Source organism: Pseudomonas sp. G166, from assembly GCF_037027455.2.
In the GTDB taxonomy this organism is placed as follows: Bacteria; Pseudomonadota; Gammaproteobacteria; order Pseudomonadales; family Pseudomonadaceae; genus Aquipseudomonas.
Window position 1 is genome coordinate 3,782,881 of the sequence record NZ_CP146985.1, and the last position, 230,686, is coordinate 4,013,566.

Sequence of the window (230,686 nt, forward strand, 5' to 3'; positions counted from 1 at the left end):
GCACACCGAAGAAGCCACCGGAAACCATGGCCAGCAACTGCTTGTTCTCGGTGCTCAGCACATGGTGATAGATCGCCGACGGCGTCAGCAGGCCGACAAAGTGCCCGGCCAGCACGAACAGCACGCCGACGTGGAACAGGTTGCTCGCCACCCGCATGCCGCGCTTGTTCAGCATCTGGCTGGAACCGGCCTTCCAGGTGTACTGGGACAGGTCGAACCGTGCCCAACTGCCGAGCAGGCAAATCGCCAAAGCGACATAGGGGTAGACCCCGAACAACAACAGATCCCATTTAGACATTGCCCACCTCCCCGGCTGGCGCTGCGGCCAACCCTTCATGCTGAAAATCCACCCAGTGCAACGGCACCGCACTTTCATCCCGCGCCTTGCCCGGCGCGCTGGGCAGCGAACTGCAACGGTCCTGCTGTTCGGCCTTCATGAAATCCACTGCCTCTTCTTCCCAGATCTTGTCCAGGGCTTCGAGGGAGTCGTCCCGTGGCTCGGCCTTCACTTGCTCGCGCAGCTCGGCCACCGCCACCTGAGGCTCGGCCCCAGCGATTTGCAGCAAGGCCCGGAAGCAACTGGCGTAGGCGCTTTCACGCTCGTCCAGGCGCGCCGCAAGCAAGGCCAGCAGGTGCGCCACATCGGCCAGGCCCTCGCGGGCCTCGATGTCTTCACGAGTGGACAGGAACTCCAGGTACAGCGGGATGTAATCGGGCAGCTCCTTGACGCCGATGGCAAAGCCGGCCTCTTCGTACTGGGCCATCATGTCCACCATGGCCTGACCGCGGTCGCGGGACTCGCCATGGACATGTTCGAACAACAGCAGCGACAGGGCGCGGCCGCGACCGAACAGCGCACCGTAGTGTTCCTGCCCGTCCATCAGGTCCTTGCCGCAGATCACCTCGAGCAACTCGAACAACCCGGCGCGCTGGTTCGGACTGATTTCCCGCGCTTGGAGAATCGCTTGTTCCAGCTCGTCCCGACCGGCCACCAGGGTCTCGGTCGGGTAGTCGAGCAGCAACGAAATCACCTTGAGAATGCGCATGCTCATTCCTCCCACAACTGCACGGTTTTGATCACATCGCGGCGATTGGCCTTCTTGCCGCCGAACATGTTGGTGTCGGAACTGCCGCTGCAACCGCTGCCGAAACTGAAACCACAACCGGAGCGTTCGGCGAACGCATCGCTCATGGCGTCTTCGCGGTGGGCGCTTGGCACAACGAAACGATCCTCGTAGTTGGCGATGGCCAGGTAGCGGTACATCTCTTCCACCTGGTTCACGCTCAAGCCAACGTCGGCCAGCACTTGCAGATCCTGCACGCCGTCCACTTGTTCGGAACGCTTGTAGGCACGCATAGCCAGCAGACGCTTGAGGGCGCGCTTGACCGGTTTTTCATCGCCGGCGGTGAGCATGTTCGCCAGGTAACGCAGCGGGATGCGCAGGCTGTCGACGTCCGGGATCACTCCGTTCATGCCCACGGTGCCAGCGGCGGCCGCATTCTGGATTGGCGACAGTGGCGGCACGTACCAGACCATTGGCAAAGTGCGGTACTCAGGGTGCAGCGGCAGCGCGAGTTTCCAGTCCACGGCCATTTTGTAGACCGGCGAGCGTTGCGCTGAATCGATCACCGACTGCGGCACGCCATCGGCCAGGGCCTGGCGAATCACCGCTGGGTCATTCGGGTCGAGGAAAATCTCCAGTTGTTTCTCGTACAGGTCCTGCTCATTGGCGGTGCTGGCCACTTCGCTGATACGGTCGGCGTCATACAACAGCACACCGAGGTAGCGAATCCGTCCGACGCAGGTTTCCGCGCAGACGGTCGGCATCCCGGCTTCGATGCGCGGGTAGCAGAAGATGCATTTTTCCGACTTGCCGCTCTTCCAGTTGAAATAGATCTTCTTGTACGGGCAGCCGCTGATGCACATGCGCCAGCCGCGGCACTTCTCCTGGTCGATCAGGACGATGCCGTCCTCTTCGCGCTTGTAGATCGCGCCGCTTGGGCAGGACGCCGCGCACGCCGGGTTCAGGCAGTGTTCGCACAGGCGTGGCAGGTACATCATGAACGTGTTTTCGTACTCGCCGTAGATGTCCGCCTGGATCTTGTCGAAGTTCTTGTCCTTGCGCCGCTTGGCGAATTCGGTGCCGAGGATTTCCTCCCAGTTCGGGCCCCATTCGATTTTCTGCATGCGCTTGCCGGACACCAGCGAACGCGGCCGCGCGGTGGGCTGATGCTCGCCCAGCGGTGCGGTGTGCAGGTGCTGGTAGTCGAAGTCGAACGGTTCGTAGTAATCGTCCAGGCTCGGCAGGTCCGGGTTGGCGAAGATGTTCGCCAGCACGCGGAACTTGCCACCGATGCGCGGGTTGATCGAACCGTCGGCGTTGCGGATCCAGCCGCCCTTCCACTTGTCCTGGTTTTCCCATTCCTTGGGGTAGCCGATGCCCGGCTTGGATTCAACGTTGTTGAACCAGGCGTATTCCATGCCTTCACGGCTGGTCCAGACGTTTTTGCAGGTGATCGAGCAAGTGTGGCAGCCGATGCATTTGTCCAGGTTCAGGACCATGCCGATTTGTGAGCGAATCTTCATCTCAGTTCTCCTCGATATCAGTCGGCAGTGGACGCGGCAGATCATCGCCACTGGAACCATCGAGCCAATCGACTTTGGACATCTTGCGCACCACGACGAACTCGTCGCGGTTGCAACCGACCGTGCCGTAATAGTTGAAGCCATAGGCCTGTTGGGCGTAGCCACCGATCATGTGGGTGGGCTTGAGCACCACTCGGGTCACCGAGTTGTGGTGGCCACCACGGGTCTTGGTGGTTTCCGAGCCGGGCACGTTCACGATCCGTTCCTGGGCGTGATACATCATCACCATGCCTTCCTTGACCCGCTGGCTGACCACCGCGCGGGCGGTCAGCGCGCCGTTGACGTTGAAGCATTCGATCCAGTCGTTGTCCTCGATACCGGCGCGCTTGGCGTCGATTTCCGAGAGCCAGACAATCGGCCCGCCACGGCTCAAGGTCAGCATCAGCAGGTTGTCGCTGTAAGTGCTGTGGATGCCCCACTTCTGGTGCGGGGTGATCCAGTTCAGGACGATCTCGGTCTCGCCATTGCTGCGCTTGCCCTTCACACCGGCGATGGTGCGGGTGTTGACCGGTGGCCGGTAGCTCATCAACTGCTCGCCGAACGCCTGCATCCACGGATGATCCTGGTAGAACTGCTGGCGACCGGTGATGGTGCGCCATGGAATCGCCTCGTGAACGTTGGTGTAGCCGGCGTTGTAGCTCACGTGATCGTCTTCCAGGCCAGACCAGGTGGGGCTGGAAATGATCTTGCGCGGCTGAGCCTGGATGTCACGGAAGCGAATCGCCTCATGCTCCTTGGAGACCGCCAGGTGGCTGTGGTCGATACCGGTGAATTCCGACAGAGCAGCCCAGGCTTTCACCGCGACATGGCCGTTGGTTTCCGGGGCCAGGGACAGGATCACTTCGGCGGCGTCGATGGCGCTGTCGATCTTCGGCCGCCCTTGGCTGATACCCGCCTCGACTTCCTTGTGGTTCAGCTCACCAAGGAATTTGACTTCAGTGTCGGTGTTCCAGTTGATGCCCTTGCCTCCGTTGCCAAGCTTCTCGAGCATCGGCCCCAGGGACGTGAACTGCTTGTAGATGTTCGGGTAGTCGCGCTCCACCACCTGCAGGTTCGGTGCGTTCTTGCCCGGGACCGGCGCCACACCGGCACTTTTCCAGTCGGTGCCGCCAAAGGGTTGGGCCAGCTCGCCGACGCTGTCATGCATCAACGGCACGGTGACCAGGTCTTTCTCGATACCCAGGTGGCCGACCGACATGGCGGAAAACGCCTTGGCGATGCCTTTGTAGATTTCCCAGTCCGAACGCGACTCCCAGGCCGGATCGATAGCAGCCGACAGCGGATGGATGAACGGGTGCATGTCCGAGGTGTTCATGTCGTCTTTTTCGTACCAGGTAGCGGTCGGCAAGACGATGTCGGAATACACGCAGGTCGAGGACATGCGGAAGTCCAGGGTGGTCACCAGATCGAGCTTGCCAATGGCGCCCTCGTCGACCCATTCGGCCTCGGTAGGCTTGCATTCGGAGCTATGGCCGATGTCTTCGTTCATCACCCCGTTCTTGGTACCCAGCAGGTACTTGAGCATGTACTCGTGGCCCTTGCCCGAGGAGCCCAGCAGGTTGGAGCGCCAGATGAACATGTTGCGCGGGAAGTTCACCGGGCTGTCAGGCTGTTCGCAGGCAAAGCGCAGGGAACCGTCCTGCAGCGACTTGACCACGTAGTCCTTGGGCTCCAGACCCGCGGCGGCGGCATCGCGGCAGATGTGCAACGGGTTGGTGTTGAGCTGCGGCGCGCTCGGCAACCAGCCGGCCCGTTCGGCGCGGATGTTGTAGTCCAGGGCGTGTTCGGGGAATTGCGATTTGTCGGCCAACGGCGAGAGCACGTCGTGCATGCTCATCTTCTCGTGGCGCCATTGCGAGCTGTGGCCATAGAAGAAGCTGGTGCCGTTCATCTGCCGTGGCGGACGGTTCCAGTCCAGGCCGAAGGCCAGGGGCAGCCAGCCGCATTGCGGACGGAGTTTTTCCTGGCCGACGTAGTGGGCCCAGCCGCCACCGGTCTGGCCGACGCAACCGCAGAGCATGAGCATGTTGATCAGCCCGCGGTAGTTCATGTCCATGTGGTACCAGTGGTTCATCGCCGCACCGACGATGATCATCGAGCGTCCACGGGTCTTGTCGGCGTTGTCGGCGAACTCGCGAGCGATCTGGATCGCCTTCTCGCGGCTCACGCCGGTGATCTGCTCTTGCCAGGCCGGGGTACCCGGTACCGAGGCGTCGTCGTAGTCCTTGGCGACGTTGGCGCCACCCAGGCCACGGTCGATGGCCAGGTTGGCCGCCGACAGGTCGAACACGGTGGCAACTTTCGCCACGCTGCCGTCGGCCAGCACCACACTGTGCACCGGAACGCGACGGTATTGCACCGCGGCACCAGCCACGTGCTGGAAGTACTCCTGGGCTTCGCCGGCAAAATACGGGAAGGCCACTTCAGCGACGTCGCCGCCGATCAGGCTGAGCTTGAGGTCGATCTCACGGCCCTCGCCGCCCTCACGAGGCAGGATGTTCCACTTGCCCTTCTCACCCCAGCGATAACCAATGGAGCCCTGGGGCGAAACCAGCTCGCCGTTGGCATCCAGAGCGATGGTTTTCCATTCCGGGTTGTTCTCCTGACCAAGGTTTTCAGTCAGGTCACTGGCGCGCAGGAAGCGGTCGGGCTGGTAACCGGCACCCGGGGCCACGCCGAGCATCGGCTTGAGCATCACCAGCACCGGTAGGTCGGTGTAGCGCTTGGCGTATTCGGTGAAATAGACGCTGGGCTTGTCCAGGTGGAACTCTTTGAAGATCACATGGTTGAAGGCCTGGGCCAGCGCGGCGTCGGTGCCCTGCTTGGGGTTGAGCCACAGGTCGGTGAGCTTGGCGACTTCCGAGTAGTCCGGTGTAATCGCCACGGTCTTGGTGCCCTTGTAGCGCACCTCGGTGAAGAAGTGCGCGTCGGGGGTACGGGTCTGCGGAACGTTGGAACCCCAGGCAATGATGTAGTTGGAGTTGTACCAGTCGGCCGATTCCGGCACGTCGGTCTGCTCACCCCAGACCATCGGCGAGGCTGGCGGCAAATCGCAGTACCAGTCATAGAAGCTCAGGCACACGCCACCGATCAGCGACAGGTAGCGCGAGCCGGCGGCATAGCTGACCATCGACATGGCCGGGATCGGCGAGAAGCCGACCACGCGGTCCGGGCCGTGTTCCTTGACGGTGTAGACGTTGGCCGCGGCGATGATCTCGTTGACTTCTTCCCAGTTGGAACGGATGAAACCGCCCATGCCGCGCTTGCTTTTATAGGAGTCAGCCTTGGCCTTGTCCTCGACGATGCTGGCCCAGGCCTCCACCGGTGGCAGGGTCTGCCGGGCTTCGCGCCACAGCTTGAGCAATGGCTTGCGGATCTTCGGGTACTTGAGCCGGTTGGCACTGTAGATGTACCAGCTGTAGCTGGCACCGCGAGGGCAGCCGCGTGGCTCGTGGTTGGGCAGGTCGTTACGGGTGCGCGGGTAGTCGGTCTGCTGGGTTTCCCAGGTGATCAGGCCGTTCTTGACGTAGATCTTCCACGAGCACGAACCGGTGCAGTTCACTCCATGGGTGGAACGCACGATCTTGTCGTACTGCCAGCGGGAACGGTAGACGTTCTCCCAATCGCGGGACTCCTTGCGGGTCTCGCCATGGCCGTCGGAAAACTCGCCTTGCTTGCGGTTGAAAAACCGCAGTTGATCCAATAAATGACTCACAGTGTGTTCCTCTCAGGCTTGCTCCGCGGGGTCTGCGCCCCGCCCACGCAGGTTTAGGTTCGGCTTAGCAAGGTGTCGCGGCGCCCTTGCGGGCGTACCACCACCAAGTCACCACGATGCAGCTCAGGTAAAAGCCGACGAACATGTAGAAGGCCATCTCCGGGCCGCCGGTCAGGGCCATCGAAGTGCCAAAGGATTTGGGGATAAAGAACGCCCCGAAGGCGCCCATGGCCGAGCTGAAACCCAGCACCGCGGCCGACTCCTTGCCGGCGTTCTTGATCGCTTGCTCGCGCAGTTCGGGCTTTTTGCCCAAGGCGGCTTTTTCATGCAGGGTGCGGAAAATCACCGGGATCATCCGGAAGGTTGAACCGTTGCCCACGCCGGTGGTAATGAACAGCAACATGAACATGCCCAGGAAGCCGTAGAAGTTGCCGCCCTGGCCGCCTTGCGGCAGGAAGTGCAAGACCCCGAAGACCATCGCGATCATCAGGACGAAGTTCCACAAAGTGACCTTCGCGCCACCGAGCTTGTCCGCCAGCCAGCCGCCCAGTGGCCGCACCAGGGCACCGACCAGCGGGCCAAGGAAAGCGAACTTCAGGGCGATGACTTCTGGGAACGAGGTCTTGATCAGCAGTGGAAAGGCGGCGGAGAAACCGATGAATGAACCGAAGGTCGCCAGGTACAACCAGCACATCAGCCAGTTGTGCTTGCGCTTGAAAATCACTGCCTGCTCGCTGAACGAAGCACGGGCGCTGGACAAGTCATTCATGCCGAACCAGGCAATCAGGGTCACGGCGAGGATGAACGGCACCCAGATGAAACCGGCGTTCTGCAGCCACAACGAGCTGCCATCAGCCAACACTTGCGGCTGGCCGCCCATGAAGCCGAACACACCGAAAGAGATCACCAGCGGCACGCTGAACTGCATCACCGACACGCCCAGGTTACCCAAACCGGCGTTCAGGCCCAGGGCCGTGCCCTGCTGGGACTTGGGATAGAAGAAGCTGATGTTGGACATGCTCGAGGCGAAGTTACCGCCCCCAAAACCGCAGAGCAGCGCGATCAGCACGAACACGCTGTAGGGCGTGGCCGGGTTCTGCACGGCAAAGCCCATCCACAACGCCGGCACCAGCAGCGACGCGGTGCTCAGGGCGGTCCAGCGCCGGCCACCGAAGATCGGCACCATGAACGAATAGAAGATGCGCAAGGTCGCGCCGGACAGGCCCGGCAACGCGGCCAGCCAGAACAACTGGTCGGTGGTGAAGCTGAAGCCGATGGCATTCAGGCGCACGATCACCGTGCTCCAGACCATCCATACGGCGAAGGCCAACAGCAGCGCCGGAATCGAGATCCACAGGTTGCGCCGGGCGGTCTGTTTGCCACTTTTGCCCCAGAACGCGGGGTCTTCCGGGCGCCAGTCATGAATGACCGGGCCCTTTTCAGGCGTTTGCAGAACGGACATGTTCTTCTCCTTGGGCAATGCTGGAAAACGGGGATTGGGTGGCCGGCGGCTGTTTACCGAGCAGCGGGCGCTTACGCATTTCGCTGAAGTACATCCAGGTCAGGGACACCCAGACCACGCCGTACATCAACATGAAGCAGGACGAGCGCACGCCGGTGAGGTCCACCAGGGCGCCAAACATGATCGGCAGCACGAACCCGCCCAAGCCGCCGGCCAGGCCGACGATGCCGGACACCGCGCCCATGTTTTTCGGGTAGTCGTTGGCGATGTACTTGAAGACCGAGGCCTTGCCGAACGCGAAGGCGATGCCCATCACGAACAGCAGCACGGTGAACAGCGTGGCGCTGAGACCGATGTGGAAATCGACGATGCCGTTGACGGTCTGTACTTGCAGTTGAGTCTGGGGGTAGGACAGCAGGAACAGGCAGATCCAGCTGACCCACAACACCCACCAGGTCACGCTCTGGGCGCCCCAGCGGTCGGACATCCAGCCGCCGACCGCCCGCAGCACGCCACCGGGCAGGGAGAAACAGGCCGCCAGCAGCGCCGCGCTTTGCAGGCTGAAGCCGTATTCCTGCACGTAGTATTTGGTCATCCACAGGGCCAGGGCCACGTAGCCGCCGAACACGATCGAGTAGTACTGGCAGTAGCGCCACACGGCCGGTTCTTTGAGGGTTTTCAATTGCTCGCGCAACGTCGCGCCGCCAGTGCCGCTGTGTTCCTTTTTCTCGCTGGTGAGAAACCAGAACAGCAGCGCGGTAATGAACAGGATGGCGCTGAACACTTTCGGCACCAGGTGCCAGGAGCCGAAGGCGATCAACGCCGGGGCGAGGAACTTGGTCACCGCCGCCCCGGCATTGCCGGCGCCGAAGACACCCATGGCAAAACCCTGGTTCTGCTTGTCGAACCACTTGGCGACGTAGGCGATGCCCACCGAGAACGAGCCGCCAGCCAGGCCGACGAACAGGCCCAACACCAGGAACTGCCAGAAGGCAGTCGCCAGGGTGATCAGGTACAGCGGCAACACGCAGGACAGCATCAGCAGGAAGAATACGATCCGTCCGCCAAAGCGGTCGGTCAGAAGGCCCAGGGGCAAACGCACCAGCGAACCGGTCAACACCGGCGTGGCGGCCAGCAGGCCGAATTGGGTTTCGTTGAGGGCCAGCATTTCCTTGATCGGAACGCCGAGCACGGCAAACATCATCCAGACCATGAAGCACACGGTGAAGGCCAAGGTACTCATCCCTAGTACCAGCCCTTGTTGCACTTGCGCTCGCATCACGATGCACTCCGTCAGTTCGATGGGCGCAGCCTAGTGATGCGAACCCCGCAAAAACTTGACCTGAGTCAACGTGCCCCGAGGCGGTACTGGCCTATGCTTGGCCCGTCTACCTCTAAGGAGGTAGATCCAGATACCGATAAAACCCTTTGTTTATCAGTATCTTGAGCAAGTCTGCCGAAGCTTTTATCGAAACGGAGCGGCCGACAACTCTTTAGAGGTAGTGCGCCCAGGATTGGCTGCTATACCCCAGTTCCAGGGCGCCCCTATGCTCGGCTCACCGATTTTCCTCGCAGGTCAACGCCGATGATGCGCTGGCTGCGCAGCTCCCTGCCCGCTCGCGCCGGGCTGGCGGTGATCCTCATTGCCATCCTGGCCCTGGCCAGCTCTCTGAGCGCCGGGTTGATCGCCTGGTTCAGCCAGGGCGATGCGGCAGCCATCAACACCGCCGGCTCCGTGCGCATGGAGACCTACCACCTGAGCTGGAAACTGGCGGCTGGGGCCAACGACGACATCGCCCCGATTATCGACAGCCTGCAACAGCGCCTCGACAGCCCTGCCCTGCGCGCCGTACTGGAAGACGGGCCCGCGACGTCTCTGCACCAGAGCTACCAGAACCTTGTACAACGCTGGAACCAGACCCTGCGCCCGGCCATCGAGCGCGGCGATGCGGCGTTTTTCCAGGCCAGCGCCAGTTCCTTCGTCGAACAACTGGACCAGTTCGTGACCCTGCTGCAACGCCAGAGCGAGCACAAACAAGGCTGGCAGCAGACGATCCAGGGCATGGCGTTGTTCAGCACCATGATCATCCTGCTGATCGGCCTGTATGAGTTGCAGTACGGCGTGGTCACGCCCTTGCAGGAACTGGTCGACGCCACCCAGCGCTTTCGCCGGGGCGAGTTCCAGGTGCGGGTCAATCATCAGTCCGAGGATGAGTTGGGCCAGTTGGCGACGAGCTTCAACACCATGGCCGAGACCATCGAGCAATCTCATCGCACCTTGGAAAACCAGGTCCGGCAAAAGACCTTGAACCTGCAACAGGCCAATGCCGCCCTGGAGTTGCTGTACCAGAGCAGTCGCAACCTCGCCACCCGCCAGGCCAACGCCGAAGGGCTGGATGAATTGATCCGGCGCTTCCAACAGCGGCTGCCCGGCCTGCGCCTGTCGCTGTGCCTGCAAGGGCAATTGCAGGCGCCGGCCCGGCAACTGCTGGCCCTGCATGGTGCCGCCAGCCGCGAGGTGTGCGCCAGCAGCGATTGCGCCACCTGCCAGAAACATCACACTGCCCGGCCGCAGACCTTCAGCATCAGTAACCAGGGCACTGAGCTGGGTGAGCTCAAGGCACACTTTGTCGACGGCCACGCGGCGCAGCCCTGGGAAACCGCGTTGATCCAGGCCCTGGCCAACCTGATCGGCACGTCGCTGTCGCTCAAGCGCCAACGCGAACAGGACCATCGCCTGCTGCTGCTCGATGAACGCACGATCATTGCCCGGGAGTTGCATGATTCCCTGGCCCAGGCCCTGTCATACATGAAGTTGCAAGTCAGCCGCATGCAGACCCTGATGCGTCGGGGCGAGCCGGTGCAGACCCTGGAAACCGTCACCGGCGAACTGCGCGAAGGCCTTAACAACGCCTACCGCCAGTTGCGCGAATTGCTGACGACCTTCCGTTTGCAGATCCACGACGACGGCCTGGTCGAGGAGCTCAAGGACACCGCCGAAGAGTTCTCCAACCGAGGCGACTTCAAGGTGCACCTGTTCGTTGACAGCCTGGCTTTCGAGCTGTCGGCCAGCGAGCAGATCCACATTCTGCAGATCACCCGTGAAGCCCTGTCCAACTGCCTGCGCCATGCCCATGCCGAGAACGCCTGGCTCGAACTGCGCCAGGAAGGCGAGACGGTGCGGCTGTCAATCGAAGACGATGGCCGAGGCTTCAGTGGCGAAGTGGACCAGCGCGAACATCATGGCCTGAACATCATGAACGAACGGGCCCGCAGCCTGCGTGGCCAATTGCAGATTCTCTCCCGAACACCCCAGGGCACCCGTATCCAGGTGCATTTCCAACCGGAATTCCTGGGCCAACACACCGAAGGCCTCGCAACATGAACGCCCCTCTGCGTCACACCCTGCTATTGGTCGACGATCACCCGATGATGCGTCGCGGGATCCGCCAGATGCTTGAGCTTGAAGACGATTTGCAGATCGTCGGCGAAGCCAGCCACGGCGAAGAAGCCCTGACGCTGATCGAACCGCTCAAGCCCGACCTGGTGCTGCTGGACAACAACATGCCGCAGATGAACGGCATCGAAACCCTGCGTCGGCTGCGCGCCATGCACTACACCGGCAAGGTGCTGCTGTTCACCGTGTCCGACGCCGAAGACGACATTCGCGATGCGCTGCGCCTGGATGCCAACGGCTACCTGCTCAAGGACATGGAACCTGAACTGCTGATCCAGTACATCCGCGACGCCCTCAACGGCGCGCTGGTGATCAGCCCCGGCCTGACCCGCGTCATGGCCCAAGCCCTGCGCTCCCCGCCCCGGCAGACCGAAGTGGAGCTGACCGAGCGCGAACGCCAGGTCCTCAAGACCATCGCCGGCGGCTACAGCAACAAAGTCATCGGACACAAACTGGGCATCACCGAAGGCACGGTCAAGGTCCATGTGAAAAACCTGCTGCACAAGCTCGGCCTGCGTTCACGGGTCGAAGCGGCCGTATGGGCCATGGAGCATCTGCGCGGAGCGGGCTAGCCCAGCCAACACATCCCCCCTGTGGGAGCACAGCTTGCTCGCGATAGCGGTGGGCCAGACAACTCAATACTGACTGATCCGACGCTATCGCGAGCAAGCTCGCTCCCACAGGGGATTGGGGGTGGACGCCGAATCTGTGCACACTCAAGAATCCATGTGGGAGCGAGCCTGCTCGCGATGGCGGCGGCACATTCAACACCCCGGCAAGCTGACCCACCGCTATCGCGAGCAAGCTTTGCTCCCACAAGGTTTGTGTCTTGAGCGGGGGCTCATCCCTCTTCCGAGGTAGGCCTGCCGAGGCATAGGCCGGCGGCGCCTTGGGCCCTACCATGAGGGTACGCGGAGGTACGCCATGCTGACTCACCCTTCCATCGTTTTACTGTTGCGTCGTCACCACCTGTTCAGCCAATTGCCGGAGCGGATTTTCGAGGACGTGTGCAACCTCGCCGTCCTCAAGCGCCTGCCCTGCAACAGCACGCTCATGCACCAGGGCGACCCGGCCAAGCGGTTTTTCCTGCTGGTCAGTGGGCAGATCAAGTTGTACCGGGTCACCGGCGAAGGCCAGGAAAACCTGGTGGAGATCATCCAGCCCGGCCAGACCTTCGCCGAGGCCCTGCTGTTCAGCCAGGCCCGTTGCTACCCGGTCAGCGCGGCGGCGATCAAGGACAGTGTGCTGGTGAGTGTCGAAGGCACGCATTATCGCAAGGCCCTCGAGGACCAGCCCATGGTTTGCCTGGCGATCCTGGCGAGCATGAGCATCCATCTGCACCAGCGCCTGAAGGATATCGACAACCTGACCTTGGCCAGCGCCAGTCGGCGGGTGATCAATTTCCTGTTGCAGGAGCGGGATCCGCGGGACGGTCAGGTGGTGTTGCAGGTGTCCAAGCGTCTGGTGGCTTCCAAGCTGGGGATCCAGCCGGAGACGTTTTCGCGGATTCTTCATCGGTTGGTGGATGGGGGGTTGATTGCCATGGAGCGGCGCAACATTCGCATCCTGGCCGAAGATGATCTGGAGGCTTACCAGCAGTAGGCGCTGTCGAGTGCAACGAGGCTGCGATCTTTCCCCAGACACTTGATTCTCAAGCGAAAGATCAAAAGATCAAAAGATCAAAAGATCACAGGCTTCGCCAGCTCCTACAGGACCCAGCGGGAGCAAGCTCCCTCGCCACGGGTTATCGATCAACGCCTATCATCGGTATCAACCGCTCGAACAACTCGTCCCCCTCCTCTTGCGAGCAATCGACCCCGAAACGCTTGCGCAGCCCCAACTGGCTCAAAATCACATGCACATCCGCCGTCAGATCATGCTGCTGCAAACATGCCTGGACGCACTGCAACGGACACCCATCCAGCGCAATGATCCGCCGCCCCGAGCGCGCCTTGTTGACCAGCGCCGCCACATGCCCACCCACCCCGACAATGCAGGACATCTCCGCCAGGCCGGCACGGTCCAGGCGCAGGGCAACGCTGTTGGCCAGTTGCGCGACGTTGGAGCAACCGGAACAGGAATACACCAGGGGCAACACACTCGGGGCTTTCATCACACCGCTGCCAACCCCTTGCCCGCCCGCTCCAGGTTGCGCCACAACCACGGCGGCAAGACCTCCGGGTCAAGGCTGTCGATCAGGTTCTTCAGCGCCAGCCCGAGTTCGGTGTCGCCCTCAATCACCAGGCGCCTGCGGAAGAACAAGGTATCGGGATCCTCCTGACGGCTGGCCAGCAACAGGAACTCACGCCAGTTGCCGCTGATGGTGACCTGGGCCTCGGCCCGTTCGGCGATGCGCAGTCCGTCCCGCGCCAGGGTCAGGTACCAGCACAGTTTCAGGTCGGGCACCCGCAGGCACAACCAACGCCCGCGCAGCACCTCGAACCCGCCATCGCGCAGCGGCTCGGCCAGGCAACGATTGAGCGCCTGCTGCAACGCCAGTCGCTGCACCACGAACGGCACCTTGCTCACCAGCGGCAACACGCGGTCGGCGCCTTTGAGCAGCCACTTCTTCGGACTCAACACAGGCCCGCCTCCTCTACTTTCAACATGCCGGCATGGCCATGCCAGTAACCGTTGCAACCGTCCACGAACAGCGGTGGAGCCTCGCCCTGGCGAACCTTGTCGAAGGCCGTGACCACCTCGGCCATGCCCTGGGCGCGCGGGCTCAGGCGCAGCAAATCGGCGCCACTGGCCATCAGCGCGGGGTAATCGGCCAGCAGGTTCGTCACCTCGCCGGACATCGTCTGGATGCCGTTGAGGGTGAACAGCTGTTGACCTTCCTGGCTGGTCAAGGCCAGGCCATCGGGATAATTGATGCAGCAGAACTGACAGTCGTCCTTGGGGCGGTTTTCGGCCCGAGCGGTGAAACAGCGCGCCGAGTAAGCCAAAGGCAGATGGCCGTAGGCAAAAATCTCCACCTCGGGTACTTCACGGTCCATCTCGCGCACCTGCTCCAGCACATCGCCGATCAGCGCCGCCGAACACTCCACAGGCGGTACCCAACGGATCATGCCGCTGTCGAGCAATTGCCCGAGGGCATGGCCGTTGTACAAGTTCAACGCCGGCCCGCCGACGAAGGGCAATTTGCGCTCGGCGAGGAACTGCACCGCGCCCATGTCATTGGCCTCCACCAACAACTGGCCGTTGTCACACAGGCGTCGCAGCGAGGACAGCTCCGAGGCCGCCTCGATCAGCGTCAGGCTCGACAACACGATCTGCGCCTGACTGCACGCTTGCAGCTCACGCGCCAAGCCCAGCCATTGATCCAGGGAGAACGCCCGGCGTTTCGAACACACGGTTTCCCCCAGGTAAATCACGTCCAGCGGCAATGCCGACATCTCGGCATAGAAATTCCCCAGTTGCGCTTTGTCCCAGTAAAACAGGACCGGTCCCAGGCTGAGTTTCATCTGGCCTCCCTCATTGCCATGATCGATGGTAGGCACCCAGGGTGGTCTGGCTGCCCTCGGACAAACCGGCCAATACCTGGCGCCATTCTTCCTGTACCCGGAACCGTTGCGGCGCGGCCTGGTGTGCATCCAGCGCAGCGCGCCAGACCCGGGTGACTTGTTCGACATACGCCGGGCTGCGCTGGCGGCCTTCGATTTTCACCGCTTCGACGCCGATGGCCGTGAGTTCCGGCAGCAGGTCCAGGGTGTCGAGGCTGGTGGGTTCTTCCAGTGCATGGAAACGCTTGCCGCCCACAAGGAAGCGGCCCTTGCACAGGGTTGGATAACCGGCGGGTTCTTCGGCGGTGTAGCGGTCGATCAGCACTTCGCTCAGGCGGGCGCTCAGGCCATCGGCGTCCTCGCTCCAGCGCACCGCCTTGGCGGGCGAGCAGACACCGCACAGGTTCGGCGACTCGCCAGTGATGTAGGAAGACAAGTGACAACGCCCCTCGGCCATGATGCACAAGCTGCCGAAACCAAAGACCTCGATCGGCACCGGACTGGCGGCAGCCACCTGCCGCACCTGGGCCAGGGACAGCACCCGAGGCAACACGGCGCGGCGGATGTCATAGCGCTCGGCATAAAAAGCCAGGGCCGCTGCGTGAGTCGCCGAGCCTTGTACCGACAGGTGCAGCGCCAGTTGTGGATGGCGCTGGCGGGCGTAGCTGAGCACACCGGGGTCGGCGGCGATCAATGCGTCCACGCCAAAATCGGCGGCGCGGTCCACCGCCCGTTGCCAGCGCTCCCAGCCCTTGGGTTGCGGGTAGGTGTTGACCGCCACGTACAGTTTGCGTTGGTGTTGACGGATGTGCGCGACAGCGGCGTCGAACTGCTTGTCGTCCATGTTCAGCCCGGCGAAGTGCCGGGCATTGGTGTCATCGCGAAAGCCGACATAGACAGCATCGGCGCCTTGGCGCACCGCCGCTTTTAGAGCAGGCAGATTCCCTGCCGGGCAAACCAGTTGCATGGGGCATCCTCGTGAGAAAACTAAGGGCGCCGCCAGTCTAACCAGCCCTCCGCTGGCCACCTTGACGGCAATCAATTGCCGTCACTGCATCAGACTCGCGAACGGCAGATACATCACCTTGTCGTGCTTGCGCACTTGCGCCTGGCTCTCCACTACGGCCAGCCCGTCGGCCCAGCATGCGGCCGCCAACATGGCCGAACTTTGTTGGGGATGCAGCTCGACACACAGCGAGCCGTCGGCGCTCGGCGTCAATTTCGCCCGCAGGTACTGCCGTCGTCGGTTGGGCTTTAACCAGTCAAATCCTGCTGGCACCTGCAACGCTGCGGGCAACACCTCATCCATGCCCTGGGCCCGGAACAGGAACGGCCGCACCACAATCAACGCGGTAATCAGCGCCGCCGACGGGTTACCCGGCAGCCCGATCCAGGGTTTGCCGGCCACCTCGCCAAAGGCCAGGGGTTTGCCCGGCTGGATCGCCAAGCGCCACAGGTCAACGCTACCCAGCGCTTCGATGGCTTGCTTGAGATGATCTTCCTCACCCACCGACACGCCGCCGGAGGTCAGCAGCAAATCGCACTCGGTCGCCGCCAGGCTCAAGGCCTGGCGACTGGCGAGCAGTTTGTCGGGCATGACGCCGTAGTCATGTACCTCCAGGCCCCAGCCGCGCAACAGCGCCAGAAGACTGTGGCGATTGCTGTTGTAGATCTGCCCGGGTGCCAGCGTTTCGCCCGGTTCGCGCAGTTCATCGCCACTGCTGAGCAGGCCTACCTGCAAGGGGCGATAGACCTCTACCCGGGCAATCCCGGCACCGGCCAGTAACCCCAACTCCTGGGCTCGCAAGCGCTTTCCAGCCTGAAGCAAACGGTCCCCGCGCTGCATTTCCTCGCCCTCCTTGCGCACATGCTCCCCGCCATTGACCGGTGGCAACCAGACCCGCTCACCTTCCACCCGACAGCTTTCCTGGGGCACCACGGTGTCAGCCCCCGGCGGCAGCGGCGCACCGGTAAAAATCCGCACCAGCTGCCCGGCCTGCAACGGTTGCCCCGGTGCCTCACCGGCGGCAATGCGCCCGGCCAAGGTCAGATGACCGCCAGCGGCCGGCAGGTCGGCGGCCCGCAGGGCATAACCGTCCATGGCACTGTTGTCCCATGGGGGCAGGTTCATGGGGCAGCGAATGTCGGTCGCCAGCACGCGGCCCAAGGCCTGGTCCAGCGCCACCCGCTGCACCGGAGGCGGCAGCGGCGCCTGATCCAGCAAGTAGCGGATGGCTTCATCCACCGGCATCAGCGCGCCGTTGTCACAGGCACTGCCACACGCACCGCTGTTCATGAACGCGCCTCACAAGGTTGCAGGGCAATACCTGGCTGCGGCTTGAGGTGGGGCGTGAAATTGCACGGGCCGGTGCGGCTGTCCAATTGCCCGGCCAGGATCTGTTCCCAACCGGTGCGGCAAGCCCCCGGCGAACCCGGCAGGCAGCACACCAGCACGCCGTTGCTCATGCCCGCCAACGCCCGCGATTGCAGGGTGGACATGCCGATCTCGGCCAACGACACCTGGCGGAACAACTCGCCAAAACCGTCGACGTGCTTGTCCAGCAGCGGCGCCACCGCCTGAGGCGTGTTATCGCGCGGGGTGAAACCGGTGCCGCCGGTCATCAACACCACTTGCACTTTCGGGTCGGCGATCCATTGCGAGACCTGGGCACGGATCTGGTAGATATCGTCCTTCACCAGCCCGCGATCGATCAGCACGTGACCGGCTGTTTGCAGCAGATCCGCAAGGGTCTGGCCGGAGGTGTCGGTGTCGAAACTGCGGGTATCGCTGATGGTGAGTACGGCGATGTTCAGTGGTTGGAAGAGGCGTTGCGTCAGATGGGCCATAGTCAGCCGTCCTGTCAGAAAAGATGGCCCAGCCTGAACCGCATTCGGTGCCGGGCCTATTCCTCCATGGAGGTACCTCCCTCGGCGTCAGGGTGCCAGGCGGCTACGCTGCCAGGTACCATCCTGCAGGCGGTAGTCGAGACGATCATGCAAACGGTCGGCACGCCCTTGCCAGAACTCCAGCCGTTCGGGTCGCAGGCAATAACCGCCCCAATGTGCGGGACGCGGCACCGGTTGATCGGCGAACCGTTGCTCGGTTTGCGCCAGCCTGGTTTCCAGGGCGGCGCGATCGTCCAGTCGGCGGCTTTGTGGCGAGGCCCAGGCGCCAAGACGACTGGCCACGGATCGGGACTCGAAATAGGCATCCGACAGCGCCGGATCGAGTTTGCAGACCGGTCCTTCGATACGCACTTGCCGCTCCAGCCCCGGCCAGAAAAAAGTCATGGCCGCCCAGGGATTGGCGGCCAGGTCCTGGCCCTTGGCGCTGTCGTAGTTACCGAAAAACGAGAAGCCTTCGCTACTGAAGCCCTTGAGCAACAAGATCCGGCAATGAGGCCGGCCCTGCTCGTCCACCGTCGCCAGGGCCATGCTGTTGGCTTCCACCGGCGGGCTCTCGGTGTCGCGTGCTTGTTGCATCCACAGCCCGAACAAAACCATCGGGTCGTCCGGCGCCTGGGTTTCATCCAGGCCATCGAGGGTGTACTGGCGGCGCATCTTGGCCAGGGAAAGGGGCATGGCGGTGATCTCCCGATAGGTTTGGCCCAGTCTGCGCCTGGCCACCTGAGCCGACCTTGATCGTTGTCAATGCTGATTCCTGTGTTGAATTTACCGACGCCATCGCGAGCAAGCTCACTCCCACAGGGGGTTGGTGAACGCCATAGGACGAATGTGCGAGCTTGCTCGCGATGAAGGCAACTCGGTCGTGACAGACAAACCGCTACTTGAGCCCCAACCGCCGCGCCAGCTTATGCAGGTTGCTCGGATCAACCTCCAACAGCCGCGCCGCCCCGGCCCAGTTCTGCCCGCAACGCTCCAGGGCCTTGAGGATCGCCTGGCGCTGACAAGCGTCGACCGCCTCACCCAAGGGCTGCAGCGGCGAATCGAGCGCTTGAAGGGGCGCCTGGAGCATCGCCTGCGCCGACGTTGCGTTGGCATTGACGTCCAGATCCAGCACCTGCGGTTCCAGGGTCATGATCAAGCTGCGACTGGCGCCGTGGCTCAGTTGCTTTAACGCCGCGCGACTGATCACGTGCTCCAGCTCCCGCACGTTGCCCGGCCAGGAGTACGCCAGCAGCGCCTGTTCGGCCGCCGGCGACAGGCGCAACCCACGCAAGCCCAGGCGCGTGCGGTTCAGTTCAAGAAAGTGTCCGGCCAACATCAACACGTCGTGGCCGCGTTCGCGCAACGGCGGGATCGGCACCGGGTAGACCGAGAGCCGGTGATACAGGTCGGCGCGAAACAGGCCGTCACGGATGCTGTCGGGCAAATGCCGGTTGGTGGCGGCGATGATCCGCACATCGACGTGCAGCGGCTTGTCCGCCCCCAGGCGCTGGATCTCACCGTTTTGCAGGGTGCGCAGCAACTTGGCCTGCACACTCAACGGCAACTCGCCGACCTCATCGAGAAACAGCGTGCCGCCATTGGCCGCGTCGAAACGCCCGGCGCGGTCGGTGGTCGCGCCGGAAAACGCGCCTTTGACGTGACCGAACAACTCGCTTTCGGCCAGAGACTCCGGCAACGCCGCACAATTGACCTGGACCAACGGCTTGTGGCCACGCCGGGACAGGCGATGCAGGCGGCGGGCGAACAACTCCTTGCCGACACCGGTTTCCCCCAGCAACAGCACCGGCAACTCCGAATCGGCCAGTACGTCCAGCTCATTGAGCAACTGCTGCAGCCCCTCGCTGCGCCCGAGGATCTCGCCCTCTTCGGCCGGCAGGCGCAGGTCCGCCGGATCACTGCGCGATGCCCGCAGGCTACGGTTTTCCTGCTCGAGTCGAGTGACCCGCACCGCCGCCTCGATCTGCAAGGTGCAGCGCTTGAGTTCCTCGCGGGCGCGGCTGTCGAAGGTACCGGCGTGGAGCGCATCGAGGGTGATCGCGCCCCACAACCGGCCTTCCACATACAGGCTCACGCCCATGCAATCGTGCACCGGCAGCGGTTCGCCGACGTGGTTGTCGAGCAAGCCGTCATAAGGATCCGGCAAACGGCTGTCGGGCTCGAACCAGGTCGGTTCGCGCGAAGCCATGATCGCCGCCAGGCGCGGGTGCTGGGCGATCACGAAGCGACGGCCCAGCGCCTCGTGGACCAGCCCTACGGTGGCCACGGGCCTGAGGCTGTCATCGTCCAGACGCAACAGGCCCACGGCGCCACTGTTGAAGTATTCGCGCAGGGTCTGCACCAGGCGCTGCAATCGCACGGCATTGGGCAACTCGACGATCAGGTCGGCGGCCAGGCTTTCACGCAGCATGGTAGTGATTACCCTCCAGGGTTCATTTGACCCTTCGCAGCCAGGGTGACAATCACCCTGGCAAAAATTTAATGCTTTATTTTCAGCAAGTTATATATGGCACGCTGGCTGCAAAGTTCGCTCATCTGTCCCTCCCCGGGATTCCACCCAAGGAAACATGATGAGCCTCGATCTGCTGGAACAAAGCCTTGGCCAATTGGCCTGCGACATTCCCGGTGCCACGCGCACCTTCCATCATTACAACCTCGATTTCTGCTGCGGCGGGCAAAAGTCCTTGCGCGAAGCCGCGCTGGGCAAAGGCCTGAACCCGCTGCTGATCGCCGATGCCCTGCGCACACTGCAAGCCGCCGGCGAACTCGGCCATGACTGGCGCGACGAGCCCCAGGCCCTGCTGATCGCCCACATCCTGGAACGCTACCACGCCCGCCATCGCGAGCAACTTCCGGAACTGATCCGCCTGGCCCGGCGCGTCGAGCAGGTCCACGGTTCGCGGCCCAACTGCCCGAATGGCCTGGCCGATCACCTGCAGGACATGTACCAGGAACTCGAAGGCCACATGCTCAAGGAAGAACAGGTGCTGTTCCCGATGCTGCAACAGGGCCTCGGCGAACGGGCCTCGGCACCGATCCAGGTACTGCGTTACGAACACGACCAGCACGGTGAAGCCCTGGAAACCATGCTCGCCCTGACCGACCAGATCACCCCGCCCGCCAACGCCTGCAACACCTGGCGCGCCCTGTATCGCGGGCTCGTGGAGTTTCGTGATGACCTGATGCAGCACATCCATCTGGAAAACAATGTGTTGTTCGTCAATGCGATGAAAACCGTTCGCTGACCATCAAGCATTACCTGCCCCCTGTGGGAGCGAGCTTGCTCGCGATGGCGGTGGACCAGAAAACTCAATACTGGCTGATCCGACGCTATCGCGAGCAAGCTCGTCCCACAGGGAACTGATGGTGTTCAAGCTATTTGGCACCCCCCTTGAATCAAGTGCTGGCCTTCACCCTCTTGCTTAAAACTGCCAATAGAACATCGCCTTGGCCAACACCACGATCAGCAGCATGTGCCCCAGGATACTGCGGCGCAGCCAGCAGGCTCGGCCTGGGGTCAGCCGACCGCTCTTGAGCCAGTACGCCAGCCACAAGTAGTGACCGATGATGCTCAAGGCCAGGAGGATTTTCAGGCTCAGTAGCAGGCCGAAGCTGCTGCTCAACGGTTGGCTCAGTGCACTTCGGTGCTGCCACGCCAGGCCCAGGCCGGCGCCGTACAGCAACACCACGACACCGTGCAGCACATGCCGCGAGCGCTTGGCGATCGCCTGGTCGGCGGCGTCCTTGACACCTTGGGCCAGGGGTCGGCGGGCGGCATGCCAGATAAAAACCTCGAAAAACAACGTGCCGATAAAGGCGATGGCCGCCAACAGGTGCGTGACCAGCAAGACCCCATACATCATCGACCACCTCCGCGCAGGCGACTCATCCCGGATGCCCATCCACCCGGGTCTGCAACAGCATCGGGCCATAACGCCAGGCGTAGAGGCCGAACGCCAACGTCCAGCACAACCCCGCCAACCACAGCCCGGCCAACGGGAATACCAGCACCAGCAGCACACGGCTCACACACGCCAGGTTCAACAGGATGAAGGCCAGGGTCATGCCCGCTGGTGGCTCAAGGGGGCGCCCGGTATGACCCAGGCTAACGCGGGCGATCATCGCCAGGATCAGCCCGGCCATGGCACCGATGGTCAGGCCATGCACCGCCAGGCTCGGATTCACCGGCACACCGAAGTGCCACAGCGCCATGCCCAGGCAGGCCACCGCCAGCCAAGCGTAGGCCAGGTGCAACGACCACAGCAGCGGCACCCGCCACAAGTCTCGATCATGCCAACGCACCAGCCGAATCCCGTGCCCCACCGCCAGCGCGGCGAACAACAGGCCCACCCAGGCACTGGCCACCAGCGCCGGACCGAAGGCATACAGCAACGCCACCAGCGCCGAACCCGCCAGCAACAGACGATCGAGCCACGGCCATGGCGCGACGCCCTCGACCCGCCCGAGGCCGCGCTGGGTAAAGAACGGAATCACCCGTCCGCCGATCAACCCCATCATCGCCGCCACCAACCACAAGCCGGTGAGCACGCTTTGGCGTTGCAAGCCCTCGTTGTGCTGGAGCAGGCCGTACACAGACAACCCATCAGCGGCGGCCATTAGCAGCAATACCAGCACGATCGGGTAATTGCGCTTCTGCCGCACGCGCCACAACGTCATGCCCATCAACACCGCGACCGCCAGGGCGAACCCCAGCTCCAGCACCGTCAGCACAGGCCAGGGTGCATCGACCAACCAGGCCAATCGTGCGCCGAGCCACACCACTGCCAGCGCAGCCAAGCGCTTGCCGCTGAGCCCCGGGGTACCCGTCCAGGTCTGCACCGCCGTCAGCAGGAAGCCGGCGATAATCGCCAGGCCGAAGCCAAACAACAGTTCATGACGGTGCCAGGCCAACCAGCCGCCAGCCGGCTGCCAGGCCGACAACCGCCCGGTGAACGCCGCGAGCCATAGGGGGATGGCCAACAGCGCCAACACGCAACCGGCCAAAAAGAACGGCCGGAACGCCAGGCGCCACAGCGGCAGAACGGCCATGGCCTTGCGACGATCAAGCACTTGCATACACCACTCCTCAGCCTCACCCGGGATCTGGCCCGCCAGCGAGGTACGACAAATCAGGGTTCGAATGATCGGTTATCGGCGCCAGCAGGCCTTGTCTCAGATCAAGCCCGCCCATCGGCAACCTCCCGTCTCGAACAGGTACCTGCAAGGGGCTTGCCGAACACAGTCGAGCCTCTCAATAAAATGCCGTCCCTGCCTGTGGGAGCGAGCTTGGCTGGCGATAGCGCTGGGTCAGTGGGTATTGATGTTGGGTGTACCACCGTCATCGCGAGCAAGCCCGCTCCCACAAAGACTGTAGCTCAAAGGGTATTTATTACCCTTTCGTGGTTGTTTTAACCCTATTGCGACAGGGTCATTTATACCCACCCCCGCGGTATCCCCCCACGAATCAATGCCCACAGGCATGGCCCGTCTCTTGCTCAGGCACGGCATAGACTTTCTGCCAGGGGTTCTCCATGAAACACGTCGTTTTGCCTCTCACTTGGTTCGTTGTGCTCGCCTGCATCGTCGCGCTCGCCAGCGGCTTATCCCTGAGCCTGGTCTGAAACCGTTTACTTTCTTGCCTATAAAAGGATTCATGCCATGGTGCTCCACCGTGTCCATCACCAGATTCTGCGCAGCCATCACCTGTTCGAGCCGTTGAACGAAGAACAGCTCGACGAACTGATGAGCACCAGCCAATTGCTGAATATCGACAAGGGCGATCCGCTGTTCCGCCAGGGAGAACCGGCGCAGGCGTTTTACTTCGTGATTTCCGGAGCGGTGAAAATCTACCGGCTGACCCCGGACGGCCAGGAAAAAGTCTTCGAGGTGATCGGCGAGCGCCAGACCTTCGCCGAAGCCATGATGCTGATGGACACGCCCAACTACGTGGCCTCGGCCGAAGCCGTCGGCCCGACCCAGTTGTATCGCCTGTCCAACGCCACGTACATGCGCCTGTTGCACAGCAACAGCCGGTTGACCTTTGCCCTGCTCGGCAAGCTCTGCGTACGCCTGCACCAGCGGGTCAACGAGATTGAAACCCTGTCGCTGAAAAATGCCACCCACCGGGTGGTGCGCTACCTGCTGACGCAACTGGTGCGCCTGCAAACCGTGGACAGTCAGTTCGAACTGCCAATGGCCAAGCAGTTGATCGCCGGGCACCTGTCGATCCAGCCGGAAACCTTCTCGCGGATCATCCGACGCCTGATCGACGAAAAGATCATCACCCAGGACGGTCGCCAGATCGCCATTCTCGATCGCCTGCGCCTGGAGCAATTCGAATGAGCGCACAGTCCATCTGCCTGTATTGCCAACACGCCAACCCTGCCGAGGAAAACGAATGTCGCCAGTGCGGCATGCCCCTGCCGGCCGAGGCTGCCTTGGCCGACGAGCGTCGGCTGCGGCGCTTCGGTTGGTTCTGTGTGGGGCTGACGATCTTCTGCATCGGCATGTTCTTCTGGCTGCCCCGCGACATCGTCTGAACCCTCAATCCTGCGTCAGCTGCCGGTACAACTGCGGCAGCCGCAGCGGCAATTGTTCGGGCTGGCGAATCAAGGTGTAGCCGTTGGCCCCGAACATGTACGGCAGGTAATCCCCCGCTTCGCGATCGATGGTGATACAGAACGGCGTCAACCCCTGGCGCCGCGCCTCGATCACCGCCTGGCGGGTGTCCTCCACACCGTAGCGCCCTTCGTAGAGATCCAGGTCATTGGGCTTGCCGTCACTGAGCAGCAACAATAATTTGCGCCGCCGTTTGCAGCCCTCCAGCCGTTGCGTGGCCTGGCGGATCGCCGCCCCCATACGCGTGTAGTAACCGGGCTTGAGTCCCTGGATACGTCCGCGAGTGTGATCGTCGTAACGCTGATTGAAAGCTTTGAGTTCATGCATGCGCACCTGCTGGCGGCGCAGGGAAGAGAACCCGTACAGGGCGAAATCGTCCCCCAGCACCGACAGGGTTTCGCCAAACAGCAACAGGCTATCGCGTATGACATCGATTACCCGGTGTTCGTCATTGAGGTGGGCATCGGTGGACATCGACAGGTCCGCCAGCAGCAGGCAGGCCAGGTCGCGACGGGTCTGGCGTTGTTCCAGGAACAAGCCGCGCTCGCTGCATTGGCCGTGCTGGCGCTCGACGTGAAAATCCAGCCAGGCTTGCAGGTCCAGTTCCGAGCCCTGGGTTTGCTGGCGCAGCCATTGTCGATCGTTACGCAGGTGTTCGAATTGCCGACGCAAGCGCTGGGCCGAGGGGCGCAGGCGCAAAGGCAGCGGCTGTGGCTCGCAGTCCCGGGGGATGAAGGTTTGTACGCTGACGAAATCATCCTGCAGCCGTTGCTTGCGGTAGTCCCATTCGGGCAGGCGGATGCCCTCGCCCAAGGGGATGTCATCCACATCGGCCGGCGGCAGGTCCAAGTGCAGTTTCAGGCCGCCCCCTTTGCGCAAGCGGGTGCGCGAAAGGGTCAATTGGTCAAGGTCTTCAGCCACCCGAGCGGCGTCCGGGTCTTCGCTGTCGTCCGCCCAGCGATCCAGGTCCACATGTTCGGTCCAACTGAACAGGTTCTCCAGGCGCACGATCAGCAGCCCACCGTCACGACTGGTTTCATCGATGCGCTCGGCGCGCTTGCGACCGCCCTGCTGCTCACCCGGCGGTGTCGCCAGGTATTGCTCGGACTCTTCGAGGTTGGCGGCCTGGGGATTGGCCAGGTGTTGGGGTGGGTAAAGCCACAGCGGCAACGGCCAGGCCGCCCGCTCGCTACGGGGAAAATGTTCGACGCTGCCCGGTTCGCGCAAGGCTTGGCACAGCGCACGCTCCAGGGTGGCTTCAGCCAGGTTGAGTGTGGCCGGATCAGGGCGCAGGGACAGGTGCGCATCCACCAAGCGTCGGTAGCGAGGGCGCAGTGCCGGGTAGCGCTGCAACACTGCTTGGGTCCAGCGTTGATTGTCACGCCCCCAGTGACGCATTGGCCCCGATTGCGCGGCCAGCAACGCGAGCCAGCGATACAGTTCCTCGTTCAATTCGGTATCGGGAAACGCTGCCAGGCTCGCGGGCAAACGCAAGTTGTCGCCATCGCAGCAGGCCAGGGGCACTTGCTTGCAGGTGCCGGCGATCTGCTGCAACAGGTTGCGACGTAGCAACAGATCACGGTCGCTGACCGCTTCCACCCCCAGATGACGAGCGCCGCCGGTGGCGCGAAACAGCACCTGCAGCGCGCGTTGCCGGGGGATCAGCTCGACCCGTGCCTCAGGAAAATCGACACTGGCACGGCGGGTAATGAAACGGTGCCAGACACTGCCGACCCATTCTTCCAGCTCTAGGGTGAAGGCCATGGTTATCTTCCTCCCAAACCGAGCCCAGTGTGGTGAGGGGATAAATCCCCTCGCCACAAATGAGTCCGGCTCAGCTGTTGTGGTGAGTTACGACGGCACCACCGCTGCCGGGGCACGCAGGGCCGCGCGGCCACGCTGGCGGAAGCTGAACAGGTAGCAGAGCAACCCAGCCAGGAAGCCGACACCGCTGACCAACCGAGCCCAGAACAGCGGCTTCAAGTGATCCATCGTGGCCATGAACGGCAAGGCACTGCCGTCCGTCATCCAGCGTTGCAACCACACCTGGACCACACCGGCGGCGGTGAGGAACAAGGTGATCATCACCATCGACAGGGTCATCAACCAGAAGCCCCAGATCTCCAGGCGCTGCGAGCGTTCGTCCGCCGCTTCACCCAAGCCACGCAAGCGTGGCATGGCGTAGCTGATCAGCGTCATCACGATCATCGCGTAGGCACCGTAGAAAGCCAGGTGACCGTGGGCCGCAGTCAGTTGCGAACCGTGGGTGTAGTAGTTGACCGGTGCCAGGGTGTGCAGGAACCCCCAGACGCCCGCACCGAAGAACGCAGTCACCGTAGTGCCCTTGGCCCACAACGTGGCGGCGCGGTTCGGGTGTTGCCGGCGACGGTTTTTCACCATGCTGAAGGCAAAGACCACCATCGCCAGGAACGGCAGCGGTTCCATCGCCGAGAAGATCGAGCCGACCCACAGCCAGACCTCGGGCGCACCGATCCAGAAGAAGTGGTGACCGGTACCGATGATCCCGGTAATCAGCGCCATGGCGATGATCACGTAGAGCCATTTTTCCACCACTTCGCGGTCCACGCCGGTGATCTTGATCAGGACAAAGGCGAGCATCGAACCCATGATCAGTTCCCAGACGCCTTCCACCCAGAGATGCACCACCCACCACCAGTAGAACTTGTCACGGGCGAGGTTTTCCGGGTTGTAGAAGGAGAACAGGAAGAACACTGCCAGGCCGATCAGACCGGTCATCATCACCATGCTGACCGTGGTCTTGCGCCCCTTGAGCAGGGTCATGCCGATGTTGTAGAGGAACCCCAGGCACACCACGACGATGCCCATCTTGGTGATGGTCGGTTGCTCCAGGAATTCACGGCCCATGGTGGGCAGCAAGTCGTTGCCGGTGAATTTCGCCAGCGTCGCATAAGGCACCGAGAGGTAACCCAGGATCGTTGCAACACCTGCGGCGGCGAACACCCAGAACAACACGAGCGCCAGTTTCGGGCTGTGCAGTTCGCGGTCAGCCTCCTCCGGTATCAGGTAATACGCCGCGCCCATGAAGCCGAACAACAGCCAGACGATCAGCAGGTTGGTGTGGACCATGCGGGCCACGTTGAAGGGAATCAGCGGGAACAGGAAGTCGCCGACCACGTATTGCAAGCCCATGATCAAACCGAACAGCACTTGTCCCAGGAACAGCATCAGGGCAAACACGAAGTAAGGTTTGGCGACGGCCTGCGAGGCGAATTTCAGATGCGGATTAGCCATGCTCATCTCTCAGCCCTCCTTGTTTGGCGGCCAGCCATTGGTATTGATTTTCGAGCTCCACTTGAGGAACTCGGCGATGTCGTCGACCTCCTGCTCACTCAGGTTGAACTGCGGCATGGCCCGACGACCCGGAACGTTCAGCGGCTGCATTTTCATCCAGGCCTGCAGGAACGGCTTGAAGGCCTCCTCGCCACCGCGACGGTTGACCACATTGCCCAGCTCCGGCGCAAAGTACGCACCCTCGCCCAGCAGGGTATGGCAGCCGATGCAGTTGTTGCGCTCCCAGACGCCCTTGCCGCGTATCACCGATTCGGTCAATTGCGCCTGGTTGCTACGCTCGGGAAAGGTCTGTTCCGTGTGGTAGGTCAGGGCCAGGAATATCAGGAAAAAGAACACGCTTCCCCCGAAATAAATATTCCTGGCCATGCCTTTGGTGAAGGTATCTGACATGGTCACTTCCTCATTGCTTGGCGTGTTCATTCTAGGAAGCGAGGGGTCAGAAACCGCTTGATGGCGATCAAGAATCTCCGATGGTTTTAGTCGGTTGTTCCAACGCTGCCCGAAAGGCAGGTGAGCTTTTCGATCGTGCCCACGCTCCTGCGTGGGAACGCCGCCTGGGACGCTCCGCGTTCCTCTTCTGGAAGGTGACGCAGAGCTTCATGGGCTGTATTCCCATGCGGAGCGTGGCAACGATCAGACCGAGAAAATGACGACCCCGATCGCAGTCGCGAGCAGCGCAGCCCAGCTCAACACCAGACGCCGCCACAGACGCGGGGCGTGGCGCAGTTCCATGAAGCCGTCGGCAATCAGCCAGGCCTTGGCGACCGCAACCGTCAATATGGCAATGGAGATCAACCCGGTGGCTGCGACCTGACCCAGGGCTACGGTGGCGCTGCTCAACACCGCCAGCGCCATCCAACAAACGATCAGAACACGAGAAGCCGACATGGGTATTTCATCTCAATCGAGGATGTAGACCAATGGGAACAACAGCACCCAGACCATATCCACCATGTGCCAATACAGCACGCCGGATTCCAGCCCGCTGTAGCGCTGTGAATCATAACGACGGCGCCGACAACCCTCGGCCAGCCAACCGAGGATCACCATGCCCAGCAGCACATGGAGGAAATGAAACGCGGTGAGGATCCAGTACAAGGTGAAGAACGTGTTGCGCTCCATGCCCAGGCCGCTCGCCAACAGATGGGCGTACTCGGTGAGCTTGATCCCCACGTAGCCACAGGCAAGCAACAACGCGACCGCTAAAAACAGCGCGCCTCGACCCGACCGATCTTGCCTGACCTGCTCTTGGGCCAGGGCGGCGAACAGCCCGGCGGTCAACAGGCTGAGGGTCATCGCCAGCCCCGTGGAACGGTCCAGCAAATGCCGGCCTTCACTGAACATCTGCGGGTGCAGAGCCTGGGCGACAGCGAACGCCAGGATCAACAGCGCAAACACCGACAGCTCGGCGAGGATGAAGAACCACATCGCCAAGTCCCCCGGCAAACGCCGGAGGGCGATAGCGGTTTCAGCCGAAGTGGACATCGACCACATCCATCAACGCGGCGACGGTCTGCGGGTCGTCACTCAACGGCTCGGCCAGGCAGGCCAGGCAAGCCTGGCGAGGGTCCATGCCGGAGCCGATCATGCGCGCGGCGAAGATAAGCAGGCGCGTCGAGGCGACTTCCTCCAGGTCATGTTGGTCGAGCCGGCGCAGCGCCTGCCCCAATCGCACCACCTGGGCCGCCAGGGCCAGGTCAACCCCCGCCTCACGGGCAACGATCCGTTCTTCATCGGCAACAGCCGGATAGCCAAAACGCATCGACACAAAACGCTGGCGGGTGCTGGGCTTCATGCCTTTGAGCAGGTTCTGGTAACCGGGGTTATACGACACCACCAGCATGAAGGACGACGAAGCCTGGAGCACCTCGCCCGTGCGCTCCAGGTACAACTGACGCCGATCATCGGCCAGCGGGTGCAGCACCACCGCCGTGTCCTGGCGCGCCTCGACCACCTCGTCCAGATAACAGATGCCACCCTCGCGCACCGCCCGGGTCAATGGTCCGTCCTGCCACCAGGTGCCCTGGGCACCAATCAGGTGTCGGCCCACCAGATCGGCCGCACTCAGGTCATCGTGGCAGGCCACGGTGTACAGCGGCAGTTTCAGACGGTGGGCCATGTGCTGGACGAAACGGGTCTTGCCACAGCCAGTGGGGCCTTTGATCAGCACCGGCATGCCGTGATGCCAAGCCTGTTCGAACAGCGCCTGTTCGTTGTCCTGGGGTTGATAGAAGGGTTCGTCCGGGTGCTGCAGGGTATGGAGAGTGTTCATGACAGAGCCTGATCAGAGACGCGATTGCCGGCCACGCTACGGGGCCCTGCGACAACCTGGCAAGGGCTGCGGCGGGCAAACTTGATCGCCGTCAAGCGGCTAACCACCGGGCTGGGCATAGCCTTGCACCGCACCAAGAACCTGCGCGCCGAACCTCAATTGCAGCGCAGCGCGGGTCACGCCTGAGGAGAAATGGAATGCTGATCAGCCACAAAAAATCGTGGGCCCTGCGGGTCACGGCGCTGTTTACAGCGCTGGCCGCCCCCCACGCCTTCGCCGACCAAACCGCTGCGCCGGAACAACCCCGCGTGGTCAAGACCGAAGGCGCGCCCGACCTGAGCCAGGCCGACTTCGACTCGGCCAAGGAAATCTATTTCCAACGCTGCGCCGGCTGCCACGGCGTGCTACGCAAAGGCGCCACCGGCAAGCCGCTGACACCCGACATCACCCAGTCCCGCGGCCAGGCCTATCTGGAGGCGCTGATCACCTACGGCTCGGCCGCCGGCATGCCGAACTGGGGCACGTCCAATGCCCTGACCAAGGACCAGATCACGGTGATGGCCAAGTTCATCCAGCACACGCCACCGACGCCGCCGGAATGGGGCATGGCCGAAACCCGCAAGACCTGGAAAGTGCTGGTCAAGCCTGAAGACCGGCCAACCAAGCAGATCAGTACGCTCAACCTGCAGAACCTGTTCTCGGTGACCCTGCGCGATGACGGCAAGATCGCCTTGATCGATGGCGACAGCAAGAAAATCGTCAAGCTGATCGACACCGGTTACGCGGTGCACATTTCGCGCATCTCGGCCTCGGGTCGCTACCTGCTGGTGATCGGTCGGGACGCCAAGATCGACATGATCGACCTGTGGCCGAAGGAGCCGACCAAGGTGGCGGAAATCAAGGTGGGCATCGAAGCCCGCTCGGTGGAAACCTCCAAGTTCAAAGGCTACGAGGACAAATACACCATCGCCGGTTCGTACTGGCCACCGCAGTTCACCATCATGGACGGCGAGACCCTGGAACCCAAGCAGATCGTCTCGACCCGCGGCATGACCGTCGACACTCAGCAATACCACCCGGAACCTCGAGTCGCAGCCATCATCGCCTCCCACGAGTGGCCTGAGTTCATCGTCAACGTCAAGGAAACCGGCAAGGTGATGCTGGTCAACTATCAGGACATCAAGAACCTCACCATCACCAGCATCGACGCCGCGCCGTTCCTGCATGACGGCGGTTGGGACAGCAGCCATCGCTACTTCATGACGGCCGCCAACAACTCCAACAAAGTCGCGGTGATCGACTCCAAGGAACGCAAGCTCACCGCCCTGGTGGACGTGGGCAAGACTCCCCATCCGGGACGCGGCGCCAACTTCAACCACCCACTTTACGGACCAGTCTGGGCCACCAGCCACCTGGGCGATGCCGGGGTCTCGCTGATCGGCACCGACCCGGTCAACCACCCGCAATACGCCTGGAAGCAGGTCGGCTCGCTGCAGGGCCAGGGTGGCGGCTCGCTGTTCATCAAGACTCACCCAGCGTCCAGCCATCTGTATGTCGACACCACCCTCAGCCCCGACGCCAAGCTCAGCCAGTCGGTGGCGGTGTTCGACATCAACAAGCTCGACGCCGGTTACACCGTGCTGCCGATTGCCGAGTACGCCGGTATCAAGAAAGGCGCGTTGCGCGTGGTGCAACCGGAATACAACAAGGCCGGCGACGAGGTCTGGTTCTCGGTCTGGAGTGGTCAGGAAGACGAGTCGGCGCTGGTGGTGATCGACGACAAGACCCTCAAGGTCAAGAACGTGATCAAGGACAAGCGCCTGATCACCCCGACCGGGAAATTCAACGTCTACAACACCCAACACGACATCTATTGAGCCCCATCAATAAGAGGAAAAACCATGAAGCCTATTCTGATTGCCTTGGCCCTGACCGCCGTATCCAGCCTGCAACCGGCGCTGGCACAAGACGGCCCGACGCTGTTCAAGAGCAAGCCCTGTGCGGCCTGCCACTCCATCGATACCAAGGTGGTTGGCCCGGCGCTCAAGGACGTGGCGGCGAAAAACGCCGGCGTCGCCGGAGCGCAAGAACTGCTCGCCAAACACATCAAGGAGGGTACGCAAGGCAACTGGGGACCGATGCCGATGCCGGCCAACCCCGTGACTGAAGAAGAAGCCAAGACCCTGGCTGCGTGGGTCTTGACCCTTAAATAACTTTGACTGAGAGCATCTCCCTGTGGCGAGGGATTTATGTGAGAGCAAAGCTTGCTCGCGAAACAGGCGCCTTGATCCCTGAAAGACCGCATCGCACCCATCGCGGGCAAGCCTTGCTCCCACATAAACCCCTCGCCACAAAAGCTGCGCTCGACTTTATTTCTTGATCAGGAGGACGTCATGGAACGACACAGCGCTGCAACCTTGATGACCACCCTCCTCTTTGTTTTCTCCTCCTGTGTGCTGGCCGCTCCCGACCACCAGCGCCAGGTGCAACTGCAACACCTGTTGGACCAGGATTGTGGCGCCTGCCACGGCCTGTACATGACCGGCGGCCTGGGTCCCCCCCTGACCCGTGATGCCCTGGCCGGAAAATCCCGCGACAGCCTCATCGCCACCGTCACGCTGGGACGGCCAGGCAGCGCCATGCCCGGTTGGGCACCGTTGCTCGGCCCCGACGATATCCGCTGGCTGGTGGACCGGCTCCTTCAAGGAAAACCCGCCTCATGATCCGTTCTCTGTTGTCCTTCACCGCCATCGCTCTGCTGCTCTCGGCTTGCGCCCAGACACCGTTGCGCGGCACCGGCGACCTGGGCGTGGTGGTAGAGCGCGCCACCGGTAGCCTGCAAATCATCGAGAGCGACACCCGCACCGCCCTCGCCCGCGTTGAAGGACTGGGCGACCTGTCCCACGCCTCGGTGGTGTTCTCCCGTGACCAGCGCTACGCCTATGTGTTCGGCCGTGATGGTGGCTTGAGCAAGGTCGACCTGCTGACCGCGCACATCGACCGGCGCATCATCCAGGGCGGCAACAGCATCGGTGGCGCGATCAGCCAGGACGGCAAGCTGATCGCGGTGTCCAACTACGAGCCCGGCGGCGTCAAGGTGTTCGATGCCCAGACCCTGGACCAGGTCGCCGACATTCCGGCCACGCCCCTGCCCGACGGCAAGAAACGTTCGCGAGTGGTGGGTCTGGTGGACGCCCCCGGACAACGCTTTGTGTTCAGCCTGTTCGATACAGGCGAAATCTGGATCGCCGACTTCAGCCAGGGCCATACACCGCGCATCGAACGTTTCACCGCCATCGGCCAACAACCCTATGACGCCCTGATCACCCCCGACGGGCGCTACTACATGGCTGGGCTGTTCGGTGAAGACGGCATGGCGCAACTCGATCTCTGGCACCCGCAGCGCGGGGTAAAACGGGTACTGGGGCATTACGGGCGCGGCGAGGCCCGCCTCCCGGTGTACAAGATGCCCCATCTGGAAGGCTGGGCCCTGGCTGACCAACAGGCCTTCGTGCCCGCCGTCGGCCACCATCAGGTGCTGGTGATGAACACTCGCACCTGGCAGCCGACCGACGCCATCGCCGTGGCCGGACAACCAGTGTTTGTCACGGCGCGGCCGGACGGTCGCCAGTTGTGGGTCAACTTCGCCTACCCGGACAACGATCGGGTGCAGGTCATCGATACCCAGACCCACGCCATCGTCGCCGACCTGCGGCCCGGTCCCGCAGTGCTGCACATGGAATTCACCGCCCGCGGTGACCAGCTCTGGTTGTCCACCCGCGATGGCGGTGAGGTACAGGCTTGGGACCCCTATCGGCTCGAACGCCTGAGCAGCCTGCCGGCCCTGAGCCCAAGCGGCATTTTCTTCAGCAGCCGCGCGCACAAGCCGGGGTACTGACCATGACATCGAGCTCACTGGCCCGGCGCCTGATCGATCAATTCCAGCATGGCCTGCCGCTGTGCGCCGAACCCTATCGGGCCATGGCCGACGCCCTGGGCTGCAGCGAAGTCCAGGTGCTCGAATGCCTGCAACACCTGCAAGTGGCCGGCACCTTGTCGCGAGTCGGCCCGGTGTTCGAACACACCCGGGCCGGTGCCAGTACCCTCGCGGCCCTGGCGGTGCCCGAAGACCGTTTGCACCAGGTCGCCGCGCGCGTCAGCCAATACCCGGAAGTCAATCACAACTACGCCCGGGAACACCGCTACAACCTGTGGTTCGTGTTGACTGGCCCCAACCGCGCGCACCTGGAAAAGATTCTCCAGGAGCTGGAAAACGACACCGGCCTCACGCCGCTGGACCTGCCCATGCTGACCGCCTACCGCATCGACCTGGGCTTTGCCCTGGAGACCACCCCATGAAAACCCTCTTGAGCGAGCAACAGTCGTTGGCGCTGCGCCGTCACCTGGAAATCGGCCTGCCCCTCACATCACGGCCCTTCCAGACCCTGGCTGAACAGCTCGAGGTCAGCGAACAACAAGTACTCGACCAAGTGCAGCATTGGCACGAGCAGGGTCTGTTCCGTCGTGTCGGCCTGGTGGTCAACCATCGCGCATTGGGTTTCGCCGCCAACGCCATGCTGGTGCTGGATGTGCCGGATGCCCTGGTCGATGAGGTCGGTCGCCGCCTGGGCCAGGCACCGGGCATCAGCCTTTGCTACCAACGGCCACGACGCCTGCCCCAGTGGCAATACAACCTGTTCTGCATGATCCACGGTCGTCAGCGTGATCGTGTGGAAGCCCAGGTCCAGGCGTTGCTGGAAGAGCATTTGCTCGACGATCTGCCCCGCCAGTTGCTGTTCAGCACCCATCTGTTCAAGCAATGCGGCGGGCGCTTCGCGCCACCGGCCGGAGCGCGCATCGATGGATGACCTCGACCGTCGCCTGATCAACCGCCTGCAACTGGGCCTGCCACTGGTGCGGCATCCCTGGCAGGCCCTGGCCCGCGAACTGGATAGCAACAGCAGCGAATTGCTCGACCGCCTGCACGAACTGCTCAACGACGGCGTACTCACCCGCTTCGGCCCGATGTTCGACATCGATCGCCTGGGCGGTGCCTTCACCCTGGCGGCGCTGGCGGTGCCCGAGCCGCGTTTCGAGACCATCGCCGAGTTGCTTGGGGCCATGCCCGAGGTGGCCCACAACTACCGCCGCGAACACACCTGGAACATGTGGTTCGTCCTCGCCTGCCCCAGCGAGCAAGCCATCACCGACACCCTGACACGCATCGAGCATCTGACCGGCCTGGTGCCGCTGAACCTGCCCAAAGAGGAGACCTACCATGTCGGCCTGTATTTCCCCGTCTGAGTCATTGCTGCGGCCCCTGCCTCGGTTGGATGAAACACCTCTGGCGCTGCGGCTGGTGGAACTGACCCAGGCCGGCCTGCCCTTGCTCGAAGACCCCTGGGCCTGGCTCGCGGAGCAACTGGGGCTGAGTGTGGAATCCACGCTCGATTTGCTCAAGCGCCTGCAGGCGGAAGGCGCGATCCGTCGCATCGCCGCCGTTCCCAATCACTATCGCCTGGGTTATCGCCACAACGGCATGACCGTCTGGGACGTGTGCGATACCGACATCGCGCGCCTCGGTGCCCTGCTGGGTGCGCAGCCTTTTGTCAGCCATTGCTACCGCCGTCCGCGCCGCCCCCACTGGCGCTACAACCTGTTCGCCATGGTCCACGGCCGCAGCCGCGAAGAAATCGACAGCTACCGCGAGCACCTGCGCTACCTGCTGGGTGACGCCTGTGCCGCCGACGACATGCTGGTGAGCAGCCGCATCCTGAAAAAAACCGGCCTGCGCCTGTCGCCCACCTTGGGCTGAACCCACACGCCGACCGAAGGAGCGCCTTATGTTGAGGATCAGCCACTACCTGCGAACCCTGGCCGGCCAATGCCCCGCCCCACGCGTCGCGCCACCGGGCAGCAGCCGCCCGCCCGTGGTGATATGGAACCTGCTCAGGCGCTGCAACCTGACCTGCAAGCACTGCTATGCCACGTCCGCCGACAGCGTGTTTCGCGATGAACTGGACACGGCGGCGGCGCTGCAGGTCATCGACGACCTGCATGACGCCGGCGTGCGCGTGCTGATCCTGTCCGGTGGCGAACCGTTGCTGCGCGAGGATCTGTTCCAGCTCAGCGCCCATGCTCGCGACAAAGGCTTCTTCCTGGCGCTGTCCACCAACGGCACGCTGATCGACGCTTCCAATATCGAACAGATCGCCGCGGCGAATTTCGATTACGTGGGCATCAGCATCGATGGCCTGGAAGCGACCCACGATGAATTCCGTCAGCTCAAGGGCAGTTTCGCCAGTTCCATGGCGGCCATCCGGCTCTGCCGTGAGCAAGGGATCCGCGTCGGATTGCGCACCACCCTCACCCAGCAAAACCATACCCAGTTGCCACGCCTGCTGGACTTGATGACTGAATACGACGTACAGAAATTCTACCTGTCGCACCTCAACTACAGCGGCCGGGGCAAGCGTAGCCGCAAGCTCGACGCCCAGCAGCAGATGAGCCGCGAAGCAATGACGCTGATTTTCGAACGGGCCTGGCGCGACATCGAGCAGGGTCGCGACAGTGACTTCGTCAGCGGCAACAACGACGCCGATGCGATCCTGCTGCTGCAATGGGTAGCCCGACGCCTGCCCCAGCACCACACCGCTCTGGAGCAGATGCTGCGGGCCTGGGGCGGCAACGCTTCAGGCAGTGGCATCGCCAACATCGACAACACGGGCGAGGTCCATCCCGACACTTATTGGTGGCAGCACTCCGTGGGCAACGTCCGCCAGACGCCGTTCAAGACCCTCTGGCTCGAGCGTCCCGATGCGCTGCTGCTGAAACTGCGTGAGCACCCACGGGCCGTGAGCGGTCGCTGCGGCCAATGTCGTTGGCTGGCGATCTGCAATGGCAACACCCGCACCCGCGCCTGGGCCGACGGCGACCTGTGGGGCCAGGACCCGGGCTGCCACCTCAGCGATGAAGAAATTGGTGTGTTCGCGATCCCCAGCGTCGTGATTCCCAACGCTGCGTTGCCCTGCGCTCGATAACCCAATGGCGAACCTGATGCCGAACCAAGGAAGTCCCATGCCAGCCCCTCTTGTTTTGCCCGCAGCCCTGCAATCGACCCTCAGACCGGGGGAAGTCGCCCTGGTCGGCGCCGGTCCTGGTGACCCGGGCCTGCTGACCTTGCGCGCCTGGAGCCTGTTGATGCAGGCCGACGCGGTGGTCTACGACCGTTTGATCAGTTCGCAGCTGCTGAGCCTGATCCCGCTGACGTGCGCCCGCCACTATGTTGGCAAGGCTGCCGGTTGCCACAGCCTGCCTCAGGCACAGATCAACGAGTTGCTGGCCGACCTCGCCGACCAGGGGCAACGGGTGATCCGGCTCAAGGGCGGCGACCCGTTCATTTTCGGCCGTGGCGCCGAAGAGCTGGAGTACTTGCTGGCCCGTGGCATCGATTGCCAGGTGGTGCCCGGCATCACCGCCGCAGCCGGTTGCAGTGCCTACGCCGGCATCCCGCTGACCCATCGCGACCTGGTCAATTCCTGCCGGTTCATCACCGGCCACTTGCAACGCGAAGGCGATCTGAGCCTGCCATGGCAAAGTCTGGCGGACGACAGCCAGACCCTGGTGTTCTACATGGGGCTGTCGAACCTGGGCACCATTGCTGCGCGGCTGATGGAAGCAGGCCTTGCGGCCGATACGCCGGCGGCGTTGATCAGCAACGGCACCCGCCCCGACCAGCAGGTCCTGCGTGGCACGCTCCAGCAATTACCGGACATGGCACTGGCATGCACCGAAGGCCTGCCGACCCTGACCGTGATCGGCAAGGTGGTAGGTTTGTTCGCCCATCAAGCACTGCAACATCCCGCACGGCTTCACGCCGTCATCCAGCTCCAACCTGGCGTCTCGAAGGTGGCGTCATGAAGCGCTGGTGGCTCGCCTCGCTGTTGTGGTTCGGTGCAGCCCAGAGTGCAGGGGCGACGGCCTCGGGCCTGGAATCGGCCGAGCGTGACTACCAGCAGCACTGCCAGCAATGCCACGGCGTCAATCGTATCGGCGGCACCGGGCCGGCGCTGTTGCCCCAGAGCCTGAGCAGGATCAAACCCGCTGAAGTGCGCCAGGTGATTGAAAACGGCCGACCGGCCAGCCAGATGGCGGCGTTCGGCGCAGTGCTGGAGCCAGCGCGGATCGATGCCCTGGCGCTGTACTTGCAACGTCCCCTCGCCGTCGAGCCGACCTGGAATGACAACGACATTCGCCAAAGCCACCGTGTACTGGCGGATGTCGCCAGCCTGCCCGACACCCCCCAGCACAAGGCCGATCCGCTGAACTTGTTCGTGGTGGTGGAGGCCGGCGATCATCACATCGACGTGGTCGACGGCGATCGCTTCGAGGTGCTCGCACGCTTCGCCTCGCATTTTGCCGTGCATGGTGGGCCGAAGTTCTCGCCGGATGGGCGTTTCGTCTACCTGGCCTCCCGGGACGGCTGGATCAGCCTGTACGACCTGCATAACCTCAAGCTGATCGCCGAGGTACGGGCCGGGCTCAATACCCGCAACCTGGCGGTGAGCAAAGACGGCCGCTGGGTGCTGGTGGGCAACTACCTGCCCGGCAACCTGACGGTGCTGGATGCCCGCGACCTGTCTCTGGTCAAGACCATTGCGACAGTGGGCCGCGATGGTCAGGCTTCGCGGGTCAGCGCGGTCTACACCGCACCACCGCGCGACAGCTTCATTGTCGCGTTGAAGGACGTCAAAGAGGTTTGGGAACTGTCCACCGGACCGAGCCCGGACTTCGTGCCCAGGCGTATCGAGACCGAGGATGATCTGGACGACTTCTCCTTCTCGCCCGATTACCGCCAGTTGCTCGCCACCTCGCGCAAGGCCCAGGGCGGCGAGGTGATCGACCTCGACTCTGGTCGTGTCGTCACTGACATTGCGCTGCCGGGCATGCCCCACTTGAGCTCTGGGACCTATTGGAAGCGCGACGGTCGTTGGGTATTCGCCACCCCGAACATCAGCAAGGGACTGATCTCAGTGATCGACTTCAACACCTGGAAAGTCATCAAGCAAATCCCCACCCTGGGACCGGGTTTCTTCCTGCGCAGCCACGTCAACTCGCGCTACGCCTGGACCGACGTGTTCTTCGGCCCGGACAACGACGCCATCCACCTGATCGACAAACAGACCCTGGAGATCGCCTACACCCTACGCCCGATGCCCGGCAAAACTGCCGCCCACGTCGAATTCACCCGCGACGGGCGCTACCTGCTGCTGAGCATCTGGGCCACCGACGGCGCGCTGATCGTCTACGACAGCAATACCTTGCAGGAGATCAAGCGCTTGCCCATGAACAAACCTTCGGGCAAGTACAACGTCGGCAACAAGATCGAATTTGCCGAGGGCACATCGCACTAGCGATAAAAAAACTGGGGGAGCCAAGCTTGCTCGCGATGGCAGCGGCACATTCAACATCAATGCAAACTGACCCACCGCTATCGCGAGCAAGCTCGCTCCCACAGGGGATTGGGGGTGGGAATGAATCTTGTGGCCACTCCGGGAACAGTGTGGGAGCGAGCTTGCTCGCGATGGCAGCGGCATGGCCAACATCATTGCAAACTGACCCACCGCCATCGCGAGCAAGCTCGCTCCCACAGGGGATTGGGGGGGTATGAATCTTGTGGCCACTCCGGGAACAGTGTGGGAGCGAGCTTGCTCGCGATGGCAGCGGCATGGCCGACATCATTGCAAGCTGACCCACCGCTATCGCGAGCAAGCTCGGCTCCCAAAGTTTTTGGGTGTACACGGATTCTCTGAACACCTGAGAACCCGTGTGGGAGCGAGCTTGCTCGCGAATGGGGGCGACTCGGTCTACGACCGGCCTACAAACTCAATCGCCCCCGCTCGTCCTCGGTCAACCGCTGCCGGGTCTGTTCATCGAGCGGGCCGGCCCCCAATACCTGGACCGGGCTGGCCGGGTCGTAGGCCCGTGGCGCTTCGCGGCCGGCACCGTCGCGGGACGGGGTCAGTTGTTCGGAGCCGAAGCTCACCACCTGTACAGTGAACACCGACGCCTGGTTCTGCCGCGCCGCATTTTGTTGCTGGCGCGCCACGTCTTCCGCCGCTTGCGTGGCCGAAGACGCCGCCGAACTGGCGGAGGTGATGGCCCCGGTGTTGACCGAAGCCGCCAGCGGCACACCGGAGGATTTGCCCTGGGTCTGGATGTTGGCTGCGTTCACCACAGTCAATGCCGCGATGTTGACGTTGCCCGACACCCGGATCCCCGCCTCGCCCGCATCGATGGTGCCCAGCGGCGCGATCAGGTCGATGTCCCCCGGCGCCACTTCGGCAATCGGGTTGAGCGTGGCGATACCGGCCCCGGTGCTCGGCACTGACGGCGACAGCGTCACGTTGCCCCAGCTGTCATACAAGCGCTTGGGCGGCGTGTAGACCACGGTGGTCTTCGAGCCACGACCGGCGTTGATGTCGCCCTGGGCCGACCAGCCGAGGATCGAGCCACCAAAGGTGGTCATGATCCGGCTCTGCCCCAGCAGAATGCTGTTCTGCGCGTACAACTGGATATCGCCCTCGCCCTGGGTAATGACCCCGGCGGTGGACGGCGGCGCATTACCCTCGATGCCAAATGTCTGCCCGCCACCCGGGGTGAGCATCTGGATACTGCCACCGAAATCGGTGTGCACCCCCGCCCCGCCGAACATCGTGATATCGCCCTTGTAGGTGATCGCATTGCCCGCCACATCCTTGTCCGGGAACAACAGCGCAATCGCCTCCCGGCCCCGCAGGTAGCTGCCCTGGCGCACACCGCCCACTTCGTTGTACTCACGGCCAGCGGCCTTGAGTTCGGCGAAGTACACATCGCGGGCAAACACCCGTTGCTGCTCGGCTGGCAGTGCCGCGAAGTAACTGCGAGCTTGCTCGGTATCGCCGCTGAAGCCGAAGCGTTTCTCCAGCCATTCCACCAGTTCCGCCTCGTAGGTCTTGGCGACCTTACCGTCCTGGTTCGCCAGGGGCACACCGGCCAAAGCCTGGTTCGCCGGGTCCAGGTAAGCCTTGACGAAGCGCTCGTAGTCCGCCCCGTTGAGTCCCGCGCCGGCTTGCAGCACCAGGCTCGCGCCAGGGCGAGAATCCCCGGGCACCACGGCGCCGATACTGGTGATGCTGACCTTGTCGTCCATCAGGATATTGCGCCCGGCGGTGATTTCCAGCAGGCCGGGGCCGGCGACGTTGAAATTGCTGTAGAGGATGTCGCGCCCGGCCGAGACGATGGAGATGTCGGTGGGGTTGTTGTGGATGAAGAGGTTGCCGGTGCTGGTGTAATTACCCACGTCGGAGTTCGTATTCAGAGACCCGCCCAGCGGTATGCCGCTGCTGACAATGTCTCGCCCAGCCATCATGCGTACAGGGCCGGCACCTTCGTATGCGATTCGCCCCGGCCATCTGCCCGTAGGGACTGATGTCATCGACCGTCCAGTGGCGACTGCCAGCAAGTCGCCTTCAAGCGCGTAGAAGCGAGCAGGATCGACATTGAGGGCCCACTCACTGGAGGCGCTGCTGGTGTCGAAGGCAAACAGCGGCAAGATGTTCGCACTTGGGCGCGCGAAATTGCCATCGGCAGAAAGATTGCTGGCCTTTATGACGAAACCATCGACGATACCGACAAAGGCTGGCCGCAACGGTGTGGCCAGGGCTGCGGAGGCAGCACCGGAACGACTGACTGACATGTCGCCGCCGTAGATGGAATCGCCGGCCATGAATTGCAACTCACTGTTGATGCCGGGAGCAAGCAACAGGGCTGGGCGATTGTCGCCGTTGTAGCCTGTGTCATACAGTGCCGAGGACTTCCCGTAATAAAGACTGCCACTGGCTGCCACAGCCCTCAGGATCGACGGATAGACGACCGCCAGATCCGTTGCGGTACTGAAGGTGAAAGGTGTCAGGTTACCTCCCGACGACCACAAGTCCACCGCCGTATTGGCAGTCCACAACGTAAACCAGCTCACGCCCGATCCGTTACTGTTACCGTCCTTGAAGGGTGAGGCGCTCATCATCGGTGCCCGCCCCGGATCGGCAACGTCCATCACGACCAAGTCGCCTGAAGTCGTCAGATCGAAGGTAGCATCACCCGGCATGAGGGTCAGTCCACCCGTTGCAGATCCTCGTGTGGATTTGAAGGAGTCGTAGGCCCGCGTTTCTCCAGGGGACTGTGCTGAGACAGCATTGCCGTATTGAAGGTCGATTCGACCGATGGCGCCACTGTCGATCTGCGCGTGCCCTCGCAGGTTGATGACCGCGCCGTTGAGATGCCCGTTGGCGAACACGCTATCGGGATTCAAGGCTCCGCCTACGCGCAGGTTGAGGTCACCACCGCCGGTCAATTGCAGGCTGCCGTCGGCGCCTACGCGCCCGGTGCTGCCCACAGCCAGCAGCAGCCCCTGGCTACGAGAGTTGATGTTTATGTTGAAGTCGTTACCGACGAGCCGGCCCAACACCCCGGCATCGCCCTTCACCTGTACATCGAGATCACCGCCGCCCAGGGTCCCGTACCCGGTGAAACCGGCCATCTGATCAGCGCCCCCCAGCTCCATCGATGCTGTATAGCTGCCGAAATTGATCCACCAGGCCGTCGGCTGGCCGTTCACCGAATTACCGTTGCCCTGGCGCCAGAGCCAATTGCCAACATTGGCCGAGTCCTGGCCCATGTCGGCAGGGTTCGGTCGCCCGACAGGGTTGGCAGGCGCGGTCAGGTTGCCGCTGAGGTCACCGCCGACCTTAAGCAACAGGTTACCGCCCGCGTCCGGATACCAGGCGCGATAGAGACTTTCGGTGCCGCCATCGACCAGCCTTTCATTGCTGCCATCTTTGTCGTTGAGCACCGTGCCATTGCCGCCCAGGGCCTTGGGCTGGTTGTAGGGATCGCCCGGGAACGTCGGCGCTGAAGATGTCCCGGCGGTATAGACCCCGAACAACGAGTCCATGCGCAGGCTGCCACCGCTCAGCAGTTCCAGGTCGCCGGTGCCGGTGCGGATGACGCTCGGACGGACACTGCCGGCAACCGGTGCATACTCCGCATCGACGGGAGCACAGATATTCGGCATAGCGTCGCAGAGCGATTGGACCGAGTCGAATTGGAAGAACTGGACGGCAGCCTGGCTGATCAACTCGCCGGCCTTGACCTCAAAACCGGAACTCGCCAACTGCTTCTCAGCCGCTTCGGTCCATTTATAAGAAGCTTGGAGCACGCAATTACCACCAAAATCGACACAGAAAGCCTCGGCCGAATCGTAACCGAAGATATCGCGAAAGATGGTTTCGTCGACGGGCTGGCCGAGTTCGACCGTGATCCCGTTGTTCAACATGTCTTGTACGCCCGCTTCGGTCCATATGAAGCCCCCCTTTCCAGGCACGAGCACACCGAACATACCGTAGTGGCTATCAGCAAGATGCAAGTCGCCATGTACCGGTTCGGGCTGGACGATCCGGCTGTCTGCCGCCGTCGTGTCGGCCCCGGCCACCAATCTCAACGACCAGGACTGGGAACCCTCGGCGAGCATGGGGGCGATGGCCCACATGCGGCCATCGCTGCCCGCAATCTCTGGACGCAACTGCACCGATTCGACGCCATCCGGCAACTTCACATCGGTGCCGGACGGAAGCAGCGAACCGCGGTTCAAGACCAGGCTGCCTGCGAGCTTGAGGATATTGGTCTGCGTATTGCCCGCGTTTGCCACGTTGGGCAGCGCAACGCCCTTGGGCCAGATGAAGCCGCGCAGTGCGGTGGCTCCGCTCAACACGCTGCCGGCCCCCAACTGCGAGCCGGCCTCCAGGGTCTGGGCCCGGCTCAGCAAAGTGCCTGCGGCAAACAGCAGGTTGCCGGAGGCGTCGTGTACCGCAGCCGCCAATACCGTACCGGCCGGCAGTTCCAGCGGTTGGTCAAGGACCGCGGCCACCGGCAGTCGAGTACCGGCCGCCAGGGTCACGCCTTTGATCGGCAAGTCGTAGTTCAACGTGGCTCCCGCCGGGAACGCCGTATCGTCGGCCAGGGTCACGCCGGCACCGGGGACGACGATGTCGCCACCGGTGAAGTCGATGCCAGGCATCAACACCCAGCCCTTGTCATCCTGGGTGGCCGGCGGCGGTGCGAAACCGTCGTTGATGCTGCCGTAGATGCTCAGGTCACCACCGGCGCGCAGGGTCAACGCGCCGGCCTCGCCGGAACCGTACACGGCGGTTTGCCGGGTGTGCGGGTTCACACTGGCGTAGCGATAACCGGACAGGTCCAGGTCGCCCTGCACCACCAGGTCACCGTCGGCCGTGGCGCTGACGATCTCGACGCCGGGCCGCAGGTGGAACGCATCGGCGTAACGGGCGTTGTTCAGACCGGCGAGTTTGCCTTGCATCAAATCGCTGTTGGCCAGCGCCGCGTTGATGAAGGCGACGCTATCCTGATGCTTGCCATCCAGGTAGGCCTGGTCGATGACCTGATAAGGCCGGCCACTGGCCGCCGGATCGCTGCCAAAGGCTGCATCGTTGTATTGCCACATACCATTGACGGCGATGGACCGCGCGCCCTGGATATCCAGGTTTCCGCTGGCGTCGATGGCGATGTCACCGTGAGTGGCATCTGGCCCGGCGCGCCGGGCATTGAGTTCCAGGGTGCCGCGAGCGCGACCGTCATGTTGCCCCGCAGGCGCCGCAGTGCCATGGCGCAGATCGATGCGCGCACCATCGGCCAATGTCAGCACGCCGCCCCGGGAGGTCAGGTCGACCATGGCGCGGTTCGGTGAGTCAATGATCTTGCCGTAACTGTCTACACGCAGGCGATTGCCATGAGCATCGAGCACCGCGTTGCCGCCCAGGGTCAGAGAGCGCCCGGCGGCAAGCCGGATACTGCCGACCCGTTCGCCGCTGGCGTCCACCTTGCCATTGACCAACAGATTTCCGTTGTCGACCGAGACGCTGACGGTCGAGGCCTTGAGCTCGTTGCCGATCACCAGGTCACCCTGTTTGAGCTGGAAGCCACGGGAGCCGAACACCTGCCCGTCGTTCAACCGTTGGTTCAAGGCCGCGAACTGCTCGCTGAGGTCTCCGCTGTCGCCCAGGCGTTGGGCCTGGATTTCCACGCTGCCGGCCAGGTACGGCATGGCGGTGCCACCAGCGTCATATTCGCCTGTGCTGCTGCCGAGAATCCGCCCCTGCAAATCAACGATTCCGGCGGCCTCGTCCAGCGCCACTGCACTGAGCAGGCCAGCCTGGTTGTTGCGAGCCGAAAAGTCGATGCTCGATCCATCGGCCTGGCGGATGTTGCCGTTCTGGCTTTGCAGGATCACCTCGCCACCGGCGCTGTAGCGCGTGACATCGTTGAAGGTCACCGTGCGGCCCGCCACATCGATCAACGCCTCATCGGCCAGGGTCAGGTCATCCGTCGCGCTCAGGGTCAGCTTGCCGCTAGGCAACACCACCGCACTGGCAAGGTTGAGGCTCGCGCCTTTGATGGACAACTCGCCCCCAAGCCCGGAGACGCTGCCCGGCTTAGCGCTTGTGCCCGCTACGTTGACCGCCCCGCCCGCGGTGATGCGGTTGACCGAACCGGCTTCACCGGTCAGCAACGGGGTGAGGATATTCAGGTGGCCGCCGCTGTAGGCGTAGCCCGTTTTCGCGTCATAGGCACCCTGGCTTTGATACACCGCCAGGCTGCCTTTGTGGTTGGCCGTCAGGCGTTCACTGGCGCTGAGGTTGACGTTGGCGAATCCCAGGGCAAGGCGGTTCAGGGTGGTGAGCGAGCTAGGCTGGGCGAAGTCACCGTAGCCGAATTCGATGCGCTGGGCCTGGATGTCCAGGCGACCGGCGCCGGTGCCGGCCCCACCGGCAATCACCGAACCCGGCGCGCCAACGGCACCGTTCCAGATCAGGTTGGCGGTGCGAATGGTCGCCACGTCATTAGCGCTGCCGGCGCCATAGATGGCCGGGGTGCTCAGCATCAAGTTGCTCAGCCGCGACTTGCCTGTTGTTGGGTCATAGGTGTCGAGACTGACGGTGCCGTAGAAATTCAGCGCCTGGCTGGCCGACAGTTCGAGGGTTTCCAGGGCCGGAGCACCGTATTCGGTGTCCCCACGCAACAGGCGGTCGAGCACGGTCTGGCTCAGGGTCAGGCCGGCAGGCAGGACCTGGCGCGTCGCCGCGTTGCTCAGGGCCTGGGCGGTGCCAACGTTGATATTGCTCAGGGCCAGGGTCAGGTGACGGGTGCCGTAGCGCACCTGGTCGTCAAGCTGCAGGCTGCTGCCGGACGCAGCGACGATGCTGCCTTCGGAGTGAATCCGGGTCACGCCGCTGCACGGTGTCAGGCTGCAGCCGCCGATATTGACCGTGCCGCTGGTACCTGACACAGGGGCCAATACATTGAGCAAGCCATTGGAGGCGGCCAGCAAGCTATAGTTTTGGAACTTCACGTTGAGATTATAGATAAAACCATCACGGGCATCGTACGCCGCCTTTCCCCTTCCGATGGTGTTGATGGCGGCGCCTTGTTCCACCAACAGTTCGCCGCCGTCGGCCAGGAGGAATACCTCAGGCGCCGACAGGGTCGCACCTTCACGCAGCGCGACGCTGCGGGACACCCTTTGCGGCGTGATGTAGTTCCCCCCCTGGCCATAGAGCAGCGAAAACTGGCCGCCGATCACTTGACGTGAAGCATTCAGAGCATTGAGGCTTTCGGCATTGAGGGTCACGCCCTCGAAGCCGGCCGTAGCCCCGCGCCTTTCGGCGACCACCTCCAGCGCGGTACCATTGCTGGCGACCACCGCGACGGTTCCGCCGTATCCCCCGGCCTGAGGCGCGAACTTGCCGAGGCCCTTGAAGGAGAAGGCCTGATCTCCAGCGCCTTTTGCCAGGTTCAACTTCAACGTCTTGGCATCGACTGGCAACAGGGCCCTGGGAACACCCAGGCGCGCGGCGTCGGCCACCGCGAATTGGGCGTAGCTGGTTTCGTTGTATTGCGAGTAGCGACGCAGCACATCTCCCGAGGTCAGGATGACTTGACTGGACAAACTGTTGCGCTGCCCGGTATTGGCCACCGACAGCACCCCAGCGGTGGTCCACGAGCCGTTGCGCAGCTGTTGCGCGCCCGTTGTGACACCTTGCCCCGCCAAGCCATTGACCTCGACCCGAAACGCCCCTGGCAGCAATGCATAGGTGGACGGCATCAGGGTGTAGGTGCCGGCAGCCAATCCGGGCACACCGGCACCGATGGTGATTTGCTGGCCTACTCTCGGATCTACCGCGCCGCCTTCGGGGGCGACCGGCGCGTACTGACTCTGATTGCCCGGCACGATGGCATAGACCGGGTTGGTGGACAGCCCCGGCAGGGTGAAACCGCCATTGGCACCGATTTGTACCAGCGGGTTGAAACGCGCATCGGTGGAACCACCTCGACCAGAGATAAAACCGGCGCCGAGCAGTTCACCGCCACCCGAGAGGTCCAGGACCGAACCCTCCTGGGCCGCCACCGACTTGCCGCCGAGAATCACGCCGATATTCAGGTCACCATATTCGGTGAGCACCGCGCCTTGCCCGAGCAACACAACCTTCTTGCCAGCGTACTGATAACTCTGGCCATCGACAGTGCCGCCATAAGGCAGCACCAGCCCCAGGCCGCTGACCGAAGTCAGGCTACCCGGTAACAGCTCCACTCGATCAGTGGTACCCAAGCCATCGTTTATGCCGACTTCAATCAACCCCAGCGGTGCCCGTACCACCCCACCCTGCTCGATCTTCGCACTGCCCAGTTGCAAGCGGCCAAATGCCGAATAAGGCACTGCAGGTGTGACCTGGGTAGTACGCTCAATGACCAGGCTGCGCATAGGATCAAAGACCGAGGCACTGGCACCGGTATACCCCGCCAACACCCGTGCTCCAACCCCGGTCGCCGGATACAACTGCGCTGCTTGCAACACCATGTCCGAAGGGGTCAGCAATTGCGTGGTAAAGCCCGTAGGCAATCCCTCACTGGAGACCCCTGCCAGGAATCGCAAATCACCCCGGCTGCGTAGCTGAACCCGGTCGAAACCGGCGCGTTCCAGCTCGACGGTATTGCCGTCGGCCTGCCTCACCGTGCCTTTGCTACTGAACATCACACTGCCCTGCACGTCCAGCAGGTCAGCGTTGACGGAAAACACCGCCTTGTTCGCCAATAGCGACACCCCGCCGCCATCGACCACAGGCCGGGTATAGGGGTCAAAACTCGGTCGAGTGGTCGCCAGCCCTGTCGCAAGCGCCATCAACACATGGGGTGCATTGAGCTCGACCCGGGTATTGGCTGGCGCGGTTGCACTCAATCCAAAACTGCGGGAGTACAGGCTCAGGCTTTGGCCGAGGGACATCGACAGGTCGCCATCGACGCTCATCAGGCCGTTGCTTAGCAGGGACAGGCTATCGAAACCACCGGCCTGGACCTGATCGACACCTAGCCGCCCGTGACCATAGATCAGCGAATCCGCCGAGGTTTCAGCCGTATCGCTCAGCGGGCTCGCCTGGGCAGCTCGCGCCAGCACCAGTTCACGCACCTTCAACACCCGGTCACTGACCGCACTCTTGAGGTAATAGGGCGTTTCCAGCGCTACCGACAAGCTACCGCCTGCAGCCCCAGCACCGCCCGAACGGGCGCTGAATGAACCGTCCAGGTACAGACCATTGGCCGAGGCCAGGGAAATACTGCCGCCATTGCTCGCCACCGATGTACGCCCCTGGCCTGGAATATCCAGCACAGCCTGGCTGCCATCCGCTTGCAAACGCGCACCGTCGCGCACCACCACAAACAGTTCGGACGCCGAAGTCGATCCTTTCGCGGCATCTATCTGGCCGCCGATGACAATCTGTCCGCCGTCGCGCACCAGGCCGTAGGTCTGACCACGCACATCCCGAGCTGTTACGGCCCGGCTCGATACATCGATCAGTGCTTGTTCACCCAGCCAGATGGAACGACCGTGGCCCTGGGCATTGACTTGATCGCGGACCGTATCGCTGACGCTCGACTCGGTAAGACTGACCCGACCGCCCCAGGCGTTGAGGGTGCCGTTGGCAGTCAACTGACCGATGCTGCGCACATCGATGCCCTGCCCCGGATCGACGCTGATCACGCTGCCCTTGCCCAGGTTCAACACCGTGTTCGCCATGTCGGCGGCGCTGGCGTTCGCGGTGCCGGCAGTGAGGCTCAGGCTCGCGCCGCGGCGCTGGGTCAGGACGCCTTTGATCGCATCTTCCTGATACAGCTCCGGTGTCCAGCGCTGCAACGCATCCGCCGGTTCTGCGCCGCTGCCGGTGCTCAACGCCTGCTCGCCAAAACGGTACACCGGCATCGTCACATCGACCTTAGTACCTTCGGCCACCGTCAGGCCTTCGTTGCCGGTGATGTCATAGGCCGAGAAGCCTTTGTCAAAGAAGTCGCCGCCCAGTTGCAAGGTACCCGGTTCAAGCGGCGAGCCGCTGTTGCCGATCAGCACTTTATTGGCCGCCAGCTTCAAGGTCCCGCCGCCATTCACACCAGTGCCGCGCAGTTCACCCTTTAAGGTCAAGGCGCCGTTACCGGACGACGCGCCGGTACTGGCGGTCAGGGTCAGGTCACCACCCTTGCCACCGCGGGTCTTGCCATCGGCCATGACCGCAGCACCGGAGCTGACGTCGATCAGGCTGCCCTGACGCACATCGATACCGCCGCTGCTGCGCACGGACACGACGCCGCCATTGATGAATGGCAAGCCCTGGCGGTCGCCGCCGTCAAGCAGCAGGTTGCTCCACCGGCCAGCGGTGTTCAACGTCACGCCCTCGCCCAACGTGACCCCAGCATGCTGCCCAGCGGCGGGCGCAAGCACGACGTCTTCAATCTTGAAATTATCGGTTCTGACCTGTTTAAGCACATTACCCAAGGCAATGCGACCGCTGCGGGCCGTCAGATCGGCATTCACCTCGACCTGCGGTGCATAAAGCGTGATGTCGCCGCCATCGGCGACCTTGAGTGCGCCCTCGACCTTGATGCCCTCAAGCGCCGCCACCTTGACTGCACCGAGTTGGAAGCCGTTGAGCAGATCGTTATCCAGAACCAGCTTGCCTTGCCGATCAGTGCCGACCACCGAGGTCAGGTCCAGGCCCGCGGCAATCTTGTCGGCCACCTTACCGACGGTGACCTGATCGAGCGTGGGGTTCAGGCCGCTGTTGATCACACCACTGGTCTTGTCGTAGATCGGCGTGTAACTGCCCACCCACAACTGCGCCCGTCGGGCCACAGCGTTTTGCGATTGCTGGTAACCGTCGAGGTTGAGGTTCGGCGCCTGGGTCTGGCGTTCGCCCTGGTAGACCTCGCCGACGATCTGGCCTTCCAGCACCGCGTTGCGGGTCGATACCACCAGCTTGCCGGCATCGCGGCCGACGGTGTAGCCGGCCTCAAAGCGTTCGCGCGGGGCGATCAGCGGATTGTAGTAGTAATCGGTCTGGCCCCAGCGTTGACTGTGGTCTTCGTAGCCCTTGTAGATGCCGGTGTAGAGGATGTCCCCCGGCGCCTTGGACAACTCATGCAAGCGCCCATCGGCGCCTTTGAGCCAGGACTGGCGCAAGTAGCCGCTCTGCACATCCAGGGTGCCACCGGACAGGTTCAGTTGCGCCGCCTGCTGAGTCACGACGTCGTTGCCGGTGAACGTCAACGTGCCACCCTGGGCGGCCCATTCACCCACGCTGTGTCCCTGGGTGCCCAGGTAGCCGCCGACCTCCAACAACCCACCCGCCGTGTACCAACGGTCAGTGGCGTAGCCGTTGGTGCCCGCCGGGACGTAGATCAAGTCACGCACGTCCACCCAGACATCGTTGTTGGTCAGCTTGCCGCCCTCGCGGTTGACCGGAGCATCACGCTGTTCGTTGCCCTGCACGTTGACCTTGATGGAGTTGGACTCCATCGCCACCTTGACGCCGATGGCGCCGGACACATCGATCACCGCACCATCGCGCACCAGGCTGCGACCGGCGGCGCTGACCGCGACCTGGCCGCCGGTGGCCAGGGTGATGGAGCCGTTCTGGAAGTCGACGCTGCCGCCACTGACGATCTCGACCCGGGACTGGTCGCTGCGGTCGACCACGCTACTGAGGTTGTTGAACTGACCGGTGATCAGGTTGTTCGGCGTGCCATCCAGGCCGGCCGGTCCGGCATTGCGCTGGCTGTCCAGGGCACTGCCGCCCGCCGCATCGAGCAGCACCGCCGTGGCGCTGCCCTGCCCCAGGGTCACGCTGCCGCTGCTGTCGCTGAAGGCGTTGAGCAAATGCACGGTGCCACGGGTGTCTACTGAACTGCTCGCCACCGCCACGCCGTTCTGCTGCACAGTGTGCCCGGTAAGGGTGATGTCGCCGGTGCTGGCCTGGATCAGGCCGCTGTTGATCACCGTGCCGGCACTGCTGCCGGGCTTGAGAGACGTCGCGACCTCGTTGCCACGGGTAGTGGAGCGCAGGTTGCCGCTGGTGCCCTGGCCGCGCCGGATGTAGAAATTGTCACCAGCCGCCAGGGTGGTCTGGCCCTTGGCGGTGATGATGGAGCCGGCGTTCTCCACTTCGGAGCCCAGCAGCAAGGCATAACCACCACCGGTCGTGGAGCTGGCAGCGCGGTGGGTTTCGATCAGCGCGCCCTGCTGCACCTCGACCTTGCCGGCGGCGTCAGTAAAGGTTGGTTGGCTGCCGGTGGCATCGACGTACAACCCGCGCTTGCTGAACTGCTCATCGCTGATGTTGGCCGCCACCGCCGCCAGGTTGCGCACGTTGACCTGGCTGCTGCCGCTGAAAATGATGCCGTTGCGGTTGACCAGCATCACCGTGCCGTTGCCCTTGATCTGGCCCTGGATCTGGCTTGGTCGCGCTTGAGGGTCGTTGACCCGGTTGAGCACGGCCCAGTCCGACTGCTGCTGGAAATCCACCGTGGTATTGCGCCCGACGTTGAAGGTTTCCCAGTTGAGAATCGCCTTGTCGGCGGTCTGCTCGATCGTCACCGTGGTCTTGCCACCGGACTGGGTCTGCTTCGGGCCCTTGGCGTTGAGCCAGCCCTGGGTCAGGCTGTTATCGACCTTGAGCCCACCCTCGCCCAGCCCGTCGGGCACAGTCTGCACCTGCCCGAACGCGGCTTGCCGCCCCGCTGCCTGGGCGGCTTGCTGGGCCGCGATGGCAGCCACGGTGTTGTTGAGATTGGTCAACGAACGCTGCAACTGCGCGTTAGCCCGTTGCTGCTGCGCCAAGGGCGGCGGCATGCCTGGCTGCGCGGTCGTAGGCCGCGTCGCGCCACCGGCCTGGGTCGCCCCCTTGGCGGCAAACCAGGCCGAACTGAACGCCGTCGCTGCGTGGGCATTGCCGGCCACCATCAGCAGCGCAATGGCCTGGGCCAACGGCTTGAGCCGCAGCATCGACAACTCGCTGTCGCGACGTGGAGCGTTCAGGTTCGTCTGGGGTTTGCAGCGCAGCATCCTACTCATCCTTTCGGTTTGCTCTAAGGGGACACAACGCAGTGCTGTCAGGCTGCCAGCGTTGGTTATAGGGGATAGGCGGTTACAGGGGGACGGGACCGAACGGTTGTCATGAAAATTTCATGTGGCTGTGTTGGTCGCGGCGCCAGAGCAAAAAATCAGCAACGGCTTGCGCCGTTGCTGATCGGTGTTGCGTGTTGCTCAGGCGTGGGGTTACAGCGGACGACCGATGCCGTTGCAGACGTTGGTATTGCCGATGCTTTGAGCGCTGGTAGTGGTCAGGAAGCTGCCACGAATGGCGTTTTTCCAGGCCGTTGGCAGCGGCACAAAGCGGTTGGCGGTGATAGCGGCATCGTTGTTGTTGGCAGCGACTGCGCCGTAGTGACGGGTGAAGAAATCACGTACCTGAGTGCTCTGGGCGGCGTTGGCGTAGCACTGGCTGAAAATCACGTTGGTGAAGCCCAGGATCGGATAGCCGCTGGTTGGGTAGAGGCGCAAGCTAGGGTCAGCCGGGATGGTTTCATCAATCACTTTTTGAGAAGTGAAAACAGGAACCCAAGCGTTCGGTTTTGACCGGTCGGTAGCAGCAGGAACCGTAACGGCATTGATAGCTGCCGACACGTTGGCAGGCGCTGGGGAAAGACCGCCAACACGAGCGACCTTAGTGGCGTCGTCCAGACCAGCCAGCGTAGTAGCGGCGTAATCCGGGCTCATGTAGGTGATACGACCTTGGGCTGCGTTCAGTGCAGTCATCACGTTCGCACTGCCGGAGGCGGAAACGGCGCCGGCTGGCAGGCCACCGCTGTAGCTGGAGGCGAAGGTGGTGGTGACAGCGAAGGTGCCGGTTTCAGCGCACTTGGCATTCAGGAAGCGGGTGAACAGCTCGGTGGTACCGCTGCTTTCTGCACGGTAAACCACGGTGATCGCGCCAGTACGGCCCGAACCAGTGATCTGGCTCCAGTCGGTCAAGCGGCCGGAGAACACACCACACAACTGGTTGACACTCAGGTCAACGTTGGCAGTACCAGTCTTGTTGAAAGGAATGGCAACCGAAGTGGCAACCGAAGGCACCTGGATCAGTGGGCCCCAGGCAGCGCCGTGAGCGGTGACGTAATTGCTCAGCTCAGTGGCGCTGAGCTTGGAATCGCTGCCAGCCCAGTGCACGTTCTTGCTGGTGTCACCAGCCACGAACTTGGTGTAGTCGTTGTTCAGGAAAGCAGCCTTGCCAGCACCGCTGCCCACGCCGATGTAAGGGGCGAAACCGGCAGTCAGTACGCCGGAAGTCTGGTACAGCGGCTGAGGCAAGGTAGCACCACCGCCATTGACATCAGCCATGGCGGCCTGAGCGGCGCAGAGGCCGGCGAGGGTCAGGGATACCGCGAGAACGTTGCGCTTAAACATGAAGAATCTCCTTTCATCGTGTTCGTACGTAGGTTGGGTGACGCGTGCTTGCCGTCATGGCGCTCGGTCCTGTGCCGATGGCGGTGGGGTGAGGCCATGGGTTAGAAATTCGCAGTTTCCGGTGACAGATAAAGGAAAAAACCTCGGGAGCTGAGGGCTGTTTTCTGGCTTTTTTCCTCGGGTGTTCGAGGGCTCTGGACCGGGGTTTCGGCTGGGTCTGGCGGCGCTGTTGCGCAGGGTGGGCGTGGGGATGGCGGCGGGTGGTTGTCGGGCAAAGAAAGATGACAGAACGAGGAACCCGAGTTTGGTGCTGGCAAGGGTCGGGAGCTGCTGCGGCATTGAAAAAATTTTGGGCCGATCAGCGCTTTTGGGACGTGGGGATTTATCCCCCTCGCCCCAGGGTGCGTGCTGACCACCCAGTTGCTTTTCGCCTACTGCACCAACTGGTTGATCTCGATGATCGGCAACAGCACGGCCATGACGATGACCAACACCACACCGCCCATGACCACAATCATCAGCGGCTCCAGGAGCGCGGTCATGCCCATGGCCCGACGTTCGATGTCGCGGGACAGGGTCTGCGCGGCGCGTTCGAGCATCGGTGGCAGGCAGCCGGTTTTTTCGCCGCTGGCGATCAGGTGGATCAGCACCGGCGGGAAAACTTTCTCCACCCGCAGCGCCGCCGCCAGGTTGACCCCTTCGCGGACCTTGGCCGTGGCGTCGCTGACACTCAGGCTCAAGCGGTCGTTGGACAGGGTCTGGCGCGCCGCCTCCAGCGCCCGCAGCAATGGCACCCCGGCGCCACCGAGAATCGCCAGGGTCGAGGCAAAACGCGCGGTATTGAGGCCCAGTACAAAACGCCCGATCAGCGGCAGGCGCAACACCCGCGCGTGCCAGTTCAACCGCGCTGCCGGGTTGCGCAAGTACATCCGCCAACTCCAGAACCCACCGGCCAGCACGCCAAAACACAACCACCCCCAGGCACGAATGAAATCACTGGCGGTGAGCATCGCCACGGTCAGCCCGGGCAGGTCCTGGCGGGCCTGGGAGAATGCGCTGACCACCTGTGGCACCACATAGCTGAGAAGGAAAATCACAATAGCGATCGACACCAGCCCCACTACACCCGGATAGATAAACGCGGTAAGGATCTTGCCCCGCAGGTTGTTGCGCTCTTCGATGTAATCCGCCAGCCGTTCCATGACCTGGGCCAGGTCGCCAGACTCTTCACCAGCGGCAATCAACGCCCGGTAGATTTCCGGAAAGTCCCGTGGCCGCGCGGCCAGGGCTTCGGCCAGGCGCATGCCGCCGCGCACGTCGGCACGCACTGCGCTGAGGGTCTGAGCGATGTGCTTGCGCTCGGCCTGTTCCACCGTGGCGCTCAACGCCGCCTCCAACGGCAGGCTCGCTCCCAGCAAGCTCGCCAGTTGCCGGGTGGCCCAGGCCAGGTCGTTGTCCGAGAGTTTGGCGCTGAACAAGCCACCGCCGTTGGCTTGCGTTGTATTGCGTTCGACCTGCACCTGCAACGCGGTCAGCCCGCGGCTGCGCAGCAGGTTGAAGGCGGCACTCTGGCTGTCGGCTTCCAGGTGCCCGACCTCGATTTTTCCGGTGGCGTCAGCGGCCTCGAAACGGTAGCGATTCATCAGGCGTCCCGTGTCACGCGCAAGATTTCTTCAGGGGCGGTGGCGCCGCTGCGAACCCAACGTTCACCATCCTCGCGCATGCTGAACATGCCAGCCTGGCGGGCGGCCGCACGCAGGGCCTGCTCCCCTGCCCCTTGGTGGATAAGCGTGCGGATGTCATCGTCGATGCAGAACAATTCATGAATACCGGTGCGGCCGCTGTAGCCGGTCTGGTTGCAGGTCGGGCAGCCCACCGGGCGCCAGGTACCGGGGGCTGCCGGATCGGCTTGTTTGCACTGCGGGCAGAGCCTGCGCACCAGGCGCTGGGCAAGCACGCCGAGCATCGATGAGGCCAGCAGGAACGGCTCGACGCCCATGTCGATCAGGCGGTTGATAGCCGACACCGCGTCGTTAGTGTGCAACGTCGCCAGCACCAGGTGACCGGTGAGGGAGGCCTGCACGGCGATTTGTGCGGTCTCCAGATCGCGGATTTCACCGATCATGATGATGTCCGGGTCCTGGCGCAGGATCGCCCGCAAGGCCAGGGCGAAGGTCATGTCGATCTTGGCATTGACCTGGATCTGGCTGATGCCCGGCAGGTCGTATTCCACCGGGTCCTCCACGGTGAGGATGTTGTGCACGCTGGCGTCCAGCCGCGCCAGGGCGGCATAGAGGCTGGTGGTCTTGCCGCTGCCGGTGGGGCCGGTGACCAGCACGATGCCGTGGGGCTGGCGGATCAGGCGATCGAGCTTGCCCAGCACGTCCGGATCCATCCCCAACGTTTCCAGTTGCAGGCGTCCGGCTTGCTTGTCCAGCAACCGCATCACCACCCGTTCGCCATGGCCGGTGGGCACCGTCGAGACACGGATATCGATCGGTCGCCCGGCCACGCGCAAGGCGATGCGCCCGTCCTGGGGCAGGCGTTTTTCGGCGATGTCGAGTTGGGCCATGATCTTGATCCGCGACACCAGCGCGCCGTGCAGGGCCTTGCGTGGCGAAACCACGTCGCGCAGGGTGCCGTCGACCCGATAGCGCACCACCGAATGGCTTTCGTAGGGCTCGATGTGAATGTCGCTGGCTTCGTCCCGTGCGGCCTGGGTCAGCAAGGCGTTGATCATGCGGATTACCGGCGCGCCGTCCTGGGTGTCCAGCAGGTCGGTAATTTCGGGTATGTCCTGCATCAGCCGGTCGAGGTCCACCTCGTTTTCCGCCGCACCCACCACGGCGGCGGCGCTGCCGGTGTCGGCGTAGGCCGTGTTGAGCAACCCGTCGAGTTCCTCGTCACGCACCCGCTCCAGGCGTACCTCGCCAAACTGGCGACGCACTTCACTGATGGACCAGCCCGGCGTGGAGGGACACACCATCAACACCGCGCCTTCGTCGCACTGGCGCAGCACCAGGCGTTGGGCCTTGGCCCAGGCGTATGGGAGGGTGTTCACGCTGACACCTCAGACCCAAGAAACACACATGTCCCCTGTGGGAGCGAGCTTGCTCGCGATAGCGGCGTGTCAGTTTGCATGAATGTTGACTGGGCTGCCGTCATCGCGAGCAAGCTCGCTCCCACAGGATGAGTGTTCATCAGCGAGCGCCTCCTTCGATCGGCACTGCCTTGATCGCCGCCCTGGGCGTTTGCAAGCTGACCGGCGCAGCCCCCGGGATAGCCCGGGCCGAGGCCGGCAGTTGCGGGGCCTGCATGTCCGGCATGGCCCAGCTGCGATCCGGTTGCAGCAGGCCTTGGGCGCGGCGCATGAAGTCGTAGCGGTTGAGGGTGATGCCGCGTCCCGCCGCCGTGTCGCGAATGATGTAGGGCCGCAGGAACACCATCAGGTTGGTCTTGGTGATCTGCCGCCGCTCGTTGCGAAACAGCGCACCGACACCCGGGATGGTCGACAGCCACGGCACCGCGTCGTTGCTCTGGCTGTAACCGTCCTGCAGCAACCCACCGAGGACCATGATCTGTCCGTCGTCCAACAGGATACTGGTATCGATCGCACGCTTGTTGGTGACAATCCCCGTGGTGCTCGAAGCGCGGTTGTCGACGCTGCTGACCTCTTGATAGATATCGAGCTTGACCGTACCGCCCTCGGAAATCTGTGGCCGAACATTGAGCTTCAGGCCGACCTCCTCGCGGGTCACGGTCTGGAACGGGTTGTTACTGGTGCCACCGCCGCCGGTGACGTAGCTGCCGCTGACGAAGGGAATGGTCTGGCCGACAAAAATGCTCGCCGCCTCGTTGTCCAGGGTCAGCAGGTTCGGCGTCGACAGCACGTTGGTGCCGCCCTTGCTCTTCAGCGCCCGGGCCAGGACCTTGAGGTCGAGAATCTTGCCGATGCCGGGAATGTCCACCGTGCCGTTGACCACGCCGAGGTTCAGGCCCTGGGGCAGCACGTCGATGCTGGTCTTGCCATTGAGGTTGAGCCCGCTACCACCGAGGTTGACCCCACCGATCACGCCGCTGCCCCCCAGGTTGCCACTCTGCCACTGCACGCCGAACTCGCTGGCGTCGTCCTCGCCGACCTCGACGATCAAGCTCTCGATCACCACTTGGGCGCGACGCTGGTCCAAAAGGTCGATGACTTCCCGCAGGTTACGGTACAGCGGGTCCGGCGCGGAGATCAGCAAGGTGTTGGTGGTGGCGTCGGCCTGGATGGTCATGCCGCCAGCACTGAAGGCGGTGCTCTGCTCGTTCTGCGGCGAAGCGGAAGTCTGCCCGTTGCCGCTGCCTTGGGCGTAGCCGCTGCTGGTGGTCGAAGCACTGCCGCTGGTGGTGCTGGTGCCATCGCCGCTGCTGCCCTGCCCACTCTGGCCGCTGGTGCTGGCGCCCATGCCGCTGAGCACCGAACGGGAGTTGTCACTGCCCTCGCCTTCGCTTTCCCCAGTGAGCAAACCGCGCAGGGACTGGGCCAACTTGCCTGCCTGGGCATTGCGCAAGTACACCACGTGCAGGTTGCTCGGGTTGTTCTGGGCGTTGTCGAGCTTGTAGATCAGGTTGCGCGCCAGCTCGGTGCGCTCGGGGCTGCCGGCGCGGATGATGATGGAATTGGAGCGCGGGTCGCCAATCACGTTGATTTTCTGGGTCTGGTCGCCGCCCTGGGTTTCCAGCAAGTCGGAAACCATCTGCGCGATGTCCACGGCGATGCCGTTGTGGATCGGCACCACATCGGTGTCGATGGCGCTGGGGGTGTCGATGCCTTCGATGAGCTGCGCCACCCGCGACAGGTTCTCGGCGTAATCGGTGACGACAATGGTGTTGTTGCCCGGGTAGGCATTGATCGGGTTGTTCGGCGACACGATCGGGCGCAGCACCGGGATCAGGTTAACCGCGTTTTCGTATTGCAGGCGGAAAGTGCGGGTCAGCATGCCGTTGCCGGCCGGTTTGTCGGCGCTGTAGATCGGCCCGCCCAGCAGCTTGGCGTCGGCCTCCGGCACCACCTGGGCCACGCCGCCAACGTCTACCACGCTGAAGCCTTGCATGCGCAGCGCAGCCAGCAGCATGTCGTAGGCCTGATGAGCCGGCACCGGGCCTTCGGACACCAGCGTCAGGTTGCCCTTGACCCGAGGGTCCACCAGAAACTGCTGGCCGGTGGAGCGAGACAACGCGCGCACCACCGCCTGGATATCAGCCTCGACGAAATTCAGGCTCACCGGCTGATCGCCCAACGGGTTGCTCGCCAAAGGGCTGGCGCGGGGCGCGCGGGCCCGGGCGGTGAGATCGACCTGATGCCGTACCGCAGGTTTCTGTTCACGCAAAGCCTGGGCCCGTTGACGGTCCAGCAACGCGTCGCCACTGCGTTGGGTGCTGCCCAACGGAATGCCCAATTCGCTGTCCACCAGCAAGGGTGGCTGCGACGCGGGCGGCGTGCTGTTGCACGCGCTCAAGGCCAGCAGCAACAGCGGCGCGGCCTTGCGCCAGTGACGTGGGTATCTGGACCCCTTCATGAAGCTTCCTTAGCGCCTTGCGCCTGATTCATGCGAACAGTTCCGGACAATGTGCCGGCGGTGTTGTCGAGGTTGTCGGAACTGGCCGGGGCCGTGCGCTGCAAACGGGCCTCGATCACTTCCAGGGAAAAATGCCCGGGATTGCTCAACAGCCAGCCGATGACGCCATCGGCCGGTGCCTCGTCGAAGGTGAGCTGCCAGCCGTTGGCGGCCTCGGCGCCAGACGGTTGCAATTGGTAGTGCTCGCTCAAGCCGCTGGCATCGAGGGTCTGGCGCAAGGCCGCCTCAAGTGGCTGGCCTTGCGCGGCTGCGCCGACATCCCGCAGCAGCACTTCGAGGGCTGCGGTCTGCGAACGCAGCTTCGGGGTTTCAGCCTGCCAGTACGCGATGGTCTTGAGCGGGGGCTGGATCAGCGCGAGCCAGACCAGACAGCCACCCAATACCAGCGCGGCCAAGGTCACGGCACGTTGCTCGCGCACCGCCAGGCCCTGCCAGGATGTCCGGCAACGGCTACGCAGGGTTTGCCAACGGCCCCACAGCAGTGCCAGCGATTGCTTATTCATCGTCAGCTTCCGGCGCGTCGTCGGGGTTGTCCTGGGCGCCCTGTCCGATCGGGGCCACGCGCAGGCTCCAGCCCTGGTCGATACTCGCGACATCGATGCCGGCCTGGACCAGGGGGATTTTCCAATCGTCTTCAGCGGATGTTTTCTGCGCCTCGGCCACGACCTTGAGGCGCAATTCAGCATTCTCGAACACCAGCTCCTGCACATTGCCGCCCATGAATGGCATGGCAGTACCCGCCTGTTGCACGAGGCTGACGAAGCGTTGCGCCGGGTCCGTTGCCGTGCCGTTCTGGCGCGCGGTGATTTGCTGCCGCGCCTGCTGCAAAGGGTTGAGAATCACCGGCAACTCGGGAAACGCCTGCTTCACCCGCTGGCTCATCTGCGCCTTGAGCCGCTGGCCCTGGGCGGCTTCGCGGGCGGCATAGAGATTCAGGCCAACGACCCACACCGCCAACGCCAGCACGCAGATTGCTATCGCCCGCCCCCAACCGCCGCGCTCGGCTACGCCGTGCATCAGGCCGGTGTGCAAACCCCAGCCCGGCGCAGCACCGGTCCAGCGCAGCGTGCCGGGCAAGGTCTCGATCGAGGCTTGCGGCGGCGACTCGCCGAGCCAATGCAGCCCGGTTCCTGTCTCCATCAGCCATTCATCCAATGCCCCGTCCAACAACGGTTGCACCACGGCATGCTGCATGCTGTGGCGCACCAGCAAGTGCCCGTCTTCGATGTAGGCCACCGGCCCGGACAGCACCGGCAAGGCATAGGCCGCCGGATACAAGCCACGCAGGCTCAGCCCGGCCTGGCGCAGCAACCGGCCCAGGGCATCGAGCGACTTGCGGTCCAGCCAGGCGATCTGCACCTGCCCGTCGGCACCGCGCGGGCTATGGGCGACCTGCATGTGTTCACTGGCCCCGAGCATCAGCGCCTGGGCCGCGCAGGTCACCGCCGCGGTGATTTTCGCCGCGGGCAACAACGGCAGCTCCAGGCAGGTCAGCAGGCTGTCACGCGGATGGAGAAAACATTCCACTTTGAGGTTCTTGGCCCCCTGGCCGAGGACTCGCAGGCTGCTGCGCCCTTCTTCGCGAACCTGGCCCTGACGATCCAGCCAGGCAAACGCCAGCGGGCTTTCCAGGTCGAGGCTGGCCAGCGGCGCCAGCGCTATGCGCAAGCGAGTCATACGCCCACCCGCGACCAGATCACCTGGGGCAAGCGGTCCTGGCCGCGCTGCAGCAACGCATCGAGCTCGACCCGCCGTTGACCGCTGCGCGCCTGACCCCGAAGGCGGAACCAGTCGCTGGTGATACCGACCTTGACGGAGGTCATTTCCAGCTCCGGCATGCGCAGGCGATTGACGAAATCCCCCCGGTTGATGAACCAGTGCCCGCTGTCGCGCTCGCGTACCAGCGCCTGGGCCCGTTGCAGCGACAGCCCTGGTACGCAGGCAGCCAGCACCGGGGCGCTGGCGGTATTGCCGTTGAGCCAGGTATTGGTCGGCAGAATCGTCACATAGGGCGCCAGTGTTTCCAGCAGCGCCGGGGTGACGCCCTTGACACTGCGCAGGTCTTGCAACGTGCGGAGCATCGGCTGTGTCGGCGCCAGAGCTGCGTCGGAAGCGTTCGCCGAGGTGCTGCGACCGCTGTCGAACGTAGTGCTCGCTGGAGCCTTGTCCGCCTGCTCCGGATTCAGCAAGCGCGGGTACGCGGCAATCACCCGCTCGACGATGCGCGCACGTACCGTCGCGGCGACGCCAAGCTGCTCGCACAGTCGTTCGAAGGCGCGTACCTGTTCCTGGTCCACCCGCTCATTGGCGACCAGGTTGCGCAGGTTGAATTTGCCTTGCTCGTCTTCCAATTGCCCTTCGAACGGCGTGTCGACCAGGCTTGAACCCGGCATCACGATGGGTTTGGCCCACGGCTGGCCGAAGCGCGTCAGCGGGTCACGCTGACGGGCGTCCCAGAGCAACTGGCGACTCAATTGCAGGCCACCCTGCAACCGCGCCGAGCCCTGGATACGCAGCTGCTCGGCTTCCAGGCTGCGAGTGAACAGGGTCTGACGGGTGAGCATGCCGCCGGCGATCACCGCCAACACGGCGGCGATCAGCAAGGCACTGATGACCGCCATGCCGCGCTGCTTCGCCGCGGTGGGCGAATTCGTTCGCATCACGGCCCTTATAGCTGCCAGGAGCCAATGTCGGCATTCACGCCGTCGCCGTCAGGCTGGCCGTCGGCACCGAGGGAAAAGATATCGACTTCGCCATTGGCACCCGGGTTGAGGTAGTTGTAGGGACGGCCCCATGGATCGTTGGGCAAGCGTTCCAGGTAAGAGCGCCAGGTGCTGTTTTTCGCGTCGGCAGGTTTCTCCACCAGCACCTTGAGGCCCTGGTTCATGCTCGGGTAACTGCCGTGGTCCAGGCGATAGAGCTTCAAAGCCTGCATCAAGCCGCCAATGTCCTGCTTCGCCGCCGTGGCCCGCGCCTGGTCGGGACGGTCGAGCACCTTGGGCACCACCATCGCCGCCAGAATACCGAGGATGACCACCACAACCATGATTTCGATCAGGGTGAAACCCCGCTGCCCGCGTGGGCCTTGGGGACGGGCGTTGTAACGGGCGATCTGCATCTCGACGGTCCTTCGCTGGATTCGATTCGAGGCGCAGTGTTGCAAGAAAATATGTCAGTGATATTGAAATTGCTCAGGAGCTTACGTCGTCAATCGGTCATGAACGTGGACTAGCCTTGAGGGCTGCCTTCGCCCCTCGAGCCCGTGCCATGCCACGCCCTGCTCCACAAGCCGGCTTCACCCTGATTGAAGTGCTGGTGGCCCTGGCGATCATCGCCGTGGCCATGTCGGCAGCGGTGCGCGTGGCTGCCGTGATGACCCAGAGCAACGGCCTGTTGCGGGACAAATCCATCGCCCTGTTGGCGGCCCGCAGCCAACTGGCGCAGTTGCGTCTGGAAGGACGCTTTGCCCAAGGCTCGACCGTCTTCGAATGCGATCAGGGGCGGTTGCTGCTGCGTTGCGAACAGAACCTGCGCCCGGCGGAAAATGGCCGGATGTTGCGGGTTGAACTGACCGTGTCGGATCGCAGCCACGACGCGCCGCCGCTGGCGCGATTGGAGACGTTGGTCAGCCGGGGGAAATAACAGCAAACACGGTCCCCTGTGGCAAGGGGATTTAGCGGGTCAGTGAGGGCAGCACCACCGAATCCGGCAACCGCGCGAGCGCCAGTCGGGTCTGTTCGGTCCCGCGCTCGATCACCACCGCCTGCGCCTCGATCGACACCAGCCGCACCCCTTGAGTCACCCGCTCACCCACCAGGAAACTGCGCGGCGGCCCGTCGTTGAGGCTGAGAATTGCCACGGCACCACGGGGGCCGGCCATGACTCCACTGACCTTGATCTGCACCGGTGCCGGATGGTTGGAAAACCATTGCAGCGCCGGGTTATCGGAACGCTCGGCCATGCGTTGCGGGGCGACATCCGGCGTGCGGGATTCGGCTGATGTCAGCAGCAATGAAGACCAGGTCGCCACCCCGGCCAACGCCGCCAACACGCCGAGTACCTGCACGATGTGCGCCGGGGACACACGCTCGATGAACGCCATGGCCAAGATCTCCTTTTTTTGATTCCAGCCCCCAGCTTACGCGTCAATTCTCTCCGTTTTATTTCACATGCTTATCATCTTCACCGTGCAGGATGGATCCGACGCAAAGGAGCGCGCATGAACGTCGCCAAGCAACGCGGTTTCACCCTGATCGAATTGATGGTGGTACTGGTGATCATCGGCATCGCCAGCGCCGCCGTGAGCCTGAGTATCAAGCCCGACCCGTTGAAATTGCTGCGCCAGGATGCCGAGCGACTGACGCAACTGTTGCAACTGGCCCAGAGCGAAGCCCGCAGCGACGGCCGGCCGATTACCTGGCGCTGGGATGCCAAGGGGTTTGCCTTCACTCGTCGCAATGACCATGGGGCTGGGCTGGATCGGTTCAAGGACGACCCGCAGCTGCATTCGCGTCGCTGGCAAAGCCCGTCGATGGAGGTTCGTGTGGAGCCCAGGCAGCGGGTCGTGCTGAATGCCGAATGGATCGGCGAGCCCCTGCGAATCCGCCTTTCGGATGGCCAGAACAGCCTCAACGTGCAACGCAATGCCACCGGCCGGATGCAGATCCAATGAACCGCCAGCAGACGGGCTTCACCTTGCTTGAAGTCATGGTCGCGATCCTGCTGATGGCAGTGGTCAGCCTGATCGCCTGGCGCGGGCTCGACAGCGTGAGCCGGGCCGATGCGCATCTGCAGGCCAGCACCGAACAGACCGAGGCCTTGCTGCGGGTATTCAACCAGCTGGAGCGCGACGTCGCCCTGCGCGCCAGCATCGAGTTGAGCGAACCGGTAAAACCCGGGGTCGACGATGCCCCTTCGAACGCCCCGCCCGCCCTCACCGTGCGCAGTACCGAAGGCCAAGGCTTCCGCCTGGACGTGATCCGCGTGGCCGCCGCCCAGGAAGGCGAGTTGCAACGAGTTCGCTGGTGGCTCAAGGGCGACACACTTTATCGCGCCCAAGGCCCGGCCCGCAGCCGCTACCCATTGCCAGCGCCTGGCGCTGGAGTGGCCGTGCTCAGTGAAGTCAGCGATGCAGGGCTGCGCTTCTGGGACCAGGAAAAAGGCTGGCGCAAACTCAGCGGCAACCGCCAGGAAAACCCGCTGGGCATCGAAATCAGCCTGAGTCGGCAGACACCCCAAGGCGTCGAGAAGTATCGGCAAGTGCTGGGGCCACTGGAGTAAGCCAAACAACACAGCCCCATGTGGGGGCTGTGTGGTAACACCGGACCTTGTGAACACCCAAGGCCCATGTGGGAGCGAGCCTGCTCGCGATGAGGCCCGCCCAGGCGCCACCGGACTCAGCTCAACACCACCACTCCACCCGGCAACTCGGTGCATTTGGCGCCGTAGGCATCGCGGATCAGCAGCGCCACGCCCGCCAGTTGATCGAGGCGGAAACGTGCCTGGACCTTGCGCAAACCCAGTTCGCGATTGAGCAGCAACAACATGCCGGGGCGGTAGCGGTTGATTTCATCGATGACGCTGGCCAGGGTCGCGTTGTTGAACACCAGCACTTGATCGCGCCAGGCAATGGCTGCCGACACATCGGCATGCTGTGGGGTGCCGACCCGGCCAGTGTCGTAGGTCAGTTGCATGCCCGGTTCCAGGCGAAAACTCTGACCTTGCACTTGCACTTGCACGACGCCTTCCAGGCAGGTCGCGCAGACGTTCTGGTCGATGTAGCGGATATTGAACCGCGCCCGTGCCGCGCTGATCCAGCCTGCGCCAGCCTGAATGCTGACCGCCTGCGCACTGCGCCCCTGCACTTCGATCTCACCACTGAACAATTCCAACCCTTGCCCACCGTCGGCCAGCGGACGGCGGCTGAGGCGAGTCTGAGTGTTGAGCTCCAGGCTGATGCCATCGGCCAGTTCCACCCGACGCTGTTCGCCCACGTCAGTGATGTAATCGGCGCCCAGCCCGGAAACGCCGCCAGGCACCGTGGCCCTTATCAACAGGAAACCGGCTGACGCCGCAATCGCACCGCCCAGCAACGCCCGGCGGCCGAAATGTCGCGGTGCCTGCAACGCCTGGGCCGCCGGTTGCAGCCCCTGCCACAGCGCCTTGGCCTGTTCGAAGGCTCGCGCATGGTCGGGGCTTTGCTCACACCATTGGCGCAAGGCCCGGGCATCGGCCACGGTGGCGCGTCCCGAGGTCAGCAGGATCAGCCAATCTCGGGCCTCGCTGTCCAGTCGGGCCTGGGGCGTGGCGTCAGGGGAAGCGATGCTGAAGATGTTCAAGCGCACACATACTCACGAATTAGTCTGGTCTCTACTCTCAAGACGGTTTTCCCGCGCCGGGACCGAACCGCTGAATGACTTTTCTTTCCAGGCGCTGGGCGCAATGTCCCAGTGCGGCCTTGATTTCCTTCTCTACCATGCGCGTGGAAATACCAAAGCGCTGGGAGATTTCCAGGTGTGGCGCTTCCTCCAGGCGCGCCGCGATAAAAATCTTGCGGCGCCGTGCCGGCAGTTCATACAAAGCCTTGAGCAGGACCTGCAGCTCCTTCTGCCCGCCCACCACCCGGGCCGGATCCAGGGCCTCATCGCAGACCTGCAGCAACTCCTCGATTTCGTCGCCAGTGAGCAGACGCGCATCGGCTTGCCGACGATCGGCGGCAATGTTCAGGGCCATGCGATACAAATAGGCGTTGGGCTGGGCAATGTCCGGCGTGTCGACCATGCGATCGACCCGCAGGTAGGTTTCATGCAGCACGTCGTTGGCCAGTTCCTCGGAGCCCAGGCGTCGGCGCAGCCGCACCTTGAAATCCTCGTAGGAGGTGAGGAACAACTTGACCATCGGGCTGCGACCTGTGTCTTTCATCGCCCGGACACCCCTTCCCCTGCTGTGCATTCCATGCTTTTTCCTGATGAATCGGGTAACAAAAGCAGGGTCACCGGCTGGCGTAGCGAACTGGGCGCCGGGCGGTCGATCCTGAGGTTTTGCAAACTGTTGACCAAGGTCCTGTCACGCATCAGATCGCCGGTGGAACTGACCAGGCGGCTATGCTGAACCACGCCGTCGCGGCCGATCCACACTTGCAGCACCGCCCGAAAACTGCCTGGGCGGGTCAGCGGTGAACGACATAAGTTGCGCTGGATGACCGCCTGGATCGTCGCTGCGTAATTACTGTCACTCAAGCCCGGGGTGACGCCGGGAGGCAGCGGTACCTCACGGACCCGCACCGGCTGCAACGTGAACGCATCCGCCCGGGCGTACTGCGCAGCAAGCCCGGTGCCGCTGAGCAACACATTCAACCCTTGGGAGGGTGTGAACCGCCCCTGGACTCCCAGCGTGTGGCGCCGGCTCGATAACTGGTGGTCGACCAGTACCGCCATGCCCGTCGCACGGCTGAACAACTCCAATGCCGTGGTCAATTCCTGGGGCGCGATGTCCAGGTCCACCAGGTCGGCCGCCTGGGCCGGCCCGGTCAGCAGACACGACCACACTACCAGCCATCCCAAGGGCGCCCAGGTCAATCCACGTCTGCGCCCGCCCCCGGCTCTGCCCTGCTGCACGACTGACGTATCCGTTGAAAACCGTCATCCTGAGGGGAGTTTATGAATGTCGTATGACAACTGATACAAATCCTGCGGGCCGCACTAGACTGATGCCCTGACAACGAACCGTCCTCTGTGGCGGGCCAGGAGGTCGGTGATGAAACAGTGGATGAAGATGATGGCAGGCCTCGGACTGCTCATGGCCCTGCCCTGGGCCCAGGCCGAAGAAGCGCCGGCGTGCATCGAGGTGACTGTCGGCGGCTACAAGACCCCGGACTACAACTGCCTGAGCCGGCAGATGGGCAACGACCCACAGGCCGCGACTGCGGCGCAACACGCCCAGGACGCCATGAACGTGCCGGTCAACGAACGCGCGCCGAGCAGCATCGGCCTCGCGACCCCGGCGGCCACCGGCGTGCGCATGGGCAATACCTTCGGCACCTCGGTCAAGCCGCAAAGGCCGCCGGCTACCTCGGGGACCTCGCCGCTGCCCAAGTAACGACGCCACAAAAGCAGCTCGCCACAGTCTCCTTCAGGATTGGCAATCAAGCGCTGGGACTCTGACGAAAACTCACCGCCAGTCGGTTCCAGCTGTTGATGGTGCTGATCGCCAGGGTCAGGTCCACCAGTTCCTCTTCGCTGAACTCGGCACGGGCCTGGGCATACACCTCATCCGGCACCTGGCTTTCAGCCAACAGCGTTACCGCCTCGGTCCAGGCCAGGGCGGCGCGTTCTCGGGGGGTAAAAAAGCCACTGTCGCGCCATACCGCCAGGGCGTAAAGACGCCGCTCGGTCTCGCCCAGACGACGCGCATCGACCGAATGCATGTCGGTGCAAAAAGCGCAGCCGTTGAGTTGCGAGGCACGGATCTTGATCAGGTGCAACAGCGCCGGTTCGATACTCAGGCGGCTGGTCAAGGCTTCCAGGCCGATCATGGCTTTCATCGCCCCGGGGGACGCACTGTAGTAATCCAGACGCGGGCTCATGGCGGGCTCCGTAGCGATCGAGACCTTTACGGTAGACCTCGGGGTCAGTGAGCGGCAGGTCCAATTCATCGAAAAAATCAGAGCCACCCCATCCCATACCAATGGACGGGATTTTCCCCACGCAACTTCTATGCAGTCGCACAATGCGAGTAATCTTGCGCCTTTGACGCTGCCGCCAAACAATCGCCCAGGAGCTTGCGGGTATGGAACTTCATGTTGTCATCAACGGCCGCAAGGACCTGGCGGGTCAGTTGTATCAACAATTACGCAGCGCTATTGAAAGTGGTCGCCTGGCCGCCGGCACGCAACTGCCGCCCAGCCGCCTGCTCGCCGAACAACTGGGTGTTTCGCGCAAGACCGTTTCCGACACCTACGCCCAACTGACCTACGAAAACTTCCTCACCGGGATCATTGGCAAAGGCACTTACGTCAATGCACGACCGGCCAGGATCGTGCGCAAACAAAGCCATCGCGAGCTGGCCGGTGCCGACGTCGTCGAGGCCTGGCGCAGCATGCCGCACCTGATGCGCCATCCCACCCTCGAAGGGGCATTGCGTTACGACTTCATCGGTGGCGCCACCGGCAAGGGCCAGTTCCCCCTCGACGATTGGCGCCGCTGCACCGCCCACGCCCTGCGCCAGATCGCCAGCGCCAAAGGCTTCTACAGCCAGCCCGAAGGCTTGCCGGCGCTGCGCAATGCCATTGCCCGACACATCGCGTTTTCCCGCGGAGTCAATTGTCAGGATGACGATGTGGTGGTGTGCAACGGCGCACAACAGGCCCTGGACCTGATCTCGCGGGTGTTGACCCGGCCAGGCAGCCTGGTGGCCATGGAAGATCCGGGATATCCGCCGGCGCGTCTGTTGTTTGGCTCCCACGGCGCCACGGTGGCCGGGGTGCCGGTGGACGATCAGGGCATGCGCGTGGAGCTGATCCCCGACGGCACGCGGCTGATTTATGTGACGCCCTCCCACCAGTTCCCCCTGGGCATGCCCATGAGCCAAGCCCGCCGCGAAGCCTTGCTGGCGCGGGCCTATGAGCTGGGGGCGATCATCATCGAAGACGACTACGACAGCGAATTCCGCTACGAAGGCCGCCCCGCCGATTCACTGCAGAGCATGGACGAGCGCGGGATCGTCGCGTACGTCGGGACCTTTTCCAAGACCCTGCTGCCAGAGCTGCGCCTCGGCTACGCTATCTTGCCGCCAGCGATTCTCGAGGCGGTGATCCTGGCCAAGCGCCTGACCGACCAGCACACCTCCACCCTGCCCCAATGGGCATTGGCCAAGTTCATCGCCGAGGGCTGCCTGCTCAAGCACATCCGTCGCTGCCACACGCTCTATGCTGGCCGGCGTGAGCGGCTCCTGGCACGCATGGCCGGGGACTTGTCGCCCTGGTTCGAGGCCGTGCCCACCACCGCAGGCTTCCACATGGCGGTCCTGTGCAAGGTGCCGATCGATCTGGCCCTGGTGATCGACCTGGCGAAAAAGGCCGAAGTCGGGCTCTACAGCCTCGCTGGTTTTTTCAACGAGGCCCCGGTGCGACCGGGTCTGTTCTTCGGTTTTGGCGCCATCGAAACCCTCGATATCGACATCGCCCTCGATCGCTTGCGGGACATCCTGCAACAAGTGGCCTGAGGGATTGGACTGGGCATTTATCCGCCCATTGGCTGTTTGAGCCTCGTCCCGACAGGCCTATCCTGCACGGGTGTCATGGATTATCGAGAAACCTCGTCCGACTTGATTCAGGAGCCTGAACAATGTCTCGCCAAGTGATCAATACCGTACAGGTGCAAGCCGCCGCCGGTCGCTCGGAAGAACTCGGCCGGCAGTTGCAGCAAATCGTCGAAACCCTGCGTGCGCAGCCGGGGTGCGATGCGTACATGGTCGACCGTTGCCCGGAGGATGGCGACCGCTGGAACGTCAGCGCCCGCTGGCAATCGGAAGCGGCGATGCAAGCCCACTTCAATTGCCCCGAAGTGCAGGGTTTTATCGGCCTGATCGATAACCGCCTGGCTCGCAGCGTGGATTTCAATAGTTTCCCGATCGTCTGAGCCCGCGGTCTATTCCTGTCTGGGCCACTGAGCCAAGCACTTCATTCTGTGGCGAGGGAGCTTGCTCCCGCTCGGCTGCGCAGCAGATGCAAGACGGTCAACACGATGAGGCTGATGGGGCGCACCGCCTATGTCTTGGGGCGGCTTCGCCACCCAGCGGGAGCAAGCTCCCTCGCCACAACATCACAAACCAGCCAGTTGCGTCATCGGCCCTGCAATTGGTCTACCCACCTTCCGAAAGATTGGACGTTTGTTTGCCCCACCGTCGGGCTTAGGGTGAATCCATCGCCGCGACCATGCGGACTCACTCCAAACTCACGAAGGTCACCTTGCCATGAAAGCCCTCTATCTGATCGCCGCCTTCTGCCTGCTGCCCATGACCCAGACCTACGCCCACGAAGCGGCACCTTCGGAAAAGGTCACGGTGTTGCAGGAGCAAATGCTGAAGAACCTGCCGGGTAAAAAAGCCATGATGCTGACCGTCGACTATGCCCCGGGCCAGTCGTCCATCGCCCACAAACATGAGGGCACGGCCATGGCCTATGTGCTCGAAGGCGCCATCACCTCCCAGGTCAAGGGCGAGCCCGCGATTACCTACAAGGCCGGGGAATTCTGGTACGAAGCCGCGGGGTCCGAGCATCTGGTTTCGAAGAATGCCAGCGCGACCGAACCGGCGAAGTTGTTGGTGTTCATGGTGATGGGTGAGGATGAGGCGGTGTTGATTCCATTGAAAAACTGACCATGGCAATGGCGGACCTGTGGGAGCGAGCTTGCTCGCGATGGCGGTGTATCAGTCAAGTTCAATGTCACTGACCCACCGCTATCGCGAGCAAGCTCGCTCCCACAGGGGATCTTGTACAAAACTCCCAAAAAAAAGCCCCGCATCTCTCGATGCGGGGCTTTTTCATTCAACGCAGGATCAGTTGGCCGCAACGACCGGTTGACCACTCATCGCCAGGTCCAGCAATTCGCGGTTGGCGACCGCGTACATGGCGTAGTCGGTGCCGCTGGCGGCACGGATGTCCACCAGCATCGCGCGCCAGCGCTCGACCATGCTGTGATGCTGCTCCAGCCACAGCGCCAAGCGGGTTTCCACCTCCTGGCTACCGTCGCCCTGCTGCAGGACCGAGATGGTGATCGCCCGTTGCTGCCAGTCGACATCATCGCGGAACGCTTCGCGGGCCAGGGCCTGCCAGTTGTTTTCCACTGGCAGGGCACTGATCTGTTGCAGGTACCAGGTAATGTCCAGGGCGCTGCCCACGGCGAAGTAAGCCTTGGCCACATCGGCGGCGTTCTGCCCGGTGACGTCGGACGCCTCGATGATCGGCAGCAAGGTGTACAGGTGCGTGGTGCCTGCAACCATGCGCGCCAGCAGCTCTGGCACGCCGGCGGCGACATAGGCCTGGTAGCGGGTTTGCCAGCCTTCGCGGGTCGGACCTTCCAGCAATTCGTCGAGCTTGAGGCCCAACGCCGCCAGGTGCGGACCGAAGTGAGCGACGTCACGGGCAGCGTTCTGCTCGTTGCGGCGGCTGCGCAGGAACCAGCGAGTCGCACGGCGACCCAGGCGCATCAGCTCATCCATCAGCTCCAGTTGCACATCAGCGGAAACCTGGTGGTCCAGGGCTTCGATCTGGCGGAACCAGTGCGGGAGATGGAAGATGTCCCGCACGATCACATAAGCACCCGCCACGTTCGCCGGGCTCATGCCGGTAGACTCCTTGAGCCGTTGAACGAAGGTGATGCCCATGTGGTTGACCAGGTCGTTGGCGATCTGGGTGCTGACGATCTCGCGTTTCAGACGGTGGCGACGCATGGCCTCGGAGAACTTGCTCACCAGCGTCGGCGGGAACGCGGTCTCCATGTCACGGGTCAGGTAATCGTCGTCCGGTACCTGGGAGTTGAGCAGCGCTTCCTTGAGGTCGATCTTGCTGTAGGAGATCAGCACCGACAGTTCGGCACGGGTCAGGCCGTGGCCTGCCGCGACACGCTCGGTCAGCTGTTCTTCGGTCGGCAGGAACTCGATGGCACGGTCCAGCTTGCCCCGGGCTTCCAGGTCGTTCATCAGGCGCTTGTATTCGGCGATCCGCACAAAAGCGCGACGGGCCGCCAGGGACAGGGCCTGGGTCTGCTTGTAGTTGTTGCCCAACACCAGGCCACCGACTTCGTCGGTCATGCTGCCAAGCAACTGGTTGCGTTGCTTCTCGGTCATGTCACCGGCCTGCACCACTTCGTTGAGCAGGATCTTGATGTTCACTTCGTGGTCGGAGCAGTCCACACCACCGGCGTTGTCGATGAAGTCGGTGTTGGAACCGCCGCCATTGAGGCCGAACTCGACACGACCCAGTTGGGTCATGCCCAGGTTGCCGCCCTCGCCCACCACCTTGCAGCGCAGTTCGTTGCCGTTCACCCGCAGCGCATCGTTGGCCTTGTCGCCGACATCGGCGTGGCTTTCGGTGCTGGCCTTGACGTAGGTGCCGATACCGCCGTTCCACAACAGGTCCACCGGCGCCTTGAGCAAGGCGTTGAGCAGCTCGGTCGGGGTCAGTTTGTCAGCCTTGATGTCGAAGCGCTCTTTCATCTGCGGCGAGATGGCAATGCTCTTGGCGCTGCGCGAGAAGATACCGCCGCCTTCGGACATGATGCTGGTGTCGTAGTCGGTCCAGGCCGAACGCGGCAGGTCGAACAGACGCTTGCGCTCGGCAAAGCTGCTGGCAGGCTCCGGGTTCGGGTCGATGAAGATGTGCAAGTGGTTGAAGGCCGCGACCAGTTGCAGTTTGTCGGACATCAACAAGCCGTTGCCGAACACGTCGCCGGCCATGTCGCCGACGCCCACCACGCTGATGCTGTCTTCCTGGACATTGATGCCGCGCTCGCGGAAGTGACGCTGAACGCCCACCCACGCGCCCTTGGCGGTGATACCCATTTTCTTGTGATCGTAGCCGGCCGAGCCGCCGGAGGCGAACGCATCGCCCAGCCAGAAGCCGTAGTCGATGGCGATGCCGTTGGCGATGTCGGAGAAGGTTGCGGTGCCCTTGTCCGCCGCCACGACCAGGTACGGGTCATCGTCGTCATGACGCACGACGTTGGCCGGCGGTACCAGCGCGCCGTCCTTGAGGTTGTCGGTGATGTCCAACAGGCCCGAAATGAAGATGCGATAGCAGGCGATGCCCTCGGCCGCGATCTCGTCCCGGCTGCCGCCCAACGGCAGGCGACGGGGCAGGAAACCGCCCTTGGCGCCCACCGGCACGATCACCGAGTTCTTCACTTGCTGCGCCTTCACCAGGCCGAGCACTTCAGTGCGGTAGTCTTCTTCACGGTCGGACCAGCGCAGGCCGCCGCGAGCGACGTTGCCAAAGCGCAGGTGCACGCCTTCAACCCGTGGCGAATAGACGAAGATCTCGAACTTGGGCACCGGCTTGGGCAGTTCCGGGATCAGGTGCGGGTTGAACTTGAAGCTGAAGTAGGACTTGTTCTGGCCGTGGGCATCGGTCTGGTAGAAGTTGGTCCGCAGGGTGGCCTTGATCAGGTCCAGGTAGCGACGCAGGATGCGGTCTTCGTTGAGCACCTGGACGTCGTCCAGCGCCGTGAGGATCGCCTGTTCCAGGCGCAGCTGCTTGTCTTCCAGGTCGTCGCCGCTGAGTTTGCGCGCCAGGTAGAAACGGGTCTTGAACAACCGGGTCAACTCGCGAGCGATGTCGGTGTGGTTGTTCAGGGTGCTGGCGATATAACCCAGGTCGAAGCCCAGGCGGATCTGTTTCAGGTAACGGGCGTAGGCACGCAGCAGCGCGACGTCGCGCCATGGCAGGCCAGCGGTCAGCACCAAACGGTTGAACGCATCGTTCTCGGCATCGCCACGCACGATGTGGACGAAGGCGTCCTGCAAGGTGTCGTTGAGCTGCTGGATGTCCAGGTCCAGGCCTTCGGCGGCGGTGAACGCGAAATCATGAATCCAGAACTCGCGGCCATTGGTGTGGCGCAGGCGGTACGGGAACTCGCCCAGTACACGCAGACCGAGGTTTTCCAGGATCGGCAGCACATCGGACAGCGCCAGCGGCGTGTCGGCGTGATACAGCTTGCAGTGCAGCTCGCGCTGGCCGGATACCTGGCCCAGCGGCTGGTAGAAGCTCATCACCAGCGGATTTTTTTCGCTCAGGCTCAGCAGGTGCTGCATGTCGACCACGGCCGAGTGCGCGGCAAAACGCTCGCGGTAGCCGGCCGGGAAGCCTTTCGGGAAGTCCGACAACACGTTGGTGCCCTGGGCTTCGCCGAAGCTTTCGATCACCAGATTGGCGTAGTCGTCCTTCCAGCTGCGGCAAGCCTGGACCACTTCTTTTTCCAGCAGGACCGGATCGATGTCGAGACGGTTCTTCGGGTCCACCCGCAGGATCAACTGCACGCGGGCCAGTACGGATTCGGAGAAGAAGGTCCAGAACTCGCAGTCCGAAGCCTTCAGGCGATCCATCAGCACTTGCTGGATCTTCTGGCGCACTTCGGTGGAATAGATGTCCCGCGGCACGTAGGCCAGGCAGTAGCAGAAACGGCCATACGGGTCTTTGCGCAGGAACACACGAATCTTGTTGCGTTCCTGGATCTGCACGATGGACATGACGGTGCTGAACAGCTCGTCCACCGGGGTCTGGAACAGGTCGTCACGGGGCAGCACTTCGACCACCTGGGCCAGTTCCTTGCCCAGGTGCGCCTTGGCCTGGAAGCCGGAGCGACGTTCGATTTCCTCGACCTTGCGACGGATGTAAGGGATGACCCGCACGCTCTCGCCATACACCGAGGAGGTGTACAGGCCCATGAAGCGGCATTCCTTGACGACCTTGCCGTTGGCGTCGATCACACGGATCGACACGTAGTCCGGGTAGGCCGGACGATGCACGCGGCTCGGGTGCGCGGCCTTGGCGAACGACAGCAGGGTCGGTTCGCGCAGGTAATTGACGGCGTAGTCTTCGATGCGCAGGTCATCGGCGGTGAGGCCGGCGCGCAGCAGTTTGGTCAAGCCGAGGAACGAATCGGGGTTGTACTCGATGTGGCCGCCATCGGCTTCATCACGTACCACGAACTCTTCGTAGCCCAGGAAGGTGAAGTGATTACCCACCAGCCATTCCAGGAAGCTCTTGATCTCGCTTTTTTCGTCGGCATCGATGGCGTAGGCACTTTCGTCCAGGCCGGCCAGGATTTCCTGGACCTTGGCTTTCATCGGCTCGAAATCAGCCACCGCCACCCGCACTTCGCCCAGCACTTGCTCAAGTTCCTTGCTCAGGACGTTGAGTTCGGCGGCGTTGGCGCAGCGGTCGATTTCCAGGTACATCAACGACTCTTGCAGGATGTCGTCGCCCTGGGTGCCCTTTGGCAGGACTTCAAGCAACTCGCCCTTGCTGCCGCGACGCACGCTCAGCACGGTGGTTTGCAGGGTATGGATGCTGTAACCGCGACGGTTCAGTTCGGTGCGGACCGAATCCACCAGGAACGGCAGGTCGTGGTGCAACACTTCCACTGCCGTGTGGGTCGACTGCCAGCCGTGGCGTTCATAATCGGGGTTGTAGACACGCACCTGCGGTTGCGCGTGATCGAAGCGCTCAAGCAGGCGCCAGGCAGACAGGGTGCAGCCGGCGAGGTCGGACAACCGGCGCTGGGTGAGTTCATCGAGGGAAATGATGCCGAAGAATTGTTCAGCGAACAGCGCCACTTGTGGCAGTGCCTGTTCACTGATGTGCTGCGCCAGTGCCGCTTGCAGTTGATGCTGGAAGTCGGCTTTGCTGGCTGCGGTGAAGAACGCCATCTGTGGTACTCCGCTTGGGCTTGTTATTGATGAAAGCGTCGCGTGCAACCCCTTGCGGGGCTGTCGGCCATCCCGTTCCTGATTCTCGGGCAGAGGAAACAGGATGACAGGTGGGTGAAGCTGGACGCGACCCGCAGGTCACATCCTTTTCCATGTAATTTCATGTCATGGATACCTGCAAAAAGCACTTCGGGGTGGCCTTTGCAGGTGCACATCCGTTGCGCAGCTTAACGAGTGCGACAATGTGCCTGCTTGCAGCGCTGCGACATATTCGGTCATCGGCAAGCTAAACCGGTCCGCGTTCCTCGAACAACCCTAGCAGCCCAGGGGCCAAACGACACCTTGGCAGCGCGAAATCGCAGCCGGATTGCGGTAATCCAGCGCAAAGTCTTCCAGGCTGGCAAAATCCACTTTTTTCGGCTCATCGAGCCAGGAGCCATCACCATGCAAATGACCACCGCCCAACTGATCGCCAACCCGTGCGACGACGAAGAAGACAACATGGCCATGCTCTGCTGCCACAGCACCCAGGGCGAAATGTTCCTGATGACCCGCTACCCCGACGAAGACGAACTGGAAATCGCCCTCGATGGCGAGCCTTCGACGCTCGATGGGGTCAAGGTCACGCTTAGCCCTACTCGCTTGCTGATTGAAATTGCCGCAGCCGACGCCGATGCGCTCAATGGCGACGAGGTGCTGGACATCACCCATGACACCGACGCGGCGGACCTGGCGGAAGTGGAGCTGACGTTGCAGAACATTCTCAAGGGGACGGGCACCTACATCCGCCAACTGTGAAATCCGGACACGACCACTCTCCCTCGCCACAGACGCCACTCGGGTCGCCGCATTTGTCCAAGCGGCGGAACGTCACCCAGGGGTGAACCACCGTCGGTCGCTCTCGCGTCGCGACGCCCTTGACGAAGGACCGGATTCTGATGTTTCCTGAAACCGGTTTCAGAACCGCTAATAAATCCAATAAGCAGGTTTCTATCCGTGAACTCTTTCTCCGCCGCCCAGCGCAGCCGCGTGACCATGCTTGATGTCGCCGAACGCGCAGGGGTTTCCAAGGCCAGCGTCTCGCGTTTCATTGGCGAGGACCGCGCCCTGCTCTCCGAAGCCATCGCCCGGCGCATCGAGCAGGCGATCAGCGAGCTGGGCTACCGCCCGAATCAGATGGCCCGTGGTCTCAAGCGCGGCCGCACACGCCTGATCGGCATGCTGGTGGCCGATATCCGCAACCCTTATTCAATTGCCGTGATGCATGGCGTGGAAACCGCCTGCCGGCGTCATGGCTACAGCCTGGTGGTGTGCAACACCGACCGCGATGACGAGCAGGAACGCCAGCACCTGGCGTTGTTGCGCGCCTACAACATCGAAGGGCTGATCGTGAATACCCTCGGCCACCATCGGGACGAACTGCTCGAGCTGCGCAGTGAAATGCCTCTAGTGCTGGTGGATCGCAAGGTCGACCAGCTCGAAAGCGACCTGGTCGGACTGGACAACCCCGCAGCCGTCGAGATGGCGCTGGAGCACCTTGAACAACGAGGCTACCGCGACCTGCTCCTGGTGACTGAGCCATTCGACGGCACCAGCTCGCGGATCGAGCGGGTCGACAGTTTCAAGGCGGGCATCGAGCGGCGCCCTGCCCTGACCGGTGTCGTGGTGGAAATCGGCGATCAGTTGGCCGCGGACATCAAGACCTTCCTTGCCCAACCCGGCCATGGCCCCAAGGCGCTGTTCTGCGCCAACGGCATTGCCGCCCTGGCCGCCACTCGCGTGTTGCGCGAACTGGGTTGTCACTTGTTCGACGACGTCGGCCTGATCGCCCTCGACGACCTGGATTGGTACCCGCTGGTGGGCAGCGGCATCACCGCCCTGGCCCAACCGACGGCCGAGATCGGCGCCAGTGCGTTCGAGTGTTTGCTCAAGCGCCTGCGCGGCGATAACGGGCCGGCGCGAACCCAGGATTTTGCGGCGCGGTTGATTGAGCGTGGGTCGACGCGGGGAGATTTTCGGTAATCGGGCCGGCCCCTTCGCGAGCAAGCCCGCTCGCACACTGGGATCTGCGTCGCACTGAAGATCCCTGTAGGAGCGAGCTTGCTCGCGATGAGGCCCTGAAGCACACCCCATAAATTTTTTTGAACAAAACTGAAACCGGTTTCAGAGGTGCAACAACAATGAATAAACCACCCGTTTCCATCAGCCTCTCCAGCTACGGCGCCGACCTGGTGCGACAAAGAGGCCAAGGCAGTTTCACCGATCTGCTGGCTGCGGCCGGTGCTTCACGGATCGAATGGCGTGAAGAATTGCTGACCACCGAACAGCCGGCTGAATTGGCCGCAGGCGCCCAGGCCCAAGGCCTGCAGAGTATTTTTTCGTCACCACTCGAACTGTGGCTGGCCGGCCAGCCCAGGCCCAATCCGGCCCTGGCGCTGGCCTTGCAGCGTGCCGAGGCCTTCGGCTCGACATGGCTGAAAGTCTCCCTTGGTCATTTCACCGATTCCCATGATCTGTCGGCCCTGGCAGATATGCTCGCCGCCAGCCCGGTGCAGTTGCTGGTGGAAAACGACCAAACCTTGCAAGGCGGACGGATCGAACCGTTGCGTCGCTTCTTCGCCGTAGCCGAGCAGCAAGGGTTGCCCATCGGCATGACCTTCGACATTGGCAACTGGCAATGGCAGGACCAATCGGCTGTCGTGGCGGCCCGGCAGCTCGGTCGGCATGTGGCGTATGTGCATTGCAAGGCAGTGGCCCGACGCGCCGACGGCAAACTGCTTGCCGTGCCTCCGACCATGGCGGACCTGCATCTGTGGGAGCAACTGCTCAAGCAGATGCCGGCCGGCGTGATGCGCGCCGCCGAGTACCCACTACAAGGCGGCGACCTGCTGCAATTGACCACTGAACATGTCGCCACCTTGTCCAGCCTCGGGCAATCACGTCGGGAGCCTGCCCATGTCTGAATTCGATGTGTTGTCGTTCGGCGAAACCATGGCGATGCTGGTGGCCGACCAGAAGGGTGACCTGGCCAGCGTCAACCAGTTTCACAAACGCATCGCCGGGGCCGACAGCAATGTGGCCATTGGTCTGTCGCGGCTGGGCTTCAACGTGGCGTGGCTGAGCCGGGTCGGCGCCGACTCCCTGGGGCGCTTCATCGTGCAGACGCTGGAGAACGAAGGCCTGGATTGTCGCCACGTGGCGATCGATCCGGCACGCCCCACCGGATTTCAGTTCAAGTCCCGTTCCGACGATGGCAACGATCCGCAAGTCGAGTACTTCCGTCGCAGCTCGGCGGCCAGTCACCTGTCGCTCGACTCCATCACGCCACCGCTGCTCGGCGCCCGCCACTTGCACGCCACCGGCATTGTGCCAGCGCTGTCGGTCAGCGCCCGTGAGATGTCGTTCGAGTTGATGACCCGCATGCGCGAAACCGGCCGCAGCCTGTCGTTCGACCCCAACCTGCGGCCGAGCCTGTGGGCCAGTGAGTCGATGATGATTCGCGAAATCAATCGCCTCGCCGCCCTCGCCCACTGGGTCTTGCCGGGGCTCAGTGAAGGTCGCTTGTTGAGCGGTTTCGACGACCCGGCCGACATCGCCGCATTCTACCTGGACCAAGGCGCCGAAATCGTCGTGATCAAGCTCGGCGCGGACGGCGCCTATTACCGGACGCCGCAGGACCAGGGCGTTGTCGCCGGCGTGCCGGTGACCCACGTGGTGGACACCGTGGGCGCAGGTGATGGCTTCGCCGTCGGCCTGATCAGTGCGTTGCTCGAAGGCCACGCCATCACCGCAGCCGTGCAACGCGCCAACTGGATTGGCAGCCGCGCGGTGCAGAGCCGTGGAGACATGGAAGGGTTGCCGACTCGCGTTGAGTTGGTGGCTGAATTTGAAACCGCGAATCGTGAGCAGGCTCGCTCCCACAGGGGTTTGCGCTGACCCAGTGGGAGCGAGCCTGCTCGCGATAGAGGCCACCAAAAAACACACCTGCTGCAACAAAAACAACAAGCTCAGGAGTCACAGACATGCAAACGCTCAACCTCGCCACCCGTCGCTGGTGGTACATCATGCCCATCGTGTTCATCACCTACAGCCTGGCCTACCTGGACCGGGCCAACTATGGATTTGCCGCTGCCTCGGGCATGGCCAAGGACCTGATGATCACGCCGGGGCTCTCGTCATTGCTCGGTGCGCTGTTTTTCCTCGGTTACTTTTTCTTCCAGGTGCCGGGGGCGATCTACGCGCAAAAACACAGTGTGAAGAAGCTGATCTTCGTCAGCCTGATCCTCTGGGGCTCGCTGGCGACGCTGACAGGCGTGGTCTCCAATGCGTACTGGCTGATCGTGATCCGCTTCATGCTCGGCGTGGTCGAAGCCGCCGTGATGCCGGCCATGCTGGTGTATCTGTGCCACTGGTTCACCCGGGCCGAACGCTCGCGCGCCAATACCTTCCTGATCCTCGGCAACCCGGTGACCATGCTGTGGATGTCGGTGGTGTCGGGTTACCTGGTGCAACAATTCGACTGGCGCTGGATGTTCATCATCGAAGGCCTGCCGGCGGTGCTCTGGGCCTTTATCTGGTGGCGCCTGGCCGATGATCGTCCGGCCCAGGCCAAGTGGCTCAGCGATCAGGAAAAACACGACCTGGAAAGCGCACTGGCGGCCGAACAGGTTGGTATCAAGGCGGTGAAGAACTATGCCGAGGCCTTCCGCTCGCCCAAGGTGATCATCCTGGCGCTGCAGTTTTTCTGCTGGAGCATCGGGGTCTACGGGTTCGTGCTGTGGTTGCCGTCCATCCTCAAGGCTGGCCTGCAAATGAGCATGGTCGAGGCCGGGTGGCTGTCGTCGTTGCCTTACCTGGCGGCGGTGGTCGGCATGCTGGTGGTGTCCTGGGCGTCGGACAAGGCGCAAAAACGCAAGCGTTTTGTCTGGCCGCCGTTGCTGATCGCCTCCGTCGCGTTCTACGCCTCCTACCTTCTTGGGGCCGAGCATTTCTGGTGGTCCTACAGCTTGCTGGTGGTCGCCGGCGCCTGCATGTACGCCCCGTACGGACCGTTTTTTGCCATCGTTCCAGAAATCCTTCCGGCCAACGTCGCCGGCGGCGCCATGGCGCTGATCAACAGCATGGGCGCGCTGGGTTCGTTCGGCGGCTCATACCTGGTGGGTTACCTCAACGGCTCCACCGGCTCCCCGGGCATGTCGTTTTTGCTGATGAGCGGCGCGTTGCTGCTGTCGGTGGTACTGACCCTTGCCCTCAAGCCCGGCGCCAGTGACCGGAGCGTATCCAAAACCGCGAAGCCGCAACCGGCGCCCGCCCATTCCTGAATCGAGACCTATCCATGAAAAAGCACGTGGTGTTGTACAAAGCGCTGTCAGCGCAATTGATGGACCGCCTGCAAGCGCAGGCCCAAGTCACCCTCATCGAACGCCTCGATGCACAGGGCCTGGCCCGACTGCGCGACGCCTTGCCAGGCGCCCATGGCCTGCTGGGTGCCAGCCTCAAGCTGGATGCGCCGCTCCTGGACTTGGCGCCGAATCTGCAAGCCATCGCCAGCGTCTCGGTGGGGGTCGACAACTACGACATCGATTACCTGACCGAACGCCGGATCCTGCTCAGCAACACCCCCGACGTGCTGACCGAGACCACCGCAGACACCGGCTTCGCCCTGATCCTGGCGACAGCTCGACGCGTGGTGGAACTGGCCAATCTGGTCCGCTCGGGCCAGTGGCAACAGAGCATCGGCCCCAAGCATTTTGGCAGCGACGTCCACGGCAAGACCCTGGGCATCATCGGCATGGGCCGCATCGGCGAAGCCCTGGCCCAGCGCGGACACTTCGGCTTCGGCATGCCGGTGCTCTACCACAGCCATTCGCCCAAGCCCGCGGTCGAGCAACGCTTCGGCGCGCGCTACTGCAGCCTCGAAACGCTGTTGCAGCAGGCGGACTTCATTTGCCTGACCTTGCCCTTGACCGCCGAGACCCAAGGGCTGATCGGGGCACAAGCGTTTGCACGGATGCGCCCTGAGAGCATCTTCATCAATATCTCCCGGGGCAAGGTGGTGGATGAAGGCGCGCTGATCGACGCCCTGCGCAACGGACAGATCCGTGGCGCGGGACTGGATGTGTTCGAACGCGAACCCGTGAGCGCGGACTCGCCGTTGTTGCAAATGGATAACGTGGTGGCAACGCCGCACATGGGCTCGGCCACCCACGAGACACGGGAGGCGATGGCGCGTTGTGCGGTGGATAATCTGTTGGCGGCATTGACGGGGGAGCGGCCGGTTAATCTGGTGAATGCGGGGGCGTGGAAGGGTTGAGTCATTCGCCGCCAATTCCTGTAGGAGCCGAGTTCGCTCGCGATAGCGGTCTGTCTGAGACGATGCGGCTGGATGTGCCGGCCTCTTCGCGAGCAGGCTCGCTCCCACAATGGATCTGTGGCAATCCTTGATCCTGCGCCCGCCGCCAATCACTCTATGGGAGCGGGCTTGCCCGCGAAGGCGTAGTGTCAGGCAATCTTTTCATCGACTGGAACACCGCTTTCGCGAGCAAGCCCGCTCCCACAATGAATCCAAACCGATCACAAATCCGCACACCAAACAAAATCCCGTTAGTCGCCACCCCCCGCCATGCATTAAAGTAACGCCCCCAGCCCCGGCGTTATCCGAACGCCTGGGCCACCCTTTCCAGGAACAGTCACCGATGGAACATCGTGAAGCGCTGCTGGCGCTGCGAACCTTTCTTTCAACGCAGATTCTCGGCCAGGAAAAACTCATCGAGCGCCTGCTCATCGCCCTGCTCGCCGATGGCCACATGTTGGTGGAAGGCGCGCCGGGGCTGGCCAAGACCAAGGCCATCAAAGAGTTGGCCGAGGGCATCGAAGCGCAATTCCATCGTATCCAGTTCACCCCCGACCTGTTGCCCGCCGACATCACCGGCACGGAAATCTATCGCCCGGAAACCGGTAGTTTCGTGTTCCAGCAAGGGCCGATCTTCCACAACCTGGTGCTGGCGGACGAAATCAACCGTGCCCCGGCCAAGGTCCAGTCGGCCTTGCTCGAAGCCATGGCCGAGCGACAGGTCAGCGTCGGGCGCAGTACCTATGAACTGTCACCGCTGTTCCTGGTAATGGCCACGCAGAACCCTATCGAGCAGGAAGGCACGTACCCGCTGCCCGAAGCCCAGCTCGACCGCTTCCTGATGCACGTCAAGATCGGCTTCCCGGACGCCGCAGTGGAGCGCCGCATCCTGCAACAGGCCCGGGGTGAAGCGCTGAACGGCGAAACCAAGCCCGAGCGCCGCGTCAGTCAGCAGGCGATTTTTTCCGCGCGCAAGGAAATCCTCGGCTTGTACATGGCCGATGCGGTGGAGGAATACCTGGTGCAACTGGTCATGGCCACCCGCACACCGGCCAAGTTCGACCCGGAGATGGCCGAGTGGATCGCCTATGGCGCCAGCCCACGGGGCTCCATCGCCCTGGACCGCTGTGCCCGGGCCCACGCCTGGTTGGCCGGACGCGACTTCGTCAGCCCGGAAGACATCCAGGCCGTGCTGTTCGACGTACTGCGCCATCGCATCATCCTGTCGTTCGAAGCCGAAGCCGCCGGTATCGACCAGGACCGGGTTGTGCAGCGGATTCTCGACGTCGTCGCTGTCGCTTGAGCATGAACCATGAATAACCCACTGGCGCCCGCACCGGGCATCCGCGTCAGCCTTTCGGAGCTGATCGAGATGCGCCATCGCGTGCGTGAAGTGCAGTTGTTCTCGACACCCGGCCAGCGCAGCCCGTTGATCGGCCTGCACCATTCCAAGCTGCGCGGGCGCGGGGTGGATTTCGATCAGGTGCGGGTCTATCAGGCCGGCGATGATGTGCGCACCATTGACTGGCGCGTTACCGCGCGCACCCAGGAGCCGCATACCAAGCTGTTCCACGAAGAACGGGAGCGGCCGATTTTCATCATGATCGAGCAAAGCCACCGCTTGTTCTTCGGTTCCGGGCTGATGTTCAAGTCGGTGCTCGCCGCCCAGGCCGCCAGCCTGATCGGCTGGGCCGCTCTGGGGCACAATGACCGGGTCGGCGGGCTGGTGTTCGGCGACAACACTCATTACGAGGTCAAGCCCCGGCGCAGCAAACAGAGCCTTCTGCAACTGCTCAACCGCCTGGTGCGGGTCAATCAGTCGCTGCACACCGAAGGCGAGCCGGACCGCGACTCGTTTGGCATTGCCCTGCGTCGAGCCCGGGAAGTGCTGCGGCCCGGCAGCCTGGTGATCGTGATTTGCGACGAACGCGCCCTGTCCGACAGTGCCGAGCAACAACTGAGCCTGCTGTCGCGCCATTGCGACCTGTTGCTGCTGCCATTGTCAGACCCACTGGATCACGCCCTGCCCGCCGCTGGCCTGCTGCGTTTCGCCCAACGCGGTTCACAGTTGGAGCTCGACACCCTGAACTTCGAATTGCGCCAGGCCTATCGCGCCCAGGCCGAGGCGCGCCAGGAGCGCTGGGAAATACTGGCGCAGAAGCTGCGGATCCTGATGATGCCCTTGAGTACCCAGGGCGACATGGTCGAGCAACTGCGCGAATACCTGAACCCCAAGCGGGCCGGGAAAAGTCGATGAGCAACCTGGATCAATTGCAGCCGCTGATGGCACCGCCCCCTATCGGTTTCTGGCCCCCTGCACCGGGCTGGTGGTTACTGCTGCTGTTGATCCCGTTGCTGGGCCTGGGCCTGTGGCAGTTGCGTCGGTTCATTCCCGTCAAGCGCACCGTTGCCCGTGCCGAACAACCGCTGGACCCGGTGCGCCTGGCCGCCCTGGCCGAACTCGCCCTGCTCCCCAAACCCTACGATGGGGCGCCGGCCGGGGCTTGGTTGCAACAGCTCAACGGGCTGCTCAAGCGCCTGTGCCGCAACCACTACCCCTACAGCCAGAGCCACACCCTCAACGGGCGTAAATGGCTGGCCTTCCTGGACAACCGCTGCCCGGCAGCCGGCCTGACCCGTTGGATGGTGCTGGTGGAAGGGGCCTACAAGCCCGAATGCAAACTCGATGACAAGGCCATCGCCGGCCTGACCCAAGCGGTCGAGATCTGGATTCGCAAACATGTTTGAATTCGCCTGGCCGTGGATTTTCGCCCTGTTGCCGCTGCCCTGGCTGATGCGCCTGGTATTGCCGGCGGCCGACAGCGGCGAGCCGGCGCTCAAGGTCAGTTTCCTGGGCGACCTCGAAGGCCTGGTGGGACGTCGAGCCCGGGCCAATCTGCCGACCTGGCGCCAGCAGGCGCCCTTCATCCTGCTCTGGTTGCTGTTGCTGATGGCCGCTGCACGTCCTCAATGGTTGGGCGAGCCGTTGCCGATTGCCGCCAGCGGTCGTGACCTGCTGGTGGCGGTGGATGTCTCGGGGTCCATGGATTTCCCCGACATGCAGTGGAAGGACGAAGAGGTCAGTCGCCTGGCGCTGGTCCAGCACATGCTGGGGGATTTTCTCGAGCGTCGCGAAGGTGACCGGGTCGGCCTGATCCTGTTCGGCAGCCAGGCCTATCTGCAGGCGCCACTGACCTTCGATCGTCGCACCGTGCGGCGCTGGCTCGACGAAGCGCGCATCGGCATCGCCGGCAAAAACACCGCCATCGGCGACGCCATCGGCCTGGCCCTCAAGCGTCTGCGCCAACGTCCGGCCCACAGCCGCGTGCTGATCCTGATCACCGACGGTGCCAACAATGGCGGTGAAATCGACCCGCTGACCGCCGCGCGACTGGCCGCCGACGAAGGCGTGAAAATCTACCCGATCGGCATCGGCGCCGACCCGGAACAAAGCGGCACGACGGGCTTGCTCGGCGTCAACCCGAGCCTGGACCTGGACGAGCCGACACTCAAGGACATCGCCCAGGTCACCGGCGGCCAGTATTTTCGTGCCCAGGATGGTGAACAACTGCTGGCGATCAAGACCACCCTCGACCAGCTAGAACCGGTGACCCAGCAACCGACCCAAGCCCGCCCTGCCCAGGCGCTTTACCACTGGCCCCTGGCCCTGGCGTTACTGTTGAGCGTGCTGCTGGTGGCGCGGGGACACTGGCCGGACAATCCGTTGCAGCGCCTGTTCAACCGCCCGTTGTTCCAGACCAGCCAACATGCCGAATGGCGTCAGCGGCTCAAGCGCCTGCGCTTGCGGAGGCGTCGATGATCGCCCTCTGGCCACACTGGCTACGCCCTTGGTTCGTGTTGCTGCTGCCGTTGCTGGGCTGGTTGCTCTGGCAACTGTGGCATCGGCAGAAACGCGTCGGTCGCTGGCAAATGATCTTGCCTCCAGCCTTTCATGCCGTACTGCTCAGTGGCGGCAATGGCCGTGAAAGCCGGCTGCCGTGGATTGCCCTGGGCCTGGGCTGGCTGCTGATCGTGCTGGCGTTGCTAGGGCCAAGCTGGGCGCGGGTCGAACAGACCAGTCAGAAACCCGCCGACCCACTGGTGGTGGTGCTGGAGCTGACCCCGGAGATGCTCGCCACCGACGTCCCGCCCACGCGTCTGGAACAGGCACGGCGCAAGGTCCTGGACTTGTTGCACAACCGCAGCGACGCCCAGACCGCGATCATCGTCTATGCCGGCAGCGCCCACACGCTGGTGCCACTGTCCGATGACCTGTCCACCAGCGCCAACCTGCTCGAAGCCCTCGCGCCGTCGATCATGCCGCAAAGCGGCCATCGCGCCGACCTGGCAGTCCATAAGGCCCTGGCCCTGCTGGACCAGGGCGAGCTCGGCCAAGGCCGGATCCTGCTGATCGGCTCGTCGCTGAACGAGCAGGAACGCCAAGGCATTCGCCAGGCCCTGGACGGTTCCGCTACACAATGGCTGATGCTGGGCATCGGCACCCGGGAAGGTGCACCGGTGGCCCAAGAGGATGGCAGTTATCTCAAGGATGCCCAGGGCGCAATTCTGTTGCCGCGCCTGGACAACCCGGGGCTCAAGGCGTTCGCCAATGAGTTGGATGGCCGTTACCGTCCGGCACGCCTGGACGACAGCGACCTGCGAGGCCTGGGCCTGCTGGACGGCCCTCGCCATCTGCGCAGCGACGGTCAGACCTTGCGCCTGGACACCTGGGCCGATCAAGGCTATTGGCTGCTCCTGCCACTGCTACTGCTGGCCGCCTGCGCCGGGCGCCGAGGCTGGTTATTTTGCCTGCCGCTGCTGTTTATGCTGCCGCAAACCGGGCATGCCTTCGAACTCCAGGACCTGTGGTTGCGTCCTGACCAACAGGGCCAGCACCTGCTCAAGCAGAAACGCCCGGCCGAGGCTGCCGAGCACTTCGAGGACCGACAATGGCAAGGCGTTGCCCTGTACGAAGCCGGCAACTACAGCGAAGCCGCCCGGCGCTTTGCCGAGGGTACCGACGCCCGCGCCCACTACAATCGTGGCAACGCCCTGGCCCGGAGCGGCGAACTGGAAGCCGCGCTGGACGCCTATGAGCAGGCTCTGGAGTTGCAACCGGACCTGCGCCCCGCCCAGACCAACAAGGCACTGGTGGAAAGCTTGTTGAAAGAGCAAGCCCCGCCAGCGGAAGAGCCCAAGCCTAGCGAAAGCGAAGAGCCGGGGCCTGCCGAGCAAGCGCCGGATGCCGATACCGCCACCCAGTCTTCGGAACCAGGGCAACCCTCCTCCGAAACATCAGCGACGCCGGACGAATCCCAGACTCCCCGGGCCGCACAACCGCCTGCGGCCCAGGATGTACCGGGCAGTGAACTGCCCGATGAGCAAACCACCACCCCGCCACTGCGTCCCGCCGCAGGGCAGCGCAATGAAGAAGAACAGCGCCAGGCACTGGAACAATGGCTGCGCCAGATCCCGGATAACCCAGGGGAACTGCTCAGGCGTAAATTCTGGTATGAACAGCAAAGCCATCAGGCCCAGGGAAAAACCCAATGACCCGCTTCACCGCCTACCTCCTCGCGTTGCTGCTCTGGGCCTCTGGAACCCAGGCTGCAGAGCTGACTGCCAGTGTGGATCGCAGCCGCCTGAACTCCGGGGAAACGGTGGAACTGACCCTGGAATCCAATGACGCCACCCTGTTCGGCAAGCCGGACCTCGGCCCGCTCCAAGCGCTGTTCGATGTACGCGGCACCCGCCAGGTCAACCAACTGACCACCCTCGACGGCGAGAACCGCGCCACCACCCGCTGGATCGTGACCCTGCTGCCGCGCCAGAGCGGCACGGTGATCATTCCCCCTCTGCAACTGGGCGAAGTGACTAGCCAGCCAATCACCTTGCAAGTGATCGAAAGCGAAACCCGCAGTGCCTCCGGCACCCTGGCGCCGGTGTTCATCGAGGCCAGCCTCGACCAGACCCAGGTGTATGTACAGGCCCAGGCGATCCTGACCCTGCGCATCTACCATTCCGTGTCGCTGTATGACGACAGCAGCCTGACGCCGCTGCACATCCCCGACGCTCGCACCGAACAACTCGGCGAATCGCGCACCTATGAAAAAGTCATCAACGATGTACGCCACGGCGTAATTGAACTGCGCTACGGCATCTACCCGCAGCGCAGCGGCGAACTGACGATTCCGGCCCAGACCTTCAGCGCCACCCTGGTCGAGCCAGTGGCCCAGGACGCAGCGCCCTCGGGGCCCAAGCCCGGCCAATTGATGCACGTCAGTTCCGAGCAGCTGCAGCTGACCGTCAACCCCAAGCCGGCCAGCTACCCGGCCGATGTGCCCTGGTTGCCGGCCCGCAGCCTGTCCCTGAGTGAGAGCTGGAGCCCGGAACCGACCCACAGCCAGGTGGGCGACTCCCTGACCCGCAGTCTGACCTTGGAAGCCGAAGGCCTGGCCAGCGCCCAGATACCTCCCCTGCCGGCCACCGAGATCAATGGCCTGCGGCGCTATCCGGACCAGCCGGTACTCAGCAGCCGCAGCAGTGAACGCGGGCTGGTGGGTAGTCGCGAAGACCGTGAGGCGCTGGTGCCCAACCGCAGCGGCACCATCGAGCTGCCGCCAGTGGAAGTGGTCTGGTGGAACACCCTGGAAAACCACCTGGACCGCACCAGCCTGCCGGCGCGGACCCTGCAAGTAGCGAACAATCCAAGCCTGATGGTGGATACACCGGCGGGCACGGCGCAGGTCGTGACGACCGTCGACAGCGACACCCTGTGGTATTGGCAACTGAGCAGCGTGATCCTGGCCTGTACGACCCTGCTCGGCTTCGGTCTGTGGTGGCGTGCCCGCTGGCAACCGGCGATCCTGCGCTCGACCCAGACCGGACCAAGCCCACGCACCCTGCTGGATGATCTCAAGCGTACCTGCCTGGCCAACGACCCTCACGCAACCCGCCAGGCCCTCGACGCCTGGGCCCGCCAGCAACCGGAAACCCTGGCCGACATGGCGGCGCGCTTCGTGCCGCTGTCCGACGCCCTCGACGGTCTCAACGGCGCACTCTACAGCGAGACTGGCCAGCTCTGGCAAGGCGAAGACCTGTGGCGGGCCATCCGCACCATTCCCACCGCAGACCGCTCCCAGGGCCCGCTGGGCGACAGTGGGCTACCACCGCTTTACCCCAAATAACTCTTTTTGCGGCAGAGCTTTCTGTGGCGAGGGGACTTATCCCTCGCCACAGGGACTGGTACCAGCTCAGCCGAAGAAGTTGCACGGGTCCTCTCTCCTGTTTCCCAGTAAACTCTGCTCTTTTAGCCGCCCATCTTCCCGCGGCCATCATCTGTTTTCTGGAGTTCACCTTGCGTCTGTTTCACACCTCCGACTGGCACCTGGGACAAAACCTGCATGGCCAGGAGCGCGATTTCGAACACGCCTGTTTCCTCGAATGGCTGCTGCGCCAGCTGAGCAGCGAAAAACCCGACGTGCTGCTGATCGCCGGGGACATCTTCGACACCGTCAACCCGCCGGTCAAAGCCCAGGAGCGGCTGTACGATTTCATCGTCAGCGCCCATGAACAAAACGCCAACCTGACCATCGTGATGATCGCCGGCAACCACGACTCCGGCTCGCGGATCGAGCTGCCGGCGCCGTTGATGCGACGTTTGCGCACCCATGCTTTGGGCCGGGTGTTGTGGCTGGACGACGGCCAATTGGACGTCGAACGCCTACTGCTGCCATTGCCCGACGCCAAGGGCAAGGTCAAGGCGTGGTGCCTGGCCCTGCCGTTCCTGCGCCCCGCCGAAGTCACCGGCGCGCAATTGGGCGATGATTACCTGCGCGGTATCGGCCAGGTCCATGAATGGCTGATCGCCGCGGCCAATAGCAAACGCAAGAAAGGCCAGGCGCTGATCGCCATCAGCCACGCGCACATGGCCGGCGGTTCGGTCTCCGAAGATTCCGAGCGCAGCCTGATCATCGGCAACGCCGAAGCCCTGCCCGCCAGCCTGTTTGGCCCGAGCATCAGCTACGTCGCCCTCGGCCACCTGCACAAACCGCAGAAGGTCAACGGCGAAGAGCGCATCCGCTACAGCGGCTCGCCGATCCCGCTGTCATTCTCGGAGATCGGCTATCAGCATCAGATCCTCGATATCACCCTGGACGGCGAAGCCCTGATCAAGGTCGAACCACGACTGATTCCCCGCGCCGTCAACCTGCAACGCCTGGGCCCGGCGCCGCTGGCCGATATCCTGATACAACTCAAAGACCTGCCGGACATCGACCTGTTGGCCGATGTCCAGCGCCAACCCTGGCTGGAGGTCCGGGTGCGCCTCGACGAGCCGCAGCCAGATTTGCGCCATCAAGTGGAAACCGCTCTGCAAGGCAAAGCCGTGCGCCTGGTACGGATCGCCGCCGAATATGCTGGCAATGGTGGCAACGCCAGTGCCGACGACGGCCCAGCGCTGATCGAACTGGATCAACTCAGCCCGCAGGAACTGTTCAGCCGTGCCTGGCAGGACACCTACGGCAACGAGGTGGACGAACAGACCCTCAAGGATTTCGCCGTGCTGTTGCAAGACGTGCAGATGGAGAGCGAGCAGCCATGAAGATTCTCGCGATCCGCCTCAAGAACCTCGCCTCCCTGGCCGGGCCTTTCGACATCGATTTCACTGCCGAACCCTTGGCCAGCGCCGGCCTGTTTGCCATCACCGGCCCCACGGGCGCCGGCAAGAGCACGCTGCTCGACGCCTTGTGCCTGGCGTTGTTCGGCGCCGTGCCGCGCCTCAACAACACCGGGCGTGACGCCAAGGTCCCAGACGCCGACGGCGAAATCGCCACGGGCGACCCGCGCACACTGTTGCGCCGTGGTACCGGCGATGGCTATGCAGAAGTGGATTTTCGCGGCATCGACGGGCGCCGCTATCGCGCCCGCTGGGAAGCCAATCGCGCCAGGGAAAAGGCCGGTGGCAAGCTGCAAGCCAGCCGCCAGAGCCTGCGGGACCTGGACAACGATCAACTGCTGGCGAGCCAGAAAGGCGAATACAAGGCCCAGCTCGAAGCCGCCCTGGGCCTGAACTTCGAACAGTTCACCCGCGCCGTGCTGCTGGCCCAGAGCGAGTTCAGCGCGTTTCTCAAGGCCGATGACAACGACCGCAGCGAACTGCTGGAAAAACTCACCGACACCGCCCTGTACACCCGCCTCGGTCGCCGCGCCTTCGACAAGGCCAAACAAGCCAAGGAAACCCACAAGCAATTGCAGGACCAGGCCACCGGCGTCACCCCGCTGGCACCCGAGGCCAGGGCCGAGCTGGACCAGCGCTTCAACGACGCCCAGCAGCAACTCAAGACCCAACAGGCACAACTCAAGCAGTTGGAGCTGCAACACACCTGGCTCAAGGACTTGCGCCAGTTGCAGGACGAACAGACCAGCGCCGCCGAACAGCTGCAACAGGCCCAAGCCGATTGGGACGCCCTGGCCGACGAGCGCCTGAAACTGACGCGCCTGGAACAACTGGCACCGCAGCGGCATCAGTTCATTCGCCAGACGGAACTGACCCGCCAACTCGAACCGTTAGCGGTACAGATCCAGCACCTCGCCCAGCAGCAGGTCGACCTGCATGCACAACAGACCGCGCTGGAAAACGGCCTGGGCGATGCGCAACGGGCACTGGCCGCAGCCCGCCAACACAGCGCCGAGAGCGCACCGCTGCTGCGCCAGGCCTTCGACGAGCAAAATACCCTCGCCCGCCTCGCCATGGACGTCAGCCAGGGCGCCGAGCGCCAGGAACAGGCGCAACAGGCTTGCAGCGAAGGTCAACGCACGATTGACAGCCTGCTTGAACAGCAAAGGCTGGTGGCCGAGCGCTTGCAGCGAATCGCCGATGCGCTTGAACACAGCGCGCAGCTTGCGCCCCTGAGCGATGCCTGGAATGCCTATCGCGATCGCCTCCAACAGTTGATGCTGATTGGCAATCGCTTGAACAAGGGCCAGGCCGAACTCGCCACACTGGAGCAAAGCGCCGCGCGCGCCATCGAGGAGCTGGCGAACCAGCGACAGAACCTTGAAGTGCTCTACAAAGAAGCCGGTGCCGAACCGGACGCGGTGGCCGAACAGATTCAGTTGCTTGGCAACCTGTTGCAAGACAACCGCAAGCAATTACGTGCCTTCGAAGACCTGACCCGGCTGTGGGCCAGCCAGCAGGAACTGGACAAACGTGGCGGCGATCTGGAACAACGCCAACAACGGGCGTTGCAGGAACGTGACCGGCTGGTGCGTGAAGGCGGCGAAGCCAAGGCCGAACTGGCGATTGCCGAACAGGCCCTGGCCGTCACCCGCGGACTGCTGGAGCGTCAGCGCCTGGCCCGCAGCGAAAGCGTCGAGCAACTGCGCACGCAGTTGCAGGACGACCAGCCGTGCCCGGTGTGTGGCAGCGTCGAGCATCCGTACCATCAGCCCGAGGCCCTGCTGCAAAGCCTCGGGCGCCATGATGAAAGCGAAGAGGCCAACGCCCGCAAAGCCGTCGACCTGCTCAATGAAAAAGTCATCGACCTGCGAGCCCAATACAGTGGCGTCATCGCTCAGCTCAAGGAACTCAAACAACAGCAGGAACAACTCGCCACCCAGCAACAGAGCCTGGCACCCAGCCTTGCAGCCCACCCGCTGTCAGCACAACTGCTGGCCCAGGACTCGAACAAACGCGACGCCTGGCTGGCGCAGCAGAACAGCCAACTGCATCAACACATCAGCCAGGACGAACAACGGCAAAACGCACTGCTGACCCTGCAACAGGACGCCGCGCGCCTGACGCAGCAACTGCGCAATGCCGAAACGGCGAGCCAGCAGGCAGCCCAGCAGTTGAGCAGCCAGCAGCAGGAACTGGCCCATGATCGCCAGCGCCTGGATGAGGAGTTGAGTCACTTCAGCGCCTTGTTGCCAGCAGACACCCTGCAGGCCTTGCGCAGCGAGCCCGCCGCGACCTTCATGCAGCTCGACCAGCAGATATCCCAGCGCCTGGAGCAATTGGAACAGCAGCGTGACGAACTCGGCGAACAGCTCCAGCGCCAGCAAACCCTGGAGAAGGAACAGGACCGCCAGCAGACGCGTGTGCAGCAATTGGAATCGGCGCAGCAGCAATTCAAGGCCCTGACCGAACAACAGCAAGCGTGCCAGGAAAAACTCACGTACCTGCTGGGCACGCACACCAGCGCCGAACAATGGCAGCAACAGATCGACCAAGCCCTGGAACAGGCTCGCAATGCCGAAGCAGGAGCCAATCAACACCTGCAGGAACTGCGCAATAACCTGGTGCAGTTGGCCGCCGAACTCAAGGCCCGACAGGAACAGGCGCAATCCCTGGACAGCGAACTTCAAGCGCTGGCGGCCGCCATCGCGCAATGGCGCACCACACATCCTGAATTGGACGACGCCTCCCTCGAAGCCCTGCTCAGCCTCGACGAACAGCACGTCAGCCAATTGCGCCAGCACCTGCTCAACAGCGAAAAGGCCATCGAACAGGCCCGCGTGCTGCTGATCGAACGCGAGCAACGCCTGCAAAACCACCAGGCCCAGCACAATGGCAACCTGGCGCCCGAACAGTTGGCCGAAGCCCTCACCGAGCTACAAGCCCAGTTCGCCGCCAGTGAACAGCATTGCGCCGAGTTGCGCGCCGAACAGGCCGAGGACCAGCGCCGACAGAACGCCAATCAGGCCCTGGCCCAGCAGATCGAGCAGGCCTACACCGAGTACCAACGCTGGGCACGCCTGGATGCGTTGATCGGTTCGGCCACCGGCGACCGTTTCCGCAAACTGGCCCAGGCGTACAACCTCGATTTGCTGGTGCACCACGCCAACACCCAATTGCGGCAACTGGTTCGTCGCTACCGGCTCAAGCGCGGCGGCAGCATGCTCGGGCTGCTGGTGATGGACACGGAAATGGGCGATGAACTGCGCTCGGTGCATTCATTGTCCGGCGGCGAGACTTTCCTCGTCTCCCTCGCCCTGGCCTTGGGCCTTGCCTCGATGGCGTCCAGCACGCTGAAGATCGAGTCGCTGTTCATCGACGAAGGCTTTGGCAGCCTCGATCCCGAATCCCTGCAACTGGCGATGGATGCCCTCGACGGGTTGCAGGCTCAGGGGCGCAAGGTCGCGGTGATTTCCCACGTGCAGGAAATGCATGAGCGGATCCCGGTACAGATCCAGGTCCGGCGTCAGGGCAACGGCTTGAGCACGGTGGAGGTGAAATGAGCCACGCCACGCTCTATTCCTTTCGCCGCTGCCCCTACGCGATGCGGGCGCGCATGGCGTTGCGCTACAGCGCGGTGCAGCTTGCGATTATCGAAGTCAGCCTGAAGGCCAAGCCGGCCGAGATGCTTGTGCTGTCCAGCAAGGGCACGGTGCCGGTACTGCAGGTCGATCGCCGGGTGATCGATGAAAGCCTGGAAATCATGCGCTGGGCCTTGGCGCAGCAGGACCCGGAAAACTGGAGATTGCTCGGCGACCCTGAAGGCCAGGCGTTGACGGCAGCGTTGATCGAGGAAAACGACCAGGTCTTCAAGCTGCATCTGAACCGCTACAAGTACCCTGAGCGCCATCCCGAACGAGCGATGGAGCACTATCGGGCCGAGGGCGAGGTTTTTCTGCGCAGGCTGGAAGCATTGCTTGAAAGCCGGCCATTCCTGGCAGCGGATCACCAGAGCCTGGCCGACGTGGCACTGATGCCGTTCGTGCGCCAGTTCGCCCATGTCGACCGTGAGTGGTTTGCCCAGGCGCCCTACCCGCGGCTACAGGATTGGTTACATCGGTTCCTGGAGTCCGAGCTGTTCGTGGCGATCATGGCCAAGTAACTGCCTGCGCAGCACTTTTCGATCATTCCCATGCTCCCGCGTGGGAATGTCGCCAGGGACGCTTCTGGTGTGACGCAAAGCGTCACCGGATGCTTTCCCACGCAGAGCGTGGGAACGAGTTGATCTGGTCCGATCAGTCGCTGAGCAAGCTCAACAATCGCTCACGAGCCGCTTCCAACTCGCCGGAATCCGGCTGAGCGGCTGAAACAATCGGAGTGGAATAGAGAAACAGCAGCATCACCGCCAGACGCATCGCCATGGTGTCGATCCTTAATCGGCAAAGGAGTCAATTTATCAGCGTCAAATTTAAACACATGGCTAAGTGATATTACAGCAGGATTTCTCCAGAAACGGCGAAGCCTGCGATCTTTTCTCTTTCACCCAGCTTCAGTGAAGATGAAAAGATCGCAGGCTTCGGTCGTTGCGCGAGATTTCAGTGTTGAGACTTGTGGTCCAGCGCCGCGTAGAAGTTGGCGCTTTGTTGCAGGTATTTCTCGGTGTAGCTCTGGGTGCGGTTTCTTTTGTCGCTGATCTCGACACTGGCACTGGCGGGCAGCGCCACGGTGGCAGAGATAGCGGAAGCAGCGATCACGGAGAAGAGATTCAGATTCATGGCGGTAGACCTCGGATTCAGTTGGCTGACTTGCCCGGTTGGGCCGTGAAGCAAACTTACGCGCCGAGGCGTCCTGCCTTGAAATGCTTTGTAGTACTAGCGAATATCAGTCTCGTTGATACAACCACGAAGGCCCCGAAAAACGGGGCCTGCGGTCTATTGACGGACGATGAACTTCAAATCGCTCGGCGCATCCATCGCCACTTTCTGCACAGTTTTACCCAGCAGACCGGTCTTGGGGTCGCGCTCGAGCACCACGATCTGATTGCTCTTCTGGTTGGCGATCAGCAGGAATTTGCCACTCGGGTCGAGGCTGAACTCGCGCGGATGGTCACCTTCTACGGAACGGCGCTGAAGCTCCTTCAGCGTGCCCGCTGCCGGGTCGATGGCGAACACCAGCACTTCGTTGGTGGTACCGCGATTGCTGACGTACAGGTACTTGCCGTCCTTCGAGGCATGCAGTGCAGCCGCCGCCCTGCCCGGTTGAGGCTTGCCAGCCGCCAGGTCCACCAGTTGGCGCTGGGTCAAGCGTCCATCCTGATAATCGAATACGGCCACTTGCGCGCTCATCTCCATCGTCAACCAGGCGTGCTTGCCATCGGCGCTGAACAGCAGATGACGCGGGCCGCTGCCGGGCGGCAACTGCACGAAGGCCGGGTCGGCGGCGGTCAGCGGCAGCTCAGGGTTGGCCTTGGGGTCGTAGCGGTAGATGAACACCTTATCCGCCCCCAGGTCGTTGGCGAACACATATTTGCCATCGGGCGAGGACACGGCGGCATGCACATGGGCCGACATCTGCCGCTCGGGATTGACCCGGCTCGGCTGATGACTGCTCAACTGCACCGGGGGCGACAACTTGCCGTCGGCGGCCACCGGCAACATCGCCAGGGTACCGCCCGGGTCTTCCACCACCGAGTAGTTGCTGACCAGCAAGTGCCGGCCATCACCGCTGAGACTGGAATGGGTCGGCTCGTTGCCCAGGGACTGCACCTGATTGATCAGGCTCAGTTCATGGGTTTTCGGGTCGATAGCGTAGCTGCTGACCTTGCCCACCGGGTCTTTCTGGCCCGGCCCGTTTTCGTTGACCACGAACAGTCGAGTCATGTCCTTGGAAAGGGTCAGCCACGACGGGTTGTCAGTCTTGATCACTTGCAACGGCTTGGCATCGAGCTGGCCGGTGCGGCTGTCGAATTGCAAGCGGTAGATGCCCTGGCTCTGGCCGGCGGTGTAGGAACCCACCAGCAGTTGATGACGCTCGTTGGTATCGGCCTGAACGCCCATGGCGCCCAAGCTGCCGGCCATCAACAGCGGCCAGAGACTACGCATCTTCATGTTCCTCGTCCTCATCATCGTCGTGGCCTCTGGTCGCTTCCACGCACTCCAGGTGGTGATCACCCGAATCGCTGGTGATGATCCAGTGCTTGGAGGCTTTGTCGAACGTCGCGGCCTGCATCTGCGTCGGCGTGAAACGCCAGTGCTCGAGGGTGCGCCCATTCATGCACTCGACGTGCAGTTGATCTTGCTCATCCAGGGAAAAATCGAATGCGTACAGCCCGTCAATGATCAGCATGTCGCAGGATTCGAGGGCGTGCAGCAGGGTGTCGGTAACGGCAGTCATGGTGATCAGTCGGTCATTGGGAAAGTTGCCATGATAACCCAATGTGGGAGTGGGCCTTGGGCCATGACTTCAGACTCGATGTTGACTGGGCTATTGCCATCGCGAGCAAGCTCGCTCCCACAGTTGGGTTTTCAGCGAACGCAAATTTTGTATTCACTAAAGATCCCCTGTGGGAGCGAGCTTGCTCGCGATGGCGGCAGCCCGGTCAATCTCAATCCAGCTGCCTCACCGCTATCCTCATACCGCCTCGCGCCCCGGCACCCCATCCACCAACCGCAGGATCCCCAACGGGTTGGCGTTCTTCAGCGGTTCCGGCAGCAGGCTGTCGGGATAGTTCTGGAAGCACACCGGACGCAGGAAGCGATCGATCGCCAGAGTGCCCACCGAAGTGCCACGGGCATCGGACGTCGCCGGGTAAGGCCCGCCATGCACCATCGAATCACACACTTCCACCCCGGTCGGATAACCGTTGAGCAGGATGCGACCGACCTTCTGTTCCAGCAACGGCGTCAATTCGCTGAACCGTTCGAAATCCGCCGGCTCGCCGATCATTGTCGCGGTCAGTTGACCGTGCAGGCCGTTCAGCGCAGCGGTCAGTTGCGCTTGGTCGGCGACTTCGACAAACACCGTGGTCGGGCCGAACACTTCTTCCTGCAGCGCCTCGTCACCGTCGATCAGCAGGCTGGCATCGGCCTTGAACAGCTGCGGCTGAGCCTGGTTACCCTGCTGCTCGCGCCCGGCCAGATGCTCGATGCCCGGGTGAGCCAGCAATTTCTGCAAACCTTTGCCGTAGCTTTGCAGCGTGCCGGCGTTGAGCATGGTTTGTGGCGCCTGGTCGCCGATCAACGCAGCCACCTGTTGAGTGAACGCTGTGAACTGCGGCGAACGGATACCGATCACCAAACCGGGGTTGGTGCAGAACTGGCCACAACCCTGCACCACCGAGGCGGTCAAGTCGCGGGCAACGCTGTCGGCACGGGCTTCCAGCGCTTGCGGCAAGACGATCACCGGGTTGATGCTCGACATCTCGGCGAATACCGGGATCGGCTGCGGTCGCGCGGCGGCCATGTCGCACAAGGCGCGCCCGCCCTTGAGGGAACCGGTGAAGCCCACGGCCTGGATCGCCGGATGCTTGACCAGCCATTCGCCGACACCACCGCCGTAGATCATGTTGAACACACCGGCCGGCATAGCGGTTTTCTCAGCCGCGCGGATGATCGCATCGGCCACGTGCTCGGCGGTTGCCATGTGGCCGCTGTGGGCCTTGAACACCACTGGGCAGCCGGCGGCCAGGGCCGACGCGGTGTCGCCACCGGCCGTGGAAAACGCCAGGGGAAAGTTGCTGGCGCCGAACACGGCTACCGGTCCGAGGCCGATGCGGTACTGGCGCAAGTCCGGGCGCGGCAACGGCGTACGTTCCGGCAAGGCCCGGTCGATGCGCGCGCCGTAGAAATCGCCACGGCGCAGGACCTTGGCGAACAGGCGCATCTGGCCGCTGGTGCGACCGCGCTCGCCCTGGATCCGCGCCGCCGGCAATGCGGTTTCACGGCAGACTACGGCGACGAACTCATCGCCCAGGGCATCCAGTTCATCGGCAATGGCTTCGAGGAACTCGGCCCGGCGCACCGCGCTCAGGCTGCGATAGGCCGGATAAGCAGCGGCAGCGGCCTTGGCGGCGGCGTCGACTTCTTCTGCCGTGGCCTGGATGAAATCATGGGGCAAGGCTTCGCCGGTGCTGGCGTCGACGCTCTGCAGGCGAGTCTGGCCGGCCGCACTGCGCGCCCCACCGATGTAGTTGTGGCCAAGGATCTGGTTCATCGCAAGTCTCCTTTAAAGTGTGCCGATAGTACCCGGGTTGAACACCGCGTCCACCGGGGTAATGCCGTTGACCAAAGGCGCGCCGAACTCAGCCTGACTGATTTCGAACACATCCCCCGGCTGAGTGCGGATGCCGTCGGCGAACGACAGGGTCGCGGTGCCAAAGAAATGAACGTGCACATCCCCCGGGCGCAGAAACTGACTGTACTTGAAGTGATGGAACTCCAGGTTTTCCAGGCTGTGGCACATGTTCGCCTCGCCACTGAGGAATTCGTTCTGCCATAGCACTTCGCCGTTGCGCAGGATACGACTGGTCCCGGAAAGATGTTGAGGCAGATCACCCACGCGAAGTTCCGGGCCAAAACTGCAACTGCGCAGTTTCGAATGGGCCAGGTACAGGTAATTCTTGCGTTCCATCACGTGGTCGGAGAACTCGTTGCCCACGGCAAAACCCAAGCGATAAGGCTTACCGTCGTGGCCGATGACGTACAGGCCACTGATTTCCGGCTCCTCGCCCGCGTCTTCGGCGAACGGCGGCAGCGGGAACGGATGGCCCGGACGGACAACGATGCTGCCGTCGCCCTTGTAGAACCATTCCGGTTGCACACCGGCCTGCCCGGCCTCGGGTTTGCCCCCCTCCACGCCCCACTTGAAGATGCGCATGGTGTCGGTCATTGCGCTTTCGTCGCCGGCCTGCTGGTGCATCTTGTCCCGGGCCGAGGCGCTGCCCAGGTGAGTCAGGCCGGTGCCGCTGACCAGCAGGTGCGCCGGGTCCGGGTGATCCAATGGCGGCAGGACGCGCAGCTCTTCGAGCAATTGCGTGTAGTCATGACCGGCCCCCAGTCCCAGGCTGTTGACCTGTTGCTCAAGCTTCACGCCCGCTTCGATAGCCGCCAGTGCCAGGTCGCGCACGGTTCGAGCGCCCTGCACTTCGCGCACCTGATCGCCCTCGACCACACCGACGCGGCGTTCACCGTTAGGCAATTCGAACTGAACTAAACGCATATTCTTCTCCCTGCAACATAGCTTGAATTACACACTGATCCTTGTGGGAGCGAGCTTGCTCGCGATTGCAGTCTGACAGTCGACATCATGGGTGAATGTAAGACCGCTATCGCGAGCAAGCTCGCTCCCACAGTTGATCGGGGTTACCCCTGAAATCTTATGTACGCGTAGCCCCCCGGGCGCTGGCCGCGAACTGATCCGCCGGCAGCACATGCTTGCGCTCCAGCAACCGATAGACCACGCCGGTCAACACCAGGCCGAACACCATCACGCCCGACAGGAAGTACAGCCCCGACGCCAGGTTGCCGGTGTACTCCTTCAGCGCACCGATCACGAACGGCCCGATGTAACCACCCAGGTTGCCCACCGAGTTGATCAGCGCAATGCCCGCCGCGGCACTGGCGCCAGCAAAGAATCGCCCGGGCAAGGTCCAGAACACCGCCGTGCAGGAAAACAGCGCGAACGCCACCAGGCACAGCGCCGCCAATTGCAACACCGGCACCGACAGCCAGGCGCTGAGGAACAGGCCCATAGCGCCCAGCACATAGAGCACGGCCAGATGGCCGTAGCGGTCGTTCAAGCGGTCGGAACTGCGGGGAATGATCAGCAAGCCGATGATGCCGAAAATGTACGGCACCGACGACACGAAGCCGGTCACCAGGTCGCTGCCGCCGAACTGCTTGATCAGCGTCGGCAACCACAGGCCCAGGCCATAGATGCTCAGGGTGACCGGCAGGTAGAACAGCGCCAGCAGCAGGACCCGTTTGTCCTTCAGGGCATGCAGCGGATTGCCGTGGCGGGTCTGGCCGTATTCCTGCAAGTCTTTCTTCAACTCACCGGTCAGCCAGTCCTTCTCGGCCTGATCCATCCATTTGACCTGTTGCGGGCCGTCGGGCAGGAAACGCAGCACCGGCCAGGTCAGCAGTACCGCCGGCAGGCCGATGACGATGAACAACCATTGCCAGCCGTGCAGGCCCAGCACGCCGTCCATGCCCAGCAAACCGCCAGACACGGGACCGGTGATCATCATCGCGATGGGCTGGGACAGAATGAACAGGCCGAGGATCTTGCCGCGATGGCGCACCGGGAACCATTGGGTGATGTAGTACAGCACGCCTGGGAAGAACCCGGCTTCGGCCGCGCCCAGCAAAAAGCGCATCACATAGAAGCTATGCGGGCCTTGGACGAACGCCATGCCAATGGTGATGGCGCCCCAGGTGACCATGATCCGGGCGAACCAGCGCCGGGCACCGAAGCGCTCCAACATCAGGTTGCTGGGGATCTCCAGCAGGAAATAACCGATGAAAAACAGCCCGGCCCCCAGACCGTAGGCGGCGTCGCCGATGCCCAGGTCAGCGCCCATGTGCAGCTTGGCAAAGCCCACGGCGGAGCGGTCCACGTAGGCAATCAGGTAAAGCAGGATCAGGAAGGGAATCAGTTTCAGCGTGATGCGACGAATAAGCCGCAATTCCTGGCTCATGGGACCGGTCTCCGATTGTTGTTGTTATAGAACCTCGGGGGATTTCTCTCGCCAATGACAGCCAGGACAACCCCTCCATTGAATCGGACTATATAGTAATACTATTTACCCAACAACACTTCCAAACCTCGCAAATTGCGCTTATGTTAGCCTCACGCTAGAACAATATAGTCATACAATAAGAGAATCGATCATGTCTGATAAGAAACCCTCCCTGCGCTCGGCCCAATGGTTTGGCACCGCCGACAAAAATGGCTTCATGTACCGCAGCTGGATGAAAAATCAGGGCATCGCCGACCATCAGTTCCATGGCAAGCCGATCATCGGCATCTGCAACACCTGGTCGGAGCTGACGCCGTGCAATGCGCATTTCCGGCAGATCGCCGAGCACGTCAAGCGCGGCGTGATCGAGGCTGGGGGTTTCCCGGTGGAATTCCCGGTGTTCTCCAACGGCGAATCGAACCTGCGCCCCACCGCCATGCTGACCCGCAACCTGGCGAGCATGGACGTGGAAGAGGCGATTCGCGGTAACCCGATTGACGGCGTGGTGCTGCTCACCGGTTGCGACAAGACCACTCCAGCCTTGCTGATGGGCGCCGCCAGTTGCGACGTACCGGCCATCGTCGTGACCGGCGGGCCGATGCTCAACGGCAAGCACAAGGGCCAGGACATCGGTTCGGGCACGGTAGTCTGGCAACTGAGCGAGCAGGTCAAGGCCGGCACCATCACCCTTGACGATTTCCTCGCGGCCGAGGGCGGCATGTCCCGCTCGGCCGGCACTTGCAACACCATGGGCACCGCCTCGACCATGGCCTGCATGGCCGAAGCCCTCGGCACCTCCCTGCCGCACAACGCCGCCATTCCAGCCGTGGACGCGCGCCGTTATGTGCTGGCGCACATGTCCGGCATGCGCGCAGTGGAAATGGTTCGTGAAGACCTGAAGCTGTCGAAGATCCTGACCAAGGAAGCCTTCGAAAACGCCATCCGCGTCAACGCCGCCATCGGCGGCTCGACCAACGCGGTGATCCACCTCAAGGCCATTGCCGGGCGCATCGGCGTGCAACTGGAGTTGGATGACTGGACCCGCATCGGCCGTGGCATGCCGACCATCGTCGACCTGCAGCCGTCCGGACGTTTCCTGATGGAGGAGTTCTACTACGCCGGCGGTTTGCCCGCCGTGCTGCGCCGTCTCGGCGAAGCGAACCTGCTCCCCAACCCGAATGCCTTGACCGTCAACGGCAAGAGCATCGGCGAGAACACCAAGGACGCACCGATCTACGGCCAGGACGAAGTCATCCGCACCCTGGACAACCCGATCCGCGCCGACGGCGGCATCTGCGTGCTGCGCGGCAACCTGGCGCCACTGGGAGCGGTGCTCAAGCCGTCCGCCGCGACGCCTGAGCTGATGCAGCATCGCGGTCGCGCGGTGGTGTTCGAGAACTTCGACGAGTACAAGGCGCGGATCAATGACCCGGAGCTGGAGGTGGATGCCAGCTCCATCCTGGTGATGAAGAACTGCGGGCCCAAGGGTTATCCGGGCATGGCCGAAGTCGGCAACATGGGCCTGCCGGCCAAGCTGCTGGCCCAGGGCGTGACCGACATGGTGCGGATTTCCGATGCGCGCATGAGCGGCACCGCCTACGGCACCGTGGTGCTGCACGTAGCGCCGGAAGCAGCCGCCGGCGGACCTCTGGCAGCGGTGAAGGAAGGTGACTGGATCGAGCTCGATTGCGCCAGCGGCCGCCTGCACCTGGACATTAGCGACGCCGAACTCGCCGCGCGCCTGGCCGACATCGCGCCACCGCAACAACTGTTGGTGGGCGGCTATCGCCAGCTGTACATCGACCATGTCCTGCAAGCGGATCAGGGCTGTGACTTCGACTTCCTGGTCGGTTGCCGCGGCGCCGAGGTGCCACGCCACTCCCATTGACCCCACCTGATCCCCTGTGGGAGCGAGCTTGCTCGCGATAGCGGTTGAACATTCAACATCAAAGTTGGCTGTCACACCGCCATCGCGAGCAGGCTCGCTCCCACAGTAGGTCTGCGTCAGCATTAGAACCGCACTAGCGACCCGCCATCGCCGCGCCTGCTATCATGCGCAGCATCCCCTCCGCACAGGATCGCACCGCCCCCCATGGATTACCGTAAACCCTCCGACCGCAAGAGTATGCATGCGCGCATCGTCCAGGAACTGGGCATGCAGATCGTCTCCGGGCGTTTCAAACCGGACGATAAACTGCCCGCTGAAGCCTTGTTGTGCGAGGAGTATGCGGTCAGCCGCCCGGTGTTGCGTGAAGCCACGCGGGTGCTGGTCGCCAAGGGCCTGGTGTATTCGCGCCCGCGCGTGGGCACGGTGGTCAAGGCGCGGCGGGAATGGCACATGCTCGACCCGGATGTACTGCATTGGCTGATGCAGAGCAGCCCGCAGAATGAATTCTTCAACCTGCTCACCAGCGTGCGCAGCATCATCGAGCCGGCCGCCGCCGCCCTCGCCGCACAGTTCGCCAACGACGCCGACATCGCCGCCATCCGCGAGGCCTACCAGCGCATGGAAGCGGCGCCGACCCCCGAGGCCGTGCTGCAACCGGACCTGGACTTCCACAGCCGCATCGCCGACGCCACCCACAACGACCTGCTCGCCAACCTGTGCAACATGTTGTCGGTGGCCATCGCCGAAGCGCTCAAGCACTCCAACCAGCGGCCCAACCTGCATGAGCTGGCGATGCCGCGGCACAAGGCGATCCTCACTGCCATCGAGAACCGCGACGCCCTCGGCGCCCGCCATGCCACGCTGGTGCAGTTGGACGATGCCCGCAGCGCGCTGAACTTGGTGCTGGGCGCCGATCCTTCCTGATCTGCCCTCCCGACGAGGCCCGGCATAACCCGCATTCCCCAGGGTGGTATCTATTTACCGCCCTCGCAGACGCGGGCTGTCGATACTTCCCTCGTCGTCATTCCCGGCGGCCATGAACTTATGAAAGGGATTTCATATGACCGCACCCGCTCCGGCCAATACGCTCCCCGCGCTGGCACACAGCGTCAGCCTGCAATTCGCCAGCCGCCCGACCTTCGAAGAAGTCGCGCAACGCATGCTCGAGCAAGCCATCAAGGAAAAATACCCAACGCTGACCTTCGACCTGTCCAAGACCAAATTGGCAACACCAGATCCCGCCTCTCGTAGTTTCACGCTGCAACCGTTCATGCCCCGCGTTCTCGACTACCTGGCCGTGGGCACCCCTCTGGATTTCACGGAACGCGGTGGGCGTCGCTGCTTTCTGTCCGACACACCGCCCCGCGAGCTCTCACCCGAAGACGGGAAGCTGGACATCAAGGTCATCGAAAAACTGCTGCTTGAACTGCCCTGGACCGTACCGATCGGGCTGGAGGATGCGCTGACCCGCTATTGGAACGCCGGAATCGACATGCGCAATAACCTCAGCCGCTGGCGCTGGCTCAGCGATGCACTCAAGAACACGCTGTCTATCCGCAGGCTGCAACAACCCGACCTCACTGACCCGGTGCGCGAAGCCCTGGACCAGATCGTCCGTTGGCCGGACCGCGAGCAGCGCTTTCGCCGCAGCAACCTGTCCCCCGTCTACGCCTACAGCCTGGAAACCAAAGTCACCCGAGACGGCTCCAGCAGCGTGCTGATCGGCAGCGATATGCTCCTGACCTATAGCAAAAATGGCGCGACCGTCTTCCTGCTTTGCAGTCCGGGCGGTACCGTGCAGCCCTTTGAGTCCCTGGAGGCTTTCAATAGCCATTGGGGGGCGCGGATTGCCAGCCGATACGTCGTCGATACCCTGACTTGCCAACGCAACGAGATCAGCGGCAATGCTTTCGACACCCAGGCCGCCATGCTGCTGGAGCAGCAACTGGCCGACCTGAACGCAGTGCAGTTGCCCGCGCGAATTGGCCTGCCCGACCTGTCGACGCTCTACCAGGAGCTGAGCGACCCCGCCCGTTATCTGCTTGACGCACCGCGCCTGACGCCCGAAACGGCGGCACGGATCGAGCCGCTGTTGCCCGACTGGCTGAAACAGGCCTCCATCGTCGATCAAACGAAGTTCCAGCACTACAGCCTGGCACTGGCCAGCGCGAAAAAACGCCACCAGGGTCGCACCTTTCTCAGCGACACCGAGGACATCAAGGCCTTTGCCGCCGACGCCCTGCTCAAGCAGATGCAGCAAACAAACGACAGCGCCCCGGACAAGGTTCAAGCCAGCCAATACCAGCCCGACGATGTGGAACTGACCTTCAGCGTGGCAGCCGGTTTTCCCGCAACCGTCGGGATCATCGAGAAACGGAAGATGAGCCTGACCGAACTGGCCATCCACAACCTCGTCGCCCGACCGAGTGCAAACCTGGTCCTCAGTCATCGCCTGGGCCTGACGCTGCCCCGCTGGCTGACGCCGGATTTCATCACTCGCAAGAACGGACTGATCGAACAGGTCGACATTGGCACGACCTATCCTCGCTACTTGCAACAACGCCTGGTGGACGATGTGCCTCAAGCCCAGGAACGCCAGCGAATATTTGCCGAACAGATTCCGGCACAGCTGTCGCTTGAAGCCCTCCAGCAAATGCTCAACAACGAAAACGGCGTAACCCGCCAAGGCCTGGGCCTGGTTGAAGCGCTCCTCAACCCCGACGCGAATAGCCAGCAGCTCAGCGGCCAGTCGGTGGTCATTCGCCACTTGGCCTTGCTGCGCAAACCCGAGGCCCATCCCGACATCGCGAGCAACATGTTCATTATCGAGCCGGAGGATGCCCAAACCGGACCACACTTGCTGTATCGCCCGCTTTATGCGCCTTCGTTGCAAGAGTTCCCGACGCGCCAAGCGCTGTTACAGGCCATCGCCGCACCGGGGGATTTGCAGAAAAGCATCCTGACCTGGCTGTCCGACGCCGCGCGCCCGATCTACGTCAATGGCGGCTTCCAGGAGCCGCACATCGTGCGTTTTTTCCAAGGCGACGAATTCGATGTCCCGGAGAAACCCGCTCCGGCGACACTCGCCATCGACAGCGTCAACGACGAACTGCGGCAATTCCTGCGCAACGGCGAGTTGATGCAGTACCTCTACGGCAGCAATGCGCAAGCCCTGGTCAGTCAGGCAGATCATGACTCGGTCTCCAACAGCGAAAGCCGCTGGGCCGTGCTGCTGGAAGGCGGCAGCCTGCTGTTCAATACGCTGCTGATGCCCTTGCTGCGCGGCCCGGTCATGGCCGCCGCCTGGCTATGGAGCCTGATGGCCAGCGCCAGCCGGGATATTCCGGCCCTGAGCAGCGAAGACCCGGTGACCCGTGAACTGGCCGCCGTCGATCTGCTGCTCAACCTTGGCATGCTGGCGCATCAATTTCCCGCCATCAGCGCGCCGCCTCACGCGCCGCTGCCCGAAGCCCTCAAGGAACAAGCGATGCGCGCCCCTGCGCCGCGCGTCATTCCCGAGCAGTGGCCTGCGCCGGCACCGCCCAGGATTCTCGAAGGGCCGGTGGGCTTGCCCGGCGAACACTTGCAGGGCGCCAGCAGGCACCTGGACCTCAGTTTCGCCAGCACCGGGCAGCGCCTGACGCCGGAGCAACGTAACCGGCTGCAGCGGCTACAGGTGCCACGCCCTACTTCAATGCCTGAACCGATCAAATATGGTCCCTACACAGGCTTGTACGTGATCCAGAACAAATGGCACGCACTGGTGGAAGACAAACTGTATCGGATCAGCCCGGAGCCGGGCGGCAACACGGTGATCGTCGACCCGCAGTCTCCACGAGACCCGGCAAAAAATGGTCCGGTGTTGCAATCGGATACCCGAGGCAACTGGTCCATGGATCTACGCCTGCGTCTGCGCGGGGGCATGCCCCCGAAGCGGGTGGCCGAACTGCGCCGCCTCAAGGCTCAACGAAGGGCTGAACTGACCCAGGAAATGCAAAATTACCATGCGCAGGAAGCCGATCAAGTCAGAAACCTGGACATTGCCGAGGAAGTCATGACCAGAGCAATGGCTGGTGATTTTACCGAGGAGCAACGCGCGGAAAAACGTGGACAGTTTTATAAACTGCTTCAGGAGCAGACTGACACCTATCTGCGGCTGCTGCGCAAAACCACCGAATATGCCAGCTTGGATCCGGCATTTTCACCTGGGATTATTCGCGACCTGATGGTAAATGTGGTCCGCAACGCCCGTACGGCCTTTCTGATGGTCGAGTTTGATTTATCGGTCTTGGTGGCTGCGCATAGCCAATTTGCGGGAGATGTATCGTTGTTGGATGCCGCCGTCGCCAACGATCTTCCAGGTTATTTCAAGTACCTCGATGCATTGAGTAACATCAACGATCGCTCGATCCACTGGCTGGAACTTAGAGACCAGCACCTGGAGGCGTTGTTGAACCTGGATGCCGAAGGTGCGCAAGAGTTCGACCGTCTGACCAGAAACCGGCCTGATGAAAGAACTACGTTAGCCATCAAAACCCAGCAGTTACCCACATTGGCGACACTGGTTTTCAAAGATCCCCATTCCGACCGCCCCTTTACCCTGCACTACATCATCAAACTATTGATGGAACAAGTGCGCTCCCACTCCGACCTGGAGACCTACGACCTGACGCCATCGGAACAGCTTGAGGTATTGGAAAGCCTGACCGAGCAGTATGGCGCGACCCTGGATGCCATGCAGGGTATGCAAGCCCTCAGTGCCAGCGACATTGAAGCCTCCTATTTCGGCAGGTTGTTCAGGCTGGTGGAAAGCCTGTACGACAACGCCTCCAAGAGATTAGCCGCAGAAGTCAAACCCGAGCCACAACCACGCATACGCCCGCCAAAACGCAGCAGGACGTCCAGCGGACGCCCGCAAAAAAAGGTGATCAAGACCCGCAAGCACGGGGTCTTGATCGGAGACTTGAAACCGGCCGGCACCACGCTGCCGATCGATGTGGTCGAGTTGCGCTCTGAGGTCGATAACGAATTGCTGGCCACGTACTCACAACACGACGACGTCTGGGATGTCGTCGAAGTACAACGACCGGCACCTGCACCCCGCACCCGTTCTGTCAAAGCGATCAAGGGCGATGCACGCAAGCTGCTCCAGCAATTGGACGCCAGTTTATTGAACGCCGAGCGTTATAAACCCCAGTGCCGCTTTCCTCAAGAAATCGAGGAAATCCTGAACAATGAGGCGGATCGCTACCGCAAACTCTCAGAAGAACTGGACCGGGCCTTCACAACGTCGACAAACCCGCGCACACCAGCGGATCAAACATTGGTCGATGAACTTGCAAACGCCGTATCCCGCCTGACCATCCGAGGCAGTGAACTGCGCACCGAATTGAGCCTGAAATTACCGCCCACCGACAGCAACCTTCGGCACCTGTTCGAAAAGGACCTGATCCAAGTCGCACGGCTCGGAGAACGCACGGCCTTGAAGGGAGAGCGCAAGGATTTCCTCCAGGAATACGCCATCAACGACCGTGACGGTTGGCCGCTCTGGTACGCGCACTTTCATTACGAGACGGCCGACACGCCGAAAGCGGACTATAGCGTTGCGCATTTGAAAACCAAGGAGCAACGCCGGGAGCATTACCACTCGATGCTGGCCAAGGCGAAGAGCCCTTATGCAGTGGTGAATGTACATCGAGGGCAGATCGGCAGGCCGTTGGCACAGAGCAAGTTCTTGCCGTTGGCGCCTTGATCACTGCGCAAGGAAGCGCAAGGTAGCCCCTGTGGCGAGGGGATTTATCCCCTCGCCACAGTTGAGTGTGCACTTTAGGCAAAGGGTCAGTGCGCAAACAACGAATTACCCTTCTGCCCCGCCAGCTTCTCCGGCTTGATCAGGAACCGCGCCAACGCCGGCAGCAGCCACAACGCACCGAACATGTTCCATAGCAACATGAAGGTCAGCATCAGCCCCATATCGGCCTGGAACTTGATGGCCGAGAAGATCCAGGTGCACACGCCGATGGCCAGGCACAAACCGGTGAACAATACGGCTTTACCGGTGGATTTGAGCGTCTGGTAGTACGCCTCCTGCAACGGCAATCCGGCACGCAGGAAGCTTTCCAGGCGGCTGTAGATGTAGATGCCATAGTCCACGCCAATCCCCACGCCAAGCGCCACCACCGGCAGGGTCGCGACCTTCACGCCAATGCCCATGAACGCCATGAGGGCGTTGCCCAGCACCGAAGTCAGCACCAGCGGTAGCACGATGCACAGCGTCGCCGCCCAGGAACGGAAGGTGATCATGCACATGGTCGCCACGCAGATGTACACCAGGATCAGGATGGTCAGTTCCGACTCCTTGATCACTTCGTTGGTGGCCGCTTCGATGCCAGCGTTACCGGCAGCCAGGATGAACTCCAGGCCGTCGCGGTTGTTTTCCTTGGCAAAGTCCTGCACCGCCTTCACCGCCCGGTCCAGGGTCTCGGCCTTGTGGTCATTGAGGAACACCAGCACCGGCGCCAGGGAGCAGCTGTTGTTGTACAGGCCATCGGCCCGGGCGATGGAGTTGTTCAGCACGTCAGGGTTGCGCGACAGGGTTTCCCATTTCAGGTTGCCCTCGTTCATGCCCTTGATCATTTGCTTGGACACCGTCACCAGGGAAATCGCCGACTGCACGCCCTCGGTGTTCTGCATCTTCCACATCAGCTCGTCGATGGGCGCCATGGCTTCATAGCGCGAGCAGCCCTCGGCCTTGGTCTTGACCATCACCACCAGAACATCGGAGCTGGTGGAGTAATTGCTGATGATGAAGTTGTTGTCCTGGTTATAGCGCGAGTCGGGGCGCAATTCCGGCGCGCCCTGGTCGAGGTCGCCGATCTTCAGGTTCTGGCTGTACCAGAGGCCACCGCCGAAGGCAATCACCGCCAAGGCAATGGAGACCGGCGCGACCTTGGCGCTGGCGAAATTCGACAACGTGCGCCAGAACGGATGCTCGCGAGTCGCGTCCTTCTTGCTGCGCTCGACCGCACGCTTGCTGATACCGGCGTAGGAGATCGCCACCGGCAGCAGGATCAGGTTGGTGAACACGATCACCGCCACGCCGATGGAGGCGCCGATGGCCAGTTCGCGGATCACACCGATGTCGATGATCAGCAAGGTGATGAAGCCCACGGCGTCCGCCAGGATCGCGATCATCCCCGGCAGGAACAGCTGGCGGAAGGTGCGCCGCGCCGCTGTCAGGGCGTTGTCCGCTTCGCTGGACTGCAGAGCGATGCCGTTGATTTTCTGCACGCCGTGGGAAATGCCGATGGCAAAGATCAGGAACGGCACCAGCATCGAATACGGATCGAGGCCGAAACCGGCCGCATGCATCAGCCCCAGTTGCCAGACCACTGCCACCAGGGTGGTGGTCAACACCGCAACGGTGCTGCGCATGCAGTTGGTGAACCAGTACAACAGGATCAGGGTAATGACGAAGGCCACGCCGAAGAACAGCACCACCATGATCAGGCCGTCGATCAGGTCGCCGACCTTCTTGGCAAAACCGACAATGTGGATCTGCACGTTGGGGTTCTGCGCTTCGAACTTGTTGCGGATCTTGTCTTCAAGCTCGTGGGAAAATTTCTGGTAATCCAGGGCAAGCAACTTGCCCTGGTCCTGCGGGTCCGGGTAGGACTCCAACAGCGGGATGTCGACGATGCTCGATTTGAAATCGTTGGCCACCAGGCGTCCGACCTGGCCGGACTTGAGCACGTTGTTGCGCAACAGGTCGAGGCTGTCGGCCGAGCCGTTATAGCTCTGGGGGATCACCTCGCCGCCAGCAAAGCCCTCCTCCGTCACTTCGGTCCAGCGCACGCTCGGGCTCCACAGCGACTTGAGCCCGGAGCGGTCGACGCCGGAGATGTAGAAGACCTCGTCGTGGATCTGGCGCAGGGTCTCCATGTATTCCTTGGAGAAGATGTCACCGTTGGTGGCTTCCACGGAAATCCGCACCGTGTTGCCCAGGTTCGCCAGGTCATTGCGGTGCTCGAGCATCTTCTGGATGAATGGGTGCTCGAGGGGGATCATTTTTTCGAAACTGGTGGACGGCCGGATCAGCGTGGCCTGCCAGAACAGGAAAACGCTGACCAGCAGGCAAATGATGATCACTGCCGGGCGGTTGTTGAAAATCAGGCGTTCGAGGAACGTCGCCTTGTCTTGATGATGACTGCTCATGGGGTCCGCCTTGTTGTTTTTATGCCCGTCTTGCAGGCGTGACTCATTTGCTCAGTTCGGCGCCAGTGGACGTGGTGGCGCGCACGCCCCCTTGCCCCGCCAGGATCAGGTTGCCGTTGCCCGCTGCGGTGACGGCTGCCACGGAAATCCGATCCGGGCGGTTGAATACGCTGAACGTCACGCCGTCATCGGTACTGCGCACCACGCTGCCACCGTTGCCGACAATCACGATGGAACCGTCCGGCAATAACGTCGCCCCTGAAAGACCGAACTCCAGGGCGCCCCGAGCGGCCTTGAGCTCGACCTGTTCCCAGGTGCTGCCGAAGTCAGTGGAGCGATAAAGGTTGCCGCGCAGGCCGTAGGCCAACAGCGTCGAGGGTTCGGCGGTGCCAATGACACCGAACAGCGAACCTTCGTACGGGCCTTCGACCTTTTCCCAGGTCTGGCCCCAGTCGGCGGAGCGGAACATGCTGCCGGCCTCGCCAACGATGAACAGCCCGCTGTCCTTCACGGCGGCGATCGCGTTGAGGTGGAACTGGTCTTCGTTGTCGAGGCGGTCGCTGGCGTCTTCCCAGTGCTTGCCGCCATCGGTGGTTTCGAGCAGCGCGCCGTAGGCCCCCACGGCAAAACCGTTGCTGGCGTCCTTGAACCAGACATCCAGCAGCGGCGATTCACGGGCCAGGTCTTCGAATTGCTTGGTCCAGGTGCTGCCACCGTCGTCACTGGCGAGGATCTGTGCGTCATGCCCCACGGCCCAGCCGTGTTTGTCATCGACGAAAAATACTGCGGTGAGCAGTTGGCGAGTCGGCACCTTGGCCTGGGACCAGGACTTGCCCTGGTCGTCGGAATAGACAATGTGCCCGCGATCACCGACCGCCACCAGGCGCTGGCCGGCGTGGACCACATCGAGCATCAGGGTCTTGCTGGCCTTGGCCGATTCGACGGCGTAGATGACATCGGACGTCGAGGCCGCAACGGCCATCACCGGCGCCGACAACACCGCAGAGCCCAGCAGCGAGAGCACCGCAGCCAGCAACGCGACTCGGCGCAGCACCGGCGGGCGACAACAGCCCACAGCCATGACAGGCTCATTCATAGACCTTTCCCCCATTATTATTGTGCGGTCATTCAACCTTTCAGGGCGCCGTAAGCGGGCTCATCAGGGTTGCCGTTTCTGGAGCATAGTCCTGAAACCTGCAATCTAGAGCCACTTCGGAAGCTGACCTATCCTATCGGGCTTTCGAAAGGTCTGACAATCGACGCCACGTTATCTTTTGTTAACCGGGAGGGTTGGCGCAGGGGGTGAATGGCAGGGTATTCGGTGGCGTGATGGCTGAGTAACTATAGCGGTGAAGCATACTGATCGTTCCCACGCTCTGCGTGGGAACGATCAGCAATCCCTGTGGGAGCGAGCTTGCTCGCGATGAAGACACCGCGGTCCGCCAGGCAGACCGCGGCATCAAGATCACGCCAGACTCTTGCTCACCACCTCGAACACATCGGCGGAGAGCGCGCCGGACGCCAGGATGCGTTCCAGTTCGGCTTTCATCAGCGCCTGGCGGGCGCTGTCGTATTTGCGCCAGCGAGTCAGCGGGGCCAGTTGTCGCGAGGCGATCTGCGGGTTGAAGCCGTTGAGCTGGATCACCAGGTCCGCCAGGAAGCGATAACCCGAACCGTCGGCGGCGTGGAAGTTGATCAGGTTCTGCCCGGCGAACGCACCGACCAGCGCGCGCACCTTGTTCGGGTTCTTGATATTGAACGCCGGATGCTCCATCAGCGCCTTGACCCGCGCCAGGCCACCGGGCAACGGGCTGCCGGCCTGGACGCTGAACCATTGGTCCATGACCAGCGGGTTGCCCTTGAAGTTTTCCGCGAACACTTCCAGGGCCTTGGCCTTCTCGGCCTCGAACGGCGAATTGACCAGCACCGCCAGCGCCGTGAGGCGCTCAGTCATGTTGTCAGCCGTGTCGAACTGCTCCAGGGTCGCGCTCAGCACTTCAGGCTTGTCGGTGAGCATCAGGTACGACAGCGCGATGTTCTGCAATGCACGACGGGCGAAATGCTCGGCCTCGGCCACATACGGCGTGCGTTTGGACAGGTCGCGGTTGACTTCATAGCGCAGCCACAGGGCTTCGAACAGGTTCTCGGCCAACTGCTGGCGGGCGAATTCACGAGCGGCATGGATCGCCTCGACGTCAGCCACTTCGCTGATTTCGGTCAGATACGCCTCGCCTGGCAGCGAGAGCATTTCGGCGACCATGGCCTGGTCCAGGGATTCGTCCGACAGCACCGTGCGCAAGGCGCTGACCAGGCGAGGATCCAGCGTCAGGCTCGCCCCCTTCTGATGCTGGGCGATCAGATCCTGCAACACCTGCACCGACAATTGCTGTCCGGCATCCCAGCGATTGAAACCGTCGCTGTCGTGCTGCATCAGGAACATCAACTGGTCGCGGTTGTACGGGAAGCTCAGTTTCACCGGTGCCGAGAAGCCACGCAGCAGCGATGGCAAGGGTTGTTCGGCGATGTCGACAAAGGTGAAGGTCTGCTCGGCTTCGGTCACCGAGATCACTCGGGAGGTGCCGCTTGCGGCTGTTTCCCCGACCAGGCGCAGCGGGATTTCAGCGCCCTTGCTGTCGAGCAGGCCCAGTTCCACGGGAATCACGAACGGCAGCTTTTCCTGCTTGTCCGGGGTCGGCGGGCAACTCTGGCGGAAAGTCAGGCTGTAGGTCTTGGCCGCAGCGTCGTAGGACTCGCTCACCGACAACCGTGGGGTACCGGCCTGGCTGTACCAGCGCTTGAACTGAGTCAAGTCGACGCCATTGGCATCCTCCATGGCCTTGATGAAGTCATCACAGGTCACGGCCTGGCCGTCATGGCGTTCGAAGTACAAATCGCTACCCTTGCGGAACCCCTCAGCCCCCAGCAGGGTGTGGATCATGCCGACCACTTCCGAGCCCTTTTCGTACACGGTCAGGGTGTAGAAGTTGGAGATCTCGATAAAACTGTCCGGCCGCACCGGGTGGGCCATGGGACCAGCATCCTCGGCGAACTGGTGGGTGCGCAGGTAAGCCACGTCCTGGATGCGTTTGACGGTGGCGGAGTTCATGTCGGCGGAGAACCCGGCATCGCGGAACACCGTAAAACCTTCCTTGAGCGACAGCTGGAACCAGTCGCGGCAGGTCACGCGGTTGCCCGACCAGTTGTGGAAGTATTCGTGGGCCACGATCGCCTCGACCCGCTGGTGCGCGGCATCGGTGGCGGTCTCGGCGCGGGCCAGCACGGCGCTGGAGTTGAAGATGTTGAGGCCCTTGTTCTCCATCGCGCCCATATTGAAATCGTTGACCGCAACGATCATGAAGATGTCCAGGTCGTATTCACGCCCATACACTTCTTCGTCCCAGCGCATCGACTTCTTCAGGCTCGTCATGGCGTGCTGGCATTTGTCGATGTTTTCTGGCTCGACATAGATGCGCAACGCCACGCTGCGCTCGCTCAGGGTGGTGAAGGTGTCTTCGACGCACCACAGGTCACCGGCCACCAGGGCAAACAGGTAGGCCGGCTTCTTGAACGGGTCTTCCCAGGTCGCCCAGTGGCGGCCGTCTTCGCCGGGGCCGCTGGCAATCGGGTTGCCGTTGGACAGCAGCACCGGATAGCTGTGCTGCTCGGCCACCACGGTGGTGGTGAACTTGCTCATCACGTCCGGGCGGTCGAGGTAATAGGTGATCTTGCGGAAACCTTCGGCCTCGCACTGGGTGCAGAACATGCTGCCGGACTTGTACAGGCCTTCCAGGGCGGTGTTGGTTTCCGGATGGATCCTGACGGTGGTGTCGACCGTAAAGGCCTGGGCCTTGGGTTGCAGGGTCAGGTGGCTGTCGTCCAGCTGGTAATCGCCCTGCCCCAGGTCCGCGTCGTCGAGCTTGAGCGAGACCAGCTCCAGGTGCTGGCCATCGAGCACCAAGGGTGGCAGCCCGGCCCCGCGCTCGGGGTTGCGGCGCATCACCAGTTGCGCATGGACCAGGCTGTGGTCCTCGAACAACTCGAAGGTCAGGTGCGTCTCGTCGATCAGGTATTCGGGGGCCTGATAGTCCTTCAGGTAGATCATCTTCGGTTGTTCGGTGCGCATGGGTCGAGTCCTTCTACTGATGCACGGCGAGCTGGTAGGCCGTGTATTTACGAATGTTGATCACGCCGGTGTCGAAAATCAGGTACTGGCCCTTGATCCCCAGCAGCGTGCCTTCAGCAATCGGGTTCTTGTCCAGGTTGAAACTGACGATCTTGGCCGGGTATTGCTCCACCGGATAACGGATCTCGATAGGCTCGACGTCCGCTATGGTCTGGATCGCCTGCAAGCCAAATCGTTCCTGCAAGCCTTGCAATCCCTGGGCGCAGCTTTTAAACAGCGCATCGCGGACCTGAGGCAGATCCACCGCCACGGCGTCGCCCTTGAGCAGCGCTCGCCAGTTGGTCTTGTCCGCCACCTGGCTGCGGAACAGGTCTTCGACAAACCCCGATTGCTGACGCGTGGCGACCCGCAGGATCGGCAGCGCCTGGCTGGCGCCCTGGTCCAGCCAGCGGGTCGGCAATTGTGTGGCACGGGTAATGCCGACCTTCACGCCCGAGGAGTTGGCGAGGTAGACCACATGATCGGTCATGCAGAACTGCTCGCCCCAGGCCGGATCGCGGCAGGTGCCCGCCTCGAAATGGCAGCGCTCGGGGCTCATGATGCACACGTCGCACTGGGCCAGCTTGGTCATGCAAGGGTAGCAATAGCCCTGGCTGAAGCTGGTCTTGGTCCTGCGCCCGCAATGGCTGCAGTGGATCGCACCGAGAAACTCCAGGCGTACCGTGCTGCCAATCAACGGGTTGACCGGCACCTCGGTATCGCCCAGGCGAAAGGCGTACTGAACGGTCGCCCCGTCAAGGCGCGCCGACATCTTGCTAATTGCACCGCGGCCAATCTCGATCAATGGATGGCGTCCGACTTGAACAGGATATTCGGCACTTCAGTCGCCTTCGACTGGCACTCCTGCGGGCCCATGTAGCCGGTGCGCTCTTCTTCAGGCAGGTTCTGGATCTCCCAGGCGATCATCGCTTGCAGCGACAACTCGCGCTGCTCGGCGGTGAGCTTGTTGCCATCGGCCCATTTACCGATTTCCACCGCCAGTTTCAGGCTTTGGTAGATGTCAGGGGTGATGTTTTTGATCATTTCGTTGAACGAGGACATGGATTCTCCGCGCAATCGCGCATATTCAAGAGGCACAGACGCCAGTCAGAGGGCCATTTTACGGCGAGCGAACAGCCCGCCCAACAAACCTGTGAAGCAACCGATGAGCAGCCCACCAACATGGGCACCATTGGCGATTTCGCCGAAACCGATCAGCGAGACCAACCCGGACAGGCACAACACCAGCCACACCAGCATCATCACCAGCACCCCACGGGGCAGGTGATAAGCCGGGTTCGGTGCCAGCCATTGATAGATCCAGCAATGCCCCAGCAGGCCGTACAGCACACCGGACAAGCCGCCAAACAGGGTCGGCCCGCTAAAAAAGTACTGGACGAAATTGGACACAAGACTGAACAGCAGCGTCAGCCCCAGCAGGTTGATACCGCCCTGCCGGGCTTCGATCCGCCGTCCCAACTCCCAATACCACATGCCGTTCATGGCAATGTGCAGGAAACCGAAGTGGACCAGCATCGGTGTCACCAGGCGCCACCACTGCCCCGCCGCCAGGCTGTCGGCCAGCGGCGTGAACTGGATATAGTCGCCGACGACGCGAAACTCCAGGAAAGTCAGCCAACGCAGCGCCTCCAGATTATCCCCCAGCAGGGTCACGGCACTGACGATCAGGCTCAACAGCAGCACCAGCGCGGTGATCGGGCTGCGGATCAGTTGCTGGATGAAACCGGGCCGTCGCGACGTGCCGCCAGTGGTGGGCAATTCCAGCTGTTGTTCGGGATCACCGGCAGGGAAGCGTGCGTACAACGAACGCACGTCTTCGCTGATTTCATCCGGCACCCAGAGCACCTGCTCGCCCGCCTCCTCACTGACCCGATGAGGCACCTGCATACGCTGCAGCAGCTTGACGAAGCCACTCAAGTCCACCGCCAGGGGCAGGCGCAATACCGCGACGACACTCACTGCAACACCTCCGGCCGCTCGACATCGACCCAGACAAATTTGTGCGGATCCAGGCGGGTTTCCTGGTCCAGGCGATACGCCACCAACTTGCCGTAGAGCACCGCGCTGTAGTCCAGGCACGCGAGGTTCGGGCGGATCGGCGCGGGTTTGCCGCTGCGCCAATAGTGGCCGACGAACAACAGCGGTTCATGCTCGCCATAGCGCAGCAGGTTGTTTTTTTCATCCGGAGACAACGGCGTGCGGGCCACCGGTTCAGGCAAGGCGTCGGGCTGAAACACGATATCGCCGTAGGTCTGTGGGTTGTCTTCCCAGAACTTGGTCCGGAAGAACGAACGGGTCAGGCCGTCGCCGCCGGTGAGGGTCAAGCCATGGGGCAGGCGCATGTCCGTGCCGCGCAGCAAACGATCGAACACCGTGCAGGCAAAGCTACCCGGCTGCGCTGAAGCCTGGAGGAAATGCTCGTCGACGCAGCCATCGGGAAACAGGCCTCGCAGAGGTTCGATCAGGCCGGCGTCCCAACAGGCATGCACCACCCGGAAACGGCCAGCATCGACAAATAACGGCAACTCGTAGAACCACTTGAGGAAATCCTGCCAGTCACCGGGATGCTGCTCGAACTGGGTCAGGGTTTCGTTGAGCAGGCGGGCATGGCGCGGCGTGTGTTCGCGCACGTAGCGCTGGCCACTGCCCGGCAGCGCCGGCGTGCTCCAGCCCAGGGCATTGAATTCGTGGTTGCCCATGATGCACAGCGCCTGGCCGGCCACGACCATGTCATGGACTATGTGCAGCGCCTCGCGGATGCGCGGGCCCCGGTCGATGATGTCCCCCAGGAATACGGCCATGCGCGACGGATGCCGCCAGACGCCGCCCTGCTTGTGGTAACCGAGTTGGTCCAGCAGGTGTTCCAGGGTCAGGGCGCATCCGTGCACGTCGCCGATCAGGTCGTAACTGCGCGAGGGATCGAGCATCAGTCGCCTCCACCCCCCAGTCGACTGCCCCAGCCGAGCTTGGTCCGGCAGACTTCGTAGTAATTGTGATCCAGCGGATGGATCAGGCGCAGCTTCTGCGCCTTCTTGCTGACGGTGATGGTGTCACCCGGCGCGCAGGTAAAATGGTTCTGACCGTCACAGGACACTTGCGGGTAGATCTGCATATCCTTGGACACGACGATTTTCAGCTCACTGTTGCCATCGACCACAATGGGTCGCCCAGACAAGGTATGGGGGTACATAGGCACAATCACAATAGCGTCGAGCTTGGGGTGCATGATCGGGCCGCCGGCGGAAAGCGCATAGGCCGTGGAGCCGGTGGGGGTGGCGACGATCAGGCCGTCGGCCTTCTGGCTGCAGACGAACTGGCCGTCGATGTACAGCTCGAACTCGATCATGCGCGTGGATTTGCCAGGGTGCAGCACCACGTCGTTGAGGGCATCGCCCTGGCCGATGGCCTCGGCATGACGGCGTACCTCAGCCTGGAGCAGGAAGCGATTCTCCACCAGGTAATGGCCGTCCAGCACCTCGGCGACCTTGGTTTCCAGCTCGTCAGGACGGATATCGGTCAAAAAACCCAGGCTGCCGCGGTTGATCCCCAGCACCGGGATGTTGTGCCGCGCCAGGGCCCGGGCCGCGCCCAGCAGGCTGCCATCGCCGCCGACCACGATCACCATGTCACAGACTTCGCCGAGCATCTTGCGCGACGAAGTCTGCAGGCCATGACCCGGCAACACTTCGGCGATGGTATCTTCGAGGATCACATGCAGGTGCCGCTCCAGGAGGAAACGTTTGAGACGGCGAACGGTATCCAACACCTGCGAACTGCCCAGGCGACCGATGATGCCGATATTGCGAAATTGCTCCATGAGGCTCCTGCGAAGGTCTGCGGCGGGCGAAAACCACGATTATGGGCGAAAGCGCTCCATAGACAAAATTCTTTAAGCCTTCGCCGCAACGGCTATGCTCGCAACATGATCCTGTTTCCTGAATTGCTGGACTTGCCCCGCCGCCTGCACCATGCCGAAGTGCGCGATCTGGCGTGGGCGATACTTGCCCCGCCGATGCTCATCGACACCCCCTGGCCCCAGCGCCACCCCTTGACCGGCAGTGACTGGGTGCAGGATCCCCATCGATTGGAACACTGGCTGCGGCAGTTGGACCGTGACAGCTACCCGCTGTTGCACTGCTTGTCCCAAGGGCGCACGCGACGCCTGGGCCTGTATTACGAAAGGCTGTGGCAATTCGCCGTACAACACGCCCCGGGCATCGAGCTGATCGCCGCGAACCTGCCGATCCGCCACGAAGGTCATACACTGGGCGAACTGGACCTGCTGTTGCGCGATGGCGACGGAATCCATCATCTGGAATTGGCGATCAAGTTGTACCTCGGCCCCCAGAACGGTAATGGCCAGGACACTGCACAGTGGCTTGGCCCGGGCTGCCATGACCGGCTCGACCGTAAACTGGCCCATTTGCACGAGCATCAGCTACCGATCTCGGCGCGCCCGGAAAGCCGCGAGGCACTGGCGGCTTTGGGCATTGAACCGGCCGGCCTCGAGGCGTTTCGCTCCGAGCTCTGGCTTGGCGGCTACCTGCTTTACCCCTGGCCGGGTCACGCCGACCCGCCGACCGGTGCACACCCCCGGCATTTGCGGGGCAGTTGGCTGCACCAGCGCGATTGGCCAGCATTCGTCGCCCAGCGTCCACCGGGGCGCTGGCAACCCCTGCCCCGCGCCGCCTGGCTGGCCCCGGCCCATTATCCGGCGGAGCAAACCTGGAGCACTGCGCAACTGGACGCCTGGCGAATGGACCTCGACCCGATGGCGCCGGCGCAACTGATGGTGCGCCTGACTGAAAATGCCGAGGGCGAGTGGGAAGAGGCCGAGCGGGTGTTCCTGGTGGCTGATCCTTGGCCGGACGTGCCAGGGAATGGGTGAGCCTGGTGGTGCCTGTCAACGCCTCATCGCGAGCAAGCTCGCTCCCACAGTGCAGTTGTGTTGCTTACAGAATTGATGATCTGCACATACCCTGTGGGAGCGAGCTTGCTCGCGATGAGACCAACTCGGTCTAGATAGACAACCGCAAAGCCAACGCCGCCAACGTCACCAGCAGCACCGGTACTGTCAGCACGATCCCGACCTTGAAGTAGTACCCCCAGCCGATCTGGATATTCTTGCGCGCCAGCACGTGCAGCCACAGCAAGGTCGCGAGGCTGCCGATCGGGGTGATTTTCGGGCCCAGGTCACTGCCGATGACGTTGGCGTAGATCATCGCTTCCTTCACCACCCCGGTGGCCTGGCTGGCGTCGATGGACAAGGCACCGATCAGCACCGTCGGCAGATTGTTCATGATCGACGAGAGCAGCGCCGTCAACAGCCCGGTGCCCATGGCCGCGCCCCATACGCCGTATTCAGCGAAGCCATCGAGCCAGTGGGCCAGGTAGCCGGTCAGCCCGGCGTTGCGCAGGCCGTAGACCACCAGGTACATGCCGAGGGAGAAGATCACGATCTGCCACGGTGCTTCTTTCATCACTTTACGGGTAGATATCTTGTGGCCACGGGCGGCAATCGCCAGCAGCAACGCGGCACAGACCGCCGAAATGGCGCTGATGGGAATCCCCAGCGGTTCCAGGGCAAAGCAGCCCAACAGCAGGATCACCAGCACTGCCCAACCGGCATAGAACGTTGCCGTGTCGTGGATCGCGCTCGCAGGGTCGTCCAGTTGATGCGGGTCGTAGTCACGCGGGATGTCGCGGCGAAAGAACCACAGCAGGATCGCCAGGCTGGCGGCCACGCTGACCAGGTTCACCGGCACCATGACCGCCGCGTAGCGGTTGAAACCGATGCCGAAGAAGTCTGCCGAGACAATGTTTACCAGGTTCGACACCACCAGCGGCAGGCTCGCGCTGTCGGCGATGAAACCGGCACCCATCACGAATGCCAGGGTCGCCGCCGGAGAAAAACGCAGCGCCAGCAGCATCGAAATCACGATGGGCGTCAGGATCAGCGCCGCCCCGTCATTGGCGAACAGCGCCGACACCAGAGCGCCCAGCAGCACCATGAACGCAAACAGCTTGCGCCCACTGCCCCGGCCCCAGCGGGCCACATGCAGGGCCGCCCAGGCGAAGAACCCCGCCTCATCCAGCAACAGGCTGATGATGATCAACGCGACAAAGGTACCGGTGGCGTTCCAGATGATCTGCCACACCAGCGCAATGTCTCCGACCTGCACCACCCCGCTCAGCAAGGCCAGCAACGCACCGAACGTCGCGCTCCAGCCGACGCCAAGCCCCTTGGGCTGCCAGATCACCAGGGTAATGGTCAGCAGGAAAATCAACGACGCGATGAGCATGCGCAACAGCCTTGAAAGAGGGATTGAAAAGAAGAGATCAGCAGCAACGCGTCACCGGACGGTCAGTCATCGCGCTCAAACGTTGCACATCCGCCGTCAGCCAAGCCGTATTGGCCGCCAATGCCTGCTCCAGCAGGGTGCTGACCCAGGACGGCAACTGCGGATGCAGACGGTAGTAAACCCACTGCCCTTGGCGCCGGTCGCTGAGCAGGCCAGCGTTACGCAGCTGGGCCAGATGCCGGGAGATTTTCGGCTGGCTCAGGCCCAGCGCAGCGGTGAGCTCACAGACACACAACTCGCCTTCACGAACCACCAGCAACGCAATGCGGGTTCGGGTGTCGTCGGCCAGCGCCTTGAAGACTTCGACAGGATTGTGGGGGTCGGACATGGCAAGGAAATGTCTGGATGAGCGAAGGGCGAATATATGGAAATTCGAATATTCAGTAAAGCGGGGATTTGGATTTACCGGATGCACTGTTTGGACCGGAGACATGATGAACCTGTGGCGAGGGGGATTTATCCCCTCCGCCACAGGTGATTGCCTGGCATACCGGGGCCATCAGGCCTTTTTGTGTTGCTCGACCCACTTGCCATAGGCGTCGATGAATTTCTGCAGGAACGGCCTCACGGATTCCGACAGATTACCCGCCTCGTCAAACGCCGTCCCGGCGCCGCTCAGGTAGGCTTCCGGCTGCTGCATGCAAGGCACATCGAGGAAAACCAGGGACTGGCGCAAATGATGGTTGGCGCCAAAACCACCGATGGCACCCGGCGATGCACTGATCACCGCCCCCGGCTTGCCACTCAGGCAACTCTGGCCGTAAGGACGCGAGCCGACGTCGATGGCATTTTTCATCGGCGCTGGTACTGAACGGTTGTATTCCGGCGTGACGAACAACAATGCGTCGGCCGCGCCCACCTGCTGACGGAAAGTACTGTAGGCTGCCGGTGGTGGTGTCACGTCAATGTCTTCGTTGTAGAGCGGCAACTCGCCGATTTCAACGATGTTCAGTTTCAGATTGGCTGGTGCCAGCTCCGCCAGCGCCAGTGCCACCTTGCGGTTGATCGATGCCTTGCGCAGGCTGCCCACCAAAACGGCCACTGTGTAGACATTACTCATGAGAGGCTTCTCGACTGTCGGCTCAAAGGAGCCTGTAGTTATAGATGATCGGCATCACAATTGGACCAGCGGAGCGACGAAAACCGGCCGACTGGACTATTTTTTTCTTGTAGGAAAACTTACCGCGCTTGACCAGGGTCTACAGAACCGCAAATCGAGTGATCTATTTCCAGAGGTTCTAAGCAATGGCAGCAGTACTTGTCGGACAATTTCATGCGCGGGACGCCGAAGGTCGCGTCTATTCAGTGCATGAGTTTCAGGAATCGACCCCGTCGCCGGACGGAAACGGCAAGGAGCCTGTCACTACCTATAAGTTGGCGATCGGTGATCGCGTCAACAAACTCGACGACGGCAAATTCGTGCTGGTGCAGTCGCAAATCGAATTGACGCGTGAGCCGGAAACGCCACTGCAGGCTCAAACACCTACTGAAACGCAAATCGCCTTGTAAACGGTTGTTATGAGCAGAAGTCGTGCCCGGACTTGGGTTAGGATTCAGCCACTCAATGGCTTACCCGCCGAACATGGACTTCTTGCATGCGTTTACGCCACATCGAAGTGATCCAGGCGCTGCTGCAGACCGGCCACCTCGGCACGGCGGCCGAATGGCTGCAACTGTCGGTAGCGGAGGTCGAGGCGATTCTACGCGACGCTGAGGCGCAACTGGGCTTCATGCTGTTCGCCAGTGTACGTGGGCGGTTGCAGGCCACCCGAGAGACCCTTGAGCTGCGTGACAGCATCACGCGGGTGTATGACACCCTCGAACCGGTGCAGCGGCTGGCCAGTAGCCTGAAGCACTATCAGGCACCTCCCCTGCGAGTAATTTGCACCCCACCGCTGGCCCAACAATTGTTGCCCCAGAGCATTGCCGCCTTGCGTCGACGTCATCCGGATGCGCCTTGCACCCTGCTCAGCCAACCGACCCGCGACATCGTCCACAGCCTGCTGCTGCGTGAAAGCGACCTGGGGTTGAGTTTGCACGACCCAGAACACCCCGACATCCATTGCCAGATGATTGCCCAAGGCAAATTGCAATTGCTCGCGCCCCACGGCTGGCTGCAACCGCGGCAAAAATACATTTCGCTTCAGGATCTGGCGGGTCAGTCGCTGGTGGGGCTGGATGGCCACGACCCGTTGAGCCCCGCCTTCGAGCATAAGCTGGCAGCGCTGCGCCCGGCACCGGTGATCCAGATCCGCGTCCAGACACATCAGATGATGCGCGCCATGGTCGAGGCCGGCGAAGGTCTTGCCATCGTCGATCCTTTTACCGCCTCAGGCGCCAAGGACGGCGGCCTGGACGTTTGCCCGGTGTCGCCCGCCATCCCGATTGGTCTCTATGCGTTGAGCCTGAACGGCACGACGCCCACGCCCGCCGTTCAATCGCTGCTGGAGCGGGTCACGGAACAAGCCGAGGCGTTGTTGGGCCACTGATCGACATGCCCAGCGGATCGTCGAACAGCCGATACCAGAACAACGCCACTTCGGCGGTATGTCGGTCAATGCCGCGATAGCGCAGGTGATCGATACCACCGAGCACATAACCACAACGTTCATAGAGCCGGCAGGCACCCAGGTTGTTGTTCTGGGTTTCCAGCATGATCCCTGGCAGTTTTTTCTTGCGGCTCCAGAAATGCGCGACATCGAGCAGCGCCTTGGCCACTCCGTGGCGCCGCGCTGGCGCATGCACCGCAAGTTCATCGATGTGGGCGAAACCGTTCCAGTTGGTACTGACCACCAGATGCCCTACCGGCTGGTCGTCGAGATAGGCCATGAAGATTTCGCTGTCGGGGGCATTGCGAAAGCTGCTGAACTCTTCTGGGTCGATGCCATAGCACTTGCGGTAGGGAACAATGGGCGTCACCGGCCATTGGCTCACCGGCCGGCCAACCTGCGCCGTGCCATAGTCGCTGACCTCGAAGCTGAAATCACTGCCCCAGATGTAGGCGGCAAAGCCGTCATCGACGACGCGCACCGACAACCCGGGGTGCTTGGGATTCATGACCGGTTGCATACTGGGGAAGGTCCTCATTCCTTGAGACAACCAACGGCGTGGTGCCATCCATTGCCCGTGTCTTTCAAATCTTCATGCATCAAGCGGGATCCATAGCCTGCCTGTTACCTCAGGTTAGAAGGTACTGGCGATTGTGGCGAGAAATGAACGATGGATAACTCTGTGGGAGCGAGCTTGCTCGCGATGGCGGCGGCACATTTGGCAATGGCGCAAGCTGAACCACCGCTATCGCGAGCAAGCTCGCTCCCACAAGGAAAGTTTCATCCGTTCGCCGCGGCCTGCGCCTCGACCAACTGCGTCCACAGTGCCGGAGCACCGGCGGACTTGGCGATAGCTTCCAGACGCGCGGCATGTTCAGCCAGGTCGCTTTCACTGGCACGGATGACCCGCGATGGCTGGCGGTCAGCGGGCAAACGACGGATTTCCGTGGCCTGGTTGCCCGAGCCTTCGCCGGTACCGTTACCGTCCGAGGCGTTGCCGGCCAGGGACAAGCTGGTCTGGCCGCCGGTCATGGTCAGGTAGACGTCGGCCAGGATCTCGGAGTCGAGCAAAGCGCCGTGCAGTTCACGGCCGGAGTTGTCGACGCCGTAGCGCTTGCACAAGGCATCGAGGCTGTTGCGCTGCCCCGGGTGCCGTTCCCGAGCCATCATCAGGGTATCGAGAATCGTGCAATGCTGGGTGATGTCGGCCCGGTCGTGCTGGCCCATCAAGGCAAATTCGTTGTTGATGAACCCCACGTCGAACGCGGCGTTGTGGATGATCAACTGCGCGCCTTGGATGAATTCGAAGAACTCATCGGCCACTTCGGCGAAACGTGGCTTGCCCACCAGGAACTCGTTGGTGATGCCGTGCACGCCAATGGCGCCTTCATCACTTTCGCGATCCGGCTGCAGGTAAACGTGGAAATGGCGACCGGTCAGGCGCCGACCGATCAGCTCGACACAGCCGATTTCGATAATCCGGTGACCATCGGTCACCGGCATGCCGGTGGTTTCGGTATCCAGTACAACAGATCTGTTGGCCATCAGTGCTCAGCTCTCAACGGGCATGCTTGCAAAAGCGCGGATGTTAACACGCTCACCGAAGTACATCCGCAGTCTCCTGTCAGACAGGCATATGTGGCTTGGTGCTTCTGTGGCGAGGGAGCTAGCTCCCTCGCCACAGATCATCCTGTTCAGATCCTGCCAACACTCATATCAAGCCTGCTTGAAGCCCCGCACCTCATCCACCCCACGGTTGGCCAGTTGGTCGGCCCGTTCGTTGCCGTGGTGGCCGATGTGGCCGCGTACCCATTTCCAGGTAACGTTGTGGCGGTTGACCTGCTCATCCAGCTGTTTCCAGAGGTCGGCGTTTTTCACCGGCTCCTTGGCGGCCGTCTTCCAGCCGCGCTTCTTCCAATTGGCCATCCACTCGTTGATGCCCTTCATCACGTACTGCGAGTCGGTCACCAGGAGCACATCGCAGGGCCGCTTGAGCTCTTCCAGGCCGCGGATGGCGCCCATCAGTTCCATGCGATTGTTGGTAGTGTTGGTTTCGCCGCCCCAGAGTTCCTTCTCCACGCCCTTGCACACCAGCAACGCCCCCCAGCCGCCAGGGCCAGGGTTGCCCTTGCAGGCGCCATCAGTGAAGAGTTCTACGCTATCGCTCATGCCAATCTATCCAGAAAAAATGCAAAGGCCTGCCGATCGGGGCGACAACGCCCGAAGCCAGACCATCAGAAAAGGGTTACGGCTCGATGTGGCGACGATTGACCTTGGCCATCGGCAAGGGAATCAGCTTGCCCATCGGCTCGCGTCGCACCTGGCGCACCGGACGCAGCCCAACTGCGATCTTGCGCGCCACCAACAGATAGAAACCGCCGCCGGACAGTTGCCAGTCACCGGCCTTACGCTCCCAGCCGGCCAACCGGGCCTGCCACTTGGGCGACGCAAGCGGCGGACGATAGCACCCGAAGCGGCGTTTCTCCAGCGCGAAGCCCAACAGGTTGAGCCAGTCGCCGACCCGCGAGGCCGAGATGCAGCGGGCCTGGCGCAGGGCGTCGTGGGCGAACACGTGACGCAACCCCCAACTGCTCCAAGGATTGATGCCAATGATCAGCAGGTGCCCGCCGGGGCGCACGCTGCTGGCAGCTTCACGCAGCAAGCCATGGGGGGACAGGCAGAAATCCAGGCCATGCTGCAGCACCACCACGTCGGCGGCATGCTCGCTCAAGGGCCAGGCCTGCTCCTCGCAGACGATCTCTACCCCGGGCAATGGTGCGCCCAGGCGCACGTTGCGCTGCACCTGCGGCGCCGACGGCGGCGTCTGTGCCGAAGGCCCGTAATGCACCAGGTAGCCACCAAAAAACCGGCCCAGCTCGTCTTCGAGCATGCGCCGTTCTTCTTCCAGCAAAAATTGCCCGACAGGGCCGGACAACCAGTCACGGGCCGCGCTGATCAGCGCCAGCCAGTCAGGATCAGCCTGAGCGAACGCTTTATCGGTCATTGCATTCTCCAACGCGTCAGGAAGTTCTAAGATGCGCCTTTGTTTTCCGCTTGGCGAATTCCGCGATGATACAGATCAGTGCCCTGCCCGCGTTCACCGATAACTACATCTGGTTGTTACAGGACCACGCGACCCAACGCTGCGCTGTCGTCGACCCGGGTGACGCCGCACCGGTGCACGCCTGGCTCGACGCCCATCCGGGCTGGGCCTTGAGCGACATACTGGTCACCCACCATCACCATGACCATGTCGGCGGCGTCGAGGCGCTGAAAAACACGACGCACGCCACCGTCTACGGCCCGGCCAGCGAAAACATCCCGGCCCGGGATGTGGCGCTCAGTGACAACGACACGCTTAGCGTGCTCGGCATGGACTTCGATGTCTACGCGGTGCCCGGACACACCCTGGGGCATATCGCCTACTATCACCATGGCCTGCTGTTCTGTGGCGATACCCTGTTTGCCGCCGGTTGCGGCCGGCTCTTCGAAGGCACGCCTGCGCAAATGCACCACTCGCTCAGTCGCCTTGCCGCCCTGCCCGAAGATACGCTGGTCTACTGCACCCATGAATACACCCTCAGCAATCTGAAGTTCGCCACTGTGGTGGAACCGGGTAATCCGGACATTGCCGCCCGTCTGGAAAAAGTCAGCCGGCAACGCAACGAAGGCGTCATGACACTGCCCTCGACCCTCGCCTTGGAAAAGCTCACCAACCCGTTCCTGCGCACCGCTGAAACATCCGTTAAACAAAAAGCAGACGAACGGAACGGCCAGCGTAACGAGACGCCGAGCGAGGTTTTTGCGGCCTTGAGGGCTTGGAAAGATAAGTTCTAAGGAAGCTATCGATTGATATAAAAATTCTGAATGGTTGACCTGTTGGGGTGCGCTTCCTAGAATCGGCCGACATTTTTGCCCGGAACTTACTTCCAGCCAATGTCGTCATCTATACGCAGGTCCGCCCAGTCAGACACATTGACCCGCTTGGCTCAAGCCATTGCGGTGGCTGTGTCCGCGACACTGGCGGGCTGCCAGAGCACGAGCCAGGTGCCGCAGACCGACGCGGCCCACACGCCGAATATCGCCGCCCGCGCCAAGCAGAAACCTGTCTGGCTCAGTGAAAAACCCAGCCCCCAAGCGCCCCAGGATGTCTGGGAACGCATGCGCCAGGGCTTCCAGCTTCAAGAAACCGCCGGCGTCAATCCACGTATCGAGCAACAGCGCCTGTGGTTCGCCAGTAACCCGTCCTTTCTGGAAAACGCCGGCGAGCGCGGCAGCCTGTACATCCATTACATCGTCGAACGCCTCGAAGAACGCAACATGCCGTTGGAGCTGGCGCTGCTGCCGGTGATCGAAAGCGCCTACAACCCCATGGCCTATTCACGGGCCAACGCGGTAGGGCTGTGGCAGTTCATCCCGTCCACGGGGCGTTACTTCAACCTGCGCCAGACCCGTTTCTATGACGGGCGTCGCGACATCACTGCTTCCACCACGGCCGCCATGGATTACCTGACGCGCCTGCACGACATGTTCAACGGCGACTGGTTGCTGGCGCTGGCGGCCTATAACGCCGGTGAAGGCACGGTCAGCCGCGCCATCGAGCGCAACGAAAAGCTCGGCCTGCCCACCGATTACTGGAACCTGCCGCTGCCCAGCGAAACCCAGGCCTATGTGCCGAAGTTGCTGGCACTGTCCCAGGTCGTACTGTCGCCCGATGCCTACGGCGTGAACCTCAATCCGATCGCCAACGAACCCTATTTCCAGGTCGTCGAAATCAACCAGCGCATGGACCTGTCCAAGGTTGCGGCGGTGGCCAACATCGACGAAGACGAACTGTTCCAGCTCAACCCGGCCTTCAAGCAGCGCACCACCATCGACGGCCCGCAGCACCTGCTGGTGCCGACATCCAAGGCCCAGTTGCTGACCGCCAGCCTGTCGACCATGCGCCCCGAAGAGCTGATCAGCCAGCGTTCGCTCAAACCGGTTTTTGAAAACGTCGACGACAGTGAAGTGGAAGGCGCAAGACGCACCTACCGTGTCAAGCGCGGCGAAAACCTGGCCCAGATCGCCAAGGCCAACAATGTCCAGACCAAGGACCTGCAACGCTGGAACAAGCTCAGTGGCAACAAACTCAAGGTCGGCCAGACCCTGGTGATGCAAGACACCAAGCCCACCAAGACCACCGGCAAGCGCATCAGCACCGTGGTAGCCGCCAACACCAAGAGCGATAAAAGCAAGCAGACGCAGTACAAGGTCCAGCAGGGTGACTCGCTGTATGTGGTCGCCAAGCGCTTCAACGTGGAAATGCAGCACCTCAAGCGCTGGAATCCACGAATGGGCAAGGCACTCAAGCCTGGGCAGATGCTGACGGTCTACTCCCCGCATTGATCGACAATGATCGTACCCACGCTCTGCGTGGGCACGCATCCATTGGCGCTCTGCGTCACAGCGACGCGGAGCGTCCCGGGCGGCATTCCCACTCAGGAGCGGGGGAACGATCAAGCGTCCACAACGCTCCGCCTTTTTCCTGCCGATACAAGCTGTTACTGTACAGGCCATAAAAGCCCAAGCCGCCTGGATCGGATCTCAGACTTGATACGTCCCCTCCTCCTGCTCCTGATCAGCCTGGCCTTGAGCTCCCCCGCCAGCGCAACCATCAGCGAAAGCCATGGCTATGCGCAGTTCGGCACGCTCAAGTACCCGGCCAGATTCACCCACTTCGACTGGGTCAACCCGCAAGCGCCCAAGGGCGGTACCTTGCGGGTCATGGCATTCGGCACCTTCGATACGCTCAATCCCTATACATTCAAGGGCAGCAGCCCGGTTTCCACACCAAATTTCCTGCAATACGGCATCAACGAGCTGAACGAACCACTGATGGTGGGCACCGGCCAATACGCACCGTCCGGCGATGAGCCGACGTCGAGCTACGGCCTGATCGCCCAGTCGGTGGAGTACAGCGAGGACCGCAGCTGGGTGGTGTTCAACCTGCGACCCGAAGCGCGGTTTCACGATGGCGTGCCGATTACCGCCTATGACGTCGCGTTCTCCTACCGCACGCTGCTCAAGGACGGCCACCCGCAATACCGCACCAACCTGCAGGAAGTGCTGCGGGTCGACATTCTCAACCCGCTGAAAATCCGCTTTGTCTTCAAACGCGCGGGCAATCCGCTGCTGATCCTGCGCCTGGGTGAGTTGCCGGTGCTGCCCCAGCATTACTGGAAAGACCGCGACTTCAAGGCCACCACGTTCGAGCCGCCCTTGGGCAGCGGGCCTTACCGCATCACCAAGGTGCAGCCAGGTCGCCAATTGGTGTTCGAACGGGTCAAGGATTATTGGGCCAAGGACCTGCCGGTCAATCGCGGCAAATACAACTTCGACCGGATGGAGGTGGAGTTCTACCGCGACAGCGAAGTGGCCTTCGAAGCCTTCAAGGCCGGTGAATTCGACATCTACATCGAACACCAGGCCAAGAATTGGGCCAACGGCTATGACTTCCCGGCAATCAACCGCGGCGATGTGATCAAGGCGCAGATCCCCCACCAGATCCCGACCCAGACCCAGGGCCTGTTCATGAACACCCGGCGCAACACCTTTGCCGAGGTCAAGGTGCGCGAAGCCCTGGGGCTGATGTTCGATTTCGAGTGGACCAACCGCACGCTGTTCAGCGGCGCCTACAAGCGTACCCTCAGTTATTACCCCAACAGCGAATTCTCCGCCAGCGGCCTACCGGTGGGCCATGAATGGCTGCTGCTCAAGCCCTACCGTGAACAATTGCCGCTCAAACTGCTCACCGAGCCCTTCAGCCTGCCAAAGACCGACGGTCGCGGCATCCCCCGGGAAACCCTGCGCAAAGCCTTGGGCTTATTGAAGGAAGCCGGCTGGACCCTCAACGGCCAACGCCTGGTGAACGCCGACAGCCAGCCACTGAGCTTCGAGATCCTGTTGGTGAATCCGAACCTGGAGCGCATCCTGCAACCCTACGTTGAAAACCTCGCCAGCATCGGTATCCAAGCCCGGCTGCGCACGGTGGACCGCGCCCAGTACAAGCAACGCCTGGACCAGTTCGACTTCGACATGATCCTGCTGACCTTGAACCAGACCCTCAGCCCGGGCCTGGAGCAATGGCAGTACTTCCATTCCAGCCAGGTCGGGGTCAAGGGCAGCAAAAACTACGCGGGGATCGCCAATCCGGTGGTCGATCACCTGCTGGAGAAACTGCTGGCCGCCCGCACCCGCGACGAACAGGTCGCCGCCGGCAAAGCCCTGGACCGCGTGCTGCTGTGGCAGCACTACTGCATCCCCAACTGGTATCTCAACTATCATCGCCTGGCGTACCGCAACCGGTTCGCCTTCGTCACCACGCCGCCCTACACCCTGGGCCTGAGCGCATGGTGGCTGAAATCTTCGGAGAAAGATCAATGAAGCCTTTTCGCGCCCTGCTCCTGCAGGCCAGCAGCCTGTTATTCGCCGGGCTGGCCTGTGCCGCGCCGCAGCACGCCTTGACCCTGTACAACGAACCGCCGAAATACCCAGCCAATTTCAAGCATTTCGATTACGTGAACCCCGATGCGCCCAAGGGCGGGATATTCCGCCAGGGCGGGTTTGGCAGCTTCGACAGCCTCAACCCGTTCATCAGCAAAGGCGTACCGGCCGATGACATCGGCCTGATCTACGACACCCTGGCCAAGCAAGGCCTGGACGAACCCTTTACCGAATACGGCCTGATCGCCGAAAAAATCGAGAAGGCCCCGGACAATGGCTGGGTGCGTTTCTACCTGCGACCCGAAGCCCGCTTCAACGACGGCCATCCGGTGCGCGCCGAAGACGTCGTCTTCAGCTTCCAGACCCTGACCAAGGACGGCGCACCGATGTTCCGCGGCTATTACAACGACGTTGCCGAAGTCATCGCCGAAGAGCCGCTCAAGGTACTGTTCAAGTTCAAGCACACCAACAACCGCGAACTGCCGCTGATCCTCGGCCAACTGCCGGTATTGCCCAAACACTGGTGGGCCGATCGCGACTTCAACAAAGGCAACCTGGAGATCCCCCTGGGCAGCGGTCCGTACAAAGTCACCGAGGTGAAAGCCGGACGCTCGATCCGCTATGAGCGAGTGAAGGACTATTGGGGCAAGGACCTGCCGGTCAACCGTGGTTTCTACAATTTCGACGTGTTGACCACCGATTACTACCGCGACAACACCGTGGCGGTCGAAGCGCTCAAGGCCGGGCAGTTCGATTTCTGGCTGGAAATGAGCGCCAAGAACTGGGCCAACGCCTACAACATCCCGGCCGTGAGCGAAGGCCGCTTGATCAAGGAACAGATCGCCAACGGCAACCCCACCGGCATGCAAGGCTTTGTCTACAACCTGCGCCGGCCGATCTTCCAGGATGTGCGGGTACGCAAGGCCTTGAGCCTGCTGCTGGATTTCGAGTGGACCAACAAGCAACTGTTCAGCGGTGCTTACGCGCGCACTCGCAGCTATTTCGAAAATTCGGAAATGGCCGCCACCGGCCTGCCCGGCGAAGACGAGTTGAAGATTCTCGAACCCCTGCGCGGCAAGATTCCCGAGCAGGTCTTCACCGACGCCTTCCAGCCTTCGGTGTGCGACGGCAGCGGCATGATCCGCGACCAACAGCGCAAGGCCTACCAATTGCTGCAAGAAGCCGGCTGGCGCATCGTCAACGACAAGATGGTCGATGCCCAAGGCAAACCGGTGGTGCTGGAGTTCCTGCTGGCCCAGACCGAGTTCGAGCGGGTGCTGCTGCCGTTCAAGCGCAACCTGAGCGACCTGGGCATCGAACTGGTCATTCGCCGGGTGGACGTGTCCCAGTACATCAACCGCGTTCGCTCCAGGGATTTCGATATGGTGGTGGGCAGCTTCCCACAATCCAGCTCACCGGGTAATGAGCAGCGCGAATTCTGGATGTCGGCCGCCGCGGACAAACCTGGCAGCCGCAACACCATGGGCCTGAAGGACCCGGCCATCGATCAACTGGTTGAGCAACTGATCAACGCCGATTCACGCAAGAGCCTGGTGGCCCACGCTCGGGCACTGGACCGGGTGCTGCAATGGGGTTACTACGTGATCCCCAACTGGCACATCAAGACCTGGCGCGTGGCCTACTGGAACCACATCGGCCATCCAACCGTCACGCCGACCTATGACATCGGCACCACGACCTGGTGGGTCAAGCCGGATACCAAACCTGCCATCGAGGTAGAAAAACAAGTCATGGAACAACAGATCAACGCCGCTCCAGCGAGCGTGGAGTAACCCCATGCTGGCTTACATATTCAGGCGACTGCTGCTGATCATCCCGACCCTGTTCGGCATCCTGTTGATCAACTTCCTCATCATCCAGGCCGCGCCCGGCGGGCCGGTGGAGCAGATGATCGCCAAGCTCGAGGGTTTTGAAGGCGCCACCAGCCGTATTGCCGGCGGTGGTGCCGAAGTGTCGGTGGCCGGCTCCTCCTATCGCGGCGCCCAGGGCCTGGACCCAGCGCTGGTCAAGGAAATCGAGCGCATGTACGGCTTCGACAAGACGGCCCCCGAGCGCCTGTGGATCATGATCAAGAACTACGCCCACCTGGACTTCGGCGACAGCTTCTTCCGCGACGCCAAGGTCATCGACCTGATCAAGGAAAAGATGCCGGTGTCCATTTCCCTTGGGCTGTGGAGCACGCTGATCATGTACCTGGTGTCGATCCCGCTGGGGATCGCCAAGGCAACCCGGCACGGCAGCCATTTTGACGTATGGACCAGTTCGGCGATCATTGTCGGTTACGCGATCCCCTCCTTTCTGTTCGCCATTCTGCTGATCGTGGTGTTTGCCGGCGGCAGCTATTTCGACTGGTTCCCGTTGCGCGGGCTGACCTCCAACAACTTCGACGAACTGAGCATGGGTGGCAAGATCCTCGACTACTTCTGGCACCTGGCCCTGCCCGTGACCGCCTTGGTAATCGGCAACTTCGCCACCATGACCCTGCTGACCAAGAACAGCTTCCTCGACGAAATCAACAAGCAATACGTGGTCACGGCCAAGGCCAAGGGCCTGACCCGCCACCGCGTGCTCTATGGCCACGTGTTCCGCAATGCCATGTTGCTGGTGATCGCGGGGTTCCCGTCGGCGTTCATCGGGATTTTCTTCACCGGTTCCTTGCTGGTGGAAGTGATTTTCTCCCTCGACGGCCTGGGGCTGATGAGTTTCGAAGCAGCCATCAACCGTGACTACCCGGTGGTATTTGGCACGCTGTTCATCTTCACCCTGCTGGGGCTGGTGGTGAAACTGATCGGCGACCTGACCTACACCTTTGTCGATCCACGCATCGACTTCGAAAGCCGGGAGCATTGAGATGAACCTGTCCCCTCTCAATCGTCGCCGCTTCGAACTGTTCAAGGCCAACAAGCGCGGCTGGTGGTCGCTGTGGCTGTTCCTGGTGCTGTTCGTCCTGAGCCTGGGTGCCGAACTGATCGCCAACGACAAGCCGCTGGTGGTGCATTACGACGATGGTTGGTACTTCCCTGCCCTCAAGCGCTACCCGGAAACCACCTTCGGCGGCGAATTCCCCCTGGAAGCCAACTACAAGAGCCCGTACATTCGTGAACTGCTGGCCGCCAAGGACGCCTGGGTGCTGTGGGCACCGATTCCGTTCAGCTACCAGAGCATCAATTACGACCTGAAAGTCCCGGCACCGGCACCGCCCTCGGCCATGAACTGGCTGGGCACCGACGACCAGGGCCGCGACGTATTGGCCCGAGTGATCTACGGCTTCCGCATCTCGGTGCTGTTCGCCCTGACCCTGACACTGCTCAGCTCGATCATCGGCGTGATCGCCGGTGCCTTGCAGGGCTTCTACGGCGGCTGGGTCGACCTGGCCGGCCAGCGGTTCCTGGAGATCTGGTCCGGGCTGCCGGTGCTGTACCTGCTGATCATCCTGGCCAGTTTCGTCCAGCCGAACTTCTGGTGGCTGCTGGGCATCATGCTGCTGTTCTCGTGGATGAGCCTGGTGGACGTGGTCCGCGCCGAGTTCCTGCGCGGGCGCAACCTGGAGTATGTGCGCGCCGCGCGGGCGTTGGGCATGCAGAACGGCGCGATCATGTTCCGCCACATCCTGCCCAATGCCATGGTCTCGACCATGACCTTCATGCCGTTCATCCTCACTGGCGCCATCGGCACCCTCACCGCCCTGGATTTCCTCGGTTTCGGCCTTCCGCCTGGCGCGCCGTCCCTGGGCGAGCTGGTGGCCCAGGGCAAATCCAACCTGCAGGCGCCGTGGCTGGGCATCAGCGCGTTCGCGGTGCTGGCCCTGATGCTGAGCCTGCTGGTGTTCATCGGCGAGTCCGCTCGCGATGCCTTCGATCCGAGGAAGTGAAATGAACCAGGACAATCTGATCGAAGTACGCGACCTGTCAGTGGAGTTCATTGTCGGCGAACGCCGACAGCGGGTGGTCGAAGGCGTCAGCTTCGATATCAAGCGTGGTGAAACCCTGGCCCTGGTGGGCGAAAGCGGCTCGGGCAAGTCGGTGACCGCCCACTCGATCCTGCGCTTGCTGCCCTACCCGCTGGCCCACCACCCGACCGGGACTATCCAATACGCCGGGCAGGATCTGCTGGGCCTGAAAGAAAAAACCATTCGCCATATCCGCGGAAACCGGATCGCGATGATCTTCCAGGAGCCGATGACGTCCCTCAACCCGTTGCACTCCATTGAAAAACAGATCAATGAAGTGCTTGGCATTCACAAGGGCCTGACCGGCAAGGTCGCGACCCGCCGGACCCTCGAGTTGCTGGAGCTGGTGGGCATTCCCGAACCGCACAAGCGTCTCAAGGCCCTGCCCCATGAATTGTCCGGTGGCCAGCGCCAACGGGTAATGATCGCCATGGCCCTGGCCAACGAGCCGGAACTGCTGATTGCCGATGAACCGACCACGGCACTGGACGTCACCGTCCAGTTGAAAATCCTCGAACTGCTCAAGCAACTGCAGGCGCGACTGGGCATGTCGCTGCTACTGATCAGCCACGATTTGAACCTGGTGCGAAGAATTGCCCATCGCGTATGTGTCATGCAGCGCGGTTGCATCGTCGAACAGGCATCGTGCGCAGAGCTGTTTCGCGCACCGCAGCATCCGTACACTCGGGAACTGCTGGCCGCCGAACCCAGCGGCATCCCGGCGACCAACGCTGTCGGCCCGCCGCTGCTGCAGGTCGAGGACCTCAAAGTCTGGTTCCCGATCAAGAAAGGCCTGTTCAAACGCACGGTGGATTACATTAAAGCCGTGGACGGTATTCGCTTCAGCCTGCCTCAGGGCCAGACCCTGGGCATCGTTGGCGAAAGCGGTTCCGGCAAGTCCACGTTGGGATTGGCGATTTTGCGGTTGATCGGCAGCCAGGGCGGGATCCGCTTTGAAGGCAAACAACTCGACAGCCTGACGCAGCAACAGGTCCGGCCGCTGCGGCGCGAGATGCAAGTGGTGTTTCAGGACCCGTTTGGCAGCCTCAGTCCACGGATGTGTGTAAGCCAGATCGTCGGCGAAGGCTTGCGGATCCACAAGATCGGCACCGCAGCCGAACAGGAACAAGCGATAATCGCGGCATTGAAGGAGGTAGGCCTGGATCCGGAGACCCGGAACCGCTACCCCCATGAATTTTCCGGGGGCCAACGCCAGCGTATCGCCATTGCCCGGGCCCTGGTGCTCAAGCCGGCGTTGATTCTGCTGGATGAACCGACGTCGGCCCTGGACCGTACCGTACAACGCCAAGTGGTGGAGCTGTTACGGTCGCTGCAAACCAAGTACAACCTGACGTACCTGTTTATCAGCCATGACCTGGCTGTCGTCAAAGCGCTGAGCCACCAATTGATGGTGGTCAAGCATGGCCAAGTGGTCGAACAAGGTGATGCCCGCAGCATATTCGCCGCGCCGCAACACCCCTATACACAGCAGTTGCTGGAGGCCGCCTTCCTGGCCCCAACAACTGCCGAATAACCTGAAAGAGGAGCAACACATGGGTTTTCTCGCCGGTAAGCGCGTACTGATCGTCGGTGTCGCCAGCAAGCTGTCCATCGCATCCGGCATCGCCGCCGCCATGCATCGCGAGGGCGCTGAGCTTGCCTTCACTTATCAGAACGACAAACTCAAGGGTCGTGTCGAAGAGTTCGCACAAGGCTGGGGCTCGAGCCCGGAACTGTGCTTCCCGTGCGACGTGGCCAGCGATGAAGAAATCGCCAAGGTCTTCGAAGAACTGAGCAAGAAGTGGGACGGCCTGGACTGCATCGTGCACTCCGTGGGCTTTGCCCCAGGCGACCAGTTGGACGGCGACTTCACCGAGGCCACCACCCGCGAAGGTTTCCGCATTGCCCACGACATCAGCGCCTACAGCTTCGTCGCCCTGGCCAAGGCCGGTCGCGAAATGATGAAAGGCCGCAATGGCAGCCTGCTGACCCTGTCCTACCTGGGCGCCGAGCGCACCATGCCGAACTACAACGTCATGGGCATGGCCAAGGCCTCCCTGGAAGCCGGCGTGCGTTACCTGGCCGGTTCCCTGGGCCCGGAAGGCACCCGTGTCAACGCCGTGTCGGCTGGCCCGATCCGCACCCTCGCCGCTTCCGGCATCAAGAACTTCCGCAAAATGCTGGCCGCCAACGAAGCGCAAACCCCGCTGCGTCGTAACGTCACCATCGACGAAGTCGGCAACGCCGGCGCGTTCCTGTGCTCGGACCTGGCATCGGGCATCAGCGGTGAAATCATGTACGTAGACGGTGGTTTCAACACCACGGCCATGGGCAATATCGAAGAGTAATCTTCACGGTGCGCCCTTGCAGAAGTGCAGTAATTGGCGCCCAGTGTTCAAAAAAAGAAGCGCCGCCTGCCTTGTAAAGGGCAAGCGGCGTTTTTACTTCGACCGCCCTGGCCTTTACACCCTCAGGAATACATCAGCACACGAGGGCAAAAAACCATATTCAGAAAGTTATGGCGGTACCCAGCAACTCTATCGTCGCAGCGCCTGCTTTTGCGCATACATGGCCGCATCCGCTTCGGCCAGCAGGCCGTCGATCGACTGATGACGCTGCGGGTCGTATTCGATCTGACCCACGCTGAAGTGGATGTCATAGCCGCGCCGCAGCATCGCATTGCGCTCATCGAGGATTTCCTTGAGGCGCGCCATGATTGCCGAGGTCTCGACATGGGAAGAGCCGGTGAGCAACGCCACGAACTCATCGCCGCCCAAACGGCCGATCACATCACTCTCGCGAAAGGCGATACGCAACACGTCGGCGAAGGTCTTCAGCGCAGAATCGCCCTCGGCGTGCCCGAAGCGGTCGTTGATGGATTTGAAGTCATCGAGATCGAAGAACAGCAGCGTCGCCGGGCGGAATAGCCGCTCGCAAACGCTCAACGCATGCTGGGCCAGCATCTTGAAGCCGCGCCGATTGGACAGCAGCGTCAGTTCGTCCATGCTCGCCATCTGCACCGCGATCATTTCCTGCTCGGCCATGCGCGCCAGGTCGCGCAGCAGCTCGCGCTCCTCGTCATTGAGCTTGCGCGGCCGGGTGTCGAGCAGGCACAACGTGCCAATCATGCTGCCATCGTCCATCCCCAGCGGGTACCCGGCGTAGAAGCGGATGCCTGGCTTGGCCGTGACCAACGGGTTATCGCGAAAGCGCTCGTCCTGCTCCGCATCGCAGATTTCCATGATCTGATCTTGCAAAATCGCGTGTCCGCAGAAAGAAATCTCCCGCGAGGTTTCACTGGCGTCCATGCCGACATTGGATTTGAACCACTGTCGGTTGGCATCCACCAGGGATACCAGCGCAATGGGCACATCGAACAGACGCCGGGCAAGGCGAGTCAGACGATCAAATCGCTCCTCGGGCGCGGTGTCGAGCAGCTTGAGCGACCGCAGGTTTTTCAGGCGAGCAGCTTCGTTGTCCGGTTTACCTGGCGCGAGCATCGGGAACTCCGTTGGCGGGACTTTCTGAAGTCTAGTCCACGCCCACCCCCCTTCAAACCCAATGACCAAATCAAACGGGCATTTACCGGCTCGGGCTAATACACTGCTTCACAGGTTCAAACGAGGACGCTGACCGATGAAGCCTGCCACCCATGACGCCGCCCCACGTTTCTGGCGTGACGCAGCCCTGCCCTTCATCGAAGCCCGGGCCATCGCCGATGGGCGCAAGGTCTGTTATTCACGCCACTCCCACGACCATTTTTCCATCGGGGCCATCACCGCCGGGCGCAGCACTTATATTCACGAACGCTCGAATTTCCAGGTGCAGAGCGGCACGGTCGTGCTGATGAACCCCGGTGATGTCCATGCGTGCAACCCGATCGACGATGAGCCATGGTCGTATGTGATGCTGTACGTCGACACCCAGTGGCTAAGAGATTTGCAGCGCCGTATCGGCTTTGACGAGACCCTGGACTTCCAGGGTTTCGCGACCACCCACAGTCGCGATATCGAGCTGTTTAAGGGCCTGCAAGGGCTGTATGCGCAACTGGTGGATGAACAGCTCGATACCGATCACAAGCGCGCTGCCGTCGAGGCGTTCTTCACTGACCTGCAACAACGGCTTAACCCCGCCGGCCGACCAGACCGCGGTAGCCATCCGGGACTGATGCGAGCGGCGCAGTTTATCCACGACCATTGCACCGAGGCGCTGAAGCTCGACGACATCTGCGCCGCCGCGCAACTCTCACCGTCTTACCTGAGCCGCGCCTTCAAGCACCATTACGGAATGACGCCCCATGCCTTCCTGGTCAACCGCCGAATCCAGTTCGCTCGCCGGCAATTGCGCGAAGGCAAGCTGATTGCCGATGTGGCGCTGGACAGCGGGTTTGCCGACCAGGCGCATTTCCAACGGGCCTTCAAGCAGCACCTGGCGGCTACGCCGGGTCAGTATCGGGGCTGACACGGCCCCGCACTTCTGTGGCTCGTGACTCAAGGCAGCAGCAAATACACCGCACTAGCCACCAGCAACACCGCCATCGTCCGGTTGAACAGGCGCATGGTCGCCGGATTACCCAGCCAGCTGCGCAAGAAGCTGCCGGCGTAGGCCCAGCAGCCCACCGAGACGTAGCAAATCACCAGGTAGATTGCCGCAAACTGCCACACCAGCCGTGCCTCGCCATCCGCCACGAACGCACCCATGCCCGCCACGCAGGCCAGCCAGGCCTTGGGGTTGAGCCACTGCATCAGTGCGCCATAGAACATAGAGGGTGCCCGCCCCTCGTCCGCGCCGCCCAAATGCCCATTGTCCATCGCCAGTTTCCAGGCCATGAACAACAGAAACCCCACGCCACCCAGTTGCACCACCCGCGTGAGCCCAGGCCAGCGTTGTAGCACTTCATGCAACCCAAGCCCCATCAGCACCAGCAACAAGACAAAGCCCAGCGTCGCGCCGGTCACATGGTGCAAAGTGGCGCGAAAGCCGTACCGGGCCCCGGAGCTGAGGGCCACGATGTTGACCGGCCCCGGCGTGATGGAGGCGACCAGGGCAAACGCCGCCATGGAAAGAATCAGACTCATCGCATACCTTCTTCATATCTGTGAGGTGGCGATCAAGATAAATTGCCAATCGCGGGCGGTATTGAACAAAACTGCCTAAGGGGGCTACCCATCAGCCCACCACAAAAACAATACTGTGCGGCTCATTCATTCAGGCGTGTTCTATGTCCATTGCGGTAGTGCGGTTCATCGGTTTCATCCTCGGTATTTTCCTGATCACCCTGGCCGCCAGCATGGCAATCCCACTTTTGACGCTGGTGATGTACGAACGCAACGATGACCTGTCGGCGTTCTTGTGGTCGAGCCTGATCACCTTTGTCTGCGGCATCGCGCTGGTGGCTCGCGGTCGGCCTGCACACACCCAGATGCGCCCGCGGGATATGTACCTGCTGACCACCGCCAGTTGGGTCATCGTCTGCAGCTTCGCGGCCCTGCCCATGGTGTTCATCCAGCACATCAGCTACACCGATGCCTTTTTCGAGACCATGTCCGGCATCACCACCACCGGCTCGACCATCCTCACCGGTTTGGACAATGCCTCCCCAGGCCTGTTGATCTGGCGCTCGATGTTGCACTGGCTCGGCGGGATCGGCTTCATCGGCATGGCGGTGGCGATCCTGCCGCTGCTGCGGGTCGGCGGCATGCGACTGTTCCAGACCGAATCGTCGGACTGGTCGGAGAAAGTCACACCACGTTCCCATGTCGCGGCAAACTACATTCTGTGGATCTATGTCGGGTTGACCGCCCTCGCCACCCTGGCCTTGTGGCTGGCCGGCATGACGCCCTTCGAAGCGATCAATCATGCGATGTCACTGATTTCCACGGGCGGCTTTTCCACCTCGGACGCTTCCCTGGGGCACTGGCCCCAACCGGCCATTCACTGGGTATCGGTGGTCGTCATGATGGCCGGCTCGTTACCTTTCACCTTGTATGTCGCCACCTTGCGCGGCAACACCCGCGCGTTGCTCAAGGACCAACAAGTCAGGGGGTTCGTCGGATTCCTGGTCATCACCTGGCTCGTGGTGGGGACTTGGCTGAGCCTGAACAGCGACAACACCTGGTGGGACGCGGTCCGTATCGTGGCGGTCAACGTGACGTCGGTGGTCACCACCACGGGCGTCGCGCTGGGGGACTACACGCTTTGGGGCAGTTTTGCCTTGCTACTGTTTTTCTATTTGACGTTCGTCGGCGGTTGCTCGGGATCGACGGCCGGCGGACTGAAGATCTTCCGCTTCCAGGTGGCCGGCACGTTGTTGATGGGTAGTTTGAAACAGCTGATCCATCCCCGGGCGGTGATCCAGAAAAAATACAACAATCATCCCATCGATGAAGAAATCGTCCGCTCACTGCTGACGTTTTCGTTTTTCTTCACCATTACCATCGGCGCTATCGCCCTGGGGCTGGCGCTGATCGGCCTGGACTGGACAACAGCCTTGACCGGCGCGGCCACCGCCGTGTGCAACGTGGGGCCCGGACTGGGCACCATCATCGGGCCAGCCGGTAACTTCTCGACGTTGCCGGATGCGGCCAAATGGCTGCTGACTATTGGCATGCTGCTGGGCCGACTGGAAATCCTGACCGTCCTGGTGTTGTTCACGCCAGTGTTCTGGAAGTATTGAACCCTTCGGGTAATGCGAAGCAGAAAAAATAAAAAAGCCGCAACGCCCTGAACAGGCGTCGCGGCTTTTTTTCAAACGATCAGCGGTCGTTCTTGGTCGAAGAGCTGGTCGCGTTGGTCAGTCCCTTGGTGTTATGCGTACCCGGTGTCGCTGTGGAAATAGCGGAGGCCTTGGTCAAGCCGCGAGTATCGCGGTCCTTGGCGATGCTCGAGGTGAGCGAAGCCTTGCTGGTTCGGTCGGTGCGGGTGGTACCGGTGTGCTTGCCGCTCAGGCCATGATCACGGGTGCGGGTGCCGGTGTGGTCGCTGCTCAATCCTTTGCCAAGGCCGCTGGAATCGCTGGACTTGCCACTGCCCTGTCCACCGCCAACGCCTCCACCGTGGCCACCGCCATTACCGCCGCCGTTTCCACCACCGTTGCCGCCACCGCCACCATTGCCACCACCGGCGGCGTAGCTCGCACCGATTGGCGACAGGTCGGCGGGCAGCAAGGCCGAGGCACCCAGCATCAGGGCACAGACAGCGAGGGCGATCAGGGGTTTCTTATGCTTGGACATGATGTCTCCGAAAGACAAAAACAACGGTTGAACCTTTAAGACTCGGGGGTTCAACTTTTGTTCGTGACCGTCCGACCAAGTGAACGGAAATTCACTGTCGATTTTTCGGTGGAGTCGCCTCCGGCACGGTTCTATGCTCAGCGCCATGAACCTACATGACTCGCTGCTCCCGCCCCATGCCGAGATGGTCCGCGCCATGCTCGAACGAGACACCGCCTACGAGGGGGTGTTCTTCACTGCGGTCAAGACCACCGGCATTTTCTGTCGCCCCAGTTGCACAGCGCGCAAACCGAAACCAGAGAACGTTGAGTTCTTTGCCCACGCCGACGAAGCCCTATCAGCCGGCTATCGGGCCTGCCTGCGCTGCAAGCCGCTGGATGCCGCAGCCATCGCGCCGGACTGGATCCAGGCCCTGCTCAAGGCCGTGGACGCCGAACCTGACCTGCGCTGGACCGACGCCCGGTTGCAGGAACAAGGCATCGAACCACTGAAACTGCGACGCTGGTTCAAGCAGCATTTCGGCATGACCTTCCATGCGTATCTGCGGACCCGACGCTTGGGAATCGCCCTGGGCGGTATCAAGGAAGGGGCCTCCATCGACAATGCCGCGTTCGATTCCGGTTATGAATCACTGAGCGGTTTTCGTGACGCCTTCGTCAAATCCTTCCACATCACGCCAGGCCGCGCGGCCCTCAGCGAACCCTTGCTGTTCACCCGCCTGACCACGCCATTAGGCCCCATGCTGGCCATGGCCGAGCGGCGCGGCCTGGTACTGCTGGAGTTCCTCGATCGCCCGGCGCTGACCAAGGAATTGCAAGAGCTGCAGCAACGCTACGGCTACACCGTCGTGCCGGGCCACAACGCTCATTTGCAACAGATCGAAACCCAACTGGCCGAGTATTTCGCCGGTAAGCTCACGGCATTCAACGTCCCGCTGCACATGCCCGGCAGCGCCTTTGCCGTACGGGTCTGGGCTGAACTGCAAAGAATCCCCTACGGCGAAACCCGCAGCTACGGCGGCATCGCCGCAGCCCTGGGCAGCCCTGGCGCCAGCCGTGCGGTGGGTCTGGCCAACGGGCAGAATCGCCTGGCCATCGTCATCCCCTGCCACCGGGTGATCGGTGCGGACGGTTCGTTGACCGGCTATGGTGGCGGACAACCGCGCAAGGCATTTCTGCTGCGGCTGGAAAAAGCCGCGGTACAGGTTTCCCTGCCGCTGGCGTTTTGATCGGCCTGGAGAATGAACGACTGATGCCTGTGCCCTATCAAGCAGCAAGCACCTTTCTGGCAAGCCTGGATGAGGACTGGCGACGCCATGTCGAGGCGACCGGTCCTTGCCTGTTACAGCCCAAACCGGCCCGCGATCCCTATGAAGCCCTGGTGCGGGCGATTGCCTACCAGCAACTGCACGCCAAGGCCGGCGATGCGATTCTTGGTCGGCTGCTGGCGTTGTTCCCGGCGCAGACCTTCCCCAGGCCTGAGCAGCTTCTGGCGACGGACGCTGCGCAAATCAGAGGCTGCGGGTTCTCGGCCAGCAAGATTGCGACCATACAAGGCATCGCCCAAGCGGCGTTGGATGGGGTGGTACCGGATTACGCCACGGCACTGGCCATGGAGGATGAAGCGTTGATCGAGCGCCTGATCGCCTTGCGCGGCGTCGGCCGCTGGACCGTGGAGATGCTGCTGATCTACAGCCTGGAGCGACCGGACATCCTGCCGGGCGATGATTTTGGGGTGCGCGAAGGCTATCGACGGCTCAAGGGGTTGGCACAGCAGCCCAGCCGCAAGCAGATGGTTGAGACTGGACTGGCGTGGAGCCCTTATCGGACGGTAGCGGCGTGGTATTTGTGGCGGGTGCCTGGCCGCTAGACCGTGTCATCGTTCATCGCTCGCGCATTTCGATCTTCAGTGGCCACAAATAATCTGCACATAAAAAATCACTTGTGGGAGCGAGCCTGCTCGCGATGGCGTCCGTACATTCAGCATAAATTCAACGGCCCAGAAACACCGACCGTCTAGGCTGTCCAGAGTCATTCCAATCCCCCATTGGAGGTTCTCATGCAGCTAGAAGGATCCTGCCACTGCGGCGCGGTGTCGTTCAGCCTCGACAGCGCCCACCCCTACCCTTATCAGCGCTGCTACTGCTCGATCTGTCGCAAGACCCAGGGCGGCAGCGGTTTTGCCATCAACCTGGGGGGCGACGCCCGGAGCCTGCGGGTACGCGGTCGCAAGCACATCTCGATCTACCATGCACGGCTCAAGGATGAAGGGGATAAACGCGCCCACCGCAGCAGCGCCGAACGGCATTTCTGTTCCCTCTGCGGCTCGGGGCTATGGTTGTTCAGCCCTGAATGGCCGGAGCTGATCCACCCTTTCGCCTCAGCCATCGACACACCGTTGCCGGTAGCGCCGGAGCACACTCACCTGATGCTCGGCTCCAAGGCGCCGTGGGTGGAAGTCGAGGCGCATCCAGGGGATCAACAGTTCGAGGTCTACCCCGAGGAGTCCATTGCCCAGTGGCATGAGCGCCTGGGTCTGACCGTTTAAGAGGCGGCGCTGCAGAAGGCCCTATCGCGAGCAAGCTCGCTCCCCACAGGGGATTTTCTGTGTACACATTACTTGTGAACACTGAAGATCAGATGTGGGAACGAGCCTGCTCGCGATGGCGTCAGGCCAAACAACCCTATGTCGTCGGCACACCACTGTGGAACCGAAACTCCACATCCGGCGATTCGATCAGCTCGCGCTCAGCGTCACGCACCTTGTCGATCACCTGGGCAATGTCCTTGGCGTCGCCATATTGGTAGGCCAGCTTCAGGTAACCCTGGAAATGCCGGGCCTCGCTTTTCAGCAAACCGAAATAGAATTTACCCAGCTCTTCATCCAGATGCGGTACCAAGGCCTCGAAACGCTCGCAGCTGCGGGCCTCGATGAACGCCCCGACCACCAGGGTATCCACCAGTTTGACCGGCTCATGGCTGCGTACCACCTTGCGCAGCCCTGAGGCGTAGCGCCCGGCGGAGAGCTGGCGCAAGCCGATCTTGCGCTTTTTCATCAGGCGCATGACCTGCTCGTGATGCACCAGTTCTTCCCGGGCCAGGCGCGACATCAAGTTGATCAGGTCGACGTGGGAGTGGTACTTGGCGATCAGGCTCAGGGCAGTACTGGCGGCCTTGAATTCGCAGTTCTTGTGGTCGATCAGCAACGTTTCCTGGTCGGCCAGCGCGGCCTGGACCCAGGCATCAGGGGTGCGGCAACCAAGGAATTCGTGAATTTCGGGAAGGATCATGGGGCTCACGGGAAAAGGTAGTCGAGCGAAGGGCGCCGATTATACCGGCCTGCCCCCAGACCACCAGTCACCGCCGTTGATATGCATCAAGTCGACGACTGAGCCACAACAACTATAGTTGAGCAACGCCATGCCTTTTCATTGCTGGAGACGCCGATCATGCAAGCCATTCGCAGCATCCTGGTGGTCATCGACCCCGAACACTCGGAAAGCCTGGCGCTCAAGCGCGCCAAGCTGATTGCCGGTGTCACCCAGGCCCACCTGCATCTGCTGGTGTGTGACAAAAAGCATGACCATGCCGGCATGCTCAGCGTGCTGAAGGCCGCGCTGCTGGCGGACGGCTACAGTGTCACCACCGAACAGGCCTGGAACGAAAGCCTGTACGAAACCATCATCGACGTGCAGCAAGCCGAAGGTTGCGGCCTGGTGATCAAGCAACATTTTCCCGACAGCCCGCTGAAAAAAGCCCTGCTCACCCCGGCGGACTGGAAACTGCTACGTCATTGCCCGACCCCGGTGCTGCTGGTGAAAACCGCCGGCTCCTGGAAAGACAAGGTGATTCTGGCGGCCGTCGACGTCGGCAATACCGATGGCGAGCACCGTCACCTGCACAACACCATCATCGATCACGGCTACGACATTGCCATCCTGGCCAAGGGACACCTGCACGTGATCAGTGCCCACCCCACGCCAATGCTCTCGTCCGCCGACCCGACCTTCCAGCTCAAGGAAACCATCGAGGCCAAGTACCGCGAACAATGCCAGGCGTTCCAGGCTGAGTTCGACATCGACGACCAACACCTGCACATCGAAGAAGGTCCGGCGGACGTCCTGATTCCATATATGGCGCGCAAGCTGCAGGCGGCGGTGACAGTGATCGGCACCGTGGCTCGCTCGGGGTTGTCTGGAGTCCTGATCGGCAATACCGCCGAAGCAGTGCTCGATACGCTGGAAAGCGACGTGCTGGTGCTCAAGCCGCAGGAAGTCGAGGATCATCTGGTGGAGTTGGCGGTCAAGGATTGAGGCTTCGTTCTCCTCAGAATCGCCATCGCGAGCAAGCTCGATCCCACAGGAGATCTGTGGGTTTCCGAGCCCTGTGTGGGGCAAGCTTGCTCGCGATGCCTTTAAAGCTCAGCCGCCAATCGCATCCTTCAGGAACCCCGGCGCGATGTAGCGCTGGTAATGGGCTTCGGACAGGAGGAAAAATTCCCGATCAATGGCGTCCCGCAGGTCAGGCAGTTCCCAGTCGCGGAATTCCGGCATCAGCACCATACCGTAGGCTTCCAGGTTGTTGATCACCCGCGCGCCCCGGGCGATCAACTGATACGCCCAGCAATATTGCGACTGATGCGGCACAAAGCGGATCTTGCGTGCCTCCAATTGCTGGCGCAGCAATCCGGGGTCGAAAACCTCCAACTTGGCCACCATCACCTGGACCAACAGTTGCTCCAGACGCATCCACACCGCGCGTTTCTCCTCCTCGTTGTAGCCGTTCCAGTGAATCACTTCATGGTGGAACCGCTTGCAGCCACGGCACACCAGGTCACCGTAGACAGTGGAGCAGAGGCCGACACAGGGGGTCTTGATGAGCTGGTTGGGCATAAGGAAAAACGCACGCAAAAGCAGGACAGGCCGGCATGTTAGCCCTTTGTCTAAGATTGATCACCCCTTCAAACTTCATAGTCCAACTTACCTTTAATTTTTTTTTGCCGTAGAATCAGCCAGCCTTTTAAGGCGCCAATGTCCGTTAGAAGCTGTTTTCAAAGCGTCACGAGCACAGTCGTTCCTTCAGAGCGGTGTTGGCGAAGGGTCTTTCCAGCGGGGAAAGCCCAACGCCAACCCTCATCAGCTCCCCGTTCTGCAGGCGTAAAACTTTGAAAGCAGCTTCTGTGAGGAACTCCGGAAACTCTGGCGTGGTGGCTCAAAAAGCCTCCGACGCGCATGAGTACCGTGGGTTTCTGGATGAGCGTCCCGGACACCCATTTGGGACCACTGATGAGGGTAATAACTGTGCTTGAAGCCTACCGCAAACATATCGAAGAGCGCGCAGCACTGGGTATCGTTCCCCAGCCGCTTAACGCCGAACAAACCGCAGGCCTGATCGAGCTGCTGAAAAATCCCCCGGCTGGCGAAGAAGCTTTCCTCGTTGACCTGATCACCAATCGTGTTCCGCCTGGAGTCGACGAAGCCGCCTACGTCAAGGCCGGTTTCCTGTCCGCCCTGGCCAAGGGCGAAGCCCAATCCCCTCTGCTGGACAAGAAGCGCGCCGTTGAACTGCTCGGCACCATGCAGGGCGGCTATAACATCGTGACCCTGGTGGATCTGCTGGACGACGCCGAGCTGGCGCCGGTCGCGGCCAAGGAACTCAAGCACACCCTGCTGATGTTCGACGCCTTCCACGACGTGGCTGAAAAAGCCAAGAACGGCAACGTTCACGCCAAGGCCGTGCTGCAATCCTGGGCCGACGGCGAGTGGTTCAAGAACCGCCCTGTACTGGCCGACAAGATCAGCCTGCGGGTATTCAAGGTTACCGGCGAAACCAACACCGACGACCTGTCCCCTGCCCCTGATGCCTGGTCCCGCCCGGACATCCCGCTGCACGCCCTGGCCATGCTGAAAATGGCCCGTGACGGCATCGTGCCTGATGAACAAGGCAAGACCGGCCCGATGAAGCAGATCGAAGAGATGCGTGGCCAAGGCTTCCCGATCGCCTACGTCGGTGACGTGGTCGGTACCGGTTCGTCGCGTAAATCGGCAACCAACTCGGTACTGTGGTTCTTCGGCGACGACGTTCCTTTCGTTCCGAACAAGCGTGCCGGCGGCTTCTGCTTCGGCAGCAAGATCGCACCGATTTTCTACAACACCATGGAAGACGCCGGCGCCCTGCCGATCGAATTCGATGTGTCCAACATGCACATGGGCGACGTGATCGACCTGTACCCGCATGCTGGCAAAGTCTGCAAGCACGGTACCGATGAAGTCCTGACCACCTTCGAAATGAAGACCCCGGTCCTGTTGGACGAAGTCCGTGCCGGCGGCCGTATCCCACTGATCATCGGCCGTGGCCTGACCGAGAAGGCACGCGCCGAGCTGGGCCTGCCACCGTCGGACCTGTTCAAGAAGCCGGAAGCACCGGCCGAAAGCACCAAGGGCTTCACCCTGGCGCAGAAAATGGTCGGCAAGGCCTGCGGCGTCAAGGGCGTCCGTCCTGGCACCTACTGCGAGCCTAAAATGACCACCGTCGGCTCCCAGGACACCACTGGCCCGATGACCCGTGACGAACTCAAGGACCTGGCGTGCCTGGGCTTCTCGACCGACCTGGTGATGCAGTCCTTCTGCCACACCGCGGCCTATCCAAAGCCGATCGACGTGACCACCCACCACACCCTGCCTGACTTCATCATGACCCGTGGCGGCGTGTCCCTGCGTCCGGGCGACGGCATCATCCACAGCTGGCTGAACCGCATGCTGCTGCCGGACACCGTCGGTACCGGTGGTGACTCCCACACCCGTTTCCCGATCGGTATCTCGTTCCCGGCCGGTTCCGGCCTGGTGGCCTTCGCCGCTGCCACCGGCGTCATGCCGCTGGACATGCCGGAATCGATCCTGGTTCGTTTCAAGGGCAAGCTGCAACCGGGCGTCACCCTGCGCGACCTGGTGCATGCCATCCCTTACTACGCGATCCAGAAAGGCCTGTTGACCGTAGAGAAGAAAGGCAAGAAGAACGCCTTCTCCGGCCGCATCCTGGAGATCGAAGGTCTGGAAACCCTGACCGTCGAGCAAGCCTTCGAACTGTCCGACGCCTCGGCCGAACGTTCGGCTGCCGGTTGCACCATCAAGCTGTCCAAGGAATCGATTGCCGAGTACCTGCAATCGAACATCACCCTGCTGCGCTGGATGATCGGCGAAGGCTACGGCGATGCCCGCACTCTGGAACGTCGTGCCCAGGCGATGGAAGCCTGGCTGGCCAACCCGGAACTGCTGGAAGCCGACAAGGACGCCGAATACGCCGAAGTCATCGAGATCGACCTGGCCGACGTCAAGGAGCCTGTGCTCTGCGCGCCGAACGACCCGGACGACGCCCGCCTGCTGTCCAGCGTTGCTGGCCAGAAGATCGACGAAGTGTTCATCGGTTCGTGCATGACCAACATCGGTCACTTCCGCGCTGCCGGTAAACTGCTGGATCAGGTCAAGGGTCAGCTGCCAACCCGTCTGTGGCTGTCGCCACCGACCAAGATGGACGCTCACCAACTGACCGAAGAAGGCTACTACGGCATCTACGGCAAGGCTGGTGCACGGATGGAAATGCCAGGCTGCTCGCTGTGCATGGGTAACCAGGCACGCGTCGAGCCGAACTCCACCGTGGTGTCGACTTCGACCCGTAACTTCCCGAACCGTCTGGGTGACGGCGCGAACGTCTACCTGGCTTCGGCCGAACTGGCGTCCGTTGCGTCCATCCTGGGTCGCCTGCCGACCGTCGAGGAGTACATGGAATACGCTGGCAAGATCGACAGCATGGCAGCGGACGTATACCGCTACCTGAGCTTCGACCAGATCGCCGAGTTCCGTGAAGCAGCTGCAAACGCCAACATCCCGGTCGTTCAAGCCTAACGCTTCAACGCCCGACTAAAAACGCCGCCCTTCTTGCGAGGGGCGGCGTTTTTTTATGCCTGCTGTTTCGATGCAATCGGAGCAACCGCTATCGCGAGCGAGCTCGCTCCCACAGCGCATTCGTGGTGGACGCAATGCCTATGAACGCCCCGCAAACCTGTGGGAGCGAGCTTGCTCGCGATGACGGCGGCACATTCAACATCACTGCCAGCCGAACCACCGCCATCGCGAGCAGGCTCGCTCCCACAAGGGGACAGTCAGGCCATAAGGGAGTAGATCAACGCGGTGATCGCCACCAGGCCCACCAATGTTACGAACACATTGGACGTCAGGCCGCGATAGCGGGCCATGGCCGGGACTTTGCGGATGGCGTACATCGGCATCAGGAACAGGATGGCCGCGATGACCGGGCCGCCGAGGGTTTCGATCATGCCCAGGATGCTCGGGTTGAGCGTGGCGACGATCCAGCACACCACCAGCATGAACGCCGCCGTCAGACGGTCCAGGGTCTTGGGCGCCGGACGGCGGCCGCTCTTGACGATCAGGCCCTTGAGGCCTTCGCTGGCACCGATGTAATGACCAAGGAAGGACTTGGAGATCGCCACGAATGCAATCAACGGAGCGGCAAAAGCGATGGTCGGGTTGCTGAAATGGTTGGCCAGGTACGACAGGATCGACAGATTCTGCGCCTTGGCTTCGGCCAGTTGTGCCGGAGACAGGGTCAGCACGCAACTGAACACAAAGAACAGCACCATCACCACCATCAGCACATGGGCGCGCGACAGGATCTGAGCGCTGCGCTCTTCGGCGTTAGCGCCATACCGACGCTTCTGGTCCACCGCAAACGCCGAGATGATCGGCGAATGGTTGAACGAGAACACCATCACCGGGATCGCCAGCCACAAGGTGTGCAGCAGCGCCGAAGGTTCAGGTGGCGTGGAGGCCGTGGTCAGGATGCCGCCGTTCCAGTGCGGGATCAGGAACACCGCCAGGAACAGCAACGCCACGATAAACGGATAGACCATCAGGCTCATGGCCTTGACGATTGCCTGTTCGCCACAACGCACCACCGCCAGCAGACCCAGAATCAGCACCAGGGACAACACGACCCGAGGCGGCGGCTGGATATGCAGTTGATGCTCCAGGAAGCTGCTCACGGTGTTGGTCAGTGCCACGCTGTAGATCAATAGAATCGGGAAAATCGCAAAGAAATACAGCAAGGTGATCAGCGCCCCGGCCTTGAGGCCGAAATGCTCTTCCACCACCTCGGTGATGTCCGCGCCGTCACGACCGGACAGGACAAAACGGGTCAGGCCCCGGTGGGCATAGAACGTCATGGGAAATGCCAGCAACGCCAGGATCAACAGCGGCCAGAAACCGCCCAGGCCCGCATTGATCGGTAAAAACAGCGTGCCTGCACCGATGGCGGTGCCAAACAGGCCCAGCATCCAGGTGGTGTCATGGCGACTCCATTGGCTGAGGGTGGCTGGGACAGTCGTTTCAAAGCGCTCTTCGACGCTATTGGCCTGATCATTCATCCGGTCGGATCTCCGTTTTCCGGTCACATGCACCCGGCCGGGACGAGTCGGAAAAACCCGACAGGCAGCGCCCTGGCCGAAACAGGGGCGCGATTGTCCGGGATTCACGAGCAGAAGCAAAGGCTTAGCTGAGGAGCGGTTGTGCGGATCAGAGCATTTCAATAGCAACGGCCACCGTATTCTCAATGTGGGAGCGGGCTTGTTCTCACAGTTGGATCAAAGTACAGCCGCCAGGGCCAGGCCAGCTGTAAGGTCGCCTTCGCGAGCAAGTTCACTCCCCACAAGGACGACGCTACAACCGAAATGCACATAAAAAGCCGGAACCCCCTGCCCTCTGCTCCTACAATCAGGTTGAATACTTGAAATCGCCCCAGCGCCCACAGGAGCCCAGCATGACCGCAACCGTTCTGGTACTGGTTGAAACCGTCAATGACTACCTGCCAATTCTCGAGCGCCAGGGCTATCACCTGGAATTGGCGCCAACGCCTGCCGAACGCAAGACGGCGATTTTCGAACACGGTGAACGCTTCAGCGCGGTGCTGACCCGCGGCCCCCTGGGTTTGACGGCCGACGAAATCGCCGTCCTGCCCAACCTGCAAATCATTTGCGTGATCGGCGCCGGTTACGAGCAGGTCGATCTTCAGGCCGCCAGCAACCGCGGTATCGTGGTGACCAACGGTGCCGGGGTCAACGCCTCATCGGTAGCCGACCACGCCATGGCACTGCTGCTGGCGCTGGTGCGCGACATTCCTCGGGCCGACGCGAGTGTGCGCCGGGGTGAATGGGCGAAGGTCATGCGCCCCTCCCTGGCCGGCAAGCGCCTGGGTGTACTGGGCCTCGGCGCGGTGGGCATGGCGATTGCCAAGCGGGCCGCCCTGGGCTTTGACATGAGCGTCAGCTATCACAATCGCCGGGTACGCAGCGACGTGCCCTACACCTTTTGCGCCACGCCAACGGAACTGGCCCGGGTCTCGGACTTCCTGATCGTCGCCACGCCCGGCGGCCTCGACACCCGACAGTTGATCAACAAACAGGCCCTCGACGCCCTGGGACCCAATGGTTTTCTGGTGAATATTGCCCGGGCCAGCGTGGTCGCCACCGCCGACCTGATCAATGCCCTGGAGCAACGACGAATCGCCGGCGCGGCACTGGATGTATTCGATCACGAGCCTGAAGTGCCCGCAGCCTTGAAAAACCTGCCCAATGTGGTCCTGACACCCCATGTGGCGGGCCTGTCGCCGGAAGCCACCCGTGGCACGGTGGAGCTGGTGGGCCAGAACCTGACCGCGTTCTTTTCCGGCAAGCCGGTGCTGACACCAGTGCCATTACCCGACGCGCAGCATTAAAGAACCCCCAGCAACGTCCACAGACGCCGGGACTCGGCGTCGGCACTGATCAGCTCGCCCAACAGCTCGCTCAAAGGCTTGTTGCCCCACTCCACGCCGCGCCGGATCAGATAAGGCACCGGGCTGTGCGGTTCGGTGCGCGACAGGTACCCGGCGATGACCAATAGCTGTCGATAGGCTTCTTCGCGACTGGCCGGCTCCTGGAAGACCTGGGCCGGCGCAGCGTTCGCCTGCGCCAGGTCAGGCTGAGGCGCAACCGTGGGGGAAGTTTGCATCGGCACGACAGTGGGTTGCTGCGGATTCATTGCGATGAACTCCTCTACCAGGGCCAGCAAGGCCTGTATCACGTCCTGCAGGGCTTTATAACCTGGCGCCAGATTGCCCAGGTAAGCGTCGCTCCAGGCTTCGAGCCGTTGCAAGTGCTGCTGGCTCAACATCAGGCTGCCCTGGCGATGCAACCAGAACGACAGCGGCGTGGTGCGAATCAGCTCAGTGAGTTTCTTTTGATCGCTGCGTGCAGCTTCGGCCGATGCCTTGGCGTTTTTGCTGTCGTTGCCCAACACTTGCTGGCGCTGCAAACGTTGCCAGTCATCCAGGCTGAAACCGGCGAAAGCCGGGTCCCGGCCATCGAACAACGGCACCCGCGTCAGCAGCACTTCGCTGTAGCGCCGGGCCAGCCACTCTAGCGGAATCACCCGCCACGCCTGGTCACCCTCGTCGGCCTGGGGGTACAACTGTTCCGGATAACGCTCACATAGGCCAGCGACCAAGGCCAGGCTGCCCGGCAAGCCGTCCAGCCCCGCCAAGTGCAACCAGGCCTCGCCCAGCCAGGCACTGATCATCAGGTCCTTGCTGCGCTCGAGCAACAGCGTGGTGGCGAGTCTTTCCAGCTCCGGCCATTGGGCGCGCTTGATCGAGGACTGCCAGACACCGGTGGGCAGGCTGGTGTCATCCTCCCGGCGCAGCTCGCGCAACTGGTCAAATGCCGGGTCATAGCGCAGGTCCTGGCCACAGGGGGACTCGGCGCTGATCGGTTCGAGCAATTGAGTGATCAATTCCGGCATGGGGGTTATCGGCAAGCTCACAGGCCCTCCTCACGCGTGGCGATGGCGGGGCTCGATGAGGTCGCCATGAAAGGTGAACGGGGTGCCCGGGTCGGCAGCGGCGGGATCGACAGCGGCAGCTTCGAACCCTGGCTCATCAACGACAGGCGCAGGAACATCAACGTTTGCTGTGCCGTGCTGGCCTGGGTCTGGGCCGTCACCGGCAGTTGCAGAGTCAATGGAAAATCGGTGTAGTCGACATTCGGCTGGCGCTGGACCGACACCAGCGAGCGCATCAGGCGCAGCAACGACCAAGGCCCCTGATATTCCCAGCCAGCCTCCAAGTCACGCACCACCAGGTTCGGTTGCAAGGGGTCGTTGGCCGGACGCTGGTAGCCGTTGCGGGCCCAGCGCAAGGTCAGGCGCACCGGTTGTCCGACCATCCAGCGCAGGTTCTGTTGGGCGCCACCGGGGTAGCTGATCTGCTGGTTGCCGGCGTTCAAGCCCCAGGCAATCACCTGGTCGGCGCCGCGCTCTTCATCGCGATCGGTGCGCCAGCGCACGTCCATTTCCACGCCGAGAATGCCGCTCTTGTCCCGCACGAACAACGGCCCAAGCCAGGTGCTGGCCTGTTTCAAGCGATTGAGGAAGTCTTCGGCCGCCAGCCGATCCGGCGTCTGGCTCAACGTCAGCCCGGCCTGGGCCAGGGGCAAGCGCGTGTCGATCAACTCCAGCAGGCGCTGGACCCGCGCCGGGTCAGCGTCGCTGGCCCGCACATCCTGGGAAAACGGGAAGCGCCCGGCCAGGTATTGATTGAAATAGTTAGCCAGGTCATTCCAGGCAGTCGCTGCCTGGTTCTGCTGCAGATACAGGCACCTTTGCAGGGCGCTTTGCTGCAACGCGACGGTGCGTTGGGCCAGGTCACCGCGCCCGGCTGAAAGACTGGCGGTTTGCAGGATCTGCGCGCAGGTAGTGGTGTCCATCTCGATGAAGTCCCGGCTCACCAACTGCTCCAGTTGGGCCGCCGAACTGGCCGGGTTCTGGTTCTTGTACTTGAGTAATTCATCGTTGATGGCCATGAACCGCGCCACCTGATCGTGCTCCAGGGCCGACAGGTTGTCCTGCTGGACGATCAGCCACTCCAGCGCCGGCATCCGTTGCTCGGCGATCTGCAACATGGCGCCGAATTGCTGGTTCAGGTTCAACTTCAGGTCCTGCGGGTCGCTGGCACCGTAGAGCTGCAAGCCGAAGTTCTTCGAACCGTCCCAGCGCTGGACATCGGCCCGCTGGCTGAATAACGGCTGGGCATCGATTTCGTCCAGGCCGCTCTTGATCTGCGCCAATGCCCGGCGATTGAGCAGACGCTGGAAACGTATCGCCAGGTCGCCCCGGTGTACATCCATGAAAGCCTTTTGCAGCGCAACGGCCTGGGCCGTTTGCACATTGAAGCCCATGCCGGGCAACTGCTCGTCGCTTTCATTGAGGCTCAACCACATGGCTTGCGCCGCCGCGCCTTCAGCGGCCTGCATCAGCGCATCACGGTAATCCGGCGGGATGCGCGGCAGCTCTTCGTTGGCGTAGCTCTTGTAGCTGGCGAAGTAGTTCAGGGCGCCGCTGAAATCATCGCTGCCGTCGCCCTGGCTCATCGAATTGGTGTTGCTGCCCGATGGATCCTTCTGCAACGCCAATGCCACGAAATCACGCTTGAACAGCGCTTGCACCGCACCGTCCAGCGCCGTGACATGGTCTTGCAGCACCAGCAGGCCACTGCCCTGCTGCACCAGCAGATTGTCCCGGGAGCCGGACTGGACGATCCACTGGTCCCTGAAGCTCTGTTGCAGCTTCGCCGCCTGGCTCTCCAGGTCCTGTTCGATATCCGGGCCAAGCAAGGTGCTATGGCTGACCTTGTCCATCATCTGGGTGTAACCGGGCACCAGGTCCTGCCCCTTACCGCGCCCCCAGGCCGAATTGGTCAGGCTGACCAGCGTCTGCAAGTCATCGATCAGCGCCATCAGGTCTTCGAGCTCACTCAATGAGTTGCCACCACCGGACTCCAATCGCTGCAGATGCAGCTTGAGATAGCCGGCCTGGCGCACGAAGTTATCGGCCAGGAAATAATGATCGAGCCAACGCTGCATCAGGCCGGTGAAGTTATCGGAAATCGCCGGACGCGCGGCGTTCAGGTCCAATCCTTTCAGGTCGGTGTTTTGTGCATCGAACAGCACCCGGTTGTAGAACCGTGCCCGGCTCAAGGTTCCCGTATTGAGGTTCAACGACAGGGCGTTGTTACTCAGCTGCACCAGTTCATCCAGTGGCGCCTTGGGGTTGTTTATCGCCTGGCTGAACAGCTGATTGTGTTGTTCCAGGCGCACGGCTCGCTCCACCAGGTCCTTGGCCTTCACATAGCTTTGCCATTGCGCCGGGTCTTCACTTTCCACGTTGCCCCGGCGCTCGGTGTTGCGGATGGACTTGAGCTGTTCCAGGTCCCAGTTCAGCAGGTCACGCAGCGGCAACACCCAATGATGCCGGGCTGTCAGGCGCAAGCCCTCCTCCAGTTGCGTGTCCACCGAGGAGAACCACGAAGTGGGGAAGACCACCGAGACGAAGCGCCAGCGCGGGGCCTTTTCCAACATGTTCCAGTAGTTCTGCACGTTGTGCCGGGTCGGTTCCAGTTGCGGCTCGTCCGAGTCAACCACCAGATGGTTCTTATGGGCACTGAGGATCAGCCGCGAGAGCTCCTCGGCCTCCTCCACCGAATCGTGCCAGACCCACAACATCCCCCCCAGCCAGACCAGGCCGACCACCAGCGCGACCGCTCCGGCCAGCCGATGCCAGCGCTGGCGCAAACGCAACAGACGTGGCACCGGCTGGGCCAGGCCACGCTCGGCCACCAAGCGACGTGACCACAGTTGCCGGGCGAAAACCGTTTGCCGCAGGAGGTTGTCAGTGGCCGCGAACCCATCCTCTGTCACCGCCGGCGCTTGGCTGGCGGTGAAATAGACACCCCGAAAACGCGGTGCCTCGCCCTGGGTGTTACCTTGGAAAACCGGCTCCAGCAGGATCTGCAGGGGCCGCCGCAAACCTTCGAAACGCTCGGGCAACCCGTAAAGATCGGCACTCAGTTGCCCCGACAGCGCGCCGACCTCGATGATCGACTGCGACAGCGCAGCATTCACCTGATCCAACGCCTGGTCACTCCACTGCGATTGCCAGGCCGCATCCGGCAGGTAGGGTGAAGACCAGCCCAAGGTCGATTCCCGGGCCTCGGCAGGCAATGCGCTGACCAGCTCCTGGAACCCGGGCAACTGTTCCATCCCGGTGATCACCACGTACACCGGCAGGCTGAGGCCGAACCGTTGCAGAAGGTCGATAAAACCGCGCCGGGCCTTGAGGCTCAACTCGGTGGTGTGTTCGATGTCATCGAGCTGGCCGAATGGGACAGTCCAGATCACTGCGTCCAGGGGCCGCCGGCTGCGCAGCCGCAGGATCAATCCGAGCAAGCGCCACCAGTTGCCGCGTTGCCGGTTCATGCCCTCATCGGGCAGGAACAACGCCTGGGGCACCACCAGCACCGCACCTTCGGTATCCGACCACCAGCGCCCGAACCATGCAACTTTGTCAGTGGGTTGCAAACGCCACTGGGCACACAACTGCGCGCTGTCCGCTTCGTTGCCAAGCATCATCAGCCAGGGCATCTGATAGCGGTCCCGGACGCCCTGTTCCTGTTCCATGTGGCGCACTGCCCCATAGAAACTGCGAATTGCCACTCCACCCTGGGTCCGCAGCCACCAGATCCCGGCCACGATCAGCAGTACCAGGACGATGGCCAGCAACACCAGGGCGAAGATGCTCAGGGGGCTCATGAGTCCTGCTCCTGGACCACCGACTCGTTCAGTTGCAGGACCGGTTCAAGGGCCGAACCAATGTCACGCCAGAACACCTGCCCCAAGCCGGTCAGCAACAGCACCATGACCAGGATCGCCAGCCCCAGGCGAACCCCGTCCGGCAGTGACTGCTGCCCCGGCATACGCACCGGCGCTGCCGCCGAAGACTGCGCCAGGCGCTGGCTGACATCGACATAATCGGGTTCGTGCTGCCAGGCAAAGGTGAACAACGCCAGGCGCCATTTCTCATGCTGGACCTGACCGGGCTCGCCGCGCAGCCGGCCCTGAAACCCGAGGATCAGGCATTGCAGATAAACGTTCGCCAGGTCTCGGGTGCCGGGCATCTGCTCCTCCAGCAATTTCTTGATGGCTGCCGGCAGGCGCTCGCCGGCCTGGCGGCTGGCATACATGCGTGATTCGAGTGGGTGCTGCTGCCAAGCCAGTTGTCCCGGCCAGGGGGTGAATAACAAGGTTTCGTCCACCAGTGCGACGAACGCGTAGACCAGCGCCTTGACCTGCTCGGTGGCGGCATCGCCAACGGTGGCGAAGGCCGCTCGCCACAAGCGCTGGGCGCTGCGCCCGGAAAACTCCACCACTCGGCTGACCAGTACCGCGGGGTCGCTGTCCTTGGGCAAGTCCTGCCATTGCTGGAACCACTTCAGCCAGGCCTGACGAAATGCGCTGCTCAGCGGCGCCTCATGCAGACCCCGAACCGCCCCGCCACTTCCATCAGGCATACGACTCCCCTTTTGCGATCAGGCACTTTCACCGGCTTGCGCCACAAACAACACCACTTGCCACGGAGTGCTGGCCTGGGCCGACGCCGGCGCCACAATGTGCAATGGCAACTGCCCGTCAAACCATTGCCCGCTGGCGGCCACCACAAATAACCGGGTGTCGTCGCCGACGCTGTAGGCCACCTGCTCGTTGCGACTCATGGCCTGATGGGGCAAGCCACTCATGCGCTGGCGGCTCAACAGCGCCACGTGCGGCGCAGACGCGATGATCGCCCCGCGCAGCCACTCGGCCGCCGCCTGCTCACTGGCACCATTGGGCATGCGCAGGCCGATCACCAGGCGTTGGCTGGGCTGATCGTCGGGCAACTGGATCGAGAACACCTGGTCATTGCGCTCGAAGGCCAGGCTGCGATAGCCGGCGCGAACCAGCTCCAGGGTGTCTTCCAACCAGTCGAGCAGCGGCTCGTAGGCGCGCTGCAACTCCAAAAAATCCAGGGGGGCGAAGGCCGGCACGCCCGCCAGTGGATCGAGGGCCGACCAAGCACCGGCCAACCCCAGCAGCAAACCGTAAAGCGCTTGCGGGGTCGCCACCCGGGTGTTCAACGCACCTTCGATTTCCGGCAACCGTGCCCACAACGCGGTCAATTGCCGGCGGATTTCCATGGCATCGTCCTGATTCCCGGCGGCCTGGGCCTGACGTAGCCGACCGGCGAGAAACAGGCACTTTTCCCGGGCCCGGGCACACAGCCCGGCGACGCGCCGACCGAGCACCGATTCCGGCAACAGCACGGAGGTAGGCGGCGTGTAGGGCACCCGCAGAAAGCCACCGCCCTCCTTGCGAATGCGCAACAGCGGCAAGCAGATCGAATCGGCCTTGCTCAGCTGGGTGCACAGCCGCGGGTTCGGACGCCAGACGGTGATCGACTCGGGAAACTCGCCACTGGTGAGATCCGGCAACGCCTCGCCGACCACCGATTGCAAGCGGCCCTTGAGCGGCAGCAATTGCCCGGCGCGCCAGAGCGGGCTGACAGCCAGGTACACAGTCACGGTGGCATCGTCGGTCTGGTTGACCGCCTCGCTGATGTCCAGCTCCAGGGTCGGCCCGACGCCAGCCTGCAGGTTGACCGGCAAGCCATCCGGCAAGGTACCTTGCAGTTGCAACAGCCGCACCTGGCCGGCGCTGAGGGCCGAAGGGTCGACTTCCAACTGGCTGACGCCCCAGAACCAGGGATTGCAGGCCCCGGCAAAATGCGCAGCCAGAGCCTCGGCCCGCAGCCCTTGCAATTGAAAATGCTGGGGCAACAACTGCATGCCCTCATGCCAGCACACCGCGTCAGGTAACAGACTCATACGACTCCCTTCGACATCCCAATGTCGCCGCGCATGGCGGCCCGCGGTCACTCAAGGCTGGTTGTCATTCACGAGGGTCATCTCGCGACTGTCGAACTTCAGCCAGGCCTCGCGCTGATCGTCCAGCCGAAGCCGGTGGGCTCCGGGAGTGTTATAGCTGGCGAAGACCAAAAGTCCAGCGGCGCGCCGGCCCTCCAGCGGGAAGGGTTGGCGGTCGATGAATTGCCCCGGAACCAGCTCCAGCCCCCACACCGACATGAGTTGACGATAGTCGCGCTGGAACTGTTCGCGCTCGGCGAACCACTGGCTGGCAGTGATACCCGACAGCTGCTTGAGCAGGTCCGGGTCGTTCACGGCGATGAAGTCCACTGCGATCGGCGTGTCGTCATTGGCCCGCGGCGCGACGTCCAGGGTCAAGCTGTCCAGGTCGACACTGGGCGCAAAAAGCGAGCAACCGGTGAGCGCCAGGCTCAAAAAAAATCCGGAAAAAAAGACACGCAAAATGAATCTTCCTTTTCTCAGCGGTCAAAAATTGTTTTTGCTTGCATTTTTATAGACCTGTTCTAGCGTCTTGGATAGTTCGACCAGCACGGTCGAATGGACCAGGTTCGTCAAGGGAATGACAGGTTTTCTGCCGTCCATTTGCAACCTGCGGATCAGCAAGGGAATGCGATGAGCGGGCCTCCCGATGCATTGCTCCCCCAACATGCATCGGAGTCGGCCGCCATGGCAGAAAGTACCCAGCACAAGCTCGACAGAGTCCGTCCTCCCCGCGTCCAGATCACCTATGACGTGGAAATCGGCAACGCCATCGAGAAAAAAGAATTGCCACTGGTGGTCGGCATTCTGGCCGACCTCTCGGGCAAGCCACTGGACCCGCTGCCCAAGCTCAACGAGCGGCGCTTCACGGAAATCGATCGGGATAATTTCAACGAGGTACTCGCTTCCATCTCCCCCCGCGCCACGCTGCAGGTGAACAACACCCTCAGCGGCGACGACAGCAAGCTCAACATCGAACTCAACTTCCGTCACATCGATGACTTCGACCCGGTCAAGGTCGTGGAGCAGGTCACGCCGCTGCGCCGGCTGTTCGAAGCCCGTCAACGCCTGCGGGACCTGCTGACCAAGCTCGATGGCAACGACGACCTGGACAAGCTGCTGCGGGACGTGATCGCCAATACCGAAGGCCTGCAAGAGATCAAGTCGGCCCGGCCCCAGGATGCACCGCAAGAGCTACCGACGGTGGCCGCCAACGATGACCCGGCCCCGACCGAACCTCAGGCCTGATCGTGCTCATCATTCAAGGGAGATAAAGCCATGCCTGCTTCATCCAGCGCTCAAACCAGCGAGAGCACGACCCAGACCCTGTCCCTGCTGGACAAGATCATCGCCGAAGGCCGCATGGCCCACGACGACAGCCAGCAGGACTATGCCCGTGACATGCTCGCCGAATTTGCCACCCAGGTCCTCGACGAAGGCATGGCCATCGACAAGGACACGGTGGCGATGATCAATGACCGCATCAGCCAGATCGATCAGTTGATCAGCGCCCAGCTCAACGAAGTGCTGCACCACCCCGACCTGCAGAAACTCGAGGCCTCCTGGCGCGGCCTGCACCTGCTGGTGCAGAACACCGAAACCAGCACGCGGCTCAAATTGCGCCTGCTCAACGTCACCCAGAAAGAATTGCAGAACGATCTGGAAAAAGCCGTCGAGTTCGACCAGAGCGCGCTGTTCAAGAAAATCTACGAGGAAGAATACGGCACCTTCGGCGGGCACCCGTTCAGCCTGCTGGTGGGCGACTACACCTTCGGCCGCCACCCGCAGGACATCGGCCTGCTGGAAAAACTCTCCAACGTCGCGGCGGCGGCGCACGCGCCGTTCATTGCCGCCGCCAGCCCGCGGTTGTTCGACATGACCAGTTTCACCGAACTGGCGATACCCAGGGATCTGTCGAAGATTTTCGAGAGCCAGGAACTGATCAAATGGCGCTCGTTCCGTGAAAGCGAAGACTCGCGCTACGTGTCACTGGTGCTGCCGCATTTCCTGCTGCGACTGCCCTACGGTCCGGACACCTTGCCGGTGGAGGGCATCAACTACGTCGAAGACGTCAACGGCACCGACCACAGCAAATACCTGTGGGGCAACGCCGCTTGGGCGCTGTCGCAACGCATCACCGAAGCCTTTGCCAAATATGGCTGGTGCGCCGCGATTCGCGGGGCCGAGGGCGGTGGTGCGGTCGAAGGCCTGCCCGCCCATACCTTCCGCACCAGCTCCGGGGACCTGTCGCTCAAATGCCCGACCGAAGTGGCGATCACCGACCGCCGCGAGAAAGAGCTCAATGACCTGGGCTTCATCGCCCTGTGCCACAAGAAAAACAGCGACGTGGCGGTGTTCTTCGGCGGCCAGACCACCAACAAGGCTAAGCTCTACAACACCAACGAGGCCAACGCCAACGCGCGGATCTCGGCGATGTTGCCGTACGTGCTCGCGGCTTCGCGTTTCGCCCACTACCTGAAGGTGATCATGCGCGACAAGGTCGGCAGCTTCATGACCCGCGACAACGTGCAGACCTACCTCAACAACTGGATCGCCGACTACGTGCTGATCAACGACAACGCGCCGCAAGAGATCAAGGCGCAATACCCGTTGCGCGAAGCGCGGGTGGACGTGACGGAGGTGGCAGGCAAGCCGGGAGCCTACAAGGCCACGGTATTCCTGCGGCCGCACTTCCAGCTCGAGGAGCTGACCGCCTCGATCCGCCTGGTGGCGACCCTGCCGCCACCGGTAGCCGCCTGATCAATAAAAACCTATGGCGAGAGGGCTTGTTGTGGCGAGGGGATTTATCCCCGTTGGGGCGCGAAGCGGCCCTGAATACCAGCAACCCGGTGTGTCAGCAGATTGAGCTGACTGTTTAGGGCTGCTGCGCAGCCCAACGGGGATAAATCCCCTCGCCACAGGTTCGGCGTTCGTCTTTAACGGATCGGTATCGGGTAACACCCCACTCGACTTCAGGAGTTCCACACAATGGATGCAATAATTCTCGACCTCGGCGGCGACATCAAGGGCGACAGCCTGCTGGAGGGCTTCACGGACAAGATCGAGGTCATGTCCTATAGCCACAACGTGTCGATGCAAGTCACCAACGACGTGAGCAACTCGGAGCGCACCTCCGGCCGGCCCCACATCGGCGAGTTCACCCTGACCAAGTTCATCGACAGTTCCACCCCCACACTCAACGAATATTGCTGCGCCGGTAAACCGATCCCGCAAGCGGTCATCACCATTGGCCGCAACGCCGCCGAGGGCAGCGGCAAACTCATGCCGTTCATCATCTACACCCTGACCAACGTGGTGCTGTCTAACGTCAGCGTCAGTGGCGGTACAGGCGGCAAACCGGTGGAAACCCTGTCGCTGAACTTCACCAAAATCAAATGGGAGCTCACCGCACAGAAAGACGACGGCACCAAGGAAGGCACCGCGGGCACGACCTGGGACCTGGCGGCCAACAAAATGACCAAGTGACGGAGCGCGCCCATGGCAGGCTTCGGGCTTCGCCCACCGCTGTTCGATCGCCTGGCCAGCTCGGCGGACGATGCTGGCCGGGCGTTCGATCGACAGGCGCTGCAGGACTCGGTCCACGCCGAACTGCAACGTCTGTTCAATACCCGGCGCGGCCCGCGGGCGCTGACCGATCCACCGAGCATCCTGGACTACGGCATCGCCGACTGGACCGCATTGCAACAGCAGCGCAGCGATGACCGCCGGCAACTGACCCGGGAGATTCGCCAAGCCATCACCCACTTCGAACCTCGCCTGCATCTTGGCGAGGTTGAGGTCACCCCGGTGCCGGGCCATCCACAGCAACTGAGCATACGGCTATTGGGCGAGCTGCGCGGCGACGCGCACCCATGGCCCGTGGCATTTGTCATCGAGCACGCCGGCGACGGCCTTGAGGTACGACATGAGCGACTCGATTGACCCGCAACTGCTGGACTATTACCAACGCGAACTGACCTGGCTGCGACATGCCGGGAGCCTGTTCGCCGAGCGTTACCCCAAGGTCGCCCGGCGCCTGGAGTTGTCCCCCGGCGAATGCCCCGACCCGCACGTCGAGCGCCTTCTGGAAGGCTTCGCACTGCTGGCCGCGCGTTTGCAACGCCGGCTCGACGACGACTACGCCGAGTTCAGCGATGCCCTGCTCGAACAGCTCTACCCATTGGCCATGCGCCCATTGCCATCGTGCGCCATCGTGCAGTTCGAACCCGACCCAAGCAAAGGCAACCTCAACGAGGGCTACCCCCTGCCCCGGGACACACCGTTGTTCGTCACCACCGACAAGGGCCAGAGCATCCACTTTCGCACCACCGCCGCCGTGCACTTGTGGCCGCTGGAAGTCAGCGAAGCGCTGCTGCTGGGCAGCGACGAAGCCCAGGCGTTGACCGGCGTAGTCCAGGCCCGTTCGGCCTTGCGCCTGAACCTGCGGTGCCTGGGAGAGAGCCAGTGGGCGACCCTGGGGATCGATCATCTGCGAGTGCACCTGGCGGCCTCGCCGATGATCAATGCCTGGCTGTATGACTTGCTTGGCGCCCACGCCGTCAAGGTCCTGGCTGGCGCGCCGGGCAGCGTACCGGAACCACTGACAGGTTTGCCGCAGATCGTCGGTTTCGCCAGTGACCAGGCCTTGTTGCCGGATGAAGACGGCGTACACCCCGGCATGCGCCTGCTGGCCGAGTACTTCGCCTTCCCCGACAAGTTCGGTTTTTTCGACCTGCCACTGGCCGGTGCAAGCAGCGATAGCCCATCCTTGTACCTGTACATCGTGTTCGATTGCGCACCCGCCAGCCGCCTGCCGCTCCAGGCCAGCGACATCGCCTTGGGCTGCGCGCCGGTGATCAATCTGTTTCCCAGGACCTCCGAGCCACTGCGCCCGGACGGCACTCGCAGCGAATACCGACTGGTGGCCGACAGTCATCGGGAAAACAGCGTCGAGATCCACAGCATCCGCGGCATGCGCACCACCTCCAGCCAAGGCGTACGCAAGGTGCCGGCCTATTACGGCAGCCAGCACGGCAGCGACCAGCCATGCTATTGGCATGCACGGCGGGTCAGCGGCATGAGCCCGAACCGACTGGGCACCGATTTGATGGTCAGCCTGGTGGACACCCAACTCGACCCCTTGGCCGAGACCCATGGCTACAGCCTCACCGCTGAACTGCTGTGCACCAACCGTCACCTGGCCCAAAGCCTGCCGGCCGGCACTCCGCTGGGTTTCGAGCGACCGGGGCCGGTGGCCTGGGCCCGTCTGCGCAACCCGCCCAGCCCACAGAGCCTGCCACGCCTGGACGGTGAGTCGCGCTGGCGACTGGTGTCGCAACTGACCCTCAACCATTTGTCCCTGGTCGAAGGCCCCCAGGCCCTGGACGCGCTGCGCGAGATTCTCGAACTGCACAACCTGCGGGACGAGGCCAGCGCCCGGCGCCAGATCGAAGGGGTTTCGGGGCTGGGCTGCGAACGGGTCATCGCCCACGTCGGCGAAGACGCCTGGCGCGGTTGGCGTAACGGCTTGGAAGTGCGCTTGCAGCTGGATCCACAACACTTCGTCGGCAGCAGCGCCGTGCTGTTCTCCGGGGTACTGGCGCAGTTCTTTTCCCTGTATGCCACCGCCAATCGTTTCGTGCGCACCGTACTGGTTCAGTCCGACAAGGAGGTGAAAACATGGCAACCCCAAGCCGGCAAGCCCCTGACGCTCTGAACCTGAGCCAACGGCTGCGGCGCGATCCACAGCGCTTCGAATGGCTCCAGGCCTTGTTGTTACTGGAACGCGAACACCCCCAGGCCGAAACCTTGGGCAGCGGTACCGCGCCACACGCCGAGGCTTTACGCTTGCGCGGGCCATTGACGCCGCTGTTCGCTGCCAGTGAAGTCGAGAGCCTGAGCCAGGAGCCTGGCTCGCCGCCAACCCTGACCACGCCCATCTTTGGCCTCGGCGGCCCGGACGGTCCGCTGCCCTACGCCTATCAGGAATGGCTGCAACAACGGGCGCGTGCGCGGGATCATGCGCCGGCGGAATTTCTCGACCTGTTCCAGCATCGTCTGCTCAGCCTGCTCTATAAGGTGATGCGCAAGCATCGCATCGCCCTGGGTTTCACTGCCCCGGCGGCATCCGCCGTCCAGGCGCAATTGCGCGCGCTGACCGGCCTGCTGCCCAAAGCCCTGCAAGAACGCCAGGCCGCGCCTGACTCAGCGGTACTGGCCTGCACGGCGCTGTATGCCGATGGCCGCCGCTCCCTGGCCGGGTTCGCGGCGATTGTCCGTGAACAGTTCGCACTGCCGGTGGAGCTGACCGCCTATGAAGGGGGCTGGCGGGAAATACCACCGGCCAGCCGCAGCCGCTTACAACTGGGCGGGCGCAACCTGCGCCTGGGCCGTAGCGCGGTGGCCGGTACCCGGGTCTGGGACGAACACGCCGGGGTGCGCCTGACCCTCGGCCCGCTGACTGTCGCCCAGGCCGCTGGACTGCTGCCCAATGGCGAAACCCATCCGCTGCTCGCCAGCCTGTATGCCTTGTATTTCGGCCCCGACCTGGACTGCACCCTGGTGCTGCTGGTCCGTGGCGCCAGCCCACTGCAACTGGGTCGCCAGGCACCGCCACGGTTGAATTGGAACGGCGGCCTGCAACGCCAGCCGAGCCTGGCCGTGCAACGGATCGAAACCCGCCTTCGTCAGCCGGAGATCGCCTGAAATGGAACTGGCCAGCCTGATCGGACGCCTCAACCCGGACAACCGTCGCGCCCTGGAAAGAGCGGCACAACGTTGCCTGCAACGCAGCCATCATTACGTGGAAATCGAACACCTGCTGTTGGAATTGCTCGACATCGAGGGTGGCGATTTCGCCTGTCTGCTGCCGCGCTTCGGCCTGGAGCGTGATGCGGTGGCAGCGGAAACCAACAAAGCCCTGGACCTGTTCAAATCCGGTAGCACCCGCACGCCCGCCCTGTCGGCACAGACCATCGGCCTGTTGGAAGATGCCGTGGTGCAGGCCAGCGTGCTGGGCCTGGACAGCATCCGCTCCGGGTTGTTGTTGCTGGCGCTGCTGGACCGCGATGAGCGCCGCAGCCTGCTGCTCAACAGCGCCTCATCGTTGCTGCGCATCCCCCGGGACGCCTTGCGCGCGCACCTGTTGGAATGGACCGAAAGCTCCCGTGAACATGTCGGTGGCATGCGCCCGGCCAAGCCCGGCGAGGCACCACAGAAACAGGCCCCGGTGCTGGACCAGTACACCCAGGACCTGACCGCCGACGCCCGGGCCGGACGCATCGACCCCATCGTCGGCCGCGATGGCGAGATCCGTCAGTGCATCGACATCCTGCTTCGCCGCCGGCAGAACAACCCGATCCTGGTGGGCGCGCCCGGCGTGGGCAAGACCGCCGTCGTGGAAGGCCTGGCCCTGCGCATCGCCGCCGGGGATGTGCCGCCGTCGTTGCAGGAAGTCACCCTGCGCGTACTGGACCTGGGTCTGTTGCAGGCCGGCGCGGGTGTCAAAGGCGAGTTCGAACAGCGCCTCAAAGGCGTGATCGACGCGGTCCGCAGCGCCGAAAAACCGATCATCCTGTTCATCGACGAAGCCCACACCCTGATCGGTGCCGGTGGCGCAGAAGGCGGCAGCGACGCGGCCAACCTGCTCAAACCGGCCCTGGCCCGGGGCGAGCTGCGCACCCTGGCCGCCACCACTTGGCTGGAGTACAAAAAATACTTCGAGAAAGACCCGGCCCTCGCGCGCCGCTTCCAACTGGTGCAAGTCGAGGAGCCGGACGAACTCACCGCCGTGGAAATGCTCCGTGGCGTGGCGAGCAAACTGGAACAACACCACGGCGTGCAGGTGTTGGACGCAGCCATCCACGAAGCCGTGAAGTTGTCTCACCGCTACATCTCCGGACGCCAGTTACCGGACAAAGCCATCAGCGTGCTCGACACTGCCTGCGCCCGGGTCGCCCTCGGCCAGCACGACGTGCCGCCGCCCCTGGAAAGCCTGCGCCACCGGCAAAACAGTCTCAAGGACGAGGTCGAACGCCTGCGCCGGGAACAGGCCACCGGGCTGGATCACCGCGAACGTATCACCCTGCTCGAAGGCGAATCGACCAGTAACGTGCAGGCCATCCGCGAGCTGGAAACCCGCTGGGGCGAAGAGCGAGAAGCGGTACGCGAGCTGCTCGACACTCGGCGCGAACTGCTCGCCCTGAGCGAACGCGCCGACAGCGAAAAACCCGACACCGAGATCGATAACCGCATCGATCATCTGGCCGCCGAGCTGCTGCGCCTGGAAGCCGGCCTCGATGCCATTCGCCAGGACGATCCGTTGGTGCCCGAGCAAGTGGACAGCAAGACCGTGGCCGCCGTGATCGCCGGCTGGACCGGCATTCCCGTCGGCAAGATGCTCGCCGACGAAGCCCACGCCGTGCGCACCCTCGGCCAGCGCATGGGGCAGCGGGTCATGGGCCAGAGCACGGCACTGAACACCATCGCCCAGCGCCTGCAAGCCTATCGCGCCGGCCTCACCGATCCGCAGAAACCGGTCGGCGTGTTCCTGCTGGTGGGCCCCACTGGCGTGGGCAAGACCGAAACCGCCTATGCCCTGGCCGATGCCCTGTACGGCGGCGAGCGCAACCTGATCAGCATCAACCTCTCGGAGTATCAGGAGGCCCACACCGTCAGCCAACTCAAAGGCGCCCCACCCGGCTACGTCGGCTATGGCAGCGGTGGCGTGCTCACCGAAGCGGTGCGGCGTAAACCCTATTCGGTGGTGCTGCTGGATGAAATCGAAAAGGCCCACCCGGATGTGCTCGAGGCGTTCTACAACGTCTTCGACAAAGGCCTGATGGAGGACGGCACCGGCCTGGTGGTGGATTTCAAGAACACCGTGATGCTCGCCACCAGCAACGTCGGCGCCGAACTGCTGCTGGATACGCCCGTCGCGCAACTGGGCAGCGACGCCTTCAACGAAGCCTTGCACAAAGTGCTGCTACAAGCGTTTCGCCCGGCGTTTTTGGCGCGCATGACGGTGGTGGCCTATCGGCCACTGGATGAGGCGACGCTGGAGGGGATTGTGTTGGCGAAACTAGAGAAATTGCGCGGGCGCTACAAGGCCGCGACCGGTAAGCAATTCGAGTTTGATGCGGGGATTGTCAAGGCGGTGTTGGCCAAGTGCAGCGCGGCGGGTGCGCGAGATGTCGAGAATGTGTTGATGACGCAGGTGACCGGGAAGTTGGCGGAGTGGGTGTTGGAGTAATACTGCTAAACCGGCCGACTTTTACAACAGCTTCTTACTCAGCGGAGACAGGCATCATGACGGAAGAAGAATTTTTAAACGTTGTCTTGCAAGCGGCTGGCGTCCATCCGCAAGACTTCTCCGGCACGCCCAGCCAGTTCAATAAAAGCTGGGCTTCGAACGGCCCGTGGGAAAGCGCCGCCCAAGTTGAGATTTCCTACCACCTCCAACGTGGCTACGGGATCACTGCCAAGGTCAGGGAGATCAGTTACCCCTGGCCTTACAGCGCAGAGAAGGTGGATTTCTATTTCGTTCTTCTGGGAAAGAGTTATGCAGTGGAAATCAAGGTAGAGAGCACAAACGGAGATTTCGGCGGTGCGAACCTTCAGGAGTCCATCACCCGGGATGTCAACAAGCTCAACGGGTTCAAGGCTGATAATCGCTGGGTCGTTATCGTCGCTACAAGCCAGAAAAACCGCGAGTTGCTGGACAAGACATTGAACCGTGGTGATTCATGGGTCTTCGACGTCGAGGGGTCCTTTACCGCTTATCTGTGCAACATAGACACGTACCCCCATGGCCTTCCTATCAGTCGATCGAACGAATTAAGCGCGCCGTACAATTTCATCACCACTCATTACAGCTGACGCCTGCGTTTTTCTTGAAGTCGTGAGGCCTTTCAATGCCCCGCTCCACCGACAGCAACACCACGCTATCGCTCACCGCCACCACGCTGTCGGCGCTGTACCCTGAATCGCTGTCGGGCGAAGAAAGCCTCAACGCATTGGGCTCGCACATCCTCAACGGCATCAACGACGGCGCCTCATTAACCCTCACCACTGCCGTTGCCAGCCACGTCACCACCACCCTGCACAAGGACGCGCTGCAGCGCCCCATGGACTTTCTGGTGGCCGAAATCCGCCAGCTCCCTGCCGATGCCACCGCCGAGCGTTATCAACTCTTGCTGCGTCCCTGGCTGTGGTGGCTGAGCCTTGCCAGCAACAACCGCGTGTTCCAGAACCTCGCCACCTCGGACATCGTCACGACGATTTTCAAGGCCCATGGTTTCACCGATTTCCAGCTCAAACTCACTGGCAGCTACACGCCACGCGAATACTGCGTGCAGTACGGCGAAACCGATCTGGCCTTCGTCTCGCGCCTGATGGAAGAGGATGGGATCTTCTGGTTCTTCACCCACGAAGCAGGCAAGCACACACTGGTACTGGCCGACAGCAACGACGCCTTTGCGCCCATTCCCAATGGGCCGACGGTGAATTATCTCGGGCAGAAACTGGGTGAGCGGGAACTGCACGGCATCCGCAGCGGGCAAGTGTGCCTGCAGGCGGTGAGCGGGGTTTACCAGGCCATCGATTATGAATTCACTACGCCGACGACATCACTCTTCAGCCAGGCCGAAGCCGTGGCCGGAGCAAGTTCGATGTACGAACATCCGGGCGGCTATACCGTCAAGGCCCAAGGCGATGCCCTGACCACGCAGCGGGTGGATGGCCTGCGCAGCCAGGAGAAACGTTTTGTCGGCGAAAGCGACTGCCGCTGGCTGGTGCCGGGGTATTGGTTCACCCTCGCCGGCCATGAAGACACGACACTGAATATCGATTGGGTCGTGACCTCGGTCCGCCACGAAGCCAGCCACGACGGCTATCGCAATCGCTTCGAAGCGATCCCCAAGGCCACGGCCTATCGACCGGCCCGCCTCACGCCCAAACCGCGCATGCACACTCAGACCGCGCTGGTGGTGGGCAAGGCCGGCGAAGAAATCTGGACCGATGAATACGGCCGGATCAAGTTGCAGTTCCCCTGGGACCGCACCGGCAAGAACGACGAAACCTCGTCCTGCTGGGTACGCGTGGTGTTGCCCTGGAGCGGCAAGGGTTTTGGCATGCAATTCGTACCGCGCATCGGCCAGGAAGTCATCGTCACGTTCATCGACGGCGATCCCGACCGTCCGCTGGTGACCGGTTGCGTCTACAACGGCGACAACGCCCTGCCCTACGCGTTGCCGGCGAACCAGACCCAGTCCGGGATCAAGACCAACTCGTCCAAGGGTGGCGGCGGTTTCAACGAGTTGCGTTTCGAAGACAAGAAGGACGCCGAGGAGGTGTTTCTCCAGGCCCAGAAAGACTTCAACATCAATGTACTCAACGACACCACCGCCACCGTCGGCCACGATGAAACCCTAACGGTGCAGAACGCCCGCACCCGCACGGTCAAGGAAGGCGACGAAACCATCACCCTGGAAAAAGGCAAGCGTAGCGTGACCATCCAGACCGGCAGCGACAGCCTCGACGTGAAAGACACCCGCACCGTCACCGTCGGTTCGGACCAGAACCACAGCACCGGCGGCAACTACACGCACAAGGTCACCGGCAACTACGACCTGACGGTGGACGGCAACCTGACCATCAAGGTCAGCGGCACCCTGACCCTGCAAAGCGGCGGCAGTTTCGCGATCAAGAGCGGCGCGGACCTGGCGGCCCAGGCCAGCACCTCCATCAGCCAGAAGGCCGGCACGGCCCTGAGCAACCAGGCCGGTACGTCGTTGGAAAACAAGGCCGGCACCACGCTGACCAACGACGCCGGCATCAGCCTGGTGAACAAGGCCGCCGCCGAACAGACCGTGGACGGCGGCGGCATGCTGACGATCAAGGGCGGTTTGGTGAAGGTCAACTGACAGGAGCGCCCCGATGGCCTCGAAAAAACTCGACGTGGAGCGTGGCGACAGCCAGCTGAGCGGGCAACTGGTCGACGGCCGGCTCGACGGCCCGCTGCAAATTGAAGAGGCCCAGCGCCCGCAAGCAAAACTCAACTACAGCCAGGGTGAACTACAAGGCACCAGCACCCTGTATCACCCCAATGGAAGGGTCTCGGCAGTGATGCCGTTCGTGAAAGGTAAATTGCAGGGGGTGGCGAGTTTTTATGCCGCAGAGGGTGGCTTGCAGCGCCAGGCCACGTATCGCAATGGATTACTGCACGGTGAGGCCAGCAACTACTTCCCCGACGGGCAACTGGCCGAGGCCGAGTTCTATCGCGACGGTGTGCGCGACGGCCGCTATCGCCGCCTGCACCCTAACGGCAACCCGGCGGTCGAAGCCCGCTACCTCAATGGCCAACTGCTGGAACCGGCCCATGCCTACGCTGAAGACGGCCGGCCGCTGGATGCCGAGGGCAAACCGATCTCCCGGGTGCGCTGGTGGTTCAGGCGTTGGAATGATCCAGCGCAGGCCTGACCACCCCGTCCATCCTGTGGGAGCGAGGTGGTCGCAGATTTTATGGCCACTAGTAAGTCCTCTGTGGGAGCGAGCCTGCTCGCGATGACGGCAGCACAACCAACATCACCACCAACTGACCCTCCGCTATCGCGAGCAAGCTCGCTCCCACAGTGTTTTCGAGGTGGTCGCAGATTTTATGGCCACTAGTAAGTCCTCTGTGGGAGCGAGCCTGCTCGCGATGACGGCAGCACAACCAACATCACCATCAACTGACCCACCGCTATCGCGAGCAAGCTCGCTCCCACAGTGTTTTCGAGGTGGTCGCAGATTTTATGGCCACTAGTAAGTCCTCTGTGGGAGCGAGCTTGCTCGCGATGACGGCTTCACAGTCAACATCACCACCAACTGACCCTCCGCTATCGCGAGCAAGCTCGCTCCCACAGGGGGATCGTCCATACCTTTGGGTTCGCGACCATCAGGGAATGAGCATCTGCACCTGCCCCGGCACGACGATCTTGATCACCCCGGCCCAGGTGCACATCAGGGTACTGTTGGCGTCGATGGCCGGCATGTTACCGAGCAACAGTGTGGGCGCGCCGCCAGGGATCCAGGGGGTCGCGGTGGCGGGAATGCACGGCATGGGGGTCAGCACACCCAATGCCGCCGCAGTCGCGGCGGCCACGGTCGGGTTGGCCAGGCTCTGGCACATGCCGAACGTGGTGATGTTCACCAGCGGGATGTGATCCATGATGTTCGCCGCTGGCATGCCGCCGGTCAGCAGGCGATTGACCGGCAGTACATTGAGCACCGCCGGGGCGACGCCGAAGCTGCATTGCAAGGTTGCGGTGCCACACACTTGCGGGCATCCCATCGCGATTGCTCCTTTGAAAGCTGCAGGCTTCACAACCATAGCTCGCCCATGGCCGTCGTGCATCAGGCCCGCTGATTATCCTGCAACACGCTAACCTATAAGACCCTGGCGTGCTTGTGACGCCTCCCTCGCGCCATTAGATTAGCCAATGATCGATGGCCTCCAAAATAAGCAGAAGGGATAAGCATGGCGTTTACTGATCAGTCCACCCGCGTGCGCGACGGTGAAGAACTCGATGCCAACCTGATCGACCCATACCTCAAGGCCCACATTCCAGGCCTCACCGGCGTGCCGCGGATCAGCCAGTTTCCCGGTGGTGCGTCGAACCTGACCTACTTGCTGGAATACCCAGAGCAGGAATTCGTCCTGCGCCGTCCGCCATTCGGCCACAAGGCCAAATCGGCCCACGACATGGGCCGTGAGTTCCGCATCCTCAATCAATTGCGCGAAGGTTTCCCCTACTGCCCAAAAGCCTACCTGCACTGCACCGATGAGTCAGTGATGGGCGCCGAGTTCTACGTGATGGAACGGGTCAAGGGCATCATCCTGCGCTCCGATCTGCCGCCGGAACTGGGTTTCGACGCCGCCCGCACCGAAGCACTGTGCAAGAGCTTCATCGACCGACTCGTCGAACTGCATCAGGTCGACTATAAGGCTTGCGGCCTGGCCGACCTGGGCAAGCCCGAAGGCTACGTGGCCCGGCAGATCCGGGGCTGGAGCGATCGCTACGAAAAAGCCCTGACCCCCGACGCGCCGAAGTGGGAAGCGGTCAAGGCCTGGCTCAACGACAAGATGCCCGCCGACCACCCGACTTCGAGCATCGTGCACAACGACTACCGCTTCGATAACGTCATTCTCGACCCGGACAACCCGATGCAGATCATCGGCGTGCTGGACTGGGAACTGACCACCATCGGCGATCCGTTGATGGATTTGGGCAACAGCCTCGCCTACTGGATCGAGGCCGACGACCCGGCGCCGGTGCAGTTGATGCGCCGCCAGCCAAGCCACGCGCCCGGCATGCTGACCCGCCGCGAGTTCGTCGATTACTACGCCGAGCGCGCCGGGATCCGCATCGACAACTTCGATTTCTATTACACCTACGGCCTGTTCCGCCTGGCCGGGATCGTCCAGCAGATCTACTACCGTTTTTTCCACGGCCAGACCCAGGACAAACGCTTCGCGCAGTTCGTTCAGATGAACAAGCTGCTGGAGCAGATGAGCCTGCAGGTCATCGGCAAATCCACGCTCTGAGCGCACCTATAACAAGGAAACAGCATGTCCAAGACTCAGTTGTTCGACCTCGACGGTAAAATCGCTTTCGTTTCCGGCGCCAGCCGTGGCATCGGCGAGGCCATCGCCAAACTGCTGGCCCAGCAAGGCGCCCATGTGATCGTGTCCAGTCGTAAACTCGACGGTTGCCAGCACGTGGCCGACGCGATCATCGCCGCTGGCGGCAAGGCCACCGCCATTGCCTGCCACATCGGTGAAATGGAGCAGATCAGCCAAGTGTTCGCTGGCATCCGCGAGCAGTTCGGGCGCCTGGACATCCTGGTGAACAACGCCGCCACCAACCCGCAATTCTGCAACGTACTGGACACCGACCTGGGGGCATTCCAGAAAACCGTCGACGTGAACATTCGCGGCTACTTCTTCATGTCGGTGGAAGCGGGCAAGCTGATGCGCGAAAACGGCGGCGGCAGCATCATCAACGTGGCGTCGATCAACGGCATCTCGCCGGGAATCTTCCAAGGCATCTATTCGGTGACCAAGGCCGCCGTGATCAACATGACCAAGGTGTTCGCCAAGGAATGCGCGCAGTTCGGCATCCGCTGCAACGCCCTGTTGCCGGGCCTGACCGACACCAAGTTCGCCTCGGCCCTGGTCAAGAACGACGCGATCCTGAAAACCGCCCTGGCGCAGATCCCCCTCAAGCGCGTGGCCGACCCGAGCGAAATGGCCGGCGCGGTGTTGTACCTGGCCAGTGATGCATCGAGCTACACCACGGGTGTGGCGCTGAATGTGGATGGCGGGTTCCTGTCCTGATAGCGAATTCTGTGAAAGCCCCTGTGGGAGCGAGCTTGCTCGCGATAGCATTGCATCAGTGACACAAGTACTGCTGACCCACCGCTATCGCGAGCAGGCTCGCTCCCACAGGGAATAGCAGCGACTACAAAAATGAATATTTATTCCAATATTTGCAATTTAGGAATATTTATTCCATAAATAGCCCTCCTGAAAATAACAATTCAAAGGGCTCTTTCTCATGCGTGAACTCGGTATCGGTCTGATTGGCACCGGCTTCATGGGCCGTGCCCATGCGCTGGCGTTCCACAACGCCAAGGCGGTCTTCGACCTCCCCCTGAACCTGACACTGGCGGCCCTGGCCGACGCCGATCCCCAGCGTGCCCGGCAATGCGCCCAAAGCTGGGGGTTCGCGACGGCCCACAGTGACTGGCAACAACTGATCGACGACCCGAAAGTCCATCTGATCGCCATCACCACCCCCAACCATTTGCACTTCCCCATGGCCATGGCTGCCCTGGCGGCGGGCAAGCCGGTCTATTGCGAAAAACCCCTGGCGGTATCCCTGAAGCAAGCCGAGCAGATGCAGCAGGCGGCCAAGACCGCCGGCGTGGTAACACGGGTCGGCTACAACTATCAGCACAACCCGATCATCCAACTGGCGCGGGACATGATCCAACGCGGCGAACTGGGGCAGATCATCAGTTTCCAGGGCGAATTCAGCGAAGACTTCATGGCCGACCCGAGCTCGCCGTGGTCATGGCGCTGCGAAGCCGCCCACGCCGGTGGCGCACTGGCCGACCTGGGCAGTCACTTGCTGGCCATGGCTCGTCACCTGTTGGGCGATGTCCAAGCGGTATGCGCCGACAGCCAGACCGTGCACCACCAACGCCCCGCCAGCGCCGGCAACGCCGAACAACGCGCCATCGCGGTGGACGACCAGGTCCACGCCCTGCTGCGTTTCGCCAATGGCGCCCGAGGCACGGTGAGCAGCAGTTGGCTCAAGCACGGCTACAAGAACCACCTGAGCTTCGAGATCAGCGGCACCCTCGGCACGCTGGCGTTCGATCAGGAACGGCTCAACGAACTGCGCCTGTGCCGCGTCGGTCAGGCAGGTTTCCAGCGGCTGCTGGCCGGTCCGGATTTACCGGGGTATGCCGCGTTCAGTCCGGCGGCCGGGCATCAGTTGGGGTACAACGAATTGAAGACGCTGGAGGTGCAGGAACTGGTCATGGCCCTCGCAGGCAAAGGTGGCAGCGGCACCGATTTTGCCGAAGCCTGGGAAGTGGAGCGGCTGGCGACGGCGATTCGGTTGGCGGCGCGGGAGCAGCGGTGGGTGAAAATCAGCGAGCTGTAACCGCTCGTTCGCTGCACTTTGTAAACCCTCTGTGGCGAGGTGTTCAGTTTCGATTTAGGGTTTGCAACTCAACCAACCGCCCCGCCAACGCCTTGGCCTGGCTCGCAACGTCGGTCACGGCGGTGCTTTCCCACCACATTCCGCGCAGTGGCGGGCCCATGGCGAACAGCCGCTCGGCAGGCTCGCCTTGGGCGTCCAGCACCGCCCCATCAGGCCGCGCGGCGATGCCCAGGGCCAATGGGCCGGGCTGGATCAGACCACGGGCCAGCAACTGCTGCGGCAACGGTCGCGCCACCCGGCGCCAGTCATATTCGATGCCGCTGGAGTTGATCAATGCCGCGCCCTGCACCACGGTCAGGCCAGCCTCGCCTCGTCGGCGGATGTGAATCGCCAGCGCCCCTTCGGCGGATGACGCCAGGCCCTTGAACGACGCCGCCTGGATCCGCAACCGCCCTTCCCCATGCAAACGCGTCACCAGTTCCGCGCTCAACGGTGGCGAGCGATGATGATGGCTCTCCCACCACGGCCGTACATGCCGGACGAACTGCCGACGTTGCACATCGCTGGCCTGGTTCCACAAACGCCCGATGTGTGCGCGCACGGTGTCCAGCGGTGCCTGCCAATCGATGCCTTGGGTCTGGGCCTGGCGGCATTGCTCACGCAGGGCCCGCATCAACTGGCGCGGCGAACGCAGGCTGTGATCTTCGGCGAGGAAATCCACCCAGGCCGGCGGCTGGCGACGCACGTGGGGCAGCAGTCCATGACGGGAAAATACTTCGATAGGCCCGCGATGCCCGGCCTGTTCCAGCGACACCACGGCGTCGACCATGGTCAGTCCCGAGCCGATGATCAACACCGTGGACTGCGGGTCGAGCTGGCGCATCGCAGCCACATCCCAAGGATCCAGGGCCGCGGCATTCAAGCCGCTGGATTCGGTCTGCGGGGTGCGCGCCGCCGGGAACATGCCGGTGGCCAGCACCGCGAAACGGCCACGCAAGATTTGGCCATCGTCCAGTGTCACCATCACGGCATCGTCGGCAAGCCGCAGGTCCACGGCTTCCCCGCGCACGTGCTCGGCGGTCGAACCGTTTTGTGCACCCAACTCGCGAGCCTCGGCCAGGCGTTGCTGCACATAGAGGCCGAACATCCCCCGGGGTGGGAACAACTCGCTGATCGGCACGTGCTGCTGATCCGATTCGGGCCAGCCGCCGGCTTCGACGAACGCGGTGAGCCATTGGGTCAGGTCATCGGCGTTGTCCGGATCGACACTCATGCGCGCCGCGTTGCCGTTCAAGGTATGGCCCAACTCCACAGCGCTGTAGGCCTCGCCCCGACCCAATTCGCTGCGAGGCTCGACAATCAACACCTCGCGTCGGCCCGGCAGGCGCAGCAACTGCGCCGCCAGCATGGCGCCGCTCAGGCCGCCGCCGATGATCAGGATGCCCGCCTCGCGGGTGATGTCACGCTCATGTCGATCCAGCGCTGTGTCCATACCGCTCTCCAGGAATCAAATCACCACATTGCGTACGAATCTCGCCGCCACCGGGCCATCGTTGCGATAAGCATGGGGCTGGTTGCTGGCGAACATGAAAAACTCACCAGCACTGATGCGGCGCTCTTCGTCGCCCAACAACAGGGTCAGGCAGCCCTCGAACACATAGAGCTGCTCGCTCCAGCCGTCGGCGTCGGGTTCGGAATGGTAATGCTCGCCGGGCTCCAGGCGCCATTCCCAGAGCTCGACTTCGCGACTGGCAGTGGCTTTGGCCAGCAGCACGGCTTTGCTGCCGGGAATAGTGCCGGCCCAGGCCAACTCGTTGATGCGGCTCGGGTCGCGGGCGTCGGGGGCCTGGATCAAGTCGCTGAAGGCCACGTTGAGGGCCTCGGCGACACGGTCCAGGGTGGTCAGGCTGACATTTTTTTCCCCAGCTTCTATAGCCACCAGCATGCGCCGGCTGACCCCGGACAGTTCCGCCAGCGCGGTCTGGCTGAGCTGCGCGGCATGCCGCAGGCGGCGGACGTTCTGGCTGACGTGTTGCAGGACGGACGCCCGCTGGCCGTTTTCTTTGTGCACTATATTGCTCACATGCTAGGGCTGCGCATTATACTGCCCAACTTCGGGCGCATTGTGCGTCCGCCTCAAGTGGCGCGCAAGGTCATGACACCGGTGAACTCCCCTCAAGCTTCCTCCCGCTTCTCAAGGTTCAGCAAAGCTGAATGCGTGCTGGTGTTGATCACCATGATCTGGGGCGGAACCTTCTTGTTGGTGCAGCACGCCATGACCGTCAGCGGGCCGATGTTTTTCGTTGGTCTGCGCTTTGCCGCCGCGGCGGGGTTTGTCGCACTGTTCTCCTGGCGGCATCTGCGGGACCTGACCCTGTTCGAGCTCAAGGCCGGGAGCTTCATCGGCGTGGCGATCATGCTCGGCTATGGCTTGCAAACGGTCGGCCTGCAAACCATTCCCAGCAGCCAGTCGGCGTTCATCACCGCGCTGTACGTACCCTTCGTGCCGCTGTTGCAGTGGCTGGTGCTGGGCCGCCGGCCTGGCCTGATGCCGAGCATCGGCATCATGCTGGCGTTCACCGGGCTGATGCTGGTGTCAGGTCCTGCGGGTGCTTCGCTGAATTTCAGTGCCGGCGAGATCGCCACGCTGATCAGCGCCATCGCGATTGCCGCCGAGATCATTCTGATCAGCGCCTATGCCGGCCAGGTCGATGTGCGCCGGGTGACCGTGGTGCAACTGGCAAGCACGGCGGTGCTGGCATTCTTGATGGTAGTACCGACCCAGGAAACCATTCCGGATTTTTCCTGGTTGCTGCTGGTCAGCGCCGTCGGCCTGGGGGCCGCCAGCGCAGCGATCCAGGTGGCGATGAACTGGGCGCAGAAAAGCGTCTCGCCGACCCGCGCCACGCTGATCTATGCCGGCGAGCCGGTGTGGGCCGGCATCGCCGGGCGCCTGGCGGGCGAGCGGCTGCCAGCGATTGCCTTGTTCGGCGCAGCGCTGATCGTCGCGGCGGTGATTGTCAGTGAACTGAAGACCCGCAGCAAAGGTGCTGTCGAGGTGAATGAGGTGCTAGAGCGCGAGCAGTGAGGCCGGTGGACCAGCGCAATAGCGGCGAGCAAAATCCCCTCGCCACAGGTGATGTGTATCACGCGGTATTTGTGGCTAGCTCTGACTCCGCGTCTCCTCACCAAAATAACGCAAAGTCAGAAAACTCCGTCCACTTTGTAGGATTCTGCGACACCCTCGCGGTTGGTGATCGGGGATACGCCACGTATGATCCCTGCTACTCACCCGCCGAATAGAAGCCTATGTCACTGATAGTTCTATTGCTTTTGCCCTTCATCGGCAGCTGTGTCGCGGCGCTGCTGCCGCATAACGCCCGTAACGCCGAATCATTGCTGGCGGGCCTCGTGGCCCTGGTCGGCACCGTTCAGGTGGCCTTGTTGTACCCGCAGATTGCCGACGGCGGCGTGATCCGTGAGCAATATTCCTGGTTGCCCAGCCTCGGCCTGGATTTCGTGCTGCGCCTGGATGGTTTTGCCTGGCTGTTTTCCTTGCTGGTGCTGGGCATCGGCACGCTGGTGTCGCTGTACGCCCGCTACTACATGTCGCCGGACGATCCGGTGCCGCGCTTCTTCGCCTTTTTCCTGGCGTTCATGGGTGCCATGCTCGGGTTGGTGATCTCCGGCAACCTGATCCAGATGGTGTTTTTCTGGGAGCTGACCAGCCTGTTCTCGTTCCTGCTGATCGGCTACTGGCACCACCGCGCCGACGCCCGGCGTGGGGCCTACATGGCCTTGATGGTGACCGGGGCCGGCGGGCTGTGCCTGTTGGCCGGGGTGATGCTGCTCGGTCATGTGGTGGGCAGCTATGACCTGGACAAGGTCCTGGCCGCTGGCGATCTGATCCGCGCCCATGCCCTCTACCCCACCCTGCTCTCGCTGATCCTGATCGGCGCCCTGAGCAAAAGCGCCCAGTTCCCTTTCCATTTCTGGCTGCCCCACGCCATGGCCGCGCCGACGCCGGTGTCGGCCTATCTGCACTCGGCGACCATGGTCAAGGCCGGGGTGTTCCTGTTGGCGCGGTTGTGGCCAGCGCTGTCGGGCAGTGAACAATGGTTCTATATCGTCGGCGGCGCGGGGGCCTGTACTTTGCTGCTGGGCGCCTACTGCGCAATGTTCCAGAACGATCTCAAAGGGCTGCTGGCCTACTCCACCATCAGCCACCTCGGGTTGATCACCCTGCTGCTGGGCCTGAACAGTCCGCTGGCGGCGGTGGCGGCGGTGTTTCATATCCTCAACCACGCCACCTTCAAGGCCTCGCTGTTCATGGCCGCCGGGATCATCGACCACGAAAGCGGCACCCGCGACATTCGCAAGCTCAGCGGCCTGGTGCGGCTGATTCCGTTCACCGCGACCCTGGCGATGGTGGCCAGCGCGGCAATGGCCGGGGTGCCGCTGCTCAATGGTTTCCTGTCCAAGGAAATGTTTTTCGCCGAGACCGTGTTCATTTCCGCCACGGCCTGGGTCGAGTTGGCGCTGCCGATCATCGCCACCATCGCCGGGACCTTCAGCGTCGCCTACTCCCTGCGCTTCACCGTGGACGTGTTCTTCGGCCCCACCGCCACCGACCTGCCCCACACCCCCCACGAGCCGCCGCGCTGGATGCGCGCGCCGGTGGAGTTGCTGGTGTTCACCTGCCTGGTGGTGGGGATTTTCCCGGCCCAGGTGGTCGGCTCGTTGCTCGCTGCTGCGGCGTTGCCGGTGGTGGGCGGCACGCTGCCCGAGTACAGCCTGGCGATCTGGCATGGCCTCAACGCGCCGATGATCATGAGCCTGGTGGCGATGTCCGGCGGCATCGTGCTGTACCTGTTGTTGCGTAACCAGTTCAGGCAAGGGCACATCAAGCACCCACCGTTCATTGGCCGGCTCAGCGGCAAGCGGTTGTTCGAACGCTGCCTGGTGCTGATGATGCGCCAGAGCCGGCGGCTGGAACGGCTGATCAGCACCCGTCGCCTGCAGGCCCAGTTGTTCTGGCTGGTACTGGCTGCGGTGCTCGCCGGGTTGATCCCGATGCTGCACAGCACGCTGGTCTGGGGTGACCGGCCGAAAATCCCCGGCTCCATCGTGTTCGTCTGCCTCTGGCTGCTGGCGATCGCCTGTGCCCTGGGCGCGGCCTGGCAGGCCAAGTATCACCGGCTCGCGGCCCTGACCATGGTCAGCGTCTGCGGCCTGATGACCTGCGTGACCTTCGTCTGGTTCTCCGCGCCCGACCTGGCCTTGACGCAACTGGTGGTGGAAGTGGTGACCACGGTGCTGATTCTGCTCGGCTTGCGCTGGCTGCCACGGCGGATCGAGGATGCCTCGCCCCGGCCCAATAGCGAACGGCGCGCACGCATCCGGCGCTTGCGAGACTTGCTGTTATCCGTCGCGGTGGGGGGTGGCATGGCGCTGCTGGCCTACGCGATGCTGACACGCCAGACACCCAACGACATTTCTTCGTTCTACCTCAGCCGTGCCCTGCCCGAAGGCGGCGGCAGCAATGTGGTGAACGTGATGCTGGTGGACTTCCGTGGCTTCGACACCCTGGGAGAAATCACCGTACTGGTGGCGGTGGCCCTGGCGGTGTTCGCCCTGCTGCGACGCTTCCGCCCACCGAAGGAAAGCATGCAGCTGCCGGCGCAACAGCGCCTGCTGGCGCCGGACGTGGTCACCGACCTGGTCAACCCGCGCCATGCCAGCGACACCGCACTGGGCTTCATGATGGTGCCGTCGGTGCTGGTGCGCCTGCTGCTGCCGATTGCCCTGGTGGTGTCGTTCTACCTGTTCATGCGCGGACACAACCAACCTGGCGGCGGCTTCGTGGCCGGGCTGGTGATGTCGGTGGCGTTCATCCTTCAGTACATGGTCGCCGGCACCCAGTGGGTCGAGGCGCAAATGAGCCTGCGACCACTGCGTTGGATGGGCACTGGGCTGTTGTTCGCCACGGCCACGGGGCTTGGGGCGATGGTGGTGGGTTATCCGTTCCTGACCACCCACACCTGGCATTTCCACTTGCCGCTGCTGGGCGACATTCACCTGGCCAGCGCACTGTTCTTCGACATCGGCGTGTACGCCGTGGTGGTCGGCTCGACGCTGCTGATTCTCACCGCCCTGGCTCACCAGTCGGTACGTGCGCATAAACCGGGCCTGCAAGCCAAACCCGTCACCCAACCAGGAGCCACCGCCTGATGGAAGAAGTCATCGCAATCGCTATCGGCGTACTGGCCGCCTCCGGTGTCTGGCTGGTGTTGCGGCCTCGGACCTTCCAGGTGGTCATGGGCCTGTGCCTGCTGTCCTACGGCGTCAACCTGTTCATCTTCAGCATGGGCAGCCTGTTCATCGGCAAGGAGCCGATCATCAAGGACGGCGTACCCCAGGACCTGTTGCACTACACCGACCCACTGCCCCAGGCCCTGGTGCTGACTGCCATCGTCATCAGCTTCGCCATGACCGCGCTGTTCCTGGTGGTGCTGCTGGCGTCCCGGGGCCTGACCGGTACCGACCACGTGGACGGTCGGGAGCCCAAGGAATGATGTTGACGCCCCATCTGATCGCCGCCCCCATCCTGTTGCCGCTGCTGACCGCCGCGCTGATGCTGATGCTCGGTGAAAAGCACCGCCCACTCAAAGCGCGGATCAACCTGTTCTCCAGCCTGCTGGGCCTGGGCATCGCCGTGTTGTTGCTGCGTTGGACCCAGGACCAGGCCCTGCCCGCCTCCATCGGCGTGTACCTGCCCGGCAACTGGCAAGCGCCGTTCGGCATCGTCCTGGTGGTCGATCGTCTGTCAGCGCTGATGCTGGTGCTGACCGGCCTCATCGGCGTCAGCGCCCTGCTGTTCGCCACCGCCCGCTGGGACCGCGCCGGGGCGAGTTTCCATGCCCTGTTCCAGATCCAGCTGATGGGCCTCTACGGGGCCTTCCTGACGGCGGACCTGTTCAACCTGTTCGTGTTCTTCGAGGTGCTGCTGGCGGCCTCCTACGGTTTGATGCTGCACGGCTCGGGCCGGGCGCGGGTGTCGTCGGGCTTGCATTACATTTCCATCAACCTGCTCGCCTCGTCGCTGTTTCTGATCGGCGCGGCGCTGATCTATGGCGTCACCGGCACCTTGAACATGGCCGACCTGGCCTTGAAGGTGCCGCTGGTGCCGGAAGCCGACCGCGGCCTGCTGCACGCCGGGGCTGGCATCCTCGCGGTGGCATTTCTGGCCAAGGCTGGCATGTGGCCGCTGAACTTCTGGCTGGTGCCGGCTTACAGTGCCGCCAGTGCGCCGGTGGCGGCGCTGTTCGCGATCATGACCAAGGTCGGCGTCTACACGATCCTGCGCCTGTGGACGTTGCTGTTCTCCGGCCAAGCCGGCGCCTCGGCGTTTTTCGGCGCCGACTGGCTGGTCTACGGCGGCATGGCGACGATCGTCTGCGCGGCCATCGCCATTCTCGCGGCCCAGCGCCTGGAGCGCATGGCCAGCCTGAGTATCCTGGTCTCGGCCGGAATCTTGCTGTCGGCCATTGGTTTTGCCCAGCCGAACCTGGTGGGCGCGGCGCTGTTTTATCTGGTGAGCTCGACCCTGGCGCTTTGCGCGCTGTTCCTGCTGGCGGAGTTGGTCGAACGCTCGCGCTCGGCCAATGAAGCGGGCCTGGACGACGACTTCGACACGTTGCCGCGACCGCAGGAATCCCTGCAGCCGCCCAAGGGCATCAACCTCGATGACGAGCAGAAAGCCGTGGTCGGCCAAGTGATTCCCTGGACCATGGCCTTTCTCGGCTTGAGTTTCATCTTCTGCGCACTGTTGATTATCGGCATGCCGCCACTCTCGGGGTTCATCGGCAAGCTGGGGCTGCTGAGCGCGTTGCTCAATCCCCAGGGGTTAGGGGCCAGCGCCGGGGCGCCGGTGTCGAACCAGGCGTGGGGCCTGCTGGCGCTGTTGATCCTGTCGGGGCTGGCCTCGTTGATCGCATTTTCGCGCCTGGGCATCCAGCGCTTCTGGACGCCACAGGAGCGTCCGTCGCCGTTGCTGCGGCCGTTCGAATGCCTGCCGATCATCGTCCTGCTGGGCCTGGGCATCGCCTTGACCTTCAAGGCCGAGCCGTTGCTGCGCTATACCCAGTCCGCCGCCGATGCGCTGAACAACCCTGAACACTATGTGATGGCGGTTCTGGCCACCCGCGCCGTGCCCAATCCCCAGGCCAGCACCGCATTGCCGCAGGTGCAACCATGAAGCGCCTGTTTCCCGCGCCGTGGCTGTCCCTGGCGCTCTGGTTGCTGTGGCTGGTATTGAACCTGTCCCTCAGCGCCGGACACTTGCTGCTCGGTGCCGCGCTGGGCTTGCTGGCACCTTTGATGATGCGCCCGCTGCGCCCGCGGCCCATCCGCATCCGGCGGCCATGGGTGGTGTTGCGCTTGTTCTTGCTGGTAGGCCGCGACGTGCTGGCCTCGAACCTGACAGTGGCCTGGGGCGTGCTGAACGCCGGGCGCCGCCCGCCTCGCTCGCGGTTCATCAAGGTGCCGCTGGACCTGCGCGATGCCAACGGCCTGGCGGCGTTGTCGATGATCACCACGGTGGTGCCCGGGACGGTCTGGTCGGAACTGGCGCTGGATCGCAGCATCCTGCTGATGCATGTGTTCGACCTCCAAGACGAGGCGTCATTCATCGCGCATTTCAAAGCCACCTACGAGCGCCCGTTGATGGAGATTTTCGAATGAGCCCGCTGTTGTCCAATGCGATCCTGTTGAGCCTGTTCCTGTTCTCCCTGGCAATGGTGTTGACCCTGTGGCGGCTGTTCAAGGGGCCTTCGGCGCAGGATCGGGTACTGGCCCTGGACTACCTGTACATCGTGGCGATGCTGATGATGCTGGTGCTGGGCATTCGTTATGCCAGTGACACCTATTTCGAGGCAGCGTTGCTGATTGCCCTGTTCGGCTTCGTCGGCTCGTTTGCCCTGGCCAAATTCCTGCTGCGTGGCGAGGTGATCGAATGATCGGTGAATTGTCGTTGTGGGTCGAAATCCCAGTGGCGATCCTGTTGGTGCTCAGCAGCCTGTTCGCCTTGATCGGGGCGATCGGCCTGGTGCGCTTGAAGGATTATTTCCAACGCATGCACCCACCGGCCCTGGCTTCCACGCTGGGCGCCTGGTGCGTAGCGCTGGCCTCGATCATTTACTTCTCGGTGCTCAAGTCCGGACCGGTACTGCACGCCTGGTTGATCCCGATCCTGCTGGCAATCACCGTACCGGTGACCACCCTGCTGCTGGCCCGAGCGGCGTTGTTTCGCAAGCGCATGGCGGGGGATGATGTGCCTGCGGAGGTGAGCAGTCGCCGAACCGGGCAGGACAGCTAATTGATCGTTCCCACGCTCCGCGTGGGAACGCATCCCGTGACGCTCTGCGTCACCTCCCTGAAGCGGAACGCCGAGCGTTCCTGGCGGCATTCCCACGCAGAGCATGGGAACGATCGAACAACTGCGCTCGGCCGGGTGACGGAGTGAATCAGGCCCACGCCACCGTCAACAACCCAGCCCCAAGCACGACACACAACGGTGAATAGACCCAGGTGTCGAGCCTGGCGAAGGTCGAGCCCTTGACCTCCTTGAAGAACCCCACCAGCTCCGACTCGCCAATGGCCCGGGCGAACATCAGCAAGGCAATCGCGCTGATCAGCCACTGCAATGCCCGATGAGTGACCGGCGGCGCCAGCAGGCCAACCCGCAGGCTCACCAACACTGCAATCATCAGCAGCGCAAGCGCCACCAGCAGGGTCAGCCAGCCGGAGGGGTCGAACGCCGGTCGCAGCGCTTCCCCCTGCTTCACCGGCACCTGAGGCACCACTGCCTTGGCTGCCCATCGCCCGCCGAGGGCCCAATACAAATGAATCAAGCTGATGGTTGCAAACACTGCAACCAGCGACCGAGCCAATAAAAGCGTCATTCGCCAGCCTCCTGAGAAAGGTAGAACAATCATCCTAGCTGGAATTTGGCATTTCGCTGGGACCGGCGCAGATTGCCAGATCCCAGCCACTGACTCATTGCCCAGGATCAAGAGTTCTCCTCAACGCTAGAGACTGGCAGACACCTTGTCTGCCACTTCCTTGGGCAGCCAGGCCTGCCAGACCTGCGGGTGAGCCTTGAGAAACGCCTCGGCAGCTTCACGGGGAGGCGTGTGCTTCTCGCTCATCTCGGCCAAGGCTTTGTTCAGCGGTTCGATGGGCAGGTCAACCTTGCTGAAGAATTCGGCAATGTCCGGGTGTTGCTTCTGGAACGGCGCGGAGACGCCAATCGACAACTTCGAGGCCAATGAACGGGTCGGTTTCGGGTTGGGGTTGTCGGCGTCGGTCAGGGTTTTCCAGGCCTCGGCATCGAACGGTGGCTCCTGCAGTTGCACTAGCTTGAAACGTCCGAGCAACGGCGTGGGCGACCAGTAATAAAACAGGATCGGCTTGCCCCGGCGGATCGACGAGCTGATTTCCGCATCCAGCGCCGCCCCCGAGCCGCTGCGGAAATTCACATAGCTGTCGGACAGGCCATAGGCCTTGAGTTTCTGTTTGTTGACCACTTCGGACGTCCAGCCGATGGGGCTGTTGAGGAAGCGGCCCTTGTCGGGGCTTTCCGGGTCCTTGAACACGTGCTTGTAGCGCGCCAGGTCTTCAACGCTGCGCAGGTCCGGTGCCAGGGGCTTGATGCCCTTGGCCGGGTCGCCCTTGATCACGTATTCCGGCACCCACCAGCCTTCGGTCGCCCCCTTGACCGTATCGCCCAGGGCAATCACCTTGCCTTCGGCCTCGGCCTTGACCCACACCGGGCTGCGCCCGGCCCACTCTTCACCGATCACTTGTATGTCGTTATTGGCCAGGGCGGTTTCCAGGGTAATGGTGGTACCCGGCAATGTGTCGGTCGCAAGCCCATAGCCCTTTTCAACGATGATCCGCAGGATATCGGTGATCAGGCTGCCACTTTCCCAGTTCAAGTCGGCAAAGTGGATCGGCGCTGAAGCGGCCGACGCCGGAAGTGGCGAAACCAACGCAGCGAGGGTGGCCCAGGCAGCCAGCCATTGTCGAACTCGTTTCATGCTTTGTACCTCGTACCAGACACAGCAATAGCTGAACGGCCCTGCGTCAGCGAACGCAAGCCTCTGAATAGTTCAGTCAACTGACTGTAGCCGAGGTTCCAGCGATATCTTGTTAAAACTGTTACCCGTCCTGAGCGCCCGAAGCCCCTGCAAACCCGACACTCACCGGTACACAGCAGACATCACTCGCTGGCCTTGAACGTCACCAGTTCACCCTTGCGCCACTTGGCGGCTTTGGCGGTGACTGCCTTCAAGGTCTTGGTCAAGCCTTCTTGCAGCTGTTCATTGGCCGCGAACACGGTCACCACGCTATGGCCTTCCTTGAACAGGATCGCATGGCCTGCGGGGGTGGTGACGAAGGCGTAGTCCCCAAGACCGTAGACCGTCAGTTTGATTTCACGAAACCTGATTTCAAACTTGCCGCCCTCGCGACTGGGCAATACCGCTGCGCGAAAGTGATCACCTACCTTGAGTTCAAGCCTGGGCTTGTCATCGACCACCAGGGCCGACTCGGTGTCGATTTCGGCAACATAAATACCTTCGGCGGTCTGCTCGGTGATGTAGACGAAACGTGACTGGAATTGTTTGACCAGTTTTGCCCGCAGGTCACCAAGTACAAATAACGCATGCATGTCGAGATTACTTACTGCCAAGGAAACATCCCCATCTTTGAAAACGGCCCGCCCTCGGAAAAGGACGGACCACGAGAACCCGTGCCGACTGTATTGTCGCAATGGACCTGTAACTGAAATTCGAGGTAAACGGCGCGCCCTGCCCCAGGCGAGAAGAGACTAAAGGATTGCCGCTCTCGCCGTCTTTCCCGAGGGGTCGTCAGAGGCTGAAGGAAAACGCCACTCTGAGCATCGGAAAAGATGGGACTACTAACTTTAGGGAAATTTCCCACTTAAAAAAGCATTTTTCTGACATCGAGCCCAAAAAAAATTGCTTTAGATAGGCACAACCGTCTACACGGTGCTGCCGATTCTAGAGCAGCCGCAGGCGTGGAGACTACCCGAAGTACTCGACAATTCGTCGGTAAACCATAGAAAAGGAATTCACATGGCCACTTTCACCCCCCTGGACCAACCCGTAGCCCCTTGCATCGTGCCCCCCCACGACACGTCCGACAGGGTCGATTGTCTTCCAGTCTCGTTGATTCAACCGCGCTATCGGGTCGTTCTGGCCGGCAAGTGCTTCTTTCATATTGAAGAAACGTCGACTGGACGCGTAAGAGGATTCCGCACCGATCATAACGAAGCTTGTTTCCTGGCCAGGCGTCTGGAACGCAGCGCCTGAGTTCATATACGCCCGTCCATGACTTAACTCAGCCGCCGACAGGCAACTGCTGCCATACTGCCCGCCCGCGAAGACCGTCTCCTATCGGCGGATCGCGCACCAACACCATGACTTTTGAAGAGAAGGCGCGACGTGACGGAATTTGATATTGGCGAATTTTTTATCCGGGGCGAAGCCAGAGAGGTCGAAGGCGAGTTCCAGGCCGTCATTGTGATGCGCGCCAAACCACCGTTGACCACCGTCACTTGTCACCAGGTGGAAAAGGATCGCTGGTTCAAGACCGCGGACATCGCCGCCGAGGCCGCCAGGGAAGCGGCCAAGGCGCTGAAGACTGCGGTGGATGAAGGGGCCTTGAAAGCCTGAGTCCGATCGAACTCCTGACGGGCGTGTGCCTCAGATAGAGGGAAGCAACCGAGGCGCCATGACGGCGCCCGCCCAAAGGAGTCCCCCATGGAACAGCCATCCTACGCACTCAATACCCTGTTCGACCAACTAGGCCTGCCCTCGGAAGGCAAAGCCATCGACGATTTCATCATGGCGCACCCGCTGGCGCCGGAGATCAAACTGGTGGAAGCCGATTTCTGGTCGGACCAGCAGAAAGACCTGCTTCAGGAATGGCTCCTCGCCGACGGCGAAGAAGCGGTACTGGTGGATCAACTGAACGTGCGCCTGCACGACGGGAAATAGCATCCAAACCCCATGAGTCCCCGATGGCGAGGGGATTTATGGGTTGATCGTTCCCACGCTCTGCGTGGGAATGCATCCCGTGACGCTCTGCGTCACCTTCCAGAAGCGGAACGCGGAGCGTCCCTGGCGACATTCCCACGCAGGAGCGTGGGAACGATCGATAGCCTGCACACCTGCAGGTTTGTTCGAGTTGAGCTACCGCGGCTTCTCCGGTTTATAACCCAACCGTAAACCACCCCAGTGACGCCCCTTGAGCATGATCGGTACGGAAAGATCGTGCATCAATTCCCCCGTGTCCCGAGTGTAGGTCTGCAACAGCACCGGCTGTTGGTGGCTGCCGCAGCGAATCCCGGTGCGATCGGAGAATTTGCGCTTGGTCCGATTATTCAGCGTGTCCACCTGGGGATCGCCGGTCAGCGGCTGACTGAAGACCTTGTTGTGAGTCGGTACGTAACCCTGCTGGGTGCAGGCAATTGCAAACACCAGGCCCTCATGGCGGGCGAGCAATGGCTCCTGGATTGCCGGCAGCACCTGGTCGGTGTAGCGGTCGAAACGAGTCTGGTATTTGGCTGGCTGAGTATTGGGGATGGCCTGGTAATTACGGTCGAACAGATCCTCCAGGCTGACACGGCCCTGGTCGATGTCGGCCTCGAACTGCGCGGCGATCTGGCTCGCCCCTTCCCGTGCCAGGTCATAGACCCGCTGGTGATAATCGTCGAGGCCAACCTCGGCCAGGCGTTCGCTGATGGTTTCGGCCTGGCCTTCCATCTGTACCGCCGCCTCGGCGAGGCGCTGGGTCTGCTGATCGCTGATGGACAGGTCACCGCGCATCTGCTCGATGGCATGGAACAGGCTGTCGAGTTGTTCGCGGTTGGTATCGGTGCCCTGGGCGATGGCGCTGACCTGAGTCTCCACCCCCTCTGCGAGCCGGGCAATGTTTTCCAGATGCTGGCCGGTGTGCTCGACCTGTTGCACACCGCTGTCCAGGTCGGTGGCCAATTGCCGGATCTGCTCCACCACCTGCGCGGTGCGCTGCTGGATGTCCGCCACCATCACCCCGACCTCACCGGTCGCTGCCGCCGTGCGCCCGGCCAGGCCGCGCACCTCATCGGCCACTACCGCAAATCCACGGCCATGCTCACCGGCGCGTGCCGCTTCGATGGCCGCGTTCAGTGCCAGCAGGTTGGTCTGGCTGGCAATGGACTGGATCACCAGGCTGACCCGCTGGATTTCATCGCTGCGCACGCTCAAGGCCTCGATCAACTCGCGGCTGTCGTTTGCGCGCTGGCTGAGCTGGTGCATGCGGCTGATGGACTCCACCAGTTCGCTGCGCCCGGCCACGCTGCTGCGATGAGCCTCACTGGCGGCGCCCAGGGCCTGCTGGCTGAGCTGCGAGGTGGCTTGCTCGGTGGCGATCATCGATTCGGCGTTGCTGACGATTTGCGCGGCGGCGTCGAGTTGCGACTGGACCTTGCCGGCCAGTTGCTTGACCGAATAGGCAACACCGGCCGCCGACAATGCGTTATGGCTGGTGGTGTAGGACAAATCGCGGGTCAATTCAGCCAGTTTGTCGACCGCCGCCGGTTCCGCCGTCGTACTCATGCGCGAGCGCAAGCGCGGCAACCAGACGATCAACATCACCAGGGGCAGGACCAGGTACAACGACCAGCCGCCCAGGGCCATGCCGCACAGCAGCAAGGTCAAGGCGAGACTTTGCAGGGTCGGTGTCAGCCAGCGTGCTGCGTTTTTTGTCCCAGGCACCGAGGCAGGCACCGCACCCGCCAGAGATCCGTCTGTCGCCATGTTCGTCACCCACACTTCTCGTTGTTATGACTGCATTAAACGCCACTACCTAGCCATTATCCATGGTCCATTAGTCGTGTTCTTGCAGCAAATCAACGGTAGTCGACAAACAGTCGATAGACGAAAACAAAAGATCGCAGCCTTTGGTAAGAAGGCTGCGATCCTTGTTTGAACCGCTGGGTCAGGCCTGACGCTGGTGCTTGTCGATCTGCTCGTGACGTTCTTGAGCTTCGATGCAGTACTTGGTGGTCGGGCTGATCAGCAGGCGCTTGAGGCCGATTGGCTCGCCGCTGTCGTCGCACCAGCCAAAGCTGTCGTCGTTGATGCGGTCCAGGGCCTGCTCCAGTTGAGGCAGCATGCGCTGGTCGCGATCGATGGCGTTGACCAGCCAGGTCCGCTCTTCTTCTACGGAAGCAGCGTCTGCAGGGTCAGCCGGGGTGTCCAGGCTCTCAATGGCGATTCGGTTCTGTTCGATGCGCTCGTGGGTTTCGACTTTCATGTTCTGCAACAGCTTGGTGAAGAAAGCCAGCTGCTCGGCATTCATGTAGTCATCCGCCGGCATGGCCAGCAACTTTTCCTTTGTCATTGATATCTCTATAAAAAAACGTGCATTAAGGCGAATTATGGAGCGTCCCGCAGCGCAGCTGCCACGCTCATCGAGAAGGCGCCGTCTCTTCCAAGCGCCACCCGGCACTCAATTTACGAGGGGCGGCAGTCTAAGGCCGAGTCGAGGCCTCAGCAACTGAAAACATAGGGAAAATGTCCGACACCCCCTTCAAATGTTCTCTGACAGGCTTTCGGCGGTCATCGGAGTGCGTTTATAACAAGAAATTCGGTGCAATAGCTGTATTAAGAAGACAAATGGCAACGCCACGCGGGTCAGGCGTGGCGCTTTGTCGCAGAACGGGACGTTCAGCGCTTGAGTTTACGCTTGTTGCGGTACTGGTCGATGACCACTGCCACCACAATGATCAGCCCCTTGATGATGTCCTGAATATAGGCATCGACCCCGACGAAGGTGAAACCGCTGGCCATCACCCCGAGAATCAGTGCACCGATCACCGTCCCGGTGATGCGCCCCACTCCACCGGCCAGGCTGGTGCCACCAATCACCGCTGCTGCAATCGCGTCCAGCTCATAGGACATGCCCATGCCGGCCTGGCCGGTCGCCGCCCGCGCCGAGGCCACCACCCCGGCGAGCCCCGCCAGCAACCCGGCGATGCTGTAGACGATCACCAGATGGCGCTTGACGTTGATGCCCGACGTACGTGCCGCCTGCATGTTGCCGCCAATGGCGTAGGTGTATTTGCCGTATTTGGTGTAGCGCAGGGCAATGTGGAAGATCACCGCCACCACCAGGAAGATGATCACCGGCATCGCGCCATGGCCGATGGCGGTGTAGGAATCGGACAACATGCTCACCGGCTGGCCTTCGGTGTAATAGCGCGCCAGGCCCCGGGCCGAGACCATCATGCCAAGGGTGGCAATGAACGGCGGGATGCCGGTCACGGCAATGATGCTGCCGTTGATCGCCCCGGCCAGCAGGCCGACGCCAAGCCCGGCCGCCACCGGGATCCACACCGGCAAATCCGTCAGGGAAGGAAATACCGCGCGGGCGAAGTCCGAGGTCTGGGCCAGGCTGGCGGCGATCATGGCCGACAGCGCCAGCACCGAGCCGGACGATAGGTCAATACCGGTAGTGATGATCACCTGGGTCACGCCGATGGCCAACAGGCCGATGATCGACACTTGCAGGATCATCAGCACCAGGCGCTGGGAGTTCATCAGGAAGCTCTGGTCGCGCATGATCCAGCCGAACATCTCGAAGACCAGGCCGATACCGATCAGCACCAGGAAGATACTCAGTTCCGTCGGCAATCGCCGACGCGCCCTGGCCGGTGCGGCCGCAGGTTTGTTTTCCAGTATCGCGTTCATAGCCATTCACCTTTTTTATCTGGACTGACGGGCATCAGGACAGGCCTGAAGCCAATTGCATGACTCGTTCCTGGGTCGCTTCGCTGCGGTCGAGGGTGCCCATCAGGTCGCCTTCGTGCATCACCATGACCCGGTCGCTCATGCCCAGCACCTCCGGCAGTTCCGAGGAAATCATGATCACCGCCATGCCTTCGCTGGCGAGGTAGGAAATCAGCCGGTAGATCTCGGCCTTGGCACCGACATCGATGCCGCGGGTCGGCTCGTCGAGGATCAGGATGCGCGGGTTGGTCATCAGCCAACGGGCCAGCAGCGCTTTCTGTTGGTTGCCGCCGGACAAGGTGTCGATGCACTGCTCAAGGGACGGGGTCTTGACCCGTAGTTTCTTGCACATGTCCTCACACAAGGCGCGCAAGGCTTTCTGCTGGATGAAGCCGTTGCCGACGTAATGGGGCAGCACGGCCATTTCCATGTTCTCCAGCACCGACAGGCACGGAAACAGGCCACTGAGCTTGCGATCCTCGGTCAATAGCGCGAAGCCCTTCTCGATGGCCATGTGCGGGTCGCTGATGCGTACCGGTTGGCCGTCCAGCAGGATTTCACCGCCGGTACTCGGGGTCACGCCGAAAATCGCCTCGGCCACATTGGTCCGGCCCGAGCCCATCAACCCGGCGATACCGAGGATCTCCCCGGCATGCAGGTCGAAGGACACGCCTTTGAAGATGCCGTCCAGGCTCAGGTCGCGCACCGACAGCACCAACTCGCCGATGGGTTTTTCCCGAACCGGGAACAACTGGCTCAATTCGCGCCCGACCATCATCGAAATCAGGCTGTCACCGTCCATGCTGTCGGCCCGTTGCAGGCCGATGTAGGCACCGTCGCGAAACACCGCCACTTCATCGGCGATGGTGAACACTTCGTTCATTTTGTGGGTGATGTAAATGATGCCCTTACCCTGGGCCTTGAGGTCGCCGATGATCGAGAACAGGTGGGCGACCTCCGTCTCGGTGATGGCCGAGGTCGGCTCGTCCATGATCAGGATGTCGGAATCGTACGAGACGGCCTTGGCGATCTCGACCATTTGCCGCTCGGCAATGCTCAAGTTGCCCACTTGCTCTTCAGGATCGAGGTTGATCCGCAGGCGTTCCAGCAGCCTGGCGGTGCAGCGATGCATTTCACCATGATCAACCATGTGCAGGCCGTTGAGCTGCTCGCGGCCGATCCAGATGTTTTCGGCGATGCTCATGTGCGGCATCAGGTTCAGTTCCTGATGGATCATCGCGATGCCGGCCTGCAAGGCCGCCAGGGGCGTGTCAAACGTCACCGGCTTGCCACGCAGGCGCAGTTCACCGGCGTCCGGCTGGTAGATGCCGGCGATGATTTTCATCAAGGTGGATTTGCCCGCGCCATTCTCGCCCATCAGGGCCAGCACGGAACCGGGGCGTACTCGCAGCTGTACATCGGACAGGGCCACCACGCCGGGAAAGCCTTTGCTGACATTGACGACTTCCAGCAGATACGGTTCATCAGGTATTACGTCCGGCCGGAAGGTCATCGCCGGGGCGCTCGAAGCAGTCGCTGAAGCGAACATGATCAGGTACTCCCTCGGCAAGGTCAGCGGGCGACCCTGCCTGTTTATTGTTGTGGTAGCAGTACGTTAAACGTCACTTGAACTGATTGACGTTTTCCGGCGTGATCAGGCGATACGGCACCCAGACGGCCTGCTCGACCGGCTGTTTCTTGACCATTTTCACCGCCGTGTCGATCGAGCCATCGGCCTGGCCCTTGGCGTCCTGGAACACCGAGACCGCCATGTCGCCTTTCTTGATGGCGTTCAAGCCGTCCGGCGTGCCATCGACCCCGGCAATCAATACGCTGCCTTTCTTGGTACCCGCTTGCTTGAGGGCCATGGCGGCGCCGATGGCCATCTCGTCGTTGTTGGACACCACGGCCTGGAAGTCGCGCCCCTGGGTCAGCCAGTCGTTGACCAGGGTCATGCCCTTGTCGCGGGACCAGGTGCCGGTCTGTTCCTGTTCGATCTTGATGCCCGGGTACTTGGCCAGTACTTCCTTGACCCCCTTGGTGCGGTTGGTGGTGGAGTTATTGGCCAGGTCACCCAACAGGATCACGATGTCGCCCTTGCCACCCATCTTGTCGGCCAGGTATTGCATCTGCATGCGACCGGCTTCCAGGTCATCGGAGGCCACGGTGACCACCCCTTCCGGCAACTTGGGATCATCCGGGCGGCGGTTGACGTAGACCAGGGGGATACCGGCGGCCACGGCGGCCTTGGTGATGCGCTGGGTCGCGGCGGTGTCCACCGGGTTGACGATGAGCGCATCGACCTTCTGGCTGATGAAGCTTTCCACTTGGCTCAATTGCTTGACCACGTCACTGCGCGCGTCTTCGAACTGCAAGGTGACGCCGTCCGGGAAGGACTTGGCTTTCTTGTCCATGGATTCGCGCAGGTAGGTCAGCCAGGTGTCATCGAACTGGGACATGCTGACGCCGATCTTCAGGTCCGCCAGGGCAGCGCCGCTGGTGAGCATCAACGACAGGGCCAACGAGGCGATACGGGTCTTGGTCTTCATGAACGGTCTTTCTCCACTTTTTTGTTGGTCTTATGGATAAGGCGTAGCGGATCAGGAACGGGGCAAGCGCACGATGGGCGCGCCGGGCATGCAACACACCATGGCGCCCTTGCGCTGGATACACAGGGATTCGAACAGGGGAAGGACTGCGGACAGGCGTAGCAGATGTGGCAGGTGAAACGCAGAGCGGCTGAAGGTTTTCATCGACGGTACCTAGCTGTGTTTCTTGTTTTTGTTTCGTCCTTCATCCATTCAAGGCTGGGCCTGGCAGGAGGCGGACAGGATTGTCGGTAACCTGGAATCGACTTTATTGGAAAATATTTTCCATATCAACTCATTTTAGAATTTTATTCGTTTTTTGTTCCATGGCCGATTGGCGTGGCCAGAATCACCACTTCGCCCTGCTCGGCGCTGTGCCTTGCAGCGTCCAGGATGCGCGTGGTCGCCAAGGCATCACGGGCCTCCACCGGCAGTGGACCAGAGCCCTGTAACGCAATTTGCAGACGCTGATAGAACACCAGCCAACAGCCGCGCTCCGAGGTCACCCGCTCGCGCTCGGTGCCGTGTTCGAACCAGCCCCAACGCCGATGCTCTTCAGCGCCCCAGCGTTCGCCCTCGGTCGCCGGGCTCAATCCCGCCAGCGCCTGGGCTTCCTGGCCGTCCAGGCCTTCGACGGTATAGCAGCCCTGGGTGCCATTGACCCGAAAACGCGGACGCGGGGCGTTTTGCACGCAATTGCCACTCAGGTGGGAAATCACACCGTTGGCATGGGTCAAGGACATAAAGAAGCCGTTGTCGAACACCTGGCCTGGCTGCCGGTAGTCCAGCTCGGCATAAACCCGCGTCACCGGCCCGAACAGTTGCAGCGCCTGGTCCACCAAGTGGCTGCCGAGGTCGCGCAGGAATCCGCCGCCGCTGCCCTTACCCACCGAGGTCGGCGAATAGCGTTCGACGCTGGATTCGAAACGAATGATCTGCCCGAGGGCTCCGGACGCCAGCAGTTTGCGCAGGGTCAGGAAATCCGAATCCCAGCGACGGTTCTGGTACACGCTCAAGGGCACGTTGCGGCGTTCGGCCGCCAGCACCATCGCCTCGGCCTGGGCGGCGTCAGGGGCAAATGGCTTGTCGCTGACCACCGCCACACCGAGTTCGATGGCCTGCAGCACAATGGCCGGGCGACCATCCAAAGGCGTGGACACCACCACCGCATCGACGCCGGCCGCCACCAGTTGTTCGAGCGTGTCGAAGGCCTGGACGTGCGGGTAATCACTCGCCAGTTGCTCGCGCCGCTCAGCGGACCGGGTCACCACACCGACGAACGTAGCCCCCGGCAGGCTGCTGATCAGCGGCGCATGAAAAAACCGCCCGCCCTTGCCGTAGCCCACTAGTCCGATTCGCATGAAAGCTCCCTACTTGAATATAACGCCGCACCCTGTGGGAGCGAGCCTGCTCGCGATAGCGCCGGATCAGCCTGCATGGTGTCGACTGACCCGCCGCTATCGCGAGCAGGCTCGCTCCCACAGGGAATACATTTAGCCGTAGAAACGCGGGCGCTCGGGCAGTTCGACTTTGACGATCTGCCCGCTCTGCTGCGCTTGAATGCAAGCATCCGCCGCCACCGCTGCGGCGAAGCCGTCCCAGGCCGACGGCCCGCCCACGTGCCCGGCGCGCACGCCGTCGATGAAGGCCTGCAATTCGACGTCGTAGGCCGCGATGAAGCGGTCCTTCCAATCCATCAGGATCGCATTGGACAGCTTGGCGCCGCTGCGCAGTTGCACCTGGGACGGTTCCGGGAGTTTGGCGATGCCGGTCTCCCCCACCACTTCGCACTGGATGTCGTAGCCGTACTGGCAGTTGACGAACACTTCCACGTCGATGCGCGTGCCCCGGGCGGTTTCCAGCAGGACGATCTGCGGGTCTCTCAAATGGGCGTGGGCCTTGCTGGTCTTGCGCGGGAACACCACCTGCACCGAAACATAGTCATCGGCCAGCAGCCAACGCAGCACATCCAGTTCATGGATCAAAGTGTCGGTAATGGCCATGTCGGTCTTGTAGTTTTCCCCCACGCTCGGGTTGCGGTGGGCGCAGTGCAGCATCAGCGGTTCACCGATCTGGCCGCTGTCGATCACCGCCTTGAGTGCCCGATAACCTTCATCGTATGGGCGCATGAAACCGACCTGCACCAGGCGCTTGCCGTGGGCGATTTCGGCCTCGACGATCTTGCGGCAGCCTTCGGCCGTGACCGCCAGGGGTTTTTCACAGAACACCGGTTTGCCCGCCGCTATCGCCGCCAGCACGAACTCTTCGTGGCTCGGGCCCCAGGAGGTGACGAGGATCGCCTCCACGTCCGGCGCCTTGATCAACGCATGACCGTCGGGGTAGACCTCGGCGGTCAGTTTGAGATCGGCAACGACCTTGGCCGCTTGTTGCAGGTTGATGTCGGTCACCGCCACCACCTGGCTGTTGAGCAAGGTCTGGCTGCAACGACGGATGTGGTCCTGGCCGATGGCCCCGGTGCCGATGACGCCCAGCTTCAAAGACATGGAAAACTCCTTTCGTATTGGTGGGGCAATCAATATTGACGGGCCTTGGCCAGTCGTTCGTTAAGGATCTTGGCGACCGCATCGGTGCGGGGACTGGTAGAGACTTGCGCCACGCCGACCCGCCACCACGACAGGTATTTGTGGATCATGGTCTTGGGCAGGACCTTGATGTCGATCAGCGTGGAAACCGTCTGCAACCGCGCATCGGCCAGGGCCGCGTGTAGCTCGTCGAGGGTCTTCACCTTGTAGGTCTTGCAACCGTAGGCCGCGGCACTCATGGCAAAGTCCACCGGCACGAAACCGCCGTCGAGCTTGCCGGTGTCAGGATTGCGGAAGCGGAACTCGGTGCCGAAGCTGTCCATGCCGTGTTCCATTTGCAGGTTGTTGATGCAACCGAACGTCATGTTGTCCAGCAGCACCACATTGATCTTGCGGCGCTCCTGGATCGAGGTCGCCAATTCCGAGTGCAGCATCATGTAGGAGCCATCGCCCACCAAGGCGTACACCTCTTTGTCGGGCTCGGCGAGTTTGACCCCCAGTGCCGCATTCACCTCGTAACCCATGCATGAATATCCGTACTCGAGGTGATAGGTGTTCACGCCCTTGCTGCGCCAACTGCGTTGCAAGTCGCCGGGCAAGCTACCAGCGGCGGCGACGATGATGGCGTCATCCGCCAGGGTTTCATTGAGCGTGCCCAACACGCGGCTCTGGGTCAGGCAGGAACCGGTGAGCTCGATGAATTCACGAAACACCGCCGGGTCCATGTGATCGTTGATTTCCGGGACGAAATCCTCGGTCTGGAAGTCGGCTTGATAGACGCGGTCCACTTCGGCGTCCAACTGGACCTTGGCATCGGCGACCTGCCCGCCCCATTCGGCGCGATAGTCGCCCATCGCGGCCGAGAGAGCCTCCAGGCCCGAACGCGCGTCGGCCAGCAGTTGCACGCCGTCGAGTTTCAGGGCATCGCACGGACTGATGTTCAAATTGAGGAATTGCACATCAGGGTGCTGGAACAACCATTTCGATGCTGTGGTGAAATCGCTGTAGCGAGTGCCGATACCGATGATCAGGTCGGCCTTCTTGGCCAACAGGTTCGCCGCCAGGCAACCGGTTTCGCCGACGCCACCAACGTTCAGCGGGTGGCTGGAAACCACGGCGCTTTTGCCGGCCTGGGTCTCGGCGAAGGGAATGTCGAAGCGCTCGGCAAAGGCCTGCAACGCGGCATTCGCTCCGGAATACCGCACGCCGCCACCGCAGATGATCAACGGCTGACGCTTGCCCTTGAGCAACGCCAGGGCATCGCCGAGCATCGCCTCGGTGGCCGGGCGACGGTCGATGCGATGAACACGTTTTTGCAGGAAGTAATCCGGGTAATCGTAGGCTTCGGCCTGCACGTCCTGGGGCAGCGCCAGGGTCACCGCGCCGGTTTCGGCCGGGTCGGTCAGCACGCGCATCGCATGGATCGCGGCGGTCATCAATTGCTCGGGGCGGTTGATGCGGTCCCAGTATTTGCTCACGGCCTTGAAGGCATCGTTGGTGCTGATGCTCAGGTCGTGGAACTGCTCGATCTGTTGCAGCACCGGGTCCGGCTGGCGACTGGCGTAGACGTCGCCGGGCAACAGCAGCAACGGAATACGGTTGGCCGTCGCCGTGGCGGCGGCGGTCAGCATGTTCGCCGCGCCGGGGCCGACCGACGAGCTGCAGGCGTAGATCTTGCGACGCAGGTGCTGCTTGGCGAAGCCGATGGCGGCGTGGGCCATGCCCTGCTCGTTGCGGCCCTGATGGACCACCAGGTCGCCGCTGTCCTGCTCCAGCGCCTGGCCCAGGCCCAATACATTGCCGTGGCCGAAGATGGTAAAGACCCCGGCGACGAACTTGCTCTGGACGCCATCGACCTCGATGTACTGGTTATCGAGGAATTTCACCAGGGCCTGGGCCATGGTCAGTCGTGTTGTGGTCATGCTTGCACCTTGTCTGGAATGCAAATTCAGCGGCTGGCTCAGTCCCCTGTGGGAGCGAGCTTGCTCGCGATAGCGGTGGGCCAGGCGGCTTTGATGTTGGATGTGCTGCCGCCATCGCGAGCAAGCTCGCTCCCACAGGGGGTTCTCCATCGTTCAGGAAATCAGGTCAGGCCTGGGAGCTCTGCAGGTGATTCATGCTTGCCCCCAACGCCTGGCGAATGTCGGCCAGCTCATGGACGCTCTCGGCGAACGGCTCGAAGGACAGGTAGCCCTCGTAACCACCGGCCCGCAACGCCTCGATCTGTGCGGCATTGCCGAGGATGTCGGCCTCGCCCACCAGCACCCGATGACCATCCCGGATCGTTGCCAACGGCGCCTGGGCATCCTCGACACCGGAGATGTGCACCAGCCCGGTCAGTTCGGGGAAGAATTCCCGCTCGCCGGCCAGATGATGGTGGAAGGTGTCATGCACCAGGCGAAACACATCAAGCCCGCCAATGCTCTTGATCGCTTCCACCGCCGTGCGTTTGCGGCGCAGCGAGCACTCCTCGAAACCCAGCGGTTCGATGAAACCGTAGATGCCGAAGGCCCGCAGGATCGGCGCCAGTTCGCTGAGGGCCGTGCGCAACCCCGCCGCGCGTTCAGCTTCGCTGCGTGGGTCGGCGCGGTCGTTGAGGGGGCACATCACCAGCCCCTCGGCACCGCATTCACGGGCGTAGTCGGCCAGGCGCACGGCTTGGGCGCGGCGTTCTTCATTCCACACGTCGAAGGGGTATAGGGCGTTGATCGACAGCACTTTGATGCCCCGCGCCTCGCACAATTCACGCACGCGGGCCGGCGGCATGCCGTCTTCGATCTCGACGCCCTTCAGATCGTTGCGGATCTCGATGGCATCGGTTTTCAACGCCAGGGCCAGGTCGATGAAAGCGGGCAGTGACAGGCGCGGGGCAACCATTCGATTCAGGGCAAAACGCAGGGGCTTGTTCATTGTTGTTCTCCCTCCGGCAGTCATTCAAAAATGAGTTATTGGGCAGTCGGCATGCTGAATTCAGGCCCCTTGGCGATGCTGTTGGGCCAGCGTTGCATCACGCTTTTGTAGCGGCTGTAGAAGCGCAGGCCTTCCTCGCCGTAGGCATGGTGATCGCCGAACAGCGAACGCTTCCAGCCGCCAAAGGAATGCCAGGCCATGGGCACCGGAATCGGTACGTTGATGCCGACCATGCCGACCTTGATGCTGCGGGCGAACGCCCGGGCGATGCCGCCGTCACGGGTGAAGCAGGACACGCCGTTGCCGAATTCATGGGCGTTGATCAGCGCCACCGCCGTAGCGAAATCCGGCACGCGAACGATCCCCAGCACCGGGCCGAAGATCTCTTGCTGATAGATGCTCATCTCCACGGTGACCTGGTCGAACAGCGTCGCTCCGACAAAGAACCCCTGCTCGGCCCCGGGCACCTTGAAACCACGGCCGTCGACGATCAGGCGAGCGCCTTCAGCGACGCCAGTGTCGATGAAACCCTCGACCTTGGCCTTGTGCTCGGCAGTCACCAGCGGCCCCATGTCGGTGCCGGGCTGCTGGCCGTTGCCGATTTTCAACTGATCGATGCGCGGCAGCAGTTTGGCAATCAATTCATCGCCCACATCCCCCACCGCCACGGCGATGGAAATCGCCATGCAGCGCTCGCCAGCCGAACCGTAGGCCGCACCAATCAATGCATCCGCTGCCTGGTCGAGGTCGGCGTCGGGCATGACGATCATGTGATTCTTGGCCCCGCCCAGGGCCTGCACGCGCTTGCCGTTCGCAGTGCCCTGCTGATGGATGTATTCGGCGATGGGAGTGGAGCCGACAAAGGAAATCGCTTCGATGTCCGGGTGCTGCAACAGCGCATCCACCGCCACTTTGTCGCCCTGGACCACATTGAACACACCGTCGGGCAAGCCGGCTTCCGTCAGCAGCCGAGCCATCAGCAAACTGGCGGATGGATCGCGCTCCGAAGGCTTGAGGATGAAGCAGTTGCCAGCGACCAGCGCCAGGGGAATCATCCACAGCGGCACCATCACCGGGAAATTGAACGGCGTGATACCGGCGCACACGCCCAGGGGCTGACGCAGGTTCCAGTTGTCGATGCCGCCGCCGATGTTGTCGCTGAAATCGGTCTTGAGCAGGTTCGGCGCGCCACAGGCGTATTCGACGATCTCGATGCCCCGGGTGACTTCGCCGTGGGCATCGGACAATACCTTGCCGTGCTCGCGGCTGATGATTTGCGCCAGCTCGTCGTGATGACGGTCGAGCAACTCCTTGAACTTGAACATCACCCGCGAACGGCGCAGGGACGATTGCTCGGACCAGCCCGGGAACGCCGCCAGTGCCGAGGCCACCGCTGCGTCGACGGTGCCCGGCTCGGCCAGAGCGACCTGGGCCTGCACCGCGCCAGTGGCCGGGTTGAAGACCTTGCTGAATCGCGCGCTGTCGCGGTTCTGCAGCTGGCCGTTGATGTAGTGGCCGACTACCGGGGCGTCATTCATTGTTCTTGTTCTCCGTGCAAAGGGTGGAATTCAGAGGTCGAGCAGCCAACTGTGCTGCGGGTCGTTATGGAACTGCCAGACCCGCTTCGGGCCGGCCATGACGTTCAGGTAATACGACTCGTACCCGTAGGGCACGCTGACCGGGTGGTAGCCCTTGGGGACCACTACCAGGTCGCTGTTCTCCACGGCCATGGCCTGGTCGATGCTGCGGTCGTCGGTGTAGACCCGCTGGAACACGAAGCCCTGGGACGGGTTGACCTGGTGGTAATAGGTTTCTTCCAGAAAGCTCTGGTGCGGCAAGTCGTCGGTGTCGTGCTTGTGGGGCGGGTAGCTCGACGAATGCCCCGACGGCGTGCGCACTTCCACCACCAGCAGTGAATGGGCGGGCTCGCTGTCCGGCAGGATGTCGCAGACATACCGGGTATTGGCGCCCTTGCCGCGTACGCTGCGCTTCATGCTGTCCGGACGGATCAGCCGTGGGCCGTAACCGTTTTGCGCAGAACCCGGCGCGGCACACACGGCAATCTGTACATCGCTCAGCGCGGTAACCTGGGCCTGGCTGCCGGGAGGCAGATAAGCGGCATAGGGCGATTTGTCCTCGAACACCGACTGGCGATCACCGAGGTTGTCCCAATCGAAGGCGCCCTGCCCCGGTGCTTCGCCCTTGAGGCTGATGCGCCCGCTGAGCAGCACCAGGCACAATTCCTTGTCAGCGGCGGCCACCGGCAGGGTTTCACCGAGGCTCAAGCGGTAGGCGGCAAATCCGACATATTCCAGTTCGCCCGCTGGCAACTGAACCATGGTCCGGCCACTGGAATGGCTTTTGATCAACAGGCTCATGACGCAGTCCTCTCTTGCAGCAAGGCACGCAGGGTGTCGTAGCCTTTCTTGGCGTAGGCATAACTCGGCGCCACGGCCGGGTCCTGCTCGGCTTCCACCACCAGCCAGCCTTGGTAATCGGCGCCCAGCAGCACGTCGAGCAACGCGGCGAAATCGATGTCGCCGTCCCCCGGCACGGTGAAGGTGCCGTTGATGATGCAGTCGGGGAAACTCCAGAGGTTGTTGCGCGCCAGTTGCACCACCGGTTTGCGTACGTCCTTGAAGTGCACATGGCAAACCCGCTCGATGTGTTTGCGCAGTACTTGCAACGGTTCGCCACCGCCCATGTAGCAGTGGCCCGAGTCGAACAACAAGCCCACTTCACTGCCGGTCAGGGCCATCAGCGTGTCGATGTCCGCGGGCGATTCGACGTAGGCGCCCATGTGGTGGTGATAGGCCAGGCGTACGCCCCGGGACAAGGTGAAACGCGCCAACTCGGTAAGTTTGTCAGCGTAGGCTTGCCAGGCTTCATCGGTGTGAAAGCGCGGCCGTTCGATCAGAGGAATACGTTGGCCTTGAATGGAGTCGGCGACTTCGCCATACACCAGCACCGTTGCCCCGTTCTGCGCCAACAGCTCGACATGGCTGGCGATGGCGTCGATTTCCTCGGCCGCCGAACGCCGGGCCAGGCGACTGGAATACCAGCCGGAAACCAATGCCAGGTCATAAGGGCGCAGCACATCGCCGACGCCCTTGGCGTCCTTGGGGAACTTGCCGTTGAGCTCAAAACCTTCGTAACCGATGGCCTTGCCTTCGCTCAGCGCCGTGCTCAACGGCGTCTCGCCGCCCAACGATGGCAAGTCGTCGTTGCTCCAGGAAATCGGGTTGATGCCAATTCGAATAGCGGGCATGGCTGCACCTTTTATTGTTTTTACATTGCCATTGAAGGCGACACGGAACCTTGTGGGAGCGAGCTTGCTCGCGATAGCGGTTTGACAGTCGCATCAATGTTGCATGTTTCACCGTCATCGCGAGCAAGCTCGCTCCCACATTGAACAGCATTTCAAATAGAGACTGCGGTGGTCTGTTATGCCCGCGCAGCACGCCACGCCTCGATCAACTCCACAAACCTGCCCTGCACTTGCCGGATCAACGTTTCATCATCGATTTCACCGGCCAGCCACGCCCGGCTCGGCTCCTGGAAGATCGTCCGGCCGACGGCAAACCCACGGCAGGTGGCGCTCTGGCTGGCCTGGCGGAAACCTTCGGCCAGGGCGGCAGCCGGGGCGTTGAGGCCCAGCAGCACCACCCCCCGGCAGTACGGATCGCGCTGTTGGATCAGTTCGTCGAGTTGTTTCCACTGAGCCGCACTCTGGGCTTCGATCTTCCACCACGCCGGGAAAATACCCAGGTTGTAGAGGCGCTTGAGGGCGCGATACAGCACGTCCGGGTGCGGCGATGGATGATCCTTGGGCGGAATGACTTCCAGCAGCAATTCATGGCCACTGACCTGGGACGCCTTGTACAGCCCCATCAATTGCGCCTCTTGTTCAAGACGCAACAGCGGTTCGTCATCGGGGTGAAATTGCACCAGGCATTTGATGATCTGTTCCTGGGGCCAGGCGATCAGGTTGCTGCCGATGGAGCGCCCATGTTCAAACGCCAGCGGCCGCGAGTTCTGCACTTCCACCGGGCGCGCCACCCACCAACCGCGCCCGGTCGCAGCATTGAGCGAATCCTGGCCGAAACGTTGATCGGCAAGCAGGCCGACGTCAGCCTCCACGCCTTGACGCTGCAGGTCGGCTTCGACCCGCTGCACTGCCTGGATGAACAGTTGCTTGAGTTGGCTAATACAACTCAGGTCACGGCCACCTTTCTGGGCCAGCTCCACCAATTGCCAGCGATGGTCGAAAGCAAAGATGAACAGCTGTTTCCAAGTCTTGCGTGGCACGCTGACCTGATGCAGCCGTTGCAGTTCGGCGTCCTGGTCCGGTCGGGTAATCGGCACCGGGCTCTTGAATAAATAGTCGAGCTCGGCCCGAGTCGGCATCGCCGGCGCGCAGGCATGGCGCGACACCACCAGGCCACCGCAGGCATTGGCCAACTGGCAGCAGCGCTCGTCACTGGCGTCTTCCAGCCAACCGACGAGAAAGCCCGACATGAACGCATCGCCGGCACCCAATACATTCAGGACTTCGACCCGCACACCCGGATAAATCGCACCGTCTTCAAGCCGGGCCGGGATGGCGCCATGGATCACCGTGCAACCTTGCGGGCCGAGCTTGACCACCAGGGTCGCCGCCGTCAGCGAGCGTACGGTACGCAGCGCGCTCAGCAGGTCTTCGCTGCCGCCGGCGATCAGGAATTCTTCTTCGGTGCCGACGATCAGGTCGAAACGCGGCAGGATGCTTTGCACGTGCTGGCTGACTTTCTGGTCGGCAACGAAACGGGTTTCCCCGTCGGCCTTGCCCGCCAGGCCCCAGAGTACCGGGCGATAGTCAATGTCCAATACGCGCTTGACGTTGTGTTTCTCGGCATGATCCAACGCCTGGGTGCTGGCCTTGTAGACGCTTTCTGTGGAGAAATGAGTGCCGGTGATCAGTAGCGCCTTGCTGGAGGCAATGAAGGGTTCATTGATGTCTTCGGCGCGCAGCGCCATGTCGGCGCAATTTTCCCGGTAGAACACCAGGGGGAAGGTTTCCCGGTCCTTGATACCCAGCAAGACCATGGCCGTCAGACGCTCAGGGTCGACCTTGATGCCACTGACATCGCAGCCTTCACGTGCCAGAGACTCCACCAGGAAACGGCCCATGTGGTCGTCGCCTACCCGGCTCAACATCGCCGACCTGAGCCCCAATCGCGCCGTGCCGAAGGCGATGTTGGCCGACGAACCGCCCAGGTACTTGGCAAAGCTTGAGACATCTTCCAGGCGCGCGCCGACTTGCTGCGCGTAAAGGTCGACGCCCAGGCGTCCCAGGCAGATCACATCCAATTGACGCCCACTGGCAAAACGAGTCTGGCCCATGCTGGCTCCTGTTATTTTTATCAGCCTGCGCTTGTCGCCGGAACCGACGTCAACGCTCTTGGTGGATGCAGACTAAAACGAGCGACGGGCAATAATCAATAATTATTCTATAAATTTTTTACGTGGAATATTTTTTCCAATACGCTATAGCCGAGCCGGACCAGACGCAGTACATCGTTTCAGCACCCGTTGTAACTTTGTCTGCCCATGATTTTCCCTGCGCCTACGCTGTAGACTGCGATCAGCCAACCTATTGTCGAGGGCCGGCCCTTTTTCGGGCCGCCCTAAAAGAACAAGCCAGAAGGATTTTCTATGACCCGCCCCGATGATCTGCCGGCGCCGTCCGAGAGCGCGTCCGAACCCGCCCTCTCCAGCCCTCCGATCAATGCCGAGCGCCTGCTGCAATTGATTACCGACGAATATGAAAGCCTGCCGCGCCAGCTCAAACGCATCGCCAGCTACATGAGCCAGCAGAGCGATCGGATCATGGTCGATCGCATCAGCGACATCGCCCGCGAATGCGAGGTGCACCCGTCGGCCATCGTCAGGTTCTCGCAACGCTTCGGCTTCAGCGGGTTCAGCGAAATGCAGGCGTTGTTCCGCGAGGCCTACACCCACAAGACCACGCCGGTGCAAAACTACCAGCAGCGTATCCGCAGCATGATCGCCAACAAGTCGCAGAAAGCCAGCGGCGGCGACCTGGCCCGCGAGTGCGTCAACGCCACGCTGTCGGGCATCGAGCGCTTGGGGTTGGAGCTGGATGACCAGGCGTTCGAAAAAGCCGTGGACCTGGTGGTCAACGCCGACAACATTTATGTGGTGGGCGTGCGCCGTTCGTTCGCGGTGGCCGATTACCTGGTCTACAACCTGCAACACACCAATAAACGCATTCACCTGGTGTCCGGCCTGGGCGGCAGTTATCGCGAGCAGATGCGCAGTGTGCGAGCCAATGACCTGGTGATCGCCATCAGCTTCACGCCGTATGGCAAGGAAACCCAACACTGCCTGCGCATCGCCCAGCACCATCAGGCCAAGACGCTGATCATCACCGACAGTAACCTGTCGCCCCTGGCCAAGCGCGCCAATGCAGTGCTGCTGGTGAACGAAGGCAGCTCGTTCGCCTTCCGCTCGTTGAGTGCCACGTTGTGCCTGTGCCAGGCATTGTTCATTGCCGTGGCCTACCGGTTGGAGCTCAAGGTCGATGAAATCCATGAACAGGTCGGGTTCGAGGATTAACGCCCCGGCCCCATGAATCGCTGAAGGAGAAGCCATGAAACTGATCGGCATGCTGGACTCACCCTACGTACGACGCGTCGCCATTTCCGCCAAATGCCTGGGCATTGCCCTGGAGCACGAATCGGTTTCGGTGTTCAGGCATTTCGAGCAATTCCAGCGCATCAACCCGGTGGTCAAGGCCCCTTCCCTGGTGCTGGACGATGGCATCGTACTGATGGATTCCACCTTGATCATTGATTACCTTGAGGCCTTGGCCGCACCGGGCAAAAGCCTGATGCCGGATGATCTTGGCCAACGGGCACGCTCACTGCGCCTGCTCGGGCTGGCTTTGGCGGCGTGCGAGAAATCGGTGCAGATTTACTATGAGCGCAACCTGCGACCGGCGGAAATTCAGCATGCGCCGTGGGTTGAACGGGTGGAAGGCCAACTGGCTGCGGCTTATGGAATGCTGGAGCAGGAACTGGAGAAACAGCCGTTGAGCACCGATGGTTCGATTGATCAGGCCGGCATCACTGTGGCGGTGGCATGGAGTTTCACCAACCTTGTGGTGCCCGATCAGGTGCAGGGCAAGGCTTTCCCGCTGATCAGCGCGTTCACGGCCTATGCCGAAGGGCTGGAGGCGTTTGTCAGCACGCCGATGGAGTAACCAACGGGTACGGTTCTGTGGGAGCGAGCTTGCTCGCGATAGCGGTAGTTCAGTCAACATTGACGCTGGCTGATCCGACGCTATCGCGAGCAAGCTCGCTCCCACCGCTTGTCCCCGGGTCTGCCAGATATGTGTTCACCACAAGGGCTTGTGGTGGATGCAATCTGTGAGCTGCCACACAGGATTTCTTCAGGCCAGTTCCACTTCCTTTGCTTCAACGGCCTTCGGCGCCACCTCGAAGCGATCTTCCAGAAACGGCGTGATGTCCAGCGGCAACGGTTCGTTGTTCACCAGTTTGTCCAGCAGCACCCCGGTGATGGCCGAGGTCAGGATGCCGGTGCGGAAGTGTCCGCAGGCGTTGAGATAGCCCTCCACGCCGCGCATCGGCCCCAGGATCGGCAATTCATCCGGGGAGCCCGGGCGCAGGCCGGCCCAGGTCCGCTTGAGGTTGATGTCGGCCAGTTGCGGGATACACCGCACTGCGCCCTGCACCAACCCCTCGATCTCAGGGTAGGTGGTGGTCACGTCGAAGCCCTTGTCTTCGGTGGTGCTGCCAATCAGGATTTCGCCGTTGTCTTTCTGCGCCACGTAGCAATCGCTGGTGGTCAGGCACCCGTTGAGGATTTTCGGCATGCGTTCGGTCAACAGGATCTGCCCCTTGACCGGCTTGACTGGAATTCGCACGCCGGTGGCCTGTTCGCTCAGGTCCGCCGCCCAGGCCCCGGTCGCGTTGATCAAGGTCCGGCAAGTGAAGGTTCCGGCCTCGCTGGTTTTCACCCCGGTGACCCGCGAACCACTGCGCAGGACTTCCGTCACGTTGGTGTTGAAGAACATATCGACGCCATTCTGCCGGGCACCTTCGGTGTAGGCGTCAGCCAGGCGGAACGGGCTGACCTGGTGATCGCACAGGAACTCCAGCGCCCCCCGGGCCTCATGGCTGACATTCGGCTCGGCCTCGCGCAGGGCAGCCTGGTCGAGCCAGCGCACCTGATCAGCCAGATGCGGAATGCAGGCAACAATGTGCTCGGCATACAGACGGTCTTCGTCGTCGTAGATCACGAACTTGAGCCCGGTCTGCTCGAACTTGAAATCCATGCCGTGGTTGTCGATCAGCTCGCGGTGTAACTGGGGGTACATCGCGTTGGACTGCAAGGCGAAATCGAAGAACGACTGGGGCAGGATATGCGGCGTGCTGGCGTCCACCGCCACGGCGGCACCCTGGGTCTGGCGCTTGCGGTTGGCCGACATCATGCGAAAGAAGATCACCCCGCAGCCCAGGCCCACCGATTCGCCGATGGCCCACAAGCCGCCGGCCGAAGCGCGGGTGGCGTTGCCAGGGCGCTTGGCGTCGATCAGGGCGATTTTAAGGTGATTACGCTTGGACAACTGGTAGGCACATGAGGCCCCGATCACACCGCCACCGGCGATGACCACGTCATAGTGTTTAATCATGGGAAACGGCCTCCATGCCGACATTCTGGAACGCTGAAAAGGGAATCGGATCGATAGGGAAACGTGGCCGCAGCCAGCCCACGTCGGCACGCCCGGTGGCTTCGCGCAAACGATCGCTGCAATAGCCGACGCACATCCGCCCCTGGCAGTCGCCCATGCTCACGCGGGTACGCATTTTCAAGCTGGCCATATCTTGTACGCCCTGTTCCAGGGCTCGGTCGATGTCGGCGCGGGTGGCATGCTCGCAACGGCAAATCACCGTGTCGGCGGCCGGCAATGCGGTTTGTCCGGCACCGCGCTGGGTGTAGCGGTCCACTGCGGCGCGAAAGCGAATGATGCGTTCCAATTGCGCCTGGTAGCGCTCGCGCTGCGCCAGGGCGGCGGACGAATCCAGCACGTTGCGTTGCAGCAGGATCGACAACGCGGCAATGCGCCCGCTCAGCATGGCGGCTTCACCGCCGCGGATCCCGCCCATGTCGCCGGCCAAGTGAATGTGCGCTTCGCTACTCTGTTGCCAGGCATCGGACACCGCCCGCAAGTAGCCGTCATCGCTGAGGCCGTGCTCCAGGCCCATCTGCTGGCTCAATTGGGTCCGCGGGATAAACCCATAGCCGACCGCCAGCGTTTGGGCCGGCACCTGTTCGGCGCGTTTCAGGTCGGGCTCCCAGGTACTGGAATACGGCGCGACGGTGACGTGGCTCAACTCACCTTCGCCGTCAGCCTGCACCACGCCCCAACCATAGCGCACCGGGATGCGATTGAGCTTGAGATAGGCCAGCATGCTCAGGCCATCGAGAAACAGTTGCGGCTTGTTCAGCAGAGCCAGGCTTTCCTTGGCGATCCGGCCGAACGCGCAGGCCTCATACACACCCGCCACCGCCACGCCCGACGCGTGCAGCTGGCAAGCCACCAGTGGCAACAACGGACCGGTGCCGGCGATCACCACCGGGCTCGGCGGCTTGACCACCCCGCTCTTGATCTGCAATTGCAGGCCACCGAGCATCATCACGCCCGGCAAGGTCCACCCAGGAAACGGCACGCTGCGCTCGTGACAGCCGGCCGCCAGTACCAGGTGCGAATAGGCCACCTCGCGCAAGCGTTCGTCAGCGTCCAGCAACATCAGCGCCCGGAAGCCTTCGGCGCCAATGACCCGGCTGCTCAAGCGCACGTCGATCAGGCCGGCGTATCGCTGGAATTCACCATGGAGTTTCTCCAGGACTTGGCTGTAGCGCGGGCCCAGGTAGTCCAGGCGCACGCCATCGCGCAATGGCCCGCGATACACCACGCCACCCAGGCGCGGCGCTTCTTCGAGCAAGGTGCAGCGCACCCCGTGGGAGGCCAGTTCAATGGCCGCGGCCATGCCCGCCGGCCCACCGCCGACAATCACCGGTTCGAGGTTCATGGCGCCTCCGTCTCGGTGATGCGGTTGACCCGGGTTTCGATCTGCATGCCGGGGCGCACCAGGGTCTGGCAGGCACGGCGCTTGTGGCGCCCGTCGATCCTGACCAGGCAGCACTGGCACACGCCCATGCCGCAGTACGCGCCGCTGATCTGATCGTGATCGTTGCGGGCCACCTGACGTTGGCCCAGGGACTGGATGACGGTGAGGACGGTTTCACCCTGGGCCGCGCTGACAGCCTGCCCGTCCAGACGCACCGTCATGTCGGGTTGTGCCAGCGGCTGGATATCGAATTTTCGGCGTAGAAGGTCTGAAGGTTGCATCATAATGCTCTTCCTTGAAGATTCTGTGGGGGCTCGGCTCCTTGCGGCACACCATCACCGGTTCGCATCGGTACCCGGCAGCGGCAGTGCGCCAAAGCGGGGCAACAGACGCAACATGATAGTGCGCACGAAATTTATGTTAGGGATTATTTGTGACCAAGTGTTGATCCAGGCCAGCGAATTCGCTTGCGGCTGATGAACTTTTTTTCAGAAAGCCGACAGGTATTCTTTGGCAGAATGCTGCGCAATAGCACCAACTTCCCAACACGGTACCGCCCATGAACCGCATCCTGACCATCGAAGACGACGCCGTGACCGCCCGTGAAATCGTCGCCGAGCTGACCCGCAACGGCCTGAACGTGGACTGGGTCGACAACGGCCGCGAAGGCCTGGAACGAGCGGTGAGCGGCGACTACGACCTGATCACCCTCGACCGCATGCTGCCCGAGCTCGACGGCCTGGTGATCGTCACCACACTGCGGACCATGGGCGTGGCTACGCCAATCTTGATGATCAGCGCCCTCTCCGATGTGGATGAACGAGTGCGTGGCCTGCGCGCCGGCGGCGACGATTACCTGACCAAGCCGTTCGCCACCGATGAGATGGCCGCCCGCGTCGAAGTCCTGTTGCGCCGCAACAATGGCACCCGCGAGCCAGAAACCGTGCTGCGGGTGGCGGACCTGGAACTGAACCTGATCAGCCGCGAAGCCAGCCGCAATGGGCAACTGCTCAGCCTGCTGCCCACCGAATACAAGTTGCTGGAGTTCCTGATGCGCAACAGCGGGCAGATCCTCTCGCGCATGATGATTTTCGAGGAAGTCTGGGGCTATCACTTCGACCCCGGCACCAACCTGATCGACGTCCACATCGGCCGCCTGCGCAAGAAAATCGACCCGCCGGGCCTGGAACCGCTGATTCGCACGGTGCGAGGTTCCGGCTATGTCATTGCTGAACCCTGCTAAGGGCTGGCGCTCCTCCAGCAGCCGCCTGCTGGCGCTGTACAGTTCGCTGTTCGTGATCTGGAGCGCGATCCTGATGGGGGTGATGTATTACGAAGTGTTCGGCTACCTGGACAGCCTGGCCAAGCACTCGCTGATGCAGCGCCAGCATCTGTTTGCCCGGATCCACGGCGATCAATTGGAAGACGCCCTCATGGCCAGCCTGACGCTGGACGAACGTGGCGTCGACGCCTACGGCCTGTTCGATCCTCAACTGCGTCACTTGAGCGGGCCGATCCAGCGGATCCCGCCGGACCTGCCGCTGGATGGCAAGATCCACATGCTCGGCGGCTGTGTCGACTCCGACGACCCCAGCGTGCCCTCCGACAGTTGCGACGCAGTAGCGAGCCGGACCCAGGACGGGCGCTGGCTGGTGCTGGCGCGGGATAATGGCTCGCTGTTCGCCGTGACACGGATCATCTTGCACGCGCTGTTCTGGGGTGTATCGCTGACCATCCTGCCGGGTATCGCCGGTTGGCATCTGCTGCGTCGCCGACCGCTGCAGCGTATTCGCAAACTGCAGGCCAGTGCCGAGGCCATCGTCGCCGGCGACCTGACCCATCGCCTGCCCCTGTCGAGCCGACGCGATGAATTGGACATGCTGGCGGCGATCGTCAATGCCATGCTCGACCGCATCGAACGCTTGATGAACGAGGTCAAGGGCGTGTGCGACAACATCGCCCATGACCTGCGCACGCCGCTGACCCGCCTGCGCGCCCAGCTTTATCGCATCCAGCAGGAAGCCCCGGACGGCTCGCCCGAGGCCTTGCAGATGGACCAGGTGATTGCCGAAACCGATACGCTGATGGCCAGGTTTCGCGGCTTGTTGCGGATTTCCGAACTGGAAGACCAGCAGCGGCGCTCGGGTTTCGTGCGCCTGGATCCGCTGCAATTGCTGCAGGAACTGCACGACTTCTACCTGCCGCTGGCCGAGGAAGGCGAACTGACCTTCACCCTGGAAGTGCCCGATGCCCTGCCCTTGCTCAACGGCGATCGGGCGTTGCTGTTCGAGGCGGTGTCGAACCTGCTGAGCAATTCCATCAAGTTCACCCCGCCGGGAGGCGAAGTGATCCTGCGCGGGGTCGATCAGGGCGACAGCACCCGCATCGAAGTGCTCGATTCCGGCCCCGGCATCCCCGAAGCGGAGCGCAAAGCCGTGTTCCGCCGCTTCTATCGCGCCGAGGGCAGCAGCCAGCACGGCGGCTTCGGCCTGGGCCTGTCGATCGTCGCGGCGATTGTCAATTTACACGGGTTCACGCTGGAGGTAGGCAGCAGCGAATGCGGTGGCGCACGGCTGGTGCTCGATTGCCGGGCGACGTTGCTTTAGCCCTGGACCGCGTTCAGCCGACCCTCTATGCCGGGTCACTGCGATACAGCGGGGTATTTTCAAGCTCATAGCGCAGCTCGTCGATCAGCTTCGCCAGGCTTTCTTCCGAGCGAACGCTGTCCAGGCTCATGCCACTCACTACCAGGTCCACCTCGCCGCTTTCGCGATGGTAGAGGCGCACCGTAAGGGTGCCGTCGCCATTGAGGCTGCATTCGCAAGCCAGCGGCTTGAAGCTTTCTTCCAGGCGCGCACGCACTGGGGCCAGTTGGGTCATGCGTTGTCCCTCAGCGCCGAGATCGCAAACGACTAATGGACAACGCCGGGTTCCCGGCCTCAACAGACTTCCTGTTTATACACTCGATGGGTTCACTGCACATTGTGGCCTGTTCCTTGACTGCTTCGTGAGGGACGCGACATCACCAACAATGCCGCACCCTCACAGCCTAAGGAGCCAGAGGCCCGTGCAAAACCCGAATTTGCACCAGCAAGCCCGGTGCATTTGCACTGGCCATCATAGTGCCTTCTTTCGCCATTCGCTGGCGAACAAGCCGCGCTCTCGAGCCCAGACGATGGCCTCGCTGCGACTGTGCACGTCCAGCTTGGAGTACAACGTCGCCACGTGATTGCGCACCGTGTTGGGGGCCAGTTTCAAGCGCGCGGCGATTTCCTTGTCCGCCAGGCCCTCGCAGATCAACCCCAGCACGTCGCGTTCCCGGGCAGTCAGCTCGGTGAATGACACGCTGGGCACCTGAGTATTGATACTTTTCACATTGGCCAGTTTTTCGATCAGGGTCCGACTGAACCAGGAAGCGTCCTTCATCACTTCTTCGATCGCCGCCACCAGTTCCAGCTCCGAGCGCTTGCGTTCAGTGATGTTCATCAAGACCAGCAGGTAGCAGGGCTTGTCCTGAATGACCACGGTGTCGGCCGCCACCTCGCAGTCGATCTGTTCGCCGCCTTTCTTGTGGACCTTGACGTCGACACTGGACACCGTCGCGGTCTTTTCCAGGGTAGCAAACAGTGCCGCGCTGGCGTCCTTGTCGAGGAAAGCGATTTCTTCCACGGTTTTACCCAGCAGTTCCTCACTGGCGTAACCGGTGGTCTGGAGAAACGCTTCGTTGACTTCCAGCAATTGCTGTTCGGCGCTGCACACCAGGGTCGGTACTGGCGTGAGGCGAAACGACTTGGCAAAGCGCTCCTCGCTCTGGCGCAGTGCCGTTTCGGCTTTGCGACGTGGCTCCATGTCCATGAAGGAAAACAGCATGCAGTCTTCGTCGTGCAGGTCATCCAGGGGCTGGCCCGCGACAATCACTTGCTTGCTGCCACCTCCCGGCAATTTCAGCTCGGCCTGCATCTGCGGAATGGTCGCGCCCTGCCCCAGGCGCTCGATCGCCAGGTCACGTTTCTCGGCGGCCTCGAGCACATCCAACTCATACACCGAACGCCCGATCACCTGCTCGCGGCTGTAGCCAGTCATCTCCAGAAAGCCCTGGTTGACCTTGATGTAGCGCAAGTCGCTGAGGCGGCAGATCACCGCCGGTGCCGGGTTGGCCCCGAAGGTTTTTTCAAAACGCTGTTCGGCGCTGGCCCATTCGGTGGCGTCGCTGAGAATCAGTACCAGCAATTCCGCCTCGCCGCTGCGGTCGGTCAACACCATGCTGCGGATCCGATGGACCCAAGTACGGTCCGGCTCGGCCTCGGGCGTGACTTCTACCAACACATCGCTGAACTCATCCCCTCGGGCGACCCGGGCAATGGGGTAGTTGTCCGCAGTCAGCGGGTGGTTGTTGCGATAACGCAAATTGAACCGCTGGGCGTATTCCCTGGCGTTGGCACCCAGCGCTTTGAGGTCAGTGACCCCGTGCATGGTCAACGCCGCTTCGTTGGCCCAGGCGATGGTCTGATCGACCTCGATCAACATCACCCCGTCGGACAGCCCGGCGATGATTTGCAGCAGTTGACGACGATTGGTATCGGTAGTCGGGACGTCCTGGCTCATCGGGTCTCCATGTGGTCAGTGCATTTTCAATGCATGGATGCGTTGAAGGTTACGACCACATGGGATTGCGATAGTGCACCGCGCCGTTCACGCCGCCATGCGCCCCTCGGCGATGGCCTGTGAGGCGGCCAGCATCGCTCGCAACAGCACTGCGCAACCGGCGGCGAGGTCATCCGGGGCGGCATTTTCGATTTCGTTGTGGCTGATGCCGCCTTCGCACGGCACGAAGATCATCCCGGCCGGGCCCAGTTCGGCGAGGAAAATCGCGTCATGGCCAGCGCCGCTGACGATCTCCATATGCGACAGGCCGAGGCCTAGGGCCGCGCCGCGTACGGCTTCGACACAGCCTGGGTTGAAGTACAGCGGCGGGAAGTCGGCCGTGGGTTTCAATTCATAGGTCAGGCCGTGTTGCCGGCAGGTGTCTTCGATCACCTGTTTGACCTCGGCGATCATCGAGTCCAACCGCGCCGGTTCCAGATGACGGAAATCCAGGGTCATGCGCACTTCGCCGGGAATGACATTGCGCGAACCGGGATAGGCTTGCAGACAACCCACCGTGCCGCAGGCATGGGGTTGATGACCCAGGGCAGCACGGTTGACAGCGCCGACGATGATCGAGGCGCCGACCAGGGCGTCCTTGCGCAAGTGCATCGGGGTCGGACCGGCGTGGGCTTCGACACCCCGCAACGTCAGGTCGAACCACTTCTGCCCCAGTGCGCCCATGACGATGCCGATGGTCTTGTGTTCATCCTCCAGGATCGGCCCCTGTTCGATGTGCGCCTCGAAATACGCCCCGACCGGATGCCCACTGACCTGGCGCGGGCCAGCGTAACCGATGGCGTTGAGCGCCTGGCCGACGGTGATGCCTTCGGCGTCGACCTTGGCCAGGGTTTCTTCAAGGGTGAATTTTTCCGCGAACACGCCAGAGCCCATCATGCACGGGGCGAAGCGCGAACCCTCTTCGTTGGTCCATACCACCACTTCCAGCGGTGCCTCGGTCTGGATGTTCAGGTCATTGAGGGTACGCAGCACTTCCAACCCGGACAGCACGCCAAAGCAGCCGTCGAATTTGCCGCCGGTGGGTTGCGTGTCGATGTGGCTACCGGTCATCACCGGCGGCAGGTTCGGATTGCGCCCCGGGCGCCGGGCGAAGATATTGCCCACCGCATCGATGCTGACGGTGCAGCCGGCCGCTTCGCTCCATTGCACGAACAGGTCGCGGGCCTGGCGATCGAGATCGGTCAGGGCCAGGCGACACACCCCGCCCTTGACCGTGGCACCGAGCCGGGCCAGGTCCATGAGCGACTGCCACAGGCGGTCGCGGTTGATGTGCAGGTGGGTGGACTGTAGGACGTCGACGGCTGCGTTCATGGGGGATCTCCATTTTTCTGGCATTTTTTTGCTGTGTTTGAGGCCGCTATCGCGAGCAAGCTCGCTCCCACAAGGGTCCTGCTGTACGCATGGATTTCGCAGCCACCCGAATCCAGTGTAGGAGCGAGCTTGCTCGCGATGGGCCCCTCCTTCACACCACAGACTTAGCGACGGACGGGCTCGCACGCATACCGCACAACCCGTAATAAATCACTCCACCCAGCGCCGAACCGGTGAACCAGCCGTAGCTGTAGAACCAGCTGAATGCGTCGCTGCCCAGGGACAACAAGGTCAGCAGCACCGGCACGCCAAAGGCGATGAAACCGTTCCAGTTCCACGCAGGGTAAACGTCGTCGCGGTATAGCCCGGCCAAGTCCAGTTGCTGTTTCTTGATCAGGAAATAATCCACCACCATGATCCCGGCAATCGGCCCCAGCAAACTCGAATAGCCCAGCAGCCAGTTGGAGTAGACCGACTCAAGGCTGACCTCGGAAACGATCAGGCCCAGTTTTTTCAGCAGTTCATGGGCCATCAGCGCCAGCCCCACCAGCCCGGTGAGCATCACCGCCTTGGTACGGCCGATCAGTTTCGGCGCCAGGTTCTGGAAGTCGTTGGTGGGCGAGACGATGTTGGCGGCGGTGTTGGTCGAGAGCGTGGCGACGATGATCAGCACCATGGCCAGGGCCACCCACACCGGGCTCTGGATGTGCCCAATCAAGCTCACCGGATCGGAGACGGTCACCCCCACCAGTTTCTGCGAGGCGGCGGTCATGACTACGCCGAGGGAGGCGAACAGGAACATGGTCAATGGCAGGCCGATGATCTGCCCCACGATCTGGTCTTTCTGGCTCTTGGCATAACGGCTGAAGTCCGGAATGTTCAACGAAAGCGTGGCCCAGAAACCGACCATGGCCGTCAGCCCGGCAAGGAAGTAGCCAGTCACGCTGGCGCCCTCGGGGCGTTTGGCCGGGGCCGCCATCAATTCAGTCAACGAGACGTTGGGCAGGGCCCACACCAACAGGCCAGCCCCCACCAGTACCAGCAGCGGCGCGGACAGGGTTTCCAGCCATTTGATCGACTCGGCGCCGCGCAACACCACCCACAGGTTCATGACCCAGAACAGCATGAAGCCGATCACTTCGCCGGTGCCGCCCAGGCTCTTCCAGCCTTCGAACACCGAACCGAGAAACAGGTGGATCGCCAGCCCGCCGAACATCGTCTGGATGCCGAACCAGCCACACGCCACCAAAGCACGAATCAGGCAAGGGACGTTGGAGCCGATGACACCGAAGGACGAGCGCAACAGCACCGGAAACGGAATGCCGTACTTGGTCCCGGCGAAGGCGTTCAAGGTGAGGGGAATCAATACAATGATGTTGGCGAACAGAATCGCCAGCAGCGCCTCACCCACCGTCAGGCCAAAGTAGGCGGTGAGCACGCCGCCGAGGGTGTAGGTCGGTACGCAGATCGCCATGCCGACCCACAGCGCGGTGATGTGCCACTTGTTCCAGGTTCGCTCGTGCACCTTGGTCGGCGCGATGTCGTGGTTGTAACGGGGGCTGTCGAGGACGTCGCTGCCGGCTTCAAGCTCGAACAACCCGTCGCGCTCAGTCACTGTTGATCTGGTCATGTCCGCTCCACTGTTTTCATTATTTTTGCTCATCGACTGGCGATGGCCGGAGTACTTGCATGTAAGCACGCGTGCTACCGACGGCCCTGCCCGACAGCGACAACACTCAATATCCGTGCCGATTGTTGCGTCGAGTTGACCGAATGATCGATATAAGCTTTATAACTACCTGATCATTAAGGCTTTAATTTAAAACCATGAGCCTGCCGCGTTGCTGAGCATCGCCCTTCAGGCTAGATGACCTGCGCGTTCTGTCGAGCTGAAGATTCAAAGTGGTGCACCTCAACTTTATGCGGCGGGTCTAAACCGCACTTTCACGGCTTTCAAGCCGCTGATTTACCATGATAAATCTCGCTCAAATAATGATCCTGTCAAGTGCGTCAAAATGGTGAGCAGGCTCACCATTTTGGTGATTTACTTATTTATTCGTTATTTTTCAAATAGTTACTAAATAAATAAGCTTATGAAAAATAATCTTGCTCATTTTTAAAACTGCAGCTAGCGTCTAATCCTGACAGATGTGACAGGAATGCAACCTGCCTCTTTTCGTCACTTATTAATCGTGGTCTATAAAACATAAAGAACCGGCATCAGTCGGTCATGCCTGCGAGGAGCTCGGAATGTCTCTGTTGATCCGTGGTGCCACCGTAATTACCCATGATGAAAGTTATCGCGCCGACGTGCTGTGTGCCGACGGCGTGATCAAGGCCATTGGTGAAAACCTGGATGTTCCCGCCGAGGTCGAAGTGCTTGATGGCAGCGGCCAATACCTGATGCCAGGCGGCATCGATCCCCATACGCACATGCAGTTGCCGTTCATGGGCACGGTCGCCAGTGAGGATTTCTTCAGCGGTACGGCGGCGGGCCTGGCCGGGGGCACCACCTCGATCATCGACTTCGTGATTCCCAACCCGCAGCAGTCGCTGATGGAAGCCTTTCACCAATGGCGTGGCTGGGCCGAGAAGAGCGCCAGCGACTACGGTTTTCACGTTGCGATCACTTGGTGGAGCGAGCAGGTTCGCGAAGAAATGGCCGAGTTGGTCAGCCAGCATGGCGTGAACAGCTTCAAGCATTTCATGGCCTACAAGAACGCGATCATGGCCGCCGACGACACCTTGGTGGCGAGCTTCGAACGCTGCCTGGAGCTGGGCGCGGTGCCAACCGTGCACGCAGAGAACGGCGAGCTGGTCTATCACCTGCAACGCAAGCTGCTGGCCCAAGGCATCACCGGGCCCGAAGCCCATCCACTGTCGCGGCCATCGCAAGTGGAAGGCGAAGCGGCGAGCCGGGCCATCCGCATTGCCGAGACCCTGGGCACGCCGCTGTACCTGGTGCACGTGTCGACCAAAGAGGCGCTGGACGAAATCACCTATGCCCGCAGCAAGGGCCAGCCGGTCTACGGTGAAGTGCTGGCCGGGCATCTGCTGCTGGACGACAGCGTCTATCGCCACCCGGACTGGCAGACCGCCGCCGGCTACGTGATGAGCCCGCCCTTCCGACCTCGCGGGCATCAGGAAGCGCTCTGGCACGGTTTGCAGTCAGGCAACCTGCACACCACCGCCACCGACCACTGCTGCTTCTGTGCCGAACAGAAAGCCGCTGGCCGCGACGACTTCAGCAAAATCCCCAACGGCACCGCCGGTATCGAAGATCGCATGGCCGTGCTCTGGGACGAGGGGGTCAACAGCGGCAAATTGTCGATGCACGACTTCGTCGCCCTCACCTCCACCAACACCGCGAAGATCTTCAACCTCTACCCGCGCAAAGGGGCGATCCGCGTCGGAGCCGATGCCGACCTGGTGCTCTGGGACCCGCAAGGCAGTCGCACGATCTCAGCCAAGACCCACCATCAGCAAGTGGACTTCAACATCTTCGAAGGCAAGACCGTGCGCGGCGTGCCCAGCCACACCATCAGCCAGGGCCGGCTGGTCTGGGCCGATGGCGACCTGCGGGCCGAACGCGGCGCCGGGCGCTACATCGAACGGCCGGCGTATCCGGCGGTGTTCGATTTGCTGAGTAAGCGGGCGGAGCTGAATAAGCCAACTGCCGTAAAACGCTGACCCCAGGATCGTTCCCACGCTCTGCGTGGGAATGCCTCTGGGGACGCTCCGCGTTCCGCTTTGGGACGCAGAGCGTCCCGGGCTGCATTCCCACGCGGAGCGTGGGAACGATCGAGGCGACCGAAAAAACCACTGCCCACCAGAGGCAGCACCTCAAACACCGTGAGGCCCATTCCATGATCCAGCCCTTGAGTCACCTCCCCCATTCCCCGGAAGAGCCGGCCACCCTCGCCGCCCGTTTCAGCGACCTGGCGCCGCCGCTCAACGCACGCCAGGCCCACCTGGAAGCCTCTCGTTGTCTGTACTGCTACGACGCGCCGTGCGTGAACGCCTGTCCAAGCGAGATCGATATCCCTTCGTTCATTCGCAACATCCACCAGGACAACGTCCAAGGCGCGGCGCAGAAAATCCTCTCGGCCAACATCCTTGGCGGCAGTTGCGCCCGGGTCTGCCCCACCGAGATCCTTTGCCAGCAAGCCTGCGTGCGCAACAACGCCCAGGAATGCGCGCCAGTGCTGATCGGCCTGTTGCAGCGTTATGCCGTGGACAACGCCCATTTCCGCGAGCACCCATTCAAACGCGGCGCCGCCACCGGCAAGCGCATCGCCGTGGTCGGTGCGGGCCCTGCGGGCTTGTCCTGCGCCCACCGCAGCGCGATGCACGGGCATGACGTGGTGATCTTCGAAGCCCGGGAAAAAGCCGGTGGCCTCAACGAATACGGCATCGCCAAATACAAGCTGGTAGACGATTACGCCCAGCGCGAACTGGCTTTCCTGCTGGACATCGGCGGCATCGAAATCCGCCATGGCCAGAAACTCGGCGAGAACCTGAGCCTGAGCGATTTGCACCAACAGTTCGACGCGGTGTTCCTCGGCCTCGGCCTGGCCGCCAGCAAACAACTGGGCCTGAGTGACGAACAAGCGCCGGGGCTGCTGGCCGCCACCGAATACATCCGCGAACTGCGCCAGGCCGACGACCTCAGCCAGTTGCCGCTGGCCGACCGTTGCATCGTTCTCGGCGCCGGCAACACCGCCATCGACATGGCCGTGCAAATGGCCCGTCTTGGCGCCCGGGACGTCAGCCTGGTGTACCGGCGCGGCCTTGAAGACATGGGTGCCACCGTGCATGAACAAGACATCGCCAAGGCCAATCAGGTGCGCCTGTTGACCTGGGCTCAGCCGCAACAGGTCCTGCTCGATGACGCCGGGCAGGTGCGCGGCATGCGCTTCTCCCGTACGCATCTGGAAAACGGTCGCCTGGTCACCAGCGCCGAAACCTTCGACCTGCCCGCCGACGCCATTTTCAAAGCCATCGGCCAGGCCCTCGACGACAACGCGCTGGTGGATCCGCTGGCCCGGGAACTCAAGCGCCAGGACGGGCGGATCCTGGTGGACGAACAACTGCGCACCAGCATTGCCGGGGTGTATGCCGGTGGCGATTGCACCAGCCTGGACCAGGACCTCACCGTACAGGCCGTGCAACATGGCAAGCTCGCCGCCGAGGCGATCAACGCTCAACTGATGCTTAACGTGGAGGCTGCGTAAATGGCCGATCTGTCGATTGTCTTCGCTGGCATCAAAGCCCCCAATCCGTTCTGGCTGGCCTCCGCGCCACCCACCGACAAGGCCTACAACGTGGTTCGTGCCTTCGAGGCCGGCTGGGGTGGCGTGGTCTGGAAAACCCTCGGGGAAGACCCGGCCGCCGTGAACGTGTCGTCGCGCTACTCGGCCCACTACGGCGCCAATCGCGAGGTGCTGGGCATCAATAACATCGAGCTGATCACCGACCGTTCGCTGGAGATCAACCTGCGGGAAATCACCCAGGTGAAAAAGGACTGGCCGGACCGGGCCTTGATCGTGTCGCTGATGGTGCCCTGCGTCGAAGAATCGTGGAAACGCATCCTGCCCCTGGTGGAAGCCACTGGCGCCGACGGTATCGAGCTGAACTTCGGTTGCCCCCACGGCATGCCGGAACGGGGCATGGGCGCGGCGGTCGGCCAGGTGCCGGAATACGTCGAGCAAGTGACTCGCTGGTGCAAGACCTATTGCTCGCTGCCGGTGATCGTCAAGCTCACACCGAACATCACCGACATCCGCGTCGCTGCCCGCGCAGCCCATCGCGGCGGCGCGGACGCGGTGTCGTTGATCAACACCATCAACTCCATCACCAGCGTCGACCTGGACCGCATGGTCGCCCTGCCCACCGTCGGCAGCCAGAGCACCCACGGCGGGTATTGCGGCTCGGCGGTCAAACCTATCGCGCTGAACATGGTCGCCGAAATCGCCCGCGACCCGCAGACCCAAGGCTTGCCGATCTGTGGCATTGGCGGCATCGGCAGCTGGCGCGACGCCGCCGAATTCATCGCCCTGGGCAGCGGCGCGGTGCAGGTGTGCACGGCGGCGATGCTGCATGGCTTTCGCATCGTCGAAGAAATGAAGGACGGCCTGTCACGCTGGATGGACGATCACGGCCACGCCAACCTCCAGGCCTTCTCCGGGCGCGCGGTGGGCAACACCACCGACTGGAAGTACCTGGACATCAACTACCAGGTCATCGCCAAGATCGACCAGGAGGCCTGCATCGGTTGCGGCCGCTGCCACATCGCCTGCGAAGACACTTCGCACCAGGCCATCGCCAGCCTCAAGCAGGCGGACGGCACGCGCAAGTATGAAGTGATCGATGAAGAGTGCGTGGGCTGCAACCTCTGTCAAATCACCTGCCCGGTGCAGGACTGCATCGAGATGGTGACGGTGGACACGGGCAAGCCGTTTTTGGATTGGAACCATGATCCGCGTAATCCCTACCATGTAACGGTCTGAAATTTGCGGTGTCTGGCCGGGCGCCATCGCGAGCAAGCTCGCTCCCACAGTGGATCGTGTCGTTCACAGATGTTGTGTACACCAGGGATCCAGTGTGGGAGCGAGCTTGCTCGCGATGAGGCCATCAGCCACACAAAAAATCTCAGGGCTCCCCCATCAGAAGCTCCCTTTCCAACTAACAGTTCTGCTAGTAGACACCACTCAAAAAATATCCGAGCCTGACACAGCCCAGTTCGCCCGGAAGAACCACGCCCATGTCATCGATGAAGCTACTGTGCCGCTATCAATATGACCCACTGGATCGCCTCACAGGCTTGAAGCCTCTGGAACGCTCCGACACCCAACGGTTCTATCAAGGAAACGATTTGGTGAATGAGATAGAGGGTCAGGAACAGCTGACGATCATGCGTAATGAAGCCCAGCCGCTGGCACAACGACACAGCGTGGGCGACGTCACCAAAACGACGCTGTTGGCAACGGATCAGCAACATTCGGTTTTACAAACCCGGACGACCACAGACACCCATCACCTGGCTTATACCGCATACGGTCACCACCCTGTCGAAAGTGGCTTGAGCAGTTTGCTCGGCTTCAACGGTGAACGCCGTGATTCGGTAACTGGGCATTATTTATTGGGGCAGGGTAATCGGGCTTTTAATCCGGTGTTGATGCGATTTAATAGTCCGGATGAGTTGAGTCCCTTTGGGGATGGGGGGATTAATGCGTATGCGTATTGTGGAGGGGATCCGGTTAATTGGCATGATCCGAGTGGGAATATCCCTAGTTCCTTCAGACCATGGAACATTTTCAACAAATCAAAAATATTTAACCCATGGGAAAAGCCAAACGCGTTCGACCTCTCATCCAAGCCCACTTCCCTCACTGTTTTCCCAGAACAACTACCTTTCGAGGGATCGGCCCGTGCCCCCAAATCCCAAGACCGCTCTCGAACCCAGCAACGGGAATACCAGTATAATTACCTCCAAGAACAAGCAGAGTATGCGCGCAGATACGACCTCTACAGGGAGGCAGGTATTGAGTTAAAGTTAAATCCTGTATTGTTGAATAAATTCTCTTCAGCCAAGGAAGTCCTAACAAAACTTCAAAGTCAAATGCTGCCAAGAAAGAAGCGCACTCCAGCAGAACGCCAAGCTCAAAAAGCGGCAAGAGAAGTGCGTAATAACGCATTCGCGAAAGTCCAAAAAACTCGATGGCGTGTCAAATACGATGCCGTCAAAAATTATGAAAAAAAGGCCGGCATAATTCGTACTCAGTAAAACAGGAAGCAATGTATGTTCAATACCATACGCCTCCGCGCCCCACGTCCTAGGCTCGCAAACTACGGCTCCAACCCAATCCCCCGCAAAATCACACTGGTCACGGTCTGCACCGCCTTTTCGAATTGCATGTCGGAAAGCGGCTGATGATCATTGAGAATGTTGATCTGATGGTCGAAGTCGGCGTAGTGCTGGGTTGAGGCCCAGATCATGTAGAGCAGGCTTGAAGGCTCCACCGGCAGGATGCGTTTGTCCTCCACCCACTGGCGGATTTTCGCTTCCTTCATCTTGGCCCAGTCGTAAAGGCTGGCGTCCAGGGCCTGGCCCAAGGTCGGGGCGCCGTGGATGATTTCGTTGGCCCAGACCTTCGAGCCGTAGGGGCGGCTGCGGGAGTGGTTCATCTTGGCGCGGATGTAGCTGCTGAGCACCACCCGTGGGTCGTCGAACATCTCGAAGCACAAGGCGTCCTGCTTCCAGACTTCCAGCAGGTCGAACAGCACCGCGCTGTACAGTTCGCTCTTGGTGCTGAAGTAGTAATGCAGGTTGGAACGAGGCAATTGCACTTCGGCGGCGATGTCGGCCATGGCGGTGCTGCCGAAGCCTTTCTCGGCAAAGACCTTCTCGGCGGCCAACAGGATTTTCTCGACGTTACTGCGACGAATCTCGATCTTGTGATTGCCCATGAGGGCTCCCTGGCAACAGCGTTGGTCAAGACTAGCATCCGCCCACTTTCGAAAACACTGCTGGTCCCTTGTGGGAGCGAGCTTGCTCGCGATAGCGGTGGGTCAGTGATCGTTCCCACGCTCTGCGTGGGAATGCCGCCAGGGACGCTCCGCGTTCCACTTCTGGAAGGTGACGCAGAGCGTCACGGGATGCATTCCCACGCAGAGCGTGGGAACGATCAAACTGGACGCGTTATGTCGGTTAGCGTGGTTCGACGTTGTCCAGCGCGCGGTTCGCCAGCAGTCCGCCCAGTTCGATCAACTGCTGGATGCCCAGGGCCACGTGCCGCCGTGAACCTTCCAGGTCAAAGGCCAGGTCGCTGACCATGGCATTGGCCGAGGCCAGGGTTTCGCTGAGGTTGGCGAGCAGGCTTTCGGTTTCGATGTCCTTGATCACGGTGAAGAGTTGGCCAGCCGCAGCATCGGCTTCGGGTTTGTCCGGTTTGGGGTTCAGGTAATAGTCGAGGGCGCGTTCGGCGGCTTCGTCGAGTTTTTGGGTCTTGGTTTTTTTGCGCGGTGAAGTCGGATCTGTGCCTGGTGGGTTGGGGGTTACTTTGAACATAGATGGAACCTCATGTGGAATTGGAGGAGCCATCACCCTCGCTACCAAACGAAGGGCGGTGGCCATACGAAGGTTGGTAGACCGGTCCACATGAACACCGGCGCGCCCGAAGACGCCCTACGCATGGCCACCATCAAATACAAATGCTGAAGAAAGCACCTGAAGAAGATGAAGCTGTGCGTCATATGGAAGAGCCGGGCTACCAAACCCGATCGCTGAATCCTCAGCGACCCGGAAACGATAGAACCCGGCCCCCAGGCGCACAAGCCGGCGGATTCTGGCGCAGTTGTAGGCAACGGCGCAAGACAACGTAGCCTGATCCAGAACGATCCTACGTCTGGATAAACACCACCCTGTTTGGACTGGCAACACGGGTTAACAAACACCTACCGATCGTTCCCACGCTCCTGCGTGGGAATGCCGCCAGGGACGCTCCGCGTTCCGCTTCTGGAGGGTGACGCAGAGCGTCACGGGATGCATCCCCACGCAGAGCGTGGGAACGATCTACATAGGCGCACCCTCGCCACCAGGGACTTTCTGGACCTTGGCCGATCGTTCCCACGCTCCTGCGTGGGAATGCCGCCAGGGACGCTCCGCGTTCCGCTTCTGGAAGGTGACGCAGAGCGTCACGGGCTGCATTCCCACGCAGAGCGTGGGAACGATCAACATAGACGTACCCTCGCCACAAGGGGCTTCATCATCCGTCAGATCGTGTGCATGCGACTAATGTCTTAGACCAGTCATCGCACAACCCAGCGCACTCATCGCTATTCTCAGGCCACAGGTTCGCCCGGCGCCACTACCTTCGTTCTTGACTTCGGTGAGTGACAACCATCGGTATGCCTCATTTTGAAGCACCCACGAGTTGGATAATTCCGATAATGGCCAGTTGACAACGAGCAGCTGCTTCCAAATAATCCCCTTCATGTTGTACGACGACGTATAACAAATAAAAACAACAAAAAAGTAAGGGAGCGTCATAGTGAGCACACGTGTCCGTTTTTCGCCCGAAAACCGTCCAAACCGCCGTACCCTCCTCAATTCCAGCCCTGCATTGACCCTACTGGGTTGCAGCAGCCTGGCGCTGTTTCTGCCAATGACCGCCAGCGCCGAAGGCTTCGTCGATGACGCCAAGGCCACGCTGACCCTGCGCAACGCCTATTTCAACCGTAACTTCACCAACTCGAACAATGCCCAGGGCAAAGCCGAGGAATGGACCCAGAACTTCATCCTCGATGCCAAGTCCGGTTTCACCCAAGGCGTGGTCGGTTTCGGCGTGGACGTGCTGGGCACGTACTCACTCAAGCTCGACGGCGGTCGTGGTACCACCGGTACGCAACTGCTGCCGGTGCACGATGACGGTCGCCCGGCCGACGATTTCGGTCGCCTGGGCGTGGCCCTCAAGGCCAAGGTATCGAAGACTGAGTTGAAGGTCGGTGAATGGATGCCGGTGCTGCCGATCCTGCGCTCCGACGACGGCCGTTCCCTGCCACAAACCTTCCGTGGCGGCCAGGTGACCTCCACCGAGATCAGCGGCCTGACCCTGTACGGTGGCCAGTTCCGCGCCAACAGCCCGCGCAACGACGCGAGCATGGAAGACATGTCGATGAACGGCCGCGGCGCGTTCACCTCCGACCGTTTCAACTTCGGCGGCGGCGAATACGCCTTCAACGAAAAGCGCACCCAGGTCGGCGTCTGGTATTCGGAACTGTCCGACATCTACCAGCAGCAGTATTTCAACCTGACCCACAGCCAGCCCATCGGCGACTGGACCCTGGGCGCCAACCTCGGCTACTTCATCGGCAAGGAAGACGGCAGCGCCCTGGCCGGCGACCTGGACAACAAGACCGCGTTCGCCCTGCTCTCGGCCAAATACGGTGGCAACACCTTCTACGTCGGCCTGCAGAAAGTCAGCGGCGACGATGCCTGGATGCGCGTCAACGGCACCAGCGGCGGCACCCTGGCCAACGACAGCTACAACTCCAGCTACGACAACGCCAAGGAAAAATCCTGGCAAGTGCGCCATGACTTCAACTTCGCCGCCGTCGGCGTGCCGGGCTTGACCCTGATGAACCGCTATATCAGCGGCGACAATGTGCACACCGCCACTGTCGATGACGGCAAGGAATGGGGCCGTGAAACCGAACTGGCCTACACCGTGCAAAGCGGCGCACTGAAAAGCCTCAACGTGAAATGGCGTAACGCATCGATTCGTCGCGACTACAGCACCAACGAATTCGACGAGAACCGCATTTTCATCAGCTACCCGATTTCGCTTCTGTAATACCAGGATCCATTGCCATGAGCGCATCCCATGGCACCTGCGGCAGGGACGCCGATCCAGAGCGGTTCGTCGATCAAACGTTGACAAGGTAGCGGAAGGATAAGGATATTTCCCCAGGTCGTACGACAACTTATAACAACTGATACCTCTCACTGTTTGCTCAGGTAATTTCATGACGACGACACATATTCGCCACCCCCTCAATCGCCTGCTGCTCACCGGTGCCGCCGGCGGCCTG

At 62.2% G+C, this 230,686-nt stretch carries 193 protein-coding genes (2 of these 193 running past the window's edge); 94 read left to right on the plus strand and 99 right to left on the minus strand.

Annotation, left to right across the window (positions count from 1 at the left end):
• The 6 genes from narI to SGN16_RS16355 all read right to left on the minus strand — a co-directional run.
• On the minus strand, positions 1 to 298 hold the 5' portion of the coding sequence (gene narI, locus SGN16_RS16330) for a respiratory nitrate reductase subunit gamma (RefSeq protein ID WP_210639059.1). 383 nt of this gene lie to the left of the window's left edge; 298 of the gene's 681 nt are visible here — the first part of the coding sequence; its start codon is at positions 296 to 298; the stop codon falls past the left edge of the window.
• Positions 291 to 1,046, minus strand: coding sequence for a nitrate reductase molybdenum cofactor assembly chaperone (gene narJ, locus SGN16_RS16335; RefSeq protein WP_210639060.1), 756 nt, complete (start codon positions 1,044 to 1,046; stop codon positions 291 to 293). The genes narI and narJ overlap by 8 nt, the downstream gene beginning before the upstream one ends.
• Positions 1,047 to 1,048: 2 nt before the next feature.
• Positions 1,049 to 2,587, minus strand: a complete 1,539-nt coding sequence (gene narH / locus SGN16_RS16340; protein WP_025213361.1) for a nitrate reductase subunit beta — start codon at positions 2,585 to 2,587, stop codon at positions 1,049 to 1,051.
• Between the two features lies 1 nt (position 2,588).
• Positions 2,589 to 6,362, minus strand: a complete 3,774-nt coding sequence (locus tag SGN16_RS16345) for a nitrate reductase subunit alpha (protein WP_335945175.1) — start codon at positions 6,360 to 6,362, stop codon at positions 2,589 to 2,591.
• Positions 6,363 to 6,426: 64 nt separating this feature from the next.
• Positions 6,427 to 7,824, minus strand: a complete 1,398-nt coding sequence (locus SGN16_RS16350) for a NarK family nitrate/nitrite MFS transporter (RefSeq protein WP_210639062.1) — start codon at positions 7,822 to 7,824, stop codon at positions 6,427 to 6,429.
• Entirely contained in the window at positions 7,802 to 9,106 is a 1,305-nt protein-coding gene (locus SGN16_RS16355; protein ID WP_210639063.1) for a nitrate/nitrite transporter, read from the minus strand. The genes SGN16_RS16350 and SGN16_RS16355 overlap by 23 nt, the downstream gene beginning before the upstream one ends.
• 303 nt (positions 9,107 to 9,409) lie before the next feature.
• Between SGN16_RS16355 and SGN16_RS16360 the strand changes: the two genes are divergently transcribed.
• The 3 genes from SGN16_RS16360 (at position 9,410) to SGN16_RS16370 (ending at position 12,883) form a co-directional block, all read left to right on the plus strand.
• Positions 9,410 to 11,209 (plus strand): HAMP domain-containing protein, encoded by a 1,800-nt coding sequence (locus SGN16_RS16360; protein WP_335945174.1) that lies wholly within the window; start codon positions 9,410 to 9,412, stop codon positions 11,207 to 11,209.
• Complete coding sequence (narL, locus tag SGN16_RS16365) at positions 11,206 to 11,853, plus strand: two-component system response regulator NarL (protein WP_335945173.1); 648 nt, start codon at positions 11,206 to 11,208, stop codon at positions 11,851 to 11,853. Before SGN16_RS16360 ends, narL begins: the two co-directional genes overlap by 4 nt.
• A gap of 352 nt (positions 11,854 to 12,205) precedes the next feature.
• Entirely contained in the window at positions 12,206 to 12,883 is a 678-nt protein-coding gene (locus SGN16_RS16370; protein WP_210639066.1) for a Crp/Fnr family transcriptional regulator, read from the plus strand.
• A gap of 142 nt (positions 12,884 to 13,025) precedes the next feature.
• On the opposite strand, the gene SGN16_RS16375 is transcribed toward SGN16_RS16370, so the two are convergent.
• The 8 genes from SGN16_RS16375 to norR all read right to left on the minus strand — a co-directional run bounded on the left by SGN16_RS16375 (position 13,026) and on the right by norR (position 20,104).
• Positions 13,026 to 13,394 (minus strand): putative zinc-binding protein, encoded by a 369-nt coding sequence (locus SGN16_RS16375; RefSeq protein WP_210639067.1) that lies wholly within the window; start codon positions 13,392 to 13,394, stop codon positions 13,026 to 13,028.
• Positions 13,394 to 13,864 (minus strand): SCP2 sterol-binding domain-containing protein, encoded by a 471-nt coding sequence (locus tag SGN16_RS16380; protein WP_335945172.1) that lies wholly within the window; start codon positions 13,862 to 13,864, stop codon positions 13,394 to 13,396. Before SGN16_RS16380 ends, SGN16_RS16375 begins: the two co-directional genes overlap by 1 nt.
• Positions 13,858 to 14,748: a U32 family peptidase gene (locus tag SGN16_RS16385; RefSeq protein ID WP_210639068.1), complete on the minus strand. Its 891-nt coding sequence runs from the start codon at positions 14,746 to 14,748 to the stop codon at positions 13,858 to 13,860. Before SGN16_RS16385 ends, SGN16_RS16380 begins: the two co-directional genes overlap by 7 nt.
• A 10-nt stretch (positions 14,749 to 14,758) precedes the next feature.
• Positions 14,759 to 15,754, minus strand: coding sequence for a peptidase U32 family protein (locus SGN16_RS16390; protein WP_210639069.1), 996 nt, complete (start codon positions 15,752 to 15,754; stop codon positions 14,759 to 14,761).
• A gap of 81 nt (positions 15,755 to 15,835) precedes the next feature.
• Positions 15,836 to 17,083, minus strand: a complete 1,248-nt coding sequence (gene glp, locus SGN16_RS16395) for a gephyrin-like molybdotransferase Glp (RefSeq protein ID WP_335945171.1) — start codon at positions 17,081 to 17,083, stop codon at positions 15,836 to 15,838.
• A complete protein-coding gene (gene moaB / locus SGN16_RS16400; RefSeq protein ID WP_335945170.1) occupies positions 17,080 to 17,634 on the minus strand; it encodes a molybdenum cofactor biosynthesis protein B in 555 nt (184 codons plus the stop codon). Before moaB ends, glp begins: the two co-directional genes overlap by 4 nt.
• An 87-nt stretch (positions 17,635 to 17,721) precedes the next feature.
• Entirely contained in the window at positions 17,722 to 18,369 is a 648-nt protein-coding gene (gene pdxH, locus SGN16_RS16405) for a pyridoxamine 5'-phosphate oxidase (RefSeq protein WP_210639072.1), read from the minus strand.
• A gap of 202 nt (positions 18,370 to 18,571) precedes the next feature.
• On the minus strand, positions 18,572 to 20,104 hold the full coding sequence (gene norR, locus SGN16_RS16410) for a nitric oxide reductase transcriptional regulator NorR (RefSeq protein WP_210639073.1): 1,533 nt from the start codon (positions 20,102 to 20,104) through the stop codon (positions 18,572 to 18,574).
• A 160-nt stretch (positions 20,105 to 20,264) separates the two neighbouring features.
• Here norR and ytfE point away from each other — a divergent pair, with 160 nt between their 5' ends.
• Positions 20,265 to 20,939 carry an iron-sulfur cluster repair protein YtfE gene (gene ytfE / locus SGN16_RS16415; protein WP_210639074.1) on the plus strand — a complete coding sequence of 225 codons (675 nt, stop codon included), beginning with the start codon at positions 20,265 to 20,267 and terminating at the stop codon, positions 20,937 to 20,939.
• Between the two features lie 177 nt (positions 20,940 to 21,116).
• On the opposite strand, the gene SGN16_RS16420 is transcribed toward ytfE, so the two are convergent.
• Together SGN16_RS16420 and SGN16_RS16425 are read right to left on the minus strand one after the other, a co-directional pair.
• The gene (locus SGN16_RS16420; protein ID WP_210639075.1) at positions 21,117 to 21,557 is read right to left on the minus strand and encodes a hypothetical protein; all 441 of its coding nucleotides are present in this window, start codon (positions 21,555 to 21,557) and stop codon (positions 21,117 to 21,119) included.
• A 22-nt stretch (positions 21,558 to 21,579) separates the two neighbouring features.
• Complete coding sequence (locus SGN16_RS16425; RefSeq protein ID WP_335945169.1) at positions 21,580 to 22,770, minus strand: NnrS family protein; 1,191 nt, start codon at positions 22,768 to 22,770, stop codon at positions 21,580 to 21,582.
• A 582-nt stretch (positions 22,771 to 23,352) separates the two neighbouring features.
• Between SGN16_RS16425 and SGN16_RS16430 the strand changes: the two genes are divergently transcribed.
• Entirely contained in the window at positions 23,353 to 24,036 is a 684-nt protein-coding gene (locus SGN16_RS16430; RefSeq protein WP_210639077.1) for a Crp/Fnr family transcriptional regulator, read from the plus strand.
• A complete protein-coding gene (locus tag SGN16_RS16435) occupies positions 24,033 to 24,233 on the plus strand; it encodes a protein DnrP (protein ID WP_335945168.1) in 201 nt (66 codons plus the stop codon). The genes SGN16_RS16430 and SGN16_RS16435 overlap by 4 nt, the downstream gene beginning before the upstream one ends.
• A 4-nt stretch (positions 24,234 to 24,237) precedes the next feature.
• Here the strand turns inward: SGN16_RS16435 and SGN16_RS16440 are convergent, their stop codons facing one another.
• From SGN16_RS16440 to SGN16_RS16465, 6 genes are all read right to left on the minus strand, one after another.
• A complete protein-coding gene (locus tag SGN16_RS16440) occupies positions 24,238 to 26,076 on the minus strand; it encodes a VWA domain-containing protein (protein WP_335945167.1) in 1,839 nt (612 codons plus the stop codon).
• An 87-nt stretch (positions 26,077 to 26,163) separates the two neighbouring features.
• Complete coding sequence (locus SGN16_RS16445; protein WP_072404347.1) at positions 26,164 to 27,591, minus strand: cbb3-type cytochrome c oxidase subunit I; 1,428 nt, start codon at positions 27,589 to 27,591, stop codon at positions 26,164 to 26,166.
• 3 nt (positions 27,592 to 27,594) lie between these two features.
• Positions 27,595 to 28,035 (minus strand): cytochrome c, encoded by a 441-nt coding sequence (locus SGN16_RS16450; RefSeq protein WP_134924098.1) that lies wholly within the window; start codon positions 28,033 to 28,035, stop codon positions 27,595 to 27,597.
• A 243-nt stretch (positions 28,036 to 28,278) separates the two neighbouring features.
• The gene (locus tag SGN16_RS16455; protein WP_335945166.1) at positions 28,279 to 28,533 is read right to left on the minus strand and encodes a cytochrome C oxidase subunit IV family protein; all 255 of its coding nucleotides are present in this window, start codon (positions 28,531 to 28,533) and stop codon (positions 28,279 to 28,281) included.
• Between the two features lie 12 nt (positions 28,534 to 28,545).
• Positions 28,546 to 29,130, minus strand: a complete 585-nt coding sequence (locus tag SGN16_RS16460; RefSeq protein WP_210639081.1) for a cytochrome c oxidase subunit 3 family protein — start codon at positions 29,128 to 29,130, stop codon at positions 28,546 to 28,548.
• On the minus strand, positions 29,114 to 29,917 hold the full coding sequence (locus tag SGN16_RS16465; protein ID WP_335945165.1) for a CbbQ/NirQ/NorQ/GpvN family protein: 804 nt from the start codon (positions 29,915 to 29,917) through the stop codon (positions 29,114 to 29,116). The genes SGN16_RS16460 and SGN16_RS16465 overlap by 17 nt, the downstream gene beginning before the upstream one ends.
• Before the next feature lie 197 nt (positions 29,918 to 30,114).
• On the opposite strand from SGN16_RS16465, the gene nirS reads away from it, so the two are divergent.
• From nirS to SGN16_RS16520, 11 genes are all read left to right on the plus strand, one after another.
• Positions 30,115 to 31,794 carry a nitrite reductase gene (gene nirS / locus SGN16_RS16470; protein WP_210639083.1) on the plus strand — a complete coding sequence of 560 codons (1,680 nt, stop codon included), beginning with the start codon at positions 30,115 to 30,117 and terminating at the stop codon, positions 31,792 to 31,794.
• 24 nt (positions 31,795 to 31,818) lie between these two features.
• Positions 31,819 to 32,130, plus strand: a complete 312-nt coding sequence (locus SGN16_RS16475; protein WP_210639084.1) for a c-type cytochrome — start codon at positions 31,819 to 31,821, stop codon at positions 32,128 to 32,130.
• Between the two features lie 180 nt (positions 32,131 to 32,310).
• Entirely contained in the window at positions 32,311 to 32,640 is a 330-nt protein-coding gene (locus SGN16_RS16480; RefSeq protein ID WP_335945164.1) for a cytochrome c, read from the plus strand.
• Entirely contained in the window at positions 32,637 to 33,815 is a 1,179-nt protein-coding gene (locus SGN16_RS16485) for a cytochrome D1 domain-containing protein (RefSeq protein ID WP_210639086.1), read from the plus strand. Before SGN16_RS16480 ends, SGN16_RS16485 begins: the two co-directional genes overlap by 4 nt.
• Positions 33,816 to 33,817: 2 nt before the next feature.
• Positions 33,818 to 34,276, plus strand: a complete 459-nt coding sequence (locus tag SGN16_RS16490; protein ID WP_210639087.1) for an Lrp/AsnC family transcriptional regulator — start codon at positions 33,818 to 33,820, stop codon at positions 34,274 to 34,276.
• A complete protein-coding gene (locus SGN16_RS16495; protein WP_335945163.1) occupies positions 34,273 to 34,785 on the plus strand; it encodes an AsnC family protein in 513 nt (170 codons plus the stop codon). The genes SGN16_RS16490 and SGN16_RS16495 overlap by 4 nt, the downstream gene beginning before the upstream one ends.
• Positions 34,778 to 35,221: an Lrp/AsnC family transcriptional regulator gene (locus SGN16_RS16500; RefSeq protein ID WP_335945162.1), complete on the plus strand. Its 444-nt coding sequence runs from the start codon at positions 34,778 to 34,780 to the stop codon at positions 35,219 to 35,221. Before SGN16_RS16495 ends, SGN16_RS16500 begins: the two co-directional genes overlap by 8 nt.
• Positions 35,196 to 35,732 carry an Lrp/AsnC family transcriptional regulator gene (locus tag SGN16_RS16505; RefSeq protein WP_335945161.1) on the plus strand — a complete coding sequence of 179 codons (537 nt, stop codon included), beginning with the start codon at positions 35,196 to 35,198 and terminating at the stop codon, positions 35,730 to 35,732. The genes SGN16_RS16500 and SGN16_RS16505 overlap by 26 nt, the downstream gene beginning before the upstream one ends.
• 28 nt (positions 35,733 to 35,760) lie before the next feature.
• Entirely contained in the window at positions 35,761 to 36,957 is a 1,197-nt protein-coding gene (nirJ, locus tag SGN16_RS16510) for a heme d1 biosynthesis radical SAM protein NirJ (RefSeq protein WP_335945160.1), read from the plus strand.
• Positions 36,958 to 36,994: 37 nt separating this feature from the next.
• Complete coding sequence (cobA, locus tag SGN16_RS16515) at positions 36,995 to 37,837, plus strand: uroporphyrinogen-III C-methyltransferase (RefSeq protein ID WP_335945159.1); 843 nt, start codon at positions 36,995 to 36,997, stop codon at positions 37,835 to 37,837.
• Entirely contained in the window at positions 37,834 to 39,330 is a 1,497-nt protein-coding gene (locus SGN16_RS16520; RefSeq protein WP_335945158.1) for a cytochrome D1 domain-containing protein, read from the plus strand. The genes cobA and SGN16_RS16520 overlap by 4 nt, the downstream gene beginning before the upstream one ends.
• Before the next feature lie 464 nt (positions 39,331 to 39,794).
• On the opposite strand, the gene SGN16_RS16525 is transcribed toward SGN16_RS16520, so the two are convergent.
• From SGN16_RS16525 to gspG, 9 genes are all read right to left on the minus strand, one after another.
• Positions 39,795 to 52,415 (minus strand): filamentous hemagglutinin family protein, encoded by a 12,621-nt coding sequence (locus SGN16_RS16525; RefSeq protein ID WP_335945748.1) that lies wholly within the window; start codon positions 52,413 to 52,415, stop codon positions 39,795 to 39,797.
• Positions 52,416 to 52,628: 213 nt separating this feature from the next.
• Positions 52,629 to 53,816: a substrate-binding domain-containing protein gene (locus SGN16_RS16530; protein ID WP_210639095.1), complete on the minus strand. Its 1,188-nt coding sequence runs from the start codon at positions 53,814 to 53,816 to the stop codon at positions 52,629 to 52,631.
• Positions 53,817 to 54,247: 431 nt separating this feature from the next.
• The gene (gspF, locus tag SGN16_RS16535; RefSeq protein ID WP_335945749.1) at positions 54,248 to 55,459 is read right to left on the minus strand and encodes a type II secretion system inner membrane protein GspF; all 1,212 of its coding nucleotides are present in this window, start codon (positions 55,457 to 55,459) and stop codon (positions 54,248 to 54,250) included.
• Positions 55,459 to 56,877 (minus strand): type II secretion system ATPase GspE, encoded by a 1,419-nt coding sequence (gene gspE / locus SGN16_RS16540; protein WP_210639097.1) that lies wholly within the window; start codon positions 56,875 to 56,877, stop codon positions 55,459 to 55,461. Before gspE ends, gspF begins: the two co-directional genes overlap by 1 nt.
• A 139-nt stretch (positions 56,878 to 57,016) precedes the next feature.
• A complete protein-coding gene (gene gspD / locus SGN16_RS16545) occupies positions 57,017 to 59,377 on the minus strand; it encodes a type II secretion system secretin GspD (protein WP_335945750.1) in 2,361 nt (786 codons plus the stop codon).
• On the minus strand, positions 59,374 to 59,940 hold the full coding sequence (gene gspM / locus SGN16_RS16550; RefSeq protein WP_210639099.1) for a type II secretion system protein GspM: 567 nt from the start codon (positions 59,938 to 59,940) through the stop codon (positions 59,374 to 59,376). Before gspM ends, gspD begins: the two co-directional genes overlap by 4 nt.
• Positions 59,933 to 61,114, minus strand: coding sequence for a type II secretion system protein GspL (gspL, locus tag SGN16_RS16555; protein ID WP_335945751.1), 1,182 nt, complete (start codon positions 61,112 to 61,114; stop codon positions 59,933 to 59,935). The genes gspM and gspL overlap by 8 nt, the downstream gene beginning before the upstream one ends.
• Positions 61,111 to 62,097 (minus strand): type II secretion system minor pseudopilin GspK, encoded by a 987-nt coding sequence (gspK, locus tag SGN16_RS16560; protein WP_335945752.1) that lies wholly within the window; start codon positions 62,095 to 62,097, stop codon positions 61,111 to 61,113. The genes gspL and gspK overlap by 4 nt, the downstream gene beginning before the upstream one ends.
• 8 nt (positions 62,098 to 62,105) lie before the next feature.
• Positions 62,106 to 62,555, minus strand: coding sequence for a type II secretion system major pseudopilin GspG (gene gspG / locus SGN16_RS16565; protein ID WP_018614378.1), 450 nt, complete (start codon positions 62,553 to 62,555; stop codon positions 62,106 to 62,108).
• 149 nt (positions 62,556 to 62,704) lie between these two features.
• Between gspG and gspI the strand changes: the two genes are divergently transcribed.
• A complete protein-coding gene (gene gspI / locus SGN16_RS16570) occupies positions 62,705 to 63,079 on the plus strand; it encodes a type II secretion system minor pseudopilin GspI (protein WP_210639101.1) in 375 nt (124 codons plus the stop codon).
• Positions 63,080 to 63,110: 31 nt separating this feature from the next.
• Here gspI and SGN16_RS16575 read toward each other — a convergent pair whose 3' ends face one another.
• On the minus strand, positions 63,111 to 63,539 hold the full coding sequence (locus SGN16_RS16575) for a type II secretion system protein N (RefSeq protein WP_335945753.1): 429 nt from the start codon (positions 63,537 to 63,539) through the stop codon (positions 63,111 to 63,113).
• A 117-nt stretch (positions 63,540 to 63,656) separates the two neighbouring features.
• Between SGN16_RS16575 and gspH the strand changes: the two genes are divergently transcribed.
• Both gspH and SGN16_RS16585 read left to right on the plus strand, forming a co-directional pair.
• Entirely contained in the window at positions 63,657 to 64,109 is a 453-nt protein-coding gene (gene gspH, locus SGN16_RS16580; RefSeq protein ID WP_210639103.1) for a type II secretion system minor pseudopilin GspH, read from the plus strand.
• Complete coding sequence (locus SGN16_RS16585; RefSeq protein ID WP_335945754.1) at positions 64,106 to 64,717, plus strand: type II secretion system protein GspJ; 612 nt, start codon at positions 64,106 to 64,108, stop codon at positions 64,715 to 64,717. Before gspH ends, SGN16_RS16585 begins: the two co-directional genes overlap by 4 nt.
• A 116-nt stretch (positions 64,718 to 64,833) precedes the next feature.
• Here the strand turns inward: SGN16_RS16585 and SGN16_RS16590 are convergent, their stop codons facing one another.
• Genes SGN16_RS16590 through SGN16_RS16600 form a run of 3 tightly spaced genes read right to left on the minus strand, consistent with a single transcriptional unit; the run spans position 64,834 to position 66,990 of the window.
• Positions 64,834 to 65,775 carry a FecR domain-containing protein gene (locus tag SGN16_RS16590; protein ID WP_335945793.1) on the minus strand — a complete coding sequence of 314 codons (942 nt, stop codon included), beginning with the start codon at positions 65,773 to 65,775 and terminating at the stop codon, positions 64,834 to 64,836.
• A 37-nt stretch (positions 65,776 to 65,812) separates the two neighbouring features.
• Positions 65,813 to 66,358, minus strand: coding sequence for a sigma-70 family RNA polymerase sigma factor (locus tag SGN16_RS16595; protein ID WP_210639105.1), 546 nt, complete (start codon positions 66,356 to 66,358; stop codon positions 65,813 to 65,815).
• Positions 66,355 to 66,990 (minus strand): secretin and TonB N-terminal domain-containing protein, encoded by a 636-nt coding sequence (locus tag SGN16_RS16600; protein ID WP_246883152.1) that lies wholly within the window; start codon positions 66,988 to 66,990, stop codon positions 66,355 to 66,357. The genes SGN16_RS16595 and SGN16_RS16600 overlap by 4 nt, the downstream gene beginning before the upstream one ends.
• A gap of 202 nt (positions 66,991 to 67,192) precedes the next feature.
• Here SGN16_RS16600 and SGN16_RS16605 point away from each other — a divergent pair, with 202 nt between their 5' ends.
• Positions 67,193 to 67,534 (plus strand): hypothetical protein, encoded by a 342-nt coding sequence (locus SGN16_RS16605; RefSeq protein WP_335945755.1) that lies wholly within the window; start codon positions 67,193 to 67,195, stop codon positions 67,532 to 67,534.
• Positions 67,535 to 67,580: 46 nt separating this feature from the next.
• On the opposite strand, the gene SGN16_RS16610 is transcribed toward SGN16_RS16605, so the two are convergent.
• On the minus strand, positions 67,581 to 68,021 hold the full coding sequence (locus tag SGN16_RS16610) for a carboxymuconolactone decarboxylase family protein (RefSeq protein ID WP_335945756.1): 441 nt from the start codon (positions 68,019 to 68,021) through the stop codon (positions 67,581 to 67,583).
• Positions 68,022 to 68,224: 203 nt separating this feature from the next.
• On the opposite strand from SGN16_RS16610, the gene SGN16_RS16615 reads away from it, so the two are divergent.
• The 3 genes from SGN16_RS16615 to SGN16_RS16625 all read left to right on the plus strand — a co-directional run bounded on the left by SGN16_RS16615 (position 68,225) and on the right by SGN16_RS16625 (position 70,813).
• Positions 68,225 to 69,658, plus strand: coding sequence for a PLP-dependent aminotransferase family protein (locus SGN16_RS16615; RefSeq protein WP_335945757.1), 1,434 nt, complete (start codon positions 68,225 to 68,227; stop codon positions 69,656 to 69,658).
• Between the two features lie 122 nt (positions 69,659 to 69,780).
• Positions 69,781 to 70,074, plus strand: a complete 294-nt coding sequence (locus tag SGN16_RS16620) for an antibiotic biosynthesis monooxygenase family protein (RefSeq protein ID WP_210639109.1) — start codon at positions 69,781 to 69,783, stop codon at positions 70,072 to 70,074.
• Positions 70,075 to 70,408: 334 nt separating this feature from the next.
• Positions 70,409 to 70,813 carry a cupin domain-containing protein gene (locus tag SGN16_RS16625; protein ID WP_210639110.1) on the plus strand — a complete coding sequence of 135 codons (405 nt, stop codon included), beginning with the start codon at positions 70,409 to 70,411 and terminating at the stop codon, positions 70,811 to 70,813.
• A 180-nt stretch (positions 70,814 to 70,993) separates the two neighbouring features.
• Here SGN16_RS16625 and SGN16_RS16630 read toward each other — a convergent pair whose 3' ends face one another.
• Positions 70,994 to 75,862 (minus strand): NAD-glutamate dehydrogenase, encoded by a 4,869-nt coding sequence (locus SGN16_RS16630; protein WP_210639111.1) that lies wholly within the window; start codon positions 75,860 to 75,862, stop codon positions 70,994 to 70,996.
• Between the two features lie 444 nt (positions 75,863 to 76,306).
• Between SGN16_RS16630 and SGN16_RS16635 the strand changes: the two genes are divergently transcribed.
• From SGN16_RS16635 to SGN16_RS16705, 15 genes are all read left to right on the plus strand, one after another.
• A complete protein-coding gene (locus tag SGN16_RS16635) occupies positions 76,307 to 76,660 on the plus strand; it encodes a hypothetical protein (RefSeq protein ID WP_335945758.1) in 354 nt (117 codons plus the stop codon).
• 198 nt (positions 76,661 to 76,858) lie between these two features.
• Positions 76,859 to 77,884, plus strand: coding sequence for a LacI family DNA-binding transcriptional regulator (locus SGN16_RS16640; RefSeq protein WP_281728915.1), 1,026 nt, complete (start codon positions 76,859 to 76,861; stop codon positions 77,882 to 77,884).
• Between the two features lie 158 nt (positions 77,885 to 78,042).
• The gene (locus SGN16_RS16645) at positions 78,043 to 78,825 is read left to right on the plus strand and encodes an AP endonuclease (RefSeq protein ID WP_335945759.1); all 783 of its coding nucleotides are present in this window, start codon (positions 78,043 to 78,045) and stop codon (positions 78,823 to 78,825) included.
• Positions 78,818 to 79,798, plus strand: a complete 981-nt coding sequence (locus SGN16_RS16650; RefSeq protein ID WP_335945760.1) for a sugar kinase — start codon at positions 78,818 to 78,820, stop codon at positions 79,796 to 79,798. Before SGN16_RS16645 ends, SGN16_RS16650 begins: the two co-directional genes overlap by 8 nt.
• A gap of 86 nt (positions 79,799 to 79,884) precedes the next feature.
• The gene (locus tag SGN16_RS16655) at positions 79,885 to 81,183 is read left to right on the plus strand and encodes an MFS transporter (RefSeq protein ID WP_210639115.1); all 1,299 of its coding nucleotides are present in this window, start codon (positions 79,885 to 79,887) and stop codon (positions 81,181 to 81,183) included.
• Positions 81,184 to 81,197: 14 nt separating this feature from the next.
• The gene (locus SGN16_RS16660) at positions 81,198 to 82,175 is read left to right on the plus strand and encodes a D-glycerate dehydrogenase (protein WP_335945761.1); all 978 of its coding nucleotides are present in this window, start codon (positions 81,198 to 81,200) and stop codon (positions 82,173 to 82,175) included.
• A 382-nt stretch (positions 82,176 to 82,557) separates the two neighbouring features.
• Entirely contained in the window at positions 82,558 to 83,517 is a 960-nt protein-coding gene (locus SGN16_RS16665; protein WP_025213310.1) for a MoxR family ATPase, read from the plus strand.
• Positions 83,518 to 83,526: 9 nt separating this feature from the next.
• Complete coding sequence (locus SGN16_RS16670; RefSeq protein WP_210639117.1) at positions 83,527 to 84,471, plus strand: DUF58 domain-containing protein; 945 nt, start codon at positions 83,527 to 83,529, stop codon at positions 84,469 to 84,471.
• A complete protein-coding gene (locus SGN16_RS16675; protein ID WP_335945762.1) occupies positions 84,468 to 84,962 on the plus strand; it encodes a DUF4381 domain-containing protein in 495 nt (164 codons plus the stop codon). Before SGN16_RS16670 ends, SGN16_RS16675 begins: the two co-directional genes overlap by 4 nt.
• A complete protein-coding gene (locus SGN16_RS16680) occupies positions 84,955 to 86,034 on the plus strand; it encodes a VWA domain-containing protein (RefSeq protein WP_210639119.1) in 1,080 nt (359 codons plus the stop codon). The genes SGN16_RS16675 and SGN16_RS16680 overlap by 8 nt, the downstream gene beginning before the upstream one ends.
• Positions 86,031 to 87,767 carry a tetratricopeptide repeat protein gene (locus tag SGN16_RS16685; RefSeq protein WP_335945763.1) on the plus strand — a complete coding sequence of 579 codons (1,737 nt, stop codon included), beginning with the start codon at positions 86,031 to 86,033 and terminating at the stop codon, positions 87,765 to 87,767. The genes SGN16_RS16680 and SGN16_RS16685 overlap by 4 nt, the downstream gene beginning before the upstream one ends.
• Positions 87,764 to 89,401, plus strand: coding sequence for a BatD family protein (locus tag SGN16_RS16690; RefSeq protein ID WP_335945764.1), 1,638 nt, complete (start codon positions 87,764 to 87,766; stop codon positions 89,399 to 89,401). The genes SGN16_RS16685 and SGN16_RS16690 overlap by 4 nt, the downstream gene beginning before the upstream one ends.
• Before the next feature lie 170 nt (positions 89,402 to 89,571).
• The gene (locus tag SGN16_RS16695; protein ID WP_335945765.1) at positions 89,572 to 90,816 is read left to right on the plus strand and encodes an exonuclease SbcCD subunit D C-terminal domain-containing protein; all 1,245 of its coding nucleotides are present in this window, start codon (positions 89,572 to 89,574) and stop codon (positions 90,814 to 90,816) included.
• Positions 90,813 to 94,454, plus strand: coding sequence for an AAA family ATPase (locus tag SGN16_RS16700; protein WP_335945766.1), 3,642 nt, complete (start codon positions 90,813 to 90,815; stop codon positions 94,452 to 94,454). The genes SGN16_RS16695 and SGN16_RS16700 overlap by 4 nt, the downstream gene beginning before the upstream one ends.
• A complete protein-coding gene (locus SGN16_RS16705) occupies positions 94,451 to 95,053 on the plus strand; it encodes a glutathione S-transferase (protein WP_335945767.1) in 603 nt (200 codons plus the stop codon). Before SGN16_RS16700 ends, SGN16_RS16705 begins: the two co-directional genes overlap by 4 nt.
• 133 nt (positions 95,054 to 95,186) lie before the next feature.
• Here the strand turns inward: SGN16_RS16705 and SGN16_RS16710 are convergent, their stop codons facing one another.
• The 7 genes from SGN16_RS16710 to SGN16_RS16740 all read right to left on the minus strand — a co-directional run bounded on the left by SGN16_RS16710 (position 95,187) and on the right by SGN16_RS16740 (position 101,587).
• Positions 95,187 to 95,312, minus strand: a complete 126-nt coding sequence (locus tag SGN16_RS16710) for a hypothetical protein (protein WP_003202672.1) — start codon at positions 95,310 to 95,312, stop codon at positions 95,187 to 95,189.
• Between the two features lie 174 nt (positions 95,313 to 95,486).
• A complete protein-coding gene (locus tag SGN16_RS16715; RefSeq protein WP_210639125.1) occupies positions 95,487 to 95,666 on the minus strand; it encodes a hypothetical protein in 180 nt (59 codons plus the stop codon).
• 156 nt (positions 95,667 to 95,822) lie between these two features.
• Positions 95,823 to 96,998 (minus strand): lactonase family protein, encoded by a 1,176-nt coding sequence (locus SGN16_RS16720; protein WP_335945768.1) that lies wholly within the window; start codon positions 96,996 to 96,998, stop codon positions 95,823 to 95,825.
• The gene (locus tag SGN16_RS16725; protein WP_335945769.1) at positions 96,985 to 97,284 is read right to left on the minus strand and encodes a DUF5629 family protein; all 300 of its coding nucleotides are present in this window, start codon (positions 97,282 to 97,284) and stop codon (positions 96,985 to 96,987) included. Before SGN16_RS16725 ends, SGN16_RS16720 begins: the two co-directional genes overlap by 14 nt.
• A gap of 237 nt (positions 97,285 to 97,521) precedes the next feature.
• Positions 97,522 to 99,102: an aldehyde dehydrogenase (NADP(+)) gene (locus SGN16_RS16730; protein WP_210639128.1), complete on the minus strand. Its 1,581-nt coding sequence runs from the start codon at positions 99,100 to 99,102 to the stop codon at positions 97,522 to 97,524.
• Positions 99,103 to 99,114: 12 nt separating this feature from the next.
• Positions 99,115 to 100,107 (minus strand): AraD1 family protein, encoded by a 993-nt coding sequence (gene araD1, locus SGN16_RS16735; protein ID WP_335945770.1) that lies wholly within the window; start codon positions 100,105 to 100,107, stop codon positions 99,115 to 99,117.
• A 157-nt stretch (positions 100,108 to 100,264) separates the two neighbouring features.
• The gene (locus SGN16_RS16740; protein ID WP_335945771.1) at positions 100,265 to 101,587 is read right to left on the minus strand and encodes an MFS transporter; all 1,323 of its coding nucleotides are present in this window, start codon (positions 101,585 to 101,587) and stop codon (positions 100,265 to 100,267) included.
• 193 nt (positions 101,588 to 101,780) lie between these two features.
• Here SGN16_RS16740 and SGN16_RS16745 point away from each other — a divergent pair, with 193 nt between their 5' ends.
• The 3 genes from SGN16_RS16745 to SGN16_RS16755 all read left to right on the plus strand — a co-directional run bounded on the left by SGN16_RS16745 (position 101,781) and on the right by SGN16_RS16755 (position 109,269).
• Complete coding sequence (locus tag SGN16_RS16745) at positions 101,781 to 103,517, plus strand: IlvD/Edd family dehydratase (RefSeq protein WP_210639130.1); 1,737 nt, start codon at positions 101,781 to 101,783, stop codon at positions 103,515 to 103,517.
• A 204-nt stretch (positions 103,518 to 103,721) separates the two neighbouring features.
• Complete coding sequence (locus SGN16_RS16750) at positions 103,722 to 104,441, plus strand: FadR/GntR family transcriptional regulator (protein ID WP_335945772.1); 720 nt, start codon at positions 103,722 to 103,724, stop codon at positions 104,439 to 104,441.
• 136 nt (positions 104,442 to 104,577) lie between these two features.
• Positions 104,578 to 109,269 carry a DUF6543 domain-containing protein gene (locus SGN16_RS16755; RefSeq protein WP_335945773.1) on the plus strand — a complete coding sequence of 1,564 codons (4,692 nt, stop codon included), beginning with the start codon at positions 104,578 to 104,580 and terminating at the stop codon, positions 109,267 to 109,269.
• An 86-nt stretch (positions 109,270 to 109,355) separates the two neighbouring features.
• Here the strand turns inward: SGN16_RS16755 and SGN16_RS16760 are convergent, their stop codons facing one another.
• The 8 genes from SGN16_RS16760 to SGN16_RS16795 all read right to left on the minus strand — a co-directional run bounded on the left by SGN16_RS16760 (position 109,356) and on the right by SGN16_RS16795 (position 119,731).
• A complete protein-coding gene (locus SGN16_RS16760; RefSeq protein WP_335945774.1) occupies positions 109,356 to 111,731 on the minus strand; it encodes an RND family transporter in 2,376 nt (791 codons plus the stop codon).
• 43 nt (positions 111,732 to 111,774) lie between these two features.
• Entirely contained in the window at positions 111,775 to 112,827 is a 1,053-nt protein-coding gene (locus SGN16_RS16765; protein ID WP_210639133.1) for a YCF48-related protein, read from the minus strand.
• A gap of 369 nt (positions 112,828 to 113,196) precedes the next feature.
• Positions 113,197 to 115,854 (minus strand): aminopeptidase N, encoded by a 2,658-nt coding sequence (pepN, locus tag SGN16_RS16770; RefSeq protein ID WP_335945775.1) that lies wholly within the window; start codon positions 115,852 to 115,854, stop codon positions 113,197 to 113,199.
• Positions 115,855 to 115,867: 13 nt separating this feature from the next.
• Positions 115,868 to 116,698, minus strand: a complete 831-nt coding sequence (locus SGN16_RS16775; protein WP_335945776.1) for a DUF2797 domain-containing protein — start codon at positions 116,696 to 116,698, stop codon at positions 115,868 to 115,870.
• On the minus strand, positions 116,695 to 116,955 hold the full coding sequence (locus SGN16_RS16780; protein ID WP_186656362.1) for a DUF1315 family protein: 261 nt from the start codon (positions 116,953 to 116,955) through the stop codon (positions 116,695 to 116,697). The genes SGN16_RS16775 and SGN16_RS16780 overlap by 4 nt, the downstream gene beginning before the upstream one ends.
• A 45-nt stretch (positions 116,956 to 117,000) precedes the next feature.
• The gene (locus SGN16_RS16785) at positions 117,001 to 117,873 is read right to left on the minus strand and encodes a rhomboid family intramembrane serine protease (RefSeq protein WP_210639136.1); all 873 of its coding nucleotides are present in this window, start codon (positions 117,871 to 117,873) and stop codon (positions 117,001 to 117,003) included.
• Positions 117,870 to 118,844: a metallophosphoesterase gene (locus tag SGN16_RS16790; RefSeq protein WP_335945794.1), complete on the minus strand. Its 975-nt coding sequence runs from the start codon at positions 118,842 to 118,844 to the stop codon at positions 117,870 to 117,872. Before SGN16_RS16790 ends, SGN16_RS16785 begins: the two co-directional genes overlap by 4 nt.
• Positions 118,841 to 119,731 (minus strand): NAD(+) kinase, encoded by an 891-nt coding sequence (locus SGN16_RS16795; protein ID WP_003202709.1) that lies wholly within the window; start codon positions 119,729 to 119,731, stop codon positions 118,841 to 118,843. Before SGN16_RS16795 ends, SGN16_RS16790 begins: the two co-directional genes overlap by 4 nt.
• 105 nt (positions 119,732 to 119,836) lie before the next feature.
• On the opposite strand from SGN16_RS16795, the gene SGN16_RS16800 reads away from it, so the two are divergent.
• Complete coding sequence (locus SGN16_RS16800; RefSeq protein WP_210639138.1) at positions 119,837 to 120,802, plus strand: DUF1853 family protein; 966 nt, start codon at positions 119,837 to 119,839, stop codon at positions 120,800 to 120,802.
• 130 nt (positions 120,803 to 120,932) lie between these two features.
• Here the strand turns inward: SGN16_RS16800 and SGN16_RS16805 are convergent, their stop codons facing one another.
• The 3 genes from SGN16_RS16805 to SGN16_RS16815 form a co-directional block, all read right to left on the minus strand.
• Positions 120,933 to 122,216 carry an arsenic transporter gene (locus tag SGN16_RS16805; RefSeq protein WP_210639139.1) on the minus strand — a complete coding sequence of 428 codons (1,284 nt, stop codon included), beginning with the start codon at positions 122,214 to 122,216 and terminating at the stop codon, positions 120,933 to 120,935.
• Positions 122,217 to 122,253: 37 nt separating this feature from the next.
• Positions 122,254 to 122,604, minus strand: a complete 351-nt coding sequence (locus SGN16_RS16810) for a metalloregulator ArsR/SmtB family transcription factor (protein ID WP_335945777.1) — start codon at positions 122,602 to 122,604, stop codon at positions 122,254 to 122,256.
• 171 nt (positions 122,605 to 122,775) lie between these two features.
• Entirely contained in the window at positions 122,776 to 123,336 is a 561-nt protein-coding gene (locus tag SGN16_RS16815) for an NAD(P)H-dependent oxidoreductase (RefSeq protein WP_210639141.1), read from the minus strand.
• 185 nt (positions 123,337 to 123,521) lie between these two features.
• Here SGN16_RS16815 and SGN16_RS16820 point away from each other — a divergent pair, with 185 nt between their 5' ends.
• Entirely contained in the window at positions 123,522 to 123,785 is a 264-nt protein-coding gene (locus SGN16_RS16820) for a hypothetical protein (RefSeq protein ID WP_109756041.1), read from the plus strand.
• An 86-nt stretch (positions 123,786 to 123,871) separates the two neighbouring features.
• Complete coding sequence (locus SGN16_RS16825) at positions 123,872 to 124,765, plus strand: LysR family transcriptional regulator (RefSeq protein ID WP_210639142.1); 894 nt, start codon at positions 123,872 to 123,874, stop codon at positions 124,763 to 124,765.
• On the opposite strand, the gene SGN16_RS16830 is transcribed toward SGN16_RS16825, so the two are convergent.
• The 4 genes from SGN16_RS16830 to SGN16_RS16845 all read right to left on the minus strand — a co-directional run bounded on the left by SGN16_RS16830 (position 124,731) and on the right by SGN16_RS16845 (position 127,829).
• Positions 124,731 to 125,345, minus strand: a complete 615-nt coding sequence (locus SGN16_RS16830; protein ID WP_210639143.1) for a GNAT family N-acetyltransferase — start codon at positions 125,343 to 125,345, stop codon at positions 124,731 to 124,733. The genes SGN16_RS16825 and SGN16_RS16830 overlap by 35 nt on opposite strands.
• Positions 125,346 to 125,605: 260 nt before the next feature.
• A complete protein-coding gene (gene dnaQ, locus SGN16_RS16835; RefSeq protein WP_210639144.1) occupies positions 125,606 to 126,370 on the minus strand; it encodes a DNA polymerase III subunit epsilon in 765 nt (254 codons plus the stop codon).
• Positions 126,371 to 126,541: 171 nt separating this feature from the next.
• Complete coding sequence (gene rnhA, locus SGN16_RS16840; RefSeq protein ID WP_210639146.1) at positions 126,542 to 126,994, minus strand: ribonuclease HI; 453 nt, start codon at positions 126,992 to 126,994, stop codon at positions 126,542 to 126,544.
• Between the two features lie 76 nt (positions 126,995 to 127,070).
• Complete coding sequence (locus SGN16_RS16845; RefSeq protein ID WP_210639147.1) at positions 127,071 to 127,829, minus strand: methyltransferase domain-containing protein; 759 nt, start codon at positions 127,827 to 127,829, stop codon at positions 127,071 to 127,073.
• 65 nt (positions 127,830 to 127,894) lie between these two features.
• Here SGN16_RS16845 and gloB point away from each other — a divergent pair, with 65 nt between their 5' ends.
• The 8 genes from gloB (at position 127,895) to fabI (ending at position 138,628) form a co-directional block, all read left to right on the plus strand.
• A complete protein-coding gene (gloB, locus tag SGN16_RS16850; protein WP_335945778.1) occupies positions 127,895 to 128,662 on the plus strand; it encodes a hydroxyacylglutathione hydrolase in 768 nt (255 codons plus the stop codon).
• Positions 128,663 to 128,761: 99 nt separating this feature from the next.
• A complete protein-coding gene (locus SGN16_RS16855; protein WP_335945779.1) occupies positions 128,762 to 130,213 on the plus strand; it encodes a transglycosylase SLT domain-containing protein in 1,452 nt (483 codons plus the stop codon).
• Positions 130,214 to 130,420: 207 nt separating this feature from the next.
• Positions 130,421 to 132,250: an extracellular solute-binding protein gene (locus SGN16_RS16860; RefSeq protein WP_210645309.1), complete on the plus strand. Its 1,830-nt coding sequence runs from the start codon at positions 130,421 to 130,423 to the stop codon at positions 132,248 to 132,250.
• Positions 132,247 to 134,103, plus strand: a complete 1,857-nt coding sequence (locus tag SGN16_RS16865; protein WP_335945780.1) for an extracellular solute-binding protein — start codon at positions 132,247 to 132,249, stop codon at positions 134,101 to 134,103. The genes SGN16_RS16860 and SGN16_RS16865 overlap by 4 nt, the downstream gene beginning before the upstream one ends.
• A gap of 4 nt (positions 134,104 to 134,107) precedes the next feature.
• Entirely contained in the window at positions 134,108 to 135,181 is a 1,074-nt protein-coding gene (locus tag SGN16_RS16870; protein ID WP_335945781.1) for a microcin C ABC transporter permease YejB, read from the plus strand.
• A gap of 1 nt (position 135,182) precedes the next feature.
• Positions 135,183 to 136,202 carry an ABC transporter permease gene (locus SGN16_RS16875; protein WP_135845059.1) on the plus strand — a complete coding sequence of 340 codons (1,020 nt, stop codon included), beginning with the start codon at positions 135,183 to 135,185 and terminating at the stop codon, positions 136,200 to 136,202.
• 1 nt (position 136,203) lies between these two features.
• Positions 136,204 to 137,814, plus strand: a complete 1,611-nt coding sequence (locus SGN16_RS16880; protein WP_210639152.1) for an ABC transporter ATP-binding protein — start codon at positions 136,204 to 136,206, stop codon at positions 137,812 to 137,814.
• 19 nt (positions 137,815 to 137,833) lie between these two features.
• Positions 137,834 to 138,628, plus strand: a complete 795-nt coding sequence (gene fabI / locus SGN16_RS16885; protein ID WP_135845057.1) for an enoyl-ACP reductase FabI — start codon at positions 137,834 to 137,836, stop codon at positions 138,626 to 138,628.
• A 189-nt stretch (positions 138,629 to 138,817) separates the two neighbouring features.
• Here fabI and SGN16_RS16890 read toward each other — a convergent pair whose 3' ends face one another.
• Entirely contained in the window at positions 138,818 to 139,780 is a 963-nt protein-coding gene (locus SGN16_RS16890; RefSeq protein ID WP_335945782.1) for a sensor domain-containing diguanylate cyclase, read from the minus strand.
• Between the two features lie 136 nt (positions 139,781 to 139,916).
• Here SGN16_RS16890 and SGN16_RS16895 point away from each other — a divergent pair, with 136 nt between their 5' ends.
• The gene (locus SGN16_RS16895; RefSeq protein ID WP_210639154.1) at positions 139,917 to 140,741 is read left to right on the plus strand and encodes an AraC family transcriptional regulator; all 825 of its coding nucleotides are present in this window, start codon (positions 139,917 to 139,919) and stop codon (positions 140,739 to 140,741) included.
• A 29-nt stretch (positions 140,742 to 140,770) separates the two neighbouring features.
• On the opposite strand, the gene SGN16_RS16900 is transcribed toward SGN16_RS16895, so the two are convergent.
• The gene (locus SGN16_RS16900; RefSeq protein WP_210639155.1) at positions 140,771 to 141,358 is read right to left on the minus strand and encodes a LysE family translocator; all 588 of its coding nucleotides are present in this window, start codon (positions 141,356 to 141,358) and stop codon (positions 140,771 to 140,773) included.
• 143 nt (positions 141,359 to 141,501) lie between these two features.
• Between SGN16_RS16900 and SGN16_RS16905 the strand changes: the two genes are divergently transcribed.
• Positions 141,502 to 142,956 (plus strand): TrkH family potassium uptake protein, encoded by a 1,455-nt coding sequence (locus SGN16_RS16905; protein ID WP_335945783.1) that lies wholly within the window; start codon positions 141,502 to 141,504, stop codon positions 142,954 to 142,956.
• A 79-nt stretch (positions 142,957 to 143,035) separates the two neighbouring features.
• On the opposite strand, the gene SGN16_RS16910 is transcribed toward SGN16_RS16905, so the two are convergent.
• Entirely contained in the window at positions 143,036 to 143,512 is a 477-nt protein-coding gene (locus SGN16_RS16910) for a hypothetical protein (protein WP_210639157.1), read from the minus strand.
• Positions 143,513 to 143,657: 145 nt separating this feature from the next.
• On the opposite strand from SGN16_RS16910, the gene SGN16_RS16915 reads away from it, so the two are divergent.
• From SGN16_RS16915 to SGN16_RS16925, 3 genes are all read left to right on the plus strand, one after another.
• Positions 143,658 to 144,740 (plus strand): trifunctional transcriptional activator/DNA repair protein Ada/methylated-DNA--[protein]-cysteine S-methyltransferase, encoded by a 1,083-nt coding sequence (locus tag SGN16_RS16915; RefSeq protein ID WP_210639158.1) that lies wholly within the window; start codon positions 143,658 to 143,660, stop codon positions 144,738 to 144,740.
• 23 nt (positions 144,741 to 144,763) lie between these two features.
• Positions 144,764 to 145,381: a DNA-3-methyladenine glycosylase gene (locus tag SGN16_RS16920; protein WP_335945784.1), complete on the plus strand. Its 618-nt coding sequence runs from the start codon at positions 144,764 to 144,766 to the stop codon at positions 145,379 to 145,381.
• Positions 145,382 to 145,570: 189 nt separating this feature from the next.
• A complete protein-coding gene (locus SGN16_RS16925) occupies positions 145,571 to 146,059 on the plus strand; it encodes a GFA family protein (protein WP_335945785.1) in 489 nt (162 codons plus the stop codon).
• Positions 146,060 to 146,195: 136 nt separating this feature from the next.
• Here the strand turns inward: SGN16_RS16925 and miaE are convergent, their stop codons facing one another.
• Complete coding sequence (gene miaE / locus SGN16_RS16930) at positions 146,196 to 146,801, minus strand: tRNA isopentenyl-2-thiomethyl-A-37 hydroxylase MiaE (RefSeq protein WP_210639161.1); 606 nt, start codon at positions 146,799 to 146,801, stop codon at positions 146,196 to 146,198.
• A gap of 159 nt (positions 146,802 to 146,960) precedes the next feature.
• On the opposite strand from miaE, the gene SGN16_RS16935 reads away from it, so the two are divergent.
• On the plus strand, positions 146,961 to 147,824 hold the full coding sequence (locus tag SGN16_RS16935) for a universal stress protein (RefSeq protein ID WP_210639162.1): 864 nt from the start codon (positions 146,961 to 146,963) through the stop codon (positions 147,822 to 147,824).
• Between the two features lie 108 nt (positions 147,825 to 147,932).
• On the opposite strand, the gene SGN16_RS16940 is transcribed toward SGN16_RS16935, so the two are convergent.
• Positions 147,933 to 148,403: a DUF1289 domain-containing protein gene (locus SGN16_RS16940; protein WP_210639163.1), complete on the minus strand. Its 471-nt coding sequence runs from the start codon at positions 148,401 to 148,403 to the stop codon at positions 147,933 to 147,935.
• Positions 148,404 to 148,811: 408 nt separating this feature from the next.
• On the opposite strand from SGN16_RS16940, the gene acnB reads away from it, so the two are divergent.
• Positions 148,812 to 151,412, plus strand: a complete 2,601-nt coding sequence (gene acnB / locus SGN16_RS16945; RefSeq protein ID WP_210645311.1) for a bifunctional aconitate hydratase 2/2-methylisocitrate dehydratase — start codon at positions 148,812 to 148,814, stop codon at positions 151,410 to 151,412.
• 257 nt (positions 151,413 to 151,669) lie between these two features.
• Here the strand turns inward: acnB and SGN16_RS16950 are convergent, their stop codons facing one another.
• Positions 151,670 to 152,950, minus strand: coding sequence for a serine/threonine transporter (locus SGN16_RS16950; protein WP_210639164.1), 1,281 nt, complete (start codon positions 152,948 to 152,950; stop codon positions 151,670 to 151,672).
• A 392-nt stretch (positions 152,951 to 153,342) separates the two neighbouring features.
• On the opposite strand from SGN16_RS16950, the gene SGN16_RS16955 reads away from it, so the two are divergent.
• Positions 153,343 to 154,296 (plus strand): 2-hydroxyacid dehydrogenase, encoded by a 954-nt coding sequence (locus tag SGN16_RS16955; protein ID WP_210639165.1) that lies wholly within the window; start codon positions 153,343 to 153,345, stop codon positions 154,294 to 154,296.
• Here the strand turns inward: SGN16_RS16955 and tssA are convergent.
• Genes tssA through SGN16_RS16980 form a run of 5 tightly spaced genes read right to left on the minus strand, consistent with a single transcriptional unit; the run spans position 154,293 to position 161,811 of the window.
• Positions 154,293 to 155,381, minus strand: a complete 1,089-nt coding sequence (tssA, locus tag SGN16_RS16960; RefSeq protein WP_210639166.1) for a type VI secretion system protein TssA — start codon at positions 155,379 to 155,381, stop codon at positions 154,293 to 154,295. The two genes, SGN16_RS16955 and tssA, sit on opposite strands and share 4 nt — an antisense overlap.
• Positions 155,378 to 159,202 (minus strand): type VI secretion protein IcmF/TssM N-terminal domain-containing protein, encoded by a 3,825-nt coding sequence (locus SGN16_RS16965; RefSeq protein ID WP_335945786.1) that lies wholly within the window; start codon positions 159,200 to 159,202, stop codon positions 155,378 to 155,380. The genes tssA and SGN16_RS16965 overlap by 4 nt, the downstream gene beginning before the upstream one ends.
• Positions 159,199 to 159,960: a DotU/TssL family secretion system protein gene (locus SGN16_RS16970; RefSeq protein WP_335945787.1), complete on the minus strand. Its 762-nt coding sequence runs from the start codon at positions 159,958 to 159,960 to the stop codon at positions 159,199 to 159,201. Before SGN16_RS16970 ends, SGN16_RS16965 begins: the two co-directional genes overlap by 4 nt.
• Positions 159,961 to 159,978: 18 nt before the next feature.
• Positions 159,979 to 161,310: a type VI secretion system baseplate subunit TssK gene (tssK, locus tag SGN16_RS16975; protein ID WP_335945788.1), complete on the minus strand. Its 1,332-nt coding sequence runs from the start codon at positions 161,308 to 161,310 to the stop codon at positions 159,979 to 159,981.
• Positions 161,311 to 161,361: 51 nt separating this feature from the next.
• A complete protein-coding gene (locus tag SGN16_RS16980) occupies positions 161,362 to 161,811 on the minus strand; it encodes a type VI secretion protein (protein WP_210639170.1) in 450 nt (149 codons plus the stop codon).
• Between the two features lie 225 nt (positions 161,812 to 162,036).
• On the opposite strand from SGN16_RS16980, the gene tssB reads away from it, so the two are divergent.
• The 10 genes from tssB (at position 162,037) to SGN16_RS17030 (ending at position 173,826) form a co-directional block, all read left to right on the plus strand.
• Positions 162,037 to 162,597 (plus strand): type VI secretion system contractile sheath small subunit, encoded by a 561-nt coding sequence (gene tssB / locus SGN16_RS16985; RefSeq protein WP_210639171.1) that lies wholly within the window; start codon positions 162,037 to 162,039, stop codon positions 162,595 to 162,597.
• 30 nt (positions 162,598 to 162,627) lie between these two features.
• Positions 162,628 to 164,109, plus strand: coding sequence for a type VI secretion system contractile sheath large subunit (gene tssC, locus SGN16_RS16990; RefSeq protein WP_210639172.1), 1,482 nt, complete (start codon positions 162,628 to 162,630; stop codon positions 164,107 to 164,109).
• A 228-nt stretch (positions 164,110 to 164,337) separates the two neighbouring features.
• Positions 164,338 to 164,835: an Hcp family type VI secretion system effector gene (locus SGN16_RS16995; RefSeq protein WP_210639173.1), complete on the plus strand. Its 498-nt coding sequence runs from the start codon at positions 164,338 to 164,340 to the stop codon at positions 164,833 to 164,835.
• Between the two features lie 12 nt (positions 164,836 to 164,847).
• Positions 164,848 to 165,291: a type VI secretion system baseplate subunit TssE gene (tssE, locus tag SGN16_RS17000; protein WP_210639174.1), complete on the plus strand. Its 444-nt coding sequence runs from the start codon at positions 164,848 to 164,850 to the stop codon at positions 165,289 to 165,291.
• Complete coding sequence (tssF, locus tag SGN16_RS17005) at positions 165,275 to 167,065, plus strand: type VI secretion system baseplate subunit TssF (protein WP_335945789.1); 1,791 nt, start codon at positions 165,275 to 165,277, stop codon at positions 167,063 to 167,065. Before tssE ends, tssF begins: the two co-directional genes overlap by 17 nt.
• Positions 167,029 to 168,054, plus strand: coding sequence for a type VI secretion system baseplate subunit TssG (gene tssG, locus SGN16_RS17010; RefSeq protein WP_335945790.1), 1,026 nt, complete (start codon positions 167,029 to 167,031; stop codon positions 168,052 to 168,054). Before tssF ends, tssG begins: the two co-directional genes overlap by 37 nt.
• 1 nt (position 168,055) lies before the next feature.
• A complete protein-coding gene (tssH, locus tag SGN16_RS17015) occupies positions 168,056 to 170,599 on the plus strand; it encodes a type VI secretion system ATPase TssH (protein WP_335945791.1) in 2,544 nt (847 codons plus the stop codon).
• Positions 170,600 to 170,655: 56 nt separating this feature from the next.
• A complete protein-coding gene (locus tag SGN16_RS17020; protein ID WP_210639178.1) occupies positions 170,656 to 171,225 on the plus strand; it encodes a hypothetical protein in 570 nt (189 codons plus the stop codon).
• A gap of 35 nt (positions 171,226 to 171,260) precedes the next feature.
• Positions 171,261 to 173,270 (plus strand): type VI secretion system tip protein TssI/VgrG, encoded by a 2,010-nt coding sequence (gene tssI, locus SGN16_RS17025; RefSeq protein ID WP_335945792.1) that lies wholly within the window; start codon positions 171,261 to 171,263, stop codon positions 173,268 to 173,270.
• A gap of 13 nt (positions 173,271 to 173,283) precedes the next feature.
• A complete protein-coding gene (locus tag SGN16_RS17030) occupies positions 173,284 to 173,826 on the plus strand; it encodes a toxin-antitoxin system YwqK family antitoxin (protein ID WP_210639180.1) in 543 nt (180 codons plus the stop codon).
• A 457-nt stretch (positions 173,827 to 174,283) separates the two neighbouring features.
• On the opposite strand, the gene SGN16_RS17035 is transcribed toward SGN16_RS17030, so the two are convergent.
• Entirely contained in the window at positions 174,284 to 174,679 is a 396-nt protein-coding gene (locus SGN16_RS17035; RefSeq protein ID WP_109755997.1) for a DUF4280 domain-containing protein, read from the minus strand.
• 186 nt (positions 174,680 to 174,865) lie between these two features.
• On the opposite strand from SGN16_RS17035, the gene SGN16_RS17040 reads away from it, so the two are divergent.
• From SGN16_RS17040 to SGN16_RS17050, 3 genes are all read left to right on the plus strand, one after another.
• Positions 174,866 to 175,933 (plus strand): phosphotransferase family protein, encoded by a 1,068-nt coding sequence (locus SGN16_RS17040; RefSeq protein ID WP_210639181.1) that lies wholly within the window; start codon positions 174,866 to 174,868, stop codon positions 175,931 to 175,933.
• Between the two features lie 24 nt (positions 175,934 to 175,957).
• Positions 175,958 to 176,725: an SDR family oxidoreductase gene (locus SGN16_RS17045; protein WP_003180553.1), complete on the plus strand. Its 768-nt coding sequence runs from the start codon at positions 175,958 to 175,960 to the stop codon at positions 176,723 to 176,725.
• Positions 176,726 to 176,945: 220 nt separating this feature from the next.
• Complete coding sequence (locus SGN16_RS17050) at positions 176,946 to 178,061, plus strand: Gfo/Idh/MocA family oxidoreductase (RefSeq protein ID WP_339101675.1); 1,116 nt, start codon at positions 176,946 to 176,948, stop codon at positions 178,059 to 178,061.
• A gap of 43 nt (positions 178,062 to 178,104) precedes the next feature.
• On the opposite strand, the gene SGN16_RS17055 is transcribed toward SGN16_RS17050, so the two are convergent.
• Complete coding sequence (locus SGN16_RS17055; protein ID WP_339101676.1) at positions 178,105 to 179,553, minus strand: FAD/NAD(P)-binding protein; 1,449 nt, start codon at positions 179,551 to 179,553, stop codon at positions 178,105 to 178,107.
• Between the two features lie 15 nt (positions 179,554 to 179,568).
• A complete protein-coding gene (locus SGN16_RS17060) occupies positions 179,569 to 180,132 on the minus strand; it encodes an XRE family transcriptional regulator (protein WP_210639184.1) in 564 nt (187 codons plus the stop codon).
• 12 nt (positions 180,133 to 180,144) lie between these two features.
• Here SGN16_RS17060 and SGN16_RS17065 point away from each other — a divergent pair, with 12 nt between their 5' ends.
• The 7 genes from SGN16_RS17065 to SGN16_RS17095 all read left to right on the plus strand — a co-directional run bounded on the left by SGN16_RS17065 (position 180,145) and on the right by SGN16_RS17095 (position 187,437).
• Positions 180,145 to 181,149, plus strand: a complete 1,005-nt coding sequence (locus SGN16_RS17065) for a DMT family transporter (protein WP_339102108.1) — start codon at positions 180,145 to 180,147, stop codon at positions 181,147 to 181,149.
• Positions 181,150 to 181,370: 221 nt separating this feature from the next.
• Positions 181,371 to 184,292 carry a monovalent cation/H+ antiporter subunit A gene (locus tag SGN16_RS17070; RefSeq protein WP_339101678.1) on the plus strand — a complete coding sequence of 974 codons (2,922 nt, stop codon included), beginning with the start codon at positions 181,371 to 181,373 and terminating at the stop codon, positions 184,290 to 184,292.
• On the plus strand, positions 184,292 to 184,636 hold the full coding sequence (locus tag SGN16_RS17075) for a Na+/H+ antiporter subunit C (protein WP_003202835.1): 345 nt from the start codon (positions 184,292 to 184,294) through the stop codon (positions 184,634 to 184,636). The genes SGN16_RS17070 and SGN16_RS17075 overlap by 1 nt, the downstream gene beginning before the upstream one ends.
• Positions 184,633 to 186,318: a monovalent cation/H+ antiporter subunit D gene (locus SGN16_RS17080; protein WP_339101679.1), complete on the plus strand. Its 1,686-nt coding sequence runs from the start codon at positions 184,633 to 184,635 to the stop codon at positions 186,316 to 186,318. The genes SGN16_RS17075 and SGN16_RS17080 overlap by 4 nt, the downstream gene beginning before the upstream one ends.
• Complete coding sequence (locus tag SGN16_RS17085; protein WP_339101680.1) at positions 186,315 to 186,803, plus strand: Na+/H+ antiporter subunit E; 489 nt, start codon at positions 186,315 to 186,317, stop codon at positions 186,801 to 186,803. Before SGN16_RS17080 ends, SGN16_RS17085 begins: the two co-directional genes overlap by 4 nt.
• Positions 186,800 to 187,078 carry a K+/H+ antiporter subunit F gene (locus tag SGN16_RS17090; protein ID WP_003202841.1) on the plus strand — a complete coding sequence of 93 codons (279 nt, stop codon included), beginning with the start codon at positions 186,800 to 186,802 and terminating at the stop codon, positions 187,076 to 187,078. Before SGN16_RS17085 ends, SGN16_RS17090 begins: the two co-directional genes overlap by 4 nt.
• On the plus strand, positions 187,075 to 187,437 hold the full coding sequence (locus SGN16_RS17095) for a Na+/H+ antiporter subunit G (RefSeq protein WP_339101681.1): 363 nt from the start codon (positions 187,075 to 187,077) through the stop codon (positions 187,435 to 187,437). The genes SGN16_RS17090 and SGN16_RS17095 overlap by 4 nt, the downstream gene beginning before the upstream one ends.
• A gap of 148 nt (positions 187,438 to 187,585) precedes the next feature.
• On the opposite strand, the gene SGN16_RS17100 is transcribed toward SGN16_RS17095, so the two are convergent.
• The 3 genes from SGN16_RS17100 to SGN16_RS17110 all read right to left on the minus strand — a co-directional run bounded on the left by SGN16_RS17100 (position 187,586) and on the right by SGN16_RS17110 (position 189,792).
• Positions 187,586 to 188,023, minus strand: a complete 438-nt coding sequence (locus SGN16_RS17100) for a DUF3995 domain-containing protein (RefSeq protein ID WP_339101682.1) — start codon at positions 188,021 to 188,023, stop codon at positions 187,586 to 187,588.
• 126 nt (positions 188,024 to 188,149) lie between these two features.
• Positions 188,150 to 189,160: an ABC transporter substrate-binding protein gene (locus SGN16_RS17105; protein WP_339101683.1), complete on the minus strand. Its 1,011-nt coding sequence runs from the start codon at positions 189,158 to 189,160 to the stop codon at positions 188,150 to 188,152.
• Between the two features lie 182 nt (positions 189,161 to 189,342).
• On the minus strand, positions 189,343 to 189,792 hold the full coding sequence (locus SGN16_RS17110) for a hypothetical protein (RefSeq protein WP_210639191.1): 450 nt from the start codon (positions 189,790 to 189,792) through the stop codon (positions 189,343 to 189,345).
• Positions 189,793 to 190,219: 427 nt separating this feature from the next.
• Between SGN16_RS17110 and SGN16_RS17115 the strand changes: the two genes are divergently transcribed.
• The 3 genes from SGN16_RS17115 (at position 190,220) to SGN16_RS17125 (ending at position 191,143) form a co-directional block, all read left to right on the plus strand.
• Positions 190,220 to 190,456, plus strand: coding sequence for a hypothetical protein (locus SGN16_RS17115; protein WP_246883015.1), 237 nt, complete (start codon positions 190,220 to 190,222; stop codon positions 190,454 to 190,456).
• Positions 190,457 to 190,588: 132 nt separating this feature from the next.
• Positions 190,589 to 190,819 (plus strand): hypothetical protein, encoded by a 231-nt coding sequence (locus tag SGN16_RS17120; RefSeq protein ID WP_210639192.1) that lies wholly within the window; start codon positions 190,589 to 190,591, stop codon positions 190,817 to 190,819.
• A gap of 87 nt (positions 190,820 to 190,906) precedes the next feature.
• Positions 190,907 to 191,143 (plus strand): DUF2789 family protein, encoded by a 237-nt coding sequence (locus SGN16_RS17125; protein WP_210639193.1) that lies wholly within the window; start codon positions 190,907 to 190,909, stop codon positions 191,141 to 191,143.
• 195 nt (positions 191,144 to 191,338) lie between these two features.
• Here SGN16_RS17125 and SGN16_RS17130 read toward each other — a convergent pair whose 3' ends face one another.
• The 14 genes from SGN16_RS17130 to iolC form a co-directional block, all read right to left on the minus strand.
• Positions 191,339 to 192,946, minus strand: a complete 1,608-nt coding sequence (locus SGN16_RS17130; protein ID WP_210639194.1) for a methyl-accepting chemotaxis protein — start codon at positions 192,944 to 192,946, stop codon at positions 191,339 to 191,341.
• Between the two features lie 181 nt (positions 192,947 to 193,127).
• Entirely contained in the window at positions 193,128 to 193,532 is a 405-nt protein-coding gene (locus tag SGN16_RS17135) for a TraR/DksA C4-type zinc finger protein (RefSeq protein ID WP_003202859.1), read from the minus strand.
• 326 nt (positions 193,533 to 193,858) lie between these two features.
• Positions 193,859 to 194,881 carry an ABC transporter permease gene (locus SGN16_RS17140; protein WP_210639195.1) on the minus strand — a complete coding sequence of 341 codons (1,023 nt, stop codon included), beginning with the start codon at positions 194,879 to 194,881 and terminating at the stop codon, positions 193,859 to 193,861.
• Between the two features lie 34 nt (positions 194,882 to 194,915).
• On the minus strand, positions 194,916 to 196,469 hold the full coding sequence (locus tag SGN16_RS17145) for a sugar ABC transporter ATP-binding protein (protein ID WP_210639196.1): 1,554 nt from the start codon (positions 196,467 to 196,469) through the stop codon (positions 194,916 to 194,918).
• A gap of 73 nt (positions 196,470 to 196,542) precedes the next feature.
• Positions 196,543 to 197,469 (minus strand): sugar ABC transporter substrate-binding protein, encoded by a 927-nt coding sequence (locus tag SGN16_RS17150; protein ID WP_339101688.1) that lies wholly within the window; start codon positions 197,467 to 197,469, stop codon positions 196,543 to 196,545.
• 51 nt (positions 197,470 to 197,520) lie between these two features.
• Complete coding sequence (locus SGN16_RS17155; protein WP_186710408.1) at positions 197,521 to 197,673, minus strand: hypothetical protein; 153 nt, start codon at positions 197,671 to 197,673, stop codon at positions 197,521 to 197,523.
• Between the two features lie 143 nt (positions 197,674 to 197,816).
• On the minus strand, positions 197,817 to 198,869 hold the full coding sequence (locus tag SGN16_RS17160) for a Gfo/Idh/MocA family oxidoreductase (RefSeq protein ID WP_339101689.1): 1,053 nt from the start codon (positions 198,867 to 198,869) through the stop codon (positions 197,817 to 197,819).
• Positions 198,870 to 199,001: 132 nt separating this feature from the next.
• Positions 199,002 to 200,012, minus strand: a complete 1,011-nt coding sequence (locus tag SGN16_RS17165) for a Gfo/Idh/MocA family oxidoreductase (protein ID WP_335945680.1) — start codon at positions 200,010 to 200,012, stop codon at positions 199,002 to 199,004.
• A 29-nt stretch (positions 200,013 to 200,041) separates the two neighbouring features.
• Positions 200,042 to 201,973 (minus strand): 3D-(3,5/4)-trihydroxycyclohexane-1,2-dione acylhydrolase (decyclizing), encoded by a 1,932-nt coding sequence (gene iolD / locus SGN16_RS17170; RefSeq protein WP_335945681.1) that lies wholly within the window; start codon positions 201,971 to 201,973, stop codon positions 200,042 to 200,044.
• Positions 201,974 to 202,139: 166 nt separating this feature from the next.
• Positions 202,140 to 202,961: a TIM barrel protein gene (locus SGN16_RS17175; RefSeq protein WP_335945682.1), complete on the minus strand. Its 822-nt coding sequence runs from the start codon at positions 202,959 to 202,961 to the stop codon at positions 202,140 to 202,142.
• 35 nt (positions 202,962 to 202,996) lie between these two features.
• Positions 202,997 to 204,499 carry a CoA-acylating methylmalonate-semialdehyde dehydrogenase gene (locus SGN16_RS17180; protein ID WP_335945683.1) on the minus strand — a complete coding sequence of 501 codons (1,503 nt, stop codon included), beginning with the start codon at positions 204,497 to 204,499 and terminating at the stop codon, positions 202,997 to 202,999.
• A gap of 30 nt (positions 204,500 to 204,529) precedes the next feature.
• Complete coding sequence (gene iolB / locus SGN16_RS17185; RefSeq protein ID WP_210639203.1) at positions 204,530 to 205,339, minus strand: 5-deoxy-glucuronate isomerase; 810 nt, start codon at positions 205,337 to 205,339, stop codon at positions 204,530 to 204,532.
• Entirely contained in the window at positions 205,336 to 206,229 is an 894-nt protein-coding gene (iolE, locus tag SGN16_RS17190; RefSeq protein ID WP_210639204.1) for a myo-inosose-2 dehydratase, read from the minus strand. Before iolE ends, iolB begins: the two co-directional genes overlap by 4 nt.
• A gap of 176 nt (positions 206,230 to 206,405) precedes the next feature.
• The gene (gene iolC / locus SGN16_RS17195; RefSeq protein WP_335945684.1) at positions 206,406 to 208,343 is read right to left on the minus strand and encodes a 5-dehydro-2-deoxygluconokinase; all 1,938 of its coding nucleotides are present in this window, start codon (positions 208,341 to 208,343) and stop codon (positions 206,406 to 206,408) included.
• A 312-nt stretch (positions 208,344 to 208,655) separates the two neighbouring features.
• Here iolC and SGN16_RS17200 point away from each other — a divergent pair, with 312 nt between their 5' ends.
• Together SGN16_RS17200 and SGN16_RS17205 are read left to right on the plus strand one after the other, a co-directional pair.
• Entirely contained in the window at positions 208,656 to 209,579 is a 924-nt protein-coding gene (locus SGN16_RS17200) for a MurR/RpiR family transcriptional regulator (RefSeq protein ID WP_014337867.1), read from the plus strand.
• A gap of 34 nt (positions 209,580 to 209,613) precedes the next feature.
• A complete protein-coding gene (locus tag SGN16_RS17205; protein WP_335945685.1) occupies positions 209,614 to 210,225 on the plus strand; it encodes a glutathione S-transferase family protein in 612 nt (203 codons plus the stop codon).
• Positions 210,226 to 210,414: 189 nt separating this feature from the next.
• Here SGN16_RS17205 and hcnC read toward each other — a convergent pair whose 3' ends face one another.
• The 3 genes from hcnC to hcnA are packed head-to-tail and all read right to left on the minus strand — an operon-like array spanning position 210,415 to position 213,399.
• On the minus strand, positions 210,415 to 211,677 hold the full coding sequence (gene hcnC / locus SGN16_RS17210) for a cyanide-forming glycine dehydrogenase subunit HcnC (protein ID WP_210639207.1): 1,263 nt from the start codon (positions 211,675 to 211,677) through the stop codon (positions 210,415 to 210,417).
• The gene (gene hcnB / locus SGN16_RS17215) at positions 211,670 to 213,079 is read right to left on the minus strand and encodes a cyanide-forming glycine dehydrogenase subunit HcnB (protein WP_335945686.1); all 1,410 of its coding nucleotides are present in this window, start codon (positions 213,077 to 213,079) and stop codon (positions 211,670 to 211,672) included. Before hcnB ends, hcnC begins: the two co-directional genes overlap by 8 nt.
• Positions 213,076 to 213,399, minus strand: coding sequence for a cyanide-forming glycine dehydrogenase subunit HcnA (gene hcnA / locus SGN16_RS17220; protein WP_210645315.1), 324 nt, complete (start codon positions 213,397 to 213,399; stop codon positions 213,076 to 213,078). Before hcnA ends, hcnB begins: the two co-directional genes overlap by 4 nt.
• Positions 213,400 to 213,677: 278 nt before the next feature.
• Here hcnA and SGN16_RS17225 point away from each other — a divergent pair, with 278 nt between their 5' ends.
• Entirely contained in the window at positions 213,678 to 214,361 is a 684-nt protein-coding gene (locus SGN16_RS17225) for a response regulator transcription factor (RefSeq protein WP_210639209.1), read from the plus strand.
• On the plus strand, positions 214,339 to 215,724 hold the full coding sequence (locus tag SGN16_RS17230; protein ID WP_210639210.1) for a HAMP domain-containing sensor histidine kinase: 1,386 nt from the start codon (positions 214,339 to 214,341) through the stop codon (positions 215,722 to 215,724). Before SGN16_RS17225 ends, SGN16_RS17230 begins: the two co-directional genes overlap by 23 nt.
• Positions 215,725 to 215,749: 25 nt before the next feature.
• On the opposite strand, the gene SGN16_RS17235 is transcribed toward SGN16_RS17230, so the two are convergent.
• The 4 genes from SGN16_RS17235 to SGN16_RS17250 all read right to left on the minus strand — a co-directional run bounded on the left by SGN16_RS17235 (position 215,750) and on the right by SGN16_RS17250 (position 220,724).
• The gene (locus SGN16_RS17235) at positions 215,750 to 215,998 is read right to left on the minus strand and encodes a DUF1652 domain-containing protein (RefSeq protein ID WP_210639211.1); all 249 of its coding nucleotides are present in this window, start codon (positions 215,996 to 215,998) and stop codon (positions 215,750 to 215,752) included.
• Positions 215,999 to 216,235: 237 nt separating this feature from the next.
• Entirely contained in the window at positions 216,236 to 217,723 is a 1,488-nt protein-coding gene (locus tag SGN16_RS17240; RefSeq protein ID WP_210639212.1) for a helix-turn-helix transcriptional regulator, read from the minus strand.
• Positions 217,724 to 217,810: 87 nt separating this feature from the next.
• Positions 217,811 to 219,094: a Zn-dependent hydrolase gene (locus SGN16_RS17245; protein WP_335945687.1), complete on the minus strand. Its 1,284-nt coding sequence runs from the start codon at positions 219,092 to 219,094 to the stop codon at positions 217,811 to 217,813.
• A gap of 151 nt (positions 219,095 to 219,245) precedes the next feature.
• Positions 219,246 to 220,724 carry an NCS1 family nucleobase:cation symporter-1 gene (locus SGN16_RS17250; protein WP_210639214.1) on the minus strand — a complete coding sequence of 493 codons (1,479 nt, stop codon included), beginning with the start codon at positions 220,722 to 220,724 and terminating at the stop codon, positions 219,246 to 219,248.
• A 620-nt stretch (positions 220,725 to 221,344) separates the two neighbouring features.
• Between SGN16_RS17250 and hydA the strand changes: the two genes are divergently transcribed.
• From hydA to SGN16_RS17270, 4 genes are all read left to right on the plus strand, one after another.
• Positions 221,345 to 222,784, plus strand: coding sequence for a dihydropyrimidinase (gene hydA, locus SGN16_RS17255; RefSeq protein ID WP_335945688.1), 1,440 nt, complete (start codon positions 221,345 to 221,347; stop codon positions 222,782 to 222,784).
• Between the two features lie 176 nt (positions 222,785 to 222,960).
• On the plus strand, positions 222,961 to 224,328 hold the full coding sequence (locus tag SGN16_RS17260; protein ID WP_335945689.1) for an NAD(P)-dependent oxidoreductase: 1,368 nt from the start codon (positions 222,961 to 222,963) through the stop codon (positions 224,326 to 224,328).
• Entirely contained in the window at positions 224,329 to 225,603 is a 1,275-nt protein-coding gene (preA, locus tag SGN16_RS17265; protein WP_210639217.1) for an NAD-dependent dihydropyrimidine dehydrogenase subunit PreA, read from the plus strand. It begins immediately after the preceding gene.
• 254 nt (positions 225,604 to 225,857) lie between these two features.
• On the plus strand, positions 225,858 to 226,880 hold the full coding sequence (locus SGN16_RS17270) for an RHS repeat-associated core domain-containing protein (RefSeq protein ID WP_335945690.1): 1,023 nt from the start codon (positions 225,858 to 225,860) through the stop codon (positions 226,878 to 226,880).
• Positions 226,881 to 226,942: 62 nt separating this feature from the next.
• Here SGN16_RS17270 and SGN16_RS17275 read toward each other — a convergent pair whose 3' ends face one another.
• Both SGN16_RS17275 and SGN16_RS17280 read right to left on the minus strand, forming a co-directional pair.
• Entirely contained in the window at positions 226,943 to 227,563 is a 621-nt protein-coding gene (locus tag SGN16_RS17275) for a TetR/AcrR family transcriptional regulator (protein ID WP_109755955.1), read from the minus strand.
• 241 nt (positions 227,564 to 227,804) lie between these two features.
• Complete coding sequence (locus SGN16_RS17280; RefSeq protein ID WP_335945691.1) at positions 227,805 to 228,164, minus strand: DUF6124 family protein; 360 nt, start codon at positions 228,162 to 228,164, stop codon at positions 227,805 to 227,807.
• Between the two features lie 1,054 nt (positions 228,165 to 229,218).
• Between SGN16_RS17280 and SGN16_RS17285 the strand changes: the two genes are divergently transcribed.
• The gene (locus SGN16_RS17285) at positions 229,219 to 230,448 is read left to right on the plus strand and encodes an OprD family porin (protein WP_335945744.1); all 1,230 of its coding nucleotides are present in this window, start codon (positions 229,219 to 229,221) and stop codon (positions 230,446 to 230,448) included.
• A gap of 172 nt (positions 230,449 to 230,620) precedes the next feature.
• Positions 230,621 to 230,686: the 5' end (the start) of an NAD(P)-dependent oxidoreductase gene (locus tag SGN16_RS17290; RefSeq protein WP_335945692.1), read on the plus strand. The gene runs 756 nt beyond the window's last position; only the first 66 of its 822 coding nucleotides appear in the window; the start codon lies at positions 230,621 to 230,623; its stop codon lies off the right edge, out of view.

What these genes read in the sequence shown, in the direction of transcription:
- gloB (WP_335945778.1), top strand. Translation starts at nt 127,895, where the DNA reads ATGATACAGATCAGTGCCCTGCCCGCGTTCACCGATAACTACATCTGG.
- SGN16_RS16940 (WP_210639163.1), bottom strand. Translation starts at nt 148,403, where the DNA reads ATGCCCAACCAGCTCATCAAGACCCCCTGTGTCGGCCTCTGCTCCACT.
- nirS (WP_210639083.1), top strand. Translation starts at nt 30,115, where the DNA reads ATGCTGATCAGCCACAAAAAATCGTGGGCCCTGCGGGTCACGGCGCTG.
- SGN16_RS16725 (WP_335945769.1), bottom strand. Translation starts at nt 97,284, where the DNA reads ATGACTGCCGTTACCGACACCCTGCTGCACGCCCTCGAATCCTGCGAC.
- SGN16_RS16720 (WP_335945768.1), bottom strand. Translation starts at nt 96,998, where the DNA reads ATGAAGATGCGTAGTCTCTGGCCGCTGTTGATGGCCGGCAGCTTGGGC.
- SGN16_RS16765 (WP_210639133.1), bottom strand. Translation starts at nt 112,827, where the DNA reads ATGAATGAGCCTGTCATGGCTGTGGGCTGTTGTCGCCCGCCGGTGCTG.
- SGN16_RS16500 (WP_335945162.1), top strand. Translation starts at nt 34,778, where the DNA reads ATGGATGACCTCGACCGTCGCCTGATCAACCGCCTGCAACTGGGCCTG.
- fabI (WP_135845057.1), top strand. Translation starts at nt 137,834, where the DNA reads ATGGGTTTTCTCGCCGGTAAGCGCGTACTGATCGTCGGTGTCGCCAGC.
- hcnA (WP_210645315.1), bottom strand. Translation starts at nt 213,399, where the DNA reads ATGCAACCTTCAGACCTTCTACGCCGAAAATTCGATATCCAGCCGCTG.
- SGN16_RS16575 (WP_335945753.1), bottom strand. Translation starts at nt 63,539, where the DNA reads ATGGCGTTCATCGAGCGTGTGTCCCCGGCGCACATCGTGCAGGTACTC.
- SGN16_RS16445 (WP_072404347.1), bottom strand. Translation starts at nt 27,591, where the DNA reads ATGAGCATGGCTAATCCGCATCTGAAATTCGCCTCGCAGGCCGTCGCC.
- SGN16_RS16385 (WP_210639068.1), bottom strand. Translation starts at nt 14,748, where the DNA reads ATGAAACTCAGCCTGGGACCGGTCCTGTTTTACTGGGACAAAGCGCAA.
- preA (WP_210639217.1), top strand. Translation starts at nt 224,329, where the DNA reads ATGGCCGATCTGTCGATTGTCTTCGCTGGCATCAAAGCCCCCAATCCG.
- tssG (WP_335945790.1), top strand. Translation starts at nt 167,029, where the DNA reads ATGGCAACCCCAAGCCGGCAAGCCCCTGACGCTCTGAACCTGAGCCAA.
- gspF (WP_335945749.1), bottom strand. Translation starts at nt 55,459, where the DNA reads ATGAATCGCTACCGTTTCGAGGCCGCTGACGCCACCGGAAAAATCGAG.
- SGN16_RS16830 (WP_210639143.1), bottom strand. Translation starts at nt 125,345, where the DNA reads ATGCAACCGGTCATGAATCCCAAGCACCCCGGGTTGTCGGTGCGCGTC.
- tssE (WP_210639174.1), top strand. Translation starts at nt 164,848, where the DNA reads ATGGCAGGCTTCGGGCTTCGCCCACCGCTGTTCGATCGCCTGGCCAGC.
- SGN16_RS16955 (WP_210639165.1), top strand. Translation starts at nt 153,343, where the DNA reads ATGACCGCAACCGTTCTGGTACTGGTTGAAACCGTCAATGACTACCTG.
- SGN16_RS16865 (WP_335945780.1), top strand. Translation starts at nt 132,247, where the DNA reads ATGAAGCCTTTTCGCGCCCTGCTCCTGCAGGCCAGCAGCCTGTTATTC.
- SGN16_RS17105 (WP_339101683.1), bottom strand. Translation starts at nt 189,160, where the DNA reads ATGAAACGAGTTCGACAATGGCTGGCTGCCTGGGCCACCCTCGCTGCG.
- SGN16_RS16480 (WP_335945164.1), top strand. Translation starts at nt 32,311, where the DNA reads ATGGAACGACACAGCGCTGCAACCTTGATGACCACCCTCCTCTTTGTT.
- narH (WP_025213361.1), bottom strand. Translation starts at nt 2,587, where the DNA reads ATGAAGATTCGCTCACAAATCGGCATGGTCCTGAACCTGGACAAATGC.
- SGN16_RS17125 (WP_210639193.1), top strand. Translation starts at nt 190,907, where the DNA reads ATGGAACAGCCATCCTACGCACTCAATACCCTGTTCGACCAACTAGGC.
- SGN16_RS17245 (WP_335945687.1), bottom strand. Translation starts at nt 219,094, where the DNA reads ATGAACGCAGCCGTCGACGTCCTACAGTCCACCCACCTGCACATCAAC.
- SGN16_RS16730 (WP_210639128.1), bottom strand. Translation starts at nt 99,102, where the DNA reads ATGAACCAGATCCTTGGCCACAACTACATCGGTGGGGCGCGCAGTGCG.
- SGN16_RS16905 (WP_335945783.1), top strand. Translation starts at nt 141,502, where the DNA reads ATGTCCATTGCGGTAGTGCGGTTCATCGGTTTCATCCTCGGTATTTTC.
- SGN16_RS16820 (WP_109756041.1), top strand. Translation starts at nt 123,522, where the DNA reads ATGGCAGCAGTACTTGTCGGACAATTTCATGCGCGGGACGCCGAAGGT.
- glp (WP_335945171.1), bottom strand. Translation starts at nt 17,083, where the DNA reads ATGAACAGCGGTGCGTGTGGCAGTGCCTGTGACAACGGCGCGCTGATG.
- SGN16_RS17230 (WP_210639210.1), top strand. Translation starts at nt 214,339, where the DNA reads ATGTCATTGCTGAACCCTGCTAAGGGCTGGCGCTCCTCCAGCAGCCGC.
- tssH (WP_335945791.1), top strand. Translation starts at nt 168,056, where the DNA reads ATGGAACTGGCCAGCCTGATCGGACGCCTCAACCCGGACAACCGTCGC.
- SGN16_RS17180 (WP_335945683.1), bottom strand. Translation starts at nt 204,499, where the DNA reads ATGAATGACGCCCCGGTAGTCGGCCACTACATCAACGGCCAGCTGCAG.
- SGN16_RS16710 (WP_003202672.1), bottom strand. Translation starts at nt 95,312, where the DNA reads ATGGCGATGCGTCTGGCGGTGATGCTGCTGTTTCTCTATTCCACTCCG.
- tssI (WP_335945792.1), top strand. Translation starts at nt 171,261, where the DNA reads ATGCCCCGCTCCACCGACAGCAACACCACGCTATCGCTCACCGCCACC.
- SGN16_RS17065 (WP_339102108.1), top strand. Translation starts at nt 180,145, where the DNA reads ATGCTAGGGCTGCGCATTATACTGCCCAACTTCGGGCGCATTGTGCGT.
- pepN (WP_335945775.1), bottom strand. Translation starts at nt 115,854, where the DNA reads ATGCGCACCGAACAACCGAAGATGATCTACCTGAAGGACTATCAGGCC.
- SGN16_RS16745 (WP_210639130.1), top strand. Translation starts at nt 101,781, where the DNA reads ATGTCTGATAAGAAACCCTCCCTGCGCTCGGCCCAATGGTTTGGCACC.
- hydA (WP_335945688.1), top strand. Translation starts at nt 221,345, where the DNA reads ATGTCTCTGTTGATCCGTGGTGCCACCGTAATTACCCATGATGAAAGT.
- SGN16_RS16435 (WP_335945168.1), top strand. Translation starts at nt 24,033, where the DNA reads ATGAGCGCACAGTCCATCTGCCTGTATTGCCAACACGCCAACCCTGCC.
- SGN16_RS16680 (WP_210639119.1), top strand. Translation starts at nt 84,955, where the DNA reads ATGTTTGAATTCGCCTGGCCGTGGATTTTCGCCCTGTTGCCGCTGCCC.
- SGN16_RS16910 (WP_210639157.1), bottom strand. Translation starts at nt 143,512, where the DNA reads ATGTCCAAGCATAAGAAACCCCTGATCGCCCTCGCTGTCTGTGCCCTG.
- SGN16_RS16795 (WP_003202709.1), bottom strand. Translation starts at nt 119,731, where the DNA reads ATGGAGCAATTTCGCAATATCGGCATCATCGGTCGCCTGGGCAGTTCG.
- pdxH (WP_210639072.1), bottom strand. Translation starts at nt 18,369, where the DNA reads ATGCCCCTTTCCCTGGCCAAGATGCGCCGCCAGTACACCCTCGATGGC.
- SGN16_RS17075 (WP_003202835.1), top strand. Translation starts at nt 184,292, where the DNA reads ATGGAAGAAGTCATCGCAATCGCTATCGGCGTACTGGCCGCCTCCGGT.
- SGN16_RS16800 (WP_210639138.1), top strand. Translation starts at nt 119,837, where the DNA reads ATGATCCTGTTTCCTGAATTGCTGGACTTGCCCCGCCGCCTGCACCAT.
- SGN16_RS16440 (WP_335945167.1), bottom strand. Translation starts at nt 26,076, where the DNA reads ATGGCCTTCACCCTAGAGCTGGAAGAATGGGTCGGCAGTGTCTGGCAC.
- SGN16_RS16995 (WP_210639173.1), top strand. Translation starts at nt 164,338, where the DNA reads ATGGATGCAATAATTCTCGACCTCGGCGGCGACATCAAGGGCGACAGC.
- SGN16_RS17165 (WP_335945680.1), bottom strand. Translation starts at nt 200,012, where the DNA reads ATGTCTTTGAAGCTGGGCGTCATCGGCACCGGGGCCATCGGCCAGGAC.
- SGN16_RS16950 (WP_210639164.1), bottom strand. Translation starts at nt 152,950, where the DNA reads ATGAATGATCAGGCCAATAGCGTCGAAGAGCGCTTTGAAACGACTGTC.
- SGN16_RS17050 (WP_339101675.1), top strand. Translation starts at nt 176,946, where the DNA reads ATGCGTGAACTCGGTATCGGTCTGATTGGCACCGGCTTCATGGGCCGT.
- SGN16_RS16880 (WP_210639152.1), top strand. Translation starts at nt 136,204, where the DNA reads ATGAACCAGGACAATCTGATCGAAGTACGCGACCTGTCAGTGGAGTTC.
- SGN16_RS17240 (WP_210639212.1), bottom strand. Translation starts at nt 217,723, where the DNA reads ATGAGCCAGGACGTCCCGACTACCGATACCAATCGTCGTCAACTGCTG.
- SGN16_RS16520 (WP_335945158.1), top strand. Translation starts at nt 37,834, where the DNA reads ATGAAGCGCTGGTGGCTCGCCTCGCTGTTGTGGTTCGGTGCAGCCCAG.
- SGN16_RS16925 (WP_335945785.1), top strand. Translation starts at nt 145,571, where the DNA reads ATGCAGCTAGAAGGATCCTGCCACTGCGGCGCGGTGTCGTTCAGCCTC.
- SGN16_RS16450 (WP_134924098.1), bottom strand. Translation starts at nt 28,035, where the DNA reads ATGTCAGATACCTTCACCAAAGGCATGGCCAGGAATATTTATTTCGGG.
- ytfE (WP_210639074.1), top strand. Translation starts at nt 20,265, where the DNA reads ATGAGCCTCGATCTGCTGGAACAAAGCCTTGGCCAATTGGCCTGCGAC.
- tssK (WP_335945788.1), bottom strand. Translation starts at nt 161,310, where the DNA reads ATGAGTCTGTTACCTGACGCGGTGTGCTGGCATGAGGGCATGCAGTTG.
- SGN16_RS17070 (WP_339101678.1), top strand. Translation starts at nt 181,371, where the DNA reads ATGTCACTGATAGTTCTATTGCTTTTGCCCTTCATCGGCAGCTGTGTC.
- SGN16_RS16900 (WP_210639155.1), bottom strand. Translation starts at nt 141,358, where the DNA reads ATGAGTCTGATTCTTTCCATGGCGGCGTTTGCCCTGGTCGCCTCCATC.
- SGN16_RS17130 (WP_210639194.1), bottom strand. Translation starts at nt 192,946, where the DNA reads ATGGCGACAGACGGATCTCTGGCGGGTGCGGTGCCTGCCTCGGTGCCT.
- SGN16_RS16815 (WP_210639141.1), bottom strand. Translation starts at nt 123,336, where the DNA reads ATGAGTAATGTCTACACAGTGGCCGTTTTGGTGGGCAGCCTGCGCAAG.
- cobA (WP_335945159.1), top strand. Translation starts at nt 36,995, where the DNA reads ATGCCAGCCCCTCTTGTTTTGCCCGCAGCCCTGCAATCGACCCTCAGA.
- SGN16_RS17020 (WP_210639178.1), top strand. Translation starts at nt 170,656, where the DNA reads ATGACGGAAGAAGAATTTTTAAACGTTGTCTTGCAAGCGGCTGGCGTC.
- SGN16_RS16665 (WP_025213310.1), top strand. Translation starts at nt 82,558, where the DNA reads ATGGAACATCGTGAAGCGCTGCTGGCGCTGCGAACCTTTCTTTCAACG.
- gspL (WP_335945751.1), bottom strand. Translation starts at nt 61,114, where the DNA reads ATGACTCGCTTGCGCATAGCGCTGGCGCCGCTGGCCAGCCTCGACCTG.
- SGN16_RS16935 (WP_210639162.1), top strand. Translation starts at nt 146,961, where the DNA reads ATGCAAGCCATTCGCAGCATCCTGGTGGTCATCGACCCCGAACACTCG.
- SGN16_RS16965 (WP_335945786.1), bottom strand. Translation starts at nt 159,202, where the DNA reads ATGAGCCCCCTGAGCATCTTCGCCCTGGTGTTGCTGGCCATCGTCCTG.
- SGN16_RS16870 (WP_335945781.1), top strand. Translation starts at nt 134,108, where the DNA reads ATGCTGGCTTACATATTCAGGCGACTGCTGCTGATCATCCCGACCCTG.
- norR (WP_210639073.1), bottom strand. Translation starts at nt 20,104, where the DNA reads ATGCTGCGTGAAAGCCTGGCCGCCGACCTGATCGTCGAGTTGCCCAAT.
- gspK (WP_335945752.1), bottom strand. Translation starts at nt 62,097, where the DNA reads ATGCGAACGAATTCGCCCACCGCGGCGAAGCAGCGCGGCATGGCGGTC.
- SGN16_RS17080 (WP_339101679.1), top strand. Translation starts at nt 184,633, where the DNA reads ATGATGTTGACGCCCCATCTGATCGCCGCCCCCATCCTGTTGCCGCTG.
- SGN16_RS16425 (WP_335945169.1), bottom strand. Translation starts at nt 22,770, where the DNA reads ATGCAAGTGCTTGATCGTCGCAAGGCCATGGCCGTTCTGCCGCTGTGG.
- SGN16_RS17260 (WP_335945689.1), top strand. Translation starts at nt 222,961, where the DNA reads ATGATCCAGCCCTTGAGTCACCTCCCCCATTCCCCGGAAGAGCCGGCC.
- SGN16_RS16630 (WP_210639111.1), bottom strand. Translation starts at nt 75,862, where the DNA reads ATGGCGTTCTTCACCGCAGCCAGCAAAGCCGACTTCCAGCATCAACTG.
- SGN16_RS17045 (WP_003180553.1), top strand. Translation starts at nt 175,958, where the DNA reads ATGTCCAAGACTCAGTTGTTCGACCTCGACGGTAAAATCGCTTTCGTT.
- iolB (WP_210639203.1), bottom strand. Translation starts at nt 205,339, where the DNA reads ATGAGCCTGTTGATCAAAAGCCATTCCAGTGGCCGGACCATGGTTCAG.
- SGN16_RS17205 (WP_335945685.1), top strand. Translation starts at nt 209,614, where the DNA reads ATGAAACTGATCGGCATGCTGGACTCACCCTACGTACGACGCGTCGCC.
- SGN16_RS16615 (WP_335945757.1), top strand. Translation starts at nt 68,225, where the DNA reads ATGGAACTTCATGTTGTCATCAACGGCCGCAAGGACCTGGCGGGTCAG.
- gspM (WP_210639099.1), bottom strand. Translation starts at nt 59,940, where the DNA reads ATGAATAAGCAATCGCTGGCACTGCTGTGGGGCCGTTGGCAAACCCTG.
- SGN16_RS16705 (WP_335945767.1), top strand. Translation starts at nt 94,451, where the DNA reads ATGAGCCACGCCACGCTCTATTCCTTTCGCCGCTGCCCCTACGCGATG.
- SGN16_RS16610 (WP_335945756.1), bottom strand. Translation starts at nt 68,021, where the DNA reads ATGAGCCCGCGTCTGGATTACTACAGTGCGTCCCCCGGGGCGATGAAA.
- gspG (WP_018614378.1), bottom strand. Translation starts at nt 62,555, where the DNA reads ATGCAGATCGCCCGTTACAACGCCCGTCCCCAAGGCCCACGCGGGCAG.
- SGN16_RS16595 (WP_210639105.1), bottom strand. Translation starts at nt 66,358, where the DNA reads ATGAAAGACACAGGTCGCAGCCCGATGGTCAAGTTGTTCCTCACCTCC.
- araD1 (WP_335945770.1), bottom strand. Translation starts at nt 100,107, where the DNA reads ATGCGTTTAGTTCAGTTCGAATTGCCTAACGGTGAACGCCGCGTCGGT.
- SGN16_RS16700 (WP_335945766.1), top strand. Translation starts at nt 90,813, where the DNA reads ATGAAGATTCTCGCGATCCGCCTCAAGAACCTCGCCTCCCTGGCCGGG.
- SGN16_RS16350 (WP_210639062.1), bottom strand. Translation starts at nt 7,824, where the DNA reads ATGTCCGTTCTGCAAACGCCTGAAAAGGGCCCGGTCATTCATGACTGG.
- SGN16_RS17100 (WP_339101682.1), bottom strand. Translation starts at nt 188,023, where the DNA reads ATGACGCTTTTATTGGCTCGGTCGCTGGTTGCAGTGTTTGCAACCATC.
- SGN16_RS16625 (WP_210639110.1), top strand. Translation starts at nt 70,409, where the DNA reads ATGAAAGCCCTCTATCTGATCGCCGCCTTCTGCCTGCTGCCCATGACC.
- SGN16_RS16715 (WP_210639125.1), bottom strand. Translation starts at nt 95,666, where the DNA reads ATGAATCTGAATCTCTTCTCCGTGATCGCTGCTTCCGCTATCTCTGCC.
- SGN16_RS16670 (WP_210639117.1), top strand. Translation starts at nt 83,527, where the DNA reads ATGAATAACCCACTGGCGCCCGCACCGGGCATCCGCGTCAGCCTTTCG.
- tssF (WP_335945789.1), top strand. Translation starts at nt 165,275, where the DNA reads ATGAGCGACTCGATTGACCCGCAACTGCTGGACTATTACCAACGCGAA.
- SGN16_RS16805 (WP_210639139.1), bottom strand. Translation starts at nt 122,216, where the DNA reads ATGCTCATCGCGTCGTTGATTTTCCTGCTGACCATTACCCTGGTGATC.
- SGN16_RS16875 (WP_135845059.1), top strand. Translation starts at nt 135,183, where the DNA reads ATGAACCTGTCCCCTCTCAATCGTCGCCGCTTCGAACTGTTCAAGGCC.
- SGN16_RS16685 (WP_335945763.1), top strand. Translation starts at nt 86,031, where the DNA reads ATGATCGCCCTCTGGCCACACTGGCTACGCCCTTGGTTCGTGTTGCTG.
- tssC (WP_210639172.1), top strand. Translation starts at nt 162,628, where the DNA reads ATGCCTGCTTCATCCAGCGCTCAAACCAGCGAGAGCACGACCCAGACC.
- SGN16_RS16895 (WP_210639154.1), top strand. Translation starts at nt 139,917, where the DNA reads ATGAAGCCTGCCACCCATGACGCCGCCCCACGTTTCTGGCGTGACGCA.
- SGN16_RS16460 (WP_210639081.1), bottom strand. Translation starts at nt 29,130, where the DNA reads ATGTCCACTTCGGCTGAAACCGCTATCGCCCTCCGGCGTTTGCCGGGG.
- SGN16_RS17135 (WP_003202859.1), bottom strand. Translation starts at nt 193,532, where the DNA reads ATGACAAAGGAAAAGTTGCTGGCCATGCCGGCGGATGACTACATGAAT.
- SGN16_RS16505 (WP_335945161.1), top strand. Translation starts at nt 35,196, where the DNA reads ATGTCGGCCTGTATTTCCCCGTCTGAGTCATTGCTGCGGCCCCTGCCT.
- SGN16_RS17250 (WP_210639214.1), bottom strand. Translation starts at nt 220,724, where the DNA reads ATGACCAGATCAACAGTGACTGAGCGCGACGGGTTGTTCGAGCTTGAA.
- SGN16_RS16370 (WP_210639066.1), top strand. Translation starts at nt 12,206, where the DNA reads ATGCTGACTCACCCTTCCATCGTTTTACTGTTGCGTCGTCACCACCTG.
- SGN16_RS17030 (WP_210639180.1), top strand. Translation starts at nt 173,284, where the DNA reads ATGGCCTCGAAAAAACTCGACGTGGAGCGTGGCGACAGCCAGCTGAGC.
- SGN16_RS16855 (WP_335945779.1), top strand. Translation starts at nt 128,762, where the DNA reads ATGTCGTCATCTATACGCAGGTCCGCCCAGTCAGACACATTGACCCGC.
- SGN16_RS16475 (WP_210639084.1), top strand. Translation starts at nt 31,819, where the DNA reads ATGAAGCCTATTCTGATTGCCTTGGCCCTGACCGCCGTATCCAGCCTG.
- SGN16_RS17110 (WP_210639191.1), bottom strand. Translation starts at nt 189,792, where the DNA reads ATGCATGCGTTATTTGTACTTGGTGACCTGCGGGCAAAACTGGTCAAA.
- SGN16_RS16525 (WP_335945748.1), bottom strand. Translation starts at nt 52,415, where the DNA reads ATGCTGCGCTGCAAACCCCAGACGAACCTGAACGCTCCACGTCGCGAC.
- SGN16_RS16530 (WP_210639095.1), bottom strand. Translation starts at nt 53,816, where the DNA reads ATGTTTAAGCGCAACGTTCTCGCGGTATCCCTGACCCTCGCCGGCCTC.
- SGN16_RS16420 (WP_210639075.1), bottom strand. Translation starts at nt 21,557, where the DNA reads ATGATGTATGGGGTCTTGCTGGTCACGCACCTGTTGGCGGCCATCGCC.
- SGN16_RS16390 (WP_210639069.1), bottom strand. Translation starts at nt 15,754, where the DNA reads ATGCAACTGGTTTGCCCGGCAGGGAATCTGCCTGCTCTAAAAGCGGCG.
- SGN16_RS17140 (WP_210639195.1), bottom strand. Translation starts at nt 194,881, where the DNA reads ATGAACGCGATACTGGAAAACAAACCTGCGGCCGCACCGGCCAGGGCG.
- SGN16_RS16845 (WP_210639147.1), bottom strand. Translation starts at nt 127,829, where the DNA reads ATGACCGATAAAGCGTTCGCTCAGGCTGATCCTGACTGGCTGGCGCTG.
- SGN16_RS16675 (WP_335945762.1), top strand. Translation starts at nt 84,468, where the DNA reads ATGAGCAACCTGGATCAATTGCAGCCGCTGATGGCACCGCCCCCTATC.
- SGN16_RS16780 (WP_186656362.1), bottom strand. Translation starts at nt 116,955, where the DNA reads ATGTCCTCGTTCAACGAAATGATCAAAAACATCACCCCTGACATCTAC.
- SGN16_RS16645 (WP_335945759.1), top strand. Translation starts at nt 78,043, where the DNA reads ATGAATAAACCACCCGTTTCCATCAGCCTCTCCAGCTACGGCGCCGAC.
- SGN16_RS17160 (WP_339101689.1), bottom strand. Translation starts at nt 198,869, where the DNA reads ATGCGAATCGGACTAGTGGGCTACGGCAAGGGCGGGCGGTTTTTTCAT.
- SGN16_RS16490 (WP_210639087.1), top strand. Translation starts at nt 33,818, where the DNA reads ATGACATCGAGCTCACTGGCCCGGCGCCTGATCGATCAATTCCAGCAT.
- SGN16_RS16755 (WP_335945773.1), top strand. Translation starts at nt 104,578, where the DNA reads ATGACCGCACCCGCTCCGGCCAATACGCTCCCCGCGCTGGCACACAGC.
- SGN16_RS16465 (WP_335945165.1), bottom strand. Translation starts at nt 29,917, where the DNA reads ATGAACACTCTCCATACCCTGCAGCACCCGGACGAACCCTTCTATCAA.
- SGN16_RS17280 (WP_335945691.1), bottom strand. Translation starts at nt 228,164, where the DNA reads ATGTTCAAAGTAACCCCCAACCCACCAGGCACAGATCCGACTTCACCG.
- SGN16_RS17055 (WP_339101676.1), bottom strand. Translation starts at nt 179,553, where the DNA reads ATGGACACAGCGCTGGATCGACATGAGCGTGACATCACCCGCGAGGCG.
- SGN16_RS16890 (WP_335945782.1), bottom strand. Translation starts at nt 139,780, where the DNA reads ATGCTCGCGCCAGGTAAACCGGACAACGAAGCTGCTCGCCTGAAAAAC.
- SGN16_RS17225 (WP_210639209.1), top strand. Translation starts at nt 213,678, where the DNA reads ATGAACCGCATCCTGACCATCGAAGACGACGCCGTGACCGCCCGTGAA.
- SGN16_RS16740 (WP_335945771.1), bottom strand. Translation starts at nt 101,587, where the DNA reads ATGAGCCAGGAATTGCGGCTTATTCGTCGCATCACGCTGAAACTGATT.
- narJ (WP_210639060.1), bottom strand. Translation starts at nt 1,046, where the DNA reads ATGCGCATTCTCAAGGTGATTTCGTTGCTGCTCGACTACCCGACCGAG.
- SGN16_RS17090 (WP_003202841.1), top strand. Translation starts at nt 186,800, where the DNA reads ATGAGCCCGCTGTTGTCCAATGCGATCCTGTTGAGCCTGTTCCTGTTC.
- SGN16_RS17270 (WP_335945690.1), top strand. Translation starts at nt 225,858, where the DNA reads ATGTCATCGATGAAGCTACTGTGCCGCTATCAATATGACCCACTGGAT.
- SGN16_RS17155 (WP_186710408.1), bottom strand. Translation starts at nt 197,673, where the DNA reads ATGAAAACCTTCAGCCGCTCTGCGTTTCACCTGCCACATCTGCTACGC.
- miaE (WP_210639161.1), bottom strand. Translation starts at nt 146,801, where the DNA reads ATGATCCTTCCCGAAATTCACGAATTCCTTGGTTGCCGCACCCCTGAT.
- SGN16_RS16430 (WP_210639077.1), top strand. Translation starts at nt 23,353, where the DNA reads ATGGTGCTCCACCGTGTCCATCACCAGATTCTGCGCAGCCATCACCTG.
- SGN16_RS16605 (WP_335945755.1), top strand. Translation starts at nt 67,193, where the DNA reads ATGAAACAGTGGATGAAGATGATGGCAGGCCTCGGACTGCTCATGGCC.
- iolE (WP_210639204.1), bottom strand. Translation starts at nt 206,229, where the DNA reads ATGCCCGCTATTCGAATTGGCATCAACCCGATTTCCTGGAGCAACGAC.
- nirJ (WP_335945160.1), top strand. Translation starts at nt 35,761, where the DNA reads ATGTTGAGGATCAGCCACTACCTGCGAACCCTGGCCGGCCAATGCCCC.
- SGN16_RS16970 (WP_335945787.1), bottom strand. Translation starts at nt 159,960, where the DNA reads ATGCCTGATGGAAGTGGCGGGGCGGTTCGGGGTCTGCATGAGGCGCCG.
- SGN16_RS16810 (WP_335945777.1), bottom strand. Translation starts at nt 122,604, where the DNA reads ATGTCCGACCCCCACAATCCTGTCGAAGTCTTCAAGGCGCTGGCCGAC.
- gspI (WP_210639101.1), top strand. Translation starts at nt 62,705, where the DNA reads ATGCCACGCCCTGCTCCACAAGCCGGCTTCACCCTGATTGAAGTGCTG.
- SGN16_RS16915 (WP_210639158.1), top strand. Translation starts at nt 143,658, where the DNA reads ATGAACCTACATGACTCGCTGCTCCCGCCCCATGCCGAGATGGTCCGC.
- rnhA (WP_210639146.1), bottom strand. Translation starts at nt 126,994, where the DNA reads ATGAGCGATAGCGTAGAACTCTTCACTGATGGCGCCTGCAAGGGCAAC.
- SGN16_RS16455 (WP_335945166.1), bottom strand. Translation starts at nt 28,533, where the DNA reads ATGTCGGCTTCTCGTGTTCTGATCGTTTGTTGGATGGCGCTGGCGGTG.
- SGN16_RS17275 (WP_109755955.1), bottom strand. Translation starts at nt 227,563, where the DNA reads ATGGGCAATCACAAGATCGAGATTCGTCGCAGTAACGTCGAGAAAATC.
- SGN16_RS16585 (WP_335945754.1), top strand. Translation starts at nt 64,106, where the DNA reads ATGAACCGCCAGCAGACGGGCTTCACCTTGCTTGAAGTCATGGTCGCG.
- SGN16_RS16660 (WP_335945761.1), top strand. Translation starts at nt 81,198, where the DNA reads ATGAAAAAGCACGTGGTGTTGTACAAAGCGCTGTCAGCGCAATTGATG.
- SGN16_RS16655 (WP_210639115.1), top strand. Translation starts at nt 79,885, where the DNA reads ATGCAAACGCTCAACCTCGCCACCCGTCGCTGGTGGTACATCATGCCC.
- SGN16_RS16375 (WP_210639067.1), bottom strand. Translation starts at nt 13,394, where the DNA reads ATGAAAGCCCCGAGTGTGTTGCCCCTGGTGTATTCCTGTTCCGGTTGC.
- SGN16_RS17150 (WP_339101688.1), bottom strand. Translation starts at nt 197,469, where the DNA reads ATGAAGACCAAGACCCGTATCGCCTCGTTGGCCCTGTCGTTGATGCTC.
- SGN16_RS17235 (WP_210639211.1), bottom strand. Translation starts at nt 215,998, where the DNA reads ATGACCCAACTGGCCCCAGTGCGTGCGCGCCTGGAAGAAAGCTTCAAG.
- SGN16_RS16690 (WP_335945764.1), top strand. Translation starts at nt 87,764, where the DNA reads ATGACCCGCTTCACCGCCTACCTCCTCGCGTTGCTGCTCTGGGCCTCT.
- iolD (WP_335945681.1), bottom strand. Translation starts at nt 201,973, where the DNA reads ATGACCACAACACGACTGACCATGGCCCAGGCCCTGGTGAAATTCCTC.
- iolC (WP_335945684.1), bottom strand. Translation starts at nt 208,343, where the DNA reads ATGGGCCAGACTCGTTTTGCCAGTGGGCGTCAATTGGATGTGATCTGC.
- SGN16_RS17095 (WP_339101681.1), top strand. Translation starts at nt 187,075, where the DNA reads ATGATCGGTGAATTGTCGTTGTGGGTCGAAATCCCAGTGGCGATCCTG.
- SGN16_RS17175 (WP_335945682.1), bottom strand. Translation starts at nt 202,961, where the DNA reads ATGAACAAGCCCCTGCGTTTTGCCCTGAATCGAATGGTTGCCCCGCGC.
- SGN16_RS16750 (WP_335945772.1), top strand. Translation starts at nt 103,722, where the DNA reads ATGGATTACCGTAAACCCTCCGACCGCAAGAGTATGCATGCGCGCATC.
- hcnC (WP_210639207.1), bottom strand. Translation starts at nt 211,677, where the DNA reads ATGATTAAACACTATGACGTGGTCATCGCCGGTGGCGGTGTGATCGGG.
- gspH (WP_210639103.1), top strand. Translation starts at nt 63,657, where the DNA reads ATGAACGTCGCCAAGCAACGCGGTTTCACCCTGATCGAATTGATGGTG.
- SGN16_RS17085 (WP_339101680.1), top strand. Translation starts at nt 186,315, where the DNA reads ATGAAGCGCCTGTTTCCCGCGCCGTGGCTGTCCCTGGCGCTCTGGTTG.
- SGN16_RS16920 (WP_335945784.1), top strand. Translation starts at nt 144,764, where the DNA reads ATGCCTGTGCCCTATCAAGCAGCAAGCACCTTTCTGGCAAGCCTGGAT.
- SGN16_RS17035 (WP_109755997.1), bottom strand. Translation starts at nt 174,679, where the DNA reads ATGGGATGCCCGCAAGTGTGTGGCACCGCAACCTTGCAATGCAGCTTC.
- SGN16_RS16635 (WP_335945758.1), top strand. Translation starts at nt 76,307, where the DNA reads ATGCAAATGACCACCGCCCAACTGATCGCCAACCCGTGCGACGACGAA.
- SGN16_RS16485 (WP_210639086.1), top strand. Translation starts at nt 32,637, where the DNA reads ATGATCCGTTCTCTGTTGTCCTTCACCGCCATCGCTCTGCTGCTCTCG.
- SGN16_RS16825 (WP_210639142.1), top strand. Translation starts at nt 123,872, where the DNA reads ATGCGTTTACGCCACATCGAAGTGATCCAGGCGCTGCTGCAGACCGGC.
- SGN16_RS16495 (WP_335945163.1), top strand. Translation starts at nt 34,273, where the DNA reads ATGAAAACCCTCTTGAGCGAGCAACAGTCGTTGGCGCTGCGCCGTCAC.
- SGN16_RS16620 (WP_210639109.1), top strand. Translation starts at nt 69,781, where the DNA reads ATGTCTCGCCAAGTGATCAATACCGTACAGGTGCAAGCCGCCGCCGGT.
- SGN16_RS17115 (WP_246883015.1), top strand. Translation starts at nt 190,220, where the DNA reads ATGGCCACTTTCACCCCCCTGGACCAACCCGTAGCCCCTTGCATCGTG.
- SGN16_RS17200 (WP_014337867.1), top strand. Translation starts at nt 208,656, where the DNA reads ATGACCCGCCCCGATGATCTGCCGGCGCCGTCCGAGAGCGCGTCCGAA.
- dnaQ (WP_210639144.1), bottom strand. Translation starts at nt 126,370, where the DNA reads ATGGCCAACAGATCTGTTGTACTGGATACCGAAACCACCGGCATGCCG.
- tssB (WP_210639171.1), top strand. Translation starts at nt 162,037, where the DNA reads ATGGCAGAAAGTACCCAGCACAAGCTCGACAGAGTCCGTCCTCCCCGC.
- SGN16_RS16650 (WP_335945760.1), top strand. Translation starts at nt 78,818, where the DNA reads ATGTCTGAATTCGATGTGTTGTCGTTCGGCGAAACCATGGCGATGCTG.
- SGN16_RS17145 (WP_210639196.1), bottom strand. Translation starts at nt 196,469, where the DNA reads ATGTTCGCTTCAGCGACTGCTTCGAGCGCCCCGGCGATGACCTTCCGG.
- SGN16_RS17040 (WP_210639181.1), top strand. Translation starts at nt 174,866, where the DNA reads ATGGCGTTTACTGATCAGTCCACCCGCGTGCGCGACGGTGAAGAACTC.
- moaB (WP_335945170.1), bottom strand. Translation starts at nt 17,634, where the DNA reads ATGGCCCATCTGACGCAACGCCTCTTCCAACCACTGAACATCGCCGTA.
- gspD (WP_335945750.1), bottom strand. Translation starts at nt 59,377, where the DNA reads ATGAAGGGGTCCAGATACCCACGTCACTGGCGCAAGGCCGCGCCGCTG.
- SGN16_RS16360 (WP_335945174.1), top strand. Translation starts at nt 9,410, where the DNA reads ATGATGCGCTGGCTGCGCAGCTCCCTGCCCGCTCGCGCCGGGCTGGCG.
- SGN16_RS16760 (WP_335945774.1), bottom strand. Translation starts at nt 111,731, where the DNA reads ATGAGCAGTCATCATCAAGACAAGGCGACGTTCCTCGAACGCCTGATT.
- hcnB (WP_335945686.1), bottom strand. Translation starts at nt 213,079, where the DNA reads ATGAACCTCGAACCGGTGATTGTCGGCGGTGGGCCGGCGGGCATGGCC.
- narL (WP_335945173.1), top strand. Translation starts at nt 11,206, where the DNA reads ATGAACGCCCCTCTGCGTCACACCCTGCTATTGGTCGACGATCACCCG.